General features: G+C 36.6%; 217 protein-coding genes, 4 tRNA genes and 1 other RNA gene (2 of these 222 running past the window's edge). 115 read left to right on the forward strand and 107 right to left on the reverse strand.

The features are described 5' to 3' along the window. From JM84_RS12895 to JM84_RS13045, 31 genes are all read right to left on the reverse strand, one after another. On the reverse strand, positions 1–530 hold the 5' portion of the coding sequence (locus JM84_RS12895) for a glycosyltransferase (RefSeq protein ID WP_013751564.1). 544 nt of this gene lie to the left of the window's left edge; 530 of the gene's 1,074 nt are visible here — the first part of the coding sequence; its start codon is at positions 528–530; the stop codon falls past the left edge of the window. Next, positions 527–1,639, reverse strand: coding sequence for a glycosyltransferase family 4 protein (locus JM84_RS12900; protein ID WP_013751563.1), 1,113 nt, complete (start codon positions 1,637–1,639; stop codon positions 527–529). The genes JM84_RS12895 and JM84_RS12900 overlap by 4 nt, the downstream gene beginning before the upstream one ends. Next, complete coding sequence (locus JM84_RS12905) at positions 1,636–2,184, reverse strand: serine O-acetyltransferase (protein ID WP_013751562.1); 549 nt, start codon at positions 2,182–2,184, stop codon at positions 1,636–1,638. Before JM84_RS12905 ends, JM84_RS12900 begins: the two co-directional genes overlap by 4 nt. Next, a complete protein-coding gene (locus JM84_RS12910) occupies positions 2,184–3,185 on the reverse strand; it encodes a glycosyltransferase family 2 protein (RefSeq protein WP_013751561.1) in 1,002 nt (333 codons plus the stop codon). Before JM84_RS12910 ends, JM84_RS12905 begins: the two co-directional genes overlap by 1 nt. Beyond that, positions 3,172–4,656 (reverse strand): glycosyltransferase family 2 protein, encoded by a 1,485-nt coding sequence (locus tag JM84_RS12915; protein WP_013751560.1) that lies wholly within the window; start codon positions 4,654–4,656, stop codon positions 3,172–3,174. Before JM84_RS12915 ends, JM84_RS12910 begins: the two co-directional genes overlap by 14 nt. After that, positions 4,653–5,795 (reverse strand): glycosyltransferase family 4 protein, encoded by a 1,143-nt coding sequence (locus JM84_RS12920; RefSeq protein WP_013751559.1) that lies wholly within the window; start codon positions 5,793–5,795, stop codon positions 4,653–4,655. The genes JM84_RS12915 and JM84_RS12920 overlap by 4 nt, the downstream gene beginning before the upstream one ends. Then, a complete protein-coding gene (locus tag JM84_RS12925) occupies positions 5,795–6,667 on the reverse strand; it encodes a hypothetical protein (RefSeq protein ID WP_013751558.1) in 873 nt (290 codons plus the stop codon). Before JM84_RS12925 ends, JM84_RS12920 begins: the two co-directional genes overlap by 1 nt. Before the next feature lie 133 nt (positions 6,668–6,800). Further along, complete coding sequence (locus JM84_RS12930; protein ID WP_013751557.1) at positions 6,801–7,670, reverse strand: hypothetical protein; 870 nt, start codon at positions 7,668–7,670, stop codon at positions 6,801–6,803. Next, positions 7,670–9,103 carry an MBOAT family O-acyltransferase gene (locus JM84_RS12935; protein WP_013751556.1) on the reverse strand — a complete coding sequence of 478 codons (1,434 nt, stop codon included), beginning with the start codon at positions 9,101–9,103 and terminating at the stop codon, positions 7,670–7,672. The genes JM84_RS12930 and JM84_RS12935 overlap by 1 nt, the downstream gene beginning before the upstream one ends. Next, positions 9,104–10,510 carry a UDP-glycosyltransferase gene (locus tag JM84_RS12940; protein ID WP_013751555.1) on the reverse strand — a complete coding sequence of 469 codons (1,407 nt, stop codon included), beginning with the start codon at positions 10,508–10,510 and terminating at the stop codon, positions 9,104–9,106. A 590-nt stretch (positions 10,511–11,100) separates the two neighbouring features. After that, positions 11,101–11,976 (reverse strand): N-acetylneuraminate synthase family protein, encoded by an 876-nt coding sequence (locus tag JM84_RS12945; RefSeq protein ID WP_013751554.1) that lies wholly within the window; start codon positions 11,974–11,976, stop codon positions 11,101–11,103. Beyond that, on the reverse strand, positions 11,969–13,132 hold the full coding sequence (locus JM84_RS12950) for an acylneuraminate cytidylyltransferase (protein ID WP_144784670.1): 1,164 nt from the start codon (positions 13,130–13,132) through the stop codon (positions 11,969–11,971). Before JM84_RS12950 ends, JM84_RS12945 begins: the two co-directional genes overlap by 8 nt. A gap of 158 nt (positions 13,133–13,290) precedes the next feature. After that, entirely contained in the window at positions 13,291–14,049 is a 759-nt protein-coding gene (locus tag JM84_RS12955; protein WP_013751552.1) for a hypothetical protein, read from the reverse strand. A 160-nt stretch (positions 14,050–14,209) separates the two neighbouring features. After that, on the reverse strand, positions 14,210–15,016 hold the full coding sequence (locus JM84_RS12960) for a hypothetical protein (RefSeq protein ID WP_013751551.1): 807 nt from the start codon (positions 15,014–15,016) through the stop codon (positions 14,210–14,212). Positions 15,017–15,087: 71 nt separating this feature from the next. After that, the gene (locus JM84_RS12965) at positions 15,088–15,966 is read right to left on the reverse strand and encodes a glycosyltransferase family 2 protein (protein ID WP_144784672.1); all 879 of its coding nucleotides are present in this window, start codon (positions 15,964–15,966) and stop codon (positions 15,088–15,090) included. Continuing rightward, complete coding sequence (locus JM84_RS12970) at positions 15,966–17,120, reverse strand: glycosyltransferase family 4 protein (RefSeq protein ID WP_013751549.1); 1,155 nt, start codon at positions 17,118–17,120, stop codon at positions 15,966–15,968. The genes JM84_RS12965 and JM84_RS12970 overlap by 1 nt, the downstream gene beginning before the upstream one ends. After that, positions 17,120–18,271 (reverse strand): glycosyltransferase family 4 protein, encoded by a 1,152-nt coding sequence (locus tag JM84_RS12975; RefSeq protein ID WP_186439130.1) that lies wholly within the window; start codon positions 18,269–18,271, stop codon positions 17,120–17,122. The genes JM84_RS12970 and JM84_RS12975 overlap by 1 nt, the downstream gene beginning before the upstream one ends. A gap of 34 nt (positions 18,272–18,305) precedes the next feature. Beyond that, positions 18,306–19,082 carry a glycosyltransferase family 32 protein gene (locus JM84_RS12980; protein WP_013751547.1) on the reverse strand — a complete coding sequence of 259 codons (777 nt, stop codon included), beginning with the start codon at positions 19,080–19,082 and terminating at the stop codon, positions 18,306–18,308. Beyond that, on the reverse strand, positions 19,082–19,816 hold the full coding sequence (locus JM84_RS12985; protein ID WP_013751546.1) for an FkbM family methyltransferase: 735 nt from the start codon (positions 19,814–19,816) through the stop codon (positions 19,082–19,084). The genes JM84_RS12980 and JM84_RS12985 overlap by 1 nt, the downstream gene beginning before the upstream one ends. Before the next feature lie 177 nt (positions 19,817–19,993). Continuing rightward, positions 19,994–20,773, reverse strand: a complete 780-nt coding sequence (locus JM84_RS12990) for a glycosyltransferase (RefSeq protein WP_013751545.1) — start codon at positions 20,771–20,773, stop codon at positions 19,994–19,996. A gap of 9 nt (positions 20,774–20,782) precedes the next feature. Beyond that, entirely contained in the window at positions 20,783–21,637 is an 855-nt protein-coding gene (locus JM84_RS12995) for a glycosyltransferase family 2 protein (protein WP_013751544.1), read from the reverse strand. Beyond that, entirely contained in the window at positions 21,630–22,490 is an 861-nt protein-coding gene (locus tag JM84_RS13000) for a glycosyltransferase family 2 protein (RefSeq protein WP_013751543.1), read from the reverse strand. Before JM84_RS13000 ends, JM84_RS12995 begins: the two co-directional genes overlap by 8 nt. 163 nt (positions 22,491–22,653) lie before the next feature. Then, positions 22,654–23,586, reverse strand: coding sequence for a glycosyltransferase family 2 protein (locus tag JM84_RS13005; protein WP_013751542.1), 933 nt, complete (start codon positions 23,584–23,586; stop codon positions 22,654–22,656). 1 nt (position 23,587) lies between these two features. Further along, positions 23,588–24,436, reverse strand: coding sequence for a glycosyltransferase family 2 protein (locus JM84_RS13010; RefSeq protein WP_144784676.1), 849 nt, complete (start codon positions 24,434–24,436; stop codon positions 23,588–23,590). A 109-nt stretch (positions 24,437–24,545) separates the two neighbouring features. Further along, positions 24,546–25,385 carry a glycosyltransferase family 2 protein gene (locus JM84_RS13015; protein ID WP_144784678.1) on the reverse strand — a complete coding sequence of 280 codons (840 nt, stop codon included), beginning with the start codon at positions 25,383–25,385 and terminating at the stop codon, positions 24,546–24,548. Further along, entirely contained in the window at positions 25,386–26,261 is an 876-nt protein-coding gene (locus JM84_RS13020) for an FkbM family methyltransferase (protein WP_013751539.1), read from the reverse strand. A 4-nt stretch (positions 26,262–26,265) separates the two neighbouring features. After that, on the reverse strand, positions 26,266–27,558 hold the full coding sequence (locus JM84_RS13025) for a polysaccharide ABC transporter ATP-binding protein (RefSeq protein WP_013751538.1): 1,293 nt from the start codon (positions 27,556–27,558) through the stop codon (positions 26,266–26,268). A 3-nt stretch (positions 27,559–27,561) separates the two neighbouring features. Next, positions 27,562–28,527 carry an LPS biosynthesis glycosyltransferase gene (locus tag JM84_RS13030; RefSeq protein WP_013751537.1) on the reverse strand — a complete coding sequence of 322 codons (966 nt, stop codon included), beginning with the start codon at positions 28,525–28,527 and terminating at the stop codon, positions 27,562–27,564. Positions 28,528–28,531: 4 nt separating this feature from the next. Further along, positions 28,532–29,404 (reverse strand): ABC transporter permease, encoded by an 873-nt coding sequence (locus tag JM84_RS13035; RefSeq protein ID WP_013751536.1) that lies wholly within the window; start codon positions 29,402–29,404, stop codon positions 28,532–28,534. Between the two features lie 9 nt (positions 29,405–29,413). After that, positions 29,414–31,864 carry a GumC family protein gene (locus JM84_RS13040; protein ID WP_013751535.1) on the reverse strand — a complete coding sequence of 817 codons (2,451 nt, stop codon included), beginning with the start codon at positions 31,862–31,864 and terminating at the stop codon, positions 29,414–29,416. Positions 31,865–31,867: 3 nt separating this feature from the next. After that, positions 31,868–32,653 carry a polysaccharide biosynthesis/export family protein gene (locus JM84_RS13045; RefSeq protein WP_013751534.1) on the reverse strand — a complete coding sequence of 262 codons (786 nt, stop codon included), beginning with the start codon at positions 32,651–32,653 and terminating at the stop codon, positions 31,868–31,870. A gap of 272 nt (positions 32,654–32,925) precedes the next feature. Here JM84_RS13045 and JM84_RS13050 point away from each other — a divergent pair, with 272 nt between their 5' ends. The 8 genes from JM84_RS13050 to JM84_RS13085 all read left to right on the forward strand — a co-directional run bounded on the left by JM84_RS13050 (position 32,926) and on the right by JM84_RS13085 (position 42,356). Further along, positions 32,926–34,845, forward strand: a complete 1,920-nt coding sequence (locus JM84_RS13050) for an ABC-F family ATP-binding cassette domain-containing protein (protein ID WP_013751533.1) — start codon at positions 32,926–32,928, stop codon at positions 34,843–34,845. Positions 34,846–34,906: 61 nt separating this feature from the next. Then, positions 34,907–35,686, forward strand: a complete 780-nt coding sequence (locus JM84_RS13055; RefSeq protein ID WP_013751532.1) for an O-methyltransferase — start codon at positions 34,907–34,909, stop codon at positions 35,684–35,686. 165 nt (positions 35,687–35,851) lie between these two features. Then, positions 35,852–36,544 (forward strand): ABC transporter ATP-binding protein, encoded by a 693-nt coding sequence (locus JM84_RS13060; RefSeq protein WP_013751531.1) that lies wholly within the window; start codon positions 35,852–35,854, stop codon positions 36,542–36,544. Between the two features lie 117 nt (positions 36,545–36,661). Beyond that, entirely contained in the window at positions 36,662–36,844 is a 183-nt protein-coding gene (locus tag JM84_RS13065) for a hypothetical protein (RefSeq protein WP_013751530.1), read from the forward strand. 194 nt (positions 36,845–37,038) lie between these two features. Beyond that, the gene (locus tag JM84_RS13070) at positions 37,039–37,614 is read left to right on the forward strand and encodes a cob(I)yrinic acid a,c-diamide adenosyltransferase (RefSeq protein ID WP_013751529.1); all 576 of its coding nucleotides are present in this window, start codon (positions 37,039–37,041) and stop codon (positions 37,612–37,614) included. A 177-nt stretch (positions 37,615–37,791) separates the two neighbouring features. After that, positions 37,792–38,013 carry a DUF2795 domain-containing protein gene (locus JM84_RS13075; RefSeq protein WP_013751528.1) on the forward strand — a complete coding sequence of 74 codons (222 nt, stop codon included), beginning with the start codon at positions 37,792–37,794 and terminating at the stop codon, positions 38,011–38,013. A gap of 97 nt (positions 38,014–38,110) precedes the next feature. Beyond that, positions 38,111–41,473, forward strand: coding sequence for a preprotein translocase subunit SecA (gene secA, locus JM84_RS13080; RefSeq protein ID WP_013751527.1), 3,363 nt, complete (start codon positions 38,111–38,113; stop codon positions 41,471–41,473). Positions 41,474–41,537: 64 nt separating this feature from the next. Further along, on the forward strand, positions 41,538–42,356 hold the full coding sequence (locus JM84_RS13085) for a Cof-type HAD-IIB family hydrolase (RefSeq protein WP_013751526.1): 819 nt from the start codon (positions 41,538–41,540) through the stop codon (positions 42,354–42,356). Here the strand turns inward: JM84_RS13085 and JM84_RS13090 are convergent. From JM84_RS13090 to JM84_RS13105, 4 genes are all read right to left on the reverse strand, one after another. Beyond that, a complete protein-coding gene (locus tag JM84_RS13090; RefSeq protein ID WP_013751525.1) occupies positions 42,331–43,011 on the reverse strand; it encodes a peptidoglycan DD-metalloendopeptidase family protein in 681 nt (226 codons plus the stop codon). The two genes, JM84_RS13085 and JM84_RS13090, sit on opposite strands and share 26 nt — an antisense overlap. Positions 43,012–43,101: 90 nt before the next feature. Then, complete coding sequence (locus JM84_RS13095) at positions 43,102–44,814, reverse strand: hypothetical protein (protein ID WP_013751524.1); 1,713 nt, start codon at positions 44,812–44,814, stop codon at positions 43,102–43,104. A 1-nt stretch (position 44,815) separates the two neighbouring features. Continuing rightward, positions 44,816–45,421, reverse strand: a complete 606-nt coding sequence (locus JM84_RS13100; RefSeq protein ID WP_013751523.1) for a hypothetical protein — start codon at positions 45,419–45,421, stop codon at positions 44,816–44,818. Then, positions 45,405–45,950 (reverse strand): RNA polymerase sigma factor, encoded by a 546-nt coding sequence (locus JM84_RS13105; protein WP_013751522.1) that lies wholly within the window; start codon positions 45,948–45,950, stop codon positions 45,405–45,407. Before JM84_RS13105 ends, JM84_RS13100 begins: the two co-directional genes overlap by 17 nt. A gap of 217 nt (positions 45,951–46,167) precedes the next feature. On the opposite strand from JM84_RS13105, the gene JM84_RS13110 reads away from it, so the two are divergent. Both JM84_RS13110 and meaB read left to right on the forward strand, forming a co-directional pair. Then, on the forward strand, positions 46,168–46,701 hold the full coding sequence (locus JM84_RS13110) for a DUF2383 domain-containing protein (protein WP_013751521.1): 534 nt from the start codon (positions 46,168–46,170) through the stop codon (positions 46,699–46,701). Between the two features lie 71 nt (positions 46,702–46,772). After that, the gene (meaB, locus tag JM84_RS13115) at positions 46,773–47,819 is read left to right on the forward strand and encodes a methylmalonyl Co-A mutase-associated GTPase MeaB (RefSeq protein WP_013751520.1); all 1,047 of its coding nucleotides are present in this window, start codon (positions 46,773–46,775) and stop codon (positions 47,817–47,819) included. Here the strand turns inward: meaB and JM84_RS13120 are convergent. The 3 genes from JM84_RS13120 to JM84_RS13130 are packed head-to-tail and all read right to left on the reverse strand — an operon-like array spanning position 47,816 to position 49,973. Beyond that, entirely contained in the window at positions 47,816–48,376 is a 561-nt protein-coding gene (locus JM84_RS13120; protein WP_013751519.1) for a phosphatase PAP2 family protein, read from the reverse strand. The genes meaB and JM84_RS13120 overlap by 4 nt on opposite strands. A gap of 3 nt (positions 48,377–48,379) precedes the next feature. Continuing rightward, positions 48,380–48,613: a hypothetical protein gene (locus tag JM84_RS13125; protein WP_013751518.1), complete on the reverse strand. Its 234-nt coding sequence runs from the start codon at positions 48,611–48,613 to the stop codon at positions 48,380–48,382. 13 nt (positions 48,614–48,626) lie between these two features. Further along, the gene (locus JM84_RS13130; RefSeq protein WP_144784682.1) at positions 48,627–49,973 is read right to left on the reverse strand and encodes an MATE family efflux transporter; all 1,347 of its coding nucleotides are present in this window, start codon (positions 49,971–49,973) and stop codon (positions 48,627–48,629) included. A 116-nt stretch (positions 49,974–50,089) separates the two neighbouring features. Here JM84_RS13130 and JM84_RS13135 point away from each other — a divergent pair, with 116 nt between their 5' ends. Next, complete coding sequence (locus JM84_RS13135; RefSeq protein WP_013751516.1) at positions 50,090–50,473, forward strand: hypothetical protein; 384 nt, start codon at positions 50,090–50,092, stop codon at positions 50,471–50,473. A gap of 3 nt (positions 50,474–50,476) precedes the next feature. Here the strand turns inward: JM84_RS13135 and JM84_RS13140 are convergent, their stop codons facing one another. From JM84_RS13140 to JM84_RS13185, 10 genes are all read right to left on the reverse strand, one after another. Further along, positions 50,477–51,022, reverse strand: a complete 546-nt coding sequence (locus JM84_RS13140; RefSeq protein ID WP_013751515.1) for a hypothetical protein — start codon at positions 51,020–51,022, stop codon at positions 50,477–50,479. Positions 51,023–51,055: 33 nt separating this feature from the next. Next, complete coding sequence (locus tag JM84_RS13145) at positions 51,056–52,480, reverse strand: M20/M25/M40 family metallo-hydrolase (protein WP_144784684.1); 1,425 nt, start codon at positions 52,478–52,480, stop codon at positions 51,056–51,058. Continuing rightward, positions 52,473–53,351, reverse strand: coding sequence for a PPK2 family polyphosphate kinase (locus JM84_RS13150; RefSeq protein ID WP_013751513.1), 879 nt, complete (start codon positions 53,349–53,351; stop codon positions 52,473–52,475). Before JM84_RS13150 ends, JM84_RS13145 begins: the two co-directional genes overlap by 8 nt. 7 nt (positions 53,352–53,358) lie before the next feature. Next, on the reverse strand, positions 53,359–54,522 hold the full coding sequence (locus JM84_RS13155; protein ID WP_013751512.1) for a sigma-54-dependent transcriptional regulator: 1,164 nt from the start codon (positions 54,520–54,522) through the stop codon (positions 53,359–53,361). 2 nt (positions 54,523–54,524) lie between these two features. Beyond that, positions 54,525–55,421 carry a DUF6268 family outer membrane beta-barrel protein gene (locus JM84_RS13160; protein WP_013751511.1) on the reverse strand — a complete coding sequence of 299 codons (897 nt, stop codon included), beginning with the start codon at positions 55,419–55,421 and terminating at the stop codon, positions 54,525–54,527. After that, positions 55,414–56,409 (reverse strand): mechanosensitive ion channel family protein, encoded by a 996-nt coding sequence (locus JM84_RS13165; protein WP_013751510.1) that lies wholly within the window; start codon positions 56,407–56,409, stop codon positions 55,414–55,416. Before JM84_RS13165 ends, JM84_RS13160 begins: the two co-directional genes overlap by 8 nt. After that, entirely contained in the window at positions 56,394–57,698 is a 1,305-nt protein-coding gene (locus JM84_RS13170; RefSeq protein ID WP_013751509.1) for an ABC transporter permease, read from the reverse strand. Before JM84_RS13170 ends, JM84_RS13165 begins: the two co-directional genes overlap by 16 nt. Next, complete coding sequence (locus tag JM84_RS13175) at positions 57,695–58,633, reverse strand: ABC transporter ATP-binding protein (RefSeq protein WP_013751508.1); 939 nt, start codon at positions 58,631–58,633, stop codon at positions 57,695–57,697. Before JM84_RS13175 ends, JM84_RS13170 begins: the two co-directional genes overlap by 4 nt. A 326-nt stretch (positions 58,634–58,959) precedes the next feature. Further along, entirely contained in the window at positions 58,960–60,087 is a 1,128-nt protein-coding gene (gene dnaJ, locus JM84_RS13180; RefSeq protein WP_013751507.1) for a molecular chaperone DnaJ, read from the reverse strand. A gap of 89 nt (positions 60,088–60,176) precedes the next feature. Next, the gene (locus tag JM84_RS13185) at positions 60,177–60,743 is read right to left on the reverse strand and encodes a nucleotide exchange factor GrpE (RefSeq protein WP_013751506.1); all 567 of its coding nucleotides are present in this window, start codon (positions 60,741–60,743) and stop codon (positions 60,177–60,179) included. Between the two features lie 429 nt (positions 60,744–61,172). Here JM84_RS13185 and JM84_RS13190 point away from each other — a divergent pair, with 429 nt between their 5' ends. Then, a complete protein-coding gene (locus JM84_RS13190; protein ID WP_013751505.1) occupies positions 61,173–61,838 on the forward strand; it encodes a YceI family protein in 666 nt (221 codons plus the stop codon). A gap of 59 nt (positions 61,839–61,897) precedes the next feature. Here the strand turns inward: JM84_RS13190 and JM84_RS13195 are convergent, their stop codons facing one another. Both JM84_RS13195 and JM84_RS13200 read right to left on the reverse strand, forming a co-directional pair. Further along, positions 61,898–62,818 carry a TIGR01777 family oxidoreductase gene (locus JM84_RS13195; RefSeq protein ID WP_144784686.1) on the reverse strand — a complete coding sequence of 307 codons (921 nt, stop codon included), beginning with the start codon at positions 62,816–62,818 and terminating at the stop codon, positions 61,898–61,900. A gap of 84 nt (positions 62,819–62,902) precedes the next feature. Beyond that, on the reverse strand, positions 62,903–64,108 hold the full coding sequence (locus JM84_RS13200; protein WP_013751503.1) for an NAD(P)-dependent oxidoreductase: 1,206 nt from the start codon (positions 64,106–64,108) through the stop codon (positions 62,903–62,905). A gap of 124 nt (positions 64,109–64,232) precedes the next feature. Between JM84_RS13200 and ssrA the strand changes: the two genes are divergently transcribed. The 7 genes from ssrA (at position 64,233) to JM84_RS13235 (ending at position 68,839) form a co-directional block, all read left to right on the forward strand. Continuing rightward, positions 64,233–64,631, forward strand: a transfer-messenger RNA (tmRNA) gene (gene ssrA, locus JM84_RS13205). Positions 64,632–64,759: 128 nt separating this feature from the next. Beyond that, positions 64,760–65,635: a hypothetical protein gene (locus tag JM84_RS13210; RefSeq protein ID WP_144784688.1), complete on the forward strand. Its 876-nt coding sequence runs from the start codon at positions 64,760–64,762 to the stop codon at positions 65,633–65,635. 81 nt (positions 65,636–65,716) lie between these two features. Beyond that, positions 65,717–66,016, forward strand: coding sequence for a helix-turn-helix domain-containing protein (locus JM84_RS13215; RefSeq protein WP_144784690.1), 300 nt, complete (start codon positions 65,717–65,719; stop codon positions 66,014–66,016). 142 nt (positions 66,017–66,158) lie between these two features. Beyond that, entirely contained in the window at positions 66,159–66,947 is a 789-nt protein-coding gene (locus JM84_RS13220) for a DUF4373 domain-containing protein (protein WP_144784692.1), read from the forward strand. A 239-nt stretch (positions 66,948–67,186) separates the two neighbouring features. Beyond that, entirely contained in the window at positions 67,187–67,507 is a 321-nt protein-coding gene (locus JM84_RS13225) for a plasmid mobilization protein (RefSeq protein ID WP_144784694.1), read from the forward strand. Further along, entirely contained in the window at positions 67,497–68,360 is an 864-nt protein-coding gene (locus tag JM84_RS13230) for a relaxase/mobilization nuclease domain-containing protein (protein ID WP_144784696.1), read from the forward strand. Before JM84_RS13225 ends, JM84_RS13230 begins: the two co-directional genes overlap by 11 nt. Next, entirely contained in the window at positions 68,357–68,839 is a 483-nt protein-coding gene (locus JM84_RS13235) for a hypothetical protein (RefSeq protein ID WP_144784698.1), read from the forward strand. The genes JM84_RS13230 and JM84_RS13235 overlap by 4 nt, the downstream gene beginning before the upstream one ends. 164 nt (positions 68,840–69,003) lie before the next feature. On the opposite strand, the gene JM84_RS15415 is transcribed toward JM84_RS13235, so the two are convergent. Further along, positions 69,004–69,291, reverse strand: coding sequence for a helix-turn-helix domain-containing protein (locus JM84_RS15415; RefSeq protein ID WP_186439131.1), 288 nt, complete (start codon positions 69,289–69,291; stop codon positions 69,004–69,006). 2 nt (positions 69,292–69,293) lie between these two features. On the opposite strand from JM84_RS15415, the gene JM84_RS13245 reads away from it, so the two are divergent. Next, positions 69,294–69,869, forward strand: coding sequence for a GIY-YIG nuclease family protein (locus tag JM84_RS13245; protein WP_144784700.1), 576 nt, complete (start codon positions 69,294–69,296; stop codon positions 69,867–69,869). A 42-nt stretch (positions 69,870–69,911) separates the two neighbouring features. Here JM84_RS13245 and JM84_RS13250 read toward each other — a convergent pair whose 3' ends face one another. Next, entirely contained in the window at positions 69,912–70,370 is a 459-nt protein-coding gene (locus JM84_RS13250) for a hypothetical protein (protein WP_144784702.1), read from the reverse strand. A 95-nt stretch (positions 70,371–70,465) separates the two neighbouring features. Here JM84_RS13250 and JM84_RS13255 point away from each other — a divergent pair, with 95 nt between their 5' ends. Next, positions 70,466–70,693 (forward strand): hypothetical protein, encoded by a 228-nt coding sequence (locus tag JM84_RS13255; protein ID WP_144784704.1) that lies wholly within the window; start codon positions 70,466–70,468, stop codon positions 70,691–70,693. Position 70,694: 1 nt separating this feature from the next. Here the strand turns inward: JM84_RS13255 and JM84_RS13260 are convergent, their stop codons facing one another. Next, the gene (locus tag JM84_RS13260) at positions 70,695–71,477 is read right to left on the reverse strand and encodes an SOS response-associated peptidase (protein ID WP_144784706.1); all 783 of its coding nucleotides are present in this window, start codon (positions 71,475–71,477) and stop codon (positions 70,695–70,697) included. A 145-nt stretch (positions 71,478–71,622) separates the two neighbouring features. Continuing rightward, positions 71,623–72,843: a DNA polymerase IV gene (gene dinB / locus JM84_RS13265; RefSeq protein ID WP_144784708.1), complete on the reverse strand. Its 1,221-nt coding sequence runs from the start codon at positions 72,841–72,843 to the stop codon at positions 71,623–71,625. A gap of 71 nt (positions 72,844–72,914) precedes the next feature. Between dinB and JM84_RS13270 the strand changes: the two genes are divergently transcribed. The 4 genes from JM84_RS13270 to JM84_RS13285 all read left to right on the forward strand — a co-directional run bounded on the left by JM84_RS13270 (position 72,915) and on the right by JM84_RS13285 (position 78,418). Continuing rightward, on the forward strand, positions 72,915–75,902 hold the full coding sequence (locus JM84_RS13270) for a DNA polymerase III subunit alpha (RefSeq protein ID WP_144784710.1): 2,988 nt from the start codon (positions 72,915–72,917) through the stop codon (positions 75,900–75,902). A gap of 248 nt (positions 75,903–76,150) precedes the next feature. Further along, positions 76,151–76,726 (forward strand): DUF805 domain-containing protein, encoded by a 576-nt coding sequence (locus JM84_RS13275; RefSeq protein ID WP_144784712.1) that lies wholly within the window; start codon positions 76,151–76,153, stop codon positions 76,724–76,726. A 4-nt stretch (positions 76,727–76,730) separates the two neighbouring features. Further along, complete coding sequence (locus JM84_RS13280; protein WP_144784714.1) at positions 76,731–77,609, forward strand: hypothetical protein; 879 nt, start codon at positions 76,731–76,733, stop codon at positions 77,607–77,609. 2 nt (positions 77,610–77,611) lie between these two features. Next, complete coding sequence (locus JM84_RS13285; protein WP_144784716.1) at positions 77,612–78,418, forward strand: DUF4339 domain-containing protein; 807 nt, start codon at positions 77,612–77,614, stop codon at positions 78,416–78,418. A gap of 142 nt (positions 78,419–78,560) precedes the next feature. Here JM84_RS13285 and JM84_RS13290 read toward each other — a convergent pair whose 3' ends face one another. Next, positions 78,561–79,283, reverse strand: coding sequence for a DUF3891 family protein (locus JM84_RS13290; protein ID WP_144784718.1), 723 nt, complete (start codon positions 79,281–79,283; stop codon positions 78,561–78,563). A gap of 171 nt (positions 79,284–79,454) precedes the next feature. On the opposite strand from JM84_RS13290, the gene JM84_RS13295 reads away from it, so the two are divergent. From JM84_RS13295 to JM84_RS13380, 18 genes are all read left to right on the forward strand, one after another. After that, complete coding sequence (locus tag JM84_RS13295) at positions 79,455–79,997, forward strand: hypothetical protein (RefSeq protein ID WP_144784721.1); 543 nt, start codon at positions 79,455–79,457, stop codon at positions 79,995–79,997. A 481-nt stretch (positions 79,998–80,478) separates the two neighbouring features. Continuing rightward, positions 80,479–83,790: an AAA domain-containing protein gene (locus tag JM84_RS13300; protein WP_144784723.1), complete on the forward strand. Its 3,312-nt coding sequence runs from the start codon at positions 80,479–80,481 to the stop codon at positions 83,788–83,790. 5 nt (positions 83,791–83,795) lie between these two features. After that, positions 83,796–84,608, forward strand: coding sequence for a hypothetical protein (locus JM84_RS13305; protein WP_144784725.1), 813 nt, complete (start codon positions 83,796–83,798; stop codon positions 84,606–84,608). 125 nt (positions 84,609–84,733) lie between these two features. Continuing rightward, positions 84,734–85,351: a GNAT family N-acetyltransferase gene (locus tag JM84_RS13310; RefSeq protein WP_144784726.1), complete on the forward strand. Its 618-nt coding sequence runs from the start codon at positions 84,734–84,736 to the stop codon at positions 85,349–85,351. A gap of 89 nt (positions 85,352–85,440) precedes the next feature. Beyond that, complete coding sequence (locus JM84_RS13315; RefSeq protein WP_186439132.1) at positions 85,441–86,364, forward strand: helix-turn-helix transcriptional regulator; 924 nt, start codon at positions 85,441–85,443, stop codon at positions 86,362–86,364. Positions 86,365–86,424: 60 nt separating this feature from the next. After that, entirely contained in the window at positions 86,425–87,789 is a 1,365-nt protein-coding gene (locus tag JM84_RS13320) for a DUF2130 domain-containing protein (protein ID WP_144784730.1), read from the forward strand. An 8-nt stretch (positions 87,790–87,797) separates the two neighbouring features. After that, a complete protein-coding gene (locus tag JM84_RS13325; protein WP_144784731.1) occupies positions 87,798–88,160 on the forward strand; it encodes a hypothetical protein in 363 nt (120 codons plus the stop codon). Between the two features lie 59 nt (positions 88,161–88,219). Beyond that, complete coding sequence (locus JM84_RS13330; RefSeq protein ID WP_144784732.1) at positions 88,220–90,697, forward strand: N-6 DNA methylase; 2,478 nt, start codon at positions 88,220–88,222, stop codon at positions 90,695–90,697. A 16-nt stretch (positions 90,698–90,713) separates the two neighbouring features. Continuing rightward, positions 90,714–91,604, forward strand: a complete 891-nt coding sequence (locus JM84_RS13335; protein ID WP_144784734.1) for a hypothetical protein — start codon at positions 90,714–90,716, stop codon at positions 91,602–91,604. Positions 91,605–91,670: 66 nt separating this feature from the next. After that, entirely contained in the window at positions 91,671–93,296 is a 1,626-nt protein-coding gene (locus JM84_RS13340; protein WP_144784737.1) for a class I SAM-dependent DNA methyltransferase, read from the forward strand. Further along, positions 93,296–94,423 carry a restriction endonuclease subunit S gene (locus tag JM84_RS13345; protein ID WP_144784739.1) on the forward strand — a complete coding sequence of 376 codons (1,128 nt, stop codon included), beginning with the start codon at positions 93,296–93,298 and terminating at the stop codon, positions 94,421–94,423. Before JM84_RS13340 ends, JM84_RS13345 begins: the two co-directional genes overlap by 1 nt. Positions 94,424–94,428: 5 nt before the next feature. Further along, entirely contained in the window at positions 94,429–94,812 is a 384-nt protein-coding gene (locus JM84_RS13350) for a hypothetical protein (RefSeq protein ID WP_144784741.1), read from the forward strand. A 132-nt stretch (positions 94,813–94,944) separates the two neighbouring features. Continuing rightward, positions 94,945–95,286, forward strand: coding sequence for a hypothetical protein (locus JM84_RS13355; RefSeq protein ID WP_144784743.1), 342 nt, complete (start codon positions 94,945–94,947; stop codon positions 95,284–95,286). 54 nt (positions 95,287–95,340) lie between these two features. After that, positions 95,341–95,985, forward strand: coding sequence for a hypothetical protein (locus tag JM84_RS13360; RefSeq protein WP_144784745.1), 645 nt, complete (start codon positions 95,341–95,343; stop codon positions 95,983–95,985). Positions 95,986–95,987: 2 nt separating this feature from the next. Then, positions 95,988–96,686: a DUF1643 domain-containing protein gene (locus JM84_RS13365; protein ID WP_144784747.1), complete on the forward strand. Its 699-nt coding sequence runs from the start codon at positions 95,988–95,990 to the stop codon at positions 96,684–96,686. A 91-nt stretch (positions 96,687–96,777) separates the two neighbouring features. Continuing rightward, positions 96,778–98,574: an ATP-dependent nuclease gene (locus JM84_RS13370; RefSeq protein WP_144784749.1), complete on the forward strand. Its 1,797-nt coding sequence runs from the start codon at positions 96,778–96,780 to the stop codon at positions 98,572–98,574. A 56-nt stretch (positions 98,575–98,630) separates the two neighbouring features. Further along, complete coding sequence (locus JM84_RS13375) at positions 98,631–99,047, forward strand: hypothetical protein (protein WP_144784751.1); 417 nt, start codon at positions 98,631–98,633, stop codon at positions 99,045–99,047. Between the two features lie 238 nt (positions 99,048–99,285). Continuing rightward, a complete protein-coding gene (locus JM84_RS13380; protein WP_144784753.1) occupies positions 99,286–102,792 on the forward strand; it encodes a DEAD/DEAH box helicase family protein in 3,507 nt (1,168 codons plus the stop codon). 16 nt (positions 102,793–102,808) lie between these two features. On the opposite strand, the gene JM84_RS13385 is transcribed toward JM84_RS13380, so the two are convergent. From JM84_RS13385 to JM84_RS13400, 4 genes are all read right to left on the reverse strand, one after another. Then, the gene (locus tag JM84_RS13385; RefSeq protein WP_144784755.1) at positions 102,809–104,065 is read right to left on the reverse strand and encodes a tyrosine-type recombinase/integrase; all 1,257 of its coding nucleotides are present in this window, start codon (positions 104,063–104,065) and stop codon (positions 102,809–102,811) included. Between the two features lie 339 nt (positions 104,066–104,404). Next, entirely contained in the window at positions 104,405–104,623 is a 219-nt protein-coding gene (locus tag JM84_RS13390) for a hypothetical protein (RefSeq protein WP_013751502.1), read from the reverse strand. A gap of 364 nt (positions 104,624–104,987) precedes the next feature. Then, positions 104,988–105,647 carry an HAD family hydrolase gene (locus JM84_RS13395; protein ID WP_013751500.1) on the reverse strand — a complete coding sequence of 220 codons (660 nt, stop codon included), beginning with the start codon at positions 105,645–105,647 and terminating at the stop codon, positions 104,988–104,990. 3 nt (positions 105,648–105,650) lie between these two features. Then, positions 105,651–106,952 (reverse strand): D-arabinono-1,4-lactone oxidase, encoded by a 1,302-nt coding sequence (locus JM84_RS13400; RefSeq protein ID WP_013751499.1) that lies wholly within the window; start codon positions 106,950–106,952, stop codon positions 105,651–105,653. 426 nt (positions 106,953–107,378) lie between these two features. Between JM84_RS13400 and JM84_RS13405 the strand changes: the two genes are divergently transcribed. From JM84_RS13405 to JM84_RS13420, 4 genes are all read left to right on the forward strand, one after another. Beyond that, entirely contained in the window at positions 107,379–109,019 is a 1,641-nt protein-coding gene (locus tag JM84_RS13405; RefSeq protein ID WP_144784757.1) for a hypothetical protein, read from the forward strand. Next, positions 109,019–109,684 (forward strand): response regulator, encoded by a 666-nt coding sequence (locus JM84_RS13410; RefSeq protein ID WP_144784759.1) that lies wholly within the window; start codon positions 109,019–109,021, stop codon positions 109,682–109,684. Before JM84_RS13405 ends, JM84_RS13410 begins: the two co-directional genes overlap by 1 nt. 929 nt (positions 109,685–110,613) lie before the next feature. Next, entirely contained in the window at positions 110,614–110,976 is a 363-nt protein-coding gene (locus tag JM84_RS13415; protein ID WP_013751496.1) for a DUF6567 family protein, read from the forward strand. Between the two features lie 86 nt (positions 110,977–111,062). After that, complete coding sequence (locus tag JM84_RS13420) at positions 111,063–111,341, forward strand: hypothetical protein (protein WP_013751495.1); 279 nt, start codon at positions 111,063–111,065, stop codon at positions 111,339–111,341. 559 nt (positions 111,342–111,900) lie between these two features. Here JM84_RS13420 and JM84_RS13425 read toward each other — a convergent pair. The 10 genes from JM84_RS13425 to JM84_RS13470 form a co-directional block, all read right to left on the reverse strand. Continuing rightward, a complete protein-coding gene (locus JM84_RS13425; protein ID WP_013751494.1) occupies positions 111,901–112,305 on the reverse strand; it encodes a hypothetical protein in 405 nt (134 codons plus the stop codon). A 53-nt stretch (positions 112,306–112,358) separates the two neighbouring features. Beyond that, a complete protein-coding gene (locus JM84_RS13430; protein ID WP_041295680.1) occupies positions 112,359–114,110 on the reverse strand; it encodes a hypothetical protein in 1,752 nt (583 codons plus the stop codon). Beyond that, positions 114,100–116,319, reverse strand: coding sequence for a hypothetical protein (locus tag JM84_RS13435; RefSeq protein ID WP_013751492.1), 2,220 nt, complete (start codon positions 116,317–116,319; stop codon positions 114,100–114,102). The genes JM84_RS13430 and JM84_RS13435 overlap by 11 nt, the downstream gene beginning before the upstream one ends. Then, the gene (locus tag JM84_RS13440; RefSeq protein WP_144784761.1) at positions 116,319–117,605 is read right to left on the reverse strand and encodes a BatA domain-containing protein; all 1,287 of its coding nucleotides are present in this window, start codon (positions 117,603–117,605) and stop codon (positions 116,319–116,321) included. Before JM84_RS13440 ends, JM84_RS13435 begins: the two co-directional genes overlap by 1 nt. A gap of 1 nt (position 117,606) precedes the next feature. Further along, a complete protein-coding gene (locus JM84_RS13445; RefSeq protein WP_144784763.1) occupies positions 117,607–118,503 on the reverse strand; it encodes a DUF58 domain-containing protein in 897 nt (298 codons plus the stop codon). 29 nt (positions 118,504–118,532) lie between these two features. Continuing rightward, positions 118,533–119,531 carry an AAA family ATPase gene (locus JM84_RS13450; protein ID WP_144784765.1) on the reverse strand — a complete coding sequence of 333 codons (999 nt, stop codon included), beginning with the start codon at positions 119,529–119,531 and terminating at the stop codon, positions 118,533–118,535. Between the two features lie 400 nt (positions 119,532–119,931). Continuing rightward, the gene (locus JM84_RS13455; protein WP_144784767.1) at positions 119,932–120,552 is read right to left on the reverse strand and encodes a DUF4159 domain-containing protein; all 621 of its coding nucleotides are present in this window, start codon (positions 120,550–120,552) and stop codon (positions 119,932–119,934) included. A 39-nt stretch (positions 120,553–120,591) separates the two neighbouring features. Next, on the reverse strand, positions 120,592–121,326 hold the full coding sequence (locus JM84_RS13460) for a DUF7003 family protein (RefSeq protein ID WP_144784769.1): 735 nt from the start codon (positions 121,324–121,326) through the stop codon (positions 120,592–120,594). 101 nt (positions 121,327–121,427) lie between these two features. Then, a complete protein-coding gene (locus JM84_RS13465) occupies positions 121,428–122,744 on the reverse strand; it encodes a TldD/PmbA family protein (RefSeq protein ID WP_013751486.1) in 1,317 nt (438 codons plus the stop codon). A gap of 26 nt (positions 122,745–122,770) precedes the next feature. Continuing rightward, the gene (locus JM84_RS13470; protein WP_013751485.1) at positions 122,771–124,405 is read right to left on the reverse strand and encodes a TldD/PmbA family protein; all 1,635 of its coding nucleotides are present in this window, start codon (positions 124,403–124,405) and stop codon (positions 122,771–122,773) included. A 404-nt stretch (positions 124,406–124,809) separates the two neighbouring features. On the opposite strand from JM84_RS13470, the gene JM84_RS13475 reads away from it, so the two are divergent. From JM84_RS13475 to JM84_RS13505, 7 genes are all read left to right on the forward strand, one after another. Beyond that, positions 124,810–125,163, forward strand: a complete 354-nt coding sequence (locus JM84_RS13475; protein ID WP_144784771.1) for a hypothetical protein — start codon at positions 124,810–124,812, stop codon at positions 125,161–125,163. A 2-nt stretch (positions 125,164–125,165) separates the two neighbouring features. Further along, positions 125,166–126,047, forward strand: coding sequence for an aldose 1-epimerase family protein (locus tag JM84_RS13480; RefSeq protein WP_144784773.1), 882 nt, complete (start codon positions 125,166–125,168; stop codon positions 126,045–126,047). Between the two features lie 161 nt (positions 126,048–126,208). After that, positions 126,209–126,721: a hypothetical protein gene (locus JM84_RS13485; protein WP_144784775.1), complete on the forward strand. Its 513-nt coding sequence runs from the start codon at positions 126,209–126,211 to the stop codon at positions 126,719–126,721. Between the two features lie 4 nt (positions 126,722–126,725). Continuing rightward, positions 126,726–127,988, forward strand: coding sequence for a cation:proton antiporter (locus JM84_RS13490; protein WP_144784778.1), 1,263 nt, complete (start codon positions 126,726–126,728; stop codon positions 127,986–127,988). Positions 127,989–128,054: 66 nt separating this feature from the next. Then, positions 128,055–128,756 (forward strand): ZIP family metal transporter, encoded by a 702-nt coding sequence (locus JM84_RS13495; RefSeq protein WP_144784780.1) that lies wholly within the window; start codon positions 128,055–128,057, stop codon positions 128,754–128,756. 79 nt (positions 128,757–128,835) lie between these two features. Continuing rightward, positions 128,836–129,609: a TrkA C-terminal domain-containing protein gene (locus JM84_RS13500; RefSeq protein ID WP_144784781.1), complete on the forward strand. Its 774-nt coding sequence runs from the start codon at positions 128,836–128,838 to the stop codon at positions 129,607–129,609. A 119-nt stretch (positions 129,610–129,728) separates the two neighbouring features. Then, on the forward strand, positions 129,729–130,244 hold the full coding sequence (locus tag JM84_RS13505) for a PepSY domain-containing protein (protein WP_144784783.1): 516 nt from the start codon (positions 129,729–129,731) through the stop codon (positions 130,242–130,244). Positions 130,245–130,255: 11 nt separating this feature from the next. On the opposite strand, the gene JM84_RS13510 is transcribed toward JM84_RS13505, so the two are convergent. Further along, complete coding sequence (locus tag JM84_RS13510; RefSeq protein ID WP_144784785.1) at positions 130,256–130,714, reverse strand: Na(+)-translocating NADH-quinone reductase subunit F; 459 nt, start codon at positions 130,712–130,714, stop codon at positions 130,256–130,258. Positions 130,715–131,067: 353 nt separating this feature from the next. Between JM84_RS13510 and JM84_RS13515 the strand changes: the two genes are divergently transcribed. Beyond that, positions 131,068–132,639, forward strand: coding sequence for a hypothetical protein (locus tag JM84_RS13515; protein ID WP_144784787.1), 1,572 nt, complete (start codon positions 131,068–131,070; stop codon positions 132,637–132,639). 73 nt (positions 132,640–132,712) lie between these two features. Continuing rightward, positions 132,713–134,542: a cytochrome-c peroxidase gene (locus tag JM84_RS13520; protein ID WP_261375752.1), complete on the forward strand. Its 1,830-nt coding sequence runs from the start codon at positions 132,713–132,715 to the stop codon at positions 134,540–134,542. A gap of 81 nt (positions 134,543–134,623) precedes the next feature. On the opposite strand, the gene JM84_RS13525 is transcribed toward JM84_RS13520, so the two are convergent. The 5 genes from JM84_RS13525 to JM84_RS13545 form a co-directional block, all read right to left on the reverse strand. Beyond that, positions 134,624–135,064 carry a rhodanese-like domain-containing protein gene (locus JM84_RS13525; RefSeq protein WP_186439133.1) on the reverse strand — a complete coding sequence of 147 codons (441 nt, stop codon included), beginning with the start codon at positions 135,062–135,064 and terminating at the stop codon, positions 134,624–134,626. Then, a complete protein-coding gene (locus JM84_RS13530) occupies positions 135,051–135,356 on the reverse strand; it encodes a rhodanese-like domain-containing protein (protein ID WP_013751473.1) in 306 nt (101 codons plus the stop codon). The genes JM84_RS13525 and JM84_RS13530 overlap by 14 nt, the downstream gene beginning before the upstream one ends. 72 nt (positions 135,357–135,428) lie before the next feature. Continuing rightward, positions 135,429–136,817, reverse strand: coding sequence for an MBL fold metallo-hydrolase (locus JM84_RS13535; RefSeq protein WP_144784793.1), 1,389 nt, complete (start codon positions 136,815–136,817; stop codon positions 135,429–135,431). 100 nt (positions 136,818–136,917) lie between these two features. Beyond that, on the reverse strand, positions 136,918–137,541 hold the full coding sequence (locus JM84_RS13540) for a thioredoxin family protein (RefSeq protein ID WP_013751471.1): 624 nt from the start codon (positions 137,539–137,541) through the stop codon (positions 136,918–136,920). 2 nt (positions 137,542–137,543) lie between these two features. After that, a complete protein-coding gene (locus JM84_RS13545) occupies positions 137,544–138,047 on the reverse strand; it encodes a TlpA family protein disulfide reductase (protein WP_144784794.1) in 504 nt (167 codons plus the stop codon). 165 nt (positions 138,048–138,212) lie between these two features. On the opposite strand from JM84_RS13545, the gene JM84_RS13550 reads away from it, so the two are divergent. From JM84_RS13550 to JM84_RS15500, 12 genes are all read left to right on the forward strand, one after another. Further along, the gene (locus JM84_RS13550) at positions 138,213–138,674 is read left to right on the forward strand and encodes a MarR family winged helix-turn-helix transcriptional regulator (protein ID WP_144784797.1); all 462 of its coding nucleotides are present in this window, start codon (positions 138,213–138,215) and stop codon (positions 138,672–138,674) included. Between the two features lie 4 nt (positions 138,675–138,678). Continuing rightward, positions 138,679–139,251, forward strand: a complete 573-nt coding sequence (locus tag JM84_RS13555; RefSeq protein ID WP_144784799.1) for a YceI family protein — start codon at positions 138,679–138,681, stop codon at positions 139,249–139,251. Positions 139,252–139,500: 249 nt separating this feature from the next. Beyond that, positions 139,501–140,898, forward strand: a complete 1,398-nt coding sequence (locus JM84_RS13560; RefSeq protein ID WP_144784801.1) for an anthranilate synthase component I family protein — start codon at positions 139,501–139,503, stop codon at positions 140,896–140,898. A 3-nt stretch (positions 140,899–140,901) separates the two neighbouring features. Beyond that, positions 140,902–141,471 carry an anthranilate synthase component II gene (locus JM84_RS13565; protein WP_013751466.1) on the forward strand — a complete coding sequence of 190 codons (570 nt, stop codon included), beginning with the start codon at positions 140,902–140,904 and terminating at the stop codon, positions 141,469–141,471. A gap of 10 nt (positions 141,472–141,481) precedes the next feature. Beyond that, positions 141,482–142,003, forward strand: a complete 522-nt coding sequence (locus JM84_RS13570) for a hypothetical protein (RefSeq protein WP_144784803.1) — start codon at positions 141,482–141,484, stop codon at positions 142,001–142,003. Next, positions 142,000–142,992: an anthranilate phosphoribosyltransferase gene (gene trpD / locus JM84_RS13575; protein ID WP_144784804.1), complete on the forward strand. Its 993-nt coding sequence runs from the start codon at positions 142,000–142,002 to the stop codon at positions 142,990–142,992. Before JM84_RS13570 ends, trpD begins: the two co-directional genes overlap by 4 nt. Position 142,993: 1 nt before the next feature. Continuing rightward, positions 142,994–143,770, forward strand: coding sequence for an indole-3-glycerol phosphate synthase TrpC (trpC, locus tag JM84_RS13580; RefSeq protein WP_144784806.1), 777 nt, complete (start codon positions 142,994–142,996; stop codon positions 143,768–143,770). After that, on the forward strand, positions 143,767–144,165 hold the full coding sequence (locus JM84_RS13585; protein WP_144784809.1) for a hypothetical protein: 399 nt from the start codon (positions 143,767–143,769) through the stop codon (positions 144,163–144,165). Before trpC ends, JM84_RS13585 begins: the two co-directional genes overlap by 4 nt. Positions 144,166–144,227: 62 nt before the next feature. After that, positions 144,228–144,854, forward strand: coding sequence for a phosphoribosylanthranilate isomerase (locus tag JM84_RS13590; RefSeq protein WP_261375753.1), 627 nt, complete (start codon positions 144,228–144,230; stop codon positions 144,852–144,854). 10 nt (positions 144,855–144,864) lie between these two features. After that, entirely contained in the window at positions 144,865–146,067 is a 1,203-nt protein-coding gene (gene trpB / locus JM84_RS13595) for a tryptophan synthase subunit beta (RefSeq protein ID WP_144784813.1), read from the forward strand. Positions 146,068–146,148: 81 nt separating this feature from the next. Beyond that, on the forward strand, positions 146,149–146,910 hold the full coding sequence (trpA, locus tag JM84_RS13600) for a tryptophan synthase subunit alpha (RefSeq protein ID WP_144784815.1): 762 nt from the start codon (positions 146,149–146,151) through the stop codon (positions 146,908–146,910). Between the two features lie 90 nt (positions 146,911–147,000). Next, complete coding sequence (locus JM84_RS15500; RefSeq protein WP_261375754.1) at positions 147,001–147,129, forward strand: hypothetical protein; 129 nt, start codon at positions 147,001–147,003, stop codon at positions 147,127–147,129. A 77-nt stretch (positions 147,130–147,206) separates the two neighbouring features. Here JM84_RS15500 and coaD read toward each other — a convergent pair whose 3' ends face one another. Further along, positions 147,207–147,698: a pantetheine-phosphate adenylyltransferase gene (gene coaD, locus JM84_RS13605; protein WP_049783469.1), complete on the reverse strand. Its 492-nt coding sequence runs from the start codon at positions 147,696–147,698 to the stop codon at positions 147,207–147,209. A 50-nt stretch (positions 147,699–147,748) separates the two neighbouring features. Beyond that, entirely contained in the window at positions 147,749–148,747 is a 999-nt protein-coding gene (locus JM84_RS13610) for a D-alanine--D-alanine ligase (RefSeq protein ID WP_013751456.1), read from the reverse strand. 129 nt (positions 148,748–148,876) lie between these two features. Between JM84_RS13610 and JM84_RS13615 the strand changes: the two genes are divergently transcribed. The 3 genes from JM84_RS13615 to yaaA all read left to right on the forward strand — a co-directional run bounded on the left by JM84_RS13615 (position 148,877) and on the right by yaaA (position 151,637). After that, positions 148,877–149,470: a PASTA domain-containing protein gene (locus JM84_RS13615; RefSeq protein WP_013751455.1), complete on the forward strand. Its 594-nt coding sequence runs from the start codon at positions 148,877–148,879 to the stop codon at positions 149,468–149,470. Between the two features lie 3 nt (positions 149,471–149,473). Continuing rightward, entirely contained in the window at positions 149,474–150,517 is a 1,044-nt protein-coding gene (locus JM84_RS13620) for an RluA family pseudouridine synthase (RefSeq protein ID WP_013751454.1), read from the forward strand. Between the two features lie 355 nt (positions 150,518–150,872). Then, positions 150,873–151,637, forward strand: a complete 765-nt coding sequence (gene yaaA / locus JM84_RS13625) for a peroxide stress protein YaaA (protein WP_013751453.1) — start codon at positions 150,873–150,875, stop codon at positions 151,635–151,637. Between the two features lie 89 nt (positions 151,638–151,726). On the opposite strand, the gene JM84_RS13630 is transcribed toward yaaA, so the two are convergent. Next, positions 151,727–151,885 (reverse strand): 30S ribosomal protein THX, encoded by a 159-nt coding sequence (locus JM84_RS13630; RefSeq protein WP_315897944.1) that lies wholly within the window; start codon positions 151,883–151,885, stop codon positions 151,727–151,729. Positions 151,886–151,952: 67 nt separating this feature from the next. Between JM84_RS13630 and JM84_RS13635 the strand changes: the two genes are divergently transcribed. From JM84_RS13635 to JM84_RS13645, 3 genes are all read left to right on the forward strand, one after another. Beyond that, a complete protein-coding gene (locus tag JM84_RS13635; protein WP_144784817.1) occupies positions 151,953–152,681 on the forward strand; it encodes a hypothetical protein in 729 nt (242 codons plus the stop codon). Continuing rightward, positions 152,681–153,340: a uracil-DNA glycosylase family protein gene (locus JM84_RS13640; protein ID WP_144784819.1), complete on the forward strand. Its 660-nt coding sequence runs from the start codon at positions 152,681–152,683 to the stop codon at positions 153,338–153,340. The genes JM84_RS13635 and JM84_RS13640 overlap by 1 nt, the downstream gene beginning before the upstream one ends. Before the next feature lie 106 nt (positions 153,341–153,446). Next, positions 153,447–155,195: a M14 family metallopeptidase gene (locus JM84_RS13645; RefSeq protein ID WP_186439134.1), complete on the forward strand. Its 1,749-nt coding sequence runs from the start codon at positions 153,447–153,449 to the stop codon at positions 155,193–155,195. Here JM84_RS13645 and JM84_RS13650 read toward each other — a convergent pair. Further along, positions 155,163–155,786, reverse strand: a complete 624-nt coding sequence (locus JM84_RS13650; protein WP_013751448.1) for an NUDIX hydrolase — start codon at positions 155,784–155,786, stop codon at positions 155,163–155,165. The genes JM84_RS13645 and JM84_RS13650 overlap by 33 nt on opposite strands. Positions 155,787–155,793: 7 nt before the next feature. Between JM84_RS13650 and pyrE the strand changes: the two genes are divergently transcribed. The 5 genes from pyrE (at position 155,794) to JM84_RS13675 (ending at position 159,529) form a co-directional block, all read left to right on the forward strand. Then, positions 155,794–156,435, forward strand: a complete 642-nt coding sequence (gene pyrE / locus JM84_RS13655; protein WP_013751447.1) for an orotate phosphoribosyltransferase — start codon at positions 155,794–155,796, stop codon at positions 156,433–156,435. A gap of 16 nt (positions 156,436–156,451) precedes the next feature. Next, a complete protein-coding gene (locus JM84_RS13660) occupies positions 156,452–156,844 on the forward strand; it encodes an orotate phosphoribosyltransferase (protein WP_013751446.1) in 393 nt (130 codons plus the stop codon). 110 nt (positions 156,845–156,954) lie between these two features. Further along, positions 156,955–157,800, forward strand: a complete 846-nt coding sequence (locus JM84_RS13665; protein ID WP_013751445.1) for a transketolase — start codon at positions 156,955–156,957, stop codon at positions 157,798–157,800. Between the two features lie 48 nt (positions 157,801–157,848). Beyond that, positions 157,849–158,802 (forward strand): transketolase family protein, encoded by a 954-nt coding sequence (locus tag JM84_RS13670; RefSeq protein ID WP_013751444.1) that lies wholly within the window; start codon positions 157,849–157,851, stop codon positions 158,800–158,802. Between the two features lie 97 nt (positions 158,803–158,899). After that, positions 158,900–159,529, forward strand: coding sequence for an outer membrane beta-barrel protein (locus JM84_RS13675; protein WP_144784823.1), 630 nt, complete (start codon positions 158,900–158,902; stop codon positions 159,527–159,529). A 274-nt stretch (positions 159,530–159,803) separates the two neighbouring features. On the opposite strand, the gene JM84_RS13680 is transcribed toward JM84_RS13675, so the two are convergent. After that, entirely contained in the window at positions 159,804–160,826 is a 1,023-nt protein-coding gene (locus JM84_RS13680; protein WP_041295675.1) for an FKBP-type peptidyl-prolyl cis-trans isomerase, read from the reverse strand. Positions 160,827–160,915: 89 nt separating this feature from the next. Here JM84_RS13680 and JM84_RS13685 point away from each other — a divergent pair, with 89 nt between their 5' ends. Both JM84_RS13685 and JM84_RS13690 read left to right on the forward strand, forming a co-directional pair. Beyond that, positions 160,916–161,311 carry an RNA-binding S4 domain-containing protein gene (locus JM84_RS13685; protein ID WP_013751441.1) on the forward strand — a complete coding sequence of 132 codons (396 nt, stop codon included), beginning with the start codon at positions 160,916–160,918 and terminating at the stop codon, positions 161,309–161,311. A 41-nt stretch (positions 161,312–161,352) separates the two neighbouring features. Further along, positions 161,353–161,856, forward strand: coding sequence for a phosphoribosyltransferase family protein (locus JM84_RS13690; protein WP_013751440.1), 504 nt, complete (start codon positions 161,353–161,355; stop codon positions 161,854–161,856). Here JM84_RS13690 and JM84_RS13695 read toward each other — a convergent pair. Continuing rightward, a complete protein-coding gene (locus JM84_RS13695) occupies positions 161,848–162,369 on the reverse strand; it encodes a shikimate kinase (protein WP_013751439.1) in 522 nt (173 codons plus the stop codon). The genes JM84_RS13690 and JM84_RS13695 overlap by 9 nt on opposite strands. A gap of 120 nt (positions 162,370–162,489) precedes the next feature. On the opposite strand from JM84_RS13695, the gene JM84_RS13700 reads away from it, so the two are divergent. The 9 genes from JM84_RS13700 to JM84_RS13740 all read left to right on the forward strand — a co-directional run bounded on the left by JM84_RS13700 (position 162,490) and on the right by JM84_RS13740 (position 169,022). After that, positions 162,490–162,562 (forward strand) — tRNA-Lys (locus JM84_RS13700). A 127-nt stretch (positions 162,563–162,689) separates the two neighbouring features. Beyond that, a tRNA-Lys gene (locus tag JM84_RS13705) sits at positions 162,690–162,762 on the forward strand. A 145-nt stretch (positions 162,763–162,907) separates the two neighbouring features. Beyond that, positions 162,908–162,990: transfer RNA gene (locus JM84_RS13710), tRNA-Leu, on the forward strand. Positions 162,991–163,223: 233 nt separating this feature from the next. Next, on the forward strand, positions 163,224–164,153 hold the full coding sequence (locus tag JM84_RS13715; RefSeq protein WP_013751438.1) for a MerR family transcriptional regulator: 930 nt from the start codon (positions 163,224–163,226) through the stop codon (positions 164,151–164,153). After that, positions 164,146–165,606, forward strand: a complete 1,461-nt coding sequence (locus JM84_RS13720; protein ID WP_013751437.1) for a phytoene desaturase family protein — start codon at positions 164,146–164,148, stop codon at positions 165,604–165,606. The genes JM84_RS13715 and JM84_RS13720 overlap by 8 nt, the downstream gene beginning before the upstream one ends. A 1-nt stretch (position 165,607) precedes the next feature. Beyond that, complete coding sequence (locus JM84_RS13725) at positions 165,608–166,447, forward strand: phytoene/squalene synthase family protein (RefSeq protein WP_144784826.1); 840 nt, start codon at positions 165,608–165,610, stop codon at positions 166,445–166,447. A gap of 16 nt (positions 166,448–166,463) precedes the next feature. Continuing rightward, a complete protein-coding gene (locus JM84_RS13730; RefSeq protein ID WP_013751435.1) occupies positions 166,464–166,931 on the forward strand; it encodes a sterol desaturase family protein in 468 nt (155 codons plus the stop codon). A 91-nt stretch (positions 166,932–167,022) separates the two neighbouring features. Next, the gene (locus JM84_RS13735; RefSeq protein WP_144784828.1) at positions 167,023–168,015 is read left to right on the forward strand and encodes an NAD-dependent epimerase/dehydratase family protein; all 993 of its coding nucleotides are present in this window, start codon (positions 167,023–167,025) and stop codon (positions 168,013–168,015) included. Next, a complete protein-coding gene (locus JM84_RS13740) occupies positions 168,006–169,022 on the forward strand; it encodes a glycosyltransferase family 2 protein (protein ID WP_144784830.1) in 1,017 nt (338 codons plus the stop codon). The genes JM84_RS13735 and JM84_RS13740 overlap by 10 nt, the downstream gene beginning before the upstream one ends. Before the next feature lies 1 nt (position 169,023). Here JM84_RS13740 and JM84_RS13745 read toward each other — a convergent pair whose 3' ends face one another. After that, positions 169,024–170,349 carry a M24 family metallopeptidase gene (locus tag JM84_RS13745; RefSeq protein WP_144784832.1) on the reverse strand — a complete coding sequence of 442 codons (1,326 nt, stop codon included), beginning with the start codon at positions 170,347–170,349 and terminating at the stop codon, positions 169,024–169,026. An 87-nt stretch (positions 170,350–170,436) separates the two neighbouring features. Next, positions 170,437–171,585 (reverse strand): outer membrane protein assembly factor, encoded by a 1,149-nt coding sequence (locus JM84_RS13750; RefSeq protein ID WP_261375758.1) that lies wholly within the window; start codon positions 171,583–171,585, stop codon positions 170,437–170,439. Positions 171,586–171,734: 149 nt separating this feature from the next. On the opposite strand from JM84_RS13750, the gene JM84_RS13755 reads away from it, so the two are divergent. The 3 genes from JM84_RS13755 to JM84_RS13765 are packed head-to-tail and all read left to right on the forward strand — an operon-like array spanning position 171,735 to position 173,252. Beyond that, complete coding sequence (locus JM84_RS13755) at positions 171,735–172,190, forward strand: tRNA (cytidine(34)-2'-O)-methyltransferase (RefSeq protein WP_144784836.1); 456 nt, start codon at positions 171,735–171,737, stop codon at positions 172,188–172,190. Positions 172,191–172,192: 2 nt separating this feature from the next. Then, positions 172,193–172,711 (forward strand): hypothetical protein, encoded by a 519-nt coding sequence (locus JM84_RS13760; RefSeq protein ID WP_144784838.1) that lies wholly within the window; start codon positions 172,193–172,195, stop codon positions 172,709–172,711. Beyond that, positions 172,692–173,252: a hypothetical protein gene (locus tag JM84_RS13765; protein ID WP_013751428.1), complete on the forward strand. Its 561-nt coding sequence runs from the start codon at positions 172,692–172,694 to the stop codon at positions 173,250–173,252. The genes JM84_RS13760 and JM84_RS13765 overlap by 20 nt, the downstream gene beginning before the upstream one ends. Positions 173,253–173,274: 22 nt before the next feature. Here JM84_RS13765 and bshC read toward each other — a convergent pair whose 3' ends face one another. Then, a complete protein-coding gene (bshC, locus tag JM84_RS13770) occupies positions 173,275–174,870 on the reverse strand; it encodes a bacillithiol biosynthesis cysteine-adding enzyme BshC (protein WP_013751427.1) in 1,596 nt (531 codons plus the stop codon). A gap of 121 nt (positions 174,871–174,991) precedes the next feature. Between bshC and JM84_RS13775 the strand changes: the two genes are divergently transcribed. Continuing rightward, on the forward strand, positions 174,992–177,481 hold the full coding sequence (locus JM84_RS13775) for a M14 family metallopeptidase (RefSeq protein WP_013751426.1): 2,490 nt from the start codon (positions 174,992–174,994) through the stop codon (positions 177,479–177,481). A gap of 596 nt (positions 177,482–178,077) precedes the next feature. Here the strand turns inward: JM84_RS13775 and JM84_RS13780 are convergent. The 5 genes from JM84_RS13780 to ftsY form a co-directional block, all read right to left on the reverse strand. Then, complete coding sequence (locus tag JM84_RS13780; protein ID WP_013751425.1) at positions 178,078–179,427, reverse strand: hypothetical protein; 1,350 nt, start codon at positions 179,425–179,427, stop codon at positions 178,078–178,080. 11 nt (positions 179,428–179,438) lie between these two features. Then, complete coding sequence (gene rimO, locus JM84_RS13785; RefSeq protein ID WP_041295882.1) at positions 179,439–180,791, reverse strand: 30S ribosomal protein S12 methylthiotransferase RimO; 1,353 nt, start codon at positions 180,789–180,791, stop codon at positions 179,439–179,441. A gap of 158 nt (positions 180,792–180,949) precedes the next feature. Beyond that, the gene (locus JM84_RS13790; protein ID WP_144784840.1) at positions 180,950–182,632 is read right to left on the reverse strand and encodes an amidase family protein; all 1,683 of its coding nucleotides are present in this window, start codon (positions 182,630–182,632) and stop codon (positions 180,950–180,952) included. Between the two features lie 37 nt (positions 182,633–182,669). Next, positions 182,670–183,002 (reverse strand): hypothetical protein, encoded by a 333-nt coding sequence (locus tag JM84_RS13795; RefSeq protein WP_144784842.1) that lies wholly within the window; start codon positions 183,000–183,002, stop codon positions 182,670–182,672. A gap of 13 nt (positions 183,003–183,015) precedes the next feature. Then, positions 183,016–183,969, reverse strand: a complete 954-nt coding sequence (gene ftsY, locus JM84_RS13800; RefSeq protein ID WP_144784844.1) for a signal recognition particle-docking protein FtsY — start codon at positions 183,967–183,969, stop codon at positions 183,016–183,018. A 295-nt stretch (positions 183,970–184,264) separates the two neighbouring features. On the opposite strand from ftsY, the gene murC reads away from it, so the two are divergent. From murC to secDF, 7 genes are all read left to right on the forward strand, one after another. Further along, the gene (murC, locus tag JM84_RS13805) at positions 184,265–185,617 is read left to right on the forward strand and encodes a UDP-N-acetylmuramate--L-alanine ligase (RefSeq protein WP_013751420.1); all 1,353 of its coding nucleotides are present in this window, start codon (positions 184,265–184,267) and stop codon (positions 185,615–185,617) included. Between the two features lie 51 nt (positions 185,618–185,668). Then, positions 185,669–187,015: a hypothetical protein gene (locus JM84_RS13810; RefSeq protein WP_013751419.1), complete on the forward strand. Its 1,347-nt coding sequence runs from the start codon at positions 185,669–185,671 to the stop codon at positions 187,013–187,015. Between the two features lie 80 nt (positions 187,016–187,095). Continuing rightward, on the forward strand, positions 187,096–188,232 hold the full coding sequence (locus tag JM84_RS13815; protein WP_013751418.1) for a DinB family protein: 1,137 nt from the start codon (positions 187,096–187,098) through the stop codon (positions 188,230–188,232). Between the two features lie 192 nt (positions 188,233–188,424). Beyond that, on the forward strand, positions 188,425–190,368 hold the full coding sequence (gyrB, locus tag JM84_RS13820; protein ID WP_144784846.1) for a DNA topoisomerase (ATP-hydrolyzing) subunit B: 1,944 nt from the start codon (positions 188,425–188,427) through the stop codon (positions 190,366–190,368). Between the two features lie 861 nt (positions 190,369–191,229). Then, positions 191,230–192,156, forward strand: a complete 927-nt coding sequence (mdh, locus tag JM84_RS13825) for a malate dehydrogenase (protein ID WP_144784848.1) — start codon at positions 191,230–191,232, stop codon at positions 192,154–192,156. Positions 192,157–192,436: 280 nt separating this feature from the next. Then, positions 192,437–193,036: a hypothetical protein gene (locus JM84_RS13830; protein WP_013751415.1), complete on the forward strand. Its 600-nt coding sequence runs from the start codon at positions 192,437–192,439 to the stop codon at positions 193,034–193,036. A 157-nt stretch (positions 193,037–193,193) separates the two neighbouring features. Next, complete coding sequence (secDF, locus tag JM84_RS13835) at positions 193,194–196,175, forward strand: protein translocase subunit SecDF (protein WP_013751414.1); 2,982 nt, start codon at positions 193,194–193,196, stop codon at positions 196,173–196,175. 137 nt (positions 196,176–196,312) lie between these two features. Here the strand turns inward: secDF and JM84_RS13840 are convergent, their stop codons facing one another. The 3 genes from JM84_RS13840 to JM84_RS13850 form a co-directional block, all read right to left on the reverse strand. After that, the gene (locus JM84_RS13840; protein WP_013751413.1) at positions 196,313–196,954 is read right to left on the reverse strand and encodes a 7-carboxy-7-deazaguanine synthase QueE; all 642 of its coding nucleotides are present in this window, start codon (positions 196,952–196,954) and stop codon (positions 196,313–196,315) included. Positions 196,955–197,044: 90 nt separating this feature from the next. Beyond that, positions 197,045–198,202 carry an MFS transporter gene (locus tag JM84_RS13845; RefSeq protein ID WP_013751412.1) on the reverse strand — a complete coding sequence of 386 codons (1,158 nt, stop codon included), beginning with the start codon at positions 198,200–198,202 and terminating at the stop codon, positions 197,045–197,047. A gap of 123 nt (positions 198,203–198,325) precedes the next feature. Continuing rightward, on the reverse strand, positions 198,326–198,949 hold the full coding sequence (locus JM84_RS13850) for an outer membrane beta-barrel protein (RefSeq protein ID WP_013751411.1): 624 nt from the start codon (positions 198,947–198,949) through the stop codon (positions 198,326–198,328). Between the two features lie 185 nt (positions 198,950–199,134). Here JM84_RS13850 and kynU point away from each other — a divergent pair, with 185 nt between their 5' ends. The 9 genes from kynU (at position 199,135) to JM84_RS13895 (ending at position 207,610) form a co-directional block, all read left to right on the forward strand. Then, the gene (gene kynU / locus JM84_RS13855; RefSeq protein WP_144784851.1) at positions 199,135–200,397 is read left to right on the forward strand and encodes a kynureninase; all 1,263 of its coding nucleotides are present in this window, start codon (positions 199,135–199,137) and stop codon (positions 200,395–200,397) included. Further along, complete coding sequence (locus JM84_RS13860) at positions 200,397–201,014, forward strand: FMN-binding negative transcriptional regulator (protein WP_144784853.1); 618 nt, start codon at positions 200,397–200,399, stop codon at positions 201,012–201,014. Before kynU ends, JM84_RS13860 begins: the two co-directional genes overlap by 1 nt. A gap of 50 nt (positions 201,015–201,064) precedes the next feature. Further along, positions 201,065–202,465, forward strand: a complete 1,401-nt coding sequence (locus tag JM84_RS13865) for an FAD-dependent oxidoreductase (protein ID WP_013751408.1) — start codon at positions 201,065–201,067, stop codon at positions 202,463–202,465. Between the two features lie 15 nt (positions 202,466–202,480). Then, positions 202,481–202,927 (forward strand): RidA family protein, encoded by a 447-nt coding sequence (locus tag JM84_RS13870; RefSeq protein WP_013751407.1) that lies wholly within the window; start codon positions 202,481–202,483, stop codon positions 202,925–202,927. Further along, positions 202,928–204,370 (forward strand): aldehyde dehydrogenase, encoded by a 1,443-nt coding sequence (locus JM84_RS13875; protein WP_144784855.1) that lies wholly within the window; start codon positions 202,928–202,930, stop codon positions 204,368–204,370. 57 nt (positions 204,371–204,427) lie between these two features. Further along, a complete protein-coding gene (locus JM84_RS13880) occupies positions 204,428–205,207 on the forward strand; it encodes an SDR family oxidoreductase (RefSeq protein ID WP_013751405.1) in 780 nt (259 codons plus the stop codon). Next, a complete protein-coding gene (locus JM84_RS13885; protein WP_013751404.1) occupies positions 205,208–205,669 on the forward strand; it encodes a DUF1648 domain-containing protein in 462 nt (153 codons plus the stop codon). It abuts the gene before it with no gap. A 79-nt stretch (positions 205,670–205,748) separates the two neighbouring features. Beyond that, positions 205,749–206,837: an amidohydrolase family protein gene (locus JM84_RS13890; RefSeq protein WP_144784857.1), complete on the forward strand. Its 1,089-nt coding sequence runs from the start codon at positions 205,749–205,751 to the stop codon at positions 206,835–206,837. A gap of 131 nt (positions 206,838–206,968) precedes the next feature. Beyond that, positions 206,969–207,610, forward strand: coding sequence for an O-methyltransferase (locus tag JM84_RS13895; protein ID WP_013751402.1), 642 nt, complete (start codon positions 206,969–206,971; stop codon positions 207,608–207,610). 62 nt (positions 207,611–207,672) lie between these two features. Here the strand turns inward: JM84_RS13895 and JM84_RS13900 are convergent, their stop codons facing one another. Then, complete coding sequence (locus tag JM84_RS13900) at positions 207,673–207,954, reverse strand: twin-arginine translocase TatA/TatE family subunit (protein WP_013751401.1); 282 nt, start codon at positions 207,952–207,954, stop codon at positions 207,673–207,675. A 359-nt stretch (positions 207,955–208,313) separates the two neighbouring features. Between JM84_RS13900 and JM84_RS13905 the strand changes: the two genes are divergently transcribed. Together JM84_RS13905 and rpe are read left to right on the forward strand one after the other, a co-directional pair. Continuing rightward, positions 208,314–209,177, forward strand: a complete 864-nt coding sequence (locus tag JM84_RS13905) for an RNA polymerase sigma factor RpoD/SigA (RefSeq protein WP_013751400.1) — start codon at positions 208,314–208,316, stop codon at positions 209,175–209,177. Positions 209,178–209,463: 286 nt separating this feature from the next. Beyond that, positions 209,464–210,126, forward strand: a complete 663-nt coding sequence (rpe, locus tag JM84_RS13910) for a ribulose-phosphate 3-epimerase (protein ID WP_013751399.1) — start codon at positions 209,464–209,466, stop codon at positions 210,124–210,126. On the opposite strand, the gene JM84_RS13915 is transcribed toward rpe, so the two are convergent. The 3 genes from JM84_RS13915 to JM84_RS13925 form a co-directional block, all read right to left on the reverse strand. Next, positions 210,123–212,441: a transglycosylase domain-containing protein gene (locus JM84_RS13915; protein ID WP_144784859.1), complete on the reverse strand. Its 2,319-nt coding sequence runs from the start codon at positions 212,439–212,441 to the stop codon at positions 210,123–210,125. The two genes, rpe and JM84_RS13915, sit on opposite strands and share 4 nt — an antisense overlap. 113 nt (positions 212,442–212,554) lie before the next feature. Further along, a complete protein-coding gene (locus JM84_RS13920) occupies positions 212,555–213,256 on the reverse strand; it encodes a Bax inhibitor-1 family protein (RefSeq protein ID WP_013751397.1) in 702 nt (233 codons plus the stop codon). 192 nt (positions 213,257–213,448) lie between these two features. After that, a complete protein-coding gene (locus JM84_RS13925) occupies positions 213,449–213,982 on the reverse strand; it encodes a hypothetical protein (RefSeq protein ID WP_013751396.1) in 534 nt (177 codons plus the stop codon). Between the two features lie 173 nt (positions 213,983–214,155). On the opposite strand from JM84_RS13925, the gene JM84_RS13930 reads away from it, so the two are divergent. The 3 genes from JM84_RS13930 to JM84_RS13940 all read left to right on the forward strand — a co-directional run bounded on the left by JM84_RS13930 (position 214,156) and on the right by JM84_RS13940 (position 216,869). After that, entirely contained in the window at positions 214,156–214,860 is a 705-nt protein-coding gene (locus JM84_RS13930; protein ID WP_013751395.1) for a DUF4331 family protein, read from the forward strand. Positions 214,861–214,879: 19 nt separating this feature from the next. Continuing rightward, a complete protein-coding gene (locus JM84_RS13935; RefSeq protein ID WP_013751394.1) occupies positions 214,880–215,503 on the forward strand; it encodes a hypothetical protein in 624 nt (207 codons plus the stop codon). 76 nt (positions 215,504–215,579) lie between these two features. Further along, positions 215,580–216,869 (forward strand): tetratricopeptide repeat protein, encoded by a 1,290-nt coding sequence (locus JM84_RS13940; protein ID WP_144784861.1) that lies wholly within the window; start codon positions 215,580–215,582, stop codon positions 216,867–216,869. 477 nt (positions 216,870–217,346) lie between these two features. On the opposite strand, the gene JM84_RS13945 is transcribed toward JM84_RS13940, so the two are convergent. From JM84_RS13945 to JM84_RS13995, 11 genes are all read right to left on the reverse strand, one after another. Further along, positions 217,347–218,144, reverse strand: a complete 798-nt coding sequence (locus JM84_RS13945; RefSeq protein WP_013751392.1) for an anti-sigma factor domain-containing protein — start codon at positions 218,142–218,144, stop codon at positions 217,347–217,349. After that, positions 218,141–218,680, reverse strand: a complete 540-nt coding sequence (locus JM84_RS13950) for an RNA polymerase sigma factor (protein WP_013751391.1) — start codon at positions 218,678–218,680, stop codon at positions 218,141–218,143. The genes JM84_RS13945 and JM84_RS13950 overlap by 4 nt, the downstream gene beginning before the upstream one ends. A gap of 196 nt (positions 218,681–218,876) precedes the next feature. Next, positions 218,877–221,075: a PepSY domain-containing protein gene (locus JM84_RS13955; protein ID WP_013751390.1), complete on the reverse strand. Its 2,199-nt coding sequence runs from the start codon at positions 221,073–221,075 to the stop codon at positions 218,877–218,879. Positions 221,076–221,081: 6 nt separating this feature from the next. Next, on the reverse strand, positions 221,082–221,597 hold the full coding sequence (locus tag JM84_RS13960; protein WP_013751389.1) for a DUF2271 domain-containing protein: 516 nt from the start codon (positions 221,595–221,597) through the stop codon (positions 221,082–221,084). A 1-nt stretch (position 221,598) separates the two neighbouring features. Beyond that, positions 221,599–223,125, reverse strand: a complete 1,527-nt coding sequence (locus JM84_RS13965; protein ID WP_013751388.1) for an ankyrin repeat domain-containing protein — start codon at positions 223,123–223,125, stop codon at positions 221,599–221,601. Between the two features lie 923 nt (positions 223,126–224,048). Further along, positions 224,049–224,122 (reverse strand) — tRNA-Arg (locus JM84_RS13970). A gap of 38 nt (positions 224,123–224,160) precedes the next feature. After that, the gene (locus JM84_RS13975) at positions 224,161–226,119 is read right to left on the reverse strand and encodes an OmpA family protein (RefSeq protein ID WP_013751387.1); all 1,959 of its coding nucleotides are present in this window, start codon (positions 226,117–226,119) and stop codon (positions 224,161–224,163) included. A 204-nt stretch (positions 226,120–226,323) separates the two neighbouring features. Then, a complete protein-coding gene (locus JM84_RS13980; RefSeq protein WP_013751386.1) occupies positions 226,324–226,773 on the reverse strand; it encodes a GatB/YqeY domain-containing protein in 450 nt (149 codons plus the stop codon). Positions 226,774–226,974: 201 nt separating this feature from the next. Beyond that, complete coding sequence (ftsZ, locus tag JM84_RS13985; protein ID WP_013751385.1) at positions 226,975–228,990, reverse strand: cell division protein FtsZ; 2,016 nt, start codon at positions 228,988–228,990, stop codon at positions 226,975–226,977. Positions 228,991–229,083: 93 nt separating this feature from the next. Continuing rightward, positions 229,084–230,433 (reverse strand): cell division protein FtsA, encoded by a 1,350-nt coding sequence (gene ftsA / locus JM84_RS13990; RefSeq protein ID WP_013751384.1) that lies wholly within the window; start codon positions 230,431–230,433, stop codon positions 229,084–229,086. Between the two features lie 71 nt (positions 230,434–230,504). Then, positions 230,505–230,686: the 3' portion of a cell division protein FtsQ/DivIB gene (locus JM84_RS13995; RefSeq protein ID WP_144784863.1), read on the reverse strand. It continues 508 nt past the right edge of the window; 182 of the gene's 690 nt are visible here — the last part of the coding sequence; its start codon lies beyond the right edge, outside the window; the stop codon is at positions 230,505–230,507.

The raw sequence follows: 230,686 nt of genomic DNA on the forward strand, positions 1-230,686 counted from the left end.
ACTCCTTTTAGGGTAGTAACTTTAAGTGTATCTCCAGAAAGTGATGCAAAGTTCTCTAAAAAATAAGTTTGCTTGACACATAATACTTCCCTAGACCATGTTGTAAGCTTCTCATTAACCGCTATTGTCACATCAATATATCTAGCAAGAATTTTGAGGAGTTTGCTATCACGTTTTTCCAACGCATCACTCATCCCATAGTGATCATGCCAAACAATCTTTATGCTACGCTTATTGATTTTGGCTAGTACTGCTAGCATTAGCGATGTAGAATGCGCGTGGATAATGGTAATCTGTTGCTTTTTTAACCATTTAAAAAATCGGCGAAAGGCGACTAGATCTAGCTTACCCTTCTTTCCAAGCATTAAGAAACTCACTTGAGAAGATAATTCTCTTTCTAAGGTACCTCCTCGTCGGGTTGCACACAGATAAGAGGTTATTCCCTCTTCATTAACGGCATTAGCTATATTTACAGCCATCCGTTCCGCCCCACCAGCATCCAATGTATCTATGAGTTGGAGCACTTTCATTGCAATAGCTTTTTGATTTCTTGAGCAAAGGTATCCATTGTGTATTGTCTAGACCACTCTGCGCCCTCTTTACTCATTTCTAAAAGAGCTTCTTTGTTAGTTAGTTGTTTTCCTAAATATTCAGCATCTATATGTTCTGGATCATGTATAAGTATCCCTCTCTTATCGTTTCCAATCATCCAAGGCACACATGATACACTCGAGACTATAGGCACTACACCCCAAAACATTGCCTCTGCGACAACCTTAGGCCATCCTTCACTTTTGGAGAGTAATATGAGAAGATCTGCATTTTTGTAGGCTTCTTTTACTACATGCCCAGGTTGGTTTCCTCGTATGACGATTTTATCTAAAATTCCATTTTCTTTTCGATACCACTTAATGTCTTCTACTATTGGACCATCGCCGTACATCTCAAGGGTAATATCTAATCCAGAGCTACGAAAAAAATTAACAAGCTGTACTGTTTCTAAAGGTCTTTTATTTAGTCCCATAGTGCCTACATACATGGCTCTTAGAGGTTGCTTAAAATCTCTATCTATGACGGCCTCCTTTTCATTATTGTAATAACTTGCGGTAAAAAAGGGTTTTATATTTTTAGTTTGGCCCTTACATTCGCCATAAACCAGCACTTTCATATTCCTAGTCAATGCGGTATTAGAAAGTATCCACTTTTGCATTTTATAAGCTAGCGGTTGTTTAGATGCAGGATCCCAATTCCCAGCATACTTAGCCGTTTTTCGCTTTCGCGGAAGCGTAACCTGTATTATACTGGCTAGCAAAGCAAGATTACCTGGACATCTTAGATGAATATGATCTGCTTTGCGCATGGTATTCCATAACACTATGGCTTGATATGGAATGGTTAGAAACGAGATTAATGCTGATAATACTGAATGAAACTCCAGTCTTCGTAATGATTGAACTTCAAAATCTTGTATTTGAAAAGCTTGAGTTAAAAGATTACGATCATATTTAGTCGGACATACAAAAGAAACATCACTAGCATGTTGCATCCATATATCCATTTCCTTCACATAAGGTGCGTACGCTTCTTTTTCCCCTGAATTACTTAAAATAGGTGCATCAGATATGATGAGTAATTTCATAAAATATAGTCTGCAGAATCGTTATCACTTACTTTTATAGCCGGCACACCTACTACCGTAGTTCCCGCAACAACGTCTTTAACTACAAGACTATTTGCTCCTATCACCGCTTTATCTCCTACCTTTAACTTGCCTGCTATTGTGGCATTTGCTCCTATATAAACTTGATTACCTATTACTGGAATACCACGATGATCGCCGCGACCACTTACACCTATGGTTACTCCTTGAGAGATGTTACAATTCTTACCTATGATAGCCTTTGCGTTGATAATGATACCAGAATGATGACCTATGTAAAATCCTTCTCCTATGGTTGCGCTATATGGAATGGTTATCCCTGTTAAGATTTCTATAGCTTTTAATTTGAGAACTCCTATAGCCAATAGTGGCCATTTTAATACTTTAGGCAGCTTAGATGTATAAATCCAATTAAAAAAACGATACTGTAACAATGCCCATAGCCCTTGCTGAGTCAACAACATTATTAAGGCCGACTTCCCGCTATAGTCCGTATATCTTTTGATGTCTTTTGAAAACTTCATTAATTAGGTTTATTAAAAGGCAAACTAAATATACCTACGGTTCTTCCCATTGCTTCTGTGAATGCTTCTTTACGTTCACTCGTAGTAAAGATATTCAGAAATCTAATACCAGTAAGCAATACGGTGATTTGATACCATTTGAGTTTGTTCCTAAATGATGGTTTGGGATGTTTTACTCGCCATACATACCAGCCATTGCGCACGACCATCTTACCGTAAGTGTATTTATTAGGTCTTCCTGCTGCATCGTGATGGTGTTCTAATTGTGCTGCTGTATTCACATACAAATCTCCTATATTAGATAATCGCAATGTAAAATCTGCATCCTCGTAGAGACCATAACCTTCAAAATATTCAGAAAACTTATGTTCTTTTAAAACAGCAAGAGGAAAACTAGAAACACCTCCCATTAACTGTTCTACTTTATAAATCTTACCAGAAGGTGGCAAAAAACTTATAGATCTACCATGACCAAATTCAGGATAAATAGCTGGTTGTGTAGTTTGTGCCAGCCCTAATTTTCTTCTTAGTTTGTAGCGACTGCTCTCCTTTCTCCTATAACCATCGTAATAATAATGGTTTAAATCCTCAACTTTTCCCTGTTCTGTCTTCTCCCAAGAAACTTCGTTTGTAATATAACCACCTACACCTACCGCTTTTGGATATTGAGCATAAGTAGAAACCAAGTTCTCAAAATAATCTGGATTTAAAATCGTGTCGTCATCAAGAAATGCAACTATATCTATTTCGTCATTGATTCTTGATATTCCATAATTACGTTGCTTCGTAAGCCCGCGACATTCTTGTGGCACTTTATGATAGCTTATAATGTTATTTCTGCTTTCGCGAAAGCGAGATCCCGTATCATCATCTGTAGAACCATCAATAATTAAAATCTCTTCAGGTACTTGAGTTTGCGCCATGACGGACTCCAACAATCTTGTTAAGGGATCTGGTCGCATGTAAGTGCAAATGATAAGGCTTAGTTTACACTGTTGCATCTTGAGCTAATTTTTGTGACCAGTACAGACTTTTACTCCATGCCTTTTTAAAATATTTATAATAAGCAATAGGATTGTTGATTGAGTAGTCTTTATAAAACTTGATAAACAAAGTGACTTTGTATCCTATCAACTGTTTTGGAGTATAATTCTTAGTACGATGATACATGATTTGTGGGGATGGCTTAGGTAAGACAGCATCTTCTTGCCATGGAAAAACATGTGGTTTTCTAAATCCTCCTACAGGAGCCTTTAAATGCAATAATTGAATTTGAGGCGCATATATCACGTCATATCCGGCATTACGTATTTGCATTCCATAATCTACATCTTCACCGTAACCATGCTCAAGTGCCATATCAAACTCACAACTCTCCGCTACTTCTCTATGTACGATAGAACATCCAGATCCAAATGCTGGCCATTGCAAGTAATTACTTTGCTTCTCTATTTCTCCTTTTTGCAAACAAGAAAAAGTCACACATTTTGCTTTGCTATCATTCATAAAATCTAAGATTCTAGTAGAAAAATCATTTTTAATACGCACGTCATCGTCAAATAACAAGATCCAGTTTGCACTACTCAAAGCTATTGCTCGATTACGAGCTCTACAGGCTCCGGTGATATGAGTGAACTCATGGACTATTTCAAAATCCCATTGTTCATCCTTGACAAAACCTAGATTGCTCGTTGCATGACCATCTGCATTTTGTTCAATAACTATAACTTTATTAGGCAGTGTTTTTTGATTATTTAAATCAAGTAAAACATCCATCAAATAACCAGCTCTTCCCATAGTAGGAATAATAACGTCATATTTAAAGTTTGCCTTAGCATGGATTTTTTTAAAGATTTGCAATTCATGTATATCAATTTTCAACAAAGATTTTTTAATGAAAATTGTTCTCATTAATGAAATTACAGGAAAGCGTTGCTCATACCATAAATGACAGAGAAGTAAAATGAATACCCATCTAGTTCTATAATGTTGTTTTACAAACTTATAAAGTTCGTACGTTTTAAACTCTTCATTTTGAATGGTTGTAGGTATTTGATAGTTCAAGACACCTCCAGTTTGCGATAGTTTACCTATCGAATTTAACCAGTATAAATAATTCTTTTCATTAGAATGACTAAGAACACTTTCATTGATAAGGTTGGCATGCATACAAACTATAGCTGTTCCTTTTAACCAAGTGGGATACGTGACCTTTTTATTAATATTTAAAAAAGGACTATCCTCTACATATCCTATGTCTGGATGTGAATTATTGTAATTGGAGAAAAAGTATGCCCGATGATTTATTTCAGGTAGTGCAGCTTTAAATGCATCAACATCTGCTGTTTTCTCATAAACCAACAAGTAATTATCAGGGTTTTCATGAGCGCATTTATAAATAGCCTCAATTATTGGCAGTCCGTTATAATTGCCCGTAATCGCAATACCTTTATGGTGTACAAGGGAAATCATAAGGAACAAATACTTTTATAATACGCTATATTTTGATGAACTGTTTTATTAATATCGAACTGCTCTTCTGTTTTTACTCTACCTGCTTCTCCTATTTTCTCTACCAATTCTTGATCATCAAATAAATTTTTAATGGTGTGAACATAGGCATTAAAATCATCTGGATGATGCATAAAACCATTAACACCATGATCAATTAAATCTCGTGCCCAACCTATATCAGTATTAACCACTGCCTTTTTTAATGCCATAGATTCTATGGTTACCATTCCCAGAGTTTCTGCAAGCGATGGAAATACACAAACATGTGCTTTCTTGATTTGCCCTTGTACTTCCTCATAAGGTATTTTACCCAAATAAGAAATTCGAGCAGCAGCTTTTACTGTCATTTTATCTTTCATTAATTCCCAAGTAGATATTGATCCTGTTTGGACATCACCACTATCTGCACCTATAAAAACCAAAGTACTCTTAGGTTCTATCTCTACCAATTTATTAAAGACTTCTATAAGCTGGAAAACGCCCTTTTTCCTTATCAAGGTTCCTATATTAAGAATGCGATACTTTTCATATGTCCCTGGATCCGCATTATTAAATTTCTCTAATTCTAGACCATAATGAATGATTTTCAATTTATCCTTAGGCAAGTTGAAGAGTTCCATACTTTTTTCACCCGCAAAAGTAGTTGGAGCTATAAAACCAATTGCTTTTTTGACTGCTTGTTTTTCAAAATAAGCATTCTTCTTCTTCTGTAAACGTCCTTCGATATGACAAAAATAAGTATCACTTCCGTGAAAACGTATCACCAACGGTTTCTTAAGCTTCATGAAAGCCGTGATTCCCGTCCAATCAGGAGCTTCTATAACATCTATAGTATCTGAATATCGGTTTAAATAACGACTAATATTTTTTCGGTATAGAAAAAAACCTCCATACCCATAACTCTTCTGTTTTATAACATGAAAAGTTATTCCATCCTCATCAAACACTTCATCTGTTTTTTGACCATAAACAAATAGGCTTACTTGATGTCCTTCAGCAACGATAGCCGTTACAAGATTCTTCATACTTGTCCCCATACCTCCAGAATTACCTAGTTTAGTATGCGGATACTCTGGAGTTATATAGGCTATATGCATTAGTCTAAAAGAATATCTTTAGTTAGAATACCAGTAAATACTTGAGCTCCATTAGCATTTAGATGTCCGCAATTTACACTCATACCTTCAACATTATCGAAAATGTCAATATAGTTATGCAAGCTAGGGTATTTAATTTGTAGTGAGGACATAAAATCATTTCTTGTCTTTGAACTATTACAATAAGGTGCTGCAAATAATATTGTGCTATCAGGATCTAAAGTGATGATTTCTTCTAGGACTAGGTTTGGATAATTTACAGAATCTGGAAAATGTCCACTAATTGCAGTACCCAGTCCTTCTAATGGAACAAATCCATTTTGTAAATCTACTTTTACACCTTTCTCAAAAAACTGTGACAAAGTTTCTCTAAACCCGATAGCCTTCTCATTTAAAGCGTAACGCACAAAAGGCATTTTACTATTTACTTCTTTTTGTAATTCTTCTTTCAGCAATTCAGGGAAATTATTTCTATTCACAAATGGTCCAATTTGAGCTAAGAAAAGAGGTGAGTAATTATCGAAATTATAACTATAATCTACTTGAACAAAAATCTTCTCATAAGTAACTCTATTATTCTTCAATAAATAAGCAAGCACCTTATAATCTTTTAATCTACCACCTTGAAGTCCTAGATTAATACACGACTTACCAGTTAGTTTTTCTATTTGATCACAATCTATATGATTTTCAACCCGAGAACTACCGAGAAAAATATAATCAATATGTGTGTTTGTTAAGTTTGCAACTAGCTGTACTTTGTTACGAGGCTTATCATTAACATACACAGTAGAATAAAGCAAATCAAGTGTAAATGCTATCACTAAAACTAGAGCCACAATAATTATAATGTATGTAAAAAAACGTTTCATTAATGTTGTAAATGGACAGTGTTACTTTGAATACTTGATAATCGGCATTAGAATAAAATTCTTGTAGCCCTCTCCTATTACTAAAATAACCTTTTAAGTTAAGTGTAATTCAGGGATTCTAGCACTTTAAACATCACCTCAAAAGAACTTCTTTGACAAGTATTTTTGTAAACTCCTTAGCGCCTTGGGAGTTAAGGTGACCGCAGTTTGCATAAAAATGTTCCCGCTCATCAAATATATCAATGAAGTTATTTAATTGAGGATACCTTCCCATTAAATCTCCCATAAATTTATCTCTGTTTATTGTATTCTTACAGTAAGGAGCAGTAAACAGTATAACCTTCTCGCTCAGGTCTACTAGACTATCTAAGTTATTATTGCTTGTTGATATGATATTTGGAAATTTGCCACTTATTTTAGTACCAACACCTTCTAAAGGATTGAAACCATTTTTGAGATCAACCCTTGATTCTTTACCAGCATATTGCAATATAACCTCTCTTAATCCGGCGAGTTTATCATTATATGCATACCTAGCAAATGGCATTTTGTAACTTACTGGCAAGTCTAGATCTTCTTTCAAACCCTTTGGAAATCCATTTTTATTAACGTAAGGAACAATGCTTGCAATAAACGATGGAGAATAATTATGATAGTTAAAGATGTAATCCACTTGCATTAATATTTTCTCATAAGTAACGTTATTTGATTCTAGTAGCTCAGCTAATGCTTTACCATCATTAATCCTTGATCCTTGTAAGCCCAAGTTAAGGCAAGACTTACCCGTTAACTCTTTGACCAAATCACAATCTATATGATTATCAACCCTTGAACTTCCTAAGAAAATAAAATCAATATGAGTATTAGAAAGATTTGCTGTAAGCTGGACTTTATTACGAGGATGATCATTATCAAAAGCATAGGTGTAACATATATCAAGAACATAGCTTATGCTGATGATCAAGATTAAAATGATTGCTATATGCCTAACAAATTTTTTCATTAAAACTGAAAATAAATAAAGTCGTTATGGTTAGAATAAACACCAAGTGTGAGCAACATTATGATAACCGCGGTAAGCTTCACCCATTTAAATCTTCCTTGAAATGGATGTTCTTGAGTTCTATTAAACCATTCTATACCTATTAAAATACCTAAAATCAATATCATCTCTACATTATATCGCTCTATGTTTAAGTACTCTAATGTAAAGGTCATATTTGTAAAAATCCTTTCAACATAAGCAAACGCAGTACTTACAGAACTTGCTCTAAAAAATATCCAAGCAAAACAGGCAAGTATAAAAGTAAACAGCATTTGACCTAGTTCTTTGATATTGGGTAGCAATCGATTTGCAGCAACTTGATCTAAGTTCTTGCGATTAACGTTGAATAGCAAAACTGGTATGAAAAATAAGGCATGAAGTGCTCCCCAAAAGATGAACGTCCAATTTGCCCCGTGCCAGAATCCGCTAACAATGAAAATGATTAATACATTGCGAAGTTGGTTAGACTTGGATCCTCTTGAACCTCCTAAGGGGATATAAAGATAATCTCGGAACCAAGTAGATAAAGAAATATGCCATCTCCTCCAAAACTCGGCAATATCTCTTGAGAAGTACGGATAATTAAAATTACGCATAAGGTCAAAACCTAATAACCGCGCTGAACCAATTGCAATGTTTGAATACCCCGCAAAATCTCCGTAAATCTGAAAAGCAAAGTAAAAAGCTCCCAGTAAAAGACTAAGGGAATTCATACTCTCGTAGTTGTCAAATATTGCATTCACATAAGGAGCACAACTATCAGCAATTACCACTTTTTGAAACAGACCCCAGATAATAAGATTAATACCTGAGATTGCTTTTTCCTCATCAAAAGTTCGCTTCTCTGCAAACTGCGGAAGTAGGTTAGATGCCCTTTCTATAGGACCCGCCACGAGCTGTGGAAAAAATGCTACATACGCAGCAAAATTTATAAAATCAGGAGTTGCTGTTAGCTTCTTACGATATACATCTATCGTATAACTTAACGTTTGAAATGTATAAAATGAAATCCCCACAGGTAAGATAATTCGTAAGGTACTAGTGTGCAATGTTATGCCTATTGCATCAAAAGCTTCTACCCAACTATCAACAAAGAAATTATAGTATTTAAAAAAGCCTAGCAACCCTAAATTCACAGCTAAAGAGATGCCGAGAAGTAGCTTTCTATTTTTCTTAGAATCACTATTTTGGATTTTTAATCCTACCATATAATCTACAAGTGTGCTGAAGGCTATAAGCGCAAGAAACCTCCAATCCCACCATCCATAAAACACATAGCTTACTAAGAGAATAAAAAAGTTTTGCCCCTTCAGACTTTTTTTGAGGCCAAACCAATAGACTACAAAGACTAATGGCAGAAAGACGAGATATTCTAATGAATTAAAAAGCATTTACTCTAAGATTTGATGTATCCCCTCCCAAATACGCTCACTAGCTTTCTCAGGTTGTTCTGGTTTATTTACAATCCCAAACCATCTTTTTGTAATAGGCACTGGGTTAAGACTACCATTAAGTAAGCCTTTAATTCCATCATAAATATCTTCTTTATTCATTGCCCAAGTGACACTTGTATCATAATCTGGCATAGATCGAAAATGTACATATTTATAGTTCTGTCCTATATCACGTATTCCCTTTTTAAGTTGTGGCTGCTCATAGTTTGGATAGATTGTAGGCCTATCGTGAGCCACAAAATCAAACACCATACTCGAGCATATATTTACAACCAGCTCGCAGTGGTGACAGGTATTTACTAATAAAGCAAAATCTTCTTTGGTAGGCATCACTTGATTCCATTGTGAGCCCATTGGTTTCCACAAAGGGTTTATAGGTATAATGACATCCTTATAAGTAGCCAATACCTCATCATATCTACCAGAAAAGTCAATAGGTACTTTTCTATATATAATGGCTACATCTTCACCTTCTTCTCTCAATTTTCGCACAGCAATTGCCGTGTCTTCTAGATAATATTGATCTAGTGGTGACGTGGTTTGATCGTCCCCAGAGAAGCAAATGTATCGTGTCTCTTCACTAAGATTGTGCTCTAGACAAAATTGCTCTCGGGAAAGCAAAATACTACTATCATAATGTGGTTCAAATTGTGGTGTTCCTGTAACAAATATCTGCTCTTCTCTGGTTTTTGGGTAGTACTGTAAGAGCTGCCCTTTCATAAGGTCAGACCATACAAAGTAATAATCTGTCTCTACCGTGGTCATTCCCTTAGGCAGGTTGTCCCAACTATATATCCAGCACGCCGTTTTGATTCCAAGATCCTGCGCCGCGAGCAAAGGTGCAATGGCCTGTGTAGCTCGCTGTGTGGTACAAAAAACAATGTCTGGACGGTGTTCTTTTAGTTGTGCTTTAAGCTCCTGGTAGCGAACAGTAGATCGTTCGGCAGCTTGCATTTGGTTCATTATTCGTTGCCATCCCTTTGGTGTGGCACTAAACGTTTCGTGATACTTTACAAAAGCACTTTTTAAGGCTTTCTTTATACTATTCCACTGCAATGGAAAACGATAGGTAGGATAGACATTATCTTTTTCACGCTTTCGCGAAAGCGCTAGTTCTACCCTCTTTCTTGCGTGACTAAGTGTAGGTGTTTTGGGGTGAATCTTTGTGTTCTCAATCTTCACTTCTTTATAACCCAATTCCTTTTCTAACGAAAATATGGTGTTATTCCAGTAAGTGATGTCAAATCCTTGGGCCTCTCCTACTTCTTTGAACTTAGTAAAAGCAAAGTTGCGTAGACCTACGCCGTCTGGAAAAAGAATGAAAACTTTATTTTTTTTAATCATATTTCATATACAGCTACTTACTGTAATAAGGTTTCTCTTTGCTCTAGCCTTTTGTCGTTTCGACCTAAGGAGAAATCGCATTATCAAGCTCACGTAAAAAGATCAAATACACTGCTTACTCTTCTCTGCTTACTCTGATGAGATTTCTAGTTTTAAATAGTAATCAAAATCAACTATTAGTTCTTTTCAATCTCCATTGTTACTTTTTTTCATTGCCAAAAAAAGTAACCAAAAAAGTCTAGGCTCAATTAAGCTTTGCTAAAAATATCCCTCGTTGCGGCGCAAAATAAAGGAGCAATTGTCTTACCTAATATATTGAGTATTTGTGAAATATTAAATTTCATAATACTCATGCTAGCCCTATTTTACTTATCCCTCCACTCACATCATTTTTTACACAAAACTTACTTAGGCCATTCATAAACTATCATTTCGACGAAAGGAGAAATCACATTATCAAGCTCACGCAAAAAGCTCAAAATACATCGCTTACTCTGATGAGATTTCTCGTCGCTTCGCTCTGTCGAAATGACTGCATCAATTTTTAGTAAGCAATCGCATAAAAGACTAGCGCTTTCCCCTATTATCTTCTAAGCCTTTCTATACTTTAACTTATCTCGCTGTACTTGCTCGATAGGCAAAATATCTGTTGCTTTATAATCTAATGCTTGATATACCGCTTTTAAATCTCTAGAAAGCTTCCTCATTCCTGCTGGTTCCAGTGATGCACTGTGATCTGTACCTTTCCAAGTACGATCTAGTGTATAGTGGCGTTCTACAATGTTTGCCCCAAGTGTATAGGCAGCAACATCTACTGCAATACCTAGATGGTGACCAGAAAACCCGATGTGCTTTACACGATCGCCATACTTCTCTATAAGTGTTTTAATATCCAGCAAACATACATCTGGAAATGGCACTGGATATCCAGATGTACAGTTATAAAGCACTAAGTCTTTACCTCTGTTATGCTTTTCAAAAAACTGTACTAGCTCCTCGATCTCATCTCTAGTAGTCATCCCAGTAGAGCAGTGAATCTCTCCTTTGTAATTCTCGCATAACCACCCTAGCATTTCGTAATGGTTATTACAAGCACTAGGTATTTTTATAAACTCTGGATGAAGGCCTGCTATTTCCTTTGCACTCGTTGTATCCCAAACCGAAGTTGCATAGGTAATGTCTAACTCCTCACAATACTTTTTAAGTTCTGCGTGCTGATTCACATCAAATTCTAGAAACTCTCTATGCGCTCCATAAGAGTCTCCATAAGAATTTACAGGATTAGGATGTGGTGCTTCATATTGTTCTTTGGTAAGAAGTTCTATGTTGTGTCGCTTCTGGAATTTTACGGCATCTACATTACAGAAGATAGCCGCTACTTTAATCATTTCCTTTGCGATTTCCATATCGCCTTTATGGTTTCCGCCTATTTCTGCTATTGTATAAGGCGTTTTGTAATTACTCATATCGGTTGTTATATTTTATAATAAAGTCACAGGCCTCGCGTATCGCTCCTTCTGCGCTATTGTTTTGTAATATGATATCTGCGTGGTTCTTGATAGGCATCGTCGCATTTGCAGGTGTAAGTGACCATCCTGCTGCACAAATGTTTGCAAGATCATTCACATCATCACCTATATATGCTATTTCAGAAAAATCAATCCCACGATCTGTAGCAATTCTAGAAAGTAGACTATACTTGTCTTTCACTCCTGAAAACACGTCTTTAATTTTTAATTTCTTCATTCGGCTGGCAACTATTTGAGAATCTTCAGACGTCATCACCATTACCTCAACATTATATTGTCTCAAAATCTCAAGTCCCATTCCATCGCGCATATCAAACTTTTTCATCAGTTCGCCCTCTGCACCATAATAGATACAGCCATCTGTAAACACGCCATCCACATCAAGTATAAGATGTGTAATTCGGTTACTTTGCTTTTTCGTTTTTAAACGAGCGGCTAGCAATTCCTCCACGATTTTCCAGTCGGTCAGCGTGTCTATCTCTGTAAGACTATCCTCTGGCATGTGTACCGTAGCTATTTTACCGCTAATTCTGTTTCCGCTTTCGCGAAAAGCGTCACGCGTGGTCACATAGCAAGCTCCATTCTCAATAAGTAACCCATCAAAATCTTGCCTACGCGGTCGGCTGAAGACATCATAATTTTGAGGAGTTCCATCTGCATTCCAAGTGAATCGGTGAGTATTTACCACCGTAAGAGCCGAATCATTATCTGTACCTGACGCTACTGCATCTAGGCACGCATTTATATCTTGAGAAGTGGTAAAAGGTGATGTTGCTTGGAGTAAACAAAGCACATCAAAATCTTCTTTTAAACCTGCTACAAACTCCTGCATCCCCATTTCTGTAGAAGCAGTATCTGTTGCACTCTCGTCGCTACGTTGTACGGCTTTTACTTTATCTGTCCAGTGATATTCTTTTTCTACAAAAGCGATGATATCCTCATCGTCCGTATAAATATAGATAGTATCAAGACGTGAAGCAATCGCTTCACCTAAGACCCAGCAGAATAGTGGGCGACCGAGAAGTTTCTTTTTGTTTTTACCTGGAATGCCTTTTGAGCCTTTACGCAGGGGTATAAAACCGATGCTTTTCATTGTGGTTGGGTTGTAGTTAAAGCTTTAACACCGCCTTAACTATTTATCCGTTAAAAGTATGCATTTTTAGGTTAAAATACTTTAAGAATAGAGCTTTTCATGAGGATATCAGAACTACTTAATGAGGTTCATATGGTAAGAAAATCACTTTTAGAAGTTTAAGCTTTTATAATAACACAAATTCTAGAATAAAAGTGAATACTCAACACTTCTCCTCTTAGGTGGTCTAATTGATAAATTATTTTGTTGAAGAATAAATCCATTTCTTCTCGAGTATTATCCAAATTTTCTTCACCATTATATTTCATTCCCGGCCAAGTTTCCTTAACGTTATTATCAGTCTGTAATTTCGAGTAGCTACAGCCTAAATCTTCTATTATGTAAAGTCCACCTGATTTCAATCTATTATAAAATAGATACTCAAAAGATTTAATTATCATATGATTTACGTGAGCCCCATCATCCAAAATCACATCAAACTCACTACAATCATTGAAAGATTTTTTGAGAAAGTCTACATCTATTTGACTTCCGATAGCTATTTCAATATCCTTAGTCGCAAAATCACTACACCTAGGATCAATATCCAACCCTTTTATTCGTCCATTTTTAAAATACTTATCCCAAGTTCTGAGACTATAACCTTCTTTTACCCCTATCTCTAAAAAGGAGATTTCCTTATTCCTAATGGTTTCAAAGTATTTCTCATAGATATTCATATAATTCATCCCCTTAAAAGAGTGAGCTTCGTCAACTTTGTCTGTTCCATAAAATTGGCCCAACTCAGTCAGGGATGAGTTTTGAGTATTTCCAAACGCAACTTTCAAAAGAGTTTTTGGCGTTTTAAGAGTTTTAGATTTTTTTCTTAACCTAGCTGATTTTTCAGCTCCTAGAATCTTCTTTATAATTTTTTTCACGCTTTTTAATTCTTTAGAAATGTCTATTTATTAAAATTTAGTTTATCTCTCCTTAATTTTTCTAAAAAGAGGTGTATGATAAACTAATCATCGTAACTCTTTATACGTTCTTAGATAATTACCTAAATCAATTATCTGGTATATATTTATATATACCATTTTACCAAAAAAGTGCTACTAGTCGATATTTTAAGATTTGGTAAAACTCTCTTTTTGTTGTGTGAACCTGTATATGCTCTTCATCTATAAATGCAGTCAATGGTTCTTGACCACGCCAAGCCATCCCCACGTATGAAAAATCTTCATTCTTACTCGGAAAAGATATGATTTGCTCATTATCATATTTAACTCCAGATGAATGTATTACAACATCATTTTTAATTAAAGGGTAAATAATACGACTCAAGAAGAACTGATCTGCTCCATACTTATCACCATTATAAAAATGAGAAAAAATAGCTTTCTTTCTTAAAATATTAGGATTAGGCTTAGCTCCAAACATTCCACCTAAAATCTTTGAGGTATGAAATTTATGATCCCTCATTATGTGAAAACTTGCAGTACTTGCTAGCCACTCATTTACTGCATCTCTCTCGCGCAAAGACAGTCGTGAATCTACATCTCTGCTTAACATTATTGTATTAGGCTCAAAAAGAGGTTCAAAACGCCAAAACATTCCAGAACTCCCATTACTAGTAGGCTTGATTATAATTTCTGCATTATAGGTTTTGAGAATTGTAATAGTGTCTTGGGGAACGGTATCATCAACATAAAACCTCGCTTGCCACTCTGGATATAAGACCAAAGCTTGTTGAGCATTTTTTATAGCCCCATCTAGATATATAGCATCATTCCCAAATAAACTATAAGCGATGACAAGCTTACTTTTGGAATTTGACACTTTGTTGTTACTTATCATTCTTGTGTCATTTTTTATAGTTTCTTTCTCGCTAATATTGAAATTCATTAAATAGCACGCCTTGTTAATTGTAAAATATCAAGATTCAATCTTAATACTCATTAACTTAATCTGAGATTTTAATAACTCAAACTTTTCAAATTATTCCTATTCTTAATTGTGATTGCATTTACTGGTTTTCTATATTTTAAGATTACTGTTGTATCTAAAATTAGTCTTCCTATAGATCGCCAGTAATATCTAAAATAAGTCTTATCACTCAATGCATACTTTCTAAAGTTATGTAAGAGCGCCTTTGCAATCTTAAATAATGGTTTAGGGTAATAAACCATATAAAAGCGAATCGTATTTTTAAGTTGGTGCTCAAACCTAAAGTAATTACGCCCCATAGTTTTACGTTTCTCAACATCTACCCTATGGTTTACTTTAAGATTATAATCATATACAATATCGTACCCTGCATCCATAACCTCTATAGCCACAGCAGATTCTTCTCCATAAATATCCATCCATAAAGGAAAACCATTGGTGGTATCATAAGCTTCTTTTTTAATAGCAAATCCGCAGCCTACAAAATCATTTGTTATATATGACAACCCAGATTTTGAACATTTAAGTGCCTCTTGATCTGTAGCAAATAAACCGCGAACTTCCTGAAAAGCTATAATACCAAGGTTTACGCTTTCGCGAAAGCGAAATGTTACTTCTTCTATAAAATTTACACTTATAGGGTGAGCATCATCATCTAGACCAATAAAAATCTTTCCTTTTGCCGTTTTGTAAAGTGCATTTCTAGCCGGTGAGGCGCTTATACTTTTATTCACTTTACTCCACTGCACCCAGTTATACTCCTCTATTAATGGTGTTGTTTTATCACACCCATCTATAAAAACACAGACTTCGTGCTTTTCTAGATCAATGATTTTTTCCAGCGTGTTAAGTGTAACTCTCAGATCTGCCGGTCTATTTCTCGTGACAATTAAAAAGGAAATATCCATTAAGAATTATGATTGTTATAAGCTTGGTGATACAATGCCTCTATTTTAGACCGTAAGATACTTCTATTATAATTTTTACGAATAAATGCAGTATTGAATTGTTGTGCGCGACTTCTCAGGCTTTCATCTTTAAGCGCTTCTTCAATTAATCGTGCAATCACTTTTGAGTTGTAAGGATCCTGTATAAGAAAGCCATTCTCGCCGCTTGTAATCACTTCCTGCGTTACATTGCCAGGATTAGACTGTATAGGGAAAGCTCCCATCCCCATAGCTTCTAGTAAAGCGTTAGGCATCCCATCTGAGACACTATTTGCTATATGAAGTACACTCTGCCCCATTAATTTAAGAAGCTCGGTATTCGCTATAAAGGCATATCGAGAGTGTATCGTTATGTCAAGTCCCACTAATATTTCTGAATGTGCCACCTGATCTACAAGGACGTCATCTGCACTGTAAATAACAATCTTATTTCCTTTGAGTAATTCTGGGGATACAAGCGTAAGTGCCTCTAGAATGACTCCTGCCTTTCCTGTGCCATCTTCATATCCTTTAATAAGAATGTAATTTCTTTCTTGAGTCTCTTTGATGATGGTAGCATTTATATCAATACCTCCATTACCTGGAAAGACACCTAAGAATTCCCCTTTAAAGCTATGCTCTCTTGCAATCTTATAATCACGATGACAATCTGTTATTAAACCATCTACACGACTAAGGAATGTTGTAGTTTCTTCCCTTGTCACTCCTAACTCTTTATATGCAAACATATCACTTCCCCAAGAGGAGTATAGTAATGGTTTGTCTGATAGTTGCAGCTGTGAAAGTATAGGTAAACCTGCCAGTTTCATCTCAAAGCAATGCACAATGTCTGGATTGATTTCTTTAAACACTTTTGCAAATGCGTCCTCTACATTTCTTACATTAATCTTTTGAATGAAACGATATAGTATTGCACTTCTCTGTTTAACAAAAGACCTCAACGGGTAATCCCATCGTAGTTTCCATCCTTTTATCTGTGTAACCCAAGATATCTTTTCTGACCTAGGCCCACCGTCTGTTACATCAAACCAGAATACCTCATGCCCCGAACCTTCCATCTGGTTGACCCATTGGAAGAAGTGATGATTAGGTATGGCGATCATTAAGATTTTCATTAAACAAATAGATTTTTATAAGATTCCTGAAACTTAGTAATACCAAAGTGCTCTACAGCATACTCTTGTGCCTTTTTTGATAGTAACTCAACCCTTGGAATATCATTAACTAATGCATTAATGTTATCCAGAAAACTCTCTATAATCACATCCTCATCGGCACTGTTTTCTACAAGCACTCCTATTTCTCCATGATGAATGTGCTCAAATATCCCTCCCACATTTGTACACAGCGGGACTACTCCATAAGGCATGGATTCCATTAAAACCATAGGGAATCCTTCCGTTTTAGAACAAATAATAACAAAGTGTAGTTTCTTATAAAAATCTTGAAGATCCTGCTTGTTTGAGATTTCATCTAAGGATAAAACACTCGCTTTGTTTATCACCTCTTTGTGTGCCTTCATTCCGGATCCAGCGATATAAAACTGAGCGTCAAGTCCCTTCTTTTGGGCTTTATGAGCAATTTTTAAATATAGTTCTGGTCGCTTCTCTTCAGACCATCTTCCTATAAATCCAACATTAATAATGTCTTTACTCCAATTTTTTAAAGTTACATCAGTAGACGCAGGCAATATTACGCCGTTTGCAATTACTGTTATATGATCTAATGACTGCAAAACTTCATTATCGCTATAAATGCGATAAATGTCATTCTTTGCTTTTTCATTAATAACAACACGTGTATCAATGTACTGGGCAGATGTAGCTAGTATATCTATTCTACTATCATCTGGAGCGATAGCGTGTATTAAATCTAAGCGGCGTTTACGCTTATCTATTAAAGGTAAAATATCGTAAAAGTAGTTTGTATTACAGCCAAAAACGTGTGTAACCGTAGTACTCTTATTAATAGCTGTAGCAATGGTATTAAAAAGTGCCGTTCTCACGTGCTTACTTTTTTTATTTATAATACTGTTGAGTTCTATTACAGTTGCGCTTTCGCGAAAGCGTGATAAAAAATGATCTGTTGCAGAAAGATGTGTAAAGATAACTGTCACTTTCTTATCTGCTATAGATTTTACAATATCAAGGTGTACCTGCTCTGCGCCTCCCATATGGTAATAAGGGAATATGAAAACGATATCGGATTTTTTTATTTTAGGTAATACTAAAACATAAAACAAAGACAAGTTAATATAACCAATCATTCGCTTTAATACCTTTTTTAAAGGAGCCATCATATTAAAGGGACTTTCTAAAGTTCTTATACAATCTCACGAAATAATAACTATTAAAGTCTCTAGATAAAAGACGTATTATAATTTTATTGACTGCTTGAAAATATTTTCTTTGCTTAATGTAATCAAATTCATTGTAGTCAACCCAAGAGGCGTTCCACAAATGTACTGCAGCGGTATCTTCTGATAAATAATTCTTATAATTCTTTATATCCATTTTATGACTATTAGGTAATGGATAAAAAACTTGACTAGGATACATAGTAACATTATCGATAGTCGTTGGTTCCAAGATATTCAAATCTTTTCCAAACATATTTTTAAATGTTTCAGAAAGTATTATTGGTATTGTGGAATTGTGAAAATTAAAATCAACGCCGAAATTGATTTGATCATAATACCTCCTTACTTTTTTAATGTAACGATTATCACAGACAGACCCTATAATTGCGCCATTAATCATGTGCGGTGCTTCAACTCCTATAAATAATTTAGAATTTAGATACTCATCTAAGCTTTTTACTAAGAGCATATCGGTATCCAAATAAATTCCACCTTGATTTATAAGAACATCTAGTCTTATAACATCTGCTACAAATGCCCATTTTTTTTGTCGTATTGCAAATTGAACAAACGGCAGGCTACAATCAGTATTATTCTCGTTCCATTCTATTATTTCATAATCTGGACAGAATTTTTTCCAACTAGCAATACACTTGACTATTGTTGAATCTTTTACACCGCCGCCAAACCAACAGTAATGAATACGCTTTGGAATCATTAAAACATTGTGATTTGATTAATTTTGATTGCAACAGTATCTCCACCTTCTACAAAATAATGATATCCTAAGGAGCGCATAAGATCAAAGGATAACTGCACTTCTTCTTTTGACAAGTTTACTGATTCAAATTTTATTACTTTGGGGTAAATCCTCTTTAAATCAAGCATTTGCAAAATCTTGTAATCATAACCTTCGGTATCAATTTGGAGTAAATCTATATTATTTAATAGTTTACATTCTTTGAGAAGACCTTCTCCAGTCATAGTTTCAACTAAAACCTCTTGTATATCACACTCATAAATATTATGATTTACAAGGTGACTTTTACTAATAGAAGCAATTCCTTTAACCCAATCTGGATAAATATGTTCAGGATTTAGTTTTACGGCGTATAAAATAAGTCCAGATGAATCTATATGCATTGCCTTATTAAGAGTCTTAATATTTGGGTAGTTGCTATAATTACTCTCGAGCTCCTTATAATATCTTGGAATTGGTTCCAAAACTATTCCAGTAGCGTTTCTCTCTGTTACGAAATCATATAAAAAATCAAAGCTTACACCATCATTACCACCTATTTGAATAAAATTAAAAGACTCTCCTTTTTTGAAATTTTTATTCAAAATTCTTTGGACATTTTGAATTCGGCTATTTTTTCCAAAAAATTTTCTGCCTTTGTTATTCAAGCGAAAAAAGAAATAACCTAATTTGTTTATTATAATATGTTTCATTTTATTCCTAACGATTATTTGTAATCTACAGAATCTATCTTAATTCTTAATTAACCTTTGTGGTTTTGATTTAAATTTAAGAGCTCTTTCCTCTATAAGGTGGTACGACAAACACTCAAATAGTATAGAAATAAAAATAGAGGCTATTATAAAAATAATAACACAAGTCTCTTTCTCTTAGAACTTTTTAGGCTTATTAGACACAAAACGGAGTGTATATAAATACCGCTTTAACACGTACCATAAATCTATTATTAATCCTTTTTTTAATCTAAAGCTTGTTACTATAAGACCTTTGGTAGCAGACAAGACGCTAACTTCTTGATGCCAAAGTTGATAATTACCAATCATATCATTTTTGAACCTAAAGAAAAGTTGCTTTTTAGATCTGCTTATCTCATAATGAAATATGGAAGGAACAAACTCAATATCATAACCAGCTTCTAAAACGCGCTTAGACCACTCCTTATCCTCAAAAGTTGTAACATCCTCTCTAAAGGGATGTTGTTCCCATACAGATTTACTAAAAGCCGATCCCGAAAATATTAATCCGCCTCTATTAGGATCTCCATTTGCTTTTATTCCATTTATATAACCACGATAGTCATTTGTGCTATGCAAACACCTGAGGCCAGCTAAATTGCTATTTGCCTCAAAACCTTGTTTTATGAGTTTAAAAAAATCGTGACTTACTGGATACGAATGCGCACTAAAAATGACAACTATATTATTTCTAGCCTCTCTCGCTGCAACATTTGCACTTCCTCCGTAACTAAACTCTTTAATGGAAACCATACGAGCACCGTATGATTTACAAACAGCATCGCTACCATCTGTAGATAAATTATCAATGACTACAATCTCATCAATATCATCTTGATATCTACTTGTTAAATTACTAAGCAAGAATGACAGCGCTTGCTGTTGATTTTTTGTACGTATTACGACTGAAATCATAGTAGCATATTACTTTTTGGCTAAAATACCCTGAAGCATTCTATATGGTTTTAATAACACTTTCCCAATCTTATATTCTAAAGACTCCTGTAACCGCTGCTCCTTCCTCCTACTTATAATGAGATGATCTGTAAATACTGTGACGCAATTATTAAAATCTTGAATATATATATCCCGGTGTTTGTGCATCATATACTCTTTTACTCGTTCTGCATCTTCATTTATTGTAGTAACAAGCATAGAGTTTGTTGCCTTCCTATAATAGAAAAGAGACTCCTCAATAACTTTATATTTCCACCCTCTCTTAGTAATAGAAAGCCAGAACTCCCAGTCTTCAAAACCTTTCTTCATCGTTTCATCATACCCTCCTACTTCTTCCCAACACTTTTTACGATATAGTGATGTTGCTACTAGTTGATTTACATATAACAAATAAGGATATGAATCTCCTGTTGGTGTTAATTTGTTTATTACGTTATCTAAGCTCTTTTCAAAAAAGGCACTATAAGAAGTTACAATAGCTAGTTCTTTATTGTTATCAAGTACTGGAACGAGTTGTTCTAGATAATCTATATGTAAGATATCATCTGCATCTAGAGGAAGGATAAATAGTCCATTACTTACATTTACACCTGCATTTCTTGCGCTAGACAACCCTCCATTATCTTTTCCCACATATCTAAAACGAGCATCTTTATCACACCATTGTTGTGCTATTTCTCTTACGTTATCTGGGCTTCCGTCATTTACAATAATACATTCCCAATGCTTATAAGTTTGATTAAGGACAGATGGCAGGCTCTCATTTAAAAAATGAGCTTGCTTATAGCATGGTACGATTATGGAAACGAGTGGATTATTCATTACTAGGAAATAATAGTCGTTTAATGATTCTTATAGGTTTCAAAATAATTTTACCTAATTGAAATTCTAAACCTTCTTTTGTTTTATTTAAGTTAGTTACAAGCATCGTATTTCTTAAAATCATTTGCTGTGCAAATACGTCAATACTTGATTCATATACTTTTTTATGTTTTAGAAAAATTTTCATTTTTAGCTCCTTATCAAATTGTGCTAGAGCCATAGTATCGCGTGAGTGTATTTTTTTTCTGTAATTGAATAAAGGTTCTTGAATAATTCTCATTTCCCACCCTTGACTTAGAACAGAAAGCCAAAAATCCCAATCTTCATATCCTTTATCAAAGTTCACATCATAACCATTAACTTCTTCCCAGCATTTCTTTCTAAAAAGTGCAGAGGCAACTCCATTATTTTTGACAAGGAAATCTTGTGTTATTTTACCTTTAGGTTTGATAATATCTTTATTTTTGGAGCTGTTTCCAAATTCTTTATAATGACAACATACTACACCTACCTTCATATCGCTATCTAGAATATGCTTAGCTTTCTCTATAAATGTAGGTTCAAATATATCATCTGCATCTAGTGTTAGAATATATGATGATGTTGCTTTGCCAATACCATTGTTCCTTGCGGTACACACTCCTTGATTAGTTTGATAGACTACTTCAACAATATTGTTTTTTATAGATTTTAAGACACTCATAGTTTCGGCTCCAGATCCGTCATCTATAATGATGATTCGCTCTGGGAGCACAGTCTGTCTTAATATTGAATTAAGAGCGTCCATAATAAACGCTCCGTCGTTGTAGCAAGGGATGACTACGGTGACAGCTTGTACAGTACTTTCCATCATATAGGATAAAAATAAGAAAACAGTTACTTCTTCAAACGGTTACACAATAATACTTTTCTCTAACCAAAACAGAAGCTATATAATAGACTGGTAAAATGCGTACTATGACCATTTTTTTAATAATTTTCACGAAATCAAAAACACATAATCAAAAATAGTATTACTAATCCCGCACATATTTTGCTATTTTATAACCCTTACCAGTCACAAATCCAAAAATCACAGCCGCCGGGTAAAAGAAACCTTTCAGTCCGTTAGATTTAACAAGTAATAAAGTTGCGCCAAGAATATGTTCTGGCCATTTTCTTTTTCTCGCGATATTGAATGTTAACAACACATGGCTTGATATTAAATATTTTATGAGTGAGGTAGGTGCGATATCTTTTATATATTGGACTGTAGCATAATAATTATCTGCGTTCATAATATCAAAGCGCATCTGATGTTTTTGAGATTGCAGAAAAAAACTTCCATCATGTATCCTCCTATGCGTCAATATTTCATTAATTAAAAATCCATTTTGAGTAAGCAATAACAACCTCACATTATATTGAAACTCGCTTGCTTGATCTTTAATATCACCAGCAAATTCTAGCTGGTTTGCATATTCTCTTTTAACTAATAAATCATTTGTTATCCAAGCTGTTTTGAATTGTGCATAATGTATTGCATCAAGAGTTGAATTCCTTCGATCTATCTCATATGGCCGTTTTAACAAACCAGTATTATCAAAATTTACACAATCTGCTACCACAAAATCATAATTCCCTTTTTTTAAAATATTGATGCTTGTTTCTAAATGTGTAGGTAACATCACGTCATCACTATCAAAAAACTTAACGTAATTACCTTTAGACAGTGAGTATCCATAATTTCTAGAATGGTTTGCTCCTTTTTTTACAGTTTCAGGCCTTATGATATAAGTGAATCTAGAATCTTCTTTAGTAATAGCTGCAACTATATCACTCGTGTTATCTGTAGAACCATCATCTATTATAATACACTCAAAGTCTGTATAGGTTTGATTTATGATAGAACTTAGTGTTTCGCCTATATATGCTGCTCTGTTATAGGTCGCGATTATTATGGAAATCATATTATCTTTGGGCTGCTTTAGGGGTTACTGCATTAATAACACCTTGAATCATTGACGTTATTCTATGACCTAATCTAAAAGAAGTAGTATCTAATAATTTTTGCTTTTCAAGCTTAAGCTTATTATTTTGCTTTATAAATTCCTGAAAAAAATATTTACCATGCTCTTGATAATCCTTTTGGTATTTATCATACATCTGTAATCTAAGTGCTTCATCATTTTCTATTGCCGTATAAGTTCTAGAACCCTCGGTATCTGTATAATTAAAAAGCACCTCCTTCACGATTCCAAACGTATAACCAGATTTTAAAATTCTAATATTTAAATCCCAATCCTCATAACCTTTTATCATTTTCTCATCGTAACCTCCAGCCTCAATTATGGCTTTCTTTTTAAACAAAAGACAGGAAAGTGCGCCATTATTAAGTAGACAGGACTTTAGAGAAATTTCACTTGGGATATAGGGTAATACTTTCTTGTTATCAATAATTCTTGCATATCCACACATAACGGCACCATAATTTGCATCTTCAGCAAACTTTAAAATTGCCTTTTCTAAAAATGTAGGTTCAAAATAATCATCTGCGTCAAGTGTCAATATGAATTCGCCGCGAGCTTCATTAATTGCAACATTTCTTGCTTTCGAAACACCTTTATTTTCTTGATTAAGAATTCTAATTTTTTCATTCCCTTTTGCTATGCTCTGTAACACTTGAAGAGAATTATCTACAGAACCGTCATTCACAACTATAATCTCATCTATAGCAACGCTTTGAAGTAATAAACTATCAATAGCTCTACCTATGGTAGATTGTACATTATAACATGGAATCACAGCAGATACAAGCATGGCGCAAAACTAAAGGTTTTAAAACTTATTATTTTCTATGTATAACGTTGTTTCGCTTTCGCGAAAGCGTGATAACAACAATCTTAGTCATTCAAAAGTAATTCTCTTTTTAAGATCTTTTCTTTTTTAAAATAAAAGCAAATAATCCAATAATTGAATTTAAAATCTTGAGAAAAAATCTATTGGTAGTAACTAATTCTACTCTTGGATTAATCTTGTTATAAAACTTTTGATGCTGTTTATTTGAGATAAGTAACTGGTCAAAATTAATATCATAGAGATCATAGTTTTCTAGGAGTACTTTTTTACGTTCCTCTTTATGTAACTCATTATATGAAGATGCGGTAGACAAACCACCTTCATAGAATACCGCTATTATAGTATCTATTTTGAGATATGATCTTTTCTCTAAGCATATAAGTTCAAAAAAAAAGGCCCAATCAGATACAATTTTAAGATCTGTTCTATACACACCATATGTTTCAAAAAGCGTACGTTTAATAAAGGTAGCAGCGTGACCTAACGAAGTTCTTTTAAAAAAATTAAAATCAATAACTCCTGGATACTTGTTTGTAAACCCTTCACCCTTACGACCTTCAATCCAGAGATTACCGTAGACAAGGTCTATATCTTTCACTAGAGAATTTTCAACTTTTGAAAACACATTTTCATTATATAAGATATCTCCGCTATTTAAAAACAACACATAATCCCCTTTTGCTTGACGAATACCTTTATTCATAGCGTTATAAACACCACTATCTGGCTCACTAATCCAGTAGGTAAATTTATCTTTATGTGTTTCAATATAATCAAGGCTTCCATCTATAGACGCACCGTCAATAATTATGTGCTCATAATCTTTAAATGTCTGTGCAAAAACACTAGAACAAGTCTTCTCGAGACCAGTCTTATCGTTCAAATTAATGGTGATTATACTTACTAGCACTTATACTTTTAACTTTTTTGCAATGAGGTTAGTATAAGGATATCTCAAACGCATAGCATCCGGAATAAGAGTTTTATTCTCTATTCTATACCAGGAGTAACCCATTTCTATTAATACATTATAAATATCTTGAACCATATAGCCCGCGTTAAATGTATTCTGCTCAGTAAACTCAACCATAACAATAGGAGCATAATTTTCAAAAAATGACTTTCCTCCTAGAAGCGTAAATTTCTCCCACCCTTCTACGTCAATTTTAACTAAGCTTATTTTAGTTTTATCTTCATCTTGTAACTCACTGTCAAGAGTACTAACTGGCACACTTATAGATTCTTGTAATTTATCATCGTGACCAGGCGCTAGTGAATTCCATGCATCATAACCATTATTTGAAATATAAAATTTCATTTCCCCTTTGGTATTAGATAGAGCTAATTGCCTTACATCAATATTTGAAAAATTATTTAAAATTATGTTTTCTTGAAATCTTGAATAGGTTAATGGTGTAGGCTCAAAGGCGATAACCTTACCTGTACTCCCCACTTTTTTAGATGCAAGTAAAGAAAATAGACCAATATTAGAACCTATATCTAAAAATGTATCTCCTTCTCTTAAAGTAGATTGCAAAAAACTCATTTCATCTACTTCAAATCCTTCGTAAATAGGTTTAGATAACACACTGTCTTTATATAGGTTCATCTTTAATTCACCTAGTAAGTTATATTCAAAGAACTTTCCGTCATTAAAATGTTTATCCCACTCTCTTGCCTCTATACTTTTATTAATAGCGTGTCTTTTTACATCCACCCTCTTAATATAATTCTTTAAAAACTTTGCTAACTTATGAGCAACTCTATATGTTATATTTTTAAACATCGTTTTACTGTATCCTATAATTTTGCTCCCAATGTAGAGAAGGCATAATGAGGCCAGGGCGCTCCTCCATATATATTGCGTTAACTCCTTCTAAATTTTGAACTACCAGTTCTTGACCTATATTGTCGTCAAAAACGATCCACCTTCTATTATGTATTCCTATAGCAAGTTTTATAAAGTATCTACCATTTCTCAACAAATCGGCAGGTATAACCCCTTTCACGTTATAGTGACCCGCTTTCATTTGCTCTATACTGTCATTTTGATCATCGTGATAAGATCTAAATAGCAAATAATTAGATGTGCTATCAATCACATCAAAACCTACTCTAAAACCGTCAATATCTTTTAGTAAACTGAAAGAAAACAATACTTCAAAGTCCTTTTCACTATAATAAATTCCATTAGTTGTTCCTTTTTGCTCTATAGCAAAGTTATCTAGTACAAACTCGTCGTCGTCTTGGTTTATGATAAATGCTTTTAGTGCATTAGGTTGATTATCCGAATTATTTTGAAGGTATCTTTCTATACCCTCTTTTGTTGTGCCATCATAAGCGATACTTCCATTCTTTAATACAATGCACCTATCGCACAATTGCTGTATAGTTCCCATATTATGACTAACCACTAGCACCGTCCTGCCTCCTGATTGTGAAATATCTTGCATTTTACCAATAGCCTTTTTCTGAAATTCGGCATCTCCTACTGCAAGCACCTCGTCTACCACAAGAATATCTGGCTCAAGAAATGCAGCGACTGCAAATCCTAATCGTACTCGCATTCCGCTAGAATAACGTTTTACTGGAGTATCAATATACATCTGGCAACCAGAGAACTCTACAATTTCATCAATTTTACTCGAAATTTCTGCTTTAGTCATTCCCAATATAGCTCCATTGAGAAAAATATTTTCTCTACCGGTAAGTTCAGGATGCATACCAGTACCCACCTCTAATAAACTAGCAATACGACCTCTGGTTTTTATGCTACCCGTAGTGGGACTGGTTACTCTTGAAAGTATTTTTAATAAGGTAGATTTACCTGCACCATTCTTTCCTATAATACCTAGTATTTCTCCACGTTGCACCTCAAAATTGATGTCCTTCAATGCCCAAACATATTCTGAGCTAGCAACAGAACTTCTGTCATTAACAGCTCCTACTTGTAAGTATGGATCTTCCTTACCTCTTATTTTGTGCCAAAAACGGTTTAAATCGTGAGAAAGGGTTCCCGTACCTACAAGACCAAGACGATATTGTTTAGATAAGTTTTCAATTTTTAAAATAGGCTTCTCCATAAACTATCTGTACTGTATTAATAAAGTACGCCTCAAAAAGGGATTTTTTTTAATTCCCCTACGTATTAAAAGCCAAGTATTGTGTAGCTGTCTTTTATAAGTTTGTCCTTTAGGAACTATACCCTTAGAATCATTAATACACCATTTCAAAAAGGCTAATAACTTTTCTGAATCTAAATACTCAGGCAAATCATTATTAATAAATATTGGTTCTGATATTATAGAAATATAAGCTTCTTTATCATCATAAATTTCTAAAATATGATCGATTAAATCATCCTCAGATTTATAGTCTTCATAGGATAAAAAACGTTTTTTATTAAAAACATTCCCCACTCGGGGATCACCATAATAGATGGGAATACCTTGACTTTCCAGAGCATCTGTTAATTTCTCTGTCACATATCCAGGATAAGACTGATTTTCAAAAGCAAAAACAAACTTATGTAGCCCAACAAACTCACGCTTACTACTAACCGCCCCCCCTACATTATTTTTATATTTCCCTCCTGAATTTACTTTCTTGCGAGCATTAAGTCTGTCGAAGAAAGCATTGCGTTTTATTCCATTAGGATTTGAGACTACGGTACAGCAAAATTGGTTTTTCTTATTCCAGATTTCGGATGCCTCACTTTTAGAAATCAACTTGGTTAACACTGCCGTCTTATCTAAAAACAAGTAACCATATGCATAATAAGGAAAATAGTATTGTGTACTACTTTTCGAAAATTCAAATGTTATAGAATAATCTGCTGCAAATCTTGGTGTACCCCTATTCTCTGCAGTATAAAACAATCTCGGACAATTATACTTTAGATAATCATTACCATAGCATGAGAAAAACAAAAAATCAGGATCCTCTGCAATTGTTATATCATAATACCCTGCTAACAACTTTGTAAATAGGTTATTCTTTGGATCAAAACCAGACCAGAAGTCTACAAAGTTGAGTTTTATTGTTGGTTTCATAAGTCTATACGGTGTCTACAAAGGTTTTCTCTGTGTGGTTAAACACCACCAATCCAACAAAGAAAGCAATTAGACTTATTAAAAAACTTGTTATAAAACCTCCAAATGCAATATGATCTGCCCCTAGAAGAACGTTTCTGTATAACTCGATAGTTTGTGCCAAAGGGTTTGCCTCTATAATCCACGCATACGCAGGACTTTTTATCTTGGCTTCACTTAATGGGTACATTACCGCACTTAAATACATTAATAAATTAATTCCAAAAGACACCAAAATAGTGAGATCTCTATATTTTGTGGTGAGAGAGCTCAAAATCATTCCAAATCCTAATCCTAACAGTGCCATATTAATTACACAAAAAGGAAACAACCACACTAAGTAAGACGGAGCAATTTGTGCTTCTTTATAGAAAACAAAATAAGCATAGAAAATAACAAAAATGAGCATTTGAATTCCATACTTAAATAATCCAGAAATCACCTTAGAAGCGGGAACAATAAACCTAGGGAAGTACACTTTACCAAAAAGCCCTGAGTTTGCAGTAAATGTAGAGCTACTAGTAGTGAGACTCTCCTTAAAATAATTCCAAAGTGTAACTCCCGCAAGATTAAATAAAAATGGAGGAACAACACCGGTATCAATGTTTGCAAAAGTGTTGAAGACAAGCGTAAAAACCACACTTGTAAATAATGGCTGAATTAAAAACCATAAAGGCCCAAGAACAGTCTGTTTATAGACAGTTACAATATCACGTTTTACAAAGAGAACTAATAAATCCCTATATCGCCAGATTTCCTTAAAATTTAAGTCTATTAGCTTTCCCTTAGGTTTTATTTCGTAAAGCCAGTCTTCGGCATCTTTCATTTTATCAACCATAAACCCTCTCTACTTACGACCTCTTATTAGCCTTCCTAACTTACCTAATAAGCCTCCTCTTCTTTCTTCCTCATGGTACCCGTTATTATAAGTACCATAGCCGTATCCATAACCGTAGCCTGCGCCATAACCATATTTACGCTTCTGTTGGAAATAGTTGAGTACGAAGCTTACATGTTTTATTTGTCCTTTTTCATACTTATCTGTAACCAGACCGAGCATGTCCTTCTTAGTATAACCTTGACGCACCATATATAGTGAAGCATCTACGTACGGCATTAACTCAAATGCATCAGAGACAAGGCCTAATGGAGGTGTATCAAAAACGATATAGTCATACTCTTCCTTAAGCTTATTAATAAACTCATGCATCGCATCACTTATAATAAGTTCCGACGGGTTAGGTGGTATAGGTCCAGAAAGGATAACATCTAAATGATCGATACCTGAAGGCTGTTTTACTTCGTCTAGCGTAGCGTCTCCTATCAAATAGTTAACAACACCTTTATCATTCTCAAGTTCGAAATCATCAAATATTTTAGGCTTACGTAAATCTAGCCCCACAAGCACTGTTTTCTTTTCGCTTAAAGCGAAAACGGAAGCAAGATTCATAGAGGTAAATGTTTTACCCTCACCACTTACACTTGAGGTTACTAATACCGTCTTTGCACCCGTAACTCCTTTCTTCTTGTACATAAACTGCAGGCCAGAACGCAAGCCTCTAAAAGCTTCTGCCATTGCAGATCGAGGATGATCACGCACTACGAGTCCAGAGGTACGCTTACTTTTACCTATCACTCCAAGTACAGGAATGGAAGAGCGTTTCTTAACATCTTCAGGAGTACCTATTTTTGTATCTAAAAAGAAGATAATTAGCACCAAGGCTAAAGGAATTACAATTCCAAAGGTTGCTGCCATTACCTTATTAAGTTGTGTATTTGGACCTATAGGTCCTCTACCCACGTCTTTTGCTTTGTCTATAAATAAGATATCTGAAACATTTGAGGCTTTTATTATCTCTGCCTCACTGCGTTTTGTGGTGTATAAATTATACGCTTCCTGACTTATGGTAAAACGACGTTGTATTTCTGCAAGTTCTTGTTCTTCTTTTGGAAACTGCCTTAGCTTACTTTCTGCTTGACCTATTTCTCTATTTAAGTTTGAAATTTGCGAATTAATCTGAGATTTACTGGATCTTATATTTTCAAACAAGACTGCTTTCTCTGCATCTATTCTTCTATCAAGATCTCTAAAAGCTGGATTACCTTCCTTTGCGGTATATGCAAGATTACTACGTTGTAAGGCAAGCTGGATAATACTTGACACCCCAGCTGTAATACTTCCTTCATTAATAAGAGAAACAGAAGGTGCAGGCACGTTTGTATAATCTGTACGTGTTCTTAAATATTCTTCTAACTGCTTGTAATAAACAAGTTGTCTTGCTAAATCATCTTTCTCGTTGTCTATCGTTTGTAGTTCCTCACTTATTTGCTCCGCTCCTCCGGATAGTGTGATAGCACTATTTTTATTTTGGAAGGAATTAAGATCATTCAATGCCTTATCTAAATCGACATTACTTGACTTAAGACTACTATCGATATACTTTATAGTTTTTGTAGCAAATAGATTCTTCTGGCGCAATTGCTCCTCTGTACGCACCTCAATACTCGCATTTAGGTAGTCTATAAGTCGTTTCTTATTTGTCCCTACAAGGCTTAACTCTAAAGTAGAACTTCCTCGCGGAGTTTGGGTAACTCCCATCCCACGATATCTTCCTGCGGTTCCATTAAAATTACCCATACTCACAAAGTACTCCTGACCTGCGGTAGGATAAACATCTGTGGCTAGCAATTGCCCTTTCAAAAATGGAGTATCTATAGTGTCACCTAACTTAAAAACCTGATCAAAATCTGCAGATGGTGCAGGTACCGTTGACGGTTTAAGCGTGTTATAATTAAATAATGAAGCATTCCCTCCACTAAAGGGTATAGTAAGCCTCATGCTACCATCTCCTTGATCTACTACAGTAATTCTCTTTCCATATAACTGCGGAAATGAGTCATTAAGTTTTAATTGAAAAGGAGTGTATCCATACACATCCTCAATGGCATATTTGCCTTGTTTTTGGTAATTAATGTAGTACTGTAAGTATTGAACAACACGCTCTGCATGTGTTCTAGATTTAAGCATGATAATGCTAGTTTGTACTTTATCTGTAGTGCCACCCCAGTTAAAAACCAAACTTGTGTTCCCTCCAAACATTTGATTTTGATCATCTTTTATAGAGATCATACTTGTCTCTCTATAAATAGGCACTTTACGCACATTTATGTAATGCGCTATAGAGAAGGCAATAAGCAATGATATCACAAATAACCACCAAAAGCTTAAGAGCCTAAACAGGAATCCCTTAAAATCAAAAAAACCTCCGGAGCTTTGTACGTCAAATTCTTCTTCCATCACTTATCGGGTTGCTAGTAATATTACAGAGGCTAGCGTCGTCACTAATCCTAAGATGGTAGTAAATGCCTGTAGCCCGGTAGTACCTATACCTATAGCCTTTTGAGGTAACGGGTTTACTGTTATAATATCATTAGGTTGTATGTAGTAGTAAGGTGACTGCATCACATCTATAGTTGTAAGATCCACATGGTGTACACGTTGCCCTCCTGGATATTGTCTTATAATAAGTACATCTGTAAGGTCACCCGTAAGTGGCACACCTCCAGCATTTGCTATCGCCTCAAGTATGGATACTTTCTCTGCAAGCACGTTTTGAGTTCCAGAGGCTCCTATCTCTCCTACCAGAGTATATCGTATTCCTGGTAGTTTTACAGTAACAAATAAATCGGCCTCATCTTTTATATAATCGGCTAGAAGTCTTTTTTCTATAATTTCTCTTATCTCGTCGGTTGTTCTACCTAAGACATTAATTTCTCCTAACTCTGGAACGCGGATGTTTCCATGAGTATCTATGGCAAAGCCATCATAATAAAAACCTTCATCAAGAGATACGCCTCCATTGCTGGAAGGATTAAAAAAGTCAACCAATTGTTGATCCAATGCCTTCAAGCGGATACTCAATATATCGCCTATTTGTACTCGGTATGGTGGTTGCTGTTGCTGTAGAGATACAATACTGTCTGTAGCGCGCTCTGTCTCGCGCAAATAGGTGATGTCTTTAAGGGGCACACAAGAAGCTGTACTCGCGATAATTACGAGTAAAAGCAGTATGATTGGGTATCTCATTTATGTAAAGTTAGGCATCACAAATATAGCATTTCATCGATAAAAATAAAACGTTCACAGATGGATGCTTAGTTATTAGCTTAAAATTATCAGAAATTAATTAAAAACAATGCTACGCAACGACTTAAAATCAAGTTATTTCTATTTGTAAGCGTTATTTTTGCTTTCGCGAAAGCGTAAACGCATACCCATAATACTAAAAAACTGGTTGACCACTCATGTGACCAACTAATCGTAAATGGTGCAACGTATTGCATCTACACTATTTCCTGATGAATTACCTCTCTGTAGAAAACGTATCAAAATCTTTTGGTGAACATCACCTTTTTAAAAATATCGCCTTCGGTATTAATAAAGATCAAAAAATAGGCTTTGTTGCCAAAAATGGAACAGGTAAAACCTCTCTCCTTAACATCATAGCAGGACTAGAAGCTCCAGATGATGGACAAGTAGTGAGTAGAAAAGGAATTGTAATTTCGTTTCTACCACAAGAGCCAGACCTGGATCCTAATCTTACGGTGGAGGAAACCATATTTGCTCACGATAACCCTATCCTTAAAACCATTGCAAACTATGAGAAGGCACTTCTCAATATGGAGGATGCAGATGCGTATCAAAAAGCGTTTGATGCCATGGAAGCTGCACAAGCATGGGATTTTGAAACGCAATACAAACAAATCCTATTCAAGTTAAAACTTGACGATATGGATCGCAAAGTTGAGCTACTCAGTGGTGGGCAAAAAAAGCGTCTTGCACTTGCTCAAATGATGCTTACCAAGCCAGATCTAGCCATACTAGATGAGCCTACTAACCACCTTGACCTTGAGATGATAGAATGGCTGGAAGAATATTTCCGCTCAGAGAATATCACTTTATTCATGGTAACACACGACCGTTACTTTCTAGAAAATGTATGTAATGAGATTGTAGAACTTGAGGGTGGCGTGCTTTACAGCTACAAAGGAAATTATGCCTATTACCTAGAGAATAAAGATGCTCGTGTAGCAGCATGGGAGACAGAGACTGGAAAAGCAAAGCAGCTTTATAAAAAAGAATTAGAGTGGATGCGTCGCCAACCTAAGGCTCGTACCACAAAATCAAAGTCTCGCATAGACGACTTTGCAGAGATTAAATCTCGCGCCCATGAGCGTCGCAATGACCACACTGTACAACTAGAGATTAATATGGAGCGTATGGGGAGTAAGATTCTCGAGTTTCATAAAATCAGCAAATCTTTTGGAGATCTTAAATTACTTGATCAATTTGAGTATGTATTTAAAACTGGGGAGCGCGTAGGGATCATAGGTAAAAATGGAACTGGTAAAACCACCTTCCTTAATATGATCACTGGCGAGCTAGCTCCAGATTCTGGAAAAGTGATTGTAGGAGAAACTGTAAAATTTGGTTACTACACGCAGAAGGGAATTAACATCAAAGAAGGTCAAAAAGTAATTGATGTTATAAAAGAATACGGAGATCACATTCCTCTTAAAAAGGGAAGAACCATTTCTGCTGGGCAGTTATTAGAGCGTTTCTTATTTGACCGCAAGAAGCAATATGATTTTGTAGAGCGATTAAGTGGTGGAGAGCGCAAGCGCCTTTACTTGTGTACTATTTTTATCCAGAATCCTAACTTCTTGATTCTCGATGAACCTACAAATGATCTAGACGTTGTAACGCTCAACGTACTTGAGCAATTTTTACTTGATTTCCCAGGTTGCCTCGTAGTGGTTTCTCACGACCGTTACTTTATGGATAAGATTGTAGATCACCTTTTTGTTTTTAAAGGAGATGCCGTGGTAGAAGATTTTCCAGGTAATTACTCAGATTTTAGAGCTTATGAGGGTGGGATAAGTAACGCTTTCGCGAAAGCAGAAAAAGAACAATCTCAAATAGAGAATAAACAAAAATTTAATGCCTCCATAGGAGAAACCGCTACCGAAACTAAGTCTTGGAAAGAGGAACAGCATACAGGAACGATAACCTTTAACGAGCAGAAAGAACACGCAAAGTTAGAACGTGAGATTGCAAAACTAGAACGCGAGAAAGAAGACAAGCAAAAACTCTTTTTAAATCCTGATCTTACTCAAGATCAAATCACCGAAGAAAGTCTGAAATTGCAAAAAATCATAGATGCGATTGCCTTAAAAGAGGAACGATGGTTTGAATTATCGTCTAAAATGGAAGGATAAGCAATTACAAACGACAATCTTTACCATAATAAAGACCATACAATAGCTCACATTCTATAAAGTGAACCAGTACAAACACTCCATACTCGCTTACCTAAAATGGCTTCCTAAGACGTTCCACCTTCATGGAATACACTCTCCTTTTATTTTTAAACTAGAGAAGGAAGTATTGAGAGGAAAGTCGGATCCTGCTATTTCACAAAAAATCAATACCTATAAAAAAGCATTACTAGATAATGAGACTAGTATAGAGGTGATGGACTATGGCGCAGGCTCTAGAGTATTTAAATCTGCTCAACGAGAAGTAAAAGATATTGCTAGGTACGCCGGTGCTACACATAAAAGAGTACTATTATTACAGCGACTTATGGCATACTTTCAGCCTAAAGAAGTGTTAGAACTAGGCACTTCGCTTGGTGTTGCAACTGCAGCACTAGCGATTCAGAACACGGCGCATGTCACTACTATAGAAGGTTGCCCCAATACTGCTGCCATAGCAAGGAAGGAGCTAGATGCAGCAAATGTTACTAACGTAACGCTTTGTGTAGGAGATTTTAATGATGAGATTGTAAAACACAATCACAAAAAGTTTGAATTTATCTATTTTGATGGAAACCACTCTAAGCAAGCCACGCTAGATTATGTGTCATCACTCCTAAGCACAACAACAGACAATACTGTCTGGATGTTTGATGACATTCACTGGTCACCAGAAATGACAGAAGCTTGGGATAACATTAAAAAAATGACAGAGATATCTGCGACCATAGACGCTTTTCATTTTGGGATGGCATTCTTTAGACCACAGCAGGCTAAAGAAGACTTTTACATTAGATTATAATTACACAAAACGAAATAATCTTGACCTAGTTTTCAAACCCATAGCGTTCAAACATCTCTCTTCGCTTTTCTTAAAACCTTATAGTTGTTGTATCCGAGATAAATTTTTACATAAATTGTGTAACATTTAGACGTTTACCTCTTCTAATAGCAAACCAAACATTCTATGGGCAACCTTATTAAAATTAGAAATATCATTCGTGACTTCCCATTAGGGACAGAGATTGTTCACGTACTCAAGGGTATAGACCTTGATATTGATAAGGGTGAGTATGTAGCTTTTATGGGACCTTCTGGTTCTGGAAAGTCTACGCTTATGAATCTTTTAGGCTGCCTTGACACACCTACCGCTGGATCATATGTTCTTAATGGACGTGACGTAAGCCAGATGACAGATGATGAGCTAGCTGAAGTACGTAACACCGAAATAGGTTTTGTATTTCAAACTTTTAATTTACTTCCTAGAACCACTGCTCTTGACAACGTAGCATTACCAATGGTATATGCAGGAATGTCAAAATCTGCACGTAATGCTCGTGCCGAAGAGGTACTTACAGATGTAGGTCTTGCAGATCGTATGGACCACAAACCTAACCAACTCTCTGGAGGGCAACGACAACGTGTTGCTGTAGGTCGTGCGCTAGTAAACAAACCATCCATCATCCTTGCAGATGAGCCTACAGGTAATCTTGACTCAAAAACTGGTGTCGAGATTATGGCACTTTTTGACGCAATACATGCCGCAGGTAATACCGTAATTCTTGTTACACATGAGGAAGATATTGCAGAGCATGCACATCGTGTAATTAGATTGCGTGATGGAGTCATTGAGAGTGACACTAGAAAAACAGATAAGTAACTACTTATAAAAAATAACATGAAGCGTCCCTAGGGACGCTTCAATGCATTATATACAGATAGTTTTCTTGTAAAAACCACAGCACCTACTTATCTTCACGTACATAAAAATTGTAAGATGGATTTTTTTAATAACCTCTCCCCTATCACACAAATTGTAGTGAGTATTATAGGAGTTGCACTCTTATTTCTTCTCGTATTTGCAAATAGTAAACGTAACACTACAAATCAACGTGGGAGAAGGACGCGCAAATTTGGAGAAGGTCTCAGTAAGAAAATGAAGGAAAGAGAAAACAAATAACTCTTCTGCTTGCGACTATAAAATTCACAAGATCTCAATCATGAAAATAGCAATGCAAGAATACAGATGAATCCTATTTACAAAGCAATCCTATTTGGAGTACTTACGGCAATAGGGTATATCATCATAAGTATTAGTAAAAAGAGATCTCAATCTTAAACAACAGTCAACACACTGGTTTATAATAAAACATAATGAAAGTATATACAAAGACTGGAGATGCAGGAACTACCGCTTTATTTGGCGGAACCCGTGTCCCAAAACATCATATTAGAATAGACAGTTATGGTACTGTAGACGAGCTTAACTCATTTATAGGGCTAGTGCGCGATCAAGAAATCGATGTGCGTAGTAAAGAAATACTCACGCATATCCAGAATAAGCTATTCACCGTAGGTGCTGTATTGGCAACAGATCCTGAAAAAATGGTGCTTAAGAATGGAAAGGATAGACTTAATATCCCAAAAATCAATGAGGAAGATATTGAGCTACTAGAAAAGGAAATAGATTGGATGGAAGCATCACTACCTCAAATGACGCATTTTGTGCTCCCTGGAGGACACACCACCGTGTCATATTGTCACGTAGCACGCACTGTATGTAGACGCGCAGAACGCTTGGCAACAGCACTTTATGAACTAGAGCCCTTTGACGCACATACTCTTAAATATCTCAACCGTCTTTCTGACTACCTATTTGTGCTGGCACGGAAGTTGTCTAAAGACTTACAAGCAGATGAGGTTAAATGGATACCTACAAAGCTAGATTAAGAGTACAGATTACGGAAACATCAATATTAAGAGGATGGAAAATTTTCGCGAAAGCGTAAACCACCACTTTACAAGGTCTGAAAGCCACGTTCTTACATTTATTTTGAAATAATCACCAATTCACTTGCATTTCTGCCTAGAAAAATTATTTTTGCACAAATTAAAAACACAAATGCTATGTACTGGACACTTGAACTAGCTTCTTACCTAAGTGACGCGCCTTGGCCTGCTACTAAAGATGAGTTGATTGATTATGCGATTAGAACAGGAGCACCACTTGAGGTTGTAGAAAATTTACAAGCTATCGAGGATGAAGGTGACTCTTATGATTCTATCGAAGAGATTTGGCCAGACTATCCCTCAGACGAGGACTACCTCTGGAACGAAGACGAATATTAAAAAAATATACCCGTTAAAACACTAAAAAGTCTCTCTATGAGGCTTTTTTTTTGATTAAATTTACGGGTTCAAGATTGACATAAAACAACACCATATTATGGGATTTTTAGATAATGTATTAAAGATTTTTGTAGGCGATAAGTCTAAACAAGATGTAGGAGCAATTACTCCTATTGTAGCCGAAATCAAAGCCCACGAAGCCGCTTTAGAAAAATTATCTCTAGATAGCTTACGCGAAAAAACAAACGAATTCAAAAGAACGCTAGCCGCTGCGCTTAAGGAAAATACAGACGCTGCCGAAGCGCTAAAAATAAAAGCAGAAGCTACCGAAGATATTGATGAGCGTGAGGACGTTTATGCAGAGATTGACAAGCTAAAAGATGAAGCTTACGAAATATCTGAAAAGACACTTACTGAAATACTCCCTGAGGCATTTGCCGTTGTAAAAGAAACTGCAAAACGTTTTACTAATAATTCTTCACTTGAAGTTACCGCATCAGAATATGACCGTCTCCTTAGTGCAACAAAAGATTATGTAACACTAGATGGTGATAAAGCAATCTGGGCAAACAGCTGGGATGCCGCTGGTAAAGAAGTAACATGGGATATGATTCACTATGACGTACAGCTCATAGGTGGTATCGCTATGCACCAAGGAAAAATTGCAGAGATGCAAACGGGAGAAGGTAAAACACTTGTGGCTACCTTACCGGTATATCTTAATGCACTTACTGGAAACGGTATACACTTAGTAACTGTAAATGATTACCTAGCAAAACGTGATAGCGCGTGGATGGCCCCTATATTCCAGTTCCACGGGATGACAATAGACTGTATCGATTATCACAGACCTAACAGTCCAGAACGTCGTGCCGCTTATGCTGCAGATATTACATATGGTACTAACAATGAATTTGGTTTTGATTACCTACGTGATAACATGTCACATAAACCGGAAGATCTTGTACAAAGACCTCCTAACTATGCGATTGTAGATGAGGTAGATTCTGTACTTGTAGATGATGCTCGTACACCACTTATTATCTCTGGACCTGTACCTAAAGGAGATGTGCATGAATTTAATGCGCTAAAACCACAGATTGAGAAAATTGTAAACATACAGCGCCAAGAGCTTGTAAAAGTACTTCCAGAAGCAAAAAAATTAATTGCTGCAGGAGATACTAAAGAAGGAGGCATACAATTACTACGAGTTTTTAGAGGATTACCTAAAAACAAAGCACTTATTAAGTATTTAAGTGAGGAAGGAATACGTCAGTTATTACAAAAGACGGAAAACTTTTACATGCAAGATAACAATCGTGAGATGCCAAAAATTGACGAGGCACTATACTTCACGATTGATGAAAAGAACAACCAGATTGAACTTACTGATAAGGGTATTGAAACACTTTCTGGAAAAGAAAATCCTGATTTCTTTACCATGCCAGAAATTGGCCTTGAGATAGGAAAAATAGAAGCAAAAGGCTTATTACCAGAAGAAGAAGCTGCCGAAAAAGAAGAGCTTTTTAAAGATTTTGGGATTAAGTCTGAGCGTATTCACACTATGAACCAATTACTCAAAGCATACACTTTGTTTGAAAAAGACACGGAGTATGTAGTAATGGATAACAAGGTGATGATTGTAGATGAGCAAACGGGTCGTATTATGGACGGGCGTCGCTACAGTGATGGACTACACCAAGCGATTGAAGCAAAGGAAAATGTAAAGATTGAAGATGCTACGCAAACATTTGCAACGGTAACACTTCAAAACTACTTCCGCATGTACCGCAAATTATCAGGTATGACGGGTACAGCCGTAACAGAGGCTGGCGAACTTTGGGAAATCTACAAACTTGATGTTGTTGAGATTCCTACTAACCGCCCTATTGCTAGAAAAGATAAAGACGATTTAGTTTATAAGACTAAACGTGAGAAGTATAATGCAGTAATTGATGAAGTAACTGAGCTTTCTAAAGCTGGAAGGCCTGTACTAATTGGTACGACCTCTGTAGAAATTTCAGAATTACTTGGAAAAATGCTTACGCTACGTAAGATTCCTCACAATGTACTAAACGCAAAACTTCACAAAAGAGAAGCAGATATTGTTGCAGAGGCTGGTAATCCAGGCGTAGTAACTATTGCTACAAACATGGCAGGTCGTGGTACAGATATTAAATTATCTGACGAAGTGAAAAAAGCCGGTGGTCTTGCTATTATAGGTACAGAGCGTCATGACTCTCGACGTGTAGACAGACAGTTACGTGGTCGTTCTGGACGTCAAGGAGATCCAGGAAGCTCACAGTTTTATGTGTCTCTAGAAGATAACTTGATGCGTCTATTCGGGTCTGAGCGTATCGCAAAGATGATGGATAGAATGGGTCTTAAGGAAGGTGAAGTTATCCAACACGGAATGATTTCAAAATCTATTGAGCGTGCACAGAAAAAAGTAGAGGAAAACAACTTTGGTGTACGTAAGAACCTTCTTGAGTATGATGATGTGATGAATATGCAACGTGAAGTGGTATACAAGCGTCGTCGCCATGCACTTTACGGAGAGCGTTTACGAGTAGATCTCGCAAACATGATTTATGATACTTCTGAGGTAATTGTTGAGTCAAACAAGCAAGCACAAGATTATAAGAACTTTGAATTTGAGCTCATCCGTTATTTCTCAATGACGAGCCCAGTAAGTGAAAGTGAGTTTGCAAGCAAATCTGCAAAGGACCTTACAGATATCATTTACAAAGCCTCTTTTGAGCACTACAGAGAGAAGATGACTAAGAATGCAGACCTTGCATTCCCTATCATCAAGCGAGTATATGAAGATCCTGCTGCAAAGTTTGAACGCATTGTTGTTCCTTTTTCTGATGGAACTAAAGAACTACGTGTAGTAACAAATCTTAAAGAAGCTTACGAGACTGATGGTAAGCAACTAGTAACAGATTTTGAAAAGAATATTACTCTTGCCATAATAGATGACGCTTGGAAAGATCACCTTCGTAAGATGGATGAACTTAAGCAGAGTGTTCGCCTTGCTGTACACGAACAAAAAGATCCTCTATTAATTTATAAGTTTGAAGCTTTTGAGCTTTTCAAAACGATGATTGATAAAGTAAACAAGGATGTAATTTCTTTCTTATTTAAAGGAGAAATTCCTCAAGGTAATCAGCAGCAAGTAAGTGATGCTTCTCAAGTGCGAGAAACTCGTGAGCAAACGCAGACGCAAAAGGAAGAAATTCCTAATCTTGATGAGCGTTCTACAGAAGCTAGAGCAGCTGGAAACACACAGCCACAACAGCAGCAAGTAACAGAAACCATCGTAAGGTCTCAACCTAAAATAGGTCGTAACGATCGCGTTACTATTAAAAACGTGATGAACGGTGAGACTAAGGAGGTAAAGTTCAAACAAGCAGAACCACTTTTAGCTAAAGGACAGTGGGTAATTGTACAAAACTAATTTCCACTTTTGATTATATAACAACGGCGAACTTTTTAAGTTCGCCGTTTTAGTTTCTTACATTATGGAAAACACTATAAAAATACTCTGTTCAGATATAGACGGCACTTTATTAAATAAAGAACGCTGGCTAAGTGATGAGACTGTTTACGCTTTCGCGAAAGCGGGATTACCCCTTATTCTAGCATCCTCAAGACCACCGCAAGCTATGAGGTACTTACAAGAAGGTCTGGGCAACCTAGGTGAGCCTCTAATAGCTTTTAATGGCGGGCTTATCATAAGCAGTGATAACACGGTTATAGAGAGCAACACCTTCCCTACTTCGCTACTCGATAACTTAGTAAGTCATCACGCTAAACATACTTACAACCTAAGTGTTTATAGTCATGAACACTGGTTTACAGATAAGGAAGATGAGTGGAGCTTACGCGAAATAAACAACACACGAGCGACACCAGTATATCAAACAGCCTTAGAAAGTCTTGATTTTTTAAACAAAGAGCATCTTGGAATCCACAAGCTCATGTGCATGGGAAATCCAGAGGAGCTTGATGAAATTATAGAACTTCTAACGCCCGCTTACGGAGATACTGTCCATTTTTACCGCTCTAAGGATACGTATATAGAGATCACTCCAAAAAACGTAGACAAGGCAACCGCTTTGAGAAAACTTCTAGTAGCCGAATATAACTATGAGATGAGCGAAGTAATGGCTTTTGGCGATAATCATAATGACGACGAACTCATAAAAAAAGTAGGATTAGGTGTTGCAGTAGCAAACGCCACAGACACCTTAAAGTCACTAGCAGATTATGTTAGTCCTTTTACAAATAAAGAGCATGCCGTTGCTCAAGCGATTAATAAATTTTTAATAGCAGATTAGGGTCTGGGCAGTTATTCTTGTAAAAATCTAAGGTGTTTTGGCTACCTACGCCAGCATAATCACCTTCCTTGCCTTCCATGTCTATTACAATTTGAAAGTGTAAGTGCGGCGCATAATCACCATTCACATCAGGATTTCCTAAGGTTGCTATGACCTCACCTGCTCCTACCTTTTGTCCTACTTCCTTACCTTCAAGAGAAGCTAGACTAAGATGACCATACAAGGTGTGAAAAGTATGTTCCCCTATCTTATGTTTTAAGATTATAGTTGGTCCATAATCACCAAAGTTCTCATTACGCTTAAAACTATGTATCTCGCCCTCTAGAGGGCTCAGTACTTCTGTACCTTCATCACACCATAAGTCTATTCCTAGGTGGATATTACGTTTGTCTTTTGGGTCTTCGGCTTGAAAATAATCTGATCGATCATAAAGTGGTCGCTGCTCCAAATAGCCACCATAAGCAACTTTGGCATCATTTTTTGCAAGATATGATTGTAAAAAAACATGGTGCTCATGCGGGCGTGTGAGCATATCAATATCCAAGTCCCTATTAGCTGTAGACAAGTCTAAAGGAAAGTAATCCTCCTTTTGAAAGGTAGGATTTATGATGGGTGTGAATTGCTGTGTAAGCGAACTAAAAAAATTGTTATTCATAGAGAGTCTATTACACTATAAAAGTACTTAATATAGTGTGAACACAAAAAGCAGCCATAGCTGCAAAGTAATTAAATATTTAATCCTTACCTACTGTAGTACTACGTCACTATACTTTGCATTAATAGTGATCGTATTTGCGCTACTGCGTGATTTATGAAAACCATTTACCATCTCTGTAGATCCGTTTTTCATAGACTTTGTTTCCAATTGTTTCGGAATAAAAAAGTCGTTATGATCTCCGCTATAATTGAAGTTAAATGCAGATTGTGGTAACCTCAATGAAAGATCACTGTTTTCTAAAAATATAGTAAGCGATCCAAAGTTATCACTCACTTGAGGTATGGATAGCTTACCGAAAGATCCCGATATCATGCCAGTTCCATCAATCCGATTTATATTTACATTACTAGAGTTTGACGTTACCTTGATGTTATTTGCAGTTGAGATGTTACATTCTTTCACATGATTCACATCAAGAGTTCCTTCATTCCAATTTGCAACAGCCACTGGACTATAAGAAACATCGAAGGAGGTTTGCCCTCCATCGATGTTTGTTGCTACAAGGCTTCCATGTGAGATTGTAGCTTTTGCATTATAAGCATCTACCATTCTCACTTTACCATAACGTACATTTAAGTCCAGCTCAGCCTTTTTAGGCATTTTGATGATTATTATACGTTTTACATTTTTATTTGGCTTTTTAGATCCATTATTTTCAGAGTCCCAATTAAGGCTAAAGTGGCTACTCTTGTTTCCCTTTTCGTCCTTAGTATGTTTTTCTTCCCACTCACCTTCGTGGTCTTCTGCCCAGCGCTCCATTTTCTTTCCAAAGTTTTCACCCCACTTTTCCATGTCTTTCCCAAAAGATTCTCCCCACTTCTCCATAGACTTACCAAAATTCTCTCCAAAAGATTCTCCCCATGCTTCCATAGACTCACCAAAGTTTTCTCCCCAGTCTTCCATTTTCTTTCCAAAATCTTCTCCCCAAGCCTCTACATCATCCAGCCATTTATCAACCTCACGCACGCTCACTCGAGTGTTATACTTTCGATTTAGCTTATTTACATATGCTTGTTTGTCCTTCTCATACTCATCACTATCAAAGGTCATATTACCTCCACTTTTAAAAGGCCATCTAGGTATCCCAGAGCGATCTATAAGACGCTCACTCCAATCCTCAGAGTTGCGCTCAAATTCCTTCTCCCACTTCTCCATTTTTTCTTCAAATTCTGGGCCATAGCTTTTATCCACTTGCTTCTCCCATCTATCTAGATAAGCTCTTCCTTCTCTCTTGTATGCTTCATGGTCAAATTTCATCTTTCCCATTTCTTCATAAAACTCATCTGGTAATCGTTGTCCAGATATTCCTTCTAATAGAGGCCCCACAAGGCCATTCATTACTGGCTCCACTAGGCTAAGGGATTGACCTATAATTTCTCCAAGGTCGAGATCGAGATCGAGATTTAGATTACCTATATCGTTTCTATCATACACCTTTGCATCGCTATAACCACCTTTACTGGTGATACGCACATTATTACTATTACCCGACACATTCAAGTCCCATGATCTTAAAGCATCGCTAGCATCTTTACCTTCTACATAAGCTTCTACAGACACTTCATTTTTATTCCATGTTTCAAAAACTACATCTGCATAGCGTGTATCTATTGTGATAGACACATCCTTATTAACTGAGAATCGCTCGTTTAGTTTTTCTTTTTTGCTTTGTGCAAATACACTTCCAGAAGCCACAAAAAGCAGCGCTAGGAAGGTCCAAAATATGTTTGACTGTTTCATTTTATACGGTTTGAATTGCTGCTTCTTGTTGAGCAGCGTTTTTCATTTCTTTTAATTTAGACTTGAGCTTTATCATGAGCTCTACTCGTAATTTGAGATTCTCAATCATCGCACTTACCATTTCATCACTTACTCCACTTTCGGTAATTTCACGATTGAGGCTCTTATACTCTTCATCTAGATCAGACAGTTGCTTCATAAAAGCATCTATAAGTTCTTTGTTATCATCTGTAATTTCTAATCTCGCAATCTCAAGATTTACACTTGCGAGGTAATAATCCTCCACTCGTTTAAATTCTGGTGAGATGGCGCTTAGTAATACTTCTGGTTCTGCACTTTGTTTTTCACTTGTCTCTACCTCTACTAATTGTTGACCTCCCGCTTTCGCGAAAGCGTTATTATACACCATAAATACAATTCCACCAGCTACAATAAGTACTGCTGCAATTTTCATCCATAAATAGATACCTCCTTTAGCCGAGGTTTTCTGCTCTTGAATAGGTAAGCGTTCTTCAAGCAAATTCTCAAAGCGACGTGTATGTCCCTCGCGCAGTGATTGCTTACTGTCGCTATCATTCTTCATGAGCTCTCTAATATCCTGTGCCATAATTAAGCGTCTTTAATTGTTCTTGAAGTTTTTTCTTCCCGCGGTGCACCAGCGTTCTTGAAGCCACTTCTGTAATCTGTAATATTTCTGAAATTTCCTGATGATCATAGCCCTCTATTAAGAATAGCATAAGAGGGAATTTATACTTTTCAGGGAGTTCGCTGATAACGTTTTTCACATGTTCTATAGTGACGTCGTCACCTACATCCCAACCCTCGTCATCATCTACCTTGCCCATTACTTCCTCATTAAGAGGGATAATCACTGCTTTTTTTGCCTTAATCATGTCGAGACTTTTATTAATCACGATACGCTTAAGCCAGGCTCCAAAGGTGACTTCTCCAGTAAACTGGTGCAACTTTGCAAAGGCGTTTATAAACCCCTCATGCATCGCTTCCTCTGCTTCAAATGAATTTTTTAAGAATCTAAAGGCGACGTGGTACATACCATCACAATACTTATTGTACAGCTGCAGCTGTGCCTTGCGATCATTAGTTTTACATTTTTCTATGATTTCAGTAACTAGCAAAATGGTTGGTTGGTTTTGATGGTTGTGATTGCTATTCTCTCTAAAGACGACGCTATTTTCTCAATGTTGCAAATGAGCTAAAAAAATACGACATTAACAGAAAATTAAGATACTCTATGATTTTTGAATAAACTATTCTTAAATATAGAGGTATTAACAGTAAGTTAGTAAACCTACGTTTAATCCTGAATTATATTTGACATCAATAACTAGCCCTATGAAGCACCTTGACTTATCGTACGAAAAATTAAATGATCTACTAGATGAATGCTTCTGGGCAGAGCGACGCTACTTTAACGCCGCCGAAGATATCCAGATTACAGAATATAAGCGCTTTCTGAGTCATGAAAGCGTGAATAGAAATCGCTTTTGCCATAAAATTGTAGAGCGTATGTCACAGGAGGGCATTGAGCCTAGTAGATTAGACATCGTTAAAGGAAATTCTAACCGTGACTGGATTGAAGTAAAGGCGGCTCTAGAAAATAGCAAACCTAAATATCTTATAGGAGAGTGCATGGTACAAGATGAAGTTGTCCTTAACTTACTTAAGGATATTATAGATGATGGATGGCTTCCAGTGAATATTCTAGAAGTACTTGTACCTATGGAGTTTCAAATGAAGCAATCACACATTGAACTCTTGAAGCTTAAAAAGAAAATGAAAAAAAAGAAGCAAAAAGTAAAAGAGAAAAAGCTTAAGAAGAAAAAATCAGGTGTTATAGATTTTAAAAGAATAAGCGCCTCAAAATAATATAAACCACCAAATGGTGGTTTTTTTTTGATGTAGATGTTTGTAGAAAGTAGTAATTTGGTATTACCATTGTGAGCGACAAAAACACACCCATAAACAAGAGTATTAATCCTGCATTTTACAAAAAAAGTAAGAAGCAAGGCACTATTGATGTATCACAACTAGCCCAGCGATTAATTACTGGTAATATTACCGCATTATCACAAGGAATCACATTAATAGAAAGCTCGGTTCAAGAGCATCAAGTAAAAGCCCAGCAACTTATAGAACTGTGTTTACCCCATGCCAATAAATCTGTTAGGCTAGGAATCACAGGTGTTCCTGGTGTAGGTAAGAGTACATTTATAGAAAGCTTAGGAAACTATCTTACAGATCAAGAAAAAAAAGTAGCCGTACTTGCGGTAGACCCTACGAGCTCTGTTTCTCATGGAAGTATCTTAGGTGATAAAACGAGGATGTATGAGCTATCTCAAAACCCAGATGCATTTATACGTCCTAGCGCATCTGGAGACTCTCTAGGTGGCGTAGCTCGCAAAACGCGAGAAGCGATCATACTCTGCGAGGCTGCAGGCTTTGATACTATTATTATTGAAACTGTAGGCGTGGGACAGAGTGAGACCGTAGTACACTCTATGGTTGATTTCTTTCTATTACTAAAACTTGCCGGAGCAGGAGATGAACTACAAGGAATCAAACGCGGGATTATAGAAATGGCAGATACCATTGTAATCAATAAAGCAGATGGTGGTAATGAAAAGGCAGCACGGCTGGCTAGATCTGCCTTTGCAAAGGCATTACACCTTTTCCCACCTAAGCCTAGTAACTGGTCACCAAAGGTTATTACTTGTAGTGCACTAGAACATTCAGGGATTTCAGATTCTTGGGACTTAGTTTCAGATTACTGTAATCATACAAAGGCCTCTGGATATTTTGCTAAGAAAAGAGCAGAGCAGAACAAGTTTTGGCTATTACAAACTATAGAGAATACTCTTAAGGACACGTTTTATAATAACAATGACGTGAAGTCAACGCTTCCCGAAATTCTCGAGAAAGTTGCTCGCGGTGAGGTGTCACCTTTTAAAGCTGCAAAATCACTAATCGCAACCGCCGATTCTTAGGCCCACTTTGCTACGGCCCACTGCTGTAGTCTATAGATTCCAAAGCCAATTATTGCTCCTATTACCCAACCTGTAAGCACATCACCTGGATAATGAACGCCTACATAAATACGGCTATAACCTACCATCGCAGACCAAAAAAGCAGTATAAAGATTAGATTCTTATGTGTTGATTTTAAGGCAAGACCTGCAAAAACAGCAACTGCCATACTATTTCCCGCATGCGCAGAATAATAACCATAACGACCACAGCGCTCTGCTACATATCGTATAATGCCTTTAAAGTCTTCTACTCTACAAGGACGTGGTCTTTCAAAACCATGCTTAAAAGCATTTGCTAGTTGGTCTACACACGTAATGAGTAACGCAACCGCAACTACTGTTATCAAGGTTCCTTTTACACCAAACTTTTTATAAATAAAAAAAAGTAGTAGGACATATAAAGGAATCGAGCTAAGCTTATTTGTAACAATAAGCCAGAATTGATCCCACGCAGGTGACCCTAATCCGTTGAGGAAAAGGAAAAAATCTTGATCGTATTGGATAAGTTGGTCCACCGTTTATTGCTCTTTGTCAAACTTTTCCATCTCAGCATCATACCACTCGGTAGCATCTTTGATGGCATTTTCTGTTTCTGAGGCTAGCTCGTCTTCGTCTTGACGGTCAAACTCTTCAAACCATTCTATCTCATCTATCGTAAGGTCAATTATAAACCTTGGAAACTCGGTATGTATCACAAAAATATGATCTGAAAAATCTGAATTATCGCCTAAAAGGAACTTAGGTACTTTCATAAATATCGTATTATTACTGTTGGTCTATTAATTTCTTGCTAAGGTAATTAAATCTAAAGTACAACATCACTGCAGAAGCCGTAAGCCCTGCTAGCAAACCTACCCAGACACCTTGCACACCCATTTGCTCATCTTTACCCATATACCACATTATAGGAAATCCTATTATCCAGTAGGCTATAAAACAGATTACAGTGGGAATATTTACGTCTTGCAATCCGCGCAATGCTCCTAGTATAGTTACTTGCACACCATCACTTAGCTGGAATAAGGCTGCTACAATTAATAATTGGGCTGCTAGAAAAATCACTTCTGGATTATCTATATAAAATGGAGGAAGCCAGTCTTTAAGCAATATAAATCCTACTGCAAATACAGCTTCGATTAAGAAACAGAGTATAAAAATAGAAAAAGCGATACGTCGTAGGTTAGGAAAATCGGCTTTACCTTTTTGATTCCCTACGCGTATGGTTGCCGTTACTCCTAATCCTACCGCGATCATAAATGTCATAGAAGCTAGATTAAGCGCAATTTGATTTGCCGCTTGTGCATTCGTTCCTAGTATTCCAGATAGAAATATAGCAGCTGTAAAAACGCCTACTTCAAAAAGCATCTGTAATGCTGTTGGAAATCCTAATTTAAATAAGGTTTTAAACTCAGCAAGCTGGATGTGCTCCTTACTTCCCCAGTGAAAATAGGGTTTGAATTTACGCTTTCGCGAAAGCATAAAAATCAGCAGCGCCACCATAAAGAAACGAGAAATTAATGTTCCCCAGGCTGCACCTTCTACTTCTAATCTTGGGAATACCCAGATTCCATAAATCAATACATAGTTAAAAACAACGTTGACCACATTTGCTACAATAGTAGCATACATTGCATATTTGGTTTGTGACAGGCCATCTGCAAACTGCTTGAAACCCTGAAATATCATAAGCGGAATCATAGATAGTGCTACAATCTCAAGATATGGAATTGCCAGTTCTACCACCTCTGGCGGCTGATCAAGCATATATAATAAAGGCTTTGCGATTAGTAGCGTAATAAATAGTAGCACGCCATTTATGGTACACATAATGACACCATGATGAAAGTGCAAGCGACCTTTTTCTATATCACCTTTTCCATCTGCCTCTGCTACAAGCGGAGTGATGGCAAATGAAAATCCGATACCTATAGAAAGTGCAATGAACACCAAGCTATTGCCTAGACTTACTGCTGCAAGTTGTGCTGCACCCAGCTGTCCAACCATCAAATTATCTGCTAGTGCTACAAGAATATGACCTAGCTGTCCCAACATAATAGGATATGCTATTTTAAGATTGATGCCAAATTCCTTTGTGTAGTCTGAGAATCTCATTAATTAGATTTGATACGCTTTCGCGAAAGCGCAAAAATACTTCATCCCATAGAAAGAGCGTCTAGATTTCAACCTATTTACTATCTTGAAGCTTGTAATTAATACTGGAACTGCCTATGATCACAAATCCCATCGAAATAGACCTCGCATTGCGCGCTATTATTAAACGCCACGAGCATCACTTACAGGTGAGAAAAGACGATAGCGCAGGCCTAGAAGTGGCAGGCACCATACCAACTATGCAAGGAAAACAGAAAGTAGATGGTTTTTATTTTGCCAGTGTCATCCCAAAGCCCAAGGACTGCAGGTTGTACTTCTTCCCTATTTATACAGATGTAGCTGCATTTACAGACATAGATCCTGCGTTGAGGAAATGCTTAAAAGGAAAAAGCTGTTTTCACATCAAAAAAATGGACGCCTCACTTGAGGCGTCCATTAGTGATATGATAGATAAAGGCATTGCCATTTATCAAGAAAAAGGGCTGCTGACATCCACTTAAGAATTAGAATAAAACGTATTGCAGTTTAAATTCTAACAATGGATAAACAGTGGCATCCTCATCTGTAAATAAATAACCTAGTCCGAATTCGCATTCGTAATTAAGGTTTCTTGTGATGTTTCTGCGTAGACCATATTTTGCTCCTACAAGATAAGTAGTCAGATATCTTACATTACGCTCTTCTGTTGCCACTGTGAAATCAGGAATTACTTGAAACTCTGCAGCCCAAAAGTTCCCTGCATTCTGTGTGAGCTTTTTTCCTTTTTCAAAGCGGCGTTCTCTGTTATAATAATAACGCGCACCTACAGATAGATTACCTGCAAAGGTTAAGTCAACATCTTGATTACTTCCACCACTAACTCCTACAAGTTGATAAGAGGCATTAAAATGGGTGGTAAACTTATTACCAAGAACTCGCTCATAAGTTAATCCTGCACCAATGATATTTAAGTTTGCACTAAATAAATTTTCTAGTGGTACAGGTGCATTATCTTGCGCTGTGATCCAACTAGACCATAAAATAAATACTGTTAGTAAGAACTTCTTCATATAGTTTTATACAAGTATAAATTAAGTTTCCAACTATTGCTTAATTGGCATCTGCATTAACTTTGCTGGACGCTGTATATAATTATCCATCAAATATAACAGGCTAGTCATTGTGGCAGCGCCTAGTTCAAGTTCTCTTTTATTTACTGCATCAAAGGTGTCATTTGCTGCATGGTGATGGTCAAAATAGCGTTGCGAGTCTGGACGCAGTCCTGCGAGTACAATACCATCATTTGTAGCTTTAAGCGGACCAATATCTGCACCGCTTCCTCCTCTTGTAAAGTCGTGGATTAAATAAGGTTCAAATAATCCTTTCCAGCTCAATACTTCGTTAAAATTACGATCATCACTATCAAAAGAAAAACCTCTTGGTGTAAAGCCGCCAGAATCACTTTCTAAAGCAAAGACATGGTTTTCACCTTTTGCCTTAGCTTCTTGTGCATACTTATTACCACCTCGAAGACCATTTTCTTCATTCATAAACAGCACTACACGTATGCTATGTTTAGGCCTATATCCTATTGCCTTCATTAATCGCAACGCCTCCATACTTTGCACTACTCCCGCACCATCGTCATGCGAGCCGTCTCCTAAATCCCAAGAATCTAAATGACCACCTACAACCATATATTTATCTGGATATTCACTTCCTGTAATTTCAGCTATCACATTATGCGACTCTACATCTCCAAGATTCTTACAAGACATTTTATAGAAAAACTTGGTATCAGGATTTAGTTTTAAGGATGTACTTAAAAGCTCAGCTCCTTTAGTACTTATTGCAGCCGCAGGAATACGTTTAGAATTAGGCAAATCACCATAAGACATGGAGCCCGTATGAGGGTAATCATCAAGACTATGTGTCACAGATCTTACAATCACACCTACCGCTCCTAGCTTTGCTGCTTCCATCGCTCCAGCATAACGCTGGTCTACACAACCACCATATGCTTGAAATGTCAAGATAAGCTCGTCGTTCATAGGTCTGTTAAAGAATACAATTTTTCCCTTGACCTCATCGGCACTAAGCGCCTTCAACTCTTCTATACCCATTACCTCAACTACATTTGCTTTGAGTCCAGTAGTTTTTGTAGCAACAGATCCTCCAAGCGCACAAATAGGCACAGACGTAGTACTTGCATTATCTCCTTCTATAAATGCTCTTTCGGCTTCACCACGTATCCATTTTGGCACCATGACTGGTTGTAACCACACCTTATCAAGACCCACTTTTTCTAGTTCGCTTTTTGTCCAGGTCACGGCTCTTTCGGCTCCTAGGCTTCCGCTTAGTCTCGATCCTATTTGGTTAGACAGATGATCTAGCCACTCGTAGCTTTGCCCTTCTGTAAGCGCTGCCGAGTATATTTTTCTCACAGTAATTGAATCATTTTGCGCTTTCGCGAAAGCGGAAACAACTACTAGTGCAGTCGCAAGTATATAACGTAAATTTTTATTCATTGCTCAACTGTTCTTTATAATCGGCAAGATTTGCCTTTGTTTTATCGTCTAATTCTGGCTCTTGGATATCGTCATATTGTGACAGTGTCTCTAGTAATATGGTCGCTACAGCAAGTCTAGCTGCCGGCTTATTATCTGCTGGAATCACATACCACGGAGCCTTCTCTGTCGATGTGCGATTTATGGCGTCCTCATAATATTCTTGATAAGTATTCCAGAGCTTGCGCTCCTTTAAATCTCCAGCCGAAAATTTCCAGTTCTTCTCTTTCTTATTAAGTCTGCGTAATAATCTATCTTTTTGCTCATCTTTAGACAAATGCATAAAGAATTTATAGATAATGGTTCCGTTCTCTGTAAGATGCTTTTCAAAGTTTTTGATTTGCTCAAATCGCTTATCCCAAAATGCCTCATCGACATCATCTATGCTGTGAACGTTAGGCAATTTTTCTCCTAAAATATATTCTGGGTGCACTCGAGTTACAAGCACATTCTCATAATGCGTGCGGTTATGCACGCCAAATTTACCGCGCTCTGGTAATGCTAAGTAATGACGCCACAAGTAGTCATGACTTAATTCTAGCTCTGTAGGTACTTTAAAACTTTGTACCTCAACACCGCGTGCATTAAAATCCTTAAAGACTTCACGTATGAGACTATCCTTACCAGAAGTATCCATCCCTTGAAGACAAACAAGCACGCTATATTTATCATGCGCGTACATAGTGTCTTGAAGTTTGCCTAATTTCTTACGTATTTTCTTAAGCTTACTTTCTAGCTCCTTCTCTTCTACGTCTGGAAACAAGGTGGTCTCTCTATCTGAAAGTGTCACACCGTTAGTGATTTTATAGTCTTCTGGTTTAATGTCACTCATAATTATATTATTTACTAGCAAATAGTTTTACATCCCCTTCTGACACTTCTGGGCCACTTAAGATAATAAGTCGTTCAACTACATTGCGCAGTTCACGTATATTTCCAGTCCAGTCATAAGCTTTAAGTAAATCAATAGCTTTGTCTGAAAATGATTTTTTTGCGGTTCCTTGCTCTTGAGAGATTTTCTTTGCAAAGTGCTCTATGAGAATTGGGATATCATCTCTGCGTTCATTGAGCGCTGGCACTTTAATTAAAATTACTGCTAGCCTGTGATATAAATCCTCACGAAATCTTCCTTCTGCTATTTCTTCTTTTAGATTCTTATTAGTTGCCGCCACTACGCGCACATCCACTTTAATGTCTTTATCACTACCTACACGTTGTACACGGCTTTCTTGTAAAGCTCTAAGTACTTTGGCCTGTGCAGAAAGACTCATATCTCCTATTTCATCTAGAAAAATAGTTCCACCGTTTGCCGCTTCAAACTTCCCAGCGCGATCTTTATTTGCACTAGTAAAAGCACCTTTCACGTGGCCAAAAAGTTCGCTCTCTATAAGTTCTGACGGGATGGCAGCACAGTTTACCTCTATAAGTGCTCCTTTTGCACGATCACTTTTTTCATGCAGCCAGTGTGCTACTAGCTCTTTACCGGTACCGTTAGGACCAGTAATCAAAACTCTAGCATCTGTAGGAGCTACTTTTTCGATCATTTCTTTGATTTGATCGATCTCCTTACTCTTACCTACCATCTCGTATTTCTTACTCACCTTTTTCTTAAGCTGAATATTTTCTACGACAAGGGTTTTACGGTCTAGTGCGTTGCGTACCGTATTAAGTAATCTATTAAGGTCTGGCGGCTTAGATATATAATCAAAAGCCCCTAGGCGCATCGTGTTTACGGCAGTATCTAGGTCACCATGTCCTGAGATCATTACCATAGGAGTTTCTGGCTTAAGCTTACGTGCAGCTTCAAGTACTTCTACTCCGTCCATCTTAGGCATTTTAATATCACAAAGGACTAAGTCATAATCTTCCTCGCGTATCTTATTTATACCTTCTAGTCCATCTGCAGCTTCTTCTACTTGGTAATCCTTACTTTCTTCTGATAGTATTTTGGTAAGCACACGACGTATCGCAGCCTCATCCTCTATAATTAAAATCTTTGCCATTGTTATATTTTAAATTTTATACCTGAACGACCGTAAAATGTATTTCTGTCGTTTATGGTAAATACATCATCTCTATCACCATCACGCAATCGTATGTCATTTATAATCGTGTGTCCAGCATATATATAGAATACTAAGTGTTTTGTAAAACAGTATTCATATCCTACGCCAAATAGTGCTACCATCATAGAGATACTCTCTGCCGTTTCAAACTCACCAGCAGGTATCGCAACATCTACATTATCTTGGATATTTGCATAAAATCCATCAAGCGTAACAAAACTCTGGAGTATGTGCCTACGATCTTTCCCAAAATAGCGTTTTATATTTGATTTTGGAACACCTAGTGTATATGACCAGTCTGGATGAAATTCTTTATAATAGTTTACAAAAGGTAATGGAAATGGTCTTCCAGATTCTGTATCATAGCGACCACCAATTATAAGTCGCCACGGTTTATCCAGACCTTCATTTGTTTTATCGTTAATAAAATATAAGGCCCCTGTGTGCACATAATCACTACTAGCAGCAGATCCTGTGCTAAAATTTGAGGTTACCGTAGTTCCTAATTTTGCTCCTATCCGCCATTTTTCGCTTATTTTCTGGGTATACCCTAGGGAGATACTAAAAGATTGAAACCTATCTAAATCCTCACGACTAAAAGGCACAACATCTTCAAACTTTAAATTCACATTACGATATTCAAATCCAGGGACTAAGTATGTATCCTCTTTAAGTTTTATAGGAACATTAATAAATGTTCTAAACCTCCTAAATGAATTATCAGACTGCTCCTGCGGGAAGTATGTATACTCAAGCCTAGCTAAATCTGTAAGCTGAGCAAAACAAGTACCACTCAACAGTAGTAATACTATAATAATGTTAGTCTGTTTATTCATCAATCATATCATTTTTAGGGGGTTCGATATTGGTGTTAACTGCGGTTTTATTAGGTGTATACACTGGGTTTGCCGTATTAAAAAGATGTACATCCCTCTGTGGAAAAGGAATGGTAATCCCGCTTTCGCGAAAACGATCGTCTATTGCATACCTAAGCGCACTTTTGATTCTTGGGTCTACAAAACTATCTCTCACAAAAAAATATAGACCAAAATCTAGCGAACTATCACCAAAGTTTTCAAAAAGCGCAAAAGGCTTTGGATGCTTTAAAATCTCAGGATGTGCGACTGCACATTCTAGTAATATTTTTTCTACTTGTCTCGTATCACTTCCATAAGCAACACCCACTTTAACGTTCTCTCGGGTAGTTTTATGGTTTTGAGTGTAATTATAAACAGTATCAGTTATAAACTTATGATTGGGTATTATTATAACTTTATCATCTCTTGTTAATGCTCTTGTAGTCCGCAGTTTTATTTCAAACACACGACCTACTCTTCCATCCATTTCAATAATATCTCCTGCAGATATAGACTTATCTATCATAATAAGTATACCACCTATCACATCTTGAAATACCTCTTGTAATGCAAGACCCAGACCAACAAATAACGCTGCAGATGCTGTGAGCAGCACCGTAATATTAATCCCTGAGGCACTCATTGTAGCAAGAACTACCACTATATAAGCGATATACTTTATAAACTTAAATACGCTTACAAACTTAAGCTTGTCATCGCCTTCCATTTTACGTGTCATTAACACACGTATCCACTTAAGGAGAATGCTTGTGAGTATAAAAGCTATTATTAGAATGATAAGGTGACCCACTGTAAAACCTATATGATTAGGCTCTTTACCTACACTTATAAGTTCGAAGCCTAACCATTCCTTGATGGTTCCCCATACGTCTTGTTCAATAATATCTTTTACCTTCTCTACAGTCTCTTCCTGCAGGACAAGAAGGAGTGCTAGTATCTTAACCATTTTATTAAATCTTTATAAGTAGGCTTCTTACCATACATCAATATCCCTACGCGATATATTTTTGACCCAAACCATACTGTAAACACGAATGATGCCACTAGTAAGGTAATTGATAGCGCTAGTTGCCATACTGGAACCTCAAATGGTATACGCATCAACATCACTATAGGTGAGGTAAGCGGTATGATAGAAAAAACTGTTGCTACGGTACCATGAGGATTATCTATCACTGCAAAAAAGCCAACATAAATTCCCAACATTAACGGCATAATGATAGGTAACATAAACTGCTGTGTATCTGTTTCATTATCTACTGCTGCACCTATTGCCGCATATATAGAGCTATATAAGAAGTATCCTCCTATAAAATAAATAAAGAATCCAACTACGAGTTGCAATAGCGGAAGTTTTTGAATTTCTTGTAGTAACTCAATCACCATCCCAGGGTCTTCTGCAATTTGTTGCGCTTGAGAAGCAGCAGGGCTCGCCGCTGATGCCGCCGAAGGATCTATACCGAATACGGTGGTTAATACCACTAGCAATATTCCTCCCACAATAACCCAAATTGAGAATTGCGTGATTCCCGCAAGGGTAGTACCTAATATTTTACCCATCATTAATTGGAAAGGCTTTACAGACGATATGATTACTTCAATGATTCTATTAGTCTTTTCTTCGATTACAGAACGCATCACCATGTTGCCATAAATGATAATAAACATCATTAATAAGTAACCCGCAGCACCTCCAAAACCAGCTTTCACCCAGTTACTCATCTTAGAACTCGTCTCCCCAGAAAAGTTTTCTATTTGCACATCTATACTGCTTTTGGCAGTTTCAAGTGTATTCAAATCTATGCCTTGAGCGATGAGATTTTCATCGGTCATTTTCTTTTCAATGCGCTTTTCTATATCTCCTATAAAACTAAAAGAAGGTGTTTCATTTCCATAAAAAGTTACAGCATCTTCTACTATAGCAGGATTATCATTAATATGGATAAGCCCATAATAACCTTCACCTTTTGCAACCTCTTTTCCAGCTTCCAATCCTTGATCACTTAGATTGAGATACGTGGTTTGGTCTGTATTAAAAAATACAGTTTCAAATTGCCCAGAGTCGTCTACTACTACAATAGTGCGTTTATCTTCGCTATTGAGTTGAGTAAGGTAAGAGATTAATAAAACCATCCCCACAAGTATAAGCGGACTCAAAAATGTCATTATTAAAAATGACTTATTACGCACTCTGGCAATGTATTCTCTTTTTATAATTAAGGTAAGAATGCTCATTTGTTTTGGCTAACTGTTTGAATGAAGATATCGTTTACACTTGGTATCACTTCCATAAAATGGGTGACTTGTCCATGATTTTTTAAGGTTGTAAGCAATTCGTTTGGTGTAGACTTATCGCCCATTTCTACACGAAGTTTGCGTTCATTACCTAAACTTTTAAAATGTGCTGGAGTTACTTTAAAAGCAGCTTTGAGTTCTTGTTCTGCTTTCGCGAAAGCGGTCTCATCTACAACTTGAACTCCTACATCAAATGTATTGTTTTGGTATGCCCTCTTGATACTGTTTACCTCGCCATCAAGAATTTTATTAGATTTATTGATAAGTGCTATATGATCACAAAGCTCCTCTACAGATTCCATACGGTGCGTACTGAAGATAACCGTAGCACCCTCATTACGTAATTGCAAAATCTCATCTTTAATAAGATTTGCATTTATAGGGTCAAATCCACTGAAGGGTTCATCAAAAATAAGCAACTTGGGCTGGTGCATTACGGTCACCACAAATTGGATTTTCTGCGCCTGACCTTTAGAAAGTTCTTGAATTTTTTTATCCCACCAGTCTCCTATTTCTAGCTTTTCAAACCAGTGTTTGGCTCGTTTTTTTGCATCTGCTTTAGACAAGCCTTTAAGTTGAGCGAGGTAAAGTACCTGCTCCCCAACTTTCATAGATTTGTATAAGCCACGCTCTTCTGGCATATAGCCTATATCACGTATATGGTGCTGTTGTAATGGCTCACCTCCCAGCGTTACACTACCTGTATCTGGCATAGTAATCTGGTTGATAATACGAATGAGTGTAGTCTTTCCTGCGCCATTAGGGCCTAGTAGCCCAAAAATACTTCCTTCTGGAACAGCAATAGAGACGTTATTAAGTGCGGTAAAGTCACCAAACTTCTTTGAGACAGTATCTGCAACAAGTAATGAATTCATAGATAGTAGTTAATCAAGCTAAGATAGGAATATGACCTGACGGAGGCATATCTGTTAGCTATAATTTAGGAGTTTTATTGAAATGTAATGAGAGCTTTATTGTTTTAAACCATTCATTTTAAACAGAAAACTATGTAAACCGTATTATAAAACAAGATTTACGAAACGTCCTAAAAGCAAAACCCACCCTAGACGTAAGTTCAGGATGGGAAAAAAAATTGCTATGAAAAAGAAAAATAACGTCAAACATTGTCTAACGTTATTCAAATATAAGTTTTTTTTATGAACCTAATAATTTTGGTTTCACAAAATTTGAAAGTTTCACATTATGAAAACATATCTTTAACTTTTTCAAAAAATGATTTGTCTCCAGTTTCTGGATTAGGCGTAAAATTATCATCTGTTGCCATCTTCTCAAAAAACTGCTTTTGCTCTTTATTAAGTGTCTTAGGCGTCCATACATTTACGTGTACCAATAAATCACCTTTACCGTACCCATTTATAGATGGAATACCTTTACCACGCAAGCGTAGTATCTTACCACTTTGTACACCTTCTTCTATCTTGATACGTACTTTACCAGTAACGGTATCAATCTCTTTTGATGTACCTAGCACCGCTTCGCTAATGCTAACATATAAATCTAAGTGAAGGTTATCACCTTCTCTCTGTAAGAACTCGTGATCTTTTTCTTCTATAGCTACTAATAAATCTCCTGCAATACCGTTACCTGGCGCTTCGTTACCTTTTCCAGTAACCTTAAGCTGCATCCCGTCTACCACTCCTGCAGGTATTTTGATACTTACAGTTTCCTCATCTACAATAAGACCTTGCGCATCTGCACCATCTGGACGCTTATCAATCATTTGTCCAGCTCCACCACAGGTAGTACAAGGAGCACTCGTCTGCATGCGACCTAAAATAGTGTTTTGGATTTTTGTTACTTGTCCAGCGCCATTACAAGTAGTACATGTTTTGTATGATACTCCAGCGGCTTGCTTCTTACGTTTAACTTTGATTTTTTTCTCTACGCCGTTTGCAATTTCTTCAATAGTGAGTTTTACACGAATACGTAGGTTACTTCCTTTCACTCGACGCTGACCACCGCCACCACCAAATCCAGAAAAACCACCTCCGCCGCCGCCAAAAGCACCGCCAAAAATATCTCCAAACTGACTGAAGATATCATCCATATTCATACCTCCACCACCGAAGCCGCCACCGCCTCCGCCTTCAAAGGCTTGATGACCGTATTGGTCATAACGAGCACGCTTGTTATCATCACTAAGCACCTCATATGCCTCTGCAGCTTTCTTAAAGTTTGCTTCTGCAGTATCATCACCAGGGTTTTTATCTGGGTGATATTGCACCGCTTTCTTTCGGTATGCTTTTTTAATTTCGGCTGCTGTGGCTCCTTTTGAAATACCTAATATGTCGTAAAAATCTTCTTTCATAATCAAAGCTCAGCGTTACTGAGCACTCTTAATCTATTGTAATCGCAATTTGAGTTTTAATTCGAACTGCGATATAAATCGTTTTAAAATTATTGTCCCGTAACTACTTTAGGAAACCGGATGATCTTGTCTCCCAGTTTGTATCCTTTTTCTATTACGTCCACAATTTTACCTTTCAATTTCTTGTTAGGTGCTGGTATTTGAGTTATTGCCTCATGTTGATCTGCATTAAAATCATCTCCAGCTCTCACACTCATTTCTTCAAGTCCTTTAGACTTAAGCGTCTCCTTAAATTTATTGCTTATAAGCGTCATTCCTTTTACGTGGACGTCGTCTTTATCGCCTTTAAATTCATTAAGAGCACGGTCAAAATCATCTGCAACTGGAAGCATCGCTTGTATGACTTCTTGTCCAGCTGTTTTATATAACTCTATACGTTCCTTAGTAGTACGTCTTTTGTAATTCTCAAATTCGGCAAAAAGGCGTAAAAATTTATCCTTCTCCTCTGCAAGTTGATCTTGAACGATTTCTAGTTCGCTTCTTTCATCTTTTACTTCCTCAGCAGGCTCTACCGTTGCATCTTCTGCCTCGTGTACAAACTGCTCTTGAGCAGCTTCGTCTACTGTATTGTCTGGTGTTTTATCTTCTGTTGCCATAATGGTCTTAAATTCAATTTTTATTGAGGTGGCAAAAGTACTGCCAATTGTATCAAAATGTCAAAATGTCACTGGCTTTTTAAAAGTTACAGTTTTGTACATTTTCAATGTTCTAAACTATATATCTGCATTATAACAATGACTATAGTATAGTAGATACTTTACTCTGTTTTTCTATCCAATCTTTACTACTCAAGAAGAAAAATATAAGTAGCAACGAGCCTTCAAAACACACTCCTTAATAACTTAGATCAAATTACAGCGTTTGAGATAGCGCTCAGCCCTTATTCTCATTACTAATACTTAATCAAAGAGCTTGTTATAATGTTTGTTACGCTTTCGCGAAAGCGTACAACTATTTAAGATAACATTATGATAAGGGCTATGGATAAATGTTAATTTTGCAGTTCACTAAATAATATTATCAACATGAAAAAACAAATTTTAAATACACTTGCTGCTGTAGCTCTTATTGCAGGAGTAGTTTCTTGTAAAGGAGAAAAGAACGAGACAGAAGCAAAAGATGCTCAAGAAGTTGCTGTAGTAGAAGATGCTACAAAATTTAAGGTAGATGCTGCAGGCTCTACAATTGCATGGGTAGGAAGTAAGCCTACAGGAAAGCATAACGGAACTATCAACATAGAAAACGGTGTTGTAAACGTTGCAGGAGATGTTATTACTGGAACATTCCTTATTGACATGACTTCTATTACTGTAACTGACCTTGAGGCTGGTGACGGAAAAGAAAGTCTTGAAGGACACTTAAAAGGAATGGCAGAAGGAAAAGAAGATCACTTCTTTAACGTTGCAAAATATCCTACTGCTGCTTTTGAAGTAACTGGTGTTACAGAAAAAGACGGTAAAAAAATGATGCAAGGTAACCTTACTATGAGAGACCAGAAGAAGAACATTGAGTTCCCAGTTTCTTACACTGTAGAAGGTGAAAATATGACACTTACAAGTGAGCCATTTACTATTGATCGTACTGATTGGGGAGTAAACTACGGATCACAATCTGTATTTGACGATTTAGGAGATAAATTTATCTCTGACGATATCGAGCTTACTGTAAATCTTAAGGCTACTAAAGCTTAAGACTTCCTTTTTATAGAGCATAAAAAAAGCCACTCTCACGAGTGGCTTTTCTTATTTTGTTAATCTAGCAAGCTTTCAATGGCTTTGTCAATTTTTGGATATTTAAATTCATACCCATCTGTCTTAATTTTAAGAGCACTTACTTTCTGACTTTCTAAAACTATTGCTGCCATGTCGCCTAGCATGAGTTTAAGTGCAAACTTAGGAACTCTAGAGATTATGAGCGGTTTACCCATAGTGTCTGCTACCACTTCTGTCAGCTTTTTATTTGTAACTGGGTGTGGTGCTACCCCATTATATATGCCAGCCAATTTATTTTTTAATATATGGAAGTAAATCCCTGCCATATCATACACATGAATCCATGATTGCCATTGTTTTCCTGATCCTAGTGGTGCACCTGCTCCATATTTTACAGGTTGCATAATTTTAGGTAACGCTCCACTGTCTTTGTCAAGAATAATCCCCGTTCTCACACGGCTAGTAATGATATCAAGTTTTTGGAATTCCAAAGCAGCTTTTTCCCACTCTTCGACAACTTGTCCTAAAAAACCTTTAGCATATTCTGGATAAGACTCATCATACATTTTTGTAAATGAAGATGGATATCCACCTACTGCACTAGCAGATATATAATGCTTTATAGAAATAGGTTGGTTTTTAGACCGCTTTCGCGAAAGCGCACTATACAACAATCTCGCTGTTGTAGCTCTACTTTCAAAAATTGCTTTTTTATTTTCTGGTGTCCAGCGCTGCGCAATGGATGCTCCAGCAAGGTGGATGATAGTTTCTACTCCTTCAAAGCAAGCTTCGTCTAGCTCATCTGTCTTTGTATTCCAGTAAAAACCTTTATAATTAGGTGTATCCTCAATTTTATCTTTTGAGGTAGTTAGATAATGTACACTTATGCCGTCTTTATGACATAAGTCTGTGAGTGCTCGCCCTACTAATCCCGTTGCGCCTGTAATAAGAACTTTCATTATTAATTGATTGATGAACGATAAAGGTACAAAGTAGTGTTATTTATCTTTTAACACTTGTAGGAATTTAGTGTAACTTTAACGTTACTCCTTACCGTCTACATAGTCTTGAAGGTAGCTGTAACGCTCAGTGAGCTTTCCATCTTGCGTCATTCTCGCTCGATCAAGAAGTCCTGTTTTATCTCCATTAAAAAACGCTGGAATCACATGCTTTAAGAACATCTCACCAAAACCTTCACTAGCATCCTTAGGTAATTCGCACGGGAGATTATCTACAGCCATCATGGCAATCACACCATCCTTATTATAATCATCTTCTTGTTCTGTAGCAGGATTGTACCCATAAAATGGGTCTGCAATAGTAGAAGGACGAATGGTACTCGCCACTGGACCGTCTATATCGCAAGATATATCTGCAACAAGATTAATTTTAAACTCTGGATGTTTTGCATCTTCTCTAGTGAATAGATAAGGAGCTCCATCTCCATAAAAATGACCTGCTATAAAGTAATCTGTCACCTTTGTATACTTCATAAAGTCACTCTCATAGCCAGAAGGATCTTTATAAAACTCTGCTCGAGCACCCTCTGTACCATCAATACGTTTATTATACTCCAGTACGTCAATCGTACAATATACTGGCTCACTAAATTCTGCATTTAAATAAGCGTGATCTGTCACCTCCTTAATATTAAGATGATCTAAAATTTCTTGTGCTCCACGGGCAACCTTTCCGCTACCTGAAAGACAGATCTTAATAGCAGGAAGTTCAATTTTATCGAGCTCGCGCTTTACAGCATCTAGGTCTAACAACGTTTCTACCTTAGGAAGTTCAAAAAGTCCATCACGTAATCCTAATAATCTAAAACCATTATATGCTCCAACAAGTCCTGCATAACGACCAAAACCTATAAGTCGTGCTCCGTTAGCCTTTGTAATCACTTCGTGATCATACATCTCTATATTCTTATCAAGTATAGCCTTGAGTAGGTCACGGTTATATGGTTGCTTCTTAATGGTATGGCTAAAAAAGAAATATTTTTTATTAGGCACAAGCGCCTCCATAGGCACTTCTTTCACCCCAATCATCACATCTGCATCAGATACATCTTCCTCTACATCAAAGCCATTAATGGTGTAAGCCATATCTGGAAACACTCTTATATCAGATGCTTCGACTACAAAGCTTGCATCTTCAAATTGCTCTCTTGCTTCTGCCAGTTTTTCTGGAGAAAAAACAACTCTTCTATCTGGTGGATTTTTACGTTCCTTGATAATGGCAAATTTCATAGTGTGAAGTTTTGGCAGTGTCTGTAGTTGGTACAGCTTTTGCATAATATTAATAGCAAATATAAGCTTTAGTAGTATATTTGTAGTTCCGCTTTCGCGAAAGCAAGGTGGAAATTTTAATACTGGGGTCGACTGGTTTTGACAGCGAGACCAATAGTATTGTAAGCGTGTCGAGCGCTGGAAAACAGCTCGTAAATCTCATTTTTCATCTTTTTAAACGGCGAGAACAACTACGCCCTAGCTGCATAATCTGAATTATAGTAAGATTACGCCTCGGTCTACAAGGTAGACAAGCAGGAAGTCACTCGAGAGCCTTGGTTTACGGCAATCGATATAGTGACTTCGTAAAAGTAAACCTATCCCTCGTAGGGCTTTGATGCGAGAGAGACACCTAATTGAAGATAAGGGGTGCGTTGGTAGTTTCTAACCGGCAATCTCACGAAAATTTAAACAGAAACTACACACGTAGAAAGCAGTAATATTGCTTGTTTGGACGAGGGTTCGAATCCCTCCGACTCCACTTTTAAGCCCCGAAACACTAGTGTTTACGGGGTTTTTTATTTACAGTTGACAAATTAGTTGACAAATTCATGTATTTTCTAATTTTAATTTAGGCCTATATTTTTCTATATTTCTTGAAAAAATTAATTGATGTCTAATCGTGAAGCTTTGTACTACATTCCCACTGAAAATTATTTAGAAATGATTTTTAATAGATTTCGTTTGAATTATGAAGTGGATTTTAAAATTTTTTTTCTTCAAGCAAAATCTGATGCATTAAAATCTATTAATAATTATGATCTCACTGATAAAAAAATGAGAGGTCATATAAAATTTGATTTAATGAATTTGCAAAGTTATTACCTCGAATTATATGATGATTATATTTTGAGCGAACTAACTTTTGAACAAAGATGTGAATCTATTTTTGAACAAATGATTTTTCAACTTCGCAACTCTAATTCTTTAAGCGATCGTTATCCATTATATAACCTCTTTAAAATAAATTTGAAAGAAGCAATTTTACTTGATTATTTAAATTCTGAAATGGATAAAATAGATTCTGCTATTCAAGAGCTACCATTAGATCAATATCCACAAATACAGGATAAGAAAAAGAAACTTGAACACATCTCAAGTATTTTTAAACATATCCTAAAAAAAGATTTCGAGAGTTTCTCCGTTGATATTTTGACAACTTTAGTGAAAGAAGGATTTTTAACAAAAGAATATATTTGGCATGGGTCCCATTATAATTTAAAGCCAATGGAGGAATTTGCCATATTTTACAGATACCTATCTATAAATAAATTTCTTTTAATCCAAGATTCAAAAAGTATATATCTCGAATTTATTAACTCCTTGATGGATCAAGAGAAATTAATAAAGTCCAGCACGTTTTATAACAATCTTGATAAATATGAATTACTAGGTTTACATATAGATCGAGAGAAATCTTTAAAAAAAGAAGATATATCACTAGAATTACTGAAAGACTATACCAACATTTTTAAATACTTAGGTTAAAAAAGTTGGAATTCTGGGAATTCCAGCTTTTTATATTGTTAGTTAATGAATTTTACAGTGTTGAACTATAAAAACACTGTCATGAATTCTACTAAAACAACTTATCGTATTACAAACCCTTTTGAGCAACTCTTTGCAGAAATTAGATCATTAAAATCTGAGATTGTTGAACTTAAAGAATCTTCCAAGGAAGATTTATCTCAAAAACTATACACTAAAAAAGAAGCCTCCATTCTTTTAAAGGTATCAGAGCAAACAGTATCTAATTATATAAAAGAGGGAATAATAAAAGCTGAAACTATAGGAAGAAGAGTCCGCATATATCATTATGAACTCTTCAACTCTTTGGAAGAAGTAAAATCACTAAAATATAAACGATAAAAAAATGCATAACCTAGCCGGGTTATGCATTTATATTTCTAAGTCTTAACCTCTAACTAAAACCTATGCAAATGTATGGGTTTTTAAAGCAATTATATTATGAAAACTTTAAATCATTTATCCACTTTTAAAATTATAAAAAATGGCTAGACCTCCAAGATACAACGTGGATTATTTTCCACATTCTGCAAATCATAATAAGGTGATTTTATACCTAAGACGTCTATTTGGTAACGAAGGATATGCTATTTTCTATCTTCTTTTAGAGAAAATTGCCCTTGCGGATAATCATTTTTTAAACCTTCAAGATGATACTGAAATTTTTTATTTAGCATCAGAACTCTTAGTTGATGAAGTAAAACTTTTCGGAATAATCAAGAATCTGTTAAAACTTAAATTTTTCGATCAACAAATATGGGACGACTACAATGTGTTGTTCAGCGAAAGTTTTAACGATACTTTCAAAGATGCTTATTGTAGAAGAACTACAGAATTAATGACAAAATCAAAATTGACCAATCATCTTTCTACTTTAGGTATTCAAAAACTATCTCTTGGGTATGTTTTAGGTGACATTAACTTAATAAGTAATGACAATAATCCACAAAGTAAACTAGAGCAAACTAAAAAAGAAAATACTAAAGAAGATAAAAAGAAAAAAGAAAAAACAGAAATGCAGCAGGTTCAAATACTGCTAAAAAAGTTTTATAACAATAGGTCTTGGAGGACTAGTATTATAAGTAATCCTTCGTATAGACTTAAAAACGAAAGCGAGCTGTTATCAAGAATGCTGCAATTTCAAAATTACTTGTATTGCAATGGTGAGTGGAAGAAAAAAGAAAGTGAATTTATAAAGCATTTTAATAATTGGCTTAATAAAGTAAGAATGACGCCTATCCCAAAACATGTTATAAAAAGTAACAATGACTAATCATAATAAGAAAGGGGAATAATATGATTATACATGGAAATCAAATTCAATTTGAAATTATGAATTTCCGAAAACACATCAGATTGATAATTTTCAAGTCAAAATTAAATACACCCCTTTCTTCCCCTTTCTTAAAATATAAGATAAAGGGGAAGTAATAGCAAGTTGGACTTTGTGTGTACAAACGCTAAATGCGTGTGTGTACACAAAGAAAATTATTCGCAAAGCTCATAAAAAAAATGAATCAAAAAACTGAACGAATATCAATAAGAGTAACATCAGATGAAAAAACAATTTTACAGAAAGAAGCAAAAAAATATCAAACAAATCTTTCTAATTATTTGGTTTCAGCTGGACTTAGAAAAGAAATTTATGTCAGACAGCTGCCTGATGTCGAAACTGAGAAGTTGAAGATGGAGATAGCCCAGGTTGGACGGAATCTATGGCTTTTAATAAAACTAAAGAGAGTTTTTCAACTCTCTGAAACACTTAAACTAGAAATGCACATAAACTTAATAGAATCGATTTTAACCAAAATTAGAAGTAAGTATGATTATTAAAATAGTTCGAACAGCCTCTTCTTCCAATCTTCTGAACTATTTAGTAAATCAAGATCATGAAATTTTGGATGCTAAAGGCGTGTCTCCATTTCAAGATATCGAGGAAATAGTCAATGAATTTAAAGTAAGGGAATTAACGAATCAAAAAGCTGAAAATATTGCCTATAACATTATTGTTTCATTTCCAAGGGAAGATCAAATTGATGAATCTACGAGATTAGATATTTTGGAGGAAGTTATGGAAGAATTTAATGGTGGAAGTGATCTTTGGTTCGCTGTCGCCCATCGCGATTCTCAATATCATCATCATTTTCACAGCGCTTTATCAGCAATAAAGTTAGATGGCCTCTCAATCGATATGTCAAATTTTGCATCTAGAGCAAAAGATTTGTCGAGACATCTTGAAATTAAATATTCACTGAAACGAATAGAAAGTATAAGATCGTTAGACTCAAATAAGGCTATAGCAGATTTGAGATTTGCAATTAATCATTCTCTAGTAGAAGCAGATAGTTTAGATCACTTTACTCAAATAATGCTTCTCAATGGATACCACTGCAAAGTTGGACGAGGCATAACATTTATAAAAATTGAAAACAATCATCCAATTAAGGGAAGTGATGTAGATCGAAAGTATAGTCTTGGCAATTTGAAAAAGTATTTTGAAAGTAATGGAAATAATTCAAACCATAATGTTTTGAAAATTTCTAATAATTCAAGTAAACCAGGAGAGGATGGTAAATCTATTCTTGACATATTACTATCTCAAGAGACGGATTTAAACCAAGAAGATACAAGCGATGAGGAAAATACTAATCGTAAGAAAAAACGCAAAAAACGAAGAGGATTATGATTAACCAAGAATCTTATTTACTAAAGCTCATTGAGAAAACCGAGCAACTAGAAGTATCTATTAACAATCTAAAAATTCAACATAGCAATCAATCAATATTAATTCAGCAAATTGAAAGATTAGAGCCTACACTGAATAGAAATTTAAAAGAATCATTAAGCGTACCAGAGAAAGTAGAAGAACTAGTAAAAATTCTGAATCAATCACTTGATGAAATTCCGGAAAGTATACCTAAGCCCATTATCTTGAAATTGGAAGAAGGTAGCTATAAAGAAATTGTTAAGTCAACAATACTAGTGTTTTTACTATTTAGTGTATTTATTCTAGGAATAAATTGGGTGAAATTTCATTTTTTTTACCCCTATAAACAGGCATGGGATACAGTCTATCAGAACAATAATGAGAAAACACAAAACTACCTTGATGAAAAATTATTAAATGCTAAAAACGACTCATTTTGGAAACATATAACCAAATGAAAAAAGGGAAAGAGTGCCTCAGTTGTTATGGTAGTTTTTAATTATCAAAGTCTTTTTTCTATATGAAGGGCGATTTCTTTGGGGTAATTTCCAAAGGAAGTGGGTTGATCATTGGATTATATTTGAACTTTGATTAAAATGCATATCTAAAAAAAACTGATAGCTTAAGCTAGTCTCATTTCAACACGTTTGAAAAAGTCAGAGAATGAGATATTATAATACTTCAAAAGAACGTCAAGGGTACTTACGGAGAGATTTGTAGACCCAGTCTCTATTCTGCCTATATGTATGCCCAAATCATTGTAAACGAATTCTTGAGATAGAGATAAAGTAGCTCTTAGATCTCCTAATTCTAATGCTATTGCGTTGATCAGTACATCATTTCTTAATTTCTTACTCATAATTTGGAAAGTCCTAAGAATATTTCTAAATTGTAATGACTTAAACGTCATTGATGCTACTTTATATTTTACATTTTTACGATAAAGATTTCTTCAAAATAGGTGTTACTAATAACATATATAGAAGAATTCGCCAAATTAGAGATAATTTTCGTGTCAGTATAGACTTAGATAAGACTATCATTGTAACAAATACTAAACAGTCTAGAACCAAACGATTGGAACGTAATTTGCTTGATATTACCTCTAACTTTCAATATCAGTTTCCTGATGAATTAAATATCGGCGCAGGTAAATATGAATTTCGCGAATTAAATTGCCAAAAGCTAGTTATGCAATTTATCTCAGAGCAAGAGAACTACAAACTAAACTACACTGTCTACAAGGGTTTAGATTTATCCGGTCAATATAATATTACCATACCGAAGGCATATTATCCTATTGATATACTTTCTAATTTTGCCTCAGATATATTAATAAATGATTTAAATAATTATTGTACACACAACAAATTATCTAGACGAGATTTTTTCAATGAATTACTTTATGAGAAAGCTTGTCAGCTGGGTATTGATCGTTCAGAAGGAATCGTGAATTATGATAATTACTATAAATACAAAAAGAAGTAACCATAATTTTGCCTACAAAAATTAGAAATTGTTTTTATGAATTTATTCAAAATGGTAAGCTATATCATTACTTAGCTTTTTCTGAAAAATTTCAAATGATTTACAAATTTCCTTTTTAGTCATTTTCGATTCTAACATTCCAAATTCTCTTTCAAATTCATCTTCAGTTAAATTAGCTAATATGTTATTACACTTCATTTTAAATGAATCGTTGTAAAAAATACGTGAGGAGTCGTAGCAGTCAGTAATATGATCGTAAAGGAATTTCAAAAATTCTTTTTGACAAGATGATTCAAATATTTCTTCAGTATTATGAATAACTGACAAAACAAATTCAGGAGCTCCACAGCCAAGCTCTTTATTCATTTTCCAATCTGGAAATAGCCAATTCAAAGCGTGAATGATTTCGCTGAATAGTTCTGTTCCAGAATATTCATTCATTATCAATTCGTAGTCTTCATTTAAGGAGTCTACATATTCATCTAATTGAAAATTATACATAATTGTTTTTTTATGATTGCTTTTAACACCTAATAATCAGAGGTATATCAGATTTGAATACATTTGCTATTGCAAATACCTAATACATAACTAAAATGAGTAACACTAATCTAGTACTAACCAAGACAGATAAGAAGATTCTTAATATGATGTCAAAAGGTATGTTGTACAATGAAATTTCTAAAAAACTAGCTGCTGACAGTAAAGGACCTAATAGCAATTCATATATCGAGAAGCTAATTAAGAAGCTCAAGAAAAACTACAAAGCCAAAACATCATTTCAGTTGGCTATACTGCTCTACGCAGATGGTGTTATAGATTAGGTTACTTAATTTGATCTAGCAAGGGTTGTAATTCAGGATATTCAACTTTAGCAATAGCATCTTCTCCATCTAGATGGTATTTACGACCATTTAATTCTCTACTTACAGGATAAGTTACTAAGCTTTTATCATCATAGCCATAGTTAAAAAATGACTCTATATCTTTTTGATTGAGATTTGGGTCTAGCCAATCTTTCTCATTTGATTCGTCTAGTAATACTACCTGGCGCTTTCCTCCTTCTTTATTGTGTACTGCTGCAAACAATGGACTTGCTTCCCTTGTTAGTAATGTAAATGTTACAAAACCACTTCGGGTAATTGTATAAATTCCAGCAATGCTTAGATGCTTTTGATCCTCTCTCTCAAAATAAAATGGATAGCTAGTCTTCCCAAGTTTGTGGGGTTCATAAAACCCTGTCACCGGCACTATACATCGTTTGGTCATTATGGAATCTTTATATAACCAATAGTCAAAAGCCTTTTCAGACTGAGCATTGAGTGCTCCTCCCGTGTATCGTCCTAAGCCCTTGTAATAATCGTTTACATCATTTCCTGTCCATTGAGGCTTGATAATACCCCATAAGGCTGGATGCAGTAAATCTGGCTTAGGGCATATGTCTAAGCCGCTGTCCATACCTATGATAAGCATAGGCGGAAAAGAAAAACCATTTATATGATAGCTTGTAAAGTCACCATCTTCTATATCAAGATTAGGATCACGCTGCACCTTATAGCGTTTTTCCATATCTGGAACAGTTAATTTATTTGAGGTCTTATAACACATAGCTTTTTCTTTAATACTCCTTCTAAAGTTATCATTTTATAGATTAATTAATCTATAACTATATATATTAATTTATAAGATTATAAATTACTAAACTTATAAACTTATAAGTCAACTGCCATTCTGTTGTACTTAAACCAGTTTTCTATCGATGTCTATGCGCCAATAAAATTGGAGGTTTACCATCAAATGGATTTCCTTGACCACCAATGGTTCTAGAACCTTCTCCCATAGTGGCCGCTCGCCGTACTACACTATCTCCAAATCTCTTACGCAGTTCATCCATTGCATTGTAAAGATTTACTGTTTTGTTCGTATTCTCAAACATATCAATTTGGTAGTTTCCTTCTGCTAGTCCAGCAAATCGTACACCTACTAGCCTTATTAATACTCTTCTGTCATAAAGCTTATTAAAGAGATCTAATACTGTTGGAATTAGAATATGGTCGGCAGCTGTGTGTGGTATCTTTAGTTGCTTAGAATAGGTCTGAAAATCAGAGTAGCGAACTTTTACCGTAATTACAGAAGTTAGTTTATTTCCGCGCCTTAATTGATAGGCTAGGTTTTCTGCCATAGCAGTTATTGTTGTAGAAATCACTACTTGATCAAATGTATCCTTTCCATAAGTACGTTCACTAGAAATTGACTTACGCTCATGAAATGGTTTAATGGGACTATCATCAATCCCACAGCATCGCTCCCAAATCGTCCTACCATTTTTACCAAAAACAGAAATCATACGTTCCACCGGCATTTGTTGTACCAGGCCTACATTACGAATTCCTAGAAGTGAGAACGTTTTGAAAGTCTTATCTCCTACCATTGGTATTTTCTTGATGGATAAAGGGGCAAGAAAAACCTTCTCTAGCCCATTGGCAACATTCATTTGATTGTTCGGTTTGGCTTCACCCGTGGCTACTTTGGAAACGGTTTTGTTTGCAGATAATCCAAATGAAATAGGAAGTCCTGTTTCTCTTATAATTTTCGCCCTGAGCTCTGTAGAAAATTTGTAGCATCCAAAAAATTTATCCATTCCAGTAAGGTCTGCATAAAACTCATCAACACTCGCCTTCTCAACGATTGGTAGTGTCTCCATAAGTATCTCTGTGACTTCTTGGGACATCTTTGCATAGGTACTTCCGTTGCCGCGTATATAAACTGCATGCGGACAAAGTTGTCTAGCAGTTTTCATATTCATAGCGCTATGCACACCAAACTTGCGTGCCTCATAGCTTGCTGCCGTTACCACACCACGATTTCCAGTCCCTCCCACAATAACAGGTTTATTGTTAAGAGAACTATCTAGCCTACGCTCACAAGAGACGAAAAATGCGTCGAGATCAAAATGAATTATCGCTTTGTTCAAATTTAGATTTTTTCCAAAATTATGGAAATATTCCAAATTTTAGGATAGCTTTGTACCCTCACTTATCAACAATGTATCTCAATTGCCATTCATATTATTCGCTACGCTATGGAACTTTTTCCGAGGTTACATTGCTTGATCTTGCGCAAGAAAATGGCTTACAACAACTTGCGCTTACAGATATCAATAATACGAGTGCTTGCCTAAATTTTATTAAAGAAGCTCAAGAAAGACAAATGCATGCTGTGGTGGGTGTAGATATCAGAAATGGTATTGATCAGCAATATGTATTACTAGCAAGAAACAATGAGGGTTATCAGGAGATTAATGAATTTTTGACAGAGCATCTTCATCAAAAGAAGCATTTTTCTGAGACCGCTCCAGCCTTTAAAAATTGCTATACCATTTACCCCTTTGAAAAAGCAATGGGATTGAAGTTTGACCGCTTTCGCGAAAGCGAATATATAGGCATTGCCATAAGAGACCTCAATAAATTACCATTCTCACCACTTGCAGGCTTACGTGATAAAATGGTAATTCTAAAAACGGTTTCTTTTAGAAATAAAGCAGATTATAATGCGCACAGACTCCTGCGAACCATTGATTTAAATACACTGCTAAGTAAACTACCTGTTCAAGAACAAGGAGATCCTGAAGACAAGATGATAGCTCCAGAAGTATTGCGAATCAAGTATCAAGACTATCCAGAATTACTATTCAATACGGACAGGCTTTTGAAATCTTGCAAAGTCAATTTCTATTTTGATGATCATCGAGTAAATCAAAATCAAATCATTTACGGAGAGAGCAAAGAGGATGATGCGCGCATGCTAGAGGAGCTTTGCTACTCAAAGATTAAGATGCGCTATAAGAATCCTTCTCTTGAAGTTTATGAACGTGTAGAGAAAGAACTTACAGCCATTAAACAAATGGACTTTGTTTCATATTTTCTTATTAATCATGATATACTTGAATATGCTAGATCACAAAACTACCCACACATAGGTCGTGGTAGTGGTGCAAATAGTGTGGTTGCATATATCATTGGGATTACTAACGTTGATCCTATAGAACTGGATTTATATTTTGAACGCTTTATCAATGTCTTTAGAAGCAGTCCGCCAGATTTTGATATTGATTTTTCATCTTTTGAACGTGATGATGTAACTGCTTATATCTTCCGTAGGTTTAAAAATACTGCGCTAATGGGAACTTATGTTACTTTCCAATATCGAGCAGTCATTCGCGAACTAGGAAAAGTATTTGGTGTCCCTAAATTTGAAATAGATAATCATCTTAAAGGCTATAAAAGAAAGCAAAGCCAAAGCAACGATTACATTGACCTCATTGATAAATATGCGCATTATATCCACGGGTTTCCTAATTACCTAAGTGTACACTCAGGTGGTATTATCATCACTCAAAAACCAATAGCTTATTATACGAGTACGTTTATGCCGCCTAAAGGTTTTCAGACGGTGCAATTTGATATGAATATCGCAGAGGAAGTTGGCATTTTTAAATTTGACATTCTCGCCCAGCGAGGACTCTCTAAAATCAAAGATTGCCTTGAGATTATTAAATACAATCAGCCAGATGTGACGCTACCAGACATGGAAGATGTTGAACAATTTAAAAATGATCCTGAGATAAATAGACTGCTCAACACCGGTGATTGCATGGGTGTGTTTTATGTAGAATCACCAGCGATGCGCACACTAATGACGAAGCTGCAAACTAACGATTATCTAAATCTCGTAGCTGCAAGTAGTATCATACGCCCTGGAGTTTCTAATGGAGGAATGAAGAATGAATTCATATTAAGACATCGCATTCCCGAAAAACGTAAAGAAGCACACCCAGTGATGCTTGAAGTCCTTTATGATACCTATGGGGTAATGGTGTACCAAGAAGATGTTCTCAAGGTGGCGCATAAATTTGCAGGATTATCGCTAGCCGAATCTGATATTTTGAGACGTGGTATGCGTGGTAAGGTAAAGAGTAAAGGACAGTTTGAGCAAATTGAAAAAAAATTTAAAAGTAACTGTCTTGAACGAGGTTACACGGAGCAACTCACACTAGAAGTTTGGGATCAAATAAAAGCATTTGCGGGTTACGCTTTCGCGAAAGGTCACTCTGCATCTTACGCAGTAGAAAGCTATCAGTCCTTATACCTGAAGAAATACTTCCCTCTAGAGTTTATGACGGCGGTGCTCAACAACGGTGGAGGGTTTTATAATATTGAGACTTATGTACATGAGATAAAAGTACAAGGAGGAATAGTCGCTGCACCTTGTATCAATAATAGTGAGCACGGAAATAGGATTATAGGTAAGACAGTATATTTAGGAATGGGAATGCTCAAGACACTCTCTATGCGAGCTGTTCAAACCATTTTGAATAATCGCAACTTTAATGGGCATTACAAAAGCTTTGATGACTTTTTAGAACGAGTAAATATCGGCTTAGAACAACTTATTATTTTAATTCGCATAGACGCCTTTCGATTTACAGGAGTTGACAAACATGTGCTTCTATGGGAGGCTCATCTAAAACTAGAAAATAAGTTGCCGCAGCATAGTGACCCCGTATTATTTAGTCCAAAAAAAGTAAACTATGACATCCCAGAAATAACATCTGAAGCAGTCATTGATGCTTATGATCAGATCGAGTTATTATCGTTTCCACTCTGTTCTTATTTCGAATTATTGAACGCGCCATTGCCTACACATTTCAAGGCGGTGGAACTTGCTAACTATATTAACAAGCAAATCGCTATTTGTGGCAAACTAGTTACGGCTAAAGGAACTCCAACAAAGGACAAGCGATTAATGCATTTCGGTACCTTTCTAGATATCGATGGAACTTTTTTTGATACCGTTCATTTCCCCATTATTTCTGAGAAGTATAATATTCAATCTAATGGAGTGTACTATATAAAAGGAAAAGTGGTTGACGATTTGGGTTGCGTAGCCATAATCGTTGATTTCATTGAAAGACTTCATATCATTCCAGATCCTCGTTTTACCGATGTGGGTAGGAATGTGAAGTTGATGTAGGTCAATTCTATAACTACAATAAACTTTAACATTAGTAATATTCGGCTTAAAATTAGCCGCATCCCGCTATTTATCTATAATTCTATAATTCTAATTTTCTATAATTATAGTGATTATGGGAAAACCCGTAATTCCTTACGGAGTATAAATAGTATATTTAGATCAAACTAATAAGACCGCAAAGCAATTCAGCAAAATGCCGCGCTCGATTTATGTAGTGTTCGGTTATTTATAATTCAAAAAAAAATATGGAAAAATACTTTTACTCAAATGATAACCAGAAAAACGGTCCATATTTGTTTGAAGAATTAAAGAATGAAAATATCAGAAAAGACACCCTAATTTGGTATAAAGGTTTAGAGAATTGGACTCTAGCAGGTGAACTCGTTGAAATGATTTCTATTCTCGAACTAAATCCACCTGAAATAAATCAAAATTTCATTGAAAATGAACTGAATAATAATCCAACCATTGAAACAAACAACACCGAAAAATCTATAAATATCAAAAAAAGGAAACAGAGATTGTTATCTAAACCATTTTCATTTGAAGGTAGAATAAGAAGAACTGAATTTTGTATTAGTTTAATCATTTATTTCATAGCCTATTTATTTGTATTGGTAATTATTAAATCAATAGATGTTCCTTTCATGGGACTTGCTTTTACTCCAATGTTGTGGTTTTTATGGGCACAAGGAGCAAAAAGGTGTCACGATATTGGGAATAGTGGTTGGTATCAAATTATACCTTTCTATATGTTTTGGATGCTTTTTGCCAATGGTCAGAAAGAAACAAATCAATATGGTATAAACCCAAAAATATAGTCTGATGAAATTATCAATTACGTTGTTGCTTTTTCTTGTTTTTTCAATTGCAATTGGTCAAAACATATCAGAAAATGAAATTAAAGAATTAGCAGTATCACTTAATAAGAAGTTAGAAGGGAATGATATTGGCAATGGAATTACAGTTAGAGGATGCATTGCAATAGGTCGAACTTTAATTTATCAATATGATGTACCTGAAAATTGGGAAGCCCCAATTAACATAAAAGAAGATTTGATTGCCAATTTTAAAACTATTGGAACAGCAAAAACCTTTTTTCTACAAAATGTAAATGTTGACTTTTATTATTTTAAGAGTAATAAAATTGCAAAAAAAATAAGCATCAATTCTAGTGAGTTTTCTACGTACAATTTTAAATTAGGCGATTATATCAGCATCAAAGACCATCAAAAAGCAAAAAATGTAAATTTGAAATTAAAAGCTCCTATTGATTGGGAAATATTGGAGGCAGATAGACCAAATATAGTTAAGAAATTTGTTAACGGAAATAATTCATATATGATACTCGTTAAGGATTATATGACTTTTATTTCAAGAAATGAAACTAAAGAAATTTTGTCAAATAACGAATTTACTGATGAACTTATTAGCGGTGCTATTTCATTTTTAAAAAACCCTCAAATTCTTAATCAAAATATTGTTACTGTAGACAAATATCCAACCATAGAATTTACAGTAAAAGGAGAGGTTGAAAGATTAGGGTATAAATTTAGAATGATCACTAAATTTTGGTTTATTTTTTACGAAGATAAAATGGTTTGTCTTCAAGGAGGCGGACTTGACAATGCAGAATTTGAAGTTTTGGAATCTCTTTACCTATCGATAACTAATTCCCTGGTTTTCCCTGAACAATACAATTAATTATGACAAAATACTTTTATTTAAATGGAGACAAAAAATTAGGCCCTTTTATTAAAGAAGAATTAATAGAACAAAATCTAAACAGAGATTCAAAAATTTGGTATTATGGTCTAGAAGATTGGAAAAAATTATCTGACATCGTTGAATTAGTAGAAATCTTAAATTCTCTTCCCCCCGACTTAAACACTAGAAACCATCAACAAAAAAAGGAAGTTTTTGTTACTCAAAAAACCCAAAATGTAATTTCAGCAATAAAAGTTTCAGAAAAGAAAAATAACAAAAATTTAAAGTGGATTATAATTGGATTAGTTACACTAATTATTGTTCCATATATATACCAGTTATTTACGAATCAAACAGAAAGTGATTTGTACGAAAGCATATCTACAAGTAGCTATGAATCTGACGTGGACTTTCAAATGTATGTAGATAAGTTTTATAGAGATATTCGTTTTTATGGTGTCTACCCTAAAAAACCAAAAACAACTATTATAAGATTTTCAAAATTAGACCAATTAAATAATACTACGCATATTCACGGTTTATCGTACGGAAGCAATGATGATGATAGAATTGAAATTTATATAAATCCTTCAAGTTGGACAAGTTTTAATAAACCAATGCGGTACTTTTTAATGTATCACGAACTAGCGCATGATATATTAAATGTTGATGATTTAGAAGAAAAGACCATATATAAGGGAAAATTAATGTATCCAGCGATTTCAGATTACGAAAAAAAAAATATGGATGATTTTATAGAAAGTTCTCATGAACTTTTTGAAGAAATTGCGGAAAAACAAAATTAATAAAGGGATGGACTTGTAAACTTCTCTCAATTTATAGGAAAGCCTACAAAATGGGGAAGCCTACAGACCTACACCAAACCTTCTCAATAAAGATGTGGTAAGGAATGTGAAGTTGATGTAATTGGAATAATATTATTTACACCTATTCCGAGAGTTCAAAAATGCTATTCTCTACAAGTGATTTTTGGAAGACATTAATAAAATCGCTATCGTCTTTAAAATGCGACTTCGTTAATAATTTGTATTCGATGTAAATTGAACAAGTTTCCTTTTTAAATGGCCAAGGAATAACTCTAATACTTTCATCCTTGAGGTATAACAGCACTTTTCCAATATCTAAAGAATCGTTTATTTCAAATTTCCGATCTAAATCAGGAAGTTCTTCGGTGCAAATCATTAACGATAATCTATCACAAAAGCGTACAACGCCGTACATCTTCTTAAAGGTGGTTTCGTCTATTTTATGTAGAGACTTAGCATTCTTAATAGTGTCTTCACATAAAGTTATAATACTCTTTTTATTAATGTCTGCTTTATGAAGAAACATAAGATGTTCAGCTACTAGTGCCCCAACAATGATAGAGCGATTTGAGGCTTTGCGAACCATGCTCTCGATTTTACTGTAAAGTTCCTTTTTTGTAGAAGTAGCTTCTCGAAAATCAATAGGTAAATTCAGATTATTTATTCTTTCCCCTGAATTAAAATCGGTTTCCAAAGTTTCATGATTATAAATAGCTAAAAGTGTTTCGAGCCAGAATTCTGTTCGAAAATCTTCTTTTAATGCTTGAGCAATTTGAGTAGCTAAAAATGCGTGATTTGTTTGAGTGATTATTCTCCATCCTTTGTTTGTATTCTTAACTATCATAGGCTCAATTTTAATTACTAAAAATACTAGATGATAGATCTAAAATTCATAAAATTAGTACCCTTTAACCCTGGGTGTTAAATAGATGTGAATTATCTAAACACAAAATAATATATGAGTTGACAATTGTACTTTTAGAATTACTAAACCAAAAATAAATTTTAAATAAATATGATTGATTTTATCAAGACTAATAAAATGTCACTTCTTGGTGGTGCAATTACTTTTTGCTTTTTGGCAGTTGCAATATTTATATTAGGAGATATAAGCGGTTACGAGGCTAAGAAACTAATTGAATCATCACTATCAGGAATTAATATGTTGTGTAATACTATTATACTCGCATCTGCTACCATTTTAGCATTATTACTAACATTATTGGGTATTAGTACTAGCTCACAATCTAAACTAAAAGCAGCGCACTACAAACAGGTTCTTAGTATTGCTAAATTTGATACCGTGGTATTTATAAGCTCAATGATTCTTTTCCAACTTTTTAATATCCCAATTACAGAATCACAAAATTTACCAACTCATTGGTTTAAATATGTCTATTGGATTACACTCATTTGTTCTTCTTTTATGAGTGGTATGATGGTCACTGTAATTCTATTGCTGTACACGACTGTCACCAATATAATCACTATAGTAGGACTTGGAAAAGATCATTATTTAATTTCTGAAGATGAAATCGAGGAAGAGGAAAATGAATAGTGTTTTTGAGCATTTATAAGATTTGGTAATTTAATCGATTTCCCTTTGTACCTTTTTTAGAAGAAATTTGACTACTTGGATTGCAGGGGCATAAACGTCGATTTCACTAAGCTCCTTTTTATTATTGCAGATCCTCTTTTCAGTAATGGAGGAAGGAATGTGCAATTGATGTAGGTTAACTTTAATGCCTAATAAAAACTTTAACATTAAAATCATATCGCTCATAATCAACCGCAATCCCTCTAATTATCTATAATTCTAGATTTCTATAGTTCTAGATTTCTAGAAATCTAGCTTTTATGGGAAAACCCGTAATTCCCTAAGACCCATAAATAGTATATTAGTCAAGTCATATAATTTTTTCAACTTGAGACTCAACAGCAACCTGAAAAAGTGCATTGCTATTTAAGGAGAGATTTAGTCTCTATAATTGAACTAATTATTATACACCTCAAATCATTCATCATCAAAAAACGAACTATTGAATACAGTAGGAGAATACCAAATCATTCAACATCTCAAAGAATTTAATATTAGTGTCAACGTATGGCTAGCAGAGAGTAATTATGGAGAAAGTTATGAGATATTAACTATTAAAAATGATCCACAAAAAAAGACTCAAATAGAGCGGATTTTAAAATCTGAAATTCAAGGACTCGTTAAAAAGGAAATACCTGGAGTTCAGAAAATCATTGAGAGCAACGTTGACAAGGAACAAGATATTTTCTTTATTGTGTATGAGAATACAAACTCTACAGAGATAAATATCGAGAGAGAAATCATCCATCTCAAACAATTATTAATTGGCCTAAGCGAACTTAAAAAAATGAACCGTGATGGATTTTACATCGCTCCTGATACAATAAATATAAGTAAAACATCTGCTGTACTCAAATATATAGGAACACGTGAGATTTTTGAACTATTTAATATTCTTAAAACCGAATATTTGGCTCCTGAAGTAATAGACGGGTTTAGACCTAAATTTCAATCTGACTTATTTTCAGTCTTTTTACAGTTCAAGGAAGTAGCTTCTCAAAGCAAAAACCCAAATCTCTTAACCGCTTTCGCGAAAGCGTTATCAAAAAATAGAATTGAGAGATTTAGCAATTATGCTGAGCCTATCTCAATTCTTGATAAAATTCAAACCAAAACTACAACTAAGAAAGCTATAAAGGTTATTGTAAAACAGGAGTTAAGAGAATCGTTCAACCCTGTACTTCAAGAGATGAATGATCATTGTTATATCAAACTAGATCAAGAACTTTCTGCTAAAGAGGATCAAATTACAGGGCAATTTACAACGCATAGTTATAGTGGTAGATTTTTTGTAAATAAACAAAATTACATTTTTCTACTTGCAGATAGTATTGGCGACCCTTATGAACCGATTAAGAGAAAAGGTTTCCTATCAGAGTTTGGATTTAGTTACGAACCTCTGGAGTATGTTGACAGCTATCAATTTTTTAGTAGACATTGGGACGAAGTTAATCAACTCGCTGTATTACATAAGCAGAAATCTGAAAGTCTAAAAATATGGCAGGCACTTCCAAAAATGGAACGTGAATATATTGAAGAAAAAGCTTTCAAAGCAAAATACCACAAGTGCAACATAAGTAAGAGCAATAAAACAAACACGGTATTTCACCTTACTAATGAATTCCAAAACTGGGAGGTTATTAAAGAGCTCAAACGCAATGAAGTAAAACTTAGTATTGATGATTCACTAATTGGAACTATTCACGATTATAACCAAAAGTCTCAAACTCTAATCATTAAAGATGCCAACCTAACATTTGATGAGATTCCCGAAAATGGCACTCTCTTTGAAGATGTGAGAATCGAAACAAGTCAATTTAAAAAGCAGATAGAAGCATGTGATAAATTTATCAATAGAGATATTGTAAATCCTATCTTATCTTCCATTCTAGCTTCACCACATACTACCCCAATAATTGGTCATGTTGATATTGACTACCAAGATTATGAAAATAAGATCTATAATCATTATTTAAAAACTGATGAGACTCAAAAAGAAGCAGTTTTAGAAGCTCTTCACAAGAAACCGGCATATCTTATTCAAGGGCCTCCAGGAACTGGTAAAACAACGGTTATAGTCGAAATTATACAACAACTTATACGAAAAAATGGTAATGCAAAAATATTAGTTACATCGCAGTCTAATCTAGCTGTAGATAATGTTTTGGAAAGATTGCCCGAGGATATATTGTTTATGCGGCTTGCCTCTACGGAGGATCGAATATCACCATCAATTAAAGATCATTCTTTCAAGACAAAATTAAGTACTTGGATTAAGGATACAAAAATCAAAAGTGAGGAATACACACAAAACAATATAGAAGGAAAAAGTACTGACAAGGCGATTTTAAAATTTCACAAAGACTTCAATATATTAAAACAATCTAAAAAGAATAAATTTAGTGATTTTCAAAATATTTTGAAGATTCAAAATAGTTTCATTAAAGGTGAATTTGAAAACGCAAATACTCTTGAACAAGTCTCGAGGATTTTCGAAAAACATATTTCAAAAAAAAATATGACAAGTCAAAATATTCAAAGAGAGTGGTTTGCCTTTCTTGATAATGCAGGTTCCATTAAAAATGAACATCAAATTAAATCTACCATTAATAATGGATCTTCTGTAGAAGATTTACAGACTGCGCTATTAAAGTCTACAAATGTTATTGGAGCAACTTGTATACATATTGCTAGTGGACAGTACAAAGATGTAGATTTCAAATTTGATTATGTAATCATGGATGAGAGTAGTAAAGCTACTCCTGCAGAAAATTTAGTCCCTATTAATATGGGAGAAAATATTATACTCATAGGAGATCATAAACAATTACCTCCTGTAATTACAAGTGAGGGCGCTATAACAGATAAAATTAAAATTGAATTAGAGGACAACGGACTTGATATGGATAAAGAATATGGAGAAAGTCTATTTGAAAAACTTATACTTCAATTTGAACAAAACCCCAATTTAGAAAGTCATATTAAAATGCTTGATATACAATATCGTATGCCTAGGCAATTGGGTAATCTAATATCAACTCACTTTTACGATAAAAAATTAAAAAACCCTAGTCTCGATATCATACCAGATTACGATAGTATTAAAAAGCATATTCTAAAATTTAAAAAACCTACTACCCTATTCAAAGATGTAGTAACGGGTGGGTATGTCGAAGCGCCTACGTCAGTCATAATGATAACAACTTCTAAATGTGAAACACCCTTTGACAATGGTAATAAGATTAAGCGGGAAAATATTAGTAATAAAAATGCTATACTCAAAATTTTAAACACTCTTAACAAACAACATTCATCCAAAAAAGACTTAGAGAATCCTATAGACGTAGGAATAATTGCTGGTTATAGTGGGCAAGTAGAGTTGTTATCACGAAGTATTGATGTAAAAAAGTACCCAAATTTTAATATCAAAACTAATGAAGAGGTTGATTCTCTTATCGACATCAATACGGTTGATAAATTTCAAGGTGCAGAAAGAGATATTATAATTTATGACATTGTAAAAAGTAGCCAGAGCAGCTCCAGTATTGGATTCTTAGAAGACTATCGCAGAATCAATGTCGCATTTTCTCGAGCAAAAAAACTTCTTATTGTTGTTGGTGATAGTGAATATATTTTAAAAAGAGCTTCATTGCAACCAGGTAGCTCTTTCAAAGAATTTAAGCTCAGAACTATCATTCAAGACCTTGCGGAGCAAGAAGTTATTTTTAATAATTTACAAGAAGCCCTAGAATAAAAATTATGAAATCAAACAACAAATTTCAGCATATAGAAAATCAATATAAAGATCATCATATTGATTATGAACTTACAAATGTTTTTGAAATAGCAATACCCTTTTGGAAATGTATTAAAAGTATAGTCGGTGAAAAAGAAACAGAAATCGATCGCTTCAGTAAAATTATACTTGAAAGCATAGAAGCAGGAATTAAATCACATCAAGAAATATGTGCATTTTTAGGCATCAAGGAAACATCATTCGTTACTGTTCAATTCCATTTTTTAATTAAAAATGGAATGATTGTCGAGAAGGTGAATGATAATTTACTTTCCTATACGCTCACCAAGGACGGCATAGCGTTTTTAAAAAAGAGAAAAAAAATTAAAGAATTAGAAATTGTACCTTTTGAGTTTTATTACAATGATTTATTAAAATCTTTTTTTACTTCGAAAATCACTATAGACCAGCAGGAAAAAAATAATATTAAAAAGGTATCTCCTGCAAATTATGTCTTAAAAGAAACACGTCGCCTAACAAATACCAAAATAAATCATCAAAATAAACCCTACAACCTAGACTCATTAGAACTCGCGACTTATTTCAATAAAGAAACTAACAACCTAACATATTTTGATCAAGAGTCAAGTAGTATAAAAACTCACAAACGTTCCATATTATTCTTGGCTATAGAATATACGAATGCTTTAGGTGCACAACGATATGATATAAGAAAGTATAAGAAAACTGTAGAGAAGTTTGACACATATCAACTAGAAGAAAAGCTTTCCAAGGCAGTTACGGAGTACAGTTTGAAAAACCCATTTTTGATATGAATATTATCATCCTTAATAAGTATGAATTTATATTGGAATAATGCAAATCATATCACTAGAACTGTTAAAACAATTAGTATTAATTGACATAGTACAAAGTATAACCTTTTAACGTAAATAATAGAATGAATATAATTGGTGAAATTTTAGATGAAAACCTAGTTCTAGAGTCTGAAAGATTGAAAGTTTATCCTGGCACTTTTGATAAGAAAATAATCAATGACTTATTGGAAATTTATTCTAATGATGATAACGTAAGAGGTTATTCTAAAGTTTACAAAAACCCACGTGAATTTGTTCATGTTATGGCTGATAAAATATTACGACATCAAAATGAAATTAATGGTTTCATTTGTTATGTAATTGAATTAAAGACTGAATCTAAAATTATAGGCTTAAGGAATATTATTCTAGATGGGGTATATAACTTTCAGAATAAAAGATTAGATAACAACAATAATATTTCATCTGAAATAATTATAAATAGCTCATATTGGAGACAAGGTTATGCTAAGGAGGCTTCTGTTTTAATTTTTAATTATTTGAGCAGAAAAAGCGTTAAAAATGTTGCTGTATTTTTAGAAAGAAGTAATTATATATCCTTGTTTATGAGCATGAAATTTGGCTTTAAAGAAATTGATTCTTCAAGTTTAGTTAAGGAGTATGGATTTAATGAAGATTATAAAATCCATTTTGACAATAAAGAATCTCCAAGGATTTTGATTAAGAAATTAAATGCATAATGGCAATCACTAAAGGAGCCCAGATAAGGTATTCAATTCTAGACAAATGCTTTAGCAATCCAGGAATAAATTACACCAAAACAAAGCTTTTGGATACAATCAATTCCGAACTTGTCGAATTAGGATATGAGGGCATCGCTTTGAGGCAAATGCAATACGATATTGCATTTATGGAATCTAGTGAAGGCTTCAGTATTCAGTTAGCTGAAGGCCTTAAAGATGGTAAGAAAAGAATATACCGCTATGCAGATCCAAAATTCTCATTGGCAGATCATCCTCTTAATCAGTCAGACCAGGAGCAACTCAAAACAACACTATCTATACTATCAAGATATAGATATCGAGAGGACTTTGAATGGTTAGATGAACTACTTCCTCGTATAGAAGCAGCTTTTGAATTTGCACATAGTGATTACAATTCATTAATAAGTTATCAGTCCAATAGAGATTATGTAGGACAGTCTTGGTTAGGAACAATTTATAATTATCTCATTCAAAAGAAAGTAATTGAAATCACCTACAGGTCTTTTAATCAAGAGCAAGCAGAAAATCGAGTCATACATCCCTATCACTTAAAACAATTTAATAATCGTTGGTTTCTATTTGGACATCAAATTTCTGAGAATGGATATTCCGGGTTGACCACTTTAGCCTTGGATCGTATTCTTGACATTCTACCAAATGACAACAAATTTATTGAGACACATATCGAGTGGGGAGATTATTTTGATGAAATGATAGGAGTATCTAAAAGTGATGAAAAACCTGTATTGATCACCTTACGCTTTCGCGAAAGCAGAATAAAATATATTGATACAAAGCCTATACACGGCGCTACCCAAAAGAAGGTTACTACAGACCCGTCTGGGCTTACCCGAACTATTAAAGTAATTCCAAATCGGGAATTGTATCAATTACTCCTATCATTTGGCGAGGATGTCACAGTAGTTTCTCCTGATTCTGTTAAGGAGAAGATGAAAGAAAAAATCAACCAGATGAAAGAAAATTATTAGTATGCACAAACAGTGCATACTTTGGAATTACTTTTACAACGTAATCAAAAAAGATAAGTTATGAGTGTTGAAAATACGAGTGTAAAATGTCCAAATTGTAAAGAGACTTTCAAAGTAGACGATAGTGTCTATACAGATATTGTGAAGCAAGTACGCGACCAACAGTTTAATGATGAGCTCAACCAGCGCCTTAGTCAAGCTGATAAAGAAAAGAATGCAGCTATCGCTCTTACCAAGTCAGAAACAGAAAATACCTCTAGAGATCTTATTGCTAATCTTAATGAAAAGATTATAAAGCTAGAAGCAGAAAGTAAACAACTACTCGCAAGTGAAATTTCTAAAAAAGACATTGAAATAGCTCAAAAAGAGTCACAACTTAAAGCATTAGAGGACAAAGCAAAACTTGCTACAAATAAAGCTATATCTGAAATTGAAAAGGAAAGAGATACTCTTAAAAGTGCTTTACAACTACAGAAGGCAGAAGAAAAGCTTAACATAAGTAATGCCCTCAAAGAAGTTGAACAAGAAAGAGATAGATTACTAAATGACATATCTAATAAGGATATAGAAATACAACTGAAACAACGTACTCAAGAACAACAACACTCATTAGCACTACAAGCAAAGGAACAAGCAATTCGTCTGCAAGAAGATGAGATTAAGCGCCTACAGGATTACAAACAGAAGCTATCAACAAAGATGTTAGGAGAAACCTTAGAACAACACTGTGAGACTTCGTTTAATCAAATACGTGCTACAGCCTTTCCAAACGCCTATTTTGAGAAGGATAACGATGCTAGCGGAGGTACAAAAGGTGACTTTATATATAGAGAACACGATGAAGAGGGCAATGAGATTATTTCAATAATGTTTGAAATGAAAAATGAAAATGATCAAACTGCTTCCAAGAAAAGAAATGAAGACTTCTTTGCAAAACTTGATAAAGACCGACGTGATAAAAATTGTGAATACGCCATTCTCGTTTCACTACTAGAGTCTGACAGCGAACTGTACAATAATGGGATTGTAGATGTCTCATACAGATATGAGAAAATGTATGTCATACGTCCTCAATTTTTCATTCCTATTATAACCGTCCTAAGGAATGCTGCGCTTAATACTTTAGAGTACAAATCTGAGGTGTCTCGTATGCGTAATCAAAATATTGACATCACAAATTTCGAAGATAAAATTGAAACCTTTAAAACTGGATTTGCACGTAATTATGAATTGGCCAGCAAACAGTTTGGGACTGCAATTAAGGAAATTGACAAGAGTATTTTACATCTTAATAAGATTAAAGAGGCACTAACAAAATCAGAAAACAACCTGCGTCTCGCAAATAATAAGGCGGAAGACTTAAGCATTAAGAAATTAACTTATGGAAATCCTACTATGAAAGAAAAATTTGATAATCTCAATTAAGACTACCTATGAAACATATCAAAGGAACAGCTACCTTACTCCATAATGTATTAGCTGCCATTCAAAACTTTGAACCCTACAACCTCAATACCCTTTTAGACAATACAAAGACGTATCAAGATGTGTCATTATTTGAATTTACAGAAATTCTACAATCAAAATTTCAGGTTTTCAAAGATGCTGGAGATAAAGAACTTCTATTAAGTTCTGACATTTGTAATGGTTGCAAGTGCAAAGAGCCTGTTTTCTTATTTACTGGAGACTATTCTCGTAAAACACTCGCCCTCTATTTTGAATTTGAAGGCGATGATATTACAGATATCTTTGAGTGTACCTGGTATGGAGAGATGACATTTATAGATAGTTTTTAAAGTATGCAAATACAATGCACACTTAAATAATACTTTTACCAATAGAAACAAACTTTAGAATGACTAATACGATGCAAAAAGAAAATATAGACTTATACTGGCGCTTAATCCAAGAGGAATTTAAAGCGTTTGGCATCTCAATTGAAAGCTTTGATGCATTTCTCTATTTACTTGCATTGTTATATTTCAATAAAACGAATACTCATTTAGAAAAGACTAATCTGCTACCAAATTCAAACGGCTTGTTTGGTAGTCTTGCAAAAGGTTTATTAAAATTAACTGAAGATAAAGACGATAAGTACATTATCGAAGAAACTAATTCTGTATTTAATGACATTATAGAAAGATGGCCAGCAGCTTTTATTGAAAATTTAGATTTAAATTTTTTAAGCTCATATGCTTTAAAAACAGAATATGATATTGAGAAAGAAAATTTCCCGCTCTTCTTTGAAATTCTCCTAAAAAGGTACCTCGAAACGCAAGGTAGAAATGCAGGTCTCACTATACTTCCTGAAGAAATATCAAAATTTGTTTGTGACATTACAGCGACAAGCTCCGAACAGGTAATCTATAATCCATTTGCAGGTTTAGCATCTTTTGGAATGTATAGTAATGAAAATAGTGTTTATGTTGGTGAAGAGTTAGATGAGAGAATTGCAGCACTTGCAAATTGTAGACTTTGGCTCCGTAAAAATAAAATGCACAAAGCAGTCTACTCCGGAGATAGTTTTGATTCAAAATTAGAGTTTAAAAATAGTGTTGATTTATTTGTTGCATCTCCTCCCTTTAAATTGAAAGAAAGACATTTTGAAGAAAAATTAATCAGCCATTCTCTCAAATTAACATCAGATACAGGAAAAGTTCTTTTACTTCTACCAAATAATTTCTTTAATAGCGGACGAAAAGATCATAAGGAGCTTAGAAAAAAATTAATTAATGAAGATTTAGTTGATAAGGTAATTTCATTCCCAGGAGGCTTACTTCCTAATAGCGGAATACCTTTCACTATTTTATTACTTGATAAAAACAAAGAAGTTCCTAAGTATGTAGCCTTTGTAAAAGCAGATGCATTTGTCAATACTAATAAGCGACAAAAGACGCTAACTTATTCAGGTTTAAGTGCTGCAATTATTGAAGGTACCAACTCAGATTCAATCAAACGAGTTTCAATTTCAGATATTAAAGGTACTCAACTACATCCTAATCTTTATTTCACAAAAGAGTTTAAGGGAGAACTATTAGGGACTGTTTTAAAATCACTATATCCAAAAAGGATTAATGAAGAGGAAAACATTACTGGTAAATATTTCCGGTTTGGATCTGATCAAAAAGCAGATTCTAGCTTAACTATAGATTCCTCTACAATAGAATCTGTAGAAATTCCAAAGTCTGCAGTTGAGTTATCTGAAACTTGCATCATAATAACCAACAGAGGTAGTGAACTAAAAGTCGCGCTATTTGAATATGCAGGAGTACCAATTTATGTTAGCCAGTTATCAAACTGTTTTATCGCAAATCTAGAATATGATAAAGATATTAGCTTAGAATATGTAAGCTACGCATTGCTAAGTGATACTGCACAGGAACAACTAAAGCTTTATAGCAGTATGAGTTCGGTATTTGTAATGAACAAAAACGATATTCAAAAAATTCGAATTGAGATTCCTTCATTTAAAGAGCAATTAGAAAAACTTAAGGTCTTAAGAGATACACATTATAATTTTCAATTAAACAAGCGAGAGTTTGATAAACTAATTGCCAAAACAAAAGATGAAGCGCTACGTAATTACCAGTCTTTAAATCATTCTCTTAGGCAATATTTAAACAATCTCAAATCAAATGCTGCTGGTACTAAATCATTCCTTTTGAAGAATGAAGGGAAAGCTCTTGATCTGGATATAATCTATAGTAAAAACCTTAATATAACCTTTAGGGAACATCTTGAGCATATGAATGCAAGTATCGAATCAATGAATACATTACTTAAATCATTGGATAATGAGAAAAAGCAAGTTAAAGTTGAAAAAATGTCACTAGACAAATTAGTGTCGTCTGCTCTTAGGCGTTTTAATAGTCTTGACAACTTTAAGTTTACCAAGCCATATAAGGATGAATCCTCATTTGTTACAGAAAAGGGATATTTTAATGCAGAGATTGAAATGAATAAAGACGACTTTTTTAATATTTTTTCTAACATTATTAGTAACGCTAATCACGGTTTTACTAACTCTTCAAAGGAGTATGTGATTGCCACGTCTATAATGAATGATTTTGAAAAAGGAGAGCTTATTCTTGAAATTTCAAATAATGGTGACCCTATGCCAGAGGGCTTTACGTATAATAAGTTAATTACAAGAGGGGAAAAGAATTCACGGAGTTCTGGCACTGGAATTGGTGGTGCCGATATTAAGCAAACACTAGAAAAACATAATGCCTACTTCGAAATAATTAGTGATCCCGAAGATGCATTCCCTGTAAAATACAGCTTACATTTCCCCGCTGTAAATAGTGCCACTTTTGACAAAATAACGGAATAACTAAAAAATAATAGCAATGATTGAAGTATTATGGATTGATGACCAGTGGGAGGATCAGAAAGACTTCATAGGGTACGCAGAGCAAAGTGATATAAACATTCACCCTGTAGATAATAGCGTAGATGGAATAGCTATGCTACAAGCTAACCAAAGTAAATACCACGCAATAATTCTAGATGCAAAAGTTAAACTTAAAAAGGATTCTTTAGATACCAATCTAGAGGGGCTTAAACACTCTCGCGACTATTTAATAGAATTAAATGTAAACTCATATTTACCATTCTATATTTTTACAGGGCAACCAGACTATGTCGATAGCGAATTATTTAAGCAGTCCTTTGGAGAATATTTCATTAAAGGTGATGGAAATGAAAAACTTCTAGAATCAATAATTAAAGACGCAAGTAACCAAAAAGAAATGCAAGCAAGAGTTTCATTTGATGAAGCTTTTAAAATTTTTGATTTAGGTATTTTAGGAATTGAATATAAGCACTTACTTATTGACTTTATAACTTGTCTTAGGGAGAAAGATTATAGAAAAAAGAATATTCCAATTTTTAGAGATTTATTAGAGGTTATTCTAAAATCGTTAGGAAATAAACCTATTCCTTACATTCCTGAGACATTCTTTTATGACAATGACAATCCTGTGCTCGAAAGTTGTATTCAGTATATTGAAGGTAGAAGCGTAAAGGATACTGATGAGAATTTTAGAAGGACAACTATCTATTTACCAAAGAACATTCAAGGTATATTTAGGAAATTGAAAGAAAGCTGTAACGAATTCTCCCATATTAATGAGAAAGAAATTGCTCAATATGAATTTCTTTCTAACGCACACTGTATGCTTGAATTACTTGTTTTCTTACCTAAATTCACAGAGAAACATTTTCATAATTATTATTAGACCATTTACAACACTTTTGCACCCTTTTCGCGAAAGCATAAAAACAAAAAACACAACCCACAATAAATGATCACAACCACACATAAATCAAAAGTAGATGCCATATGGGGCACTTTCTGGAACGGAGGTATCTCAAATACCCTTCAGATAGTTGAGCAACTCTCCTACCTCATATTTATTAAAAACCTGGATGAAGTAGAAACCCGTAGCGAACTCAAAAAGCAGCGTACAGGTATAGACTTCACTCCTATTTTCAATAAAGAACAGCAACAGTTTCGCTGGAAGAATATCAAGGAGATGGATGTAAACACACGCCATATGCTCTTTGCAGATACTGTATCCGGTATCTTCCCCTTCTTACGTAACCTTGGTGTAGAGACAAGTGCCTTTGCAAAGCATATGCGTAACGCCAGCTATGGGATGAAAGCCCAAGTGCTAGATAGTGTGATCGAGCAGCTGGACCAGCTAGATATGGATGAGCAAGATGCAAAGGGTGACATCTTTGAGTATATGCTCTCTAAGATGGAAGGCGGTGGTACCTCTGGGCAGTTTCGCACGCCTAGACACATCATACGATTAATGGTTGAGTTAATGCAACCTACGCTAGAAGATACCATCTGTGACCCCAGTGCGGGTACTGCAGGCTTCCTTGTAGGGGCAAAAGAATATATAGACACCCATTATGATGTGATGGAGCGCGAGGCAGCAAAGCAGCACATAGACACGATGATGTTTAACGGGATGGAGTTTGACGCCACGATGTTACGTATTGCCTCTATGAACCTCTTTTTACACGGTGTAGAAGCGCCTAACATTATAGATGTAGATGCCGTCTCTAAGGATAATGACATTGCAGATGCCTACACACTTGTACTTGCAAACCCACCTTTTAAGGGAACCATAGATAAAGAGAGTATTGCCAGCGACCTTAAGACGGTTACGAGCACATCTAAGACAGAGTTACTCTTTCTTGCCCTAATGTTACGCCAGATGAAAATGGGTGGCCGTGCGGCAGTCATTGTGCCAGATGGAGTCCTCTTTGGTAGTAGTAAAGCACATAAGAGCATACGTGAGGAGATTGTGGCAAACCATAAACTAGAAGCAGTGATCTCTATGCCTAGTGGCGTGTTTAAACCCTATGCGGGAGTAAGTACTGCCATTATGATTTTTACAAAAACAGGTTCTGGAGGGACAGACCACGTATGGTTTTATGATATGCTCGCAGATGGCAAGTCACTAGATGACAAGCGTAACCTACTAGTAGATGCAGAGACTTTTGATGCCTTTTCTTTTGGTGACGCTTTCGCGAAAGTTACCTCAGAGGAACTTAAAACCCTACACGACAACTTTAACCTACCGCAAATACTAGATCACTACAAATACCTCAAGAGTGACTACTTTGAGAAAATGCATACAGCCGAAGGAGAGTTATTGCAAGTGAAAGACACTCCTGAAAACTTAGGGTTTAACAACTTTTTAGACGGCACCTGCACCCATAACTATGCAGACCGTACCTCACAATCATTTTTAGTACCGCTTGCCGAAATAAAAGAGAACTACTGGGATCTTTCTATTAATAGATATAAAGAGATTGTTTATGAGGAGATGAAGTATGATGAGCCCTCAATAATAATTGAGAGAATCAAATTATTAAATTCTGAAAGAGAAGAATTACTAAAATCACTTTCGTAATGTATCCAATAAAAGAAATTAATGAAATTTGCGAAGTCATTGCAGGACAATCTCCTCCTTCCTCGACATACAATATCGTAAGTGATGGTATACCATTTTTCCAAGGCAAAGCAGATTTTAATGATAAACATCCAACAGTTCGATATTGGTGCAATCAACCTAAAAAAATTTCAAAACCAAATGACATACTAATATCTGTCAGAGCTCCTGTTGGAGCTATTAACATTAATAATATTGAAGCTTGCATCGGTCGAGGCCTTGCGGCGATAAGAGTAGGAGAAGAAATCGATTTATTATATTTATTTCACAATTTACGGTATCAAAAAAGACAAATTAAAAATCTTGGAACAGGAAGTACTTTCAAAGCAATAACAATTAAAACTTTGAAGGCTATCAAAATACCTCTCCCACCCCTAGAAACCCAAAAACGTATTGCTCAAATTCTTGATGATGCCGCTGCCTTGAGAGATACCACAGCACAACTCCTTAAAGAGTACGACCTGCTCGCACAATCTATTTTTCTGGAGATGTTTGGGGATCCTGTGGTGAATCCTAAGGGGTGGACAAAAGATAAAACAATTGAATATTGCACTTGTATTGTGCCCGGTCGAGATAAACCAAAGTCATTTACAGGTAATATTCCTTGGGTAACAACTAATGATTTAAACCACTTAAATATTACATCTGATTCGAAAGTTTTTAAGGGACTTACTGAGAATGAAATAGCCGAAGTAAGAGCTAAAATAATACCTGTAGGGAGTGTAATAATTACTTGTGTAGGCGATTTAGGTGTTGTGTCAATAAATAACCAAGAAATGATAGTAAATCAACAACTTCATACATTTCAGTGTGGTGATAAATTGAATAATGTATTCTTGATGTATAATATAGCTTTTCAGACACCTTATATGCATAAAATGGCTTCAAGCACAACCGTTCCTTATATGAACAAGACAGTTTGCAATGGAATACCTACCATCTTACCTCCTGCCGAACTTCAAAACCAATTCGCAGATAAAATAGCCCTTATTGAGCAACAAAAGGCACTTGCCAAACAAGAGCTTCAAGAAAGTGAAGATTTATTTAATTGTTTGTTGCAAAAGGCTTTTAAGGGGGAGTTAGTGTGAGTGAAATGAACAAGAAAGGTTTAAAAAAGTTACGAAAGAAAGGAAAGGTCATAAAACGTAAAAGACCTCTTAAAGAAGATGTTCTTAAAAATGTGGAACAGCTTTCAATAGGTAAACAACTTAGCAAACTCTTTCTGGTATTAAGTTTTAGTGATCATGAAATAAAAGATATACTGAGAACAAAACCTCAAATTTCAGCAACATCAATTTTGACCCCTGAACTATACGTTTTGATAAAACCAATAATCGAAATTAATATAAATAACTATCTGGCTTCTATGCCTAAGGAGAAATATGTCACAAGAAAAAAAAGAAAAAAATCAACATTATCCTCTAACAATTTATCAAACGTCACTAAGATAATATACGTAGGTATGAGATGTAAATAGAAGAAATACTCTTCCGTTATAAAGCATACTTGCTACTAAACAGAAGTATTAAAATAAGGTGAAAATGTTGAGGATAATGTGATATTAATTAAAGTTTGCAAAAAGCTGTCTAAATGATTTAAAGTAAGAATTATGAAAAAACACGAACAATTAAAATCAATACTACCAGACGGCCTTAATTATACAGTTGCCTCGAGTGATACATACATTTTCTCACAGGTATATATTAAAGTTGGCTTTGAATTTTTCATTAACGAAGATGGCTTGAGTATAAAATACCCAAAAGGCAATTTATCTGTAGAAAAAATTAATGCAATCTCAACGCTCTTAGAGGGTAATAAAGTTGGTGATTTTAAGCATCGTACCTATGGATCAAACTCCACAACTTGGTCTATTTGGGATTTACAAATCAAAATCAACAGCAAAGCACATCTTGTTTCATTGGTAGATAAACTAAAAGATATGATAGTGTGATTATTTATAAGTAATGATCTCGTAGAGCGTAAGAAGTAAAAATTCAAAATAAATATGAAGCAAGTTAAAATCATATCATCTCTAGACATCAATGAGGGGAAAGTAACTACAACACTAGGTGATGAGTATATCCCTATATTCTTAAAGCAAGGTGATGTAGACGGAGCTTGTGGTCCGTACTGTGTCTTTATGGCCTTATTAATCTCTGGAGAGATATCAAGAGAAGATATAGATGACCTCTGGAATATTAAACTAAGTACTCGCCTAGGAAAGCTTGTAAAAGGTATGCGTGATCACGATACGTTATTTCGATCTGGCACCCACATTACAGAACTTAATACGTTATTAAACAACTCTTTTGGCAAGGTTATAAAAACAGATAAAAATCTAAATAGTGGAAAATCGCTTATTCCATTTATAATTGAGGGATTACAAAAAGATGCCCCAATAGTTGTTGGTGTAAAAAATAGAGACATGTCACACTGGCTTCTAGCTGTTGGATACGAAGAAGTGAATGATAAAATTAGTAAAATATTCTTCTTAGATCCTTCTGGAGTAAATACTTCGAACTACTGGAACGCAGCGATAGATGTTATTGACCCTCAATCTGGAATCTACCCCTACGCTTGGATAGACCATAATGAAGACACTAATGAGTTTATCCAACTTGAAGAGGCATTATTGATTCAAAAATTATAATTATGCTATCAAAGAATGAAAAAGAAGAGATTGAAAATCTCGAAAAAGAAATTGCAGATCTTGAGTTTAAAAAAAGGCTAGCAGAGGCAAAAATAAATACAATCAAATCTAGAGTATTAACTCAAAATAGTTCTCTCCCAAAGTATATATGCGAACCACAAGATGACATTTACAAACGTTTTTTACTATCAAAAAAAGGGAAAAATAATCTAGTGGTGATATGTTTAAATCCTAACACCGCAAATCAATTTGAACTAGATGGCACTTCACAAAACATAGATACTATTGCAGCAGCAAATGGTTATGATGGCTGGGTTTTGTTTAATCTTTCTCCAGAACGCGCTTCCAATCCAAGCTTATTGAGTGATACCTTGAGAGACGGAGATATAGCGAGCACTGCTAATTTATTACGGGGCGTTGTAGATAGTAAGGTCATTAAAGCTAATAATGTTTTAGTCGCTTGGGGTAACACTATAGATTGGTCATTTCCTTACCTTAAAAAGTCTATAGTAATTATAGGGGAGCAACTAAAATTATTAGATGTAAACTACTGGTGTATAGATGTCACAAAAACCGGAAATCCCCTGCATCCTTCTCAACAAGCACTTATGAGAAAAGGATTAACAGCGAGTAAAGTAAGTCTCAAAACTTTTGATTTTTTGAGGTATCATAAAGAGATGAAAAGAGTGACTAAATTCTAATTATAAAAAATTCTTAGGGAATTTAATAAAAATTTAAGCTATGCAGAATCACTGCACAGTTTGGTTCTTTCTTTGTTGAAAATTAGAAACTATGAGATTACACAGAATTAAAATTCAGGGATTTAGAAGATTAAAAGATGTTGACATAACTTTTGGAGATGCAACATTCCTTATTGGTCATAACAATGTTGGAAAGAGTTCTGTTTTAAAAGCTATAGGTATATTGTTATCCGGGAGTAAAACTCTTGATAGCTCTGAATATTATTCAGAGCTTGATGAAGAGTCTGGGGAATCTATTCCAATTGCAAAAAAAATTGTTTTAGAAGCAGAGTTCAGAAATGTACCAATAGCAGCAAAAACTTGGAGAGGCTTTAAAGGGAGGATATTAAATTATGAGAGTGAAGATGAAACTGGGCTTTCACTAGTCTACAAAAGAACATATCCAATTGGCGGTACGGCTATACCGGAACTACAAACTAAAGTACGAACTCTTAAGGAAGAATTTAAAAAATGTGCAACATGGCAAGATTATATTGATGTCGGAGTTCCACAGGAAGTTGTTGAAGGAGAATCTGATGATTTAACCAAAAAAGTCGGTAAATCTGCCAAAGCGCTCGAGTCTCTTGAAAACTTTGATGAAATATGGGATGTTTCAAACGAACTAGCTTGGGTGACTAATCCTGGTGGGATTATGCCTATTGTAATAAATAAATTGCCTAGATATTTACTGATTCCTATTGATACATCTATAGCCGAGCTTCAAGGTTCGGGAACAGGAGTTTTGAGTAAAACACTTAAATCACTATTTGACACCGTGCGTGACAAATCTGATAATTTTCTAGAAGCACAAAAGCATCTAAAATTATTATCTGATGAAATGGATCCAAATGATGAAGGCTCGGAATTCGGAAAAATGATGATTGAACTCAATAGTGTTCTATCGAGTGTTTTTCCTGATACAGCGCTTCACGCGAGTACTGACCTTAGTAATCCGATTTCGTCCATAAGACCAACATTTAATGTTGAGATGTCTAGTAATATTAGAACGTCGATAGAAAATCAAGGAACTGGAATGGTTAGAGCTGCAGTCTTTGGGATGCTTAGATTTAGACAACAATGGCTATCTAGACACGAAGACACCCAAGATCGTTCGCTTATTATATGTTTTGAAGAACCTGAAATATACCTACACCCTAGCGCAGCAAATCAAATGAGAGATGCCATTTATGAATTGAGTGATTCTAATTCTCAAATTATTGCTTCTACTCATTCGCCTTACCTTATTGATATAGCTAGAAAGCCAAAGCAGGTCCTTAATAGACTTTCGCTTGTTGATGAATCTGTAAACAACACCCCTTTTTCAGTTAGTGAGGGGTTTAAAAAGTTACAAGATGACGATAAAACGTATGTCAAAATGTTACTAAAAATAGATGACTACATCTCTAGAGTTTTCTATACCGAAACTGTGGTCATCGTTGAGGGAGATACAGAAGATATTATTTTGAGGGAATCACTAGATTGTCTTCCAAAGGAGGTTAAACATAGAATTACTTCGAACTTTGAAATAGTTAAAGCTAGAGGAAAAGCTACAATTATCGGTTTAGTAAAATACCTTATATCAATGGGTATACATCCCATTGTAATTCACGATAGAGATAAGGGAACCCCTGGTGCAGAAAAATTTAACAACCCTATTTTAGAGGCTACTCAAGGATATGGAAAGGTGATAATATTAGAAGAAAACATCGAAGATGTTTTAGATTATAAAGCAAATAGCGAGAAGCCATTTAAGGCTTATGAATATGTTTCTAAATGGGAAACCAAATGGGAAAATATACCTCAAAACTGGAAAAATATATTACTAGATGTATTTGAAGGTTATATCTAAAATATGATATGTGTGTTAACTTTAATCATTCGCAATCTATAATGTAACTAATAGCTATGACAATCTATAACCCTTCAGAAAAAATGCCATATGGTAAAAATAAAGGTGTGGAACTAAAGGAAATCTATAAATACCAACCCAGCTACATAGAGTGGGCTATTGTAAATATAGATGACTTTTGTATAGGAATAGCCGCCTTTGAGAGCTTAGGTAATGTTACAACAATGAATTACCATCCAAAGCATTTTGACCTTTCGAGGATAAAACCGATTGACTTTTCAGATTTAAGTCCTGAAAACTTAGATTATATTCTTAATGAAAGAAATGGAATGCTCGCCCATATGGATGTTGAGACAATAAAAAAATCTTTATCAGATAATCCTTTGCACATTCAGGAACTAAAAGACTTCAAATTCCCAGAACATATTAGAGCCATTAATGCTTACAAGATATTCTTAGCGACAAAAGAGTGATTTTTATAATAACATATACCCAATATTAAAACCCAATAATAATCTACAGAAGGTATTGATATATATATATAATTTGAGAGCTTTTAAAAACTAAAATTAGATATCCTACTGAATTTATATTCTCTTGTTACGGGATTCCTCATTCATCTATAAAAATATAATTCTACATTTATAGATTCCTAGAAATGTAGGAATTACCTACAAAATTATTGATATTTGAGTAACTAATAATCTGTATATGAATTCAAATTTTTCTTTCATTGAAGCTGTAGATCGCGAGATATATGACCGATGTATCACAGCAGAGCGCACTGCATATACAGATCCTCGTACTTCTTTGGCTCATTCTCGCATGGCGCTAGAACTAGCTATCTATTGGGTTTACAATGAAGATTCTAATCTTACACTACCCTATCGCCCAGATCTCAATCTATTAATGAAAGAGATAGGTTTTCGATCTCAATTCAACAACAACTTTTATTCCCAAATTGATAGCATCCGTATCGTAGGAAACTTTGCTATTCATAATCGTAAGGTTTCAGAAGAAGATTCTTTAAAAATTATAGACCATTTATATTACTTCTTACGATGGATGGCTAGTGGATATAAAGAAGTCCCAGTCGCGGGGTTAGGTATTTTTGATTATGACTTAATTCCTAAAGAAGGCGCAGATGCAATTTCGCGCAAGCGTATAGAAGAACAACAAAAGATGTTTTATCAAGAGATTGATAAAATACAGGATAAAATAAATGCAAAAGATGAGGCCTTTGCTGAGAAGGTCAAAGAAAATGAAATCCTTAGACTTCAATATGAGGAACTTAAAAAGTCACAAGCTCTTACTAAGAAAATAGCTACGCAAGAGATTGAAAAAGTTAACCCTACAACAGAAGCAGACACTAGAAAATTCTTCATAGATGTTTTACTACGAGAAGCTGGATGGGATATAGACGCTCCTAATATAAAAGAATTTGAAGTAAGAGGAATGCCTCTTACAGATAATCCTAGTGGTCTAGGCTATGCAGATTATGTATTGTGGGATGATAACGGAAAACCACTGGCGGTGGTTGAAGCAAAAAAAACGCTTATAAGTGCCACTCAAGGCGAAAATCAAGCTGAACTGTATGCAGATTGTCTTGAGGAAATGTATGGACAAAGACCAGTAATCTATTATACTAATGGTTTTGAGACCTATCTACTTGACGACTGTTTTTATAAATCTGCAAGAGAGGTATTTGGATTTTATACTAAAAAGGAACTCCAGACCATTATCTGGAGGCGAGAGAATAGACAAGATATACGCACGATGCCTATTGATATGGCAATCACAGACAGACCTTATCAAATGCGAGCTATACGATCTGTTGCAGAGCACTGGGCAGGAAGTGATACCCGCACAGGGCAACTTATAGGAACAAATAGACGTGCGCTTCTAGTACTAGCAACTGGCACAGGAAAAACAAGAACTGCCATTAGTCTTTCTAAAATATTACTTGAAGCAAACTGGGCAAAAAGAATACTCTTTCTAGCAGACCGCATAAGCTTAGTAAAACAAGCAAAGCGAAACTTTGTTAACCTCCTACCCGATCACTCTACAGTAAATCTTATAGAGACAAAAGATGATACAAATGCACGCATTGTATTCTCGACATATAAGACTTTAATGGGTCTTATAGACTCTAGCCGTAGCGAGGATGGACGTTTTTACGGTGTTGGACACTTTGATCTTATCATTGTAGATGAGGCGCACAGAAGTATCTACAATAAGTATCAAACCATTTTTGAATATTTTGACGGCTTGTTTTTAGGCCTTACTGCAACACCTAAAGGTTCCATAGATCATAATACATATGATGTTTTTGGACTCGCAAAAGATAATCCAACAGATGCGTATGATTTTGACGAGGCAGTCGCACAAAAATTTTTAAGTCCTTACAAAGGACACGACGTTCCAGTAAAATTTTTACGTAAGGGAATAAAATACAGCGAGCTAAGTGAAGAAGACAAATTAAGGTTTGAAGATGAATTTTTAGAAGGACGCAAAGCCTCTGGAGATGAGCATATACAAAAAACGGAGCTGGATAAATGGTTATTTAATAAGCCCACAGCTATTAAGGCATTATCTTATTTTTTAAAGCACGGGATCAAAGTAAATGGCGGTGATGAGATAGGTAAAACCATCATTTTCGCCAGAACACAAAAACATGCAGAGTTTTTGAGAGACGTTCTCCTAGAAATGGATAGGGAGCAGTTTGGGAACAAGTATGTAAAAGTGATTACCAATCAAACACCCAAAGCCCAAACATTTATTGAGCGCTTTTGTGAAGATAAAAAGGACTTACTCCCACAGATAGCTATATCTGTAGATATGATGGATACAGGTATTGATGCTCCTAAGGTAGTCAATCTCATTTTTTACAAACCTGTAAAATCATATTCTAAATTTTGGCAGATGATTGGTCGTGGCTCACGTTTGAGTCCAGATCTTTTTGGACCAGGGGAAGACAAAAAGGAATTTCTCATTTTTGACTTATGTCAAAACTTTGAATTCTTTGAAGAAAACCCTGAAGGCATAGAATCAAATGTTCAAATAGGAATTACTGAAAAAGTATTAAGGCTCAAGTTACATCTTGCTCAGTACTTAAAAGAACCACGGTTTGAGGATAAGACAGAATATAAAACTTATAGAACTACCTTACTAGATGAGCTATTTCAAGAGATTATTTTATTAGATAGAGAACGGTTTGATGTCCGTATGAAAATAAAACACGTCACTGATTATGGGGACGGCAAACGAGCACTATGGGATCACTTAGAAAATAAGGAGATAACAGAAATACAAGACATTCTTTTCCCCTTAGTAAAACCCCGTAAAGATGAAACTGCACTTGCAAAGTTTTACGATAGACTGTTATATACTCTAATGATTAAGCGTCTCGAAAACCAAGACGATTCAACTTTTGTAGCTGGTTTCAGTAATCAAATAATGAGGGTAAGCACGCTTTCGCGAAAGCTACTTAAAAAAACTACTATCCCTGTAGTAAAAGATAGAATGGAAGTAATTAAGTTACCGCTTGAAAAACCTTTCTGGCTTAATCCAGGAATTGATCATCTAGAGCATTTACGAAAAGGTGTACGGGACTTGATAAAATATATTGACAAGGAAGACCAGCCATATGTCACAACAAATTTTGAAGATGAGCTTGACGAATCAAAAGTGATTATAAGAGAACCTAAAGGCTTTAATAAAGATAGTACTGGCAAAACTGGTACTAACGAGCCTAAGTATGCTAATAATTACTATAGATTAGAAGAAATCATACGTGAGAACAAAGATCACTTGGTTATACGCCGTATTCATAATGGAGAGCAAATCACAAAAGCAGAATTAAATTCATTAGAGGAGCTATTATTCTCATCTGTAGATAAAGAAGCTCTTGAAAAAGATTTAGGCCATCCGATTAATCTTGTTGAAACAATTTTAGTATTAGTAGGTCTGTCTCAAGCTAAGGTTGATAAAGCGTTTGCAGATTTTATAAATAAATACAAGCTAGACTCCAAGCAAATACGTTTTCTAGATACTATTAAAAGTTTTCTAACTTCTAAAGGCAAAATTGACCCTGCAAAACTATACGAATCTCCTTTTGCAGGTTATCACCCAAAAGCTATTGATGGTGTTTTTAATAAAACTCAAACCGATAAGATTTTTGAGATTATTGGGGATATTAATTCTGGTAATGCTAGTTAATTTTTCATAAGAGTTTTTAGGCCATTTTCAACACAGGAATCTCCATATTAAAAACTGTGTCCACTGCCTGTTGTTTGTCAAAATCTTCTACCTGATAGTATTGATTAATTGTTTTAATGTCGGTTTGTCCAGTAATTTTACCTATTAGCTTGGGACTTTTACCTTCTCGGATCATCATTGTAATAAATGTTCTCCTTGCTGTGTGAGTTGAGATACGATCGCAGAAGCGCATTTCCTCTCTAATTACCTCTTTACCTCTAGTTACACTCTTCTCAACTTTGTGGGTGTATCCTGCATCTTCAAATACATCTTTTATATATGCATTATATTTTTGATTACTCACTAGTGGCAATCGGTAATCATACTTTCGCAAGATATAAAGAGCTATTTCATTAAGTGGTATAGTACGAACCTGCTTAAGAGATTGCTTCTCTTCTTTAAGATTAAAATCATTTCCTTTTACGGTCGTCTTTGATACGAATTTTAACTCTCCAAAGCGCATTCCAGTTACACATGAGAAAATAAAAACATCTCGTACTTTCTCTAATTTTTCATTCTTTGAACTCTTAGACATAATGTCTTGTAGAATCTCCTTAGTCAGTGCTATCTGTTGAGTTATTACTTTCTGCTTTTTCTTGAATTTCTTAAAATCATCATTATAGGTATAATTCTTCTCCAAGGCCCAAAACATAAAGGTTTTTATAAGACCTAAATTTCGAGCGTAAGTGTTATTTATATGCCCCAAGTCATTCATACTATAATTAGTAAACTCTGTATGAAATTTCTCATTAATCTTATTAAAAGTCAATTTGTACTTTTTGGCTTTTTCAAAGTTTACTAAATGATTTTTAATATTAGTATATCTCTTATGAGTAGATGTTGACCATTCTTTACGTTTCTTTTTCTCTTCAACAAAAGCATCAAATGCAACAAAGAAAATATCTTGGCCATTACTAGACTTTTTAAACTCAGCTTTAAATTCTTTTTTTAAAGCCTGTGAGGTAAACTCCTCTTTCATAATCTGACATCTACTTTGAAGCTGGTTGAAGCAATCTGAATATCTAGTCAGTTGAGTTTGTATAGAAACCCCATTAGTACATTTATATTTACCTTTAGTTAGCGGTTTCTTTTCTTTCTGATTCCAATGTATAGGTTTTATCTTCTCACCTGTAGAATATACAAATTTCTTTGCCTCTTTTTTGAAATGACAAGAAAATAAAATGAGCGATTCCCTGTCACTTTTAGGTGTCTTAAGATAGAATGTGCAGGTCATAGCGAAATTGAGAATTGGTTGACAAAATAGTTGACAAAAGTATTATCATTTACTTGTGTTTTAGCTTATAACAAATATAAACAAATCAGGTTCATCATTGACTACTAGTGGTTAATCACCAAAAAGATATTAACAACAACTAATAGGTTCTATTCCCTCCGACTCCACTGATTGAGTATCAAAACTCAATAAAAAAATCCCGTAAACATCTAGTTTACGGGATTTTTCACTTTAATCAATGTCGGTTAGCATCATCGAAATGAAATCTTACATCATATTTTACAGTGTTGATTAAAAATTCTCACTGTAGTATATTGAAATAATTGCAAATCAATAATATTATTGTTTTGATTTTTGTTCTGCGTCCTTATGAGCATTGTCTTGCACTGCATTTTCTTTATTAGAAAGTGTTTTGTTTCCAGCTTTATTAGCCTCTCCTGCATCCCGCTTAGGTTGAGATGAATCCTTGTTTTGATCTCCGTATTGATTTACGTGCTTATCCTTGTGCACACCGTGCTCTTTATTGTCAAGATTTGCTGCTCTTTTAGTATTGTCCATAATGCTTATTATATTAGTTTTTTTTTATTTTCTTCAAATTTGGAACAAACTCTTTTTTAAAAGATCGATTATTCTTTATCCAGTCATAGGTATAATAACCTAGTTGAGCGACTGTCACTATTCTGAATATTTTTCCTACTATTTTCATGTGGTTCATTTTAGTTTCACATAAATTTAATTGGACACTAATATAATTTAAGCTGGATTATGACATTTTAACTAGCAACCGTTAAAGACCTCTAAATGATTCACCTACAGCGCTGTCAATTTAAGTTTTATTAAAGAAAAATGATACAGTATTGAAAACGACCTAGCTCAAAGACAGTCATAATTTTCAAGTTCTCATGATGAGAGCTTCTATTAACTAAGAAGCTATAAGCTTATCAATAGTTCCTATCGCATCAAACAGTGAATTAAATTGATAATTAGTTTGACTAATGATATTTTCAGAAACTACACAATGTGATTGTATGTAAACAGATTTCATACCTGAATTTAAAGCTGCTTGTAAGCCTAGCTCACTATCCTCAAAGATGTAAATATCTTTAAAGTCAGCGGGTTCTATATTTAAACTATTTGCCAACTTTAAATAAGGTTCTGGATTAGGTTTTGGATTTACATAATCTTCATAGCCGTACATCACAAGTACTTCAAACTTCCAGAATTTTATACAGTCTTTTACAAAATCACTGCTTGCATTACTGGCTATACCATAGGGTATATTGCGCTTTTTCAGATATTCAAAAAGCTTTCCTACACCACTATAATGTTCTACTTCATTAATATGCTCAGTTAGATAATTGTTTTTAACTTTTAGTAGCTCCTCGGCTTGAGAGTGACTTCCAAATTTTTCACACAATATCTCTGATATGATTATTGGTGATGCGCCAGATTTAATATCACCAGAAGTTATTACTACAGTAGCATCCAGCACCTCGTTTACAGCAAACTGCCAAGAGGCAAAATGTATGTGCTTACTATAAGCTATCACTCCATCAAAATCAAATAATACTCCTTTAACCATTGATTATAATTTTTCTGAGAAAATAGAAGCTAAATACTTGTTTAAAAACTTGTTTGTAGGATCCATAGACTTACGTAAATCTTTAAAATCATTCCACTTTGGGTAGAGTTTAGTTAGCTCTGGATCTTTAGCGGCAAAGCGCTTTCCCCAATGTGGTCTTCCTCCATATTTAAGAAAAATGTCTTCTACCGTTTTAAATGCTTCATAACTATCTGCACTAGATGCATCTCTTGAAACGCAACCCATCGTTACCGTTTTTCTTTTGTAAGCATTACTCAACCAGCTATCATCACTATCTACAAAACGCACATCCATAGGTATGTGGATGAATGATTTATTTTTAAAACTATTTATAGTTTCTGACAGTTCTTTAAGTAATGATGGGAATTTTTCAAAATCAACTGTCCACTCCGCAAGCTCAAGAGTTGATCCTCTAGATTTTGTAACTGTAGCCTGGTATAAATTTCCTTTATGTTCTTTCCTACTTTTAAAAAATCGCTTGTAGAGAATTTTATTTGCAAAGTAAATGGTCCAAGGAGCTGTCTTAGTCAGCTGATATAAAAATTTTGAGGCCTTTCTTCTATTTTTTAAATATGCAGGTCCTAGATCTTCTTCGACATGTTGGTCTTTCGGAATCTTCTTCCCCTTTATCACATAACCCATCCCTGTATGAGGAAGCCATAATATTCTTAAGAAATCATGATTAGACAAATAGCTACTTAGATTCTTAGTCCATGTAGCATCACTCTCGGGTTCTTCAATCAGATGTAGTGTGTATGATTCCTCACATTGCAGTGTAATGGTAGAGAAAGCACCTAGAACTCCCAGAGATACTCTCACGGCATCCATGAGCATATCATCTTCATTAATCACTTGGATTGTACCATCTGCTTGGATGAGTCTACAACTTGTCATATATGACGAGATAAGTCCTCCATTAGTCCCATGTGTACCAGTTGCTAAGGCTCCACCTAACGTAATAGTGTTGATGTCTGGCAGACAAGGAATACACCAATCTAAACTCTCTATTTTTTCTAGAAGGTCTTTAAGTTCAATTCCAGATTGGACAGTTATTTTTTTAGATGCTTTATCAATACCAATTATCTGATTATAATTTTTGATATTTATAAGTGTGTCAGTCCCAGCAGCAATATCTGACGACGATTGTTTAGAACCGTAAAATCTAACATTCTCAGCGTTCTTGATGGCATCCGCAAATTCTTCTTCTGTAGTAACGTCATAGCTATTAGTAAATGAATGTTTTACATTTTCATTCCAGCTAATCCAAGTATTCTCTTTCTTCAATTTTTTTATTGCAAAGTTATATTGAATTTTAACAAATTACTATCGTAATTGAACCTTTAATTAGCGCTAACAAATCATTAAAGATAATTTTACATTAAGGTGATATAACTTAATTTCTCTGTACTATCTATTGAGTTAGTTTACATATCATTAATCTCGTCCGTTCGTAGTATTTCTAATGATTCATAGTGTACCGTGAATCCCATCGCTTCGTTTTTAATTAAAAAATTTATACGACATCTCCACATTGAACTCCATAACTCCTAAAACCTCGTACCAGCCTGAGGCGGAATCTTTACATTAAACTAAACTATCATTGTTAGATACACTATGGCATACGCTTTCGCGAAAGCGTAACCATCCACATCAATATTTTTTACTTACAAACCCGTAATTCCCACTTACAAAATATAATATCTTTGAGGGATGCAGAAATCTACTATTACAACCCTACTTGTATTTCTAGTGCTCACGCTTTGTAGTATTTGGACAACACCACTTTCTGGACAGACACCCATAGATAGCACTCAGCATTACTATAGAGTTATTGGCTACCCACAAAACACGGAGGATGTAACAGCAGGTATTAATTACTTCAAGCGCCAACTTGAAAATCATAAAAACGATAAAGCCCGCAATAACTATTACTCTGAGCTTATATCCTTAGGATATTTTAATAATGGTGACATTTTTGAGAGCGAAAAAGCCACCATCAACCTTTTAAAAGATATTCCTGTAACAGATACACAAACCATCGTTCGTCTCAGAAATAGACTGGGTAGGTTGCACAGAAGTCTTAACAATCTGCCACTAGCTCTAGAAAACTACCAGCAAGCACTGGCGATGGCTACAAAAAAGGAAGATAGTATTACCATTTCAAATAACATCGCCACCATTTATATGGAGCGCTCATCTTATGAGAAAGCGGCTCAAGTCTTAAGTCCCTTTATGAAGGATACAGACCGCATAGAAGATAACAACATACTGACCACTATATATGACAACTATGGGTATAGTATTACTCAAATAGGTGATTTCAAGGGTGAGGCATTGATGCTAGAAGCGCTAGCTATTAATGAAAAAAGCAGAAATATAACGGGAAGTTTTTCGACAAATAGACATCTAGCATACTACTACCATCAGCAAGGCAAAGAAGCACTAGCAAGAAAACATGCTCGTCTAGCAAAAGATATTGCTTATAAACTCAATAATCCTAGATATAAACTAGAAGCCCTCGGACTGGCAATTGATATAGGCACAACAGCAAATGCCGATGTTTTTAAGAAACTATCAGACAGTTTATACAAAGTGCAAACTCTTCAAGAAAATAAATATGCAGCTCAAAAGTATGAATACGCCACGTTCCAAACGCAAGCAAAGGAAAGCGAGCTCATAGCACAGCAGGAGAAGGTTAATAAAACACGCTACCAGTTCTTAGCTTTATTTATTATGGTAATCACGGTAGGTATTATTATCTTCCTTTCATTACGCAATAAAAGAAAGCGCCTTGAACAAGTATATATCACAGAAACAAAAATCTCAAAGAGATTACATGACGAAGTTGCAAATGATGTTTACAAACTAATCTCACAAGTGCAAACTAATACATACAATGAAAGTCACTTACTAGATAATCTAGAGCATATTTATAGTAGAACTCGAGATATATCTAGAGAAAATAGTTTTATTGAGACAGAAGAATCTTTCCACATAACCTTACGTGATTTGTTATCAAGTTATAAAACTCCATCTCTCAACATTATCACAAAAGGTATCGACAAGGTAGATTGGAATCAAATTCCAAAAGTACACAAGACTACTATTTATAGGATTTTACAAGAGTTAATTACAAATACTAATAAACATAGTAAAGCATCTATAGCCTTTGTTGAGATTTCAAAAGAGGGTAAGAAACTGCATATTCTGTATAAGGATAATGGTATAGGCGGTGCTATAAATTCTAAAAATGGTTTGCTTAATGCGGAATCCCGTATAGAAGCTTTAAAAGGAACAATTACTTTTGAAAGTAAGTCTAACCAAGGTTTTAAAGCACAGATCAACATATAATGTTTCAAAAAGTAATTATAGCAGACGATTTAGGAAGTATCAATGAAGGTGTACAACACATTCTCACTACCTATCAAATACCTTACATAAAACAAGTTCAATATTGTGATGAGGCATATAAACTCATTAAAAAAGCAGAAATGGACGGTAAATCCTATGACCTCATAATTTCTGATCTTTCATTTGTAGCAGACCACCGTAAGCAACAATTTCCATCTGGAGATGATCTTGCAGCTGCTTTAAAGAAAGAACATCCTGAGCTCAAGATTATCATTTACACTGTAGAAGATCGCTTCCAGCGTGTGAGACAGCTGTATAATGATACGGGTGTAGATGCCTTTGTATGCAAAGGACGAGAAGGGATCTCCGATCTTAAAGAGGCAATCACAACCGTTTTTAATGGAGAGCGTTATATCTCTCCACGTGTTGCTATGGCGATGTCTGACAATGCAGATTTACAAATAGACGAGTACGATATCACCCTCATGCGATTACTCTCTTACGGTTATTCTCATGATGAAATAAATAAAGAACTCGTGGCTCTTAACGAGTCTCCATCGAGTCTAAGTGCAATTGAGAAAAAAATGAGCAAACTTAAAATTCAGTTTAGGGCAAATAATGCTGTTCATCTAGTTGCATTAGTAAAGGATTTAGGTATTATTTAAATGTATTTCATAAAAAAATCACCTATATGCGGTTTCCCGTAACGTTATTATTATAAAACCTTGTAATCTTACCACGACTTAAAATCATGGGGGGCTTTAAGTCAAGGATTGTTTGTAGAGGATGTTCATTTGAGCATCCTCTATTTTTTTATAAAAAGCTGATAACCAATTACTAATAAAAAATCAAATGTTAAAAAATAAAATAATATGCTCAAATAAAGGAAATCCGTAAAACACCTATCTAAAAATCACGTATCCTTGTCATGGCTTAGTTGCTAGGGGTTTCTAGGCCAAATTTGTTTGTACAGGGTATCCGCTTGGGTACCCTTTTTTATTTACAATACTAGTGTCCTTTTCGGATTCGCTTTCACAAAAGTTAAAAATGAAAAAAAACGCCCAAATAAAGGAAACCCGTAAAAGACTTGTTTAAAAATCATGTATTCTTGTCTTGGCTTAGTTGCTAGGGGTTTCTAAGTCAAGATTATTTGCATTGGGCACCCACTTGGGTGCCTTTTTGTTTTAATTACACACCTAAGAAGTCCGCTTTCGCGAAAGAAAAACAAAACCCAATATATTTATATTTTTTTTAGACTACCTATTGACTGAAAAAATAAAAATGAACTCAATGCGGTTTCCCGTACGCCATCTTTTTGTAAAGTTCGTATACTTGTCACGGCTTAGTTGCTAGGGGTTTCTAAGTCGGGATTGTTTGTAAAGGGTTTCCATCTGGAGACCCTTTTTTTTACAGAATTTGTTAAATATCAAAAGAGTAATAAAGATACTTCTCTAAAAAAACTAATAAATCTACCAGAATGAGGTTGCCCGTAAAAAAGTCTGCTTTGATAAAATTATGTTTGCCACACACTGTCGGAACAAGCCGAAAAAAGACACTAAACAGGAGTAGGTAATACCTAAGATCAAGATTATTTATGAAAAAAATGTACCTTTTACTAGCACTAGTTGCTCTGTTAATGACAAGTTGTGCTTCACACTTTGGCTTACCAAAAAACTACAACCAGAACACTACAGAAGTTGTTCTTACAAAGAAGAACTTCAAAGTTGTAAAAATGGTAAAAGGAGAAGCAGAAGCTACTTATATTTTTGGAATAGGCGGACTAGCAAAAAACGGTCTCGTAGCCGAAGCAAAGGCAAAAATGCTTTCAGGAGCAGGAATGGATGGAGCTGCAAGAAGCGTAGTAAATGAGGTGGTAGAAGTAAAAACTTCTGGTTTCTTATTTGTGAGCAAATACAAAGTGATTGTTTCTGCTCAAATTATTGAGTTTGTAGAGTAGTTTATATCTTTATTAATAGATTTGGATTGTGATGTAAATTACAATCCAAATCTATTTTAACTTATACTCCATTTCAAATTAATACTATGGAAAGCAAAAATCAAACGTATGGCCTTTCGGCAGAAAATCCAGTAATGGTAACAAGCGTAGCTATGTCTTATTCATACCTTGATAAATTAATTACTGTCCATAAAGACTTAAGTTATCGTCGTATTAAAAGTACGTTTTCGTCCTTTGTAAATGGTGTTCTAGATAAATATGAAATATTATTAAACCACGAGCATTACTCCTTTCTCTTTATCTACCCTTATGCCGAAGAAGATAAATTCGCTATGGCCGAAACTTTTGAGACATTAAGAAATTAAAAGTAACATTAATTTCATACCTCTATTCTACAACAGAGACACCTACCTTAGTTTAATTATCATGGCTTTCATTTATCATAATTAGTCTAAAACCCATCCCATTTTCGCGAAAGCGAACCTCAACACGCTCTTTTTTCTGTCTTTTCTATTCTCATCAAAAATGAGCAAGCTCAAAACTTTAGAGCCACAGTTATTAATTTTGTGTATTTTATCGATTAATTGTGCATTTCATAGAATGCGCTCGGCTCATCATTTCAAAAATGATGGAGAAGATCATGTATAGCTAATTTAGCAGTGCAGAATGACTTACTTACCTAGCATAGCGAGTGTTACTCGAAGATCTAGTACAGAAAAAGAAGTATGATTATCCCCGCAGAGAAGATGTTTTTATAGATTGTTTATTAGATTGAATTCCCCCAAATTTTCAATTTGGTTTTGAGTAATGATTTGTTACCATACTTAATTTAACCTCATTGTTTTGCAAAGGCTATCCACAAGGATAGCCTTTTGCGATTTATAGGAAATCGTAAAGCAAGTAAATAAGTTGTAATCTTTGAAATTACTTGATGGTAGATTTATTCAAGCGTATAAATACCCATCCAAAGAAGAGCATAAAAAGAAAGTCATTAAGACCATAGATGCTATAAAATACTCCAGCAAGTGCGTCTTGCTCGTATACTGTAGTAATTGAATGGCTCGTAAACCACTGTAGGTATACAATCACGTATGCAAATTTCTCAATCGTAAATACCGCAATAAGCCATGGTACAGACGCATAGCTTTTAGAAACAGCTATATACCCAAGTCCCCATAAAACAATTGCTATAAGCCCAAAATAGCCCATTACTTCTGGCTGTGTATCCATCATTACTTGATTTGTAAATCCTTTAGATAATAGTAGCACACCAAGTACATTAGATAGGCCAGCTATTACAAATAGCTTAGAAATAGTTTTTGCACTCATAAATTATTGTATAAACACGGATTAAACAATGACTCAAGATAGTCAATTATTCTTCACACACCTTCTAGTCTAGGCGCTACCCATAAATAGCCCATCGCAAGAATAAATATGACAAATAACCATAAACGCTCTACAGGTTCTAAAACTGTGTGCGTTTCTGCTGCCTTTTGAGCTACATTAAATGTGCGTTTATTATGAGCGATTTGAGTAGATGTTCTTAACGATTTCCAGTCAGTGTCGAGCGGGATATAAAAGCTGGCAACTGCGGTGCTATCTTGCGCTAGACGCAATTCATTCCAGCCTGAGTGTGATGGATATACCGTTCCCTCCCATTGATCTTCTAGCAAAACATCTTGTCGTAGTGGGATTGCAACCTGCTCATTATCCAGAACCTTTGGAGCTGGTATTTCTGTGCGTAGCTTAAAGCGAAAAGGTGCATCCTTTACCCCTATTTCTTCTTGAAATTCCCAGAGAACAGTAGGCAATTCTTTCTGACTTACCGCACTCAGTATGGAAGACCATAAATAGTTGTATGTTGCTTCATTACCATCAAGAATTAATTGATAGGTATCTGTAAGTGTCGTACTTCCCCATCTACCAGCACCCCGCTGAGCGTATGCTGCCCATACATTTCCTTCTTCAGAAATAATAGGTTGTACGAGTGCTCCAGCGTCAAAACTATAAAGAATTGTAGCTACCTTAACTTTAGGCCAGGTTGAGAGTGCTATTTCATTTTTATTATTTCGCTTAAAGCGAAAACCAAATTGTTTACCATCATTTACTACTGCCACATCTGGCTGTATAAATACTCCAAGACCTTCTTGCGATACTTGATTATTAAGTGTTCTACGAGAACCGCTAGACAAGCCGTTGTAAGAACTAGCATCCATAACCACCACATCAAAAGCTGAAAGATTAGCGCTCGTAAAGCCGTAGATAACTCCTTGTTTTCTATTAAAATTTTCAAACTTGTACCGTTCCTTAGTAAGCTGACTGCGTACTAGCACTTCATGCCCCTCGTCAGCTAAATAGTTTTTTAGGTACTTAGTTTCAAACGTGGGAAAACCATTTATAATTAAAACACGCAAGCGTTCTTTTTCTTTAATGATTAGAGGTAATGGATCTTCAGAAATAATAGTACTAAGACTGTCTTTTTCAATAAGTTTATACACATACTTTCCACTTACGGAGGTTGTAGCTTGCAGCTCAAAATCAAATGCATCACCACCAGAAACCGTTACCGAATCAAGTTCATTTCCTCCAGCATCTTCTAGTAACAAGCGATTTCCTTTAATAGGCGATGTATAAATCCCACGGATTGAAAGGGAATCACCAACGGTTGCAGATTTATTATACGCGAGTTTTGTAATACCACTCAATCTCTCACCAGTTAAATAGGTAGTTGCAATAGATTGTATTTGCCAAATATCATAAGAGGCAACCCCATTCCCGAGTATATAAGCAGTACTTATAGCCTCGAGTTGCAAGGGATTAAAACCATCACCATCATATTTGATAATTTCTATGTCCTTGTAGAGAACCTGTAAGCTATCTAACTGCTGTTGTTTATATGCTTCTGTGAGAATAATGCCTACGCCCTTAGTACGTGGTACAGTTTTTACTGGCTGCAACAACATCAATGCAAGACTAGCTACTGCGATAAGAGCGATTATCGCCTTTATCATTACATATTTGCTGCCTGTTACGCGAAGTTCTTTCCATATAAAAAGACCCCACAATATAACGGCGCCAGCAATTACAGGCCACATCCACTCTTCATGTATAAAGGATATATTATCGATCACCCGTCTGTAGTTCTTTAATGAATATATCTTCTAGCTTTCCTCTGTATGGCTTACGACTAATTGGCATTGCATCATTTACTGGTAATGCTTGTAATAATCCACGCTGTACTTGTCGCAGTGTAGTTGCCGGTTGCTGCTTTTCTTCTGTGAGCCATTTGAGTTGTTGCAAGGTATTAAGGTGTCTTGCCGGTTCTTGTATTGCTATCGTTGCTAGCTCTTCTCCAGCCCTGGCAAGTATCGCCTTATCTGCAGCAGTTAATGCGGCTTCTCCAGCAATATGCTTTTCAAGAAGCGCTATACTTTGCTCCATACTTACATAAGGGTTAGTTGCCGCTATTTGCTCAGTTTTATAAAAATTATCAATCTCCTTAAGATCTCCAGAAAGTCGCTTATCTTCCTTAATAGGCGGCGGGTCAAAACCTATGCGGTGCACATAAATGCGTGCACTATTTTTAATGTCTTGTATTAATGTCAATGCCCTATATTGATAAGGTAGTGACACTTTGGGATCTGCAAGACGAAGGTGTAGCTCTGCATCCCACATTTCGGCCATGGCTTGTTTGAGTTTGCTGCGCAAGGATTCCGTAAAAAGGGTTGATTCTTCAGGATCATCGTGATTGTGAATATATCCTTCTAGTATAGATTTTTCACCCTCTTCTTCTGCATCTTCTTCATGATCATGTTCTTCTGGAACGAGGTTATGCTCATTCTCACTATCGTGATCATGTCTAAAACCTGCAGTGGGATCATCTGCATCAAAGTCTTCATGAGGTATATCTGGAGTAACAGCGATGCCAGAATCTGCTTCATCGCCCATAAACTGACCGTACTTTAATCGTAATGCTTTCTGGTCAAAACCTAAATCATTACTGCGCGTTTTAAATTCCTTCTCAGTGAGTTGTGGTCGTTCTTCTATGAGTTTTTCCGTATCGATAATCAATTGCCGCTGGCTCCTAAAGTAATCAGGCATCAAATCTGCTCCTAGAGTTCCTTCTACTCCAAAACCATCACTCACCGTATCTTTTATTACTGCAAAGAATGTCTCGCTACGGGTGATATTAGGCTTTGGTGTCTTTTGATCACTTACCTCAACATAAAAATACAACTCATCACCCAGCTCCATCTTCAGCTGATCTAAATTAAGAGTCTTAGATAATCGCATGGATTTCTCACCTACTTGAACCGGTTGATTAAAAGCCAACTTCTCTTCTCTAAACTTTACAGACTCTCCTTCGCCTTTACTTACCGTGGCAACAATGTGTGCTGCTGCGATTCCGTAATCGTCACTTATTTCGGCAGTAAAAGCAATCTTCTTATTGTCTGAATAATCAAAAGACGTAAACTGTGGGATGTTTTTAATTTCTACTAATGGCGCTTTGTCTTTTACCACTTCAATCGCATAAATATCTGATGCGTAGCTAGTTCCAAGTGTATCAATGAATTTAAAATTATAATAGCCAGATTGTGTGGGTTTGTACGCTTTCGCGAAAGCGGTACCATCACCCCTCATCTCATCATTAACTCCTATCCCTTCTACTGTAACCTCACTTACCTTACTGTCAAAATCCAATTGCCAATATAGCTGTGATCCCTCAACTGCCTTTGCATTCATCAAACTAGACGTACGTGAACCAAGTTTTGTGTAAGCTGGATAACGAATGGCAAGCTTCTGATTAATGAGCACAGGCGGCTTGTATGCTGGAGCAACAGAATCTGTCACAGAAAATGTCATTATCTCCTGCCCAGGTGTAGTTCCATTAGTACGATTTATGCTCTTTCCAAATGCATAAAAAACTATGACACCGATTAGTATCAATACGCTTGCAGTAATCGCAGCATATCGCAACCTCGTTTTAGGTTTGACAGTGGTAATTTGCTGTGATAAGAGTGTGGTAATTTTCTGTTGCTGTAACTGTGCAAGTCCCGACATTCCATCTGGCGAAGCCAACAATAAACTACTACTATATTCGGCATTATGAAGATGTTTATCAATGTAAGCACTCACAGAACTTAGATTGATTCTCCAAGGTTTAATCATGAGCACTGCTATTGCAGTTACTACTAGAAAAGCGACAATACCTATTATTAGATTTCTAGTAATAAATGCACTACAAAGTCCAGCTCCGATACCATAAAGCACGGCTTCTAAGCCTCGCAATAACTGCCAGCGCTTCATGTAAATCTGTATGAGTTGTATCCCTTCTTGCATTATTGTTTACGTATTCTAGAGAGTATGCGCTCGCTTACAAGGAGTACTAAAAGCAGTATCCAGAAGGTACTTGACATATCTGATTTTACCTCTTTTTTCATTGTGGTAGCGGGAATATTAATGGTTTGCAGTTGCTCTAAACTCATCACCCGATTATCAAGGTCTCCTATTTGTATATTTAATTCTTGATCAAGATTAAGCCATGTAAGTAATTGTGTTACTAGAGGCTCTTCTGTAATGAGTTTAGGCGTTAGTTTCTTTGTCAGTATCGACGTAGTTGCTGCAGGTCCTGGTACAACAAGCGAATTTGCGATTTCTCCTGGACGATAATATAATGTAGGCGTGTCGCTAGCCATCATAGGATTATCACTCAAATCAATCAAATAATCTATAGTCGTCGTATCTATTTTTTCTCTATCTGACACTGCGGTGATGACAATCTCTCTCTTAGTAAACTGACTTATCGCACGTAAAGCTGCCTCTAGATAACTACGTTCGGCATCATGTCTTTTATTATAGATGATTGTAGTCTCAATAGGAGAATACTCTTTTATAGAAATGGTTCTGGAAATACCATTCGTTCTGATCTCGACGCTATCTTTTGTAAGATTTAATGTTACATCACGTATCGCTACTTTCTCTTTATTTATACCAAGTAGTTGTGCCTCGCTCAACACATTAATGATTTCTAAACTATCCTTATGAGCAATTGCGACTAGGGGCTGCTCATTCTGTCTAGTAGTTTCCACAGGAATCCACGTAATGTTCTTTTTTATGGTAGGCCTTTTGCCTTGTAACGCTTTCGCGAAAGCGTGTGTAAAAACCACAATACTATCTGCAGCTAATTCTTCCATCTCTCGAGCGAGCTGCCAATAATTAGGCACCACCTCTTTATTTGCTATTACATCTCCAGTCTCCCACAGTGGAAAATCTTCTTGTAATAATCGCCTTCCTTCTAGTGGTATTTGTTCAAATCTCGCTAGACCATCTGCTGTGGAAAGTAACGAAGGTTCGAAAAGATAAGCAACCTCCTCATTGTCGGGAGTTGTTGTAATATGTGGTTGTGCAAGAATTACCACTAGCGTACTAATAATCAAGCAACGCAATAGTAGTAGCCACCATTCATTAAGCTGGATACTATTACTCTCTTTAGATTTTGTGGGCGCGATAAATTGTATACTACCCACTTTTATAGTGCGCACCTTCTTACGGCTCCACAAGTGAATGAGAATTGGGATCGCGAGTGCGAGTAGTCCCCAGAGGTATGATGGCTGTAGTAATGTCATATCAAAAAATACTGCTACGTTTTTTGAGAAATAAGTGTAGCGCTTCGCCAATATGTTCTTCTAGTGAAAATAGCTCATAGTCTATACCGCTAGCAAGTAACGCTTCCTTGGTATTACTCATAGATTGCTCTAGCGCTTGTAAATAAGTAGTTTTTGCATCCTTTGCGTTTACCTTCACCTTAGCACCAGATTCAAGATCTTCAAAAATTACTTGTCCTTTGTAATTAAATTCTAGTTCGCTCTTGCCCAGCAAATGCAACACTGCAACTTCGTTTCTGGCTGTTTTAAGCTGTTTGATCATTGTTATAATTTCCTCATTATTTTCATACAAATCTGTGATAAAAAATATGAGTTCCTTATGACTACGATTATGTAGCTTCTCACTTGCTAACTGCTTAGGCCAAGAGCCTTGATTTTTTAATTGTAATAATTGGTACAAGAATCTATTAAAATGCTGCTTCCCAATAGCCGGCTGCAATGCTTCTAACTTTTGATTGTTTACCGTAAGCAAACCTACCGCATCTCCTTGCGTTTGTGCGAGGTGTGCAAGACTTGCCACGAGTACGTTTGCATACTCCATTTTTGAAATATCACCTTCCTTATGAAGCATAGACAAACTTGCATCTACTATAAATCTCACAGAAATATGTGTATCTATCTCTGACTGCTTGATGTAATATCTACCAGAACGCGCAAGCATTTTCCAGTCTAGTAACCTGAGATCATCACCAGGTTCATAGCCTCGATATTGACTAAATTCTAACCCAGCCCCTACTCGCCTACTTTTATTGAGTCCAGACAAATAACCGTCTACGATAACGCGCGAAATAAGTGATAATCCAGAAACTCTGTTTATCACTTCGTGTTTAAGTAGCGATTTATAATCGTCTTTTGACATAGTATTCTTTGCTGCTATTATTGTGGTTATTAAGCTAAGTCTATTTCTTTAAGTAAGTGAGTGGTTACTTGGTCTGATGTAATCCCTTCTGCCTCTGCCTTGAAGTTGACAATCACTCTATGACGCAATACTGGTAAGGCCACATTTTTAATATCATCTAGCGTTACTGCCATTCTCCCTTGTGAGAGCGCTCTCGCCTTTGCAGTAAGAATCATTGCCTGCCCTGCTCTTGGGCCTGCGCCCCAGCCTACCCATTGTTTTACATAGTCATTTGTGGTAGTTTCTGGTCTAGTCGCACGTACTATCGTACTTACAAAATCAATGAGATTATCGCTTATAGGCACCTCTCTTACAAGTTGCTGTAATCGTAAAATATCTGCTCCCGTGAGGACAGAATGCACTGTCTGCTTAACACCACTCGTAGTACTTTTTAAAATATGAGTTTCCTCTGCAGCCGTTGGATATCCTATTTTGATGTAGAATAAGAAACGATCCTGCTGCGCTTCTGGTAATGGAAATGTACCCGATTGCTCAATAGGGTTTTGGGTTGCAAGAATAAAAAATGGACGCTCAAGACTATAGGTTTTACCAGAATAGGTCACCTCAAATTCTTGCATTGCTTCTAGTAAAGCAGCTTGTGTTTTTGGTGGAGTACGATTAATCTCATCTGCAAGGATGATATTTGCGAAAATAGGTCCCTTCTTGAATTCGAAAAACTTTTTACCCGTCGCCTGATCTTCTTCCAGAATCTCTGTTCCAATAATATCTGAAGGCATTAAATCTGGCGTAAACTGGATACGTTTAAAATCCAAGTCTATTGCCTGCGACAAGGTGCGAATCATCAAGGTTTTTGCAAGCCCCGGAACTCCTTCAAGTAATGCATGACCACCAGCAAGAAAGGTAATAAGCAATTGCTCCACCGTTTCCTCCTGACCTATAATCACCTTTGCAATCTCTTTCTTAAGATCCTTTAGCTTTCCAGTTAACGTGGTTACTTCTTGTTGTAATTCGGTTAGTGTGTTATTCATAGTGTTACCTTATTAAATCTCTTTTTCTTCTTAGCTTCTCCTGCAAAACATCTCCCCTAGCCCATCTTCGAAGAGGGGAAATTTCATGTTGCTTTTTGCGAAACAAAAACAACTTCTTATCGCAACAGTGTCCCTCTTTGAAGAGGGAGTCAGGGAGATGTTAGCTAATTTTATTATCTGTTCCGAATTTTCTCTCTCCCGACCCTAAAGGGTGGGAAAATTATGGGCTTGGTTGTTCTTTTAAAAATTGTACTCTTACTCTTAGCTTCTCCTGCAAAACATCTCCCCTAGCTCCTCTTCGAAGATGGGAACTTTTTAAGTTGCTTTTTGCAAAGCAAAAGCAAACTCTTCTCCCAACAGTGTCCCTCTTTGAAGAGGGAGTCAGGGAGATGTTGGCGATTTATGATGTTAATGCATACATCACGATATTCACTCCAAATCTTGTGTTATCAATTTTATACCAACGTTTGTTTCTGAAATCGTAATCCCACTCGCAGCCGTAATCTTTATTGCTGTACAGTACTCCTATTCTTCCATTGACTTCAATGGCTTTTAAGTATTCATGTACAAGATCATCTCCCCAGCCGTTTAGTTCTTGACTTGTGGTGGGTGGACCGTCTTCAAATTCAAAGAAAACGTTATAAATCTCGTGATCGTTAGGTATTTTTTTGAGTGCATCTTGACCAAAAATCTCTTCCATCTGGCGCTCAAATGATTTGGCAAATAATCCGTCGATATCGTGATTGCAGTCATCTGCAAAAACAAAACCTCCGTTTTCTATATATTTTTTAAAATTCTCTTTTTCCTTCTTTGTAAACTGTACGAGCTTATGCCCTGAGATATAACAAAACGGACATTTAAAAATCTCATCGCTCGCTAGTGAGATAATGTTCTCCTTAGTATCTACCGCAAGGGTGGTATACTCTACCAGTGAGTTGAGCAAATTAGAAGGCATACGCTGATCTACGTCCCAGTCTCCAGATTCGTATTGCAAGCGCGTAAAGAAGAATTTGTTTGGCATTAGTTTTAATAGTGAATTTTAAAATTCATTTAAGTACTGTTATAGAGTTCCTCCTTCTGGCCAATTTTTCCAGTGGTTATTAGGATCTTTAGTTGGTTTATAAAATTCTCTATTACCAGTTTCTAAAACTTCAGCTATTTGTCTAAATGTTTCGTTTTCACTTGGAAGTTCAGAATCCGCACAATCAGGATGATTCCATTCTGACAACGCTAACACTAAAGGCAAGTTTTTCGGGATTCTTTCCCGAAGTTCCTGATCTGTGGCTAACAATACCTCATCATACTTTGGCACTAAACCTCTCAAAAATTCCCAAATATAGATTACACTTTTATCCTCTAATTCAATTCCTTTATTCAAGTAAAATTCCGGACTGTGATTTATCAAAACTTTCTGACCTCGTAAGACCATTGTTACAGCATTAGGGTTTAAACTCTCCTCAAACTCTTCATCAAACGTCTTAAAATCTTCACTATCATTCGTCATATTAAGGAAGTTTGAATTGTCAGTTCCGGGCTCAGTTACTATACAATTTCCAAAAACGTGTAGACAATTATTAATTCCATCGTGCCCTCCACCTCGATAGTTAAATCCTACTACTTCAATTATTAACGCCCATCTTTCATCATCTCTATAGGCAGTCATTCTTGATGTTACTGGATAAATATATCCATTATCGAGCATTGGAAAAGTAAAGTTTTGTGCACAGCTATCTAATTGCTTTAAAATACTCTTTCTTGAATATTTCTGTTTCTTTCCAAATCCTAAAAACCTCATATGACTCTTGAAATTGATTCTCACATTTTCGCGAAAGCGAACCTAAAATAAAAACTGGCTACCACTAACGTGATAACCAGTTTAATATAATTTATACGTTTTTATACAGCATCTGAAAGACTGGTAAATGTAAAGTCACGTATTTTCATATACGGGATTAAACTACCATCAACGCGTACTTGCTTGCCAAGAGTTTCTAGATTATTAAGCATAATAATAGGACTCTCATTAAAGCGGAAGTTCTTTACAGGATACTTGATTTTTCCGTTCTCAATGTAAAAAGTTCCGTCGCGGGTAAGACCTGTGTATAATAGCGTTTGAGGATCTACAGAACGTATGTACCATAGTCTTGTAACGAGGATTCCTTTCTTTGTAGACTTGATGAGATCTTCAAGAGATGCGTCACCACCGCCCATGATAAAATTACTAGGAAAAGGGACTGGCTCTACACCTTTTTCTTGTGCCCAGAATCGATCATACGCAAGGTTTTTTACCACTCCGTTTTCTATCCAGCTTGTCTTTTTAAGCGGTTGTCCTTCTCCATTCCAAGTACCTGCTGGCACTTCTTCATTAAGAGGGTCTGACCATAGGTTTACACGCTCATCTACAATTTTTACACCCATCTTAGTGCCTCCACCTTCTTTAGACATAAAGCTTCTTCCCTCATCTGCAGATCGTGCACTTATAGAACGACCTAAGCCTTCTAGTAGTCCTAATCCAGCCGATGGTTCAAGAATTACGGTGTACTTTCCTGGCTCGATTGCTTTTGCCTCGCGAGACATTACTGCCTTATCAATAGCAACTTTTGAAGCTTCTGCTGCGTCAAATTTTGACACATCATTAAAATCTCTTGTAACCCATCCAGAACCGGTACCATCGTTAGATCGCATGGTTACTGTAAACTCAACGTTAGTCGACTTATTATAAGCAAACAGTCCGTTAGAATTCATCATCGCGCTAAAGCCAGCACCACCATCTAGAAATCCAGCTGCGGTTACATCATTTTCTTTGGCAGGCTGAATGCTGCTCTCCGCTACCTGTGCTCTATACTCTGGAGTCATATTTGCCGTTGCCTCTACATACGTTTTTGACTCGTCATAGGTTTGCGGTCCTAGTGGCTGCATAAACTCAGGATTTTCTGGAGCAAGCTTTGCAAGCTCCTCTGCACGTTTTACCACTTTTTCAAGTGATGCATCATCAAACTCGTCTATGGTTGCTGTACCTGATTTTTTACCAAAACTTGCAGTGACAGCAAGACTCTGGTTAGACTGGTGTCCTGAGGTAGAAACAGAGTTACGTGCATAACGGATGTTACCACTCTCGCTACCGCCTAAATTTATAACGCAGGCATCTGCAGTAGAGAAGCTCATTGCTTTCTCCATTACTTTTTTTGCCTCTTCTTTTGAAAATATTCCCATTGTGTTTCTTCTTTAAAAATTGACGATTAAACGTTACGACCTGTGTTGATCACATTAATATCATTAAATCGTGTCGTGGCACTTCCATGTGATACTGCGCTCACTTGTGAAGGCTGCCCTTTCCCGTCGAAGAATGATCCAAAGAGACGGTAGTCACTCTGATCACATATTTTTGCACAAGAATTCCAGAACTCTTGTGTATTAGATTGGTATGCTACATCATTAAGCATCCCAACTATTTTTCCATCCTTAATCTCGTAATACATGGTACCACCAAACTGGAAGTTATATCGCTGCTGGTCTATAGAGTAAGATCCGCGACCTGCAATGTAGATTCCTTTTTCTACATCCTTAATCATATCATTAATAGAATACGGCTCCTTACCTGGCTCTAGCGAGATATTAGGCATACGCTGGAACTGTACATCGTTCCAACTTTGCGCATAACAACATCCATGAGATTCGTTCTGGTCTATCATTTGTACTTGGTCACGTATTGCTTGGTAATTTACCAGCACACCATTACGTATGATATCCCATTGCTTGGTTTTCACACCTTCATCATCCCAGCCTACAGCTCCTAGTGATCCTACTTGTTGCTTATCTGCCACAATGTTTACCAGGTCACTACCATATTTAAAGTTTTTAGACTTCCACTTATCTATGGTTGCAAAACTTGTTCCTGCATAGTTTGCCTCATACCCAAGTACACGATCAAGCTCCGTAGGGTGACCTACAGACTCGTGAATGGTAAGACCTAAGTGATTAGGCTCTAGTACAAGATCATATTTACCAGCATCTACAGACTTTGCAGTAAGCATTTCTTTAGCCTGCTTTGCAGCCATGGCAGCATCTTCTATAATATCGTAGCTATTTCTATATAATTTTAATCCTTGTGGTCCTTCTAGTTTTTCTGACTCAAGACCATCTAGGTATTCATACCCAAGTCCCATAGGAGCACTCATAGCCTGGCGAGTTTTAAACTTACCACCACCTACAGCCGTCACGCCAAATGTAGGCCAGATACGGTGTACATCTTGATCAATATATGACCCTTCGGTAGAGGCAAAATACTTTTGCTCATTTACCATAAAGAGTGCAGAGTTTACAAAGTTGGCCCCATTAGACTGCGCAGCAGCATTTGCCGTAAGCAACAACTCTACCTTCTCAGATACAGGTACTTCTTTAAAGTCTTTTTTAATAGGCGTTTTCCAGCTCACCTCACCGTAAGAAGCTTCTGGAGCTAGCACTACTGGGTTGGTTTGGAATTTTGAGTTAGCCTTAGCAATTGCTACTGCTTGTTCTGTTGCCTTCTGGATACCATCTGGCGTTACATCATTAGTAGATGCAAAACCCCAAGTACCATTTGCAATCACGCGTATCCCTATCCCAAAAGATTCGGTATTTACAACGCCTTGCACTTTATCTTCACGTGTGCGCACAAACTGGTTTAGGTATCTCCCTATTCTAGCATCTGCATATGAAGCACCTAAACCTTTTGCCGTATTAAGGGCGACATCTGCCATTTGTTTTTTAAGCAGTACGTCCATTCCTGGTTCGAGCAGTGCTTCTGTTGGGATATTGTTTCCCAGCATCATCGATGGCACCATTAAGGCACCTGCTCCCATACCAGCGAGTTGGACAAAATTTCGTCTTTTCATAAGGTCTTAGGTTTTGTTGAATTGATTGTTTTATTGCGTTTTTAACATATAATTATTAAAAGCAGTATAATATCAGAATTTATGTTAAGGTGTCTTGTAGTATAAATGCTAATTATATCTTAAAATTTTACGCTTTCGCGAAAATGTGATTTCCCAAACACCAATTCTATTAAAAAAAACAGAGGATACAACCGATTTAAATTGTAAATAAAAGTTGAAATCCTAAAGAAAGCACGTAGATTTATAAAAACACTACCTTGAAAATAAATAAACATACACTCATAAGCCTCTTAGGAATAGGAGCATTTAGTTTACTCTCAATTTTAGAATTCACTCACTTAATCAAGTATGTGCTAGAACAATTTCTAATAATTTACAATTCTAATTCGATAAGCTCTTTATGGATGCCTGAAATAACGGGTACTGTTATTTTTACAATCGCTATAGTAGTATGTGCGAAGTATATCAAATCATCCATTATCATAAATAGTAAGAAATGTTTGTTTAGTTTGATTTCAATATTTTTTATAATTATGCTATTACAATTTCTATCATCCTTCTATGGAACTGGTTTTTTGATTAGTACTTTTCCAACTGAGTTTGACTACTACTATGAGCTAAAAAAAGAAAACTTACAACTTCTAGCAAACCTGGCATTAGCTCCTATATTTAGATATCTAATCGTGGCTATTGTCTTAATTTGGGAAGTAAAAAATCATGATGATGCACATATAGACAATCCAACACAAAAAATGTAACCATGCTCCACACCATCCACAACGAAAACCTCATCTGTACCATTACTTCAAAAGGGGCAGAAATACGTTCCTTAATTAATAAGGAGACTGGTGAAGAATATATTTGGCAGATAGATCCTTCTGTGTGGGGAAGTAGTTCGCCAGTGTTGTTTCCTGCTATTGGTAATATTAAGGAGAATAAGATTGTTTTTAATGGCGAAGACTATGCCATGACTAAGCATGGAATTATAAGAAATAATGAGCAGCTTGATTTTCAGCAGCACGACGCGTCTAGTTGTTCTTTTACGCTCACAAGTTCTGATGAAACCTTACGACAGTATCCATATACGTTCCATTTTCGCGTAAGCTTTACCCTTGTTGAGTATCGATTGTTAATGACCTATACGGTTACAAATAATGATACCGTGCCTATGCATTTTGCATGTGGTGGTCATACTGCTTATGCTTGCCCGCTTGATGAGCATACTGCACTATCTGATTATGTCATTGAGTTCCCAGAGCCACTTGACCTTGAGTCTCGCACGCTAGGAAATAGTGGATTATTATCTCCTGAAAAACGACCTATTAAAACTGATAACGGCCAATTACCACTCTCAGAAACGATCTTTAATGAAGATGCTCTCATCTTTACAGATATTAATTATGATTGGGTACGACTGCGTAAAAGGGATGAAAAGAAAGGCATTATCGTGCGCTTTAAGGATTATCCAAACCTCGCATTATGGTCAAAACCTGGTGCAGACTATGTGTGTATTGAGCCGTGGTTAGGACTTCCAGATAGTGAAGATGAAAGTATCGATATCACTAAAAAAGGTTCTTATAAAACGCTTTCACCAGGTGCAACCTTTGATATCACTATTGAAACCGAAATAGAGCAAAACTGACTGCCGTGACGTACTCACCTCTTCTTAAATAATAGCTATCACGCATTCTGAATATTTAAAAAACGAACGATAAAGCAGAAAAGTAGTATCTTCTTTCCATATTATATGCTTCTTGAGCGTACTTGATATTCTAAAAGCACTCATTTAACTATTGCATTATTATGAAAATAACAACTACTCTCTTAGTACTATGTATCGCTACCACAGCTTTTTCTCAGCGTGAGAAAACAAAAAAACCAGGCGTTTCATTTAAGATATCTACAGAAGCTGTCGCTCAACCATCTGAGAAACTCAATAATATACTTGATTATTTTGAAGATGAAGATCTTTTAACACGCGTATTGAATGCTCCGTGTAATGATTGCGATACCACCGTAGACCAACTAGAAAAGCAATTTCTTGTCAGTAGTTTAAAAGAGATAAAGCAACATTTTGCTTCTAAAATCTCTATAGATGAACATGATTTTTTGAGAATAGAAGGACATCAAGGAAAGGTTTATAAAACAAAAGAAGAGGTGATAAACGCATATCAAGAGCACCTAGCTATTGAAATCAAAGAGTTGCAGATTAGAATAAATATGAACGAAAAGGAGATTGAAAAACATAGACTGGCACCTATACCTCCTCCAGCGGTTCTTGAGGAAACAATTAGAGTAAATAATAAAAACAACTAGCCTTATGGCGTTAATCGTAGAAACCCCTCCTTATTTTGTTGCGCTAGCATGCACAGGTTTTGCCATCTCACTTATGGCGTTCATTCCCGTGTATTCAAAAAAAATAAAAATCACTTATATCATACCACTACTACTATTAGGTATGATATTATTTTTTGCGGGCGCACCTCTTCCTTGGCCAGATCCGCTATGGGAGTTAGAAATAGGTAAGATAGTAAGTGAAGTTATTGTGATCATAAGTCTTATGACGGCTGGACTCAAAATAGGCACGAGTTATAAATGGAGTGACTGGAAAAAACCATTATCACTGGTAGCGATTACAATGCCCTTATGCATGATTGCCATCTTTGCCATTGCTCATTTCTTACTGGGACTCAATGGTCCCGTTTCTTTATTACTCGCAGCAGTGCTTGCGCCTACAGATCCCGTGCTTGCTAGTGAGTTAGAACTAGAAGAATATCAAGATTTAAAAGAGAGAAATACAGGTTTACGTTACACACTTACCGCAGAGGCTGGCATAAATGATGGACTTGCTTTTCCATTTGTTTTTCTAGCTATTTTATGGAGTGAAGCTAGCAGTTTTCAAGAAATAGACTGGATGCATTTTATGAGCTATTATGTTTTATTTAAAATTATAGGTGGTCTCTTAGTTGGCGCCTTAATAGGGTTTATATATAGCTGGGTGGTACAGTACCATAGTAAAGAACATCAAAAATATATACTTAATGGTTTTATTGCGGTCGCACTCACATTCTTCTCTTACGGTCTAGGGGAAATACTGAGTACTTACGGTTTTTTAAGTGTGTTTGCTACTGGTGTATTTATGCAATATCACTGCCGAAAATCTACAGAGGATAATATAAATACTTCTATGCTGCACTTTGCAGAGGAGACAGAAAAATTACTCGTCGCACTATGGACTATCTTTTTTGGTGGCGCACTAGTCTCGGGTATTTTATCATATACAGGTGTAAATGGCATCATAGCGAGTCTAGTTATTGTACTAGTATTGCGACCTATTTTTGGGTATCTCGCCATGCTTACCACAAACTTTTCAAAGGCAAAAAAATGGGCAATTAGTTTCTTCGGGATACGCGGTATAGGGAGTTTCTTTTACCTAAGTTATGCTTTGATACACGGTAATTTTACAGAGTATGACGAGCTATTTGGTATTGTGAGTTACGTGATTCTCTTTAGTATTCTTATTCACGGACTTACGAGCCTTCACGTGATTGATTATTTTAAGCGAACAAACAAGGCCGCTTAACAATATCACTGTTGCCTATATATATAATATTTTTTATTGGCTTAGAGCCAAAATATCTTTTTCATCATGCTTATTACTATCCTTGTTGTTTTTGTTGTTTCTATGTCACTCGTTGCTGGTGCCTTATGGGGATTGTATGGAAGACTAACAAAGAAGACAGAAGGATTTCTCATTGCACTTGCTGGAGGAGCACTCATAGTATCTGCAGTGTTAGAGCTTATAGAACCTGCTATGGAGGATGGTGATGTATTGCTACCGCTCTTGTTTGTTTTTATAGGAGCTTTGGTATTTACAGGCTTAGATTTTTATGTAAAAGAAAAATGGAGTTCAAAAAGCGGTGGTGCAGGTCTTCTAGCAGCCATAACCTTAGACGGGCTTCCAGAAAACTTAGCACTTGGCGTAGCACTCATCACGGCAGATCCGCTCGCTGTAGCCGCTTTTTCTGGATCGATACTACTGTCTAATCTTCCCGAAGCTGCAGGAGGAGCAAAAGAAATGAAAGACGACGGAAGGTCTAAAAGATCAATCCTCATACTATGGACAGGGACTGCGATATTGCTTTCTGCCGCAGTGCTAGTAGGTTACTTCTTTCTAGAAAACGTTTCTAAAGATATCCTAAACAATATACGGTGTTTTGCCGGTGGTGCTGTCGTAGCTTCACTTGCTATTGAAGTTTTTCCAAAAGCTTTTAATGAAGACAAATACTGGACTGGACTCGCAACTGCTCTAGGTCTTATCATTGCCTTTTACCTCAATAGTCTGTCATAAATAGTGCTTGCTTGACCACATGTTTTTGTAAGATGATTACAATAAATAACTAGCTTTGTAGCTCCTAGAATTACCACATATGATTGCAGCTGTTTCCCTATTCCTTATCATCACCATCTCTGTGTTGATTACTAAGATTTCTACTATCGCACTAGTCCATACTGGTCTTTCTGAAGAAAGTGCCAAGTTTCAATCACGATCTGCTTACACTGGTGCAGGCTTGAGTACAGAAGAAACTGAAAATATCATGAATCATCCTGTACGCCGTAAGATTATTTACAACTTGATGCTCATAGGTAACGCAGGTATTGTAACTGCGATGTCATCATTGATACTCACCTTTGTGCTACCAGAATCTAATACTTCTCGATTTTATGGTTTTTTGATTATTGTGGGCGGTATTCTAGTGTTATGGTTTGGGATACGTAGTAAATGGGTTAATCGCGGCTTATCTAAAGTGATTAATAGAATGCTCAAAAAGTATACAGACTTAGAGGTTCAAGACTATGCTGCTGTATTACACCTAAAAGACAATTTTAAAATTATAAAAGCTACCGTAGATACAGATGGCTGGATGTGCAATCGCACACTACAAGAGTTAGACTTACGAGAAGAAGGAATCACTGTGCTAGGTGTAGAGCGTGAGGGAGCAGGATATTTTGGATCTCCATCAGGTAATTTTAAAATGTTACCACATGATGAAGTAACACTCTATGGTAAGTCTGATGGCATTAAAAGTATCTACAATCGCAAGAAGAATCATTATGCGCATCTCGAGCATAAGAAATTTGTAGAAAAAGAAGAAGAACGTAAAGCAAATGATGTAGAAAAAATGAAAACTAATATAGACTAAATCCAGTCTTATCTCATTTTCATTACAATAAGAAGATATCTATATTTTTGATCTTTTACAGGTCTTCTACTTTTCCTCAAACTTAGTTTTTTATACCTTGCGCCTCTAAAATAAAATTCATGGCTCGTAAAAAATCTACTTCACTTAAAATGCGTATTCTTCACAGATACCTAGGCTTCTTTCTAGCAGGAATCATGGCAGTTTATGCGATAAGTGGAATTGTTTTAATCTTTAGAGACTCAGATACTTTTAAGAATACGGTTGTTATTGAAAAAACGCTTGACCCTAACCTCTCTGCTCCATCACTAGCTAAAGCTGTAAATAATAAGAGACTTAAGGTAACTAAAGAGGAAGGCGGTGTCCTTTACTTTGCAGAGGGAACGTACAATAGCACCACTGGAGCGGTTGTATATTCTAAAAAAGAATTGCCTTTCATTCTTGATAAGCTTACTCACTTCCATAAAGCCAAATCTGGAGATCCACTATATTTTTTAAATATCTTTTTTGGACTAAGCTTACTCTTCTTTGTAATATCCTCATTCTGGATGTTTATTCCATCAAGCCCTATTTATAGAAAAGGAATGCTCTTTGTAGCAGGAGGAATTGTGCTTGCGCTTATATTACTATTTGTCTAGGCGTATACTTATTAAACATCACTTAAAGCCCTTTTTTCTGCAGTAGCAGAAAGAAACTGCTGTTGGATATCCATTACATCCTCCACACCATCTAGCTCGCATAAGTAATGTATAACGGCACGCATGCCATTAAACATCACCTCATCCCCTTGCGGATCTGTTGGTTTCATACTGCCGCGGCTTATAGGTAACTCATAACCGCAAGCTCGTAAAAAGACACCTTCAATCTGGAGTAATTCACTAGGTAAATACCCATAAAAACGTTTACCAAAAGTCTCATTTACCTTTCCTACATAATTGAGCACAAGCGACCCATGAGCATCTGTCATGTGCTTCCACATATCTTTATTGTCACAAATAGTTCCAACTGCACAAGCCGTACAGCAACCTGGATGCAAGCTACCATCAGAAAATGCTGCATATAGTTTTGATAAAGCTTGTTCTAGTCTAAATGGAAATATAGTAGTCATCGCCAGTTTTTTACTATAAAGTTAGCATTTGTCTTTGAGATAATATGTTAATAGTGTGTACAAAAATATGGTACTTATCCTTTTCACAATAACAGCCCCTAAATCCTTTTTGTCTGATTTTCAATCCTTTTAGTTTTGCTTTCGCGAAAGCGTGCCTCTCATTTTCCCTTAAAAAATATAAGATTTATTAATAGGTTGCTTTAACTAAATGTAAAATCTCGTTTTATTAAACAGTTAAGGCTTTACATAAAATAAACGCTTTTTTAATAAAAAGGCTACGATTAGGTAACGTTTACTCTTTTACTCTGAGACTACTTTTAAACCATTCTAATAATCAACTAATTACTCAAAAAATGAAACAAGTAAAGTCAATTTTTTTAACAATGCTATTTATAGCAGGAACAGGTGTTCTTTTTACAAGCTGTGACGATGCCGAAGATGGCATGGACGGTATAAACGGTGTAGATGGCATCAATGGACAGGATGGTGCCAATGGACAGGATGGAGCAGACGGTGAAGATGGAGATGATTTTGAAATGGGAACTACAATATTTTCAGATAAATCTGCAACGCCACCACTAGTTGCAATGTCTCCACAGTTTAACTATGTAGAAGCATACTCACTAGTATCTACTCCTGATGTTATAGGAGGAGATTTTCAACTTGCAGGATCTGCAGATGGTTCTGGATTTTTAGTAGATGGTGAAGATTACATTTATGTAACTAACTGTGAAGATAGTTATGCAGTGGCTCGTATCCGTTTTGATCAAAATCTAGTTCCTATCTCTGGAGATTACTTACTAGATTCTGGAGTTTCTGACTTTGCAAGACAATGTAGTGCTACTATGTGGGAAGCAGATATACATGGAGGAGATGAAGATATCTTTTTATCTGCTTCAGAAAGTATTAACTATGATGTAAAAGCTATCGACCCAAGGGTAACTACTCCAACGCCACAAGCAGATTTTGGACTAGACGCACTAGGAGAATTTTCTTGGGAAAACGCAACTCCGCTACCTAAAGGTGCTTATTCTGGCGCTACTGTAATTGTAGGTGGTGATGATGATTCAAGTAACTCTGAGGGACAAGTAGCTATGTACTACTCTACTGCTGGTGATGCAGATTTTACTGGAGGTTCTATCTACGTACTACGTTTTAAGCAAGTATCTGATGGAATGGGAGGTGTGCAAGATGTTATGCCTAACACTTCTTATAACGAATCTTCTCTAGATTTTCAAGCAGAATATGATGTAGAATTTGTAGAAATCCCTAATGGAGCTGCACTTACTAAAAACGAAATGGAAACTGCATGTAATGATGTATTTGCTGCACAGTTTATGCGTGTAGAAGATGTAGATTACCAAAAAGGATCTGATGCAAATGGAAGAAATGTATTCTTTGCAGTAACAGGACGCGGACCAGGACAGGGAACTTACAACGACTGGGGAACTGTATATAAACTCGCTCTTGATGACAACAACCCACTAGAAGGAAAGCTTACTCAAATCATAAGTGGAAACACAGATACAAATAACCAAGACGGTAACCTTGCTGCATTACAAAGCCCGGATAACATCTGTGTTACAGAGAACTTTGTATACATACAAGAGGATCCTAACTCTTTCTCAAGAGGTCATGCTGCATACATTTATCAGTCAGACTTAAGCGGTACAAACGTACAGCAGGTGCTTGAGCTTGTAGTACGCCAGGATCTAGCAGATGATAACAGTACTGGTTTAAGTGGAGAATTTGGTGCACTTATAGATATCTCTGATAAAATAGGAGAGCCAAATACATTCCTATTAAACATACAACCACACTACTGGAGAAGTGAAGATTTTAAGGCACTTGATGGTCATACTAACAGTGCTTATGAGGATAACCAAGCATCACAAGTTGTATTGCTAAAAGGTTTACCTAGGTAGATACAAGCCCATATTATTTTAATAAAGCGCAATCTCATTTTTGGGATTGCGCTTTTACAATGAATACATTTACATGAAAAATATAGTAATAAAGCAGCTTCTTATACTCATAGTAATTGCAGTCGCACTACTCTATAGCTGCAAAGGTGATACGGAAAAATACACCTCAACACCTGAAGTAAACTGGGAGGCATCAAGGGAAATCTATTTAAATGAACTAATTAAAGCTATAGCTGGAATAGATACTCTAAAACAACTTCCTGTAACAGATGCAAAAGCTAAAGAAGTTTTTAAAACATTGCGTATTGCTTTCAAAAAAGCAGAGCCTTATGCGTCGTACCTCAACCCTCCAGTAGGACACCGAGTAAATGGACCAGCATTACCTATTTACAAAGAGGATAATGAGAAAACAATGAATCCTGTAGGCTTACAAAAAATAGAAGAAAGCATTTATGAGGGTGAAACCTCTCAAGGCCAATATGACAAAGAGCTTACGGTCACTTACGGACTTTTACAAAATCTCAAAAAAAATATTGAGAAAAGAGAACTCAATGCTCCTAGGTATTTTACAGCAACTCATCAGCAATTACTGAGAATACTGAGCTTCTCAATTGCAGGTTTTGATACTCCTGTAAGCCAACTAGGTATTGCAGAAGGTGCTGTGTCTCTACAGAACTTACATGATACCTATCGCGCAAGCATTCAATCTATTATTCAAGCTAAGGACGAAGCACTAGACAAGCAATTCACTTCCCAAGTAGAAAATGCTATCACCTTTATTAATGAGAATAGTGACTACGATACATTTAATCGCTATTCCTTTACACGTAACCACCTGACGCCTATCACACGCAGCTGGGTAGCTATCAGGAAAACTAGCGAACTATGGGAAGGAAACCAGAGTACTCCATTTAACTTTGACGCTCCTACGTTCTTTGAGGACGATAGCTTTAATGTGAGCTTCTTTACTCCTAGTATCAATAAAAACCCTACAAATGAGCAAATCACTTTAGGGAAGAAACTATTTTTTGACGAAAAGCTATCCACTAGCGGTACAATGGCATGTGCAACTTGCCATGATCCAAAAAAGGCATATGCAGATGGTCTTGTTGTAAATAAAAGCAATACTGGTGAAGCACTGCAGAGAAACACGCCTACGCTGCTTAATACTGTGTTCCAACAAAACTTTTTTGCAGATGGTCGTTCCAATTCAATTATTGACCAAGTATCTGCGGTATTTACAAATGAGAAGGAGTTTAATACTAATGTGCATGAATTTTCTACAAGGATTCTAGAAGACCCTAGCTACTTAGAAATGTTTGAAAAAGCTTACGGCGGAGTATCTACGCGCAATACAGATGTAGTAAAGGCAATCTCTTCATATGTAAGCACGCTCAATACTTTTGATTCAAAATTTGACCGTAATATGCGAGGAGATGAAGATACATTTACAAAAGAAGAGCAATCAGGGATGAATCTTTTTATGGGTAAGGCACTATGTGCAACGTGTCACTTTATGCCACTCACAAATGGCACTGTACCTCCTTTTTTTGCTGAGACTGAGCGTGAGGTTATAGGCGTTCCAGAAACAGCAGAAAATAAAGAACTTGATGATGACACAGGTTATTACTGGCGCTTTGAAGCAGAACAACATAAAGGTATGTTTAAGACTCCCACAGTGCGTAATGCAGCACTTACAGCTCCATATATGCACAATGGTGTATATACCACACTAGAGCAAGTAATGGACTTTTACAACCAAGGCGGTGGCGGCGGACTAGGATTTGACCTTCCACATCAAACCTTACCATTTGATAATCTCAAGCTCACAGATGAGGAACTTGCTTCCTTAACTGCGTTTGTAAAAACACTCATAGATGATAAGGTAGAGGATAATTACTAGCAGTTGCTAATAGAAAATATCAACCCACAAAAAAGCCCATCAATTAGGATGGGCTTTTTTTATGTAATGTAAAACGAGTAACTACTGTATTGGTTTTCCTGCAGAATTCCAATTATTAATTCCGCCTTCAAGATCATAAATCGTTGTAAATCCTGCTTCCTTAAGTTGTTGCACGCACTTGGCACTTCTACCTCCTTTTGCACAATACACATAAACAGGCTTACTCTTATCTAGCGTTTCTATTTGAGATTGCCAGTTAGGATTATTCATTTCAAAATGCTTAGCATTTTCAAGGTGACCACCCTCCCACTCATTATCTCTGCGTACGTCTACAAGTTGTGCTCCTGTAACTAACGCTTCCTTTTCAAAGGTATCAACATCAATCACTGTGATAACTTCTTTAGTAGCAACACCGCTTATTTCTTTTTGAGAAGTAGCTTCATTACAACTCCACAGAGAGAAACAAAGCGACATCACAATGAGCGTATATCTTAAACGCTGGCTATTCTTAATGCGCTGCATCCCAAGCATTATAACCACCTAACAAGTTGTATGTGTTGTTTAACCCTTTTTGCCCCATAAGAGCACATGCTTGTACACTACGTACTCCTGAGCGACAATACACGTAATAGTTTTTACTCTTATCAAGCTTTTCTACCTCATCAAGGAATCCTTGACCTAGATATATATCAATATGTTTTGCCCCTTCTATCATTCCGTTTTCTACTTCTTCTTCCGTACGTACGTCTAGAATTACAGCATCTTTATCTTGAGCAATTTTTTCTTCCCATTGTGGGATTGTTAAATCTGTCATTGTTTAATATTTGTGCAATAGTACATATCTCTATGAGCCATCGCAATTAGTATTTGTTTAAAATTAGATGAATTATGTCAATTTAATGCTAGAAGTATCTGCCTTTTTTATGGCACCATATCCACCTAGCACATTCACTACATTATTTATGCCATATGACCTTGCTATAGATGCATAAATAAGAGATCTATAACCACCTGCGCAATGTATGTGATAGGTATAACCTGCTTCCAGCGTGTGCGCATTAACGTGCACTTCATCTAGACCCATATGTTGCAGTCCCTCTATATGACTTGTTGCATATTCACCAGCTTTACGTACATCTAGCGGATTCTTAATATCGCCAGTAGCAATACCATCTACAAATTCTTGAGCTGTTACTTCTGCTGTAGCAACTACCGTCCTGCCAGATTGCTCCCAAGCCTCTACTCCTCCTTCTAAGAACCCTAAACTATTATCATAACCTACTCTCGCAAGTCTCGTTACTACTTCCTCTTCAGTACCTTCTTCGGCGATAAAGATTATTTTTTGGTGAATATCTGCGATGAGTGCTCCTATCCACGGTGCAAACTGTCCTTGTAATCCTACAAACCAAGCTTGAGGTAATGACGCTTTCGCGAAAGCGGAAACACTTCTTGTATCAAGTACGAGTACCTCCTTTTCATTTGCCAGTTTTTCAAACTGATCAGGAGTCAAAGCCGTTGTTCCTCTATTGATAATGGTATCAAAATCTGTATTTGCCTTCTTATTCATTGCCACATTATGTGGAAAATAAGCTGGTGGAAGTGTCAAGCCATCTGTGAGCTCTTTAATAAAGTCCTCTTTATTGAGCTTAAATGCGTAATTATTTTGCTTTTGATTACCTAGCGTATCACTGGTCTCACTACTCATGTTTTTACCGCAAGCAGATCCCGCTCCATGTGCAGGATAAATGATAATGTCGTCAGATAAAGGTGCAATCTTATGGTGTAATGAGTCATATAAATGACCTGCAAGATCTTGAGTTGTAAGATCAGTTTTGGCAGCGAGATCTGGTCTTCCTACGTCACCTATAAAAAGCGTATCCCCTGTAAAAAGAGCTCCTTCTTTTCCTTGTTTATCTTTAAGAAGGTAACACGTAGACTCCATGGTATGACCTGGCGTATGGATGGTGGTAATAGATAAATCTCCCAAGATAAATATCTCTCCATCACTCGCGCTGTGATAGTCATATCCAGCCTTTGCATTAGGTCCTAAAATCACGGTAGCGCCAGTAGCTTTTGCAAGATCAACCTGACCACTCACAAAATCTGCATGAAAATGAGTTAGAAAAATATACTTAATGGTCGTCTTATTTTCTGCTGCAAGATCAAGGTACGGTTGTACCTCGCGCAGAGGATCTATAATAGCTCCTTCTCCATTTGAACTTATAAAATAAGCTCCTTGAGCTAGACATTTAGTATATAATTGCTGTAATATCATTCTGGGATTTTGAGTGCAAATTTACGAAATACTCGCAGATGTTATTAGACAAAAAAAAGAGCCCACAAAAGGCTCATTTTATAATTTTATTTTTCTCAAATTACGATTTAATAGCACAACCTATTGCTTTGGTTTCTTTAAGCGTAACTTCTTTGCCTGACAAAATCTCATCAAGGGCATTCTCTAAGTATTTTTCTGTAACAGCTTTTTCATCTCGGCTACTATTATCTATAGCGCCTATGTACTTAACTATATTTTTTTCTTGAACGCGTTGCAACACGTATACATGTGGAGTTTTGGTCGCTCCATATTTAGGAAAAATTTCTTGACCATCATCTAGCAAATAAGGAAATGTAAATCCCTTCTTCTTTGCACGTTGTTGCATCGCTTTAAAACTGTCTCCAGGCTTAATATGTGGATCATTAGGATTAATCGCGATTACCGGATAACCTAACTTTTTATATTTTGTATCAATAGCAATTAATCTATCTTCATTAGCTATTGAGAAAGGACAAGTGTTACATGTAAACACAACTACAAAACCCTTTGCATCCTCAAAGTCACTCAATGACATCATCTCATTATCTATATTACGTAGATAAAAATCTCCTGCTTCATCACCTATGTCGTATCCGCTTCTATCCTTTTTAATAACAGCATTTGCAGCAAATGCAGATACTACTACTACTAAGGCTAATAACGTTAAGATTTTAAATGTTTTCATTATTAATTAATTAAGGTATTCAATTCTTGCTCTATTTCTTCATAAGTAAAAGAGCGCTCATAAAATTTCTTTCTTTTTGATCCCGTGATAAGTGTTGCTGGTATCGCACCACTCCACGAATCATTTACTTTTGGTATCCACGCATTTGCATCTCCATCATCTAGATATAAAACTTCAGATTGTAAATCTTTCTTCTCAACAAAAGCTTTAAGAGCTTCTAATTGATCTGGAAAGTCAAGACTCACTAATAAAATAGTTACATCTTTATTTTTATACTCTTCTCCTAACTTTTCAAAAGCCGGCAACTCCCTGATACATGGAGCACACCATGTTGCCCAAAAGTTTATCACTAAAGTTTCAGAAGGATGATTTTGTATATAATATTCTAAGCCATCATAATCCAATGCTTTTATATTACTACCTTCTATTAATGCCTCTTTATAATCCTTTTGCCCTTCTTGGCAGGATGTTAAGATGATTAATAAGACAATTAGCATTCGCTTCATCCTTCAAAATTATTGTGATTGTGTCTTTTACACTTCTCAATTAACACACTTTATGAGAGGATTGTTAAGGATTTTAGAATGCTTTCAACCTTCACGTGTTAAAAAACTCATAAAGACTTTGGTCAGTTCATTTACAAACGTACATTTGTATATACAAATATTGTAATGACAATAGAAGAGCATATTAAAACAAAAACTTTAGGTATAGCACAAAAGCTTACTATAAACCTATCATATACAGCACAATGGTCTAATGATATACTTGCGAGTGCATTGAAGTCTCACGATTTGTCATTACAGCAATTTAATGTGTTGCGCATATTAAGGGGACAAAAAGGAAAGCCAGCAAATCTCTCTACACTCAATGAGCGTATGGTTACTAAGGCTAGTAACACGACAAGACTAGTAGATAAGCTTATCAAAAAAGAATTAGTAGCACGAGCTACTTGCCCTTCTAATCGCCGTAAAGTAGAAATCACTATTACAGATGGTGGCCTTTCACTACTAAAAATACTTGACACGGCGATTAGTAATGCCGAAGAAAAAATTACGTCCCAACTAGACAATAATGAGATAGAGCAGCTCAATAACTTGCTCAATAAATTACGAACAGAAACAAAAAACTAAAAAAATGAAAAAGAAAATCACAACAGCTTTATTAGCACTTATCGTTACTACAGGTGCATTTGCAAACACAAACCCAATTCTTAAAAAGGTTATTGTAAAAGAAAGCAGTATCAACTGGACTGGAAAAAAAGTATTAGGCCAACACAATGGAACTATTGATCTTGTTTCTGGTTCATTAGAAATGGAAGACGATAAACTAGTAGGCGGAAATTTTGTTGTAGACATGACAACTATCGCAGTTACGGATCTTAAAGCAGGAGAAGGAAAAGAAAAACTAGAGGGACACTTGAACTCTCCAGATTTCTTTGACACTGCAAATCATAATGAAGCAACTTTTACTATTACAGAGGTTACAGAAAGTGCTACTGGATATAATGTTGTGGGAGACCTAACTATTAAAGGTCATACAGAATCTGTATCAGTAAATATGGTTGTAAGTGAAAATACAGCCACCACTACTTTTAATGTAGACCGCACAAAATATGGAGTACGTTACGGATCGGCATCATTTTTTGACAACTTAAAAGACAACGCAATCTCAGATAATTTTGAACTTGCTGTAAACTTGACTTTTTAAATACAATCCCTAGATTAGCCCGAGAAAAGCTCAATATATAATTTTTATAGATTGAGCTTTTATATTAACAAAGTGGTTACTATCTTTGAATAACAAATGAAAAACAATACAGTACATACTTGGTGGTGGATTACACAACAATCGTTGTCGTAAGCGCCTACCTATGTTTTTACATATACAGCCTGTCTTACGACAGGCTTTTTTTATGCTCTCAAGTCGCCTTAAAGCCGACAATAATTTAAATGAATAATGACATATAAATTAAAAACTTCCTCAAAACGCCTTCTGGCAGACACCATTACTCCGGTATCCGTATATCTAAGATTGCGTGACCGTTTTCCTAATAGTTTGCTGCTCGAGAGTAGTGATTATCATGCAAATGATAACAGTTTCTCATACATCTGCTGCAATCCTATCGCTTCCATAGAAGTGGGTAACGGCATCATAACACAGCAATTTCCAGATGGTAAAAGCGAGGAAATAACAATTACTGATGATACTAACGTTGTGGGTGTTTTAGACGCTTTCGCGAAAGCGTTCTCATCTACAAAGACCGCTCATAAATTCATAAATAATGGCTTGTTTGGCTATTTATCGTATGACTCTGTGCAGTACTTTGAAGATCTAAAAATCTCCAAAAAAGAGGAAGATCTGAATATACCGGATATCTATTATGCGGTATATCAAAATATCATCGCTATCAATCACTTTAATAATGAAGCGCACATCTTCTGCCACAATACTTCTGGAGAAAGTAATATTGAGGAGATAGAGCAAATGCTCAAGTCAAAAAACTTTGCCGAATATAAGTTTGCTCGTAATAATGAGCTTACCAGCAATATTACAGACGAAGATTACAAAGCACTTGTAGACACCTGCAAGAAGCACTGCCAGCGTGGTGATGTATTCCAGATTGTACCTAGCAAGCGATTCTCTCAGCAGTTTACTGGTGATGAGTTTAATGTATATAGAGCACTACGTAGTGTAAATCCATCTCCTTACTTATTCTATTTTGATTACGGAGATTATAAGATTTTTGGGTCTTCACCAGAGGCACAAATCATTGTGCAAGATAGAAAGGCAGAGATTCACCCAATTGCAGGAACCTTTAAAAGAACAGGTAATGATGAGCAAGATGCCATCCTTGCCAAAGAACTTGCAAAAGACGAAAAAGAAAACTCAGAGCACGTAATGCTGGTAGATCTTGCTCGCAACGACCTATCAAGAAATGGCCACGATGTTACGGTAGAGACCTATCGTGAGGTGCAGTTTTTCTCTCACGTGATTCACCTTGTGAGTAAAGTAACTGGGCAAATGCATGAGGACAGTAATACACTACAAGTAGTGGCGGATACTTTCCCTGCAGGAACCTTAAGCGGAGCACCAAAGCACATGGCTATGCAGCTTCTCGAAAAATATGAAAATCGAAACAGAACCTTCTACGGTGGAGCGATAGGTTTTATGGATTTTTACGGTAATTTTAATCACGCAATTATCATTCGTTCATTTTTAAGTAAAAATCACACGCTACACTGGCAAGCAGGCGCTGGAGTAGTATCAGGAAGTGACCCAGCAAAGGAATTACAAGAAGTTTATAACAAATTAGGAGCGCTTAATAAAGCACTTGACATCGCAGAAGACATATAGACCATGAAAAAGATATTAGTAATAGATAACTACGATTCCTTTGTGTACAATCTTGTGCACTACCTAGAAGAATTAGATTGCATCGTGACTGTAAAGCGTAATGACCAGTTTGCACTTGAAGAGTGTGACCACTACGATAAGATACTACTCTCACCTGGCCCTGGAATTCCTGATGAAGCTGGCTTACTTAAAGACGTTATCAAAACCTATGGAGGAAGAAAACCTATTCTAGGCGTTTGCCTCGGGCAGCAAGCTATAGGCGAAGTTTTTGGAGGAACTTTAATTAATCTTGATAAGGTATTTCACGGAGTAGCAACACAGGTTCAAATAACAAAGCCAGATACTGTACTGTTTAAGGACCTAGGTGAAGATATAGCTGTTGGACGCTACCATTCATGGGTAGTAGCTACAGAAGATTTTCCACCAGCACTGGAAATTACTGCGATTGATGATAATGGTCAGATTATGGCTTTACGTCATAGGGAACTTGATATACGTGGTGTACAGTTTCACCCAGAATCTGTACTAACACCAGATGGAAAAACGATGATTAAAAACTGGGTACTTAGTTAAACTTTTAGTTATGAAAATCACAGTACTACTTTTATTGAGTTGCTTCCTGTTAATGGGAGGTTGCGATAGCACGCAGAAATCTGCTCAACCTGCTAGTCAAAACGAACCAGAAGTAGTGATAGAAGCATCTCCAGAACCTTTGAAAGAGGTATTGCCAGAAGAGAAAACAGATGCTCATAAAAAACTGATTTTCAATACAAAATTAAGTGTGAGTCCAGAAAGACCTAACTGGGTTCTGTTTTCAAACGGCACCTACGTTATATTCCCAAAAGGAACTAGTAAAGATGATATGCGCAAGAGCGCAATAGGTCTTTTGCAACGCTACAATAATGAACCTTTTAAAGTAAGAAAATCACCTATCGTAAAAGGATGGGTAGCAAGCTCTCCAAAAGGCATTTATAATTATGTAGCGCTAGCACAAGCGAGCTCACGCCTAGCAACCAATAAAGAACTTGCAAGCATAGGAAAACAAAATGTAATGAAAGATAAGGCAAATCCTGTGATCATTCACATCAACATACCAAAACGATGAAACAAATACTCAATAGATTAATAAATCACAATCAGCTCACAAAAACAGAGAGTCGTGAGGTACTCGTAAATATTTCTGAAGGAAAATATAATCACAGTCAGATTGCTTCTTTTCTCACAGTCTATATGATGCGTAGCATTACTGTAGATGAGTTAGAAGGTTTTAGAGACGCATTGCTAGACCTCTGTCTTGCAGTGGATTTTTCTGAGTATAATGCTATAGATCTTTGTGGTACTGGAGGTGATGGAAAAGATACTTTTAATATCTCTACACTTTCTAGTTTTATCACTGCTGGTGCTGGAGTAAACGTTACAAAACACGGTAATTACGGAGTGAGCTCTGTGAGTGGTAGTAGTAATGTAATGGAGCACCTTGGGATTAAATTTAGTAATGACAAGGACTTTTTAAAACGTTCTATGGATGAAGTGGGCATGTGTGTATTACACGCACCACTCTTTCACCCTGCTATGAAAAATGTTGCTCCCATACGTAGAGAACTAGGTGTAAAGACCTTTTTCAATATGCTAGGCCCTATGGTTAATCCTGCGTTCCCAAGCAACCAGCTAGTGGGCGTTTTTAATCTCGAACTTGCTAGAATGTACGGATATTTATATCAAAAAGGTGATAAGAATTTTACCATACTACATGCCCTAGATGGTTATGATGAGATCTCACTTACGGGAGCCACAAAAGCAATTACTAATCATACAGAGATGATGCTCGAGCCAGCAGATTTTGGCGTAAGCCCGCTTCTACAGAAAGATATTTATGGTGGTGATACTGTGGAGTCTTCGGCAAAGATATTTATGGATGTGATTTCAGGTAAGGGAACAGACGCTCAGAATAATGTGGTGTGTGCAAATGCAGGAATGGCGATTGCCACCGTACAGGGGCTAACACCTCTTCAAGGATTTGAAAAAGCAAAAGAGAGTTTGTTTTCTGGTAAAGCCGCTCAAAAACTAAGCAAATTACAAGCCTTAAGCAACTAAGATGACGATACTAGATAAAATTACAGCAGATAAAATCAAGGAAGTAGCTTTGAGAAAAAGTCTTATTCCTGTGAGTCAGCTAGAGCAATCTGTGCTTTTTGAACGAGATATTATTTCGCTTGCTACCGCAGTACGCAATGGCTCTGGTATTATTGCAGAGCACAAAAGAAGATCACCAAGTAAGTCTGTTATAAATAACAGCTTAAACGTGCAAGATGTAGCTCGTGGTTATGAGCAGGCAGGTGTAAGTGGGATGTCGGTTTTGACAGATATGAAATACTTTGGTGGTGCACTAGATGATTTAATTATTGCTAGAGCAACGACTAGTTTTCCACTATTACGCAAAGAGTTTATAGTAGATGAATACCAGATTCTTGAAGCCAAAGCCTACGGTGCAGATGCAATATTACTGATTGCAGCTACGCTTTCGCGAAAGCAAATAGAGCAGTTTTCCACCTTTGCAAAAAGTCTTGGTCTCGATGTGCTTTGTGAATCTCATAATGAAGAGGAATTACAGAAGTCGATTATGCCATCTGTAGATATGCTAGGCATCAACAACCGAAATCTTAAGACCTTCGAAGTAAGTCTAGAAACGAGCAAGGAACTCATCAAGCAGATTCCAGACGATTTTACAAAAATCTCAGAAAGCGGCATTAGCTCGGTTGAAGCGATTAAAGAACTAAAACCACACGGTTTTCACGGATTTTTAATTGGTGAAAACTTTATGAAAACAGATAATCCAGGAGAGAGTGCAGCAACTTTTATTAATCAGTTATGAAGTTAAGATATAAAAAGAAAAAGCTTATTATTTATGCAGTGATTGCCATTGTATGGAGTTTACTTGGCATTATATCCTTTATAGAAAATGAAAACAATTTCATGAAGTACTCGTACCTCGTGCTTGGTGTCGTGCATATTATAATATTTATATTATATCAACATCAAGGATATGCAAAGATTACCAATGGTGTTTTAATCGTTGGAGAATTGAAAAAAAAAAGAATCTCCATTGATCAACTTATAGAGATTAAACACGTGGCTGGAGATTTTGTACTTGTTTCGGAAACAAATAAAGTAAGTCTTAGTAAGGATCAAGTGCGCGAGGAAGACTGGAAAGAGTTTATAGCAATCCCAAAGATTAAAACCTTAGATCCACATCAATATAATTCTTAGAAGATTAAATAATTACAATTAACCTCAATCGCAATCCTATCATGAAAATCAAAATATGCGGTATGAAATATAATACACAAGAGGTCGCTGCATTGCAGCCAGACTATCTTGGATTTATATTTTATGAGAAGAGCAAACGAGATTTTGGCGACCTAGAGATTCCTGAATTACCTGAGGGAATTGACCGCGTTGGTGTTTTTGTAGATGCTGATATTGCTTTCGCGAAAGCGAAAATAATACAGCACAACCTCAACGTAATCCAGTTGCACGGGAGTGAGTCGCCTGAATACATAAAAGAACTTCAAGGTTGTGTGGTCGAGCGCAGTCGAGACCTCAACATTTGGAAAGTTTTTGGAATAAAAGACAACTTTGATTTTGAAAAACTTAAGCCTTATGAAGGAATTGTGGATGGCTTCCTTTTTGACACCAAGGGAAAAGAAAAAGGAGGAAATGGATACACCTTTGACTGGAGTGTATTAAAAGATTACACGTCTCAAACACCTATTATTTTAAGCGGTGGCATAGGACTAGAAGAAGTAGAAAAAGTAACAAAAATACTGGCGACAGATTTGCCTATTATCGCACTTGATGTAAATAGCAAGTTTGAAGATAAGCCAGGAATGAAGAATATAGAAAAATTGAAAAAGTTTAAAGCAGCGATTGCAGCGTTTACGCCGTCTCGCTCATAATACAATTGCTATGAATACACTAGAAAAAGAAAAAAGTTACCAAGCAGACGAGAGAGGCCATTATGGAGATTTTGGAGGTGCTTTCATCCCAGAAATGCTCTATCCTAATGTAGAAGAATTGCGCTCACAGTATGTACAAATCATGCAAGAGCCAGACTTCCAAGAGGAGTTCAAGCAACTCTTAAAAGACTATGTAGGTCGCCCTACGCCACTTTATTATGCAAAAAGATTTAGCGAGAAGTATGGTACAAAAGTGTACTTAAAAAGAGAAGATCTTTGTCATACAGGAGCTCATAAAGTAAACAACACGATAGGTCAGATTTTAATGGCGCAGCGTCTAGGTAAAACTAGAATCATTGCAGAGACTGGTGCTGGACAGCATGGTGTTGCCACGGCTACCGTTTGTGCACTTATGGGACTAGAATGTATCGTATACATGGGTGCTGTAGATATAGAGCGCCAAGCGCCTAATGTGGCACGTATGAAAATGCTAGGAGCAACTGTACGCCCAGCAATGTCTGGAAGTAGAACGCTTAAAGATGCGACTAACGAGGCTATACGTGACTGGATTAATAACCCAGTAGACACTCACTACATTATAGGTTCTGTAGTAGGGCCACACCCTTATCCAGATATGGTAGCTCGTTTCCAGTCGGTGATTTCTGAGGAGACTAAGAAACAATTATTAGAAAAAGAAGGAAAAGAAAATCCTGACTATGTAGTTGCCTGTGTAGGTGGTGGTAGTAATGCTGCTGGATTATACTATCACTATCTAGATCAACCAGATGTAGGCATTATTGCTGTAGAAGCTGCTGGAAAAGGAGTAGATACTGGTGAGAGTGCTGCAACATCTGCACTGGGACGTGAGGGAATTATACACGGAAGTAAGACCTTATTAATGCAAACAGACGATGGGCAGATTACAGAGCCTTACTCTATCTCCGCTGGTCTTGACTATCCTGGTGTAGGACCTATGCACGCAAACCTGTTCCGCTCTGGACGTGGGGAGTTTATCTCTGTTACAGATGAAGATGCGATGACAGCTGGACTAGAATTAAGTAAGCTAGAAGGAATTATTCCTGCGATAGAAACAAGTCATGCGCTTGCTATTTTTGAAACCAGAAAATTCAAAAAAGATGATATTGTAGTGATCAATCTTTCAGGACGTGGTGATAAGGATTTAAATACCTATATCGATTATTTCAAATTATAGAAGCACGCTTTAGCGAAAGCAAAATAAACATCAACAATTATAAATTCCCACCTATGCGGGAATGACAAAATATTTATTCAGATGAATAGAATAAAACAAAAATTACAAGAAGATAAAAAGCTACTAAGCTTATACTTCACTGCTGGATATCCAGCGATAGATGATACCGTTTCTATCTTAACGCAGCTTCAAGAAAGCGGTGTTGATATGGTGGAGATAGGATTACCTTTTTCAGATCCGCTAGCAGATGGGCCTACTATTCAAGAGTCAAGTACTGCTGCGCTTCATAACGGAATGACTACCGAAAAACTTTTTAGCCAGTTGGACGGTATTCGTGAGACCATTCACATTCCGCTTATCGTAATGGGTTACTTTAACCCGATGTTGCAATATGGCGTTGAAAAATTCTGTAAGCGCTGTCAAGAAATAGGTATCGATGGTATTATTATGCCAGACTTACCACTAGCAGAATACGAAGCGGAGTATAAAGCAATTTTTGAAAAATACGGACTTATCAATGTGTTTCTCATTACCCCTCAAACGAGTGATGCGCGCATCCAGCAACTAGATGCAGCAAGTGATGGTTTTATCTATATGGTGAGTAGCGCGAGTACTACGGGTGGTACAAGCGGCTTTAGTAATACGACTTCAGATTACTTTGAGCGCATCGCTGCAATGAATCTAAAGAGCCAGCAAATTGTAGGATTTGGTATTAGTAATGAAGAGACTTTTAAAGCAGCCACTACCCATCAAAAAGGAGCCATTATAGGAAGTGCTTTTATAAAGCATATTACTAATAATGGAGCAAATAGTGTGGCTAGCTTTGTAGAAACCATTAGGTAATCAACACTTTAACCTAAGACTAACAAGCCTTTAAGACGAATTAACAACTGTGATTTTTATCTTTATATCAACTTAAAAAAGAAAAAGATTATGGAACGTAAATTTGAAAGAAAAATAGAGCAAACTAACCCGACCAATCCAACGGGAAATGTAAACCAGACTACAAATGACTTTGATATCGATAAAAAGACTATCAAAGAACAACAGAATAAAAAGTAAGTTGAGATTACCCTATATATAAATGGTAAAGCCGCCCAATGGGCGGCTTTTTTATGATTTTATCTGAGTAAATTATACTACGCTTTCTCTTGAATTTCTTTCCAAATCCCATTTGCACAAGGTTCTACCACATCTGGCACTAGACCAGAACAGTCACCACCATTACGTATTACATCGCGCACAATAGATGAGGAGATATAACTCTTACCAGAGCTGGTAAGTAAGAATACGGTCTCGATACCAGATAATTTTCTATTAGTATGAGCTATCGCTTTTTCAAACTCAAAATCTCCAGGGTTACGCAGTCCTCTTAGTATGAATTCGCTTTCTTGCTCCTTACAGAAGTCTATAGTAAGACCTTTATAAGTCATTACTTTAATACGCGGCTCATCTTTAAAAGTATCTTCTAGAAATTGCTTGCGCTGCTCTAAAGAGAACATATATTTTTTATCTGAGTTGACACCTATAGCAAGTATTACCTCATCAAAAAGGGTAAGACCTCTTTCTATAATATCATAATGCCCAAGAGTAATAGGGTCAAAACTTCCAGGAAATACTGCTTTTCTTATCATAATCTATAGCTTAATATGGTATTCTTTTTAATTACTAGTAACGCTGTTTATACCTGCGCTCGCTTTATACAATGTTCAATGGCTTCACCAAAAACTTCTGCAAGTGATAATCCTGCTGCTTTAAATTCTCTTGGGATAATACTTTCCTTTGACAATCCAGGATTGGTATTTACCTCAACAAAATGCGGCTTACCCTCGTGAAAAATAAAATCTACACGACAAATTCCTTTGAGACTCAAGAGGTCATAAATCCCTTTTGTAAGTCCTTGCACTTCATTTGTCTCTTTTTCGGAGAGTCGTGCGGGCACAATCTCTTGGGATTTTCCAGAGTATTTTGCCTCTAGACTAAAAAAGTCTCCGTCTGGTACAATCTCACAAGCAGGCAATACTTGTGTCTCTCCACCAAAATTATACACGCCTACAGACACCTCTGTACCGCTTAAAAAAGATTCTATCAGCACTTGGCTATCCTCAGAGAACGCATGCTCAAGAGCTTGCTCGAGATCTCCTTCTTTATATACTTTACTCACGCCGTAACTAGATCCTGCACGGTTAGGCTTCACAAAACATGGATACCCCACTTTTAAGGCAAGCGAATTTTTAAAGGGCATGTCTATCACATCGCCTTTATTTACGTACACAGATTGCGCCATTGGCACGCCGTATGAACTTAACACGCTTAGTGTGTCGCGCTTATTAAACGTCATTGCGCTTTCATAAAAGTCACAACTCGTCTGTGGGATTCCTAGTAATTCTAGGTAGGCTTGTAGTTTTCCGTCCTCGCCTGGCGTTCCGTGTATGGTATTGTAACAAGCTTGGAAGGTTACCTTTTTCGCGAAAGCGTCAATAAAGCTAAAATCGCCTTTATCTATTGCAAATCGCTCGCCATCTATCACACAAAACCATCCCTCCTTAAGGATATGCACGGCATACACTTGGTATTTTTCTTTATCTAAAGAAGCAACTACGGTGGCACCACTGTTAAGCGATATTTGGTACTCGCTACTGTAGCCACCCATTAAAACGGCGATATTTTTTTTCTGCACTTTCGTGAAAATTTGAAAAGACAAAACTAAATCTGTCTCGTTAACGTTAATGTAAAAATAGGTATAATCATACCTACACCAAATAGGCTATCTATTTTATATATTTGCACCCTTAACCACAACCCGTCTATGAGTCTTTTAAAATTTCTAGTAAGCAAAGCATTTGTAAAACAAATTGTACTTGCTATCATCATCATCATCGCATTAGTATTTGTTACTAGATGGTGGTTAGGGAGCACCACAAATCACGATGAGCGCATTGCAGTGCCTAATGTAAAAGGGATGACGCTTGATCTAGTCTCTCAAGAACTAGAAAATGCAGACCTGCGTTACTTTATTATTGACAGTGCAAATTTTAATCCTAATTATCCTAAGTATTCTGTGATTGACCAAGAGCCTAATGCTGGTAAATTTGTAAAAGAAAACAGACAGATATACTTAGTACTCAACCCATCTGGTTATCAAAAAATGACCATCCCTCCTATTGTAGGTAAAACACGCCGCCAGGCAGAACCTTCATTAAAGGCACTAGGATTTGAGATAGGAAAAGTAACCTATGTAGACTGGATAGGAAAAGACGAAGTAAGAGATATAAGACACAAAGGAAAGAGAGTGAAAGCTGGAGATAGACTAGAAAAAACTTCTGTTATCGACCTAGTATTAGGTAATGGTAAAGGTGACTACCGCGACGCTATTTCTGATGACTCATCAGACGAAAACTAAACAATGAACGAAGAACAATTTATAGGTCCAGAACCTCAAGACGACGAACTTTACGAGCACTACAGTTTTACTGCTAGTAAAGGTCAAGAACCATTACGCGTAGATAAATTCTTAATGAATTTTGTAGAAAATGCTACCCGTAATAAAATCCAGAAGGCTGCCAAAAACGGTAGCATTCAAGTAAATAATATTGTTGTAAAACAAAATTATAAAGTAAAAGCGGGAGATGTTGTGCGTGCCATGTTTGAGCACCCACCACACGAGTTTTTACTCACTCCAGAAGATATTGATATCGATGTGGTGTATGAAGACGACCAACTTATGGTAGTCAATAAACCTGCAGGAATGGTGGTGCACCCAGGTCACGGTAATTACTCTGGAACGCTTATTAACGCACTTATTCACCACGTAGATAACCTGCCTAACAATTCTAGTGATAGACCAGGGCTTGTACACCGTATAGATAAAGACACTAGTGGTTTACTGGTAGTTGCCAAAACAGAGCAAGCAATGACACACCTCTCTAAGCAGTTTTTTAATAAAACGACAGAGAGAGAATATGTTGCTATCGTATGGGGTAACGTAGTAGATGACGAAGGAACGATAGAAGGAAACATAGGCCGTCACCCAAAGAACAGATTGCAAAACACCGTTTTTTACGGCGAGGATGAAGACCAAGGAAAACCAGCTGTTACTCATTACAAAGTAATAGAGCGCCTAGGCTATGTAACACTTGTGAGTTGTAAGCTTGAGACGGGACGTACACACCAGATACGTGTGCACATGAAGCACATAGGACACACCTTATTTAACGATGAGCGTTATGGTGGTAATGCTATCTTAAAAGGAACGACGTTTACTAAGTATAAACAGTTTGTAGATAACTGCTTTAAGATTTTACCACGCCAGGCACTGCATGCAAAAACATTAGGTTTTGTACACCCTACTACCGGAGAATACAAACGTTTTGAAACCCCAGTACCAGAAGATATGACGGGCTGTATAGATAAGTGGCGATCTTATGCTACGCACAGTAAGGAGCAATAGTTGAACTACGCTTTCGCGAAAGCTGATACTACAAACTCATAATTACATCAAAAGCGAGTCATTGTTTAAAAACAGTGACTCGCTTTTTTTTGGATTATTTTAAAAATGTAAGTTTTTAAATAAATAGTAAAATCCTATCCAACCCCAACCCAACCTTCCCTTCAAAGGGAAGGAGCTAGAAATCTCCCTTTGAAGGGAGATTTAGAGGGATGTTGAACATTTGATATTATTAAACTTTACATCTTTAATAATCACACACCACATTAAACTACCAATCCCACCATAACCAAAAACAATAGCCAAGCACTTAATTATAAGACATTATTGCTAACTTTGATACAAAAGAAAAACACCTATGAAAATTGTTGTATCACCAGCAAAGTCACTCAATTTTGAATCAAAACTTCCAACCACTAGAGCTACGCAACCGCAGTTTCTTGAAGAGGCAGAAAAGCTTAATAGTAAACTCTCAAATACTACAAAGAAAGAGATTCAAGACTTAATGCACATTAGTGAGAAACTGGCAGATTTAAACTATCAGCGTTATCAAGATTTCACAACACCATTTACAATAAGTAATGCGCGACCAGCGGTTTATACTTTTGATGGCGATGTGTATACAGGTCTTGATGCATACACTATCCCAACAGAAAAATTAGACAAACTTCAAGACACGCTAAGAATTTTAAGTGGTATGTATGGAATATTACGCCCACTAGATTTAATGCAAGCTTACCGTCTTGAGATGGGAACTAAGCTAGAATACTACAACACTAAGAACTTGTATGAGTTTTGGGGAGACACGCTTACTAATCGTCTTAATGAGGAACTAGAAGATGATGAGCTTTTTGTTAATCTTGCGAGCCAAGAATACTTTAAAGCAGTACAGCCTAAAAAACTTAAGGTTCCCGTAATCACGCCTATCTTTAAAGACTTTAAAAATGGTAAACTAAAGATTATTGCTTTTTACGCAAAAAAAGCACGTGGCTCGATGGTGCGTTACATTATCGATAAAGATGTAAACAGCATAGAAGATCTTAAAGGATTTGATTATGATGGCTACGCATACAGCGCAGAGGAGTCTAATGAAGATAAAAACGAATTTGTATTTACAAGGTAATTGTCTACAATGACTAAAAACCCATCACAGAGAAATCTATGATGGGTTTTTTACGCTCTGGAAAACATCTTATAATACTAGAACAACTACTAATCCTTCTGCATTTTCGCAGCGTCCTTAGCTTTCTTTCTTCCTTTTTTTCTTCTTTTTGCGCCAAAAGTTCCACGGCTTATTTTTCCTCTTCTTGATTTTTTATCTCCTCTTCCCATATCCATAATTTTAGTTCTTCTCAAGGTAGCATTTTTCAAAAAGAACCTATTTTAAAATTCTGTTAATCATCTGCCTATACTATCTTTATAAATAAAAAGTATCACTATGACGTATTACATTCTTATTGCGCTACAACTGGCATGTGCTTACCACGTTTACAAGAATAAAAATAGTTTTTACTGGTACTTTGCTATCCTCCTATTGCCTGCCATAGGCTGCCTAGTATATATAATTGCTCAGATTTTCAATAAAAAGGGTATTAGTGGTGCTCAAAAAGAAATTACAGCGGTTATTAATCCTAGCAAAAAAATAAGCCAACTAGAAAAGAAAGTAGAATTTGCCGACACGTATTCTAATCGTGTGGAGCTAGGTGATGCATTACTTGCGATAGGTAACTTTAAAGAGGCAGCGATTCAATACGATAGTGTTTTAAAAGGAAGTCAGAAAAACGATTACTATGCAAACACACAATTACTACTTGCTCTTTTTGAGCAAGAAAAGTATGATGAAGTAATTGCCATAGGTGAGAAAATGAGCGCCGTCTCAGATTTTGAAAAGTCGCAAGCACAGTTTAAATATGGGCTCGCATTATCAAAAACTGGTAAGGATGACGAAGCTGAGGCTATCCTTAAAAAAATAGATCAGCGATATTCTAATTATCCTGAGCGCGTGCAACTCTCAAAATTTTATATTGAAAGTAAGATGCAATCTAAAGCGCTAGAAGTGCTACACGAGATGCAAGAAGAGTTTTTAAACCTCACTACACCCAACAGAAAACTACATAAAAACACGTTTATAGAGGTAGAAAGACTTGTTGCTGCGACACAATCATAATGTCTGTTTTTAAACATACACATCCTTATCCTCCGTTTAATATTGAGAACTCCACAAAACTCATTGTAGGCACACTTCCTCCTCCTAGATTTACCGAAGGCACTCTTAAAACGGGAGATGTAAACTTTTGCTACGGCAGTATCGATGGGCAACTATGGCCTATTTTAAATAAGATTTTTAATCTCAATCTTACTTTTGAAACTACAGAGCAAGCCATTCAAGAGCGTAAAGATTTTCTCATATCTCGCAATATCGGTGTTTGTGATATCGTCGCTTCCTCAGAACGTATTAAAATAGACGCCTCAGATATTGGGATGACTAATGTGACGCTTAGAGATATTTTCGGTTACTTGAGCAAATCCCCAAAAGTAGAAACACTATTATTCACCGGCGGAAATAGTAAAAATGGCCCTGAGTATTTCTTTAGGAAAGCTTGCAAAGAAAAGGATGTAAAGTTAAAAGTGGTAAGCAGCGAAGTACCGCGAGTACATCAGTTTCAATGGCAAGGACGCACTATTAAAACGGTGTCTCTCACGGCACCTTCTGGAGCGGCAAACAGAGCCGTGGGCAGTCTTGCGCTTTACAAACAACTCAAAAAGGAAAATCCGCAATTCAATACGATAGACTTCAGAGTCTTGCAGTACACTCCTTTCTTTTAATATTTTTACGCTTTCGCGAAAGCGTAACTCAAACACTATACATCCAAAAATAACTTACTTTTTATTTTTGAGCCAATTTGTATCTTCACACTTCAAGTACAACCAAATGAAAAGACTTTTTTTACTCCCACTACTCGCCATTATCATAAGTTGTGGTGACACAAAAGATAATCCAGAAAATAAAGACTTCACTACGCGTTTTGAAAAAAGCGGAGGTACAGAAACCCCAACCTACCAAGAAGTTATCGCTTTTTATAAAGATCTTGATACTGCATATCGTTCTATTAAAACCTATGAAGTAGGCACGACAGATGCTGGCGAACCGCTCACGCTGGTTACCTTTAATCCTAACCGAAGCTTTGACAGTGAGTTTTCTGACGATAATGATGTGCGTCGTATTCTCATTAATAATGGTATTCACCCTGGCGAGTCAGATGGGATAGATGCTACCATGATGCTCATGCGCGATCTTGCACAAGGAAAGGTAGAAGCTCCAGAAAACACATGGGTAAGTGCGATTGCAATTTATAATGTGGGTGGCGCGCTTAACCGTAATAGCGGGACGAGAACCAATCAAAACGGACCAAAAGAATATGGTTTCCGAGGAAATGCACAAAACTATGATCTTAACCGTGACTTTATAAAGCGTGACACAAAAAATGCTGCCGCTTTTGCAGAAATTTACCACATGATTGAGCCAGATGTTTTTATAGATAATCACGTAAGCAATGGCGCAGATTATCAATACACGCTCACACACCTTTTTACACAGCACAACAAACTAGGAGGAGCGTTAGGTGACTACGTGCATGATGAGTTCCAGCCTATGCTAGAGGAAGACCTTAAGACAAAAGACTGGGAGATTACTCCTTATGTAAACGTCTTTAATAGCACTCCCGAAAAAGGTTTTAGTCAGTTTATGGATTACCCACGCTACTCGACGGGTTTCACCTCGCTATGGAACACCATAGGACTCATGGTAGAAACCCATATGCTCAAACCCTACAAACCTAGAGTAGAAGGAACGTACGAATTAATGAAGAGCATCTTAAAAATCACTGCCGAGAACGGCACGAAGATTAAAGAAATGCGTGAAGATGCTTTTAACGCTTTCGCGAAAGCGGAAACCTATCCTGTGCAATTTGAGTTAGATACTACAAAAACCACGACCCTAGACTTCTTAGGATATGAAGGAAAGATGCAGCCTAGTGAAGTAACCGGGAAGGAACGTCTTAAATATGACGTAAGTAAACCATTTACTAAGAAGGTTACGTACTACGATTATTTCAAGCCTACAAAGGAGGTAACGATACCAAAAGCTTATGTAATCCCAAGGGGTTACAGAGATGTTGCGCTTATTTTAAAGGCAAATGACATTAAGTTTGATCAGCTTAAAAAGGACACGACATTTGTTGCTCAAGTATATCATATAGACACCTATGAAACTCGAAATAGCCCTTATGAAGGTCATTATTTACATTACAACACCAGTTTAAAAACTTCTGAAGAAGAAGTTACCATACCAAGAGGTGGCTACATAGTACCTACAGACCAAAAAGGAATACGCTACATTCTAGAAACGCTAGAGCCAGAGGCGACAGATAGTTTCTTTAACTGGAACTTTTTTGACACCATATTGCAACAGAAGGAAGGCTTCTCGCCATATGTATGGGAAGATAAGGCTCAACAATTTCTTGAGACTCACCCTAAAATTAGAATAGAGTTTAATCTCAAGAAATCATTAAATCCTGATTTTGCAAATAACTGGTACGCTCAGCTAGACTGGATTCATAAAAAATCTTCTAGCTATGAGAAAGCACACCTACGCTACCCTATCGTTAGGATGCTTAATTAAATATTCTTTAGGAAAGATAAGCTTGATATTTTCATAAGATTTATCAAGCGCTTTCTGTGATTTTTCAAAGTTGAGCCACTTAGCTTTCTTAATGCCTTCCTTAGCTTGCGGCACTAGCTCGTCTGTGCAGCTTGTGTGCATTTCAAACCAGAAGGTCTCCTTAAGCCTGAACTCGCCATTGCGTTTAAAAACATGGTAAGTAATTTCCAGAGGCTTTGTAATAGTGAGACCAGTAACACCTGTCTCCTCCTCTACTTCTCTAATAGCACAGTCCTCTATATCTTCTTTTTTCTCAATCTTACCTTTAGGCAAGTCCCAGCGACCATTGCGATAGATAAAAAGAATTTCCTTTTTATCGTTATATACGAGTCCGCCGCCCGCTATTACAAGTTTAAGTTTCTTGCGCAGGTGCTTGAGTAACTTCTCTTCCTTAGGGTGGTAGAGGTTAATATATAACTGTTCTCCATCATATAATTTCTTGATCAGTTTCTTAATCTTGACCTTCTTTATGGAGATGGTTTTATAGTTCTTCCCTATTACCTTTTCTGTAGATAGAATAATAGGAATATCATTCACAAAAACTTTATACATTTGCAGTATGATTTTAGACAAAGAAACGGCAAAAAAAACTGCCGAATTGCTTTTGCAAATTAATGCAATAAAATTACAACCGCAAGAACCTTTTACATGGGCTTCTGGTTGGCAATCCCCAATTTATTGTGATAACCGCATCACACTATCGTACCCTCCTATTAGAAACTACATTCATCAAGAAATGGCAAAGCAAGTAGAAAACATCTACGGCAAGCCAGATGCTATTGTGGGTGTTGCTACAGGAGCTATAGGTATTGGTATGCTTGTTGCAGATTATCTCAACGTACCATTTGCTTATGTACGTCCAGAGCCTAAGAAGCATGGACGTAAAAACCAGATAGAAGGTCACCTAGAACCTAACAGCACTGTTGTGGTGATAGAAGATCTTATAAGCACAGGTAAGAGTAGCCTTATGGCAGTAGAAGCTCTTAAAAATTCTAACATGACGGTAAAAGGGATGCTTGCCATCTTTACCTACGGTTTTGATACTGCTACTCAGAATTTTGAAGAAGCTGGAGTTACACTCAACACACTTAGTGATTACTCTCATTTACTACTACAAGCTAGGGACACAAATTTTATTACCGAAGCACAACAAGAAACGCTAGAAAACTGGCGTAAGAACCCGTCAACCTGGGAAAAATAATATTAAAAAAACCTAAATGAATTTAGAAAGTCCTGTAAAGACGCTCAACAAGTCACAAGAAGAAGTTTATAACTTCTTAATGAACATTGAGAACTTTGAAAAATTAATGCCAGAGAACACTAAGTTTGAAAAGATAAGCGACACACGTTTCCTTTTTGGACTTAAAGGTATGCCAGAAATAGTATTAGACCTTAAGGAAGGAATTCCTCATAGTAAAGTAGTACTAGGAGCAGCAAGTGACAAAATACCTTTCCAACTTACTGCAGATATTAAAGAACTAGCAGCAGATAAAACTGAGGTACAACTTCACTTTGAAGGAGAATTTAACGCCATGATGGCGATGATGGTTAAAGGACCTATCACAAAGTTTATAGGCACACTTTCTGATAATATGGATGTAATTGCATAACGCAGTTTAAATTCAATATTTCGCAAAAATCAAAGAAGTCCTACAATCTTGAGCAATCTCGATGGTAGGACTTTTTTATATGCTTATTTTTACATAATAAATTCAATAATATGGCAGACATAGAGAAGCTAGAAGCATTTGTAACCCAAGTGCGTAGAGATATCGTACGACAAGTACACAAAGTAAGTTCTGGACACCCAGGCGGATCATTAGGATGTGCCGAATTTATTTCGGTTCTCTATCAAGAGCTTATGGAACGTAAAGAAGGATTTGATATGGACGGTATAGGAGAAGATCTTTTCTTCCTTTCTAACGGTCATATATCTCCAGTTTTCTATAGTGTATTAGCTCGTTCTGGATATTTCCCAGTCGAAGAGCTTAACACTTTTAGATTACTTAACTCTAGACTACAAGGACACCCTACTACACATGAAGGGCTTCCTGGAGTGCGTATCGCCTCTGGATCACTAGGTCAAGGATTAAGTGTTGCGGTAGGTGCAGCTCAAGCAAAAAAACTTAACAAAGACAACCACACTATCTATACCTTAATGGGAGACGGTGAATTGCAAGAAGGTCAAAACTGGGAAGCAATTATGTATGCTTCGGCAAAAAAGGTTGATAATATTATCGCTACCGTAGATCTTAACGGACAGCAGATCGATGGTAGCACAGACCACGTATTAAATATGGGAAGCGTGCGCGCAAAATTTGAAGCTTTCGGGTGGATTGTTCTTGATATCGAGCAAGGAAATGATGTAGAAGCTATTGTAAAAGGAATGAATCAAGCCAAAGATCTTTCTGGAAATGGAAAACCAGTTTGTGTATTATTACACACAATCATGGGTAATGGTGTAGACTTTATGATGGGCACCCACGCGTGGCATGGTAAAGCTCCTAATGATGAGCAACTCGCGAGTGCTCTAGCACAGAATCCAGAAACCTTAGGCGACTACTAAACCTTTTTCTTATTACGCTTTCGCGAAAGCGTACCAAAAATCATTACAATGAAAACATACGAAAATACAGGCAGTAAGGATACAAGATCAGGTTTTGGAGCAGGAATGACAGAATTAGGGAGAACAAATCCTAATGTTGTTTCTCTCTGTGCAGATCTTATAGGTTCTCTAAAAATACAAACGTTTATAGATGAAAATCCAGAACGTTTTTTCCAAATAGGAATTGCCGAAGCAAATATGATGGGTATCGCCGCAGGACTAACAATAGGTGGTAAAATTCCTTTCACAGGAACTTTTGCAAACTTCTCTACGGGTCGTGTTTATGACCAGATTAGACAGTCTATCGCATATTCTGACAAAAATGTAAAAATATGTGCATCTCACGCAGGTCTTACCTTAGGTGAAGATGGAGCCACACACCAAATTCTTGAGGACATCGGACTCATGAAGATGTTACCAGGAATGACAGTGATCAATACGTGTGATTATAACCAGACCAAAGCTGCGACTATAGCACTTGCAGATCACGTAGGGCCAGTTTATTTACGTTTTGGACGTCCGGTAGTGCCTAACTTCACTCCTGAAAATCAAAAATTTGAAATAGGGAAAGCAGTACAATTACAAGAAGGTAATGATGTAACTATTGTTGCGACTGGCCACCTAGTATGGGAAGCGCTTGAGGCTTGCAAAGTACTTAATGAAAAAGGCATCACAGCAGAAGTAATCAATATACACACTATCAAACCTCTAGATGCAGAGGCAATCATCAAATCTGTAAAAAAGACTGGATGCGTGGTAACTGCAGAGGAGCATAACTTTTTAGGAGGTCTAGGAGAAAGTGTAGCAAGAGAGCTATCTCTTACCCACCCTGTACCACAAGAGTACGTTGCGACAGCAGATACATTTGGAGAAAGTGGGACGCCAGAACAACTTATGGAAAAATACGGGCTTAATGCAGATGCTATCGTAAAGGCTGTAGAAAAAGTAGTTGCTAGAAAATAATCAAACAACACCACCGTTTACATAAAAGACATAGGCAGTATGATTGTAACATACTGCCTTTTTATTTGTCTCTTTATTAATCAATAAAACTTCAATTATGAAAAAAATCATTGTAGCAGTATTACTCTTATCAGGTATGACTGCATTTAGCCAAAGCGCTGGCTTCGGAATCAAGGGCGGACTCAATTATGGCTCTGTAGGAGATCTAGAGTTTACCTCAGAATTTGCCGAGAGTACTTTTGACAAGGAAAATAAGTCTGGCTTTCACGCTGGAATTTATTATAAGGCAGTGTTTGCCGGTATCTTCATACAGCCAGAGTTACTTTACACAAAAATCAACACAGAATATCAGAGCAATATCTCGGGTTCAAATAGTATAGATTATGAATTGTCAAAAATTGACATTCCAGTACTTGTTGGTTTTAATGTTATAGGGCCTTTAAATGTGAAGGCTGGACCTTCTTTTCAATATATTATTGACGATGAGTTTGACGGCATAGACATTGATTTTGAAGATCCAGAAAATTCATTTACTGTAGGCTACCAGCTAGGCGCAGGGCTTTCATTTGGCAAGCTAGGAATTGATGTGAGATACGAGGGAGCATTTACAGACAATACCATTGTAACAGAATCACAGGCTGAAGATAACAGTGTAGGCTTTAAAGTAGATGCAAGACCATCACAATGGATTTTGAATTTATCGTACTCTCTTGATGGAGGGAACTAGCGTTAAAAAATTATAGATTTTAAAATCGGGTATTCTTTATGGGAATACCCGATTTTTTTTTTGGTATACCTTGTGCCTAATTTTAAGAGGATCTTTACAAAACAAGCAATTACGCTCAATCTCTAGCTGCGATGTAATCTATCTATAATCGAAACAACCTTTTTAATTCACTTGATTGAGCTTCAAATATCAGTCTAAACAAAAAAGTCACATTGTGTGAAACAATGTGACTTTTCAAATTTATTTAGCGCTTTCGCGAAAGCGTAATTAAATTCTAACTATCTGCATCTAGATAATCAGGTATACCGTCTCCATCTGTGTCTGTATAAGTTACAACTCCCGTTGAGCTATTAATTTGGATTTCATCTAGAGTATTCCTACCATCTCCATCATCATCGTTGTCAAGATGATTGCTAATACCATCATCATCTGTATCAAGAAATGAAATGAAATTTCCATCTTCGTCAAGCACTATTTCTAATCTAGTGCGAACACCGTCATTATCATCATCTGGATCTTGGAAGGCAAATGCTAAATCGTCATCAGGATTATCTGCTTCATCAAATAGAAAGCCGTTCCCATCAAGATCTTCGTTAATAGATATAATTCCATCACCGTCATGATCTGTAATGATTACATCAAACACAGAGAATGTAAATACGAGAGGACTGTAAATTTCAACATTACCAGGAGGTAAATTAAAATAACCTAGTCCACTAGGAATAAATACAGCTCCTACACCAAAATCTTCATAAGATGTTGTTCCATCACCATTTGCAACAGGTCCTGCCCCAGCTCCTTTGAAGCCAGCAATTCCATTTTGAAAACCATCTATGGTTCCAGTAAGATCAAACCACACTGGATTAGGTGAGGAATCAAAAGTTGTACTATTTAAGTTTCTTCCAGTATAAGTTACTAACGTTGAATCTGAGTAAGTAGCTGCCGGCTTCTCGCTAGCCCCCTGTCTAGCTGTAAGAATGTAAACTGTTTGATCTGTATCAACACGGTTATAAGTAATGCTTGTTAACTCAGGTCGATCAATGATTGGTGTTTTATCACTATTAATCGAAGCAATAGTGTCAAAACGTATTTTATAATCAAAGTCTGCTGTAGGATTTTCAAACTCCTCGTAATTATAAAAGTGTGTCTCTAGATATTCACGTATTTCTGCATCATCTTCTATGGCCTGTTCTCCTCTATCACGTGGAGGAACCGACTCAATGCCATCATCATCAGAAGGGCAACCAACACATAATAATAAAACTATGGCTAAACCTAGGTAGTTTCTTAATTTCATCAATTTTAATTTAAGGAGTGCAAGATACAATTTTGATGTATTTTTGCACATTACTTTACCTTTATTAACGCGGTTTTTATACCTTTTATATGAGAGTAGACAAATATTTATGGTGCGTACGCTACTTTAAGACGAGATCTATAGCTACAGCAGCTTGCAAGAAAGGTCAAGTCAAAATTAATAATACGTCAATTAAACCATCTCGAGAAATATATCCCACCGACACTATCTCTGTGCGCAAAAACCAAGTCACTTATATTCTAGAAGTCCTTGATCTTCCTGAAAGTAGACTGGGTGCAAAATTAGTAGGTATGTATGTGCGAGATAAAACTCCAAAGGAAAACCTAGAGAAACTAGAATTGCTCAAATACTCAAAAGATTATTATCGCAAGAAAGGAGTGGGTCGCCCTACTAAAAAAGACAGACGAAGCATTGATGAGATTTATAACAATGACGATTTTTTTAAAAGCGATGAAGAAGAATAGTAGGTTAATTGAATATCTTTAACCCATAAGCTAGCACAGATATGAAAGTAAAACTGGAAAAAATATTAGACCATCAAGCAATAGCTCATAAAACAAAGCGGATTGCCTTTCAAATCTACGAAAGCAATGCAAATGAAGAAGAAGTGATTCTAGCAGGCATTGCAGATAACGGTTATAAATTTGCCGAACGTCTCGCCATGGTTCTTGCAGAGATATCTCCTCTCAAGACAATTCTTTGTAAAGTGACTATGGATAAGAAAAATCCGTTAGGTACTGTACAAACAAGTCTTCCAGCAAGTGAATATCAAAACAAGTCTGTAATTCTTATAGACGATGTACTCAATTCTGGAACTACGCTCATATATGGTGTAAAACATTTTCTCGATGTGCCTTTAAAGAGATTTAAGACAGCTGTACTAGTAAATAGAAATCACAAAAAGTACCCCGTAAAAGCAGACTTTAAAGGAATCTCGTTAAGCACATCACTTAATGAATCTGTAAAAGTTACCTTTAGAAAAGGTAATGACACTGCTGTATTAGAGTAGTTTCTTTAAAATTTCGGCAGTTAATGTTTCTGGTGATTGGGTTTCTACTTTAACCACAACATCCGCTTGGTTGTAATAAAACCCTCTCTCAAATAAATGCTTCCTTATATAGTCTTCTAGATCTTCTAGTGATTGCATACTAGCGATTAATGGGCGCTCCGCTTTTGCCTCCCATAATCTATTTGCAAGTACTTTAAAGTTCCAATTAAGATACATTGTCTTTGTATTTGCTTCTTTAATGAGCTGCAAGTTGTTTCCATAACAAGGTGTTCCACCTCCTAAAGCGACTACTATATCGTCATCATTTTCGTCAATTAACGCTTTTAGATGTCTTGTTTCGGCTTTTCTAAAATAAATTTCACCTTTATTTTTAAATATTTCTGAGATACTATTGCCCTCTGCCTCTTTTATATAGGTGTCAAAATCTAAAAATTTGTAAGAAAGTGCTTCAGCGAGTAGTGGTCCAATGGTTGATTTTCCTGACCCCATGTACCCCATTAAAAAATATTTCATATGCGAACTTATTGAAAAACAAAGGTATATATTAAACTAAAAAAAAGAATAAAAATTTTATTTAAAAGGTTTGGAAATAAGAATTAATTAGATGTATATTTGCACCCGCAATGAGGCAATGACCTGGTAGCTCAGTTGGTAGAGCATCTCCCTTTTAAGGAGAGGGTCCCGGGTTCGAGCCCCGGCCAGGTCACTTGATAAGTGCAAACCTCCATCTTTTGATGGAGGTTTTTTTATGCAAAAAAAATTCAAAAAATAATTTCAGATTATGCTTTGAGTTTCAAAGGAAGACTTTATATTTGCACCCTCGTTAAAATGACGACCTGGTAGCTCAGTTGGTAGAGCATCTCCCTTTTAAGGAGAGGGTCCCGGGTTCGAGCCCCGGCCAGGTCACTTTATGAGTATAAACCTTCATCACTAGATGAAGGTTTTTTTATGCTTTAAATTCAACAACCCTTAAAAATAGTTTTAGATTCACTCTAGAGTCTCACAAGAACATTTTATATTTGCACCCGCATTGATAAAATGCCGCTTATCTACCCGGGTGCTGAAATTGGTAGACAGGCACGGTTGAGGGCCGTGTGCACTAGTTGCGTGTGGGTTCAAGTCCCATTCCGGGTACAAAGAGAGTTAATTATGTGATTAACTCTCTTTTTTATTACATATCTTCCATACACCATACAATCCACTAAGCTATAAGGCTTCAGTAGGTTCATCAAACTAATTATTTCCTGAAATTATCACGCTTTCGCGAAAGCATAACTGCATTTTTACAAACTTTGTTTAAATTTTAATACTCATTGGTTAAACAAAATCATTTAATTCCCTATTTTTACATATAAATAAGGAGTTTTATGAAAAATGCTGTAAAGACAAAATTTAGTATAAAGGACCTTGAAGGCTTAAGTGGTATTAAGGCGCATACCATACGTATATGGGAAAAACGATATGGACTCCTTGAACCACAACGTACAGATACAAATATTAGAACTTATGCACTAAGCGATTTACAGAAATTACTTAACGTAGTTTTTCTTACGGAACATAAATACAAAATCTCAAAAATTGCCCGTCACTCTACGAAAGAAATAGCAATACTTGTTGCAAGCTTAATTTCTGAATCTAATGAGTCTAGTGAAAATCATGCTATCAATTCATTTAAGATAGCAATGATGAATTTTGATCAAAACTTATTTCACAAAACATATAATGCGCTCAATGAGACGAAACCCTTTGTAGATATATTTTACGAGGTTTTTATACCACTACTTCATGAGATTGGACTATTATGGCAGACAGATACGATAAACCCATCCCATGAACATTTTATATTTAATCTCATAAAGCATAAAATTCTCATTAATATTGAAAAGACACAAATCAATGTCCCTCCATTAAAGGAGAAAACATTTGCACTTTTCCTCCCTGAAAATGAAATACACGAATTAGGATTATTATTCCTTAATTACGAATTGGTTTCTCACGGATATAAAGTTATTTACTTAGGTCAAAGCATTATGCTTTCAAACTTAAAATACCTTTCTGTTAATCATCCTAATTTATCATTTGCATCTTACTTCACTGTTAATCCCTTAGAAAGTGAGATTCCTCAATATTTTGAGGATTTCAATGCTGTTTTTGAAAATCAGAAATTAGATTTATACGTGCTTGGAGCGATGACTAGTAAGATAGATGAAAGTAAAATACCTTCAAACATTCACATTATGCTTAGCATAAGAGAGTTTGTAAACGTTATAAAACAGTCTACGCCATCATATGCATAAAAAAATTATAATCATAGGTTCTGGGTTTTCATCACTTTCTGCAGCAAGTTATCTTGCAAAAGCAGGAAATGAGGTTCATCTTTTTGAGAAAAATAGCACCCTAGGAGGGCGAGCAAGACAACTCAAACGTGATGGGTTCACCTTTGACATGGGCCCTAGCTGGTACTGGATGCCTGATATTTTTGAAAAATTCTTCGGCGATTTTGGAAAGAAAGTATCAGATTATTACAGCTTAGAAAAACTTGATCCTGCGTATCATGTTTGGTTTGCAGATGAAATTGTGACTATAGGTGATACCCTTGATAAAATTGCTATAGAATTTGAACGCATAGAACCAGGCAGCTCACCAGCACTAAAGAAATTTATCAAAGAAGCAGGGGTTAATTATGACATTGCTATAAATGATGTAGTTAATAAACCTGGTCTTTCTCCGTTTGAACTGGTAACACCTGAGACTGCAGTACGAGTTGCACAATTTTTCAAAACGATAAGTGATGATGTACGCAAAGCATTTAAAAATGAGAAACTTGTTTCTATTTTAGAATTCCCAGTGCTCTTTCTGGGTGCAAAACCAGATAAAACACCTGCTTTTTATCGTTTTATGAACTATGCAGATTTTGGCTTAGGAACATGGCATCCTAGAGGTGGAATGCACTCTGTAATAAAAGGAATGATTTCTCTAGCCGAAAGTCTTGGTGTCACTATGCATACTAATGCTGGCGCATCAAAAATTATTGTAGAAAACGGAGTCACAAAAGGTATTGTTGTCAATGGAAAAACGATTAATGCAGACATCGTAGTAAGTGGCGCAGACTATCACCATACAGAGACTTTACTAGAGCCTGCTCATCGCCAGTATTCAGAGAAATATTGGGAGAGTCGAGTTTTTGCTCCTTCATCACTCCTCTTTTATGTCGGGTTTGACAAGAAATTTGAAAAAGTTGCTCATCATAATTTATTTTTTGACACGGATTTTAATGAGCACGCAAGAACGATTTATGATGATCTTGCTTGGCCCAAGGAACCGTTATTTTACGCAAACTTCCCATCTATTAGTGATGAAACTATGGCTCCTACTGGTAAAGAAAATGGATTTTTCTTGATACCAATAGCACCTGGAGTAGAAGATACACAGGCACTTAGAGATAAATATTTTGACATAATTATGGAGAGGCTTGAGCGTCTTTCTGGTCAAGACTTTAGAAGTCACATATTATTTAATGAATCTTTTTGCGTTAAAGATTTTATAAGCGAATACAATAGCTTTAAAGGCAATGCATACGGAATGGCAAACACCTTAAAACAAACTGCATTTCTTAGACCTAATTTACGAAGTAAGAAAGTGAAAAATTTGTATTTTACTGGTCAGTTAACGGTTCCTGGTCCTGGCGTACCACCAGCTCTTATATCTGGAAAGTTAACATCTCAACTTATAGCAAAAATTAAAAGTTAATATGAAATCATTATTTGACACCGTTTCCAGAAGTTGTGCCAAGGTTGTTACCCAATCTTATAGTACTTCCTTTGCCAGCGCTACAAAGATGCTTGCACCGTCAATAAGACAGGACATTTACAATATTTATGGTTTCGTACGCTTTGCAGATGAGATTGTAGACTCTTTTCATGATTATGATAAAGCGCTTCTTTTTGAGCGTTTTGATCAAGATCTTAAAAATGCGCTAGAAGACAAGATTAGCATAAACCCTATTCTCAATGCTTTTCAAGAGACGGTGCACAAGTTTGCTATAGAACAAGAGCACATAGATGCTTTTATGAAAAGTATGCGTCTTGACCTCACAAAGTCAGACTACTTGACCGATGCAGAGTACAGAGAGTACATTTATGGAAGTGCAGATGTAGTAGGCCTTATGTGCCTTACCGTTTTTGTACAAGGAGATAAAGAACAGTATGAATCTCTTAAGGAAAGCGCCATGAGTCTAGGCTCTGCTTTTCAAAAGGTAAACTTCTTACGAGATCTCAAAGCAGATTTTGAAGGATTAAGTAGAACGTATTTTCCAGATACCAACCTTCACGAACTTGACGAAGCTTCAAAGCAAAGCATCATTGCAGATATAGAAGAAGATTTTGCAAAAGGTCTTGCAGGAATCAACAGACTACCTATAGAAGCAAAATTTGGAGTGTACACTGCTTTTAGATATTACAAAAAGTTGCTTACTAAACTCAAGAAAGTACCTTCTGCCGAAATTAAAAATACACGTGTACGAGTACCAGACTATGTAAAAGCTAGTCTATTGGCTCGTAGCTATGTTAAATATCGTTTAAACCTCATTTAAATTTTACCCTATACTAATGCAAACATTTCTTTGGATACTCGTTTTTGTAATGACATTCGTCGTAATGGAATTTCTAGCTTGGGCAACACATAAATATGTGATGCACGGCTTTTTATGGTCACTTCATCAAGATCACCACCACAAAAAACACAACTCATGGTGGGAAAAAAATGATCTCTTCTTTATTTTTTATGCCCTAGTTTCGATAGGCTGTTTCCTATTGTGGCAGTATGAAGGCGTATGGATCGGTTTACCTATAGGCTTAGGTATTTTTGCCTACGGTCTTGCATACTTTGGCGTACACGACATATTTATTCATCAGCGATTTAAGTTATTTCGTAATGCAAATGGATGGTATGGTAAAGCATTGAGAAGAGCACATAAAATGCACCATAAACATTTAGGTAAAGGAGATGGAGAATCTTTTGGGATGCTCTTTCCTCCAGTAAAATACTTCAAGCAAGCAAGAGCAAGCAAGAGATAAAATATAAAAGACCACTGTAAAAGGTGGTTTTTTTATGCTTTCGCGAAAGCAAAACAACACTCCTCTCAATTCCTTTTTCTAAGTTTGCAGCATGCAAATAACCTCATTAGTTACTGGTGGAGCTGGCTTTATAGGAAGTCATGTTGCTCGTCATTTACTAGATTTAAATCATCAAGTCGTAATACTTGATGATCTCTCTGGTGGTTTTAAAGACAATATTCCAGAAGGCGCAACATTTATCAATGGCTCTATCACAGATGTCTCACTTATTGACGCTATATTTAATCAATATAATTTTGACTACGTATACCATCTAGCTGCATATGCCGCCGAAGGGTTGAGCCATTTTATCCGTAAGTTCAACTACGAGAATAACCTCATTGGGAGCATCAATCTCATTAATGCAGCGGTTAATCACAACATAAAGAAGTTCATCTTCACAAGCTCTATTGCTGTATATGGAACTCAAGAATTACCACTTAAAGAATCGCAAAAACCACAACCCGAAGACCCTTATGGTATTGCAAAATATGCGGTAGAGATGGATCTGGATAATGCACATAACATGTTTGGGCTAGACTATATTATCTTTCGCCCGCATAATGTGTATGGGCCTGGACAAAACATCGGAGATAAGTATCGCAATGTGGTGGGTATATTTATGAATCAGATTTTAAAGGATGAACCGCTTACCATCTTTGGCGACGGAAATCAGACCCGTGCTTTTACCTACATAGATGATATAGCACCTTATATTGCGGCTAGTTACGCTTTCGCGAAAGCGGACAACCAAAATTTTAACATAGGCGCAGACACCGAAAACACGGTAAATGATCTAGCTAAAGAAGTAGGAGTTGCTATGAAAAAAGAAGTGATCATCAACCACCTCGAACAGCGCGAGGAAGTGGTACACGCCTATGCAGACCACTCAAAATTTACAGAAATCTTTAGCCCAAAACCAGCCACAACACTTGCACAAGGATTACAAGAAACGGCAAAATGGGTAACCGAACACGGCGCGAGAGAAAGTAGTACTTTTGACCCTATAGAAATCACAAAAAACTTACCAAAATCGTGGCAGTAAATCAACCCCTCGTATCTATCATAATGGCCGTAAAAGACACGGCTCCATATCTACACGATTGCATAAACTCGATTATAAACCAGACGTATCAAAACTGGGAACTTATTGCTGTAAATGATCACAGCACAGATGAGACTCCAGAGATTCTTGCAGCATTTGCAAAGCAAGATGCACGCGTTCGTGTTTTTGACAGTGACGGCTATAAGCTCATCCCGACATTACAATGTGGATACAGAGAAGTACGCGGAACCCTGCTCAACAGGATGGACTCTGATGATAAAATGCCAGATTATAAAATTCAGCTCTTAGTAGATGAGTGGCATAAGTATGGAAAAGGGCACGTGATTGCTGGAGGTACAGAGCACTTTGTAGATGAGGGCGAGGTAGGTGATGGTTTTTTACGCTATGAGCGCTGGCTTAATGAAGTGGCCAGAACAAGCACACACTACCAGCAAATTTATAAAGAGTGTGTTATCCCGTCACATTGCTGGATGATTCATAAAGATGACTTTGATGCCGTAGGTGCTTTTGATCCTGTTATTTATCCAGAAGATTATGATTTATGTTTCCGTATGTATAAACACGGGCTCAAAGTTATAGGGATAGATGCGATACTTCACCACTGGCGTGATCGCTCTAACCGTATCTCACGCACTTGGGACGAGTATAAAGACAATCGCTATTTTGATATGAAAATGCGCTTCTTCTATGAGATAAATCGTGATAAGACACGGCCACTCGTACTCTGGGGTGCTGGCCGTAACGGTAAGGATATGGCAAAGATTTTACAATCGTATAATGATACCTTTCATTGGGTTTCAAATAATGAGAAACAGATAGGTAAAGACATTTATGATGTACGTATGCAATCTTTTACAGATGTCCCATCTATAGAAAATGCGCAGATTATGATTGTAGTTTCTTCTCCCGATGGAAAGAAGGAAATACAAGCACTACTCGATGCTTGGGGCAAAGAGGCGGTCAAAGATTACTGGTTTTTTGCTTAGTTTATTTATTTGAGATAATAACAAGTTCTTCTTGTGGCGCGATAAGATACTCCGCTCCATTTTCTGTTACTACGGCCATCTCTTCTACAGACATTGTTTTTACACCACCGTCTGCTAGTTTCCAAGAGTGAAAACCGTCAAAGGCAAACGTCATCCCTTCCTTGATTACTTTTTCTGAGGCTGGTCTCACGTGTGATGCTTGAGAACTTCCTAGGTTAGGTCCTACATCGTGAGCGACATAGCCTACTGGGTGGCCCGTGCTCCACATCACATAATCAGACCCTGCTTTTTCCATAAGTACGCGCTGAGCTCTATCTACATCTACTCCTTTTACGCCAGGTTGCATCGTAGCGAGTGCTGCCCTATTTCCAGCTTTAGAACTTTCCCAGTAGTGCATAATCTCATCTGGAGCCTCGCTCTCACCTCCTTTTAAGACATATGCAAATCGCTGTATATCTGTCACCCACCTGTCATATACTTTGATGCCAAAATCTATTTGTATCACATCACCAGGCATAATTACTTTATCTGTCGCGTGCGAGTGCCCACGGTCTGGCCCAGAATTTACATTAGGGTTTTGAGCAGGAGCCCATCCATCTGTCACGCCATACTCTGTCATTCTTTGTTTTAAATATTTTGCAATGTCTGCATCTGTAGATGTACCAGGTACGACTTGCTCGTAGGCTTCAATCTGCCACTGGGCAGTGAGCTTTGCTGCTTTCTTTAAGATGGCAACTTCTTCTGGTAGCTTTATAGATAACCACTCATACACCACCTCTTCAGAAGATACTAATTTTGAGGTTTCGTCACCTAAGGCACCAGCAATTTCTTCGTACTGTGTATGCGTAAGTCCGTCTGCCATCACATTTTTTGAAGATGTGTTTACGGCAATACTTTTAAAATCTTTTGTTTTGATAAAATCTGAGGCTTGTTCAAGAGCTGATGTTCCTCGCGCTACACTCACGACCTCCTCGTGTATATCTAGATCATCTAGCGCAGTTGCTTCTCCAGAAGGTGAGAACACTTTAGAGTGAAAGCCAGTTGCGTCGTTATAAAATAAAAATACGGCGGTGCCACCAGCATTTTCTCCTCCTATGTGATCTGCAATGGGGTCATTATTATTTTCTCTACAAATAGTCATCCAGCAATCTACATTTGCTGTTTTGAGAGCTTGCGGTAATAGCTGACTAATACGCTTCTTTCTAATATCTGGCCAAGGATTTTCTCCCCAGTAAGTTTCGGGGTTTATGGCAACTTCTGGTTCTTGCTGCTGAGCACAACTACAAACTAAAAAAATGGTAAGAAAAAAGAGTACAGGTTTAAGCATCGTATCAGGATTATTTTCAGAGTAATATAGAAATTTTGATCCTATCTCTAAAAATAAAATGATGCAAATTACACTAGCTGCTCGCTATTAAAATGCCTCTGCAATCCCCAAGTAAAACTCACTAGAACCTCTACCAAAACCTACATCAAAACGAAGATTGAGACGCTCTTCCTTATCTATCATAAAACGAAGACCACCTCCATAGGTAGGTTTTAAGTTCTTAAACTGAAAATCGCTCACATCATTATAGATATCACCTCCACCGGCAAATAATACAGCGCCAAAACGAGAGTTCTTGAACGTCTTTCTATACTCTACCTGGCTTGCCAGTAAATCTCTACCTACATAACGGCCTTCTCTATAACCACGCATAATCTCACTACCTCCAAGAAAAGAAAACTCAGAAAACGGTAAGTCACCACGAGTAAATCTTCCCACTATCTGGAATGCAAGAATATCATCCTTATCTGCAAATGGCTTTGTATAATGTCTTAAATCAAAACGTGTCAAATCAAAGTTATGTGTACCTCCAAGCGCCTCAAAATATTGACCTCTCGTCGTCTCTAGGTACCATCCATTTTGAGCATTTAGTACATTATTTCTGTTATCATACAGTGCAGCAACCTCAACACCTAGCGACGTAGAGCCATCATAACCCGTAGGTCTGGTTTGATCTATAAGTCCGCCCTCTTCTATATCAACAGAGTAAATGTGATTAAATCGCACACCAGCACCTACAAAAAGGTAACGTGTAAAAGCCTGCTTTAAAAAGATAGGCTCCACTAGTAACTGGTAATAATTATACTCCTCCTCTGCACTTTCTGGTGAGTTTGTGCCAAAACCATAAAACAGTCTTGGGTAATTTTGAAAAAGGATATTACCCTCTATCACCCACTTCTCTTGGTTAGTAAAAATCTCAAATCCAGAATAAACAAAAAACTGACTATTAAGTGTGTACTGCAGCGTGATAGGCATATTAGACACACGCGTCTCCTCCCCACTACCGTTAAATTTAAATAAGTATTTTGCACCCGTCCCAAAGGCAAAATTTGTCTCCGGACTGTAACTCATTACTGGTGCTGCTATAAACTTAGATGCATATAAAGTACTATCTTTTGCAACCGCCTTGTGGTTAGGGTGAAACGTAAAAAACTCTTTAATTTTTTCAAAATCCTGTGCCTGTGCCGTCTGTGTATTACCTACCGTAAAAAGTACGATGGCAATAAGACATATCAATTTTTGGGGGAAGTAGTTTACTCTCAAAATGCTATTTTTGGGTAAAGATACTGTAAACGGGAGTTATAGCCCGTGACAAGCTTTAGTTTTTGTGATAACATTAGTATCTCACACACCATTTATACACCATACATCCCATCAAGCAAGCCATTATGCTCAATATTGTACTCATACATCCAGAAATCCCAAACAACACAGGTAACATAGGTAGGCTTGCCCTCGGTTCTGGCTGCAAACTGCACCTTGTAAAACCCTTTGGTTTTGAGATAGACGACACCCGCCTTAAACGCGCAGGTCTTGACTACTGGCAGCATCTAGACGTACAGTATTATGATAATACAGAAGACTTTTTTAATAAGAACGCTTTCGCGAAAATGGCCTTTCTCTCAAGTCACGGCACAAAGTCACATTATGACATTCCTTTTGAAGAAGACCTATTTCTCGTCTTTGGAAAAGAATCTAAAGGACTCCCAAAAGAAATCACCGAAAAACACCCCGACCAACTATATAAAATCCCATTATTTAGCGAACACATCAGAAGCCTAAATCTCGCAAATGCCGTAGGAATTGTAGCTTATGAAGGGATAAGGCAGTTGAATTTATAGATATGAAGTTACGTTTAATAATTCTTTTTCTACTTATTGTAGGTTATCAAAATGTATTCTCTCAAGACACTTTATCTGTCAAAGAGATATATTTTGATAAAAATCTTACATATCAAGGCTATAATGATGAGCTATTTACTGGTGTTGCACAAAAACTTAGAAAAAACGGAAATGGTCATATTGTTGCAGAAGAGATATATAAGAATGGTGTTCTTCTAGAATGGAAATTATTTTATAATAAAAGTCATAGAAGACTTGCTGAAAATGTTTTCTACTATAAGAAATATCCACTAACACCAAAGGAAAGAATTCGCTATACAACTAAAGAGGATGGTAAATTCACTGAAAGGACTTATTACGACACTAATTTTAAAAAGACTTTAGTCACAAGACATAAGGATACTACTTTAGTATATAAATGTCCTTATACAGACGGAAAGAAAGATGGTGAAGAGTTTTGCTTAAATGATAATGGAAATCCAACAATCACAAAGTTCATAAATGGTAAAAAGAACAACTAAAAATAATGAGCAACTCCAATATTATTCTGCTCTAGGTTTTTTTAAACAAGCTAGAATATCTGCTGAAAGAATCAACTTTAACAGCGGACTCGAGGGCTTTGAACTCTCACCTGTTTCTGCAACTTGCTATACTTTTGCCGCAGAACTACTTTTGAAACTTCTTCATAATATATCACCTTCAAAACCCTCTAAAAGCGGTCATAAACTTGAGGAACTTTTTGATTATCTACCATTGGAAACTCAGAAGAAAATTGAAAGGAATTTTAATTCTAAAAAACTGAAAACTAATTCAAAAGAAAAACTAAAAGCTGTAAAATTCACTTACAATACTAGTCTTAACAACAATAGTGACAGAGAAGATAAAAATGACATCACAAATTTGAATATCAAAGAATTACTCAGACTTCATAATGACTCCTTTGTTAATTGGAGATATTCATATGAAGTCAAGAACTATACATATTCAATAGAGTTTAATTTTAAACTAATTGATGACTTCGTAGAGTCATTAATAGAAACTATTGAAAATGAGATAAGATAGACTATAAAAGCTAACAATTCTCCTACAAAGTAACCACCGTAAACTCGCCACCTAGCGGCTCAAGAGCATTTACTAACTCAGGGATGAGTTGCTCGCCAAATTCTAGATAAAACTGTGAGAAGTTGGTATTTCTTTCTTGTAGGCTTTGCATTGGGAAAACTTCGTTTTGTAAATCTACTAGACGTTGTACGTGATCACTTAACTTTCGCTTTTGTGCACGTAGCAATCTACTCTCTAAGTTTTCTAAGCCTTTGAGTTGTTTTACTTCTTGAGCTTTTACGGCTCCTATAAAACTAGCGTCTGTCTCTTCGGCTAGTAAGTGCATTGCTTTAAACTGCTCTTTTAAGAAGCTGCGTTGTGCAGAGAAGTCTATCTCTATATTTGAGATGGCACGCACTTTTCGGTTAATGAGTTCATTTTGTTTCAAAAATAAATTTGGCAACGACACGCCTAGATTTTCTGCCTTTGTACGTTGTTTTTCTGTACGTATTAATACTGAGTTACGAAGTAGTAATGCTGGAAATGGAACTCCTACTTCTTCAAAATATGTTTTAAGCTGGAACCAGTACGCCAGCTCTCCGCCTCCACCTATGTAACAAAGATTCGGCAAAATCACTTCTTGAAAAAGTGGTCTCAGCAAGGCGTTAGGCGAGAACCGTTCTGGATGATTAGCAAGCTCGTTGAGTATCTCATTTTCGCGAAAGCGGATATCTGTATCATTTACCACATACATATCATCCACCTTGATAATGCGCTCACGGATGCCTTTTGTAATGTAAAACAAGTTAATCTCACGAGGGTGCACTTGCTCTGGGTAGCCTAGCGCAGTGAGCTGCTCGGTTTGCTGTGTCACCTTTGCGTGCGACACGCCCTCTAGCAATTCTCGTTGTACATAAGGAGCAAATAATTCTTTAAGTCCCGCGTCGTTACCATCTACAATGACAAGGCCGTACTCACCAAAAAGCTCGTTACCTAGATAGCGCGTTGCATCTGCCAGATTATCGTGATTGAGGTAGGCATCACTAAAAAGTTTTGAGAGGTACTCCGCATTTCTAGAAGTCCCGAGCTGTGTTTTAAATAATGCTAGTACCTCAGGCAGCCCATCGGTTGATAGTTCGCCTACGGCGCCACCGTCCTCACGATTCCACTGTACTTTTTTACCTTGAAAATTGAAGTAGTTAATCTCGTCAAAATCGTGATCCTCTGTCGCCATCCAGTAAATAGGCACATAATTGCGGTCTGGATCTTTCTCTTTAAGCTCCTTGCAGAGGTTAATCACAGAGATAATTTTATATAAAAAATAGAGCGGCCCCGTAAATAAATTGAGCTGGTGCCCTGTGGTAATGGTAAACGTATTTTCACTGGCAAGATGCTCTAGATTGAGCTGCGTCTCGGCAGAGGTGTTTGTACTTTTATATTGCGCGATGAGGGAATCATATAAACGCTTTCGCGAAAGCGGACTAAAAAATTGACCCTTCTCTTCTGCCTGTTTAATAAGATTATCTGCGGTAGGAAATCTGTGATAAAAGGGCTTAAGTGCTTCTTCTTGATCTAGATAGTTAGTGATTAGATTAGAAAAATACCCAGTTTCACGGTACGGCAGACAGTCGGTTGGCATAAATTATGGTTTAGATAGTAAAGATAAATCCGTTAAATAGCGAGTTTTCCCAAAAAAACGTTAAAACGCTGATTTGCGGCGAGCTCTTTTTATAGCTTTAGCTTTTGCTAAAACCAACCAAATGCTCAGAATCTACAGCCTTTTTGTCGCCTTATTTCTCACAACATTACTGACTGCACAAGTACAATCTCCATCAGAATTTCTGGGGTACGAGATAGGAACACAGTTCTCACGCCACGCAGACGTAGTGCGCTACTTTGAGCATGTTGCAGAAAATAGTGACCTAGTAACCTACCAAACATATGGTAAAACAAATGAGCGCAGACCGCTTACGTATGCAGTTATCACAACAGCAGCAAATCACAACAATCTAGAAAACATACGTAAAGCAAATCTTGAGCAAACAGGTATTGCCTCTGGTAATTCTGGTGCGGCAGATAAGGCGATTGTATGGCTTTCTTATAATGTCCATGGTAATGAAGCTTCCTCAACAGAGGCATCTATGGCTACATTGTATGAGCTTGTGACTACAAAAAAAGATTGGCTGGAAAACACTGTGGTTATTATAGATCCTTGTGTAAATCCAGATGGACGTGACCGCTATGCAAACTGGTTTAACCAAGTGGCATCTACACCTTACGATCCAGCTCAAGTAGCTGCAGAACACGATGAGCCATGGCCGGGAGGAAGACCTAATCACTACCTTTTTGACCTAAACCGCGATTGGGCTTGGGCTTCTCAAGTAGAATCACAGCAACGATTAAAAGTATATAATAAGTGGATGCCACACGTGCATGTAGATTTCCACGAGCAAGGTATTAATAGCCCTTATTACTTTGCTCCAGCAGCAGAGCCTTTTAATGAGATCATCACAGACTGGCAACAAGAATTCCAAGTAGAAATAGGAAAAAACCATGCTCGCTATTTTGATAAAGAAGGTTGGCTATTTTTTACCGGAGAGAGTTTTGACTTACTCTATCCATCGTACGGAGATACGTACCCTATGTTTATGGGTGCAATTGGGATGACCTACGAGCAAGCCGGTCACGGTCGTGCAGGATTAGGAATAGATACAGATCAAGGTTTTGAACTTACCCTTGTAGATCGTGTAGCACATCACAAAACCACAGGACTTTCTACTATAGAAATATCCTCTGCAAATGCTGGTAAGCTTAACACCCAATTTAAAGACTACTTTAATACAAGCGGCCTTAAATATAAAAGCTACGTACTTTCTGGAAATCTAGACAATCTTAAAGAACTTGCGACACTGCTAGACAGGCACGAGATCAAATATGGCTTCTCATCAAACGGGAAAGCCTCAGGATTTTCTTATACCTCAAACGGTCAAGGAAGCATGAGTTATGACATGGCAATGGTGGTGAGTACTAATCAGCCAAAAGGTAAAATGGTAAAAGCGCTTCTTGAGCCAGATGCAAAACTGAGCACACCACTTACTTATGACATTACTGCCTGGAGTTTACCGCATGCTTATGGCCTCAAAGCTGTAGCAAGCACGTCACTCGTTACTGCAAATACGGCAAATCCTTTTACCACAAACAACTCAAACCTGAATGCAAACGCTGCAGGTTATATCGCAAAGTGGAATAGCCTTGAAGATGCAAAGCTACTTGCTGCGCTATTAAAAGAAGGAATTAAAGTACGTTTTACAGAAAAGCCTTTTGCAAATAATGGAATCTCTTATGAACGAGGATCGCTAGTAATTACAAAAAGTGATAACAAAGGACGTACAGATTTTAATGAGGTTGTAAATACGCTTTCGCGAAAGCATAACAGAATCCTTAACGCAACGAATACTTCATTTTCGACCTCTGGTCCTGACTTTGGATCATCATCTATGAAACTTATCAATCCGCCGAAAATTGCATTATTGAAAGGAGAGGGAACCTCATCATTAAGTTATGGAGCCACTTGGTATTTCTTTGAGCAAACACTAGGATATCCTGCTACCTCGATTGATACTGGTAATTTAGGTCGCATTGACCTAGAAGAATTTGATGTACTTGTAATGCCTAGCGGCTGGTATGGAAGTGTGCTTAATGATAGTACACTAGATAAAGTAAAAGATTTTGTGCGCGGTGGCGGAAAAGTAATCGCGATAGCGAATGCCGTAGGAAGTTTTGCTGGAAAATCTGGTTTTAACTTAAAACGCAACAGCAATTCAAGTGACGACGACGATACTTCGAGCGATGATAATCTCATTCCATATGCTGAGCGCGAGAACGCAAGTACCACCAACTTTATAACAGGTTCTATCTTTAAAACCAAAGTAGACCCTACACATCCTATGGCTTTTGGGTACGATGACACCTACTACTCTTTAAAACTAGGAAGCAACTCTTATTCATATCTGGACAAAGGTTTCAACGTGTCTTACATTCCAGAAGAAGTAACTAATGTTGCAGGATTTGCGGGTGATAATGCCAAAGCAAAACTTAGCAAATCTCTTATTTTTGGAGAAGAACGCATGGGACGCGGTAGCGTTATCTACATGGTAGACGACCCTCTTTTTAGAGCTTTCTGGCACAACGGAAAGTTATTTTTTGCCAATGCTATTTTCTTGACTAATAATGGAAAGTATAGGTTGTAATTACAACGCTTACTAAAACAAAAAAAATGCCCTGTTCTACAGGGCATTTTTTTTGTTCTAATTTCTTTCCCCGGCCCTCAGTCATTCTGCCAATTTATTTTACCCTAGCTCGAATCAGTCGGCCAATTCCTTTCCCCGACCCTGAAGGGTGGGAATTGGAATTAGAAAATTCTAGTTTACTCACTCTTGCGAACATCTCCCTGACTCCCTCTTGGAAGATGGACACTGTTGTGGTTAGGTTACGTTATTATGATGCCTAATTTTCTAAGAAAAGTCACCCTTTAGGGACGGGGAAAACTTTTTGACTGGCAATTTGTTCATAGCCCTGAGTCAGTCAGCCAATTCCGTTCCCCGACCCTGAAGGGTGGGAATTGGAATGGAATATTCTAAGAAAAGTTAATCTTTAGGGACGGGGGAAAACTTTTCGACTGGCAATTCCTTGAAAAAATCACCTAGCCAATTCCTTTCCCCCGACCCTGAAAGATGGAAATTGGAGTAAGAAATTTTTAGTTTACTCACTCCTGCGGACATCTCCTTGATTCCCTCTTGAAAGAGGTACACTGTTGTGGGTAAGTTACGTTATTGGGAATACTAGGCTATTCCATCTCAAAGCGTACCATCTTCACCTCGCTGTTGCCACCTTTAAGATCTGTCCAGGCCACAAAAGTCGAATCGCCTACAACCTCTAGTTGTGGAAAGCCGCTTTGTCGTTCGGCAGAGGTATTGGTTATTGTCACCGGGGCATCGTGTGTGCCATCTACATATACTCGTGCTACTTGTAGTACAACGTTTTCACCCATTGGCTCTAACCACGAGATAAGGGCGCTGCCATCACTCATAAAATCGGCATCTACTCTACCTATGGCGTTTCCATTATCCATACGGATTGCACTTCCAAAAGAAGCTCCATTATCATTTGAAAAAGCTGTGAGCACTCTAGGAGCATCACCCTCCGCGGTAAACCAACTCACCACCACGTTCTCTTCTTTAGTTGCTATTGCAGGTCCGTTTACGGGGCAACCGTTAAGTTCCCAATTATCATTACCTATAACCATAGGTTTTGTCCACGCTCCATTTACCCAGCGCACAATAGCCATATCACGTATCTCTGGCGTGGTGTCTGAGCGATCCCTATAAACAGCTACAGGTCCATTATTTGTAATAGCTGTTGCAGTATTACAGCAGTCACAAACTCGATTATCTATCTCTACATCTTGAGTTATTTTTCCCGCGAGATCTATGTAAGCATTGCGTAGGCTCATTTGGTTTTTACTCTTGTCTTCGTTTTTAGTATTTCTACCATCTAGCCAAGTAGCATAAAAACCTCCATCATACGCTTGTATAGACACAAAACCGTGCTCTGCATCTACGCCATCTGTATTGAGCAAGAAATCATCTTTAATAACCTCATCAACTTTTGCCAATTGTAATTTGACATTATAATCATAAGTTCCCTCTGCGGACTTTTCTAAAATATTAGTGAGCACATAATCCCCATTTATTCCTAGGGCCGGAAAGTCTGCCCAATTTACAAACCAATTATCTCCAGATGTAATGGTTCTAGGTTGGCTCCAAGTAGCGCTATCGTAACTAGCATACTTTAAAATAGCCATCTCGTCTTCTTGCTCTACCCAAGTCATGTGTAATTTACCGCCACTCGACTTAAGTCTAGGTAAATGAGATTTCCCTATAGAGGGTAGTTTTATCGCATTGATTGATGCATTGGTAGTAGCCGTTTGTACTGCTGGCTGCTCGGCCACTGGTGTAACCTCAGATTGATTAGACTCTTTACATGAGCTAAAGAGAATTAAAGCAAAAAGAACTAAACCAGTAATACGCATAGGGAATGTGTTTATAAATGCTACAAATGTAAGCGTTGCGTAGAAACTCTTACACACAAAAAAACCTTTCAAAACATTTGTTCCGAAAGGCTTTATATAATTCATCTTACTGCTTCTTATTTTTTAGTAGCACGTTTTGCGTGTAGTGCTTGTGGTCGCTCTAAAGCTACAAGTGGTTCTGCATAAAGGTCAAAATCTTCGGCCTCTGTGATAGTTACCATTGCGTAGTCTCCTGTTTTTAAGTAGAACTTTGTTGCGTCTACAAGTACTTCGTTATCCACATCTGGAGAATCAAATTCTGTACGACCTATAAAGTAGTTTCCTTCTTTACGATCTACAACAATTTTAAACTCCTTCCCTATCTTTTGCTGGTTAAGCTCCCAAGAGATTTGAGATTGGATCTCCATAATCTGATTGGCACGATCCATTTTCACTTCTTCAGGTACATCGTCTTCTAAGTTAAACGCGTGTGTATTTTCCTCATGAGAATATGTAAAACATCCTAAACGCTCAAAACGTTGATCTTTTACCCATTGCTTCATGAGTTGGAAATCTTCTTCTGTTTCTCCAGGGTACCCAACAATAAGCGTAGTTCTTATGGTCATTCCTGGTACGCTTTCGCGAAAGCGGTCTAACAACGCATTCGTCTTCTCCATCGTAGTACCACGACGCATAGACTTCAAAATATGATCTGCAATATGCTGCAGTGGTATATCGATATAATTACACACCTTAGGCTCGCGGTTCATCACGTCAAGCACATCAACTGGGAATCCAGAAGGAAATGCATAATGCAAACGAATCCACTCGATTCCTTCTACTTGAACAAGGTTTTCAAGAAGCTCTGCAAGGTTTCGTTTTTTGTATAAATCAAGACCGTAATACGTAAGATCTTGCGCAATAAGAATCAACTCCGTTACTCCATTTGCAGCAAGTTTTTTTGCTTCAATAACTAAGTGCTCTATTGATTTTGATTTATGCTTTCCTCTCATTAAAGGGATCGCACAGAAAGAACAAGGACGGTCACAGCCCTCGGCTATTTTTAAGTATGCATAGTTTTTTGGAGTAGTTGTGATACGCTCCCCTATAAGTTCATGTTTATAATCTGCCCCAAGTGCTTTAAGTAGTCCAGGTAATTCTGTTGTTCCAAAATACTGATCTACATCTGGAATTTCCTTTTGAAGATCCGGCTTATAACGCTCAGATAAACATCCCGTTACAAACACCTTATCAACTTCTCCTTCTTCCTTTTGCTTTACATACTCAAGAATAGTGTTTACAGACTCCTCTTTTGCATTGTCTATAAAACCACAAGTGTTGATCACAACGATGTTACCTTCTTCCTCGTGAGCAACATCCATCTCATTTGCTTTGAGCTGGCCCATTAAGACCTCACTGTCATAAACGTTTTTTGAGCAACCTAGAGTTACTACGTTTATCTTATTCTTTTTTAATGATTTTGTACGCATAGCATTCCTTTTAAGGGAGTGCAAAGATAAGCCAAATAACATAGTAATAAGAAAGCTATCTAAAACGAGAAAAGTCAGCATCTTACTGCTGACTTTTTTCTCATTCTAATATGAATATATTTTCTAAAACTAACTAGCTTCTAGTCATCTAGATTATTTTACTCCTTATATCCTTCTGGTAATGTTCTAGCGTTAAGTGTACTCTCTACTCCTACTGCAATATTGTAAATTACTTCTTCCTGCTTAGATGGAGTGATAATGGTAATTCCCTTAGGCTCTCCTTGTGCGGTGAAGCCCATAGGTATTGTAAGTGCTGGATAGTGTGCCGCTGCGGCATAACCAGCATCATAATTATTTATGGAAAGTATGGCGTCTAGTTGACCACCAGCTTCTGGGCGCTTACTCAATGCGTCTTGAAAATATGCTTGAGTAATCTCCATAAGGTTTTCTTTAATTGCTTTAAGCTCTACAGCGGTTGTGCTATCTGCAACGATACCTTTAAAAAGCTGTTGCCCGTAGGGAATACGTGTTAAGCTATCTTGGTTGTTAAATGTGATAAGCTTCTCTATATTTCTATTTTTCACAGATGGGGCTACCTCAGCATCATAGTAAGCAGGCAGATCATTTTTCATATCTATATTTAAGATAGACAGAAAACCTGGCATATTAATTCGCTCCATATCCACCTCAACGAGTGTAGCTTTGGTTTGCTTTAATTTATCAATGGCAGCCGCATAAGTACTGTCTTGCAAGTATCCTTTTATCACACCAAGATATTTTCCTTCAAGGTTCCCTTCTTTAACAGCTTGTACATAATTACCCGTAGATGCATAACTATAAGAATCTGCAGCATCTTTACCAGTGAGTGCTTGTAATAGGATTGCATTATCGACTACGTTCTTCGTCATAGGTCCTGGAGTGTCTAAGTGACTAGAAATAGGCACAATCCCGCTACGGCTTAAAAGACCGATGGTAGGCTTAAGTCCGACTAGATTATTTTGGCTAGAAGGTGATAATATAGATCCACTCGTTTCTGATCCTATGGCGGCTACTGCATAATTTGCTGCTACACTCACCCCTGATCCAGAACTTGAACCTCCCGACTCAAATTGCAAACGACCGTATGGGTTAATAGTTTGCCCACCCACAGCACTGTAACCTACAGGACAACCTGTACATAAAAAGTATGCCCACTCACTCAAGTTGGCCTTACCTAATATTATAGCATTTTCTTCCTTTAGCCTCTTTGTAATAAATGCATCTCCTGCATTATTATCTGCAAGCGCTACAGAACCTGCAGTCGTAATCATACCAGCTGCTCCTATATTATCTTTTAAAAGTATAGGCATTCCGTACACAGAATATTCATCTATGGTAGATTTATCTTTATTATCCAGTGCTCTTGCTTCTTGTACCGCTTCTTTATTGAGTGAGATGACTCCGTTAAGCGCCAAGTCGTTATCACTTTCAAAACGAGCAATACGGTTTAAATAAAATAGCGTAAGTTCTTCGTATGAGTAATCTCCATTTTTGATGTGCTTCTGGATGGTTGGAATATCCTGCTCTAAGATAAGCGGAGAAATTTCTGAGATACGCTTTCGCGAAAGCGTATTTATCTCCCCATTAAGATCTTTCCAAATATCATTTTTATCGAGTCCCTTAGCATTTACAAGCTTGAGATGCATTCTGCTATTTTCTAGCTCTTGCGTTTTTGCAATGTCTAGAGAGTCGTTATAAGCTTCCCACACATATCGCGGAGTTGTGTCTGTCGCAGTAGTAGGAGCTTCGTTTTTACAAGAAAAAAGCGCTGTTGCGAGCGCGAGGGTATACAAGTATTTCATAGTGCATTTTTATAATCCATTAAAAATACAAAAAGAGTCACCCAAAAGGATTAACCCACATCAAAAAACCATAGATAAAAAACTTAGTAGATTCAAATGTAATCACTGCAATTACTGGCATCCACCAGTTTTGCGAATCAATCGCTCCCTTGAGGATTCTCCATATATAGAATATGATGAGACTATAAAAAACAATAAAAATATAATGAGGAAAAGCCGAGTACTGAGCTAGATACTTAGGCACAAGTCCGCTTCTTACTGCAGCATGTGCAGTATAAACGCTCCACACGTTAAGTAACATCAAACCAATGACGACAACTCGTAAAGTCCGCAACGTAAGTTCTGGAAGCCACCTAGGAACGAGTTTCATAAAAAATAACGACTTATTTAAAGAAGCTATCTACAAACTCAACTTTGTTGAACACTTGTAAATCTTCGATACCTTCTCCCACCCCGATGTATTTTACAGGGATTTGAAACTGATCAGAAATTCCTATCACTACACCACCTTTGGCAGTTCCATCAAGTTTTGTCACAGCAAGCGAAGTCACCTCTGTAGCTGCTGTAAATTGTTTTGCTTGTTCAAAGGCGTTTTGACCCGTAGATCCGTCAAGTACAAGAAGTACATCGTGAGGAGCATCTCCTACTACTTTTTGCATCACGCGCTTTACCTTAGTAAGCTCGTTCATTAAATTTACCTTATTATGTAATCTCCCTGCAGTATCAATAATGATCACATCTGCGTTTTGATTTACACCACTCTCTAGTGCGTCAAACGCTACAGAGGCTGGATCACTACCCATCTGTTGTTTTACAATAGGAACATCTACTCTATCTGCCCACACTTGTAATTGATCTATAGCAGCTGCCCTAAACGTATCTGCAGCTCCTAAGACTACTTTAAGTCCTTGCTTTTTAAATTGGTATGCAAGTTTACCTATCGTTGTAGTTTTTCCTACTCCATTTACACCTACCACCATAATTACGTGTGGCTTGGTACCTTTAGGGATTTCAAATTCTGTTGCGTTTCCTACGTTAGTCTCGCTTAGTAAGCCAGCGATTTCTTCACGTAAAATCTGGTTAAGCTCATCTGTACCTACATACTTATCACGTGACACACGCTCCTCGATACGAGTAATTACTTTAAGCGTAGTTTTTACACCCACATCACTCGCTACAAGTACTTCTTCAAGATTATCTAGAACATCATCATCTACCTTAGATTTTCCAGCAACTGCCTTACTCATCTTATCAAAGAAGCTCGTCTTTGTTTTCTCTAACCCTTTATCAAGGGTTTCTTTTTTTTCTTTGCTAAATATTTTTTTGAAGAAGCTCATAATTACTTTGGCGGTTTTCTGGTATGGTGTCGGTAAGACAAAAATAGTGCCTTTTAGGGAGAATGCCGTTATGTCACCTCGCAGACTACACTACTGATTGTCAATTTTTTAAATAATTATAGAGACTTGCTATTAAAAAAAGCACCTTAATTACAGTCGTGGCAATGGTTATGAAGCGTTGAAGTACGTTTTCGCGAAAGCGTAAAAAACTCAAAACACCCATGACTAATTACCTGACTTCTCTTATGGTAGTTTGATAGTATAATCTTATTTTTACTTTAAAGACAACGTTAATATGAATATCCATTTTATCGCTATAGGTGGTGCAGCAATGCACAATCTAGCACTCGCATTACATCATAAAGGAGAAACGGTTACAGGTAGTGATGACACTATCTTTGACCCGTCGAAATCCCGACTTGAAAAGTATGGATTGCTACCTGAAGCATTTGGATGGTTTCCAGAAAAAATAACAGCAGATCTTGACGCTGTCATATTAGGAATGCATGCAAAGGAAGATAACCCTGAGCTTTTAAAAGCACAAGAGCTAGGACTAAACATATATTCATATCCCGAGTACTTATATGAACGTGCCAAAAACAAAACTCGTGTCGTTATAGGGGGTTCTCATGGTAAAACTACTATTACTTCTATGATCTTGCATGTCATGCATTATTGGGATAAAGAAGTAGACTATATGGTAGGCGCGCAACTAGAAGGCTTTGATACCATGGTGCGCATGACAGATGATGCAGATTTTATGGTACTAGAAGGTGATGAATACTTAAGTAGCCCAATAGACCGCAGACCTAAATTTCATCTATATAAGCCCAACATTGCGCTACTAAGCGGTATTGCATGGGATCATATTAACGTATTCCCTACGTTTGATAACTATGTGGAGCAGTTTCAGATTTTTGTAAATTCTATGACCAATGGTGGTGCAATGATTTACAACACAGAAGATGAAAATGTCGTGAAAGTGGTAGAAAATGCCACTGCACACATTAAAAAATATCCATACGAAACTCCAACATACAGCATTGAAGATGGAGAGACTTTACTAGAAACTCCAGATGGACCGATGCCTATTGAAGTTTTTGGTAAACACAACCTCAATAACCTTGCAGGAGCCAAGTGGATTTGCCAGCACATGGGTGTGGTAGAAGAAGACTTTTATGAAGCCATCGCTACATTCTCAGGAGCTAGCAAACGCCTAGAAAAAATAGCAGAAACTAATGACACTGTCATCTACAAAGATTTTGCACATAGCCCATCAAAAGTAAGTGCTACAACTACGGCTGTAAAAGAGCAGTATCCAGACCGCACGCTTATAGCGTGTCTAGAATTACACACTTACAGCAGTCTTAATCCAGAATTTTTGAGCGAATACAAAGGTGCTTTGGACAGCGCAGATATTGCTGTGGTATTCTACTCTCCACACGCTGTCGAAATCAAAAAACTAGAATCTGTCACAGCGCAACAAATAGCAACTGCCTTTGAACGCGATGATCTCATCATCTACACAGATCCAGCCGACTTTAAAAAGTTTCTCTTTGACCAAGGGCTAAAAAACAAAGCGGTATTACTTATGAGTAGCGGCAATTATGGTGGGTTAGATTTTGATGAGGTTAAGGGGTTGGTGTAACAATTACAAGCTTATCACTACCAACTTAGAACACAATCTAGCAACACACATTTGGGTTCAAAGAAATTTCTTCATAAAATAACGCTACAAGAATTCTCAAAAAGAAAATTCTTATTAGGTATTGTTTTAGGGATTTTAACCGCTGTTATCTTCTATTACTTCTTGCAGTATCTTTTTATACTACTGAGAGGTGTACACTTAGCATTTGTATATAACGCAGATAATACTCTAGATACAGATACACGGAATTATATTGCGCTATTCTTTTCTTCAATTTCTGTCGCGCTAGGAAACACAATTAGCATAGCTTTTATTTTTTCTGGAACTGACAGAAATAGTCAAAAAAGAAAAGCTGGAAGGAGAATTATAAATGACCAAAGTGCTCTTACCCCAACTGCAATATTCTGGATTTTTAAGATTTTAGTCCTCACAATAGGAAGCATCATAATATCCCACAGTTCCATAATATTTAAGGAGTTTGCTTATGCAATGGCATTATTACCCATAGTTTTATTCTTTGACCAAGTAAAAAGTCTAAGGAGATTTTTAAAAGGGTATACAATCGCAAAAATGAGTATTCACTTTGCTATAGTGAGTCTACTAGAATTTATCATCGCTTTGAGTAACATAAATGCTTATGATAAGCAAGGCAATCTCCAAGCTATAACTGGATCATTTGCAAATATTCCAGAATTTAAACTTGAGATCGAGTATAGTGAAGACATATTTATGGATTCACATCAGAATCAAATTAGATTTAAAGTCACAGAGAAGAATGATAGTATCAATTTTTTTGGATGGGATCGTTTCTTGACTTATCACGACGTCCAGATGTCTATCCTAGAGTCTAAACAATCTCATTATAGATATGATGCTGTTTTCTATATTGATAAAACTATCAAATGGAATAAACTAGACACATTATTTGACAAACTTCTATTTATCAATGCAAATAATATATTAATTACAATTACAAACTCTGAGACACTATTAGAAACTTATTACAAACGTCATATTGTATTATCTAAAGAACTTTATAACAAATGGTCTAACTCAAAGGACTATCCTCCCCCTCCACCACCACCCCGATTTTTTGAAGAATTTATACTAGATAAAAACGTAGACACTTTAAATATTGCTTCATTTAAAAACACTAAGACATCCATCGAAGATTCGATATTCTCATATATCTATGAAGGCACACAAAGTAATACTGCGTTTGTATTTTACATTAACCAAGATATTTCAGTAGAAGAATATTTAGAATTTATGATAGGTTACAAAAAAGCTATCTATAAGTTGAGAACTGATTACAATAATCATCCTCAACTAAGAGATGATGCTTCTGCAAAATCCAAATATCCTATGATTTACAAAGATGTACTGATTAATCATTGATTTTTCAAACATATCATTTTGTAACAAAACCCCTATCTTGCTACTAATAAAGCCAGTAAGAACTCAAACAAGTCAATTCAATGAAATTTATTCCAACTCTTATCGTATTACTCTGCTGCGCATTTATTGCAAAAGCTCAGCAATCTCAAGTATCAAACAGCTGGACGGCCTTTTCTCAATCTATAGATATGAGTATGGACAAGGAGCGCAAATTTATTCTTAAAGCAGCTGTAAAGGCAGAAATTGCAGACTCCACAGCTTGGGCAGGACTATGGGCCAGAGTAGATATGAAGAATAATGAGAACGGCTTTTTTGATAATATGGGTGATAGACCTATCAGAGTTCCAGAGTGGAAAGAATATACCATAGAAGGGACCATAGGTAAAAATGCAGAACGATTACTTATAGGTGGTTTGATGCTATCTGATGGAACATTCTATTTTGACAACTTCTCTTTACAAATAGAAGACAGTAACGGCATAATGACAGATTTTCCACTAGGAAATGCCGACTTTGAAAAAACAGCAAAAGGAGAGAAAATAGATTCTTGGGCAGAAGGTATAGGCGGCACAAACAGCAGTTCTGTACTAGAGTACACACTAGAATCATCTAGCGATGCTTTTTCCGGAGCACACTCCCTGATGATAACAGGAGAAGGTACAGAAACTATGGACTTTGGCCCAGCCGAAATTAAGTCTGAAGATGGTTATGCTCCCCAGCTAGGTGTTTTAATCTCAATGCTAGATGATTTGAAAGAGCGAGTTGAGTATAGAGTAAAAGGAATGTCTCAGCACGAGATAGACCATCTACACGATGAGAATGCAAATCGCATAGGTGCACTCGTAATGCACCTAGCAGCAGCAGAGGCATTTTACCAAGTAAGAACATTTGAAAACAGAGGCTTTAATGAAGAAGAAGCTAAAAAGTGGGGACTAGCCTTAGACTTAGGCAAAAAGGCTCAAGAGGAATTTAAAGGAAAGCCCGTGAGCTATTATCTAGAGGAGTTTACAAAAGTTCGAGAGCGCACTAAAGCTCTTTTTAAGTCTGCAAGTGACGAGTGGCTTCTCGAAGAAGTACCTAGCTATGGGATGAATAATTACTACGCCTGGTTTCACGTAATGGAACACCAGTCAAGTCACTTAGGTCAGGTTTTATTTCTTGCAAAACGCATTCCGCCAGAGGCAGAGATCAACGCGCCATCTGAGATGAAAAATTAAAGCTTTATAGATATCTAAAGATCATTATTCCACTTTCGCGAAAGCATAAAAAACATCTTAAAATACGCATCGAAAAAGGGCATCTCTTTTTTCCACAATATGTTAATAACTTCAAGGGTTTAGAGAGGTTTTAGAGCCTATTCTGGAGTCCCTTTCTTTATATTTGTTTTTAGACAATTTAACTATTAAAATATGAGCGACGACGCTAAGAAGAAAGAGTACTCGGCAGACAGTATTCAGGCCCTTGAGGGAATGGAGCACGTACGTATGCGTCCATCGATGTACATCGGTGATGTGGGTGTAAGAGGATTACACCACTTAGTATATGAGGTTGTAGATAACTCTATTGATGAGGCTATGGGTGGCTATTGTGACGCCATAGATGTAACTATAAATGAAAATAACTCTATCACGACTAGAGATAACGGTCGTGGAATCCCAGTAGGGCTTCATAAAAAAGAAGGTGTCTCTGCCCTTCAGGTTGTAATGACCAAAATAGGTGCCGGAGGAAAATTTGATAAAGATTCATATAAAGTTTCTGGAGGTCTTCACGGTGTTGGGGTATCTTGTGTAAACGCATTATCTAACCACTTAAGAGCTACCGTTTACAAGGAAGGTAAAATCTGGGAGCAAGAATATGAGCGTGGTAAAGCTATGTACCCTGTAAAAGTTATAGGTGATACAGACTTTACTGGTACAGAAGTTACATTCTTGCCAGATGACAGTATTTTCCAGCAAACTACAGAATATAGTTATGGCACGCTAGCATCTCGTTTACGTGAGTTAGCATACCTTAATAAAGGAATTACGATTACGCTTACTGATAAGCGAGTTAAGAATGAGAAAGGAGAGCATGAAACAGAGACTTTCCATAGTAAAGAAGGACTTGCTGAATTTGTACGCTTTCTAGACGGTAACCGTACTCCTATTATAGGTGAGGTTATCTCAATGGAAGGTGAGAAAAATGGTATCCCTGTTGAAGTAGCCATGATTTATAATGACAGCTACGCAGAGAACTTACACTCTTATGTAAATAACATTAATACACACGAAGGAGGAACACACCTTGCTGGTTTCCGTCGTGGACTTACAGGATCGCTTAAAAAGTTTGCTGATGCATCTGGTATGCTAGATAAACTTAAGTTTGATATTGCTGGTGATGATTTCCGTGAGGGACTTACTGCTATTATTTCTGTAAAAGTAAGTGAGCCACAATTTGAGGGGCAAACTAAAACAAAATTAGGTAACCGCGAGGTTACCTCTGCAGTATCTCAGGCCGTTGCCGAAATGATTGAGATCTACATGGAAGAAAATCCGAATGATGCCAAAATCATCGTTCAGAAAGTAATTCTAGCTGCACAAGCACGTCACGCTGCAAAGAAAGCACGTGAGATGGTACAACGTAAGACAGTAATGAGTATAGGTGGTCTACCTGGGAAACTATCTGACTGCTCTGAAACAGATCCTACGCTTTGCGAAGTATTCCTTGTCGAGGGAGACTCTGCAGGTGGTACTGCAAAACAAGGACGTGATCGTGAGTTTCAAGCTATCTTACCATTACGTGGTAAAATCTTGAACGTAGAGAAAGCTATGGTTCACAAAGTTTTTGAAAACGAAGAAATCAAAAACATTTTTACTGCATTAGGTGTAACCATAGGTACTGAAGAAGATAGCAAAGCGCTTAACTTATCTAAACTACGTTATCACAAAGTAGTCATCATGTGTGATGCCGATGTAGATGGTAGTCACATTTCTACCCTGATACTTACTTTCTTCTTCCGCTATATGAAAGAGCTTGTAGAAAATGGTTATGTATACATTGCCACTCCTCCACTTTACCTAGTAAAGAAAGGTCAGAAAAAGCAATACGCTTGGAATGATAAAGAGCGTGATGCCATTGCAGATTCTATGGGAACACAAGGAGTATCTATACAACGTTACAAAGGTCTTGGAGAGATGAATGCAGAACAATTATGGGATACAACAATGAATCCTGAGTTCCGCACATTACGTCAAGTTGCCATAGATAATGGCACAGAAGCAGATAGAATATTCTCTATGCTTATGGGTGACGAGGTACCACCTCGCCGTGAGTTTATAGAAAAGAACGCTATTTATGCAAACATAGACGTTTAACAAAACTCTTATATTTTATTACAATGGTCCTGAGATAATTTCTCAGGACCATTTTTTTTTGAAGTAACTAATACCCCTCTGAATCTAAAGACCTGTGCATCGTATTACACTCGCTTTTACAGCCAACTATCCAAGTACCCAACAATACTCAAGATTTTCAAACTCGGCAATTAAATAGACAAAAAACACTTAATTATCGATAAAATACACATATTGCTATTCGCATTATATTCGTTTTTGAGTTTCCTATTGAATTAAAAGCTATGTCTATATTTACTCTCGAAAGGGATATTTTTAGATTATTTGTAACATATTTCTGCTAATTTCTTAAGATTAGATGTAGGGGTTTAATTGGATAGAGATTAGCAACCTATAAATCCTTGCTATTTTATAGCAAGGATTTTTTTTGTCTTATCACAAACGAACTCTACCTAACTGCATAGTCCTCAAATCTATTACTTGGATAACATAAAATCCTATTTAAAAGCCGTTAACAAGCACTTATCTTCGATGAATTGCTTGAAACTTAAAATTATCAGGCAATGCTAGTGATCATTTATTCAATACAATCCAGCTCCTTATTTTTGTAATGCAGCATAACAACTGTCACACTTACACTATTATAAGTTGGGTATTTAAAATAGTTTAAGAGTGCAAAACGAGCGATTATTATTTGATTCATTTGGATTGTGAATTTCCCCGCTTGTTCATCCCCGTTTCTCAATGAGAAGCGGGGATTTTTTTTGCTGGTTAACATACATTTAGCGTCAGAGCGTACGATAAACGAGAGAGTTATTGTATTTTCGCAAAAGCGTAAAAAGCTATTAAAATCATACTATAAATCCTTAAAATTACATCCATATGAAAGTTACTGTAGTCGGTGCTGGAGCCGTAGGAGCCAGTTGTGCAGAATACATTGCAATCAAAGATTTTGCAAGTGAAGTTGTCTTAGTAGATATTAAAGAAGGTTTTGCCGAAGGTAAAGCAATGGACTTAATGCAAACTGCTTCGTTAAACGGGTTTGATACAAAAATCACAGGTACTACTGGTGATTATTCAAAAACTGCTGGTAGTGATATCGCAGTAATTACTTCTGGAATTCCTCGTAAGCCAGGAATGACTCGTGAAGAACTTATCGGGATCAATGCAGGTATTGTAAAAACAGTTGCCGCTAGCCTTGTAAAAGAATCACCTAATGTTATTCTTATCGTTGTTTCTAATCCTATGGATACAATGACTTACCTAGCACATAAAGTAACTGGACTTCCTAAAAACCGCATTATCGGTATGGGTGGAGCACTAGACAGCGCTCGTTTTAAGTACCGTCTTGCCGAAGCTCTTGAAGCTCCTATCTCAGATGTAGATGGAATGGTAATAGGTGGACACTCAGATAAAGGAATGGTACCTCTTACACGTCTTGCAACTCGCAACAGTGTACCTGTTTCAGAATTTATTTCTGAAGACAGACTTACACAAGTAAAAGAAGATACTAAAGTAGGTGGAGCAACGCTTACTAAACTTCTAGGAACTTCTGCTTGGTATGCACCAGGAGCTGCAGTATCTGGACTTGTACAAGCAATTGCTTGTGACCAAAAGAAAATTTTCCCTTGTTCTGTACTTCTTGATGGAGAATACGGTCTTTCTGATCTTTGTATCGGAGTACCTGTAGTATTAGGAAGAAACGGAATTGAAAAAATAGTTGAAATCAACCTTAGTGATGCAGAAAAAGCGCATCTAGCAGAAAGTGCTGAAGGTGTTAAAGCAACAAACAGTTTACTTGACGCTTAAGAAGTCAGTAAGTTTATCATATCAAAGGCTACCTATTTTTAGGTGGCCTTTTTTGTTATATATAATAAGGAGTCATTTTCTTTTTTAGTTACGCTTTCGCGAAAGCATAAATACACACATCAAATCTTCCTCATTATACGTTTATCATGCAACTTAACATATCATTATAATGACACAAAAATTATTGGGTACTACCACTGAGAATCCTATATTTGCGTGTTTGATAAAAACATAAATCTAGATGCAAAACTGCAATAGATGATGTTTTATAATTAAGTGTGTGAGAAATAAGTGGTTCATAAGTGCTTTTATAATTGCCCTTGCTATCGTAAGTATAAGCATGGAGCAACGCACTGCGCCTAATCAGGAAATAATTATTACATTTTCTGATACTGAGGCAAACCTTTCTCAATCTGAACATGCCATCACATTAGTAAAAAATAAGCTAAGCTCCCTTGAAGTAGATAATATTAGAGTAGAGCAACTTGATAATGGATCTTTAAAAGTATCATACTACAGTACTATTGATATTACGGAGATTAAGAACAAATTATCACCTACCTCAGCGCATAGCAAGTACAATCTTGAGAATGATAACTCAAGTATACCAGAAGAAAACGAGATCGCTCATTATGAGTTAGATATTTATAAAATACAAGACAGCACAGACATGGAAGGTGCTGCTGGGGTTATTATTGAGTCAAAATCTGAGTCAACACGTTCTTCTACCGTAAAAGTATATGCTAGCCTCCACAAAATAAGTGATTGCGCAGCTACCATTCAAACACAAACTGCTTACAATACTCACAAGAGAAGTGATGTTGCTTTCATTAACTCATTCTACAACATACCTGAGACAAGGGCCGGCCCCTTTGCTTAAGGCATAACAACATTAGCTAAGGCAAGACTTGCTCTAGCTAATTGCTTTTATCACAAAAGCAATCCCACAGATTATAATAACAATCACTTTACATTAATTTCAACGTGATAATAACACACTGATGTGCTGTTTATTATGTTGATACAAACACACTAAAATGCAAAACAAAGGACTCATTAGATTTTTTGCGATAATTTTTGGTCTGGTATGTTTATACCAACTATCATTTACGTATTTCACAAACAAAACAGAAGACGAAGCTAAGGCTTACGCGATCTCTCAAGCACCAGAAGATGCAGATATGCAGGATGTGGTGGAGCGCGCATACTTAGATAGTATAGGAGCAAATCCTATTTTTGCTGGTATCACTTATAATGATGCTAAGGAAAAAGAACTTAACAAAGGACTGGATCTTAAAGGAGGTATTAACGTAATCCTTCAGATCTCTATTCGTGATATCTTAGGTGGTCTTTCTAACAATAGTACAGATCCAGCTTTCATAGCTGCATTAGATGCTACAGATGAGGCACAAAAAGATAGCCAGAACACATACTTTGAAGATTTCGTATCTGCATTTGAAGCGCAAGGAGGACAACTAGCGTCTCCAGATATCTTTGCAAACGTAATTCTTAACGAAAAAGTAGATACAGGAATGAGCAACACAGAGGTTGCTAGTGTTCTTGAAGCGGAAATCAAAGAAACAATAGGTTCTGCTTTTGAAACGTTACGTAATCGTATTGATAAGTTTGGAGTAACACAACCTAACATCCAGTCTCTAGGAGATAATGGGCGTATTCTTGTTGAGCTTCCAGGAGCTAAAGATATTGATCGTGTAAGAGGTCTTCTTGAAAAGACAGCACAATTAGAGTTCTACCAAACTCACTATGCTGGAGACGCACTTAACTACTTAATAGGAGCAAATGAAACACTACGCGGACTTGTTGCTAGCAACGAGGAGAAGCAAGAAGCTGCAGTAGCTCAAGACAGTACCCTTGATGATAATGTATCTGATTTACTTAAAGATGCAGATGAGGAAGAGGCAGAACAAGATTTTGGACCACTTTTCAAAATATTTAGTCCTAACCAACAAGCGGTTCAAAATAGCACAATTCCAACTGTAGGATTTGCTGCTGTAAAAGATACAGCAACTATTAACTCGTACTTGAGAAACCCGTCTGTTGTAAAGCAGCGTCCAGCATCTTTACGTTATGCAAAATTTGCATGGGGTGTACCAGAAGAAGGAGCAGATATCGTAGCACTTTATGCACTTGAATCTAACAGACAAGGAGCACCATACATGGACGGTGACGTTGTCAACGACTCACGCCAGCAATTTACACAAACACAACAACCAGCAGTAGGTCTTGATTTTGAAGGACAAGGTGTAAATCAGTGGGCAAAAATGACTCGCGAAGTTGCACAAAAAGGAAACGCTATTGCTATTGCACTAGATGGTAATGTATACTCTGCAGCATCAGCTCGTCAAGAGATTAAAGGTGGTGCGACAGAAATCTCTGGAAACTTTACAGTAGCTGCGGCACAAGATCTTGCAACAGTATTGAATGCTGGTAGACTTCCTGCATCTGCAAAGATTATTCAAGCAGAAGAAATTGGACCATCACTAGGTAAAGAAGCGATTGATTCTGGAATTTTATCGTTCCTTATCGCACTAGCATTAGTATTAGTATGGATGGTATTTTACTACGGTAAAGCTGGTGGATTTGCAGATATTGCTCTTGTAGTAAACATCCTTTTCATCTTTGGAGTACTTGCCGGTCTGGGAGCTGTACTTACACTTCCTGGTATTGCAGGTATCGTACTTACTATAGGTATGTCTGTGGATGCAAACGTACTTATCTTTGAACGTATTAAAGAAGAGCTACGTAAAGGGAAGTCTCAAAAAGATGCGATTAAAGATGGTTTTAACAACGCACTTTCTTCTATTCTTGATGCAAACATCACTACCTTCTTAACGGCACTTATCCTTTTCTTATTTGGAACAGGACCAGTACAAGGATTTGCAACTACACTTATGATAGGTATTGCAACTTCATTATTCTGTGCAATTTTCATTACTCGTCTATTCATTGATGGATACGGGAAGAATGGAAAATCACTTGAGTTTGCTACATCTATGACTAAAGGTCTTTTTGTAAACAACAGTATCGATTTCTTAGGAAAACGTAAAATTGCTTATGCTATCTCTGGTGTACTTATCGTAGGTGGACTTGCTGCTTTACTTACTGGTGGTCTTGATACTGGTATTGACTTTGTAGGAGGTCGTACGTATACAGTTCGTTTTGATCAACCTATGAATGCACAAGAAGTAGAAGATGCACTAGTTGCAGATTTTGGAAGTGCAGATGTAAAAACATTTGGAGCAGATAATCAATTAAAGATTACGACAAAGTACCGTATCGATGAGACAGGTACAGATATTGACGCTCAGGTTGAGCAACAATTATTTACTTCACTTACTCCTTATTTACCTACTGGAATGACGTATGCAGCATTTGCAAAGTCTACAGATGATAAGCAGGTAGGAAAAATGGAGTACTACATGGTAGGACCTACCATTGCAGATGATATTAAGAAAGGTGCACTTTTTGCAGTTATCGGATCACTAATCGTGGTATTCTTATACATCTTATTACGTTTCCGTAGATGGCAATTCTCTCTTGGAGCTGTAGCTGCAGTTTTCCATGATGTTTTGTTAGTACTAGGAGTATTTGCAGTCTTGAAAAACATTATGCCATTTGATATGGAGGTAGATCAAAACTTTATTGCGGCTATTCTTACCGTAATTGGGTACTCTCTGAATGATACCGTGGTAGTTTTTGACCGTATACGTGAGTATATTAAAGAGCACGGTTCTACTAGAGGATTTGGTAAATTAATTAACCAAGCACTTAACAGTACATTGAGTCGTACACTTAATACGTCTGTAACTACGTTAATCGTACTTCTAGCGATCTTCTTCTTAGGAGCTCCATCTATTAGAGGATTAATGTTTGCACTTATTGTAGGTGTAATCGTAGGTACATATTCTTCACTATTTATCGCAACTCCTGTAATGTTTGACACAGTACAGAAGAAAGGATTAAAGGAAGAAAAAGAAGAGGAAGAAGTAGAAGCATAAGCTTCTAAGAAACTCAATAAATAGAAAATCCGCTACTGAGAAGTAGCGGATTTTTTTATGCGCTATCGCGAAAGCGTAACTCTTAAAAAGATGGATAATAAAACGCCTCTTACTATATACTCTATAAAATATTCAGTCTATGGAATATTCAAATACTTATGTGTCTGTAAGCTCACTTTCCACTTTGGGTTTTTCATCACATAATCTACAATGAGCGGCACCATCTTATCACGCACAGACCATTCTGGTTGTAAGTATAAAATACAATCTTCGCCCACTTGTGCTGCGTGCTTCTCTGCAAAGTCAAAGTCTGACTTATTAAAAATAATCACCTTCAGTTCGTTTGCTTTTTCTAAAACAGAAGCTTTAGGTAACATACGTTTTTTAGGAGAAAGACAGATCCAGTCCCACTCACCAGAAAGCTCGTAAGCACCAGAAGTCTCAATATGAGTTGTAAGTCCTAGGGACTTTAATTTATGTGTAAGCGGGTTCATATCCCACATAAGCGGTTCCCCACCTGTCACTACAATTGTATCTGAGTACTTTGCAGCATTTTCGGCTATGGTATTTGCATTTGTAGGAGGATGTATCGCAGCATCCCAGCTTTCCTTCACATCACACCAGTGACACCCCACATCACAACCACCTACTCGTATAAAGTAAGCTGCTGTTCCTTTATGGAATCCTTCTCCTTGTATAGTATAAAATTCTTCCATAAGCGGAAGCATTTCCCCAAGGTCTATTTGTGCTTGTAAAGAGTCTAAGGCCTGTTTTGTCATAGCGTGCAAAGATATAGAATACAACTAGATTTAAAACCATCCATCACGACAGTCTCATTACTGTTAACATATGTTGTGATTAGAATGTGATTAATTACGCTTTCGCGAAAGCGCAACCCCGATAATTATCGCTATAAATGCTCCAGCACCTAGCACTGTAAAGCTCAGTTTAAGGCTTGAAAAATCTGCTAAAAATCCCACCAGTGGCGGACTCGCAAGAAACCCTACAAAACCAGCTCCCGCAACAAATGAAATGCCATCTGCACTGTTCACTCCCTTTGCCTTACCAGCCAGTCTAAGCAACTCAGGAATAATTACAGAAAAACCTAAACCTATAATCGCAAATCCTAAAAGAGTGACAAATGTAATAGCCGAGAGTACCGCTAGGTAGCCTACAACCGCAAAAAGTGCACCGCCTATAATAATTTTAATGGAGCCAAAACGTTTGCTCACTCCATCACCAAAGAATCTTCCCAACGCCATAAACAATGAGAACAGTAAAAACCCCATTCCTGCAGTTTTTTCGGTTGTTACTTGCACAATATCTTCTAGATATAGTTTACTCCACTGCTCAATGGCTCCTTCGCTGCCCATAATTATAAGAGCTATAATGGTAAGACCTAGCAGCGGTTTGAGTAAATTGAAATTAAGTGTCCCGTGACTGTCATCTATAGGGGTTCTATGAGCTATATAACTTTTGCAAAGCCACAAATTTGTGACAATGACCAGAATTGCAGCTCCCATACTGTGATAAACAGGCACCTTAACAAGGTCTATTATAAAATAACCTATCACTGCGGCAATTGCTCCTCCTATAGAAAAGAAACCGTGTGACGAACTCATAATATGCACCTCGTCTTCGGTTTCTATATCTGAGACTAGGGCATTCATTGCTATATCTGTAAAGCAAGAAAACAGTCCCACACAAAATAAAGAAACACATAATACAATATACGACGGAGCAATTAAGGGCATTAAAAATAGTAGTGAGAATATAATCACACCTACCACCGTAGCCTTACCTACTCCCATACTTTTTATAATGCGAGAAGCCATCGTAAGTGACACAAGACTTCCTAATCCCATACAAAATAAAGCTACCCCCAAATCTCCATCATCTATCCCTAGCTTTTCTTTTACTCTCGGGATGTAAAGCACCCAAGTACCTATCATAATATTGAGTGAAGCAAAAACCCAAGCGGGTGCAAAGTATCTTTTTCTAGATAGTATGAGAAACAGAGAGTTCATCTCTCAAAAGTAAATCATCTTATAACTCAAACCACAATAGCGCAAGAATTTGTACGCAAACGTTTTATAATAAAAAGGTCTCCCATATTGAGAGACCTTTTTATTATAGTAGGTCAGTAATATTTACTCTTGAACTGTTACATTTTTCCATTTTCCACCACCAAAATAAAATCCTAAAGAGATACCAAAATATCCATTTTTAACAGTACCAAACTCATTATTATTAAGGTCACGTAATTGACCTTCTGGCGCAAAATTATACTCTGCAGCAAGTCTAAACTTAAAGTAGTCAAAACCTACTCGCAACATCCCACCTAGACCATTATCGGTTTCAATATTATTTGCATCGTCATATTCATCAAAATCTGCGATTACGTTTGCACTAGAAACATATCCTATTCCAGCACCACCAAATACTGCAAAAGGTGACCCATCTTTATGGTAAAAATAATAATCTATTGTACCTAAATAAGAACCATACACTGTGACAATATCTGTTTCAAAAGCATCGATGCCATTAGAAGGATTTGTTAACTCGGCAAGTGCCGCACCACCTATTCTAAAACCTACATTTATCTTTTCATCTATTGACCATTTAGGCTCTAGATTAAACATCACACCATCTCCATATTCATTACCCGCAGCATAACCTAGGCGTATATCAAATCTAAATTTTTCTTTTTCTTGTGCAGTAACCTGTGTGTAGCAACCTGCAATTAGTAAAAGTAGTACAACTAGTTTTTTCATAAAGTTTATTATTAAATGGTCCACAAATATAAATAACCTCGGCTCTCAACGTAAGAAAAACTCAGTTACAGATTACAATTTAAATGTGCTGAACATTTACGCTGCTTCATAAGCCCGTAAAGGCATTTTCTCCCTTAAAATCATTATTTTTAGACAAGCAACAGTTCTTCAAGAAAACAGCATATATGGTGTATGAAAATAATCTCGCTTTCGCGAAAACGCAAGACGAAAAAGATCCCCTTAAAGAGTACCGTAATCACTTCTACATACCCGTAGATAAGGAGGATAACGAACTTATTTACCTCTGCGGAAACAGTCTAGGCTGCCAGCCAAAATCTGTCGCACAATACATCGAGCAAGAACTCAATGACTGGGCAAATCTGGGTGTCGAAGGGCATTTTAAAGAAGAAACTCCGTGGATGTCTTATCACGAGGAACTCGCAAAACCTATGGCACACATCGTAGGTGCAAAACCGAGCGAGGTAGTGATAATGAACACCCTCACGACAAACCTTCACTTGATGATGGTTTCGTTTTATAATCCTACACCGTCATATCATAAAATAATTATAGAAAGCGATGCTTTCCCGTCAGATAAGTATGCGGTTGAAAGTCAGATACGCCAGCGTGGGTATGATCCAGAGACGAGCCTTATACTATGGCAACCTCGAGAAGGAGAAGAATTATGCCGTTATGAAGACCTAGAAGTACTTGTAAAAGAACACGGCGACAGCGTTGCGCTATTACTCATAGGTAACACAAACTATTATTCTGGACAGTGCTACCCTATTAAAAAAATAACTGACTTAGGTCACAACAACGGCAGCAAAGTAGGCTTTGACCTTGCACACGGAGTGGGTAATATTATGCCAGACTTACACGAGAGCGGGGCAGATTTTGCCGTGTGGTGTACTTATAAATACCTCAACAGCGGCCCAGGAAGTCTAGGGGGATGCTTTGTACACGAGCGACACCATACAGATAAAAACATACAGCGCTTTACGGGCTGGTGGGGACAAAACAAAGACACACGCTTTAATATGCGCAAAGGCTTTGACCCAATCCCAACTGCCGAAGGCTGGCAATTATCAAATCCTCCTATCCTCAGTATGGCAGCTGTAAAAGCGAGCTTAGATATTTTTGAGGAAGCTGGTATGAGCAACATACGTGCAAAATCTGAAAAACTTACCGGCTACCTAGAGTTCTTAGTAAACGAACTCGATAATGAGCACATCGCTATCATTACACCTAGCGATCCAGCGCAACGTGGGTGCCAACTAAGTATTCAAGTAAAAAATGCCGATAAGAGTTTACATAAAAAACTAACCGAAGCAGGAGTCATCTCAGACTGGCGTGAGCCAGATGTAATACGCGTCGCTCCAGCACCGCTTTACAATAGTTATCAAGACGTATTTGAAATGGTAGAACGACTCAAAAAGATACTATAATGTATATCCCTGAGATTTATAAAAATGAAAACCCAGCAGAGATACGCAGTTTCTTAAAAGAGAATGCCTTTGGAATACTTGTCACAAATCTTGACGGAAAATCTTGTGCGACACACATCCCTCTAGAATTATCAAAACGCCCAGACGGCACCGAAATCATACACGCACACATCTCAAAAATGAATGAGCAAGTTGCTCACCTCAAAAATGGCGCAGAGGCGCTCTGTATTTTTAATGGACCTCACAGTTATATTTCGGCTAGTTGGTACGACTTTGAAGAAGTATCCACTTGGAACTATACGGCCGTACAAGTGAGAGGTAATGTGCGTTTACTAGATAAGGAAGGCACTTATAAATCCATCAAAGCATTGATGGATAAGTATGAAGCACCACAAAAAAATCCAATAGATATGGATGCGCTTTCTGAAAAGACATTGCGACAAATAAACGGCGTGGTGGCATTTGATATTGAAATTACGAGCATTGAAGCTGTAAAAAAGATGTCACAAAACAGAAACGATAAAAATCACGATGCTGTAGTATCTAGCTTACGCGAAAATGGAACTCCAAACGACAAAGCCGTCGCAGACGAAATGGAGTGCTTGAGAAATAAATAAAAATTCAAACAGTACTAACGGAGAAATCACGCTAGTACTCACAATATAATATGGCAAAACAAGAACACATACTCATTATAGGCGCAGGCCTTTGCGGTTCGCTTCTAGCGTTACGTATGGCGCAGCGCGGTTATAAAATCACCTTGATGGAAAAGCGCCCAGACCTAAGAGCCGTACATCAAGATGCTGGTAGAAGTATAAATCTCGCTTTATCAGACAGAGGTTTAAAAGGAATACGCCTCGTAGGCCTTGAAGATCGAGTAAAAGATTTGTGTATCCCTATGAATGGAAGGATGTTGCACGACAAAGAAAGTAACACGCTTTTTAGTCCGTATTCTGGACGTACAGATGAATACATAAATTCTATCTCACGTACAGACCTCAACATTATGCTACTCAATGCGGCAGATGAGTATGATACCTTGCAGGTTCACTTTAACCAGGCGTGTACAAACGTAGATCTTAAAAATGCTACGGCAACCTTTACAGATTATCACACAAAAGAAGAGCAAACCATCACTGCAGATATTATTCTAGGTGCAGATGGTGCAGGATCTGCAGTGCGTAAGAGTATGTATATGAGTCGCGACTTTTTATTCAGCTTCTCGCAAGATTACTTAGGTCACGGCTATAAGGAACTCACCTTCCCTCCTGCCGAAAATGGCGGATACCGCACCGAAAAAAATGCCTTACACATCTGGCCACGTGGTCGTGATATGATTATTGCTTTGCCTAACCTAGATGGGAGTTTTACTGTAACGCTATTTATAGATTATGAAGATGCACCAGATAGTTTTGCATCGCTAGATAGCCCAGCTGCAATTACAGAATACTTTACAAGACAGTTTCCAGACGCTATCCCTATGATGCCAGAACTGTTAAAAGAATATGAAGAAAATCCTGTAGGGCCGCTAGGCACTATAAAATGCCACCCGTGGAGCGCCTTTGGAAAAACGTGTATTCTAGGAGATGCGGCACACGCCATTGTTCCATTTTATGGACAAGGGATGAATGCTAGTTTTGAAGATGTGGTAGTTTTTGACGAGACGCTAGATGCATTTGGAGATCAAGGATGGGAGAAGGTTTTCAAAGAATTTGAAAAAACTAGAAAACCAGATACAGATGCCATTGCAGACCTTGCCGTAGATAACTTTCACGAGATGAAAGAACACACGGCTCACCCTATGTTTCAAGAGAAGAGAAAACTCGAGACACAATTTGAGAAAGAATTCCCTACAGAGTATTACTCAAAATATAGTTTAGTAACTTTTAACGAGGCGATAGGGTACAAAGAGGCAATGACGCGCGGTAGAGCACAAAACAAAGCTATTTTAAACCTACTGGATGACGGATTGCTACCTGATTCTCTTTCGCTTAAAGCGAAATTAAAAAAAGTACAACAGGCTACACAAGACATCTTGCACGACGATGCCATAGCCGGAAACATATAACAAAATCATATACTTATGAGTGATAAAGATTTAGACCTACGTTTACAAGGCGATCCTTTTAATGAAAAGAAAGTGACACCTAGAGGAGCTTATCCTCATATTAAAAGAGCAGGAGACTTTCTATTTGTCTCGGGCACCAGCAGCCGCAAGGCAGATAATACTTTTGCTGGCGTGCACGTGATAGATGCAATGGGAACGATGCACCTAGATATCAAAGAGCAAACCAGAGCCGTACTAGAAAACATCAAGAAAACCCTCGCAACCGCAGATGCAACGATGGAAGATGTGGTAGATGTCACCTCATTCCTTGTAAATATGAATGATTTTGGCGGTTACAACGAAGCCTACGGAGAATTCTTTAACAAAGAAACCGGCCCTGCAAGAACCACCGTAGCCGTACACCAGTTACCACACCCGCATCTAGTAGTTGAGATTAAGGTGATGGCTTATAAGCCGGAATAGATGAACATCAAAAACTACATAAACGGCGACTATAAAAACCCAGCATCAAATGACTGGCTAGATAATTATGAGCCAGCTTCTGGGGAGATATATGGGCAGATTCCTAATAGTAGCGCGCAAGATATTGAGGAAGCTACCGCTTTCGCGAAAGCGGCATTCCCGCAGTGGTCCAGCACCACACTTGATGAGCGCAGTCGCATCTTGATGAACATTGCAAGTGGCATTGAAGCTAGACTTGAAGAACTTGCTCAAGCCGAAAGTCGGGATAATGGGAAACCGGTATCACTAGCAATGACTGTAGATATCCCGAGGGCGGCGAGTAACTTTCGGTTTTTTGCAAATGCGATCACTCAGTTTTCGGCAGAGAGTCACGAGAGTGTGGGAATGAACGCAATGAATTTTACCCTGCGTAAACCCATAGGTGTTGTGGGATGCATAAGTCCGTGGAATTTACCACTGTATCTCTTTACCTGGAAAATCGCTCCCGCAATAGCCGCTGGCAATTGCGTGATTGCAAAACCTAGTGAAGTCACTCCTATGACGGCTTACCTTCTTGGTGAGATTTGTACAGAGGCTGGACTTCCTCCTGGTGTTCTCAATATTGTACACGGACTGGGACACACAACGGGACAAGCTATTTTAGAACATAAAGATATTAAAGCGATAAGTTTTACGGGAGGTACAAAAACGGGAGCTCATCTTGCAAAAACGTGTGCACCTATGTTTAAAAAATTATCACTAGAACTAGGTGGTAAAAACCCGAACCTCATTTTTGCCGATTGTAATTATGAAGATATGCTTGCCACAACCGTGAGAAGCTCCTTTGCAAATCAAGGGCAAATCTGTCTCTGTGGGAGTCGCATTTTTGTAGAGCGATCTATCTATGACCGATTTAAAAGTGATTTCATTTCAAAAGTTAAGGAGTTAGTCGTAGGGCATCCACCACAAGAAAACAAAGATCTAGGAGCACTCGTTTCAAAATCGCATCTTGAGAAAGTAGAAGACTATATTCACAATGCACAAGCTTACGGCGGTACCGTACTTTGCGGAGGTAAGCGAGTTACCGTTCCAGGATATGAGAATGGCTATTATCTAGAACCTACGGTTATTGAGGTGGACAGTAATGACTGTAAACTCAATCAAGAAGAGATTTTTGGACCTGTGGTGACTATAATGCCTTTTGACACCGAGGAAGAAGCACTTACATTAGCAAACGGCACAAAATACGGACTCTCTGCAACAGTTTGGACTCAGCAACTTGACAGAACAATGCGTTTAAGCAATGCACTTGAAGCTGGCATTGTCTGGGTGAATACGTGGATGAATCGAGATTTGCGCACACCCTTTGGCGGAGTGAAAGCTAGCGGCGTAGGTCGTGAAGGCGGCTTTGAAGCGCTCCGGTTTTTTACCGAAGCAAAGAATGTTTGCATAAAATATAATTAAAAAATAATAAGAGCGGGAGCAACTAAGATTAGTTCACTACGCTCGCAATCACATACTATGAAACTAAACCTAACTAATAAAAATGCACTCGTCTGTGGCTCTACAGCAGGGATCGGACTAGCAACCGCAATGGGTCTAGCAGAAGAAGGTGCAAACGTAACCCTTGCTGCTCGTACAGAAGAGAAGCTCAAAAACGTTATCGCACAGTTACCTAATAACGGTTCACAAAAGCACAGCTACGTGGTTGCAGATTTTACAAATCCGCAGGCGGTGGCAGCTGCTGTTTCGGCAACGGGCAATGTGTATCACATATTAATCAATAACACTGGTGGCCCTCCAGGTGGACCTATTGTGGATGCAGATGTTACCGCTTTCGCGAAAGCGTTTACACAACACCTACAAACCAATCACCTATTAACACAAACCGTACTCCCAGGGATGAAAGCCGAAGGATATGGACGTATCATTAACGTGATTTCTACTTCTGTAAAACAACCACTAGATGGTCTAGGCGTGAGTAACACGATACGCGGTGCCGTGGCAAACTGGAGTAAAACAATGGCAAATGAGCTAGGGCAATACGGCATCACCGTAAACAACGTACTTCCTGGCGCAACCGCTACTGGCAGACTCTCTGAGATCATAGAAAATAAAGCAAAAAAGACTGGAAAATCTATAGAAGAAGTTTCACAGACAATGGCAAATGCATCACCAGCAAAACGTTTTGCCAAACCTGAGGAGGTAGCAAATGCAATTGTTTTTCTCGCTAGTGAAGCAGCTTCTTTTATTAATGGAATTAATGTACCTGTAGATGGAGGACGCACAAAAAGCTTGTAGATGGATATTAAAAAGATTTTCTGGATACTAAGTTGGCTCGTGGCGGGAGTTACCTTTGCGATGATTTTGATACATTATGGAGACATTCCAGACGAGGTACCTATGCACTTTGATGCGACTGGGGTGGTAGATAGATATGGTTCAAAAAATGAACTTTTTATCTTACCCGTACTTAGCGTCTTACTTATCTTACTATTCCAGTTTATGACAGGCAAGTCTATAAAGATTAACAAGCATAAACAAGGGGTTAAAAATGAGGCACAGGTTACCGTTACAAAAACCTTTATGTCACAAATGGCGCTGTATTGCACACTACTTTTTGGGTGGCTGGTATATCAATCTATGGCAGTTGCCGTGGGTAAACAGACTGGATTAAGCAGTTATTTTTTGGTTGCAACCTTTGGCGGTTTTATTATACTACTCGCCTTTTATTATATACAACTCAAGAAGGTAAAAGAGTAAGGCGGTACTCATATAATAATTGTATTTTTAAAAACACAACAGCGATTGCGTAGTACGCTTTCGCGAAAGCATACTCAATATGTCACATAAAAAACTTCGCATAAACGGCCATTCTCACCTACTTCCCTATCCAGAGGAGATTCCTCAGTTTATGAAAGACAAGGGTATATTTTGGGTAGACAAAGACCGAAAGTTTATGCTCCAGAAAGACTGGAGTAGACCAGTGACAGACTCAAGTTTTTTCTTGCACGAAAAACTGGAGTGGATGGAGCGCAACAAGGTAGACCACGCTGTGGTACTTAACCTCTCGCAGCTTTATGGAAATGGACTACGTCTAGAAGAAATGAAGCAAGCACTAAAGTTTCAAAATGACTTTAATGCGAGAGTACAACAAGAACATCCAGATAAATTTACAACTGGTTTTGTAGTACATCCTGGGTTTGTGCGTGGCGCTTTATGGGAGATAGAGCGCTGTGTAGAGGTGTTAGGTATGGATTTACTATGCTTGCCTACGCACTATATGGACACTATTGGGACGTGGCGATGTATTTTTGACGAAGAAAATGAACCTATTTTTGAGCTTGCAAGCAAGTATAATCTAGCAGTGGAGATTCACCCGTATGATGGTGAGAAGTTTATAAAACTGCAGAATACAAACTGGCGTTTTCACCTTATATGGATGCTTGCACAATGTGCAGATGCCTACCACTTCCTTACGCTTAATGGATATGCAGATAAATATCCAGGTATGCGTGTTTGTTTTGCTCACGGAGGACAACTAGCGCAAATTAACCTAGGTAGACGCATACAAGGTTTTGACGGAAGGCCAGATCTTTTTGAAGGAAAAACACATCCACGTAAATCTGTAGGACATCCTAATATCTTTTTTGACACACTAGTACACGATACAAACTCCCTTAAGATGATTATAGAAAATCAAGGAAGCAAGCAGGTGGTTATGGGACTTGATGATCCGTACCCGCTAGGTGAGATGGAAAGTGACAACCAAAGTAGTTATCCTGGTAAAATACTTGACCTTGCTCTCGAACGTAAGATCGTCAACTCTGCAGAATATGATGCTATCTGGGATGATAATGTTGTGAGATGGCTTTATGGTGATGACGAGAAACGCAAGGAAGCCTTTAGAAAACGAATTTTAAAAGAATAAAGGAGCAGCGTTTTGTACGCTATGTTTATAATCCATTACAGAGTGAGTACGACCGTGATCGATAAGATTATTACATTTACAGCCGTTATCACATACTCACTACACACCTCTATTACAGAAGTAAATATTCTATGCACTTTTTACCAGAAAATCTAGACGACTACGTCGTAGCACACTCGGCTCAAGAGCCAGCACATCTCAAAGCACTATCAAAGGAAACGTATCAAAAAATACTACAACCACGTATGCTTTCTGGAGCTTACCAAGGTCGTGTGCTTAGCATGATTTCAAAATTAGTAAACCCTAAGAGCATCTTAGAGATAGGGACTTTTGCAGGTTATAGTGCGCTATGTCTGGCAGAAGGTCTTCAAGATAACGGAACACTTCACACCATTGATATTAAGGAAGAGATGCAAGATTTCCAGCGTAAGCATTTTGACGCTTCGCCTTACGGATCACAGATTATACAGCATCTAGGTCAAGCACTAGATATCATACCAACCATTGACACTACTTTTGACCTAGTGTTTATAGATGCAGATAAGCGCAACTACATTAATTATTTTCACACAATAATAGATAAGATGAATCCTGGCGGAATTATCCTTTCTGATAATGTACTATGGAGTGGTAAAGTAGTTGAAACACTTAAGAAAAAAGATGTGGATACAAAGGTGTTATTAGATTATAACATACTTCTCAATGAAGACCCTCGAGTAGAAACGGTATTACTACCTATAAGAGATGGTCTTACGGTAAGCCGTGTTTTATAAATTTTATTCTTAAGCTATTAAGGAATATACATTATGATCTCGATGCTGAGATTGGTCTAGTATTATAGAGATCTCTTGATAGGACCAGTAATATCATTAATATCTTCCTTAGCCTTATCAATCTCCTTTTTAATATCCTTAGTAAGGTCTAAGTCGATATCATTTCTTTCGGCAGTTTTTGTGATTTCTGACTTGATATCATTTGTAGCGTCTTTAAGTTGGCGCATGCCCTTCCCTAAACCGCGAGCGATTTCTGGAACTTTGTCTGCACCAAAAACCATAATCACTATAAAAATAATGAAGGCAATTTCGGCACCAGAAATAAATAGAGGTAAGCTTATCATAGATAACAAAGGTATTTAATAGCGCAGTAGTTTAAAAACTTTCAAATGGAATAATCACAAACTATATACGATTGTTTTAAGGGTATAAATTACGCTTTCGCGAAAGCGTAACTATTCACACGTAACGCTTAATAATAACACATTCTCAGAAATAATAGCTAGCACCTCATAAATCACGCTATGTAAGGATTATTAAAAAATCGCAAATGATTAATTAATAGATAATTATGCCAATTTAACAAGTTGCATAAGCTATAACTTAAAAATCATTTAAAAAAAACTTTAAGTTTTTTGTAACATTTTGCAACTTTGCTGCGTATAACAGTTATAATAGACAAACCCTAGTTCATTACAACCCTATGAGACAGCTTAAAATTACTAAGCAGGTCACCAATCGTGAGACCGCATCCTTAGACAAGTACTTACAAGAAATCGGTAAAGTTGACCTTATCACGGCAGATGAAGAGGTGGAACTAGCACAGCGTATAAAAGCTGGTGATCATCGTGCTCTAGAGAAACTTACTAAAGCAAATTTACGTTTTGTAGTTTCTGTGTCAAAACAATACCAAAACCAAGGACTTACCCTTCCAGATCTTATTAATGAAGGTAACCTAGGGCTTATAAAAGCTGCACAGCGCTTTGATGAAACTCGTGGTTTTAAATTTATATCATATGCAGTATGGTGGATACGCCAGTCTATCTTACAAGCACTAGCAGAGCAATCTCGTATTGTACGTTTACCTCTCAATAAGATTGGGTCTATTAATAAAATTAATAAAACCTTTGCTTTTCTAGAACAAGCAAACGAACGCCCACCTAGCCCTGAGGAAATTGCCAAAGAGCTAGACATGTCTATCAATGATGTAAAGGAATCTCTAAAGAACTCTGGACGTCACATAAGTATGGATGCGCCTCTAGTAGAAGGAGAAGACTCAAACTTGTATGATGTCTTAAACTCTGGTGAATCACCAAATCCTGATCGCGAACTATTACATGAATCACTTAAGACAGAAATAGAACGTGCTCTTGAAACACTTACTCCACGTGAGGCAGATGTGGTTAGACTTTATTTTGGCTTAGGAGATCAACAGCCTATGACGCTTGAGGAAATAGGAGAAACTTTTGATCTTACTCGTGAGCGAGTGAGACAGATTAAGGAAAAAGCGATCCGTAGATTAAAACATACATCACGTAGCAAGATTCTTAAGACTTATTTAGGATAAGCTTATCATTTTTACCGATAATGTGTTAAAACCAATAGCCAATGCTCTTGGTTTTTTTTACAGTGAAAAGATTTGGTATCTTTGTAATACAAAAATGTAATTAACGCCACTGGCGACTTAATAATGACAACAACAGTTTATCATAACTGTTCGTTTTTTGATTGATGAATGAATCCCCGGCTGATTACCGGGGATTTTTCATTTTATATATTCTGGGTCACAAAACTTAATACTCCATCTTCATACCTTAGAAGAGAATCATATCTTTACATAAAACATCTATTATATGTCAACTACGCTCATTGCCCCATCCATACTTGCTGCAGATTTTGCAAACCTTCAACGTGATATTGAGATGATAAATGCTAGTGAAGCAGACTGGTTTCATATTGATATTATGGATGGTGTTTTTGTACCTAACATTTCTTTTGGAATGCCCGTACTACGTGATATTGCAAAACATGCCAAAAAAACAATCGATGTACACTTGATGATTGTAGATCCAGATCGTTACGTACAAACGTTTGCAGATCTAGGAGCAAATATACTCACCGTGCACTACGAAGCATGTACTCACCTGCATAGAACACTACAAGTAATTAAAGCTGCTGGGATGAAAGCTGGTGTAGCTCTTAATCCACACACGCCTGTAAGCCATCTTGAAGATGTTATACAAGACATAGACTTAGTTTGTATGATGAGTGTAAATCCAGGATTTGGAGGACAACAGTTTATAGAAAACACTTATGATAAGGTTGCTGCTCTCAAAGCTCTAATTACAAAGAAAAATGCTCCTACGCTCATAGAAATTGATGGCGGTGTAAGTGATAAAAATGCTGCGCAGTTGGTTCAAGCTGGAGCAGATGTACTTGTAGCTGGAAGCTTTATTTTTAAATCATCCAATCCTACGGAAACGATCAAAGAACTTAAAAATATTGCAGCTCGCTAATTAACAATAGGATCAACTACTTGAACCTTTGCTGTATCTTGAATGAAAGGAAGCACCTCATCAATAATAAGCGTATCCTTTCTTCTAAGATTATATAAGTACGTCGTATCTGATTGTGCAAATGTTTTTGCTTCTGTCGCATCCATTTCTAAAAACGAAGGACATGGAAAATAGTCAAAATCGTATTCAAAATTTGTGAGCATGGGTGATTTCCAAGAGCTCAGTCCTTTAAATACAGATGCTACCATAGGCATTGCCGTATTTGCACCAGAGCCGTGATAGGTTTTTTCAAAGTGCACTCTCTTATCTCTTGTTCCTACCCACGCTCCTACTACAATTTCTGGTGAAGCAGCTATAAACCATCCATCACCATTATTTTGAGTAGTGCCGGTTTTACCTATGAGGTTATATCCTATTTCATAATTTTTCATTCCTGAGGCGCTTCCTTCAGTTATTACCTCTTCCATCATTTTCTGTAATTCCTTTACATGCTGTACACTGGCTACACGCTTTCCAGCAGTAGAAGTATGTTTGTATAATTCATTACCGTCCTCATCTTCTATGCTTTGTATAGCATAAGGCTGTATGCTAGTCCCACCATTTGCAATACTTGCATAAGCAGTAACCATTTCAAATAAAGTAAGCTCTGCAGTACCTAGTACGATACTTGGTACTTCTGGAAGAGTGGTAGTAATACCCATCTTCTTTGCCTGTTCTATCACTTTCTCTACACCTACATTAAGCTGTAATTGTACAGATACTGTATTTACAGAATTTGCAAGCGCTCCGTGCATACTATAACTTCCTCCATAACGACCACTAGCATTTCTAGGCTTCCAGTCTTCATATTGCTTATAAGTCATTAAGGTGTTATTGTAATAATTACATGGATCTTGTCCTCTCTCTAAAGCAGCTAGATACGTGATAGGTTTAAAAGTCGAACCCACTTGTTTTTTAGTCACCACGTTATCTGTCTGACTAAAACCATAATCTATCCCTCCCACATATCCTAAAATAGCACCAGATCTACTATTTATAGTAAACACTGCTGCGTGTAATCTATTAAGACTTGTAGCTATAGAATCTCGTAAAGACTGAAATCTTGGTTCGTATCCTTTTCCAATATTCCAGAAGTCACGCTCCTTAACTTTCATAGAAAACTCAGTGATAGAGCCTGCTGTAGCATTCTTTGCTTTCATTCTTTTTACAGCTGTTTGCTCCTGGACTATTTTATCTAAAAGAGCTTCCTTACCTCCTTCTGTAGTGGTAGCTGCCCAGTATTTATCCATTAATACTTGTAATCGTTCTACTTGTTTTTGTAGCGCCTTTTCTGAGCTTTTCTGTATCGAACTATTGAGCGTCGTAGTAATCTTTAATCCATCCGTGCGTAGATTATAAATATGACCATCTGGAGCTGGGTGCTGTTGCGCCCACGTATTAAACTCAGCTTCTACAAAGTTTTTATAATAGGTGGAAAATGAGGACTGCTTTTTACTTGCTTGATAATTGATTGCTAGAGGTACTTGAGCTTCTATTTTCTCCTCGTCGCTAAGGAAACCATACTTTACCATTTGATTTAAAACCGTATTGCGTCTGCGTTCTGCACGTTCTGGATGATTGCGCGGACTATAATAGCTAGGTGCTTTGAGTAATCCTACGAGCGTAGCACTCTCTGCAATGGTTAATTGCTCTGGAGGTTTATTAAAAAAACGTAAAGATGCTTTTTCTATCCCATATATATTTTCCCCAAAAGACACTGTATTAAAGTACAGCAACAATATTTCATCTTTACTATACACAGACTCTAGCCTTCTAGCAATAAAGAGTTCTCTAAACTTATTTATAGGAGTACTGAGAAAAAACTGCTTTTTTCGTCCAAATATGTTCTTTGCGACCTGCTGTGTTACCGTACTACCTCCGCCTGCATTCTGACCTAAAATAATAGATTTTATAAATACACGACCATAGCTTTTATAATCTATACCTCCATGCTCATAAAAACGAGCATCTTCGGTGGCAACTAGGGCATTTTTAAGCGCTTCTGGAAGTTGTACTAAATCTACATTTGACCTATTTTGCAAAAAGTAAAGACCGATAGACTCACCTCTAGCATCGTATAATGTAGAAGAAACTGGGTTTTTAAGCTTCTTGAGATAGTCGGCTGTTGGTATTTTTCCAAATACACCTATGTAAATACTCAATAAGAATATTGCAAACAATCCGACCATAGTGAGCACCGCATATCTTATCGCCTTAAAAGGCTTAGCCTTTATTCTCGCCCAAATTGCCTTAAACTTATCTTTATAATTATACAATTGCCGTTGGATTACTAGATGTAACTATGATTACTTGATGTAGCACACACAAAAAAATGCGCACCTCCTATAATCAAGGAAAGTACGCATTAAAATTTATTTATTGAGAGCCCTTAATCTCTTGACATAAAAATTCTCAAAATATACCAGAATAATAACATTAGTGAGGCAAATAAACCTAGAGCCGCAGCAACGTATTGCTCTTCATCATATTTATGCACCATATTTGAAGTCGTATATAATATAGACCCTGCTGCAAGTGCCACCATAGCAACACTAAACCATAAGCCGAGGTCAAATCCAAAAAGGAGGCCTGCTACCATAAGTCCTATTGCTAGAAAAAATCCTATAGCAAGTATAGATCGTAAAAATGAAAAGTCTTTTTTAGTAAGAATCACAACTGCAGATAATCCTGCAAATAATGCTATGGTCATCACGGCAGCCTTTTGTAAAATCTCTACTCCATCTATCATAGAGAATGCCATGAGAAGTAGAGGAATAAAAATAAAAGCCTCTGCAACTACATAAATCCCTAAAGCTAAATAGTGCTGGTTTTTATCTCTAGACTTGAGCGCTAGCCCTTCTGCATAGTTTGTAATAAACATAAATGCCCCAAGTAGTAATAACCAGCTCCAGCCACCTGTAAGTGAATATGCAAAGTTTACAATAACTGGTGATTGAAAAAACAAGTATTCGGTGATGATGAATAATAATACTGCAAGTGCTACATAGGTGTATGTCTTGCGATAAAATGCCACTCGGCGCTCATCAGATAATGCACTTACCGGTACTATTTGTGGTTGATATGATTCCATTGATGTTATTATTTTAGTTTTGAAAGTGATATATAAATGTAAACAAACTAGAAATACGCTGTTCCTAAAAATTAAATATTGTAAACATATTAGAGATGTATCTTATATAATTGACGAGATGTATTTATTTTTAGCTTTCGCGAAAGCGTAATTATATTATAAATAGTCCATTGTATCAAATTACCTCAACGGTTACTTCTTAGAAGACGCACCTTTAAAGTTTTGAGACGAATTCTTGAACAATACATTAAAGGTAGTAAGGCTACCATAAATACGAGTAATGTACTGCTGGAGATCAACTTTATCTTGATCATCAAGTGTTTTACTAGCATTAATCTTTTGCTCCATCACGCGCACACGGTCGCGCACCATCACAATTTTATGGAAAAAGCTTTCTATCAAAATATCCTTTGATGACAAGTTACTATCCTCTGGAGATAACGTCATTGTTCCTCCTCTCCACTTATCTGCTATAGGCACCACCTCAGAGATGTCGCTATATCTCTTAAGTAAATCTTCAAAAGTCTTTTCTACCTCGTACATACTCACACTATCCACTTCACCTTCTAGTGCTTCTATAACTTCAAAATTATCATCTAGTGTTATAGTCTCGAGTCCTCCGTCAATAAAAGTAACCCAGTACAGCTCTGAGGTGACATTTGTGATTACGCCTTTACCTAGCTTGTTATGGTCTATCCTACTTCCTATTCCTAATATGGTATTCATAATCTTATATATAGTTTCTTTTGTATTATTACTTATTTACATACGCTAATATATGTAATAACAACCTTGTGTTTCGGTTTTAGATATTTTTCTCTTAACAAGAATTTAACGTCTTAATAGAAACCTTGCGATTCTTTACTGCGTAAGTGTTCTCAAATAAACAATATACAACAATGAAAAAATTACCAAAAATTCTAATCGCAGGTGCTGTCTTACTTGGAGTAGGTGCACTTATCGCAGCCGATCACTTAGATGCTCCTGCAGTAGGCGGAACAACCGCAGACATTACTGATTACTTCGCATTTGAAAGTGCTGAAAATTCTAACAACACCGTATTTGTAGCAAACGTTCAAAGTTCGCTTGCTGGAGATGCTGAGTTTGACGAGAATGTTCTTGTTGAATTCAACATTGATAATGATGGTGATCTTGTAGAGGATAGAGTTATACAAGCAATTCCAAGAGATGGAAAAATGTATTTCTTTGGACCTTATGAAATTTCTTCAACTGGACTTAACAGTACTATTGACGAGAGTGCACTTATTGGATCTGTAGATATCTCTACTGGAGCTGATGAAAACACAATGACTACTACTAATGGAATTAAAATATTTGCTGGTTTAAGAGCAGATCCTTTTTTCTTTGATTTTACAACTTTTAATGCTGTTGTAGGAAACCCTGCAGGACCTTTTACAGGAACAACAGGACCAAACGGTGGTTTTCAAACTGCTGAAAATGCTTCTGACCCTTTTGAAGGTACAAATGTACTTTCTGTAGTAGTTGAAGTTCCAAACACTTTATTAGGTGGTACTTCTGCGCATCCAGCTGGAACAGGCGTTCAAATTTGGAATACTTGGGTTGAAGCAAAAACAAAACAATAATAGTTAAAAGACATATATCATGAAATTACAAAATATAAAATATCTATTTGCAGCAGTTCTTCTAGCAGGAGTTGTATCATGTAGCGACGACGACGATAACACACCTATCACAATTGATCCATTACCAACGCCTACAGAAGTTGACTTTTCTGGAACGTTTGCTCAACAAGATCAAATGGGACGTGCAGCAATTAACACTGTATTAGGAGGAGATAGCGCAGCTAAAAATAGCTTCAACACAACAATCCCTTCTGAAATGGTTGCAGGATTTCAACAAGCCTTTCTTAACAAAGCTGTAGCATTACACGATGCATTCGGAGTTGAATATGAAACAAACATTTTAGGTCTAGACGCTCCAACGCTTACAACGATATTAGCTCAAGATGTTTTACAGGTTGCACCAGATGTACCTACTACGTATTTTGATGGAACTAACGTTCTAACAGGTCGTACTCTTAGTGATGATGTTGTAGATGTATCTTTAATTTTACTCTTCGGAGGAAATAATGGAGATAAATACAACGGGCAAGACCTTGATAATGATGGAACACCTGATTTACCAATTTTAGTTACAGATAATGTAAGTGCAGGTACAGGTGCTATGGGAACTACAACATTTCCTTACCTAGTAGGACCACAATAAAAATTTAATTATTTTTAATTAGCTAAATGGGGGTCTGAATTTTTCAGACCCTTTTTGTTTAAAATCAATTGATCTTATGAAATATATAACCTTATTATTACTCACAACCGCCTTAATAATCTCTTGTTCAAATGAAGATGAAAAAATCCTCAATGAAGCAGATTATAAGAACTACCTAAAAACCAACAATTCTAAAGAGATTGCAAAAGCAGAAAAAGAATTAAGCTTCTGGAATGAACGAATAAAAAAAGATAGCATACAGCTCATTGAATTATCAAAAAGTGCTGGAATGCAGACAAAGATCTTTCAACTTAATGCATCTATAGAGCAACTCAAAAATGCAGAAAAAAACCTCACAAGATCTGCGCTAGTAACAAACATAGGCAAAGACGGAAAATTACTGGCATTAGCACAAAACTACATCACTCAGCATCGCTTTAAAGAAGCAAAGACACTCGTTGATAGTGCTCGCATAGTAGCTGGAGGAGAAATTAAAGCTATTAATCTAGTTGCCTTTGATGTAGCAATGGAACTAGGTGATTATGAAAATGCAGAAAAGATCTTAACAAAAGAAACAGACTTCTCAGACTACAACTACTTGATTCGACTTGGAAAACTGGAAGATTACAAAGGTAATCTTGACAAAACAATCCAGCACATGGAAGCTGCAAAAGCTATTGCAGAAAGTAGTAAGCAAAAGGGATTACAAGTGTGGGTCTACACAAATCTCGCAGACTATTATGGACATGCTGGAAGAATTAATGATGCTTACAACCACTATCTCAAGGCACTAGCAATCGATCCTAGCAATTCTTACGCAAAAAAAGGAATTGCCTGGATTGCATATTCTTATGAAAACAATCCTACTGAAGCTTTACGCATAATTGAAGCTATAGAAAAAGATAGTAAAAGCCCAGATTACGAACTTCTCAAGTCAGAGATTTATGAAAGTACTGGCGATGAAGATAGCGCAAAAGAAGCGTTAAACAATTTTTTATCCCGAGTTTCAAATCCAAGTTATGGAGATATGTATGGAGCATATCTTGTCGAAATATATGCAGGCAACCCTGAGACATCACAGCAGGCCATTACGATAGCTCAGAAGGAAGTAAACAATAGACCTACTCCGATGTCTTACGATCTTCTAGCACATGCTTACTATGGAAATGGAGATTATAAAAAAGCCTTAAGCATAACTCAAGAACATGTAATTGGTAAAACTCATGAGCCTATGGCGCAGTTTCACACAGCACAAATTTATAAAGCTCTTGATATGAAAAACGAACTAGCTCCTATCAAAGAAGAGCTACTAGAAACAAGCTTTGAACTAGGCCCTGTTACCTATAAAGAAATACAAAACTTATAATTTTCCTAATCTATGAAACCGCTTCACAATGTTTTACGTAGATATAGTAAGGTTATTAGAAAACTATTAATGGTTGGATAGTTTTTGATTTTGTTTGTATGAGCGTCTTACTCTTTTGAGTAAGACGCTTTTTTATGACCTATAATTCGAGTTAGCTTTATAACCTTTTCTTAAGTACAGTTTATATAGATTATATAAATAACTAACAGACGCAAGTATTCATCATCCTGCCTGCTTACATCAAACGCTTGTAGTGTCTTTTAGATGACAATTGAGTAAGCATAACAACTAGACAATTCATATAATCTAAAGAGAACATGAACAGATTATATGAGTAGTTATTTGACTAGCGAGCTTATTGATTAGTAAACGAATTGATAGCGCATAAAAAACTCCTTACTATAGAACTAGCAAGGAGTTTTTAGATTGATACTATACTTATATATGTTACATGGAATTAGAAAGCTCTCATACATCTTAAGATGATGCAACCACTCCTAATGTATATAGTTGCTCAAGTGTAGGAGAAGCACTTCCTCCTTCTGGCTCTAAGGTAATACCAAAGGCTTCAGACTCATTAGGATTACTTAGCTCAAAGATTTGATTTCCGCTAGCATCATATTGATCAAGAACTCCTATGCTCGTAGGCGTAAGAGGTTCTAAGGTAAGAGACCACACTTGATAAACCTTCCCTTCAGGAGGTTCTGGTAATCCTTTTACATCTATATACGCTTTACCACTTTTCTTATCCCAATACACAGATGCGTAAGCTTCTGGTGCAATAGCTTGAGCTCCTAGCGGCACTGCTATTAAATCTTGTTTACGTATTACATTAAGTAATCCTCTGGTTTGATCGAGGTTCGTTTCTGCAACTTGTGTTTTACCTTCTTGAAGCAACAATTCTCTCTCCGTATCAACGATACGCTCTTCAAGCTTGTTATTTTCAGTATATAAGTAACCTATACCCACAAGCAATAATACTGCAGCGGCCCATCCCATGAATGCAACGATAGGAGTTTGCTTTCGCGAAAGCGGGATTACTTTAGTTTCATTATCGTTTAAATACTTTCTTAGAACACTTACATGCTTAGGCTCACCAGGAGCGGCTGCCTTAGCTAGATGCATTAAATGGTTTTCGATCTCTATTACCTCTTCTAGCAATGCTGTATCTTGAGATACATCACGAGCAATCTCCATCATTTCCTCCTCAGGAAGTGTTCCATATACGAAGAGCTCGAGAACCCCTGAATCTATATATGTTTGTGAGTTTTTCATACTACGCCTACTATATCTCTTAGTTTTTTAATACAAATTCTATTTCGTGTTTTTACGGTACCCAGAGGAATGTCTAGCTCTTCGGCTGTTTCCTTTTGTGTGTATCCTTGAAAAAACAAAAAGTGAATTATCTTTTTACAAAGCGGTTCTAGAACCTCTACATACTTCTTGATACCAATGGCATCTACCGAAGTATTAAAGCTTCCTTTCGCCTCGAGAATATCTACGAAATATTCGGCAGTATGGTTTTTCTTTTGGTTTTTAAAATCTTTTGAACGTATCTTATCAATAGCCCCATTGCGCGCTATATTAAGCATCCACGTAAAAAATCTTCCTTTAGCAGGGTTGTACTTATCTGAATTATTCCAAATTTTCACAAATGTATCTTGCAATAATTCTTCTGCCACTTCTTGGTTATGTACTACACTATTTATAACCCCAAATAAGCTCTCGCTATAGAGTTCATAAATTTTCTCAAAAGATGCAGGATCTTTCTGGAGAAACTTGTTGATTAATGCGTCTGGTTGTGTCATCATAGATTAGACTACCAATTTAATATTATGATTTACCATATGCAACTATTTTGCTGTTAAAGCCAGTAAATATTTACTTGTACGACTAAACAAGCAAGACTTACTCACTCCGACAAAGTAATACGAATTCCTGCTACTTACTAGTTTTTACCTAGTAAGTAATTAAAGATATTTTGGCCTGCTTTAAACAACTAGTATTTTAATAACAGTCTGTTAGGAGTTGACCATTATTTTCAAAATCACTTAACGGCTGTTTCAGTTCCTTTTGTGCTATTTCTTCTAGTGTATCTAATACTGAATGCTGCATAGCCATAGAGCCGCATAGCATAAAAACGCATCCATCTTTTAAGGCTTGTCCAACTTCCTTTTCTCGATGCTTTATAACATCTTGAACGTAAATTTTTTCACCTTCTTGCGATAATGCAAGATTGTATTTGAAGTCGTTTCTTTCTGGTAACTTCGCATTTAAAATAGCTTCATAACAATCAAAGGAAGCCAAGGTTCTACCACCCCAAAGTAGTCGTATGGGTATATTTCCCCTCTCATTTATGATCATTCCTAAAAAGGGTGCTATCCCAGTTCCATTTGCAATCATATAAACTGACGATGCTTTTTCAGGAAGATGAAAGTATGGATTCCTTTCAATACTAGCTTTAATATTTACTCCAGTTTCTAAGTTACTTAAATAATGGGAACAAACACCCTTAGTGTGTTGTTTTACACTTAGATAAATATCAGCATCTATGCGTGCTATAGAATATTGTCGGGCCTTTATACCCTTGCCAGGTATTACATTCAGTAAGTCACCCGACTGAAAATCCACTTTATTCTTTGATTTTAATCTCAAGATTGTGGTTTCATCCACATTTAGGTTGCTACGTGATACAACCTCAAATTTTAAAAATTTAGCCTCTTTTTCGCTTATAATTGGTAAAACTACCTCAAGATTCATTCCCGTTAATCGATTCCATCTCGTTATCCAATTAGTAAAAGACACCGGTGATTGCTCATTTATCTTTTCTAAGCTTTGTAATTTACTAAAAGATGGATGTGCACTCAATGCATCATTTACTTGGATTGCAAACTCACAATAGTGTGTATAACGTAAAGAACCAAATCCAACAACAGCAAACTTCATATTACTACTAGGCTCAATCTTCTGCAATAAATCCTTAAACTTTCGTGCGTTACTCGGCGCATCACCATCACCATATGTTGCTGTAAACACTATAAGATGTGTGGCTTTTTTATAAGTATTGTAATCGTTTAATGTAGCAAGGTGTACCTTAACACCTACTGCAATTAGTGCTTTATAATACGCTTTCGCGAAAGCGTATGTACTTCCAGTTTCAGACCCTACAAGCAAGATATATTGGGCTTCATCTTTATGGAATGTTGAGAAGATTGGCTTAGTCTTCTGAATTCGTTTTATACTCATTCTTAAGCCTGAATACATGAAAAACAGTATGCTTAAACTTGCAATGAACAAAATCACTGACCAAAATATATTTCCCTGTCCTGTATGCAGTAACATACTCCACTTCGAGACAAAATAGGCAAATGGATATTGCACCTCACTTACCACCTCACCAGTATATTGATGGACTAGCAACTCTCTATCTCTGAGTTCTAACTCATAATAATCGGCTACATCCTCTGAAAAAGGAAAGATAACTTTTCTAACCTCACTTAATTTTAGATTCTTAAATAAGGGGATTTCTGAAGTAGAAAACTCTTGCAATCCTGTTGTAGGAGTTGCATTCCAATTATGAGAAATTTGAGTTTCTGGAGTCAAAGAAAATTTCTCTACCGAAAGATACACTCCAGTAGTTCCTATAATAATTATAGGGAGTAAAAACCAACGTCCCAATATCACGTGATAGCGTTGTCCTATATTCGTTTCTTGGACTCTATTAAACCAATTTTTAAAACCACCCTGACGTTGTGCTAATAAGAAAAAACCAGTAAACGCAATCAAACAGAGCAAGAATGAAACTACTCCTACAAACACACGTCCTATGGTTTTTAAAAATAAAGAACGGTGTAGATTGGTTACATAATTAAAGTAGACTGATTGTTTCTCTACATTTCCTAGCGCTACTCCAGTTTTTGGATGGACATAAATCTGTCTATTTTCATTATCGCGTGTAACTACACTGGCAGTTACAAAGTTTTCTGCTGTTTTTTCTATCTCTAATACCTCTTGATATTTATTTTCTAAGGCTTTTATAGTACTTGAAAGGCTGGTATTATCGAGATCAACTACTGCATAAGGCTGCGTGATTAAAGTAGCGGGTTCAAGGGCTAAAATAGCACCAGTTATTGAAGCCAGCAATAAAAATAATGCCGAAACTGCTGTCAGTAAAAAGTGGCTATATCGCCAAATAGAACTTATCATTAAAATTTATTGTGGCATCATACGCACATAACGAATAAATCCGGTTCCTTCTACCTTACTTTTTATACTTGTAGATGTAAGTTCAAATTGCACATCACTAGTGTGATAATCTTGATCTTCAACAGCGGTTTCAAAACGAATACTATAACCTGCATCGATGTTGTTTTTAGGAATTTTTATAATATTTATCGCGCGCTCACCACCACTAATTGTAGCACCAACTAGGGCATCAATACCATCATCTTGTTTTCCATAAAACTGCCACCATTCTTTGATCTCACTGTACCACTCTGTGTCTTTTCCTTGAACGTGCAGTGTTTGTTCATATTCACCTTTTGGGTTAATTAGAGAAATCACTATGTAAGCGCCTTCACCACTATAATTAGTCATCTGTATCATACATTTTACAGCGGTCGTTTCATTTTCTTCTGCAATCGCACTCACCGTGCTTGCAGATGTAAATGTGACTAGTATAAAAGCCAAAATAAACAGTAGAGGAAGTGTTGTAAATAATCGTTTCATATTATTTGAGGAAGTTTAATTTAGTATTTTGTTTTTTTAGTATTTCGTTTTCCGTTGCGAGGTCTAAAACTGTCTCATCAAAATCAGTTTTTACAGTCTTGTCTGCCCCTTTGGATATTAAATATTGCAAAATATCACTAGAATGTGCTTTCATAGCAGCAATTTGTAAAACAGAATAACCACTGTTGTTTTTTGCATTAATATCTATATTAAACTCTTCCCAACGTTTTAAAAGTTCTAGGTTATTTTCTTGAGCTGCTATATGCAATGGTGTATTGCCTCCATGTTGTGTTTGCCCCATAACTAAGCCTTCATCTTTCAATAATCTTAGCTTTGCTTCAAAATCGATATTATTATGAGCCTTAAAGGTATTGAGTAAATAATATTCAAGTGTATTGCCTTCAGCATCTACGACTTCTACATCGGCGTTTTTCCTTAAAAGAAATTCAACCACCTCTGGTGAATTTTTATTTACAGCCTTTGTAAGCGCAGTATTTCCGTTTTCATCCTTTGTATTCATACTATTTACGTGCTGAGACAAAAAGTCAATAACGCTCAAATCATTACTATTTGCTGCATTCATAAAAGGAGAATTGCCGCTATTATCTTGCAAATCGACAGCTACACCTTTATCAATAAAGAATTTAAGAAGTGCTATATCATTAGTTCTATTAACAATATAATGCAATGGATTACGTCCGTAATCACCCACGGCATTTACTGTAATATCTAGTCCTTCTAAATACTTAAAAACAGCTAAGTCAATAGTTCCACCACGTGTACCCATTGCGGCATATAATATGGCATTACCTCCATTTGAATTCAAGGTTTTATAATCTACTCCTTTGTTTACTAGTAATTTCAATAAATCTAAATTCCCTTTTTTTGCAGCATAGTTAAAAATGCCATTATATGATTCATCTTTATCATTTAAGTCAAACCCCATTTTTAAAAATGAATTTAGCTCTGTCTCATTAGATAAAGATGGCGCTACAAGCAATAGTAAGTTTGCTCCATTTTCATTTTTTTCATTAAGTAGATCTACTCCATAGTTTTCAAAAGCCTCATATAATTCCTTATTGATTTGACCAGCATTTGCCGCAAATGTGAGTGGTGTATAACCATGGCTATCTAGCTGTGTTACCGACGAACCTTTTTCTAACAAATGGTTCACCAGTCCTACTTGACCAGTAAAAGCAGCCCAATGTAAATAAATACGGCTGTCATGAGTTTTCTTATCAACTGGGTTTCCCTTAAGAGATAAAAGATATTTTACCACATCGTTATCAGCTTTTTGCAGTAAAGCATACACTACCGCATCAAATGCTCTTTCATTAAGCTCTGTAGCATCATTTCCATCAGCTATCTTTTGTTTTACTATATCTAGACTAGGCTTACCCTTCCAAAAAGTTGGATTTAAAAAAATGTTTTCTTGTGCTGTGGTTGTTAGTGCACCAAGAACTATAAATAAGATTGTAAAATGTAGTTTCATCTCGTGATTACCTTGTTTAAATTCAAATACAAACATAGCTATTTTTATTTATTCTAAATAACAATAGCTTAGTAAAATATCTTTTTTTAAATTACTATTGACAGATAACAGAGGCTAAATGATTGCTAAGTAGTGTTTTATGAAAATAAAAAATTACACTTTAAAATTAATGTTATTATAAGAGAGGATATAAGAATTTAGACCTTCTGAAACTTATTAAAAGTCTACCTAGGGTTTAGAAATAAATTATTACTAACATATAAATCTAAAAGACAATTATTAACTCTGGGAAAATTATGGTTTAAGTATATTTTTATAAAGAAAACGAGTTTATCAAGATAACTATTACAAAACTCTACAATAAAAAAAGCCCCAATTCAAATTCGATTAGACCTGATTTGCTATGGGAATTTTGCACTCATTAGCGACTTCCAAAAGGTCAGAGTTCAGACTTTTTGAAGGACGATATAACGGTAATGGAAACTTTCACTAAAGGATTACCTACGCTGCGGTGATCCTCAAAGCTCCGCCTTAAAAATGAACAAGCTCAATTACTAATTCAAGTTCTTTTAATTTGCTATGCGAATTTTGCACTCATTAGTGACTTCAAAAGGTCAGAGTTCAAACTTTTTGAAGGAAGATATATCTGTAATTGAGACTTTCACTAGAGGATTACCTGCGCTTCGGTGATCCCACAAAGCTCCGCTTTGAAAATAAAAAAAGTCCCAATCATAAATTCAAATACACTTGATTTGCTATGGGAATTTTGTACTCATTAGTGACTTCAAAGAGACAGATCTCAAACTTTTTGAAGGAAGACATAACTGTAATTGAAACTTTCACTAAAGGATTACCTCCGCTACGCTTCGGTGATCCGCAAAGCTCCGCTTTGAAAATAGAAAAGGAGAAAAATAATTTCTGAGCAAGCTCAAATTATTTTCTCCTATTCTATTTATTCGTGACCCAGAGAGGATTCGAACCTCCAACCGTCAGAGCCGAAATCTGATATTCTATCCAGTTGAACTACTGAGCCTACTTTTTTTGCTTTCGCGAAAGCGCAAATGTAAATCTTTACTGAGTAATCACAATAAATTCTGAACGACGATTTAATTGATGTTGCTCCTCTGTACAGTCTGCATTATTATTGCAGCTATTTACGAGCTGTGTCTCGCCATAACCTTGACCAGAAATTCTATTGGCATCGATACCTCTAGAGATAATATATGCCACTGTAGACTTTGCTCTTCTATCTGAAAGGGAGAGATTATAATCATCCTTACCTCTACTATCTGTATGCGACCTTACGCTTATCACCATATCTGGCACTTGCTTCATTGCAGAGATTACTTTTGTAAGCTCTAGTGCAGCATCGGGTCTTATGTCAGATTTATTATAATCAAAATAAATAGGATTAAGATTAAGAAGTTTTGCAAGATCGTCACCTACTCCTACTTCTGTAAGTCTCAACTCAAGCTCTATATCCTTTTGTAATGTTTCTGGCTCAGCCGGTGTGATCACAATCACCTCTTTTGCATAATATAATTTTGACGTCGCACGTATCACATAATTTTCTGAGCATACGAGACTAAATCTATATAGTCCGCGTGCATTTACGTCTACCTCTTTTACCACTTCATTATCAGCATTCATGAGCTGTACTTTTGCATCCGTTATAGGTTGCTTTGTCACCGCATCTGTAATAAATCCTAAGACATCCACATCACATCGTGGTTCTGGTTTTTCCTTTTGCTTGAATCTATAAATGTCATCACTTCCCATTCCCTGATTACGACTTGAAGAGAAGAAACCAGTTTTTAAAGTGTCATTCACTATGTAGGCAAAATCATCTGCAGAGCTATTAATAGGCTCACCCAAACTTGCAACCGTAATCTCTTCTGATGATGGGTTAGTCACAAAAATATCAAGTCCTCCCAGTCCTGGATATCCATCTGAGGCGTAATAAAGATTTCCTGTACTACTCATAAATGGAAAGGCATCTCTTCCTTCTGTATTTATAGGCTTCCCTAGATTTACAGGCTCCCCAAAACTTCCATCACCGCTAATAGCCACTTTCCAAATATCTGATAACCCTACACTTCCAGGTCTATCTGATGAGAAGTATAAAGTTTTTCCATCAGCACTTAACGCTGGATGCGCAGTAGCATATTCCTCTTCATTAAATGAAACTTCAACCGCTTCAGACCAGCTTCCCTTTTCCTTATCTAATAGCCTAGATTTATAGATCTTCAATTTATTAATCCCATCTGACGATTTTACAAAATCTCCATCTGTAAAATTATTTCTTGTAAAATACATTGTCTTGCCATCCTTAGTAAACGTAGGAGTACTCTCATGAAAGATGGTATTTACCTTGCGGTGAAAACGTGAAGGCGGAGACATGCTTCCATCTTCCTTCATAGTAGACTTGTATAAATCTAGAAATGGCTGATTGTTCCACTTATGTATACGTCTTGTAATGGAACCCGTATCTCTAGCCGAAGCAAAAATCACCTGACCATTATAATATGACGGGCCAAAATCTGAATATCGAGAGTTCATCTCTCGTATCATATTAACCGTATAATAGCTTTCTCTGTAGCCTTCTACCTTTGTATAATCTGGATTTTCTTTGAATAATTTGGCCCTAAAGTCATTTCCGCTTCGATCTGCAAAGATTTGCATCATCTCATCAGACTTATCATATTCTTTAATAGCGCGTAGTGTTTGCGCATATCTAAAATAGTGCTCATCACTTACAGAGTCTGCATAGCTTTCTGTAAGTTTTCCATACCATTCTTGAGCTTGGGAGTACTTACCATTGTAATAGTAGGCTTCCGCTATTTTATTAAAAACTTGATAAGATTTAAAACCTTCTGCTACGAGGTCTTTATAGATTTCAATCGCATCTATATAAGCTAACTGATTAAACTTTTTACTTGCTCTAGCAAGCTTTCCTTGCTGAGCATTAGCACTAGTAGCTGCACTAAAAATAATCACTAAAACAAAGGCGCACCTCATAAATCCCTTCATAACCTCTTGGTATAAAAGTTAAACGTTAAAAACTATTTAGGGGGTTTATTTAAAGACTGCTTGAGTCTCGCTGGGGAACACAATATTAGTAAACCTTTTAATTAAATGACACAACTATGTTGTCAATTCGATGAAAAGACTGCTTTCACGCATTAAAGGCTCTTATTTGAGAATTTTAAAGTAAATTAACTGACTACAAGACTATTATGAAAGACGAGCCTTCACAATTGTACTAATGGTTTTACCATCTGCTTTTCCAGTAAGTCTAGCATTAACTTGTCCCATCACTTTACCCATATCTTTCATTCCTTGGGCACCAGTTGCAGCAATTACCTCATCTACTACTTTAGTTACATCTGCCTCACTCATTTGTTCTGGTAAGAATTGAGAGATTACTTCTGCCTGTGCTATTTCTGGATCTGCAAGATCATTACGTCCTTGCTCTGCAAAAATAGCTGCACTATCCTTACGCTGCTTTACAAGTTTCTGTAACAACTTAAGCTCTTGCTCTTCGGTAATCTCCTCTTTTGAACCCGTCTCTGTCTGCGCAAGTAAAATTGCAGATTTTATGGCACGTAGGGATGTTAATGCATTTTGATCTTTAGCTTTCATAGCTTCTTTCATTGCAGTCATCACTTGTGTAGATAGGCTCATAGTAGTATATATTTTTACTCAACACTCCTAATTAAGTTATGGAGTTTAAGAGATAATTTTATTGATTATAAATATCTTATTAAAGTCACGAAGATACAAGAAATGGTGAAATTAAATACACACCCAAGTAGCATATAAAAAAGAAACCCGACTATCTTGGGGAAGATAGCCGGATCGCTAAAAACTCTAAGCAGTACCTGCTTAATCTACATTATCATGTAAAAATGAGTTATTACTTCTCAATTGAATTTCATCATTATCATCTGTAGAAAGTGATGTTCTAGATAAACTTCCATCCTTTGCTGGTGTTTCTTCTAGATCAATCCCCATACGCTTGTACGCAGGTTGCTTTTCTATCTCCTCAATACGAGACTGGTTTGTGCGAAATTTATAATTGAATTCTTTCATCTTGCGCTTACGCTCAGAAGCTCTGTCTATAAGAATCTGTGAGATAGGACTATTCATAGGGTCTATCTCTGCATTTTCATCTTCACGTTTTTGTTGAGGAGCAACAGTTTTTGTTTCAAAAACAATAGTTTCTTCTTCAATGTCGTTTTCATCATCATCACTAGATGCATTAGAAAGTGTCTCTTCAAGCTCCATGTAATCCTCAAGACTATATCTAGTCTCTCCGTCATTAGTATGCTCAGTTACAGGTACAATTTCTATAGGCTCCTTCACCTCAATAGATGCTGTAGTGTCATCAAGATCAAACATGATAGGCTTCTCATCTTCCTCCATTGGAGCTTCTGTCGTTAATGGCATATCAAAAAATAACATTCCATTATTTTCTGGCTCTTTATGCTCCACTCTAGTCGCTTCATGACGCACTGTAGTATCTATGATTTCAAAATCTGCTTCATTCTCTAGAAGTATCTCATCATACACAACTGTAATATTCTTAATTACATCTGTAGTAGGAACTATATCCATGCTATATTGCTGTGCAGGAGGCTGTACTGGCTCAACTTTAGGAGCCTGCTCTGGAACAGCTTGTTGCCTTGTAATTTCTTTTACGGGCGCTTTCGCGAAAGCGGTAGGCTTCTTTTCCTCTATTTCATCAAGATCAAGTGTATGCACTATTTTCTTAGGTGGTGCCGGTGCCTGTGGAGCAACAGGAGCCGAAGGAGGAATCTCTACAGTAGCATCTGGCATCAAATCTTGCTGTGCTCTCTGCTCCTCTTCTAGTGTATGTATAATCTTCTTAGTCTCTACGTTTACAATCTCATTCTGCTGCTCTGCATTAAATCCTGTAGCGATAATCGTTACTGAAATTGCATCGCCTAGAGAGTCATCTTCACCTACACCCATGATGATGTTTGCGCTGTGACCTGCCTCTGCTTGAATGTGATCGTTAATTTCTCCTATCTCGTCTATTGTAATCTCATCACCACCAGAAACTATGAGTAATAATACATTCTTAGCTCCAGTAATTTTATTATCGTTAAGCAATGGAGAGTCAAGCGCTTTTGATATCGCCTCGTTTGCACGACTTGTACCACTAGCAGTAGCGCTACCCATAATAGCTGTTCCTGATTTACTTAAAACTGTTTTTGCATCACGTAAATCGATGTTTTGTGTATAGTGATGTGTAATTACCTCTGCAATACCACGTGAAGCGGTTGCAAGAACTTCATCTGCTTTACTAAATCCTGCTTTAAAACCAAGATTACCGTAAACCTCACGGAGCTTGTTATTATTAATAACAATAAGTGAATCTACCTGGGCACGAAGTCTATCTACTCCTTTTTGAGCTTGCTCATTACGCATTTTACCTTCAAACTGGAATGGTATCGTGACAATCCCTACGACTAGGATATCAAGCTCACGAGCCATTTTGGCAATAACTGGCGCAGCACCCGTTCCTGTACCACCGCCCATTCCGGCAGTAATAAATATCATCTTTGTGTTAGTACCAAGCATTTGCTTGATATCCATCTCACTCTCTATAGCCGCTTGCTCTCCCACATCTGGATTTGCTCCAGCACCAAGACCTTCTGTAAGACCTACTCCCAGTTGTATCTTATTAGGTACTGTACTATTTTCTAGTGCTTGTGCATCTGTGTTACAGATTACAAAATCTACCCCATTTATTCCCTGCTGGAACATATGGTTAATAGCGTTACTACCTCCCCCACCTACACCTATCACTTTAATTACGTGACTTTGGTTTTTAGGTAGATCAAATGTGATGTTATCAAATTGTGTCGTACTCATATGATTTGTTTTTGCCCCTTATTCTTATACAATCAATTACTACTTGCGTAGCCGTCTTATTATTCTCTATTTACTCTTTACTGATCTTATAGACTACTCTGCGTTGTCTAGAAAATCTTTAAACTTATCTGCCCATCTATCAAATATGCTTCTCTTAGGCGCCTGTGGTTTTTTAGGCCTTGCCTCGATATCTGTTTCTGGTATTTCATTAATGGTGTCTGTAAAGACCTCTTCTTCTTTTGCAATAATTTCCTCTTCTGGTTCTAACTGACTGTTATATAAACCGTGCTCAAGGCTATTCATTACTAATCCCACAGCAGTAGCATACAGCGGACTCGTAGTCTCTGCATCACTATCTCCAGCAAGATGCTCATTAGGATATCCTATACGAGTATCCATACCTGTAATATATTCTACTAGCTGTTTTAGGTGCTTGAGTTGGCTACCTCCTCCAGTTAGTACAATACCTGCAATGAGCTTTTTCTTCTGCTCCTCGTGTCCGTAATTTTTAATTTCTAGATACACTTGCTCAACAATCTCCACAACTCTCGCGTGAATGATTTTTGATAAATTCTTTAGTGTTATCTCTTTAGGTTCACGCCCTCGTAACCCAGGGATAGAAACAATCTCGTTGTCTTTATTTTCTCCTGGCCACGCAGAACCAAATTTAATTTTAAGAAGCTCTGCTTGCTTCTCAATAATTGAACATCCTTCTTTTATATCTTCTGTAATGATATTACCTCCAAAAGGTATTACAGCTGTATGTCTAATAATACCATCTTTAAAAATAGCAAGGTCTGTTGTACCACCACCTATATCGATAAGTGCTACTCCAGCTTCCTTTTCCTCTTGGCTCAACACTGCATTTGCAGATGCTAGTGGCTCTAGTGTGATACGGTCAAGGTTTAACCCTGCACTTTTCACACAACGACCTATATTTCTTATGGATGCTACTTGACCTACGACCACGTGAAAATTTGCTTCTACGCGACCACCATACATCCCAATAGGCTCTTTAATCTCGCTTTGCCCGTCTACTTTATACTCTTGTGGTAATACATGAATAATTTCCTCACCTGGAAGCATTACCAGTTTATGTACTTGGTTACATAATGCATCAATATCTGCTGCATCAATTACCTCCTCAGAGTTGTTACGGGTTATGTAATCACTATGTTGCAATGAACGTATGTGTTGCCCAGCAATACCTACGACTACATCTTGAATTTTGATTCCTGATACATCTTCTGCTTCCTGTACAGCTTGCTGCACAGACTGTATGGTCTGGGTGATATTATTTACCACACCGCGGTGTACACCAAGACTTTTAGACTTCCCTATACCGAGAATCTCCACCTTGTTATACTCATTGTACCGCCCTATCATTGCCACGATCTTCGTGGTCCCTATGTCCAGCCCTACTGCGATATTTTGATTTTCCATACCTTTAATTTTGATAGTTTACTACCTCCCGATAGCTATCGGAATAAGCGAAAGCTTACTCAATCACCGTTTTATTTTTTCTCACAAACTACTTGCCCGTCATACTTGAGCTCTATAGTTTTATACTTATCTAAACTTTTATCTTTAAGTGCCTTTTGATAAAAAGCCTTATAATTACTAAATCTCTTTTCTAACGCTTCTACCTTACCTAGTGATATAGTATAACCTAGTTTTCTAGCCTTTAACGTATACT

Source organism: Dokdonia sp. Hel_I_63, assembly GCF_007827285.1.
Lineage (GTDB): Bacteria > Bacteroidota > Bacteroidia > Flavobacteriales > Flavobacteriaceae > Dokdonia.

Bases quoted from the DNA above. Each gene is read 5' to 3' on its own strand.
- JM84_RS13900 (WP_013751401.1), bottom strand. From the start codon at position 207,954: ATGATAAGCTTACCTCTATTTATTTCTGGTGCCGAAATTGCCTTCATT.
- JM84_RS13960 (WP_013751389.1), bottom strand. From the start codon at position 221,597: ATGAAACGATTATTTACAACACTTCCTCTACTGTTTATTTTGGCTTTT.
- JM84_RS13590 (WP_261375753.1), top strand. From the start codon at position 144,228: ATGAAATATAATACACAAGAGGTCGCTGCATTGCAGCCAGACTATCTT.
- ftsA (WP_013751384.1), bottom strand. From the start codon at position 230,433: ATGGAAAATCAAAATATCGCAGTAGGGCTGGACATAGGGACCACGAAG.
- JM84_RS13790 (WP_144784840.1), bottom strand. From the start codon at position 182,632: ATGAAATACTTGTATACCCTCGCGCTCGCAACAGCGCTTTTTTCTTGT.
- JM84_RS12920 (WP_013751559.1), bottom strand. From the start codon at position 5,795: ATGCATATAGCCTATATAACTCCAGAGTATCCGCATACTAAACTAGGT.
- dnaJ (WP_013751507.1), bottom strand. From the start codon at position 60,087: ATGAAAGAAGATTTTTACGACATATTAGGTATTTCAAAAGGAGCCACA.
- JM84_RS12925 (WP_013751558.1), bottom strand. From the start codon at position 6,667: ATGAAACGTTTTTTTACATACATTATAATTATTGTGGCTCTAGTTTTA.
- JM84_RS13285 (WP_144784716.1), top strand. From the start codon at position 77,612: ATGACAAAATACTTTTATTTAAATGGAGACAAAAAATTAGGCCCTTTT.
- JM84_RS13940 (WP_144784861.1), top strand. From the start codon at position 215,580: ATGAAATATATAACCTTATTATTACTCACAACCGCCTTAATAATCTCT.
- JM84_RS13540 (WP_013751471.1), bottom strand. From the start codon at position 137,541: ATGAAAACATTTAAAATCTTAACGTTATTAGCCTTAGTAGTAGTAGTA.
- JM84_RS13525 (WP_186439133.1), bottom strand. From the start codon at position 135,064: ATGCAGCGCATTAAGAATAGCCAGCGTTTAAGATATACGCTCATTGTG.
- JM84_RS13550 (WP_144784797.1), top strand. From the start codon at position 138,213: ATGACAATAGAAGAGCATATTAAAACAAAAACTTTAGGTATAGCACAA.
- JM84_RS13185 (WP_013751506.1), bottom strand. From the start codon at position 60,743: ATGGCAACAGAAGATAAAACACCAGACAATACAGTAGACGAAGCTGCT.
- JM84_RS13250 (WP_144784702.1), bottom strand. From the start codon at position 70,370: ATGTATAATTTTCAATTAGATGAATATGTAGACTCCTTAAATGAAGAC.
- JM84_RS13870 (WP_013751407.1), top strand. From the start codon at position 202,481: ATGAGTGATAAAGATTTAGACCTACGTTTACAAGGCGATCCTTTTAAT.
- JM84_RS13840 (WP_013751413.1), bottom strand. From the start codon at position 196,954: ATGACAAAACAGGCCTTAGACTCTTTACAAGCACAAATAGACCTTGGG.
- JM84_RS13675 (WP_144784823.1), top strand. From the start codon at position 158,900: ATGAAAAAAATCATTGTAGCAGTATTACTCTTATCAGGTATGACTGCA.
- JM84_RS13410 (WP_144784759.1), top strand. From the start codon at position 109,019: ATGTTTCAAAAAGTAATTATAGCAGACGATTTAGGAAGTATCAATGAA.
- JM84_RS13330 (WP_144784732.1), top strand. From the start codon at position 88,220: ATGACTAATACGATGCAAAAAGAAAATATAGACTTATACTGGCGCTTA.
- JM84_RS13490 (WP_144784778.1), top strand. From the start codon at position 126,726: ATGGCGTTAATCGTAGAAACCCCTCCTTATTTTGTTGCGCTAGCATGC.
- JM84_RS13440 (WP_144784761.1), bottom strand. From the start codon at position 117,605: ATGACATTACTACAGCCATCATACCTCTGGGGACTACTCGCACTCGCG.
- JM84_RS13640 (WP_144784819.1), top strand. From the start codon at position 152,681: ATGTCTGTTTTTAAACATACACATCCTTATCCTCCGTTTAATATTGAG.
- JM84_RS13070 (WP_013751529.1), top strand. From the start codon at position 37,039: ATGAAAGTATATACAAAGACTGGAGATGCAGGAACTACCGCTTTATTT.
- JM84_RS13720 (WP_013751437.1), top strand. From the start codon at position 164,146: ATGCATAAAAAAATTATAATCATAGGTTCTGGGTTTTCATCACTTTCT.
- JM84_RS13290 (WP_144784718.1), bottom strand. From the start codon at position 79,283: ATGATAGTTAAGAATACAAACAAAGGATGGAGAATAATCACTCAAACA.
- JM84_RS13975 (WP_013751387.1), bottom strand. From the start codon at position 226,119: ATGAAGGGATTTATGAGGTGCGCCTTTGTTTTAGTGATTATTTTTAGT.
- JM84_RS13735 (WP_144784828.1), top strand. From the start codon at position 167,023: ATGCAAATAACCTCATTAGTTACTGGTGGAGCTGGCTTTATAGGAAGT.
- JM84_RS13360 (WP_144784745.1), top strand. From the start codon at position 95,341: ATGAAGCAAGTTAAAATCATATCATCTCTAGACATCAATGAGGGGAAA.
- JM84_RS13305 (WP_144784725.1), top strand. From the start codon at position 83,796: ATGAAATCAAACAACAAATTTCAGCATATAGAAAATCAATATAAAGAT.
- rpe (WP_013751399.1), top strand. From the start codon at position 209,464: ATGTCAACTACGCTCATTGCCCCATCCATACTTGCTGCAGATTTTGCA.
- JM84_RS13030 (WP_013751537.1), bottom strand. From the start codon at position 28,527: ATGAAACCAACAATAAAACTCAACTTTGTAGACTTCTGGTCTGGTTTT.
- trpD (WP_144784804.1), top strand. From the start codon at position 142,000: ATGAAACAAATACTCAATAGATTAATAAATCACAATCAGCTCACAAAA.
- JM84_RS13620 (WP_013751454.1), top strand. From the start codon at position 149,474: ATGAACGAAGAACAATTTATAGGTCCAGAACCTCAAGACGACGAACTT.
- JM84_RS13125 (WP_013751518.1), bottom strand. From the start codon at position 48,613: ATGAAAGTACCTAAGTTCCTTTTAGGCGATAATTCAGATTTTTCAGAT.
- JM84_RS13775 (WP_013751426.1), top strand. From the start codon at position 174,992: ATGCTCAGAATCTACAGCCTTTTTGTCGCCTTATTTCTCACAACATTA.
- JM84_RS13355 (WP_144784743.1), top strand. From the start codon at position 94,945: ATGAAAAAACACGAACAATTAAAATCAATACTACCAGACGGCCTTAAT.
- JM84_RS13760 (WP_144784838.1), top strand. From the start codon at position 172,193: ATGAAGTTACGTTTAATAATTCTTTTTCTACTTATTGTAGGTTATCAA.
- JM84_RS13345 (WP_144784739.1), top strand. From the start codon at position 93,296: ATGTATCCAATAAAAGAAATTAATGAAATTTGCGAAGTCATTGCAGGA.
- JM84_RS12965 (WP_144784672.1), bottom strand. From the start codon at position 15,966: ATGGATATTTCCTTTTTAATTGTCACGAGAAATAGACCGGCAGATCTG.
- JM84_RS13965 (WP_013751388.1), bottom strand. From the start codon at position 223,125: ATGTTTGTATTTGAATTTAAACAAGGTAATCACGAGATGAAACTACAT.
- JM84_RS13225 (WP_144784694.1), top strand. From the start codon at position 67,187: ATGAATCAAAAAACTGAACGAATATCAATAAGAGTAACATCAGATGAA.
- JM84_RS13370 (WP_144784749.1), top strand. From the start codon at position 96,778: ATGAGATTACACAGAATTAAAATTCAGGGATTTAGAAGATTAAAAGAT.
- JM84_RS13325 (WP_144784731.1), top strand. From the start codon at position 87,798: ATGAAACATATCAAAGGAACAGCTACCTTACTCCATAATGTATTAGCT.
- JM84_RS13005 (WP_013751542.1), bottom strand. From the start codon at position 23,586: ATGATTTCCATAATAATCGCGACCTATAACAGAGCAGCATATATAGGC.
- JM84_RS13480 (WP_144784773.1), top strand. From the start codon at position 125,166: ATGCTCCACACCATCCACAACGAAAACCTCATCTGTACCATTACTTCA.
- JM84_RS13665 (WP_013751445.1), top strand. From the start codon at position 156,955: ATGGCAGACATAGAGAAGCTAGAAGCATTTGTAACCCAAGTGCGTAGA.
- ftsY (WP_144784844.1), bottom strand. From the start codon at position 183,969: ATGAGCTTCTTCAAAAAAATATTTAGCAAAGAAAAAAAAGAAACCCTT.
- rimO (WP_041295882.1), bottom strand. From the start codon at position 180,791: ATGCGTACAAAATCATTAAAAAAGAATAAGATAAACGTAGTAACTCTA.
- JM84_RS13215 (WP_144784690.1), top strand. From the start codon at position 65,717: ATGAATTCTACTAAAACAACTTATCGTATTACAAACCCTTTTGAGCAA.
- JM84_RS12960 (WP_013751551.1), bottom strand. From the start codon at position 15,016: ATGAATTTCAATATTAGCGAGAAAGAAACTATAAAAAATGACACAAGA.
- JM84_RS12950 (WP_144784670.1), bottom strand. From the start codon at position 13,132: ATGAAAAGCATCGGTTTTATACCCCTGCGTAAAGGCTCAAAAGGCATT.
- JM84_RS13020 (WP_013751539.1), bottom strand. From the start codon at position 26,261: ATGTTTAAAAATATAACATATAGAGTTGCTCATAAGTTAGCAAAGTTT.
- JM84_RS13320 (WP_144784730.1), top strand. From the start codon at position 86,425: ATGAGTGTTGAAAATACGAGTGTAAAATGTCCAAATTGTAAAGAGACT.
- JM84_RS13145 (WP_144784684.1), bottom strand. From the start codon at position 52,480: ATGAATAAAAATTTACGTTATATACTTGCGACTGCACTAGTAGTTGTT.
- JM84_RS13865 (WP_013751408.1), top strand. From the start codon at position 201,065: ATGGCAAAACAAGAACACATACTCATTATAGGCGCAGGCCTTTGCGGT.
- JM84_RS13885 (WP_013751404.1), top strand. From the start codon at position 205,208: ATGGATATTAAAAAGATTTTCTGGATACTAAGTTGGCTCGTGGCGGGA.
- JM84_RS13615 (WP_013751455.1), top strand. From the start codon at position 148,877: ATGAGTCTTTTAAAATTTCTAGTAAGCAAAGCATTTGTAAAACAAATT.
- JM84_RS13375 (WP_144784751.1), top strand. From the start codon at position 98,631: ATGACAATCTATAACCCTTCAGAAAAAATGCCATATGGTAAAAATAAA.
- JM84_RS13535 (WP_144784793.1), bottom strand. From the start codon at position 136,817: ATGATATTACAGCAATTATATACTAAATGTCTAGCTCAAGGAGCTTAT.
- JM84_RS13560 (WP_144784801.1), top strand. From the start codon at position 139,501: ATGACATATAAATTAAAAACTTCCTCAAAACGCCTTCTGGCAGACACC.
- JM84_RS13075 (WP_013751528.1), top strand. From the start codon at position 37,792: ATGTACTGGACACTTGAACTAGCTTCTTACCTAAGTGACGCGCCTTGG.
- JM84_RS13385 (WP_144784755.1), bottom strand. From the start codon at position 104,065: ATGACCTGCACATTCTATCTTAAGACACCTAAAAGTGACAGGGAATCG.
- JM84_RS13170 (WP_013751509.1), bottom strand. From the start codon at position 57,698: ATGAGCATTCTTACCTTAATTATAAAAAGAGAATACATTGCCAGAGTG.
- JM84_RS12930 (WP_013751557.1), bottom strand. From the start codon at position 7,670: ATGAAAAAATTTGTTAGGCATATAGCAATCATTTTAATCTTGATCATC.
- JM84_RS13270 (WP_144784710.1), top strand. From the start codon at position 72,915: ATGTATCTCAATTGCCATTCATATTATTCGCTACGCTATGGAACTTTT.
- JM84_RS13365 (WP_144784747.1), top strand. From the start codon at position 95,988: ATGCTATCAAAGAATGAAAAAGAAGAGATTGAAAATCTCGAAAAAGAA.
- JM84_RS12945 (WP_013751554.1), bottom strand. From the start codon at position 11,976: ATGAGTAATTACAAAACGCCTTATACAATAGCAGAAATAGGCGGAAAC.
- JM84_RS13220 (WP_144784692.1), top strand. From the start codon at position 66,159: ATGGCTAGACCTCCAAGATACAACGTGGATTATTTTCCACATTCTGCA.
- JM84_RS13060 (WP_013751531.1), top strand. From the start codon at position 35,852: ATGGGCAACCTTATTAAAATTAGAAATATCATTCGTGACTTCCCATTA.
- JM84_RS12985 (WP_013751546.1), bottom strand. From the start codon at position 19,816: ATGAAACATATTATAATAAACAAATTAGGTTATTTCTTTTTTCGCTTG.
- JM84_RS13425 (WP_013751494.1), bottom strand. From the start codon at position 112,305: ATGAGTGCAAAAACTATTTCTAAGCTATTTGTAATAGCTGGCCTATCT.
- JM84_RS13140 (WP_013751515.1), bottom strand. From the start codon at position 51,022: ATGAAGAAGTTCTTACTAACAGTATTTATTTTATGGTCTAGTTGGATC.
- JM84_RS13745 (WP_144784832.1), bottom strand. From the start codon at position 170,349: ATGCTTAAACCTGTACTCTTTTTTCTTACCATTTTTTTAGTTTGTAGT.
- ftsZ (WP_013751385.1), bottom strand. From the start codon at position 228,990: ATGAGTACGACACAATTTGATAACATCACATTTGATCTACCTAAAAAC.
- JM84_RS13465 (WP_013751486.1), bottom strand. From the start codon at position 122,744: ATGGGAATATTTTCAAAAGAAGAGGCAAAAAAAGTAATGGAGAAAGCA.
- JM84_RS13585 (WP_144784809.1), top strand. From the start codon at position 143,767: ATGAAGTTAAGATATAAAAAGAAAAAGCTTATTATTTATGCAGTGATT.
- JM84_RS12995 (WP_013751544.1), bottom strand. From the start codon at position 21,637: ATGAATAATCCACTCGTTTCCATAATCGTACCATGCTATAAGCAAGCT.
- JM84_RS13670 (WP_013751444.1), top strand. From the start codon at position 157,849: ATGAAAACATACGAAAATACAGGCAGTAAGGATACAAGATCAGGTTTT.
- mdh (WP_144784848.1), top strand. From the start codon at position 191,230: ATGAAAGTTACTGTAGTCGGTGCTGGAGCCGTAGGAGCCAGTTGTGCA.
- JM84_RS13495 (WP_144784780.1), top strand. From the start codon at position 128,055: ATGCTTATTACTATCCTTGTTGTTTTTGTTGTTTCTATGTCACTCGTT.
- JM84_RS13860 (WP_144784853.1), top strand. From the start codon at position 200,397: ATGTATATCCCTGAGATTTATAAAAATGAAAACCCAGCAGAGATACGC.
- JM84_RS13090 (WP_013751525.1), bottom strand. From the start codon at position 43,011: ATGAATAACAATTTTTTTAGTTCGCTTACACAGCAATTCACACCCATC.
- JM84_RS13850 (WP_013751411.1), bottom strand. From the start codon at position 198,949: ATGAAAAAACTAGTTGTACTACTTTTACTAATTGCAGGTTGCTACACA.
- JM84_RS13795 (WP_144784842.1), bottom strand. From the start codon at position 183,002: ATGAAACTCGTTCCTAGGTGGCTTCCAGAACTTACGTTGCGGACTTTA.
- trpA (WP_144784815.1), top strand. From the start codon at position 146,149: ATGAATAGAATAAAACAAAAATTACAAGAAGATAAAAAGCTACTAAGC.
- JM84_RS13130 (WP_144784682.1), bottom strand. From the start codon at position 49,973: ATGAGATTCTCAGACTACACAAAGGAATTTGGCATCAATCTTAAAATA.
- secA (WP_013751527.1), top strand. From the start codon at position 38,111: ATGGGATTTTTAGATAATGTATTAAAGATTTTTGTAGGCGATAAGTCT.
- JM84_RS13895 (WP_013751402.1), top strand. From the start codon at position 206,969: ATGCACTTTTTACCAGAAAATCTAGACGACTACGTCGTAGCACACTCG.
- JM84_RS13295 (WP_144784721.1), top strand. From the start codon at position 79,455: ATGATTGATTTTATCAAGACTAATAAAATGTCACTTCTTGGTGGTGCA.
- JM84_RS13530 (WP_013751473.1), bottom strand. From the start codon at position 135,356: ATGACAGATTTAACAATCCCACAATGGGAAGAAAAAATTGCTCAAGAT.
- JM84_RS13485 (WP_144784775.1), top strand. From the start codon at position 126,209: ATGAAAATAACAACTACTCTCTTAGTACTATGTATCGCTACCACAGCT.
- JM84_RS13010 (WP_144784676.1), bottom strand. From the start codon at position 24,436: ATGCTTGTATCTGCTGTGATTCCATGTTATAATGTACAATCTACCATA.
- JM84_RS13420 (WP_013751495.1), top strand. From the start codon at position 111,063: ATGGAAAGCAAAAATCAAACGTATGGCCTTTCGGCAGAAAATCCAGTA.
- JM84_RS13520 (WP_261375752.1), top strand. From the start codon at position 132,713: ATGAAAAATATAGTAATAAAGCAGCTTCTTATACTCATAGTAATTGCA.
- JM84_RS13955 (WP_013751390.1), bottom strand. From the start codon at position 221,075: ATGATAAGTTCTATTTGGCGATATAGCCACTTTTTACTGACAGCAGTT.
- JM84_RS13000 (WP_013751543.1), bottom strand. From the start codon at position 22,490: ATGATGGAAAGTACTGTACAAGCTGTCACCGTAGTCATCCCTTGCTAC.
- JM84_RS13155 (WP_013751512.1), bottom strand. From the start codon at position 54,522: ATGGCAAAGATTTTAATTATAGAGGATGAGGCTGCGATACGTCGTGTG.
- JM84_RS13450 (WP_144784765.1), bottom strand. From the start codon at position 119,531: ATGAATAACACACTAACCGAATTACAACAAGAAGTAACCACGTTAACT.
- JM84_RS13685 (WP_013751441.1), top strand. From the start codon at position 160,916: ATGAGAGTAGACAAATATTTATGGTGCGTACGCTACTTTAAGACGAGA.
- JM84_RS13435 (WP_013751492.1), bottom strand. From the start codon at position 116,319: ATGCAAGAAGGGATACAACTCATACAGATTTACATGAAGCGCTGGCAG.
- JM84_RS13135 (WP_013751516.1), top strand. From the start codon at position 50,090: ATGATCACAAATCCCATCGAAATAGACCTCGCATTGCGCGCTATTATT.
- yaaA (WP_013751453.1), top strand. From the start codon at position 150,873: ATGAAAATTGTTGTATCACCAGCAAAGTCACTCAATTTTGAATCAAAA.
- JM84_RS13980 (WP_013751386.1), bottom strand. From the start codon at position 226,773: ATGAGCCTATCTACACAAGTGATGACTGCAATGAAAGAAGCTATGAAA.
- JM84_RS12900 (WP_013751563.1), bottom strand. From the start codon at position 1,639: ATGAAATTACTCATCATATCTGATGCACCTATTTTAAGTAATTCAGGG.
- JM84_RS13160 (WP_013751511.1), bottom strand. From the start codon at position 55,421: ATGAATAAACAGACTAACATTATTATAGTATTACTACTGTTGAGTGGT.
- JM84_RS13255 (WP_144784704.1), top strand. From the start codon at position 70,466: ATGAGTAACACTAATCTAGTACTAACCAAGACAGATAAGAAGATTCTT.
- JM84_RS13235 (WP_144784698.1), top strand. From the start codon at position 68,357: ATGATTAACCAAGAATCTTATTTACTAAAGCTCATTGAGAAAACCGAG.
- JM84_RS13390 (WP_013751502.1), bottom strand. From the start codon at position 104,623: ATGGACAATACTAAAAGAGCAGCAAATCTTGACAATAAAGAGCACGGT.
- JM84_RS13945 (WP_013751392.1), bottom strand. From the start codon at position 218,144: ATGAAAAACTCACAAACATATATAGATTCAGGGGTTCTCGAGCTCTTC.
- JM84_RS13260 (WP_144784706.1), bottom strand. From the start codon at position 71,477: ATGTGTTATAAGACCTCAAATAAATTAACTGTTCCAGATATGGAAAAA.
- JM84_RS13765 (WP_013751428.1), top strand. From the start codon at position 172,692: ATGGTAAAAAGAACAACTAAAAATAATGAGCAACTCCAATATTATTCT.
- JM84_RS15415 (WP_186439131.1), bottom strand. From the start codon at position 69,291: ATGACGTTTAAGTCATTACAATTTAGAAATATTCTTAGGACTTTCCAA.
- JM84_RS13715 (WP_013751438.1), top strand. From the start codon at position 163,224: ATGAAAAATGCTGTAAAGACAAAATTTAGTATAAAGGACCTTGAAGGC.
- murC (WP_013751420.1), top strand. From the start codon at position 184,265: ATGAATATCCATTTTATCGCTATAGGTGGTGCAGCAATGCACAATCTA.
- JM84_RS13150 (WP_013751513.1), bottom strand. From the start codon at position 53,351: ATGAGTGACATTAAACCAGAAGACTATAAAATCACTAACGGTGTGACA.
- JM84_RS13470 (WP_013751485.1), bottom strand. From the start codon at position 124,405: ATGAAAAGACGAAATTTTGTCCAACTCGCTGGTATGGGAGCAGGTGCC.
- JM84_RS13195 (WP_144784686.1), bottom strand. From the start codon at position 62,818: ATGAAAGTTCTTATTACAGGCGCAACGGGATTAGTAGGGCGAGCACTC.
- gyrB (WP_144784846.1), top strand. From the start codon at position 188,425: ATGAGCGACGACGCTAAGAAGAAAGAGTACTCGGCAGACAGTATTCAG.
- JM84_RS13505 (WP_144784783.1), top strand. From the start codon at position 129,729: ATGGCTCGTAAAAAATCTACTTCACTTAAAATGCGTATTCTTCACAGA.
- trpC (WP_144784806.1), top strand. From the start codon at position 142,994: ATGACGATACTAGATAAAATTACAGCAGATAAAATCAAGGAAGTAGCT.
- JM84_RS12970 (WP_013751549.1), bottom strand. From the start codon at position 17,120: ATGAAAATCTTAATGATCGCCATACCTAATCATCACTTCTTCCAATGG.
- JM84_RS13165 (WP_013751510.1), bottom strand. From the start codon at position 56,409: ATGGTTAAGATACTAGCACTCCTTCTTGTCCTGCAGGAAGAGACTGTA.
- JM84_RS13460 (WP_144784769.1), bottom strand. From the start codon at position 121,326: ATGAGGTTTTTAGGATTTGGAAAGAAACAGAAATATTCAAGAAAGAGT.
- JM84_RS13025 (WP_013751538.1), bottom strand. From the start codon at position 27,558: ATGGAGAAGCCTATTTTAAAAATTGAAAACTTATCTAAACAATATCGT.
- JM84_RS13210 (WP_144784688.1), top strand. From the start codon at position 64,760: ATGTCTAATCGTGAAGCTTTGTACTACATTCCCACTGAAAATTATTTA.
- JM84_RS13175 (WP_013751508.1), bottom strand. From the start codon at position 58,633: ATGAATTCATTACTTGTTGCAGATACTGTCTCAAAGAAGTTTGGTGAC.
- JM84_RS13405 (WP_144784757.1), top strand. From the start codon at position 107,379: ATGCAGAAATCTACTATTACAACCCTACTTGTATTTCTAGTGCTCACG.
- JM84_RS13050 (WP_013751533.1), top strand. From the start codon at position 32,926: ATGAATTACCTCTCTGTAGAAAACGTATCAAAATCTTTTGGTGAACAT.
- JM84_RS13500 (WP_144784781.1), top strand. From the start codon at position 128,836: ATGATTGCAGCTGTTTCCCTATTCCTTATCATCACCATCTCTGTGTTG.
- JM84_RS13890 (WP_144784857.1), top strand. From the start codon at position 205,749: ATGTCACATAAAAAACTTCGCATAAACGGCCATTCTCACCTACTTCCC.
- JM84_RS12935 (WP_013751556.1), bottom strand. From the start codon at position 9,103: ATGCTTTTTAATTCATTAGAATATCTCGTCTTTCTGCCATTAGTCTTT.
- JM84_RS13645 (WP_186439134.1), top strand. From the start codon at position 153,447: ATGAAAAGACTTTTTTTACTCCCACTACTCGCCATTATCATAAGTTGT.
- JM84_RS13045 (WP_013751534.1), bottom strand. From the start codon at position 32,653: ATGAGATACCCAATCATACTGCTTTTACTCGTAATTATCGCGAGTACA.
- JM84_RS13510 (WP_144784785.1), bottom strand. From the start codon at position 130,714: ATGACTACTATATTTCCATTTAGACTAGAACAAGCTTTATCAAAACTA.
- JM84_RS13035 (WP_013751536.1), bottom strand. From the start codon at position 29,404: ATGGTTGATAAAATGAAAGATGCCGAAGACTGGCTTTACGAAATAAAA.
- JM84_RS13515 (WP_144784787.1), top strand. From the start codon at position 131,068: ATGAAACAAGTAAAGTCAATTTTTTTAACAATGCTATTTATAGCAGGA.
- JM84_RS13065 (WP_013751530.1), top strand. From the start codon at position 36,662: ATGGATTTTTTTAATAACCTCTCCCCTATCACACAAATTGTAGTGAGT.
- pyrE (WP_013751447.1), top strand. From the start codon at position 155,794: ATGATTTTAGACAAAGAAACGGCAAAAAAAACTGCCGAATTGCTTTTG.
- JM84_RS13925 (WP_013751396.1), bottom strand. From the start codon at position 213,982: ATGAATACCATATTAGGAATAGGAAGTAGGATAGACCATAACAAGCTA.
- JM84_RS13275 (WP_144784712.1), top strand. From the start codon at position 76,151: ATGGAAAAATACTTTTACTCAAATGATAACCAGAAAAACGGTCCATAT.
- JM84_RS13415 (WP_013751496.1), top strand. From the start codon at position 110,614: ATGAAAAAAATGTACCTTTTACTAGCACTAGTTGCTCTGTTAATGACA.
- kynU (WP_144784851.1), top strand. From the start codon at position 199,135: ATGGTGTATGAAAATAATCTCGCTTTCGCGAAAACGCAAGACGAAAAA.
- JM84_RS13100 (WP_013751523.1), bottom strand. From the start codon at position 45,421: ATGGCACAGGATATTAGAGAGCTCATGAAGAATGATAGCGACAGTAAG.
- JM84_RS13905 (WP_013751400.1), top strand. From the start codon at position 208,314: ATGAGACAGCTTAAAATTACTAAGCAGGTCACCAATCGTGAGACCGCA.
- JM84_RS13335 (WP_144784734.1), top strand. From the start codon at position 90,714: ATGATTGAAGTATTATGGATTGATGACCAGTGGGAGGATCAGAAAGAC.
- JM84_RS13455 (WP_144784767.1), bottom strand. From the start codon at position 120,552: ATGCCAAACAAATTCTTCTTTACGCGCTTGCAATACGAATCTGGAGAC.
- JM84_RS13690 (WP_013751440.1), top strand. From the start codon at position 161,353: ATGAAAGTAAAACTGGAAAAAATATTAGACCATCAAGCAATAGCTCAT.
- JM84_RS13200 (WP_013751503.1), bottom strand. From the start codon at position 64,108: ATGAAATTTGCCATTATCAAGGAACGTAAAAATCCACCAGATAGAAGA.
- JM84_RS13570 (WP_144784803.1), top strand. From the start codon at position 141,482: ATGAAAATCACAGTACTACTTTTATTGAGTTGCTTCCTGTTAATGGGA.
- JM84_RS12940 (WP_013751555.1), bottom strand. From the start codon at position 10,510: ATGATTAAAAAAAATAAAGTTTTCATTCTTTTTCCAGACGGCGTAGGT.
- JM84_RS13950 (WP_013751391.1), bottom strand. From the start codon at position 218,680: ATGATGACACAACCAGACGCATTAATCAACAAGTTTCTCCAGAAAGAT.
- JM84_RS13555 (WP_144784799.1), top strand. From the start codon at position 138,679: ATGAAAAAGAAAATCACAACAGCTTTATTAGCACTTATCGTTACTACA.
- JM84_RS13040 (WP_013751535.1), bottom strand. From the start codon at position 31,864: ATGGAAGAAGAATTTGACGTACAAAGCTCCGGAGGTTTTTTTGATTTT.
- JM84_RS13475 (WP_144784771.1), top strand. From the start codon at position 124,810: ATGCCTGAAATAACGGGTACTGTTATTTTTACAATCGCTATAGTAGTA.
- JM84_RS13780 (WP_013751425.1), bottom strand. From the start codon at position 179,427: ATGAATTATATAAAGCCTTTCGGAACAAATGTTTTGAAAGGTTTTTTT.
- JM84_RS13340 (WP_144784737.1), top strand. From the start codon at position 91,671: ATGATCACAACCACACATAAATCAAAAGTAGATGCCATATGGGGCACT.
- JM84_RS13085 (WP_013751526.1), top strand. From the start codon at position 41,538: ATGGAAAACACTATAAAAATACTCTGTTCAGATATAGACGGCACTTTA.
- JM84_RS12905 (WP_013751562.1), bottom strand. From the start codon at position 2,184: ATGAAGTTTTCAAAAGACATCAAAAGATATACGGACTATAGCGGGAAG.
- JM84_RS13660 (WP_013751446.1), top strand. From the start codon at position 156,452: ATGAATTTAGAAAGTCCTGTAAAGACGCTCAACAAGTCACAAGAAGAA.
- JM84_RS12915 (WP_013751560.1), bottom strand. From the start codon at position 4,656: ATGATTTCCCTTGTACACCATAAAGGTATTGCGATTACGGGCAATTAT.
- JM84_RS13565 (WP_013751466.1), top strand. From the start codon at position 140,902: ATGAAAAAGATATTAGTAATAGATAACTACGATTCCTTTGTGTACAAT.
- JM84_RS13280 (WP_144784714.1), top strand. From the start codon at position 76,731: ATGAAATTATCAATTACGTTGTTGCTTTTTCTTGTTTTTTCAATTGCA.
- JM84_RS13845 (WP_013751412.1), bottom strand. From the start codon at position 198,202: ATGAACTCTCTGTTTCTCATACTATCTAGAAAAAGATACTTTGCACCC.
- JM84_RS13725 (WP_144784826.1), top strand. From the start codon at position 165,608: ATGAAATCATTATTTGACACCGTTTCCAGAAGTTGTGCCAAGGTTGTT.
- JM84_RS13730 (WP_013751435.1), top strand. From the start codon at position 166,464: ATGCAAACATTTCTTTGGATACTCGTTTTTGTAATGACATTCGTCGTA.
- JM84_RS13815 (WP_013751418.1), top strand. From the start codon at position 187,096: ATGAAATTTATTCCAACTCTTATCGTATTACTCTGCTGCGCATTTATT.
- JM84_RS13245 (WP_144784700.1), top strand. From the start codon at position 69,294: ATGCTACTTTATATTTTACATTTTTACGATAAAGATTTCTTCAAAATA.
- JM84_RS15500 (WP_261375754.1), top strand. From the start codon at position 147,001: ATGGAACGTAAATTTGAAAGAAAAATAGAGCAAACTAACCCGACCAAT.
- JM84_RS13635 (WP_144784817.1), top strand. From the start codon at position 151,953: ATGACGTATTACATTCTTATTGCGCTACAACTGGCATGTGCTTACCAC.
- JM84_RS13350 (WP_144784741.1), top strand. From the start codon at position 94,429: ATGAACAAGAAAGGTTTAAAAAAGTTACGAAAGAAAGGAAAGGTCATA.
- JM84_RS13680 (WP_041295675.1), bottom strand. From the start codon at position 160,826: ATGAAATTAAGAAACTACCTAGGTTTAGCCATAGTTTTATTATTATGT.
- JM84_RS12990 (WP_013751545.1), bottom strand. From the start codon at position 20,773: ATGATTTCAGTCGTAATACGTACAAAAAATCAACAGCAAGCGCTGTCA.
- JM84_RS13920 (WP_013751397.1), bottom strand. From the start codon at position 213,256: ATGGAATCATATCAACCACAAATAGTACCGGTAAGTGCATTATCTGAT.
- JM84_RS13395 (WP_013751500.1), bottom strand. From the start codon at position 105,647: ATGGTTAAAGGAGTATTATTTGATTTTGATGGAGTGATAGCTTATAGT.
- JM84_RS12980 (WP_013751547.1), bottom strand. From the start codon at position 19,082: ATGATTCCAAAGCGTATTCATTACTGTTGGTTTGGCGGCGGTGTAAAA.
- JM84_RS13190 (WP_013751505.1), top strand. From the start codon at position 61,173: ATGAAAAAACAAATTTTAAATACACTTGCTGCTGTAGCTCTTATTGCA.
- JM84_RS13445 (WP_144784763.1), bottom strand. From the start codon at position 118,503: ATGTCAAAAGACGATTATAAATCGCTACTTAAACACGAAGTGATAAAC.
- JM84_RS13875 (WP_144784855.1), top strand. From the start codon at position 202,928: ATGAACATCAAAAACTACATAAACGGCGACTATAAAAACCCAGCATCA.
- JM84_RS13880 (WP_013751405.1), top strand. From the start codon at position 204,428: ATGAAACTAAACCTAACTAATAAAAATGCACTCGTCTGTGGCTCTACA.
- bshC (WP_013751427.1), bottom strand. From the start codon at position 174,870: ATGCCAACCGACTGTCTGCCGTACCGTGAAACTGGGTATTTTTCTAAT.
- JM84_RS13110 (WP_013751521.1), top strand. From the start codon at position 46,168: ATGAAGCACCTTGACTTATCGTACGAAAAATTAAATGATCTACTAGAT.
- JM84_RS13935 (WP_013751394.1), top strand. From the start codon at position 214,880: ATGAAATTACAAAATATAAAATATCTATTTGCAGCAGTTCTTCTAGCA.
- JM84_RS13930 (WP_013751395.1), top strand. From the start codon at position 214,156: ATGAAAAAATTACCAAAAATTCTAATCGCAGGTGCTGTCTTACTTGGA.
- JM84_RS13230 (WP_144784696.1), top strand. From the start codon at position 67,497: ATGATTATTAAAATAGTTCGAACAGCCTCTTCTTCCAATCTTCTGAAC.
- JM84_RS13650 (WP_013751448.1), bottom strand. From the start codon at position 155,786: ATGTATAAAGTTTTTGTGAATGATATTCCTATTATTCTATCTACAGAA.
- JM84_RS12910 (WP_013751561.1), bottom strand. From the start codon at position 3,185: ATGCAACAGTGTAAACTAAGCCTTATCATTTGCACTTACATGCGACCA.
- JM84_RS13095 (WP_013751524.1), bottom strand. From the start codon at position 44,814: ATGAAACAGTCAAACATATTTTGGACCTTCCTAGCGCTGCTTTTTGTG.
- trpB (WP_144784813.1), top strand. From the start codon at position 144,865: ATGAATACACTAGAAAAAGAAAAAAGTTACCAAGCAGACGAGAGAGGC.
- JM84_RS12975 (WP_186439130.1), bottom strand. From the start codon at position 18,271: ATGATTGGTTATATTAACTTGTCTTTGTTTTATGTTTTAGTATTACCT.
- JM84_RS13695 (WP_013751439.1), bottom strand. From the start codon at position 162,369: ATGAAATATTTTTTAATGGGGTACATGGGGTCAGGAAAATCAACCATT.
- JM84_RS13380 (WP_144784753.1), top strand. From the start codon at position 99,286: ATGAATTCAAATTTTTCTTTCATTGAAGCTGTAGATCGCGAGATATAT.
- JM84_RS13310 (WP_144784726.1), top strand. From the start codon at position 84,734: ATGAATATAATTGGTGAAATTTTAGATGAAAACCTAGTTCTAGAGTCT.
- JM84_RS13545 (WP_144784794.1), bottom strand. From the start codon at position 138,047: ATGAAGCGAATGCTAATTGTCTTATTAATCATCTTAACATCCTGCCAA.
- secDF (WP_013751414.1), top strand. From the start codon at position 193,194: ATGCAAAACAAAGGACTCATTAGATTTTTTGCGATAATTTTTGGTCTG.